General features: G+C 34.2%; 201 protein-coding genes, 8 pseudogenes, 5 riboswitches and 3 other annotated features (2 of these 217 only partly in view). Of the genes and pseudogenes, 160 read left to right on the top strand and 49 right to left on the bottom strand.

The features are described 5' to 3' along the window. From ACZLO7_RS13470 to ACZLO7_RS13420, 11 genes are all read left to right on the top strand, one after another. Positions 1–727 carry the end of a protein adenylyltransferase SelO gene (locus ACZLO7_RS13470; protein ID WP_464937532.1) on the top strand. 737 nt of this gene lie to the left of the window's left edge, so the window shows 727 of its 1,464 coding nt (coding positions 738–1,464); its start codon lies off the left edge, out of view; its stop codon occupies positions 725–727. Positions 728–1,390: 663 nt separating this feature from the next. Beyond that, entirely contained in the window at positions 1,391–1,573 is a 183-nt protein-coding gene (locus ACZLO7_RS13465; protein ID WP_464937707.1) for a serine hydrolase, read from the top strand. A gap of 893 nt (positions 1,574–2,466) precedes the next feature. Beyond that, a complete protein-coding gene (locus tag ACZLO7_RS13460; protein WP_511261339.1) occupies positions 2,467–3,537 on the top strand; it encodes a DUF4085 family protein in 1,071 nt (356 codons plus the stop codon). A 1,061-nt stretch (positions 3,538–4,598) separates the two neighbouring features. Further along, positions 4,599–5,897, top strand: a complete 1,299-nt coding sequence (locus ACZLO7_RS13455) for an NCS2 family permease (RefSeq protein WP_464937534.1) — start codon at positions 4,599–4,601, stop codon at positions 5,895–5,897. A gap of 158 nt (positions 5,898–6,055) precedes the next feature. Further along, positions 6,056–6,265 (top strand): helix-turn-helix transcriptional regulator, encoded by a 210-nt coding sequence (locus ACZLO7_RS13450; RefSeq protein ID WP_464937535.1) that lies wholly within the window; start codon positions 6,056–6,058, stop codon positions 6,263–6,265. After that, entirely contained in the window at positions 6,262–6,777 is a 516-nt protein-coding gene (locus ACZLO7_RS13445) for a hypothetical protein (RefSeq protein ID WP_464937536.1), read from the top strand. Before ACZLO7_RS13450 ends, ACZLO7_RS13445 begins: the two co-directional genes overlap by 4 nt. 290 nt (positions 6,778–7,067) lie before the next feature. After that, positions 7,068–7,496: a hypothetical protein gene (locus tag ACZLO7_RS13440; RefSeq protein WP_464937537.1), complete on the top strand. Its 429-nt coding sequence runs from the start codon at positions 7,068–7,070 to the stop codon at positions 7,494–7,496. A 245-nt stretch (positions 7,497–7,741) separates the two neighbouring features. Continuing rightward, positions 7,742–8,347: a hypothetical protein gene (locus ACZLO7_RS13435; protein WP_464937538.1), complete on the top strand. Its 606-nt coding sequence runs from the start codon at positions 7,742–7,744 to the stop codon at positions 8,345–8,347. 420 nt (positions 8,348–8,767) lie between these two features. Beyond that, positions 8,768–9,559 (top strand): CPBP family intramembrane glutamic endopeptidase, encoded by a 792-nt coding sequence (locus ACZLO7_RS13430; RefSeq protein WP_464937539.1) that lies wholly within the window; start codon positions 8,768–8,770, stop codon positions 9,557–9,559. A 194-nt stretch (positions 9,560–9,753) separates the two neighbouring features. After that, positions 9,754–9,894, top strand: a complete 141-nt coding sequence (locus ACZLO7_RS13425; RefSeq protein ID WP_464937540.1) for a DUF4279 domain-containing protein — start codon at positions 9,754–9,756, stop codon at positions 9,892–9,894. A gap of 472 nt (positions 9,895–10,366) precedes the next feature. Next, on the top strand, positions 10,367–11,272 hold the full coding sequence (locus ACZLO7_RS13420; protein ID WP_464937541.1) for an HNH endonuclease: 906 nt from the start codon (positions 10,367–10,369) through the stop codon (positions 11,270–11,272). Between the two features lie 158 nt (positions 11,273–11,430). On the opposite strand, the gene ACZLO7_RS13415 is transcribed toward ACZLO7_RS13420, so the two are convergent. Next, on the bottom strand, positions 11,431–14,310 hold the full coding sequence (locus ACZLO7_RS13415; RefSeq protein ID WP_464937542.1) for a DEAD/DEAH box helicase: 2,880 nt from the start codon (positions 14,308–14,310) through the stop codon (positions 11,431–11,433). 21 nt (positions 14,311–14,331) lie between these two features. Continuing rightward, entirely contained in the window at positions 14,332–14,727 is a 396-nt protein-coding gene (gene mutT / locus ACZLO7_RS13410) for an 8-oxo-dGTP diphosphatase MutT (protein ID WP_464937543.1), read from the bottom strand. Between the two features lie 388 nt (positions 14,728–15,115). Here mutT and ACZLO7_RS13405 point away from each other — a divergent pair, with 388 nt between their 5' ends. From ACZLO7_RS13405 to ACZLO7_RS13395, 3 genes are all read left to right on the top strand, one after another. After that, the gene (locus ACZLO7_RS13405) at positions 15,116–15,595 is read left to right on the top strand and encodes a metal-dependent hydrolase (protein ID WP_464937544.1); all 480 of its coding nucleotides are present in this window, start codon (positions 15,116–15,118) and stop codon (positions 15,593–15,595) included. Positions 15,596–15,957: 362 nt separating this feature from the next. Beyond that, entirely contained in the window at positions 15,958–16,545 is a 588-nt protein-coding gene (locus tag ACZLO7_RS13400) for a Maf family protein (RefSeq protein WP_464937545.1), read from the top strand. A gap of 383 nt (positions 16,546–16,928) precedes the next feature. Continuing rightward, positions 16,929–18,161, top strand: coding sequence for an ATP-binding protein (locus ACZLO7_RS13395; protein ID WP_464937546.1), 1,233 nt, complete (start codon positions 16,929–16,931; stop codon positions 18,159–18,161). 123 nt (positions 18,162–18,284) lie between these two features. Here the strand turns inward: ACZLO7_RS13395 and ACZLO7_RS13390 are convergent, their stop codons facing one another. Next, positions 18,285–19,607: a serine hydrolase domain-containing protein gene (locus ACZLO7_RS13390; protein ID WP_464937547.1), complete on the bottom strand. Its 1,323-nt coding sequence runs from the start codon at positions 19,605–19,607 to the stop codon at positions 18,285–18,287. Between the two features lie 626 nt (positions 19,608–20,233). Between ACZLO7_RS13390 and ACZLO7_RS13385 the strand changes: the two genes are divergently transcribed. The 3 genes from ACZLO7_RS13385 to ACZLO7_RS13375 all read left to right on the top strand — a co-directional run bounded on the left by ACZLO7_RS13385 (position 20,234) and on the right by ACZLO7_RS13375 (position 23,010). Then, entirely contained in the window at positions 20,234–20,470 is a 237-nt protein-coding gene (locus ACZLO7_RS13385; protein ID WP_464937548.1) for a hypothetical protein, read from the top strand. 860 nt (positions 20,471–21,330) lie between these two features. Next, the gene (locus tag ACZLO7_RS13380; protein WP_464937549.1) at positions 21,331–22,212 is read left to right on the top strand and encodes a patatin-like phospholipase family protein; all 882 of its coding nucleotides are present in this window, start codon (positions 21,331–21,333) and stop codon (positions 22,210–22,212) included. Positions 22,213–22,425: 213 nt separating this feature from the next. Next, entirely contained in the window at positions 22,426–23,010 is a 585-nt protein-coding gene (locus ACZLO7_RS13375; protein WP_464937550.1) for a M15 family metallopeptidase, read from the top strand. A 142-nt stretch (positions 23,011–23,152) separates the two neighbouring features. Here ACZLO7_RS13375 and ACZLO7_RS13370 read toward each other — a convergent pair. Continuing rightward, positions 23,153–23,942 (bottom strand): annotated as a pseudogene (locus ACZLO7_RS13370) (transposase); the annotation flags it as partial. Positions 23,943–24,612: 670 nt separating this feature from the next. Between ACZLO7_RS13370 and ACZLO7_RS13365 the strand changes: the two are divergent. The 7 genes from ACZLO7_RS13365 to ACZLO7_RS13335 all read left to right on the top strand — a co-directional run bounded on the left by ACZLO7_RS13365 (position 24,613) and on the right by ACZLO7_RS13335 (position 33,348). After that, positions 24,613–25,869: a glycosyltransferase family 4 protein gene (locus tag ACZLO7_RS13365; RefSeq protein ID WP_464937551.1), complete on the top strand. Its 1,257-nt coding sequence runs from the start codon at positions 24,613–24,615 to the stop codon at positions 25,867–25,869. After that, positions 25,863–27,191 carry a glycosyltransferase gene (locus ACZLO7_RS13360; protein ID WP_464937708.1) on the top strand — a complete coding sequence of 443 codons (1,329 nt, stop codon included), beginning with the start codon at positions 25,863–25,865 and terminating at the stop codon, positions 27,189–27,191. The genes ACZLO7_RS13365 and ACZLO7_RS13360 overlap by 7 nt, the downstream gene beginning before the upstream one ends. 17 nt (positions 27,192–27,208) lie before the next feature. Continuing rightward, complete coding sequence (locus ACZLO7_RS13355) at positions 27,209–27,469, top strand: hypothetical protein (RefSeq protein WP_464937552.1); 261 nt, start codon at positions 27,209–27,211, stop codon at positions 27,467–27,469. Next, the gene (locus tag ACZLO7_RS13350) at positions 27,456–30,173 is read left to right on the top strand and encodes a glycosyltransferase (protein WP_464937553.1); all 2,718 of its coding nucleotides are present in this window, start codon (positions 27,456–27,458) and stop codon (positions 30,171–30,173) included. The genes ACZLO7_RS13355 and ACZLO7_RS13350 overlap by 14 nt, the downstream gene beginning before the upstream one ends. 162 nt (positions 30,174–30,335) lie before the next feature. Next, complete coding sequence (locus tag ACZLO7_RS13345) at positions 30,336–31,613, top strand: nucleotide sugar dehydrogenase (RefSeq protein ID WP_464937709.1); 1,278 nt, start codon at positions 30,336–30,338, stop codon at positions 31,611–31,613. Continuing rightward, entirely contained in the window at positions 31,610–32,413 is an 804-nt protein-coding gene (locus ACZLO7_RS13340; protein WP_464937554.1) for an ABC transporter permease, read from the top strand. Before ACZLO7_RS13345 ends, ACZLO7_RS13340 begins: the two co-directional genes overlap by 4 nt. Before the next feature lie 14 nt (positions 32,414–32,427). After that, positions 32,428–33,348, top strand: coding sequence for an ABC transporter ATP-binding protein (locus ACZLO7_RS13335; RefSeq protein ID WP_464937555.1), 921 nt, complete (start codon positions 32,428–32,430; stop codon positions 33,346–33,348). A 110-nt stretch (positions 33,349–33,458) separates the two neighbouring features. On the opposite strand, the gene ACZLO7_RS13330 is transcribed toward ACZLO7_RS13335, so the two are convergent. Next, entirely contained in the window at positions 33,459–33,887 is a 429-nt protein-coding gene (locus tag ACZLO7_RS13330) for a MarR family winged helix-turn-helix transcriptional regulator (RefSeq protein ID WP_464937556.1), read from the bottom strand. Positions 33,888–34,006: 119 nt separating this feature from the next. Here ACZLO7_RS13330 and ACZLO7_RS13325 point away from each other — a divergent pair, with 119 nt between their 5' ends. Together ACZLO7_RS13325 and ACZLO7_RS13320 are read left to right on the top strand one after the other, a co-directional pair. Then, a complete protein-coding gene (locus ACZLO7_RS13325) occupies positions 34,007–34,594 on the top strand; it encodes an NAD(P)H-dependent oxidoreductase (RefSeq protein ID WP_464937557.1) in 588 nt (195 codons plus the stop codon). Between the two features lie 536 nt (positions 34,595–35,130). Beyond that, a complete protein-coding gene (locus tag ACZLO7_RS13320) occupies positions 35,131–35,697 on the top strand; it encodes a cupin domain-containing protein (protein ID WP_464937558.1) in 567 nt (188 codons plus the stop codon). 265 nt (positions 35,698–35,962) lie between these two features. Here ACZLO7_RS13320 and pgeF read toward each other — a convergent pair whose 3' ends face one another. Together pgeF and ACZLO7_RS13310 are read right to left on the bottom strand one after the other, a co-directional pair. Then, positions 35,963–36,730 (bottom strand): peptidoglycan editing factor PgeF, encoded by a 768-nt coding sequence (pgeF, locus tag ACZLO7_RS13315; RefSeq protein WP_464937559.1) that lies wholly within the window; start codon positions 36,728–36,730, stop codon positions 35,963–35,965. 96 nt (positions 36,731–36,826) lie between these two features. Continuing rightward, the gene (locus ACZLO7_RS13310; protein ID WP_464937560.1) at positions 36,827–37,189 is read right to left on the bottom strand and encodes a helix-turn-helix domain-containing protein; all 363 of its coding nucleotides are present in this window, start codon (positions 37,187–37,189) and stop codon (positions 36,827–36,829) included. A 142-nt stretch (positions 37,190–37,331) separates the two neighbouring features. Here ACZLO7_RS13310 and ACZLO7_RS13305 point away from each other — a divergent pair, with 142 nt between their 5' ends. From ACZLO7_RS13305 to ACZLO7_RS13295, 3 genes are all read left to right on the top strand, one after another. Next, complete coding sequence (locus ACZLO7_RS13305; protein ID WP_464937561.1) at positions 37,332–37,598, top strand: helix-turn-helix transcriptional regulator; 267 nt, start codon at positions 37,332–37,334, stop codon at positions 37,596–37,598. 127 nt (positions 37,599–37,725) lie between these two features. Next, positions 37,726–37,893: a hypothetical protein gene (locus ACZLO7_RS13300; RefSeq protein ID WP_464937562.1), complete on the top strand. Its 168-nt coding sequence runs from the start codon at positions 37,726–37,728 to the stop codon at positions 37,891–37,893. 377 nt (positions 37,894–38,270) lie between these two features. After that, positions 38,271–38,747: a hypothetical protein gene (locus ACZLO7_RS13295; RefSeq protein WP_464937563.1), complete on the top strand. Its 477-nt coding sequence runs from the start codon at positions 38,271–38,273 to the stop codon at positions 38,745–38,747. A gap of 30 nt (positions 38,748–38,777) precedes the next feature. On the opposite strand, the pseudogene ACZLO7_RS13290 reads toward ACZLO7_RS13295, so the two are convergent. After that, a pseudogene (locus tag ACZLO7_RS13290) lies at positions 38,778–39,238 on the bottom strand (transposase); the annotation flags it as partial. Positions 39,239–39,461: 223 nt separating this feature from the next. On the opposite strand from ACZLO7_RS13290, the gene ACZLO7_RS13285 reads away from it, so the two are divergent. The 4 genes from ACZLO7_RS13285 to ACZLO7_RS13270 all read left to right on the top strand — a co-directional run bounded on the left by ACZLO7_RS13285 (position 39,462) and on the right by ACZLO7_RS13270 (position 46,491). After that, positions 39,462–39,680, top strand: coding sequence for a hypothetical protein (locus ACZLO7_RS13285; RefSeq protein ID WP_464937564.1), 219 nt, complete (start codon positions 39,462–39,464; stop codon positions 39,678–39,680). Positions 39,681–40,650: 970 nt separating this feature from the next. Continuing rightward, the gene (locus ACZLO7_RS13280) at positions 40,651–41,874 is read left to right on the top strand and encodes an ATP-binding protein (RefSeq protein WP_464937565.1); all 1,224 of its coding nucleotides are present in this window, start codon (positions 40,651–40,653) and stop codon (positions 41,872–41,874) included. A 307-nt stretch (positions 41,875–42,181) separates the two neighbouring features. Continuing rightward, positions 42,182–42,826, top strand: coding sequence for a formylglycine-generating enzyme family protein (locus ACZLO7_RS13275; RefSeq protein ID WP_464937711.1), 645 nt, complete (start codon positions 42,182–42,184; stop codon positions 42,824–42,826). Positions 42,827–43,326: 500 nt separating this feature from the next. Further along, positions 43,327–46,491, top strand: coding sequence for a DEAD/DEAH box helicase (locus ACZLO7_RS13270; RefSeq protein ID WP_464937713.1), 3,165 nt, complete (start codon positions 43,327–43,329; stop codon positions 46,489–46,491). A gap of 170 nt (positions 46,492–46,661) precedes the next feature. Here ACZLO7_RS13270 and ACZLO7_RS13265 read toward each other — a convergent pair whose 3' ends face one another. After that, positions 46,662–47,288, bottom strand: a complete 627-nt coding sequence (locus ACZLO7_RS13265; protein ID WP_464937566.1) for a class I SAM-dependent methyltransferase — start codon at positions 47,286–47,288, stop codon at positions 46,662–46,664. A gap of 458 nt (positions 47,289–47,746) precedes the next feature. Here ACZLO7_RS13265 and ACZLO7_RS13260 point away from each other — a divergent pair, with 458 nt between their 5' ends. After that, on the top strand, positions 47,747–47,980 hold the full coding sequence (locus tag ACZLO7_RS13260) for a hypothetical protein (RefSeq protein WP_464937714.1): 234 nt from the start codon (positions 47,747–47,749) through the stop codon (positions 47,978–47,980). A 534-nt stretch (positions 47,981–48,514) separates the two neighbouring features. Here ACZLO7_RS13260 and ACZLO7_RS13255 read toward each other — a convergent pair. From ACZLO7_RS13255 to sigV, 3 genes are all read right to left on the bottom strand, one after another. After that, positions 48,515–48,679, bottom strand: coding sequence for a DUF1540 domain-containing protein (locus ACZLO7_RS13255; protein ID WP_464937567.1), 165 nt, complete (start codon positions 48,677–48,679; stop codon positions 48,515–48,517). Between the two features lie 318 nt (positions 48,680–48,997). Next, positions 48,998–49,861: an anti-sigma-V factor RsiV gene (gene rsiV, locus ACZLO7_RS13250; protein WP_464937568.1), complete on the bottom strand. Its 864-nt coding sequence runs from the start codon at positions 49,859–49,861 to the stop codon at positions 48,998–49,000. A 19-nt stretch (positions 49,862–49,880) separates the two neighbouring features. Further along, positions 49,881–50,369: an RNA polymerase sigma factor SigV gene (gene sigV, locus ACZLO7_RS13245; protein WP_464937569.1), complete on the bottom strand. Its 489-nt coding sequence runs from the start codon at positions 50,367–50,369 to the stop codon at positions 49,881–49,883. Between the two features lie 674 nt (positions 50,370–51,043). On the opposite strand from sigV, the gene ACZLO7_RS13240 reads away from it, so the two are divergent. The 5 genes from ACZLO7_RS13240 to ACZLO7_RS13220 are packed head-to-tail and all read left to right on the top strand — an operon-like array spanning position 51,044 to position 54,369. After that, positions 51,044–51,673, top strand: a complete 630-nt coding sequence (locus ACZLO7_RS13240) for a TetR/AcrR family transcriptional regulator (RefSeq protein WP_464937570.1) — start codon at positions 51,044–51,046, stop codon at positions 51,671–51,673. An 18-nt stretch (positions 51,674–51,691) separates the two neighbouring features. Continuing rightward, positions 51,692–52,513: a substrate-binding periplasmic protein gene (locus tag ACZLO7_RS13235; RefSeq protein ID WP_464937571.1), complete on the top strand. Its 822-nt coding sequence runs from the start codon at positions 51,692–51,694 to the stop codon at positions 52,511–52,513. 9 nt (positions 52,514–52,522) lie between these two features. Beyond that, complete coding sequence (locus tag ACZLO7_RS13230; RefSeq protein WP_464937572.1) at positions 52,523–53,164, top strand: amino acid ABC transporter permease; 642 nt, start codon at positions 52,523–52,525, stop codon at positions 53,162–53,164. A 12-nt stretch (positions 53,165–53,176) separates the two neighbouring features. Then, positions 53,177–53,923: an amino acid ABC transporter ATP-binding protein gene (locus tag ACZLO7_RS13225; RefSeq protein ID WP_464937573.1), complete on the top strand. Its 747-nt coding sequence runs from the start codon at positions 53,177–53,179 to the stop codon at positions 53,921–53,923. Between the two features lie 20 nt (positions 53,924–53,943). Then, on the top strand, positions 53,944–54,369 hold the full coding sequence (locus ACZLO7_RS13220) for an OsmC family protein (RefSeq protein ID WP_427754274.1): 426 nt from the start codon (positions 53,944–53,946) through the stop codon (positions 54,367–54,369). A gap of 997 nt (positions 54,370–55,366) precedes the next feature. On the opposite strand, the gene ACZLO7_RS13215 is transcribed toward ACZLO7_RS13220, so the two are convergent. The 3 genes from ACZLO7_RS13215 to ACZLO7_RS13205 form a co-directional block, all read right to left on the bottom strand. Then, positions 55,367–55,921 carry a putative glycolipid-binding domain-containing protein gene (locus ACZLO7_RS13215; protein WP_464937574.1) on the bottom strand — a complete coding sequence of 185 codons (555 nt, stop codon included), beginning with the start codon at positions 55,919–55,921 and terminating at the stop codon, positions 55,367–55,369. A gap of 423 nt (positions 55,922–56,344) precedes the next feature. Beyond that, positions 56,345–57,688 (bottom strand): TldD/PmbA family protein, encoded by a 1,344-nt coding sequence (locus ACZLO7_RS13210; RefSeq protein ID WP_464937575.1) that lies wholly within the window; start codon positions 57,686–57,688, stop codon positions 56,345–56,347. A 3-nt stretch (positions 57,689–57,691) separates the two neighbouring features. Then, positions 57,692–59,080, bottom strand: coding sequence for a TldD/PmbA family protein (locus ACZLO7_RS13205; RefSeq protein ID WP_464937577.1), 1,389 nt, complete (start codon positions 59,078–59,080; stop codon positions 57,692–57,694). Positions 59,081–59,279: 199 nt separating this feature from the next. Between ACZLO7_RS13205 and ACZLO7_RS13200 the strand changes: the two are divergent. Both ACZLO7_RS13200 and ACZLO7_RS13195 read left to right on the top strand, forming a co-directional pair. Next, positions 59,280–59,747, top strand: a pseudogene (locus tag ACZLO7_RS13200) (AraC family transcriptional regulator); the annotation flags it as partial. Positions 59,748–59,771: 24 nt separating this feature from the next. Continuing rightward, positions 59,772–60,260, top strand: coding sequence for a DinB family protein (locus ACZLO7_RS13195; RefSeq protein ID WP_464937715.1), 489 nt, complete (start codon positions 59,772–59,774; stop codon positions 60,258–60,260). Between the two features lie 76 nt (positions 60,261–60,336). Here ACZLO7_RS13195 and lipP1 read toward each other — a convergent pair whose 3' ends face one another. Then, the gene (lipP1, locus tag ACZLO7_RS13190; protein WP_464937578.1) at positions 60,337–61,290 is read right to left on the bottom strand and encodes a LipP1 family hormone-sensitive lipase; all 954 of its coding nucleotides are present in this window, start codon (positions 61,288–61,290) and stop codon (positions 60,337–60,339) included. 291 nt (positions 61,291–61,581) lie between these two features. Here lipP1 and ACZLO7_RS13185 point away from each other — a divergent pair, with 291 nt between their 5' ends. The 15 genes from ACZLO7_RS13185 to ACZLO7_RS13115 all read left to right on the top strand — a co-directional run bounded on the left by ACZLO7_RS13185 (position 61,582) and on the right by ACZLO7_RS13115 (position 78,643). Then, positions 61,582–62,406: a hypothetical protein gene (locus ACZLO7_RS13185; protein ID WP_464937579.1), complete on the top strand. Its 825-nt coding sequence runs from the start codon at positions 61,582–61,584 to the stop codon at positions 62,404–62,406. Positions 62,407–62,970: 564 nt separating this feature from the next. Next, positions 62,971–63,798 (top strand): DNA alkylation repair protein, encoded by an 828-nt coding sequence (locus tag ACZLO7_RS13180; RefSeq protein ID WP_464937580.1) that lies wholly within the window; start codon positions 62,971–62,973, stop codon positions 63,796–63,798. 1,080 nt (positions 63,799–64,878) lie between these two features. Beyond that, positions 64,879–65,457, top strand: a complete 579-nt coding sequence (locus ACZLO7_RS13175; protein ID WP_464937581.1) for a YitT family protein — start codon at positions 64,879–64,881, stop codon at positions 65,455–65,457. Positions 65,458–66,272: 815 nt separating this feature from the next. Continuing rightward, positions 66,273–67,295, top strand: a complete 1,023-nt coding sequence (locus tag ACZLO7_RS13170; protein ID WP_464937582.1) for a LacI family DNA-binding transcriptional regulator — start codon at positions 66,273–66,275, stop codon at positions 67,293–67,295. A gap of 103 nt (positions 67,296–67,398) precedes the next feature. Further along, positions 67,399–68,550, top strand: a complete 1,152-nt coding sequence (locus ACZLO7_RS13165; RefSeq protein WP_464937583.1) for a Gfo/Idh/MocA family protein — start codon at positions 67,399–67,401, stop codon at positions 68,548–68,550. A gap of 27 nt (positions 68,551–68,577) precedes the next feature. Next, positions 68,578–69,579, top strand: coding sequence for an ABC transporter permease (locus ACZLO7_RS13160; protein WP_464937584.1), 1,002 nt, complete (start codon positions 68,578–68,580; stop codon positions 69,577–69,579). Positions 69,580–69,591: 12 nt separating this feature from the next. Beyond that, complete coding sequence (locus ACZLO7_RS13155) at positions 69,592–70,470, top strand: carbohydrate ABC transporter permease (RefSeq protein ID WP_464937585.1); 879 nt, start codon at positions 69,592–69,594, stop codon at positions 70,468–70,470. Positions 70,471–70,503: 33 nt separating this feature from the next. Continuing rightward, entirely contained in the window at positions 70,504–72,120 is a 1,617-nt protein-coding gene (locus ACZLO7_RS13150) for an extracellular solute-binding protein (protein ID WP_464937586.1), read from the top strand. 64 nt (positions 72,121–72,184) lie between these two features. After that, positions 72,185–72,865: a YesL family protein gene (locus tag ACZLO7_RS13145; protein WP_464937587.1), complete on the top strand. Its 681-nt coding sequence runs from the start codon at positions 72,185–72,187 to the stop codon at positions 72,863–72,865. Then, a complete protein-coding gene (gene nagA, locus ACZLO7_RS13140; protein WP_464937588.1) occupies positions 72,862–74,049 on the top strand; it encodes an N-acetylglucosamine-6-phosphate deacetylase in 1,188 nt (395 codons plus the stop codon). The genes ACZLO7_RS13145 and nagA overlap by 4 nt, the downstream gene beginning before the upstream one ends. Before the next feature lie 71 nt (positions 74,050–74,120). Continuing rightward, positions 74,121–74,852, top strand: a complete 732-nt coding sequence (locus ACZLO7_RS13135; RefSeq protein ID WP_464937589.1) for a GntR family transcriptional regulator — start codon at positions 74,121–74,123, stop codon at positions 74,850–74,852. A 75-nt stretch (positions 74,853–74,927) separates the two neighbouring features. Further along, a complete protein-coding gene (locus tag ACZLO7_RS13130) occupies positions 74,928–75,770 on the top strand; it encodes a class II fructose-bisphosphate aldolase (RefSeq protein WP_464937590.1) in 843 nt (280 codons plus the stop codon). After that, on the top strand, positions 75,767–76,696 hold the full coding sequence (gene pfkB / locus ACZLO7_RS13125; protein WP_464937591.1) for a 1-phosphofructokinase: 930 nt from the start codon (positions 75,767–75,769) through the stop codon (positions 76,694–76,696). Before ACZLO7_RS13130 ends, pfkB begins: the two co-directional genes overlap by 4 nt. A 16-nt stretch (positions 76,697–76,712) precedes the next feature. Further along, entirely contained in the window at positions 76,713–77,729 is a 1,017-nt protein-coding gene (locus ACZLO7_RS13120) for an SIS domain-containing protein (protein WP_464937592.1), read from the top strand. Positions 77,730–77,746: 17 nt separating this feature from the next. Continuing rightward, positions 77,747–78,643 (top strand): ROK family protein, encoded by an 897-nt coding sequence (locus tag ACZLO7_RS13115; RefSeq protein WP_464937593.1) that lies wholly within the window; start codon positions 77,747–77,749, stop codon positions 78,641–78,643. Between the two features lie 39 nt (positions 78,644–78,682). Here ACZLO7_RS13115 and ACZLO7_RS13110 read toward each other — a convergent pair whose 3' ends face one another. After that, a complete protein-coding gene (locus ACZLO7_RS13110) occupies positions 78,683–79,780 on the bottom strand; it encodes an ABC transporter ATP-binding protein (protein WP_464937594.1) in 1,098 nt (365 codons plus the stop codon). A 92-nt stretch (positions 79,781–79,872) separates the two neighbouring features. Further along, positions 79,873–80,787, bottom strand: coding sequence for a PucR family transcriptional regulator (locus tag ACZLO7_RS13105; protein WP_464937595.1), 915 nt, complete (start codon positions 80,785–80,787; stop codon positions 79,873–79,875). Positions 80,788–81,695: 908 nt separating this feature from the next. On the opposite strand from ACZLO7_RS13105, the gene ACZLO7_RS13100 reads away from it, so the two are divergent. The 9 genes from ACZLO7_RS13100 (at position 81,696) to ACZLO7_RS13060 (ending at position 91,183) form a co-directional block, all read left to right on the top strand. Beyond that, on the top strand, positions 81,696–82,733 hold the full coding sequence (locus ACZLO7_RS13100; RefSeq protein WP_464937596.1) for a hypothetical protein: 1,038 nt from the start codon (positions 81,696–81,698) through the stop codon (positions 82,731–82,733). 334 nt (positions 82,734–83,067) lie between these two features. Further along, on the top strand, positions 83,068–84,624 hold the full coding sequence (locus tag ACZLO7_RS13095) for a spore germination protein (protein ID WP_464937597.1): 1,557 nt from the start codon (positions 83,068–83,070) through the stop codon (positions 84,622–84,624). Between the two features lie 41 nt (positions 84,625–84,665). After that, the gene (locus ACZLO7_RS13090; protein ID WP_464937598.1) at positions 84,666–85,862 is read left to right on the top strand and encodes a Ger(x)C family spore germination protein; all 1,197 of its coding nucleotides are present in this window, start codon (positions 84,666–84,668) and stop codon (positions 85,860–85,862) included. A gap of 6 nt (positions 85,863–85,868) precedes the next feature. Continuing rightward, positions 85,869–86,102 (top strand): hypothetical protein, encoded by a 234-nt coding sequence (locus tag ACZLO7_RS13085; RefSeq protein WP_464937599.1) that lies wholly within the window; start codon positions 85,869–85,871, stop codon positions 86,100–86,102. Positions 86,103–86,169: 67 nt separating this feature from the next. Continuing rightward, positions 86,170–87,264: a GerAB/ArcD/ProY family transporter gene (locus ACZLO7_RS13080; protein ID WP_464937600.1), complete on the top strand. Its 1,095-nt coding sequence runs from the start codon at positions 86,170–86,172 to the stop codon at positions 87,262–87,264. A 466-nt stretch (positions 87,265–87,730) separates the two neighbouring features. Next, a complete protein-coding gene (locus tag ACZLO7_RS13075; protein ID WP_464937601.1) occupies positions 87,731–88,645 on the top strand; it encodes a metal ABC transporter solute-binding protein, Zn/Mn family in 915 nt (304 codons plus the stop codon). Positions 88,646–88,657: 12 nt separating this feature from the next. Next, entirely contained in the window at positions 88,658–89,431 is a 774-nt protein-coding gene (locus ACZLO7_RS13070; protein WP_464937602.1) for a metal ABC transporter ATP-binding protein, read from the top strand. Continuing rightward, the gene (locus ACZLO7_RS13065) at positions 89,418–90,308 is read left to right on the top strand and encodes a metal ABC transporter permease (RefSeq protein WP_464937603.1); all 891 of its coding nucleotides are present in this window, start codon (positions 89,418–89,420) and stop codon (positions 90,306–90,308) included. The genes ACZLO7_RS13070 and ACZLO7_RS13065 overlap by 14 nt, the downstream gene beginning before the upstream one ends. Next, positions 90,305–91,183 carry a metal ABC transporter permease gene (locus tag ACZLO7_RS13060; RefSeq protein WP_464937604.1) on the top strand — a complete coding sequence of 293 codons (879 nt, stop codon included), beginning with the start codon at positions 90,305–90,307 and terminating at the stop codon, positions 91,181–91,183. Before ACZLO7_RS13065 ends, ACZLO7_RS13060 begins: the two co-directional genes overlap by 4 nt. 238 nt (positions 91,184–91,421) lie before the next feature. On the opposite strand, the gene ACZLO7_RS13055 is transcribed toward ACZLO7_RS13060, so the two are convergent. Next, a complete protein-coding gene (locus ACZLO7_RS13055; protein ID WP_464937605.1) occupies positions 91,422–92,030 on the bottom strand; it encodes a hypothetical protein in 609 nt (202 codons plus the stop codon). 493 nt (positions 92,031–92,523) lie between these two features. After that, positions 92,524–92,780, bottom strand: a pseudogene (locus ACZLO7_RS13050) (IS4 family transposase); the annotation flags it as partial. A gap of 118 nt (positions 92,781–92,898) precedes the next feature. On the opposite strand from ACZLO7_RS13050, the gene ACZLO7_RS13045 reads away from it, so the two are divergent. The 4 genes from ACZLO7_RS13045 (at position 92,899) to ACZLO7_RS13030 (ending at position 96,770) form a co-directional block, all read left to right on the top strand. Further along, entirely contained in the window at positions 92,899–94,065 is a 1,167-nt protein-coding gene (locus tag ACZLO7_RS13045) for an NAD(P)/FAD-dependent oxidoreductase (RefSeq protein ID WP_511261338.1), read from the top strand. 287 nt (positions 94,066–94,352) lie between these two features. Beyond that, complete coding sequence (locus ACZLO7_RS13040) at positions 94,353–94,838, top strand: peptide ABC transporter substrate-binding protein (protein ID WP_464937607.1); 486 nt, start codon at positions 94,353–94,355, stop codon at positions 94,836–94,838. Between the two features lie 785 nt (positions 94,839–95,623). After that, positions 95,624–95,926 (top strand): DUF3784 domain-containing protein, encoded by a 303-nt coding sequence (locus ACZLO7_RS13035; protein ID WP_427753936.1) that lies wholly within the window; start codon positions 95,624–95,626, stop codon positions 95,924–95,926. Positions 95,927–96,506: 580 nt separating this feature from the next. Beyond that, on the top strand, positions 96,507–96,770 hold the full coding sequence (locus ACZLO7_RS13030) for a hypothetical protein (RefSeq protein ID WP_464937608.1): 264 nt from the start codon (positions 96,507–96,509) through the stop codon (positions 96,768–96,770). A 384-nt stretch (positions 96,771–97,154) separates the two neighbouring features. On the opposite strand, the gene ACZLO7_RS13025 is transcribed toward ACZLO7_RS13030, so the two are convergent. Together ACZLO7_RS13025 and msrA are read right to left on the bottom strand one after the other, a co-directional pair. Continuing rightward, positions 97,155–98,060: an AEC family transporter gene (locus ACZLO7_RS13025; RefSeq protein ID WP_464937609.1), complete on the bottom strand. Its 906-nt coding sequence runs from the start codon at positions 98,058–98,060 to the stop codon at positions 97,155–97,157. Between the two features lie 135 nt (positions 98,061–98,195). Beyond that, the gene (gene msrA, locus ACZLO7_RS13020; protein ID WP_464937610.1) at positions 98,196–98,723 is read right to left on the bottom strand and encodes a peptide-methionine (S)-S-oxide reductase MsrA; all 528 of its coding nucleotides are present in this window, start codon (positions 98,721–98,723) and stop codon (positions 98,196–98,198) included. 112 nt (positions 98,724–98,835) lie between these two features. On the opposite strand from msrA, the gene ACZLO7_RS13015 reads away from it, so the two are divergent. The 7 genes from ACZLO7_RS13015 to ACZLO7_RS12985 all read left to right on the top strand — a co-directional run bounded on the left by ACZLO7_RS13015 (position 98,836) and on the right by ACZLO7_RS12985 (position 106,296). Further along, positions 98,836–99,780, top strand: a complete 945-nt coding sequence (locus ACZLO7_RS13015; RefSeq protein ID WP_464937611.1) for an LCP family protein — start codon at positions 98,836–98,838, stop codon at positions 99,778–99,780. 89 nt (positions 99,781–99,869) lie between these two features. Next, the gene (locus tag ACZLO7_RS13010; protein ID WP_464937612.1) at positions 99,870–101,075 is read left to right on the top strand and encodes an AI-2E family transporter; all 1,206 of its coding nucleotides are present in this window, start codon (positions 99,870–99,872) and stop codon (positions 101,073–101,075) included. A gap of 405 nt (positions 101,076–101,480) precedes the next feature. Further along, complete coding sequence (gene argC, locus ACZLO7_RS13005) at positions 101,481–102,515, top strand: N-acetyl-gamma-glutamyl-phosphate reductase (protein ID WP_464937613.1); 1,035 nt, start codon at positions 101,481–101,483, stop codon at positions 102,513–102,515. Between the two features lie 16 nt (positions 102,516–102,531). Continuing rightward, on the top strand, positions 102,532–103,758 hold the full coding sequence (gene argJ / locus ACZLO7_RS13000; protein ID WP_464937614.1) for a bifunctional glutamate N-acetyltransferase/amino-acid acetyltransferase ArgJ: 1,227 nt from the start codon (positions 102,532–102,534) through the stop codon (positions 103,756–103,758). Then, positions 103,721–104,500, top strand: coding sequence for an acetylglutamate kinase (gene argB, locus ACZLO7_RS12995; protein ID WP_464937615.1), 780 nt, complete (start codon positions 103,721–103,723; stop codon positions 104,498–104,500). Before argJ ends, argB begins: the two co-directional genes overlap by 38 nt. After that, complete coding sequence (gene argD / locus ACZLO7_RS12990; RefSeq protein ID WP_464937616.1) at positions 104,497–105,630, top strand: acetylornithine transaminase; 1,134 nt, start codon at positions 104,497–104,499, stop codon at positions 105,628–105,630. The genes argB and argD overlap by 4 nt, the downstream gene beginning before the upstream one ends. A gap of 162 nt (positions 105,631–105,792) precedes the next feature. Continuing rightward, positions 105,793–106,296, top strand: a complete 504-nt coding sequence (locus ACZLO7_RS12985; protein WP_464937617.1) for a hypothetical protein — start codon at positions 105,793–105,795, stop codon at positions 106,294–106,296. A gap of 240 nt (positions 106,297–106,536) precedes the next feature. Here the strand turns inward: ACZLO7_RS12985 and ACZLO7_RS12980 are convergent, their stop codons facing one another. Both ACZLO7_RS12980 and ACZLO7_RS12975 read right to left on the bottom strand, forming a co-directional pair. Beyond that, complete coding sequence (locus ACZLO7_RS12980; RefSeq protein WP_464937618.1) at positions 106,537–107,676, bottom strand: HD domain-containing protein; 1,140 nt, start codon at positions 107,674–107,676, stop codon at positions 106,537–106,539. Positions 107,677–107,771: 95 nt separating this feature from the next. After that, on the bottom strand, positions 107,772–107,915 hold the full coding sequence (locus ACZLO7_RS12975) for a hypothetical protein (protein WP_464937619.1): 144 nt from the start codon (positions 107,913–107,915) through the stop codon (positions 107,772–107,774). A 343-nt stretch (positions 107,916–108,258) separates the two neighbouring features. Between ACZLO7_RS12975 and ACZLO7_RS12970 the strand changes: the two genes are divergently transcribed. Then, positions 108,259–108,711 (top strand): nuclease-related domain-containing protein, encoded by a 453-nt coding sequence (locus ACZLO7_RS12970; protein WP_464937620.1) that lies wholly within the window; start codon positions 108,259–108,261, stop codon positions 108,709–108,711. A gap of 790 nt (positions 108,712–109,501) precedes the next feature. Here ACZLO7_RS12970 and ACZLO7_RS12965 read toward each other — a convergent pair. Next, the gene (locus tag ACZLO7_RS12965; protein WP_464937622.1) at positions 109,502–110,677 is read right to left on the bottom strand and encodes an aminotransferase class I/II-fold pyridoxal phosphate-dependent enzyme; all 1,176 of its coding nucleotides are present in this window, start codon (positions 110,675–110,677) and stop codon (positions 109,502–109,504) included. A gap of 353 nt (positions 110,678–111,030) precedes the next feature. On the opposite strand from ACZLO7_RS12965, the gene ACZLO7_RS12960 reads away from it, so the two are divergent. From ACZLO7_RS12960 to ACZLO7_RS12935, 6 genes are all read left to right on the top strand, one after another. Then, positions 111,031–113,043 carry a methyl-accepting chemotaxis protein gene (locus tag ACZLO7_RS12960; protein WP_464937624.1) on the top strand — a complete coding sequence of 671 codons (2,013 nt, stop codon included), beginning with the start codon at positions 111,031–111,033 and terminating at the stop codon, positions 113,041–113,043. Between the two features lie 391 nt (positions 113,044–113,434). Beyond that, positions 113,435–114,070: a sugar transferase gene (locus tag ACZLO7_RS12955; RefSeq protein WP_464937625.1), complete on the top strand. Its 636-nt coding sequence runs from the start codon at positions 113,435–113,437 to the stop codon at positions 114,068–114,070. Between the two features lie 287 nt (positions 114,071–114,357). Continuing rightward, positions 114,358–115,494, top strand: coding sequence for a glycosyltransferase family 4 protein (locus ACZLO7_RS12950; RefSeq protein WP_464937626.1), 1,137 nt, complete (start codon positions 114,358–114,360; stop codon positions 115,492–115,494). A gap of 187 nt (positions 115,495–115,681) precedes the next feature. Continuing rightward, positions 115,682–116,737, top strand: coding sequence for a UDP-glucose 4-epimerase GalE (gene galE, locus ACZLO7_RS12945; RefSeq protein ID WP_464937627.1), 1,056 nt, complete (start codon positions 115,682–115,684; stop codon positions 116,735–116,737). Between the two features lie 177 nt (positions 116,738–116,914). Next, a riboswitch (SAM riboswitch) is annotated at positions 116,915–117,022 on the top strand. A gap of 97 nt (positions 117,023–117,119) precedes the next feature. Next, positions 117,120–118,028, top strand: a complete 909-nt coding sequence (gene metA, locus ACZLO7_RS12940; protein WP_464937628.1) for a homoserine O-acetyltransferase MetA — start codon at positions 117,120–117,122, stop codon at positions 118,026–118,028. 164 nt (positions 118,029–118,192) lie between these two features. Beyond that, complete coding sequence (locus ACZLO7_RS12935; protein WP_464937629.1) at positions 118,193–118,834, top strand: alpha/beta hydrolase; 642 nt, start codon at positions 118,193–118,195, stop codon at positions 118,832–118,834. A gap of 205 nt (positions 118,835–119,039) precedes the next feature. Here the strand turns inward: ACZLO7_RS12935 and ACZLO7_RS12930 are convergent, their stop codons facing one another. Genes ACZLO7_RS12930 through ACZLO7_RS12915 form a run of 4 tightly spaced genes read right to left on the bottom strand, consistent with a single transcriptional unit; the run spans position 119,040 to position 121,734 of the window. Beyond that, the gene (locus ACZLO7_RS12930) at positions 119,040–119,885 is read right to left on the bottom strand and encodes an energy-coupling factor ABC transporter ATP-binding protein (protein WP_464937630.1); all 846 of its coding nucleotides are present in this window, start codon (positions 119,883–119,885) and stop codon (positions 119,040–119,042) included. After that, positions 119,878–120,672 carry a cobalt ECF transporter T component CbiQ gene (gene cbiQ / locus ACZLO7_RS12925; protein ID WP_464937631.1) on the bottom strand — a complete coding sequence of 265 codons (795 nt, stop codon included), beginning with the start codon at positions 120,670–120,672 and terminating at the stop codon, positions 119,878–119,880. Before cbiQ ends, ACZLO7_RS12930 begins: the two co-directional genes overlap by 8 nt. Continuing rightward, positions 120,659–120,976 (bottom strand): energy-coupling factor ABC transporter substrate-binding protein, encoded by a 318-nt coding sequence (locus ACZLO7_RS12920; RefSeq protein WP_464937632.1) that lies wholly within the window; start codon positions 120,974–120,976, stop codon positions 120,659–120,661. The genes cbiQ and ACZLO7_RS12920 overlap by 14 nt, the downstream gene beginning before the upstream one ends. Continuing rightward, complete coding sequence (locus ACZLO7_RS12915; RefSeq protein ID WP_464937633.1) at positions 120,973–121,734, bottom strand: energy-coupling factor ABC transporter permease; 762 nt, start codon at positions 121,732–121,734, stop codon at positions 120,973–120,975. The genes ACZLO7_RS12920 and ACZLO7_RS12915 overlap by 4 nt, the downstream gene beginning before the upstream one ends. Before the next feature lie 201 nt (positions 121,735–121,935). Then, positions 121,936–122,119, bottom strand: a riboswitch (cobalamin riboswitch). 226 nt (positions 122,120–122,345) lie between these two features. Further along, positions 122,346–122,542, top strand: a riboswitch (cobalamin riboswitch). Between the two features lie 200 nt (positions 122,543–122,742). Between ACZLO7_RS12915 and ACZLO7_RS12910 the strand changes: the two genes are divergently transcribed. The 26 genes from ACZLO7_RS12910 (at position 122,743) to trpA (ending at position 156,526) form a co-directional block, all read left to right on the top strand. After that, the gene (locus ACZLO7_RS12910; protein ID WP_464937634.1) at positions 122,743–123,108 is read left to right on the top strand and encodes a (2Fe-2S) ferredoxin domain-containing protein; all 366 of its coding nucleotides are present in this window, start codon (positions 122,743–122,745) and stop codon (positions 123,106–123,108) included. Between the two features lie 28 nt (positions 123,109–123,136). Continuing rightward, positions 123,137–124,810: a precorrin-3B C(17)-methyltransferase gene (gene cobJ, locus ACZLO7_RS12905; protein WP_464937635.1), complete on the top strand. Its 1,674-nt coding sequence runs from the start codon at positions 123,137–123,139 to the stop codon at positions 124,808–124,810. Positions 124,811–124,831: 21 nt separating this feature from the next. Next, on the top strand, positions 124,832–125,740 hold the full coding sequence (locus tag ACZLO7_RS12900; RefSeq protein WP_464937636.1) for a sirohydrochlorin chelatase: 909 nt from the start codon (positions 124,832–124,834) through the stop codon (positions 125,738–125,740). After that, on the top strand, positions 125,737–126,513 hold the full coding sequence (gene cobK, locus ACZLO7_RS12895; RefSeq protein WP_464937638.1) for a precorrin-6A reductase: 777 nt from the start codon (positions 125,737–125,739) through the stop codon (positions 126,511–126,513). The genes ACZLO7_RS12900 and cobK overlap by 4 nt, the downstream gene beginning before the upstream one ends. Before the next feature lie 12 nt (positions 126,514–126,525). After that, a complete protein-coding gene (locus ACZLO7_RS12890; protein ID WP_464937639.1) occupies positions 126,526–127,176 on the top strand; it encodes a precorrin-8X methylmutase in 651 nt (216 codons plus the stop codon). 2 nt (positions 127,177–127,178) lie between these two features. Then, positions 127,179–128,291, top strand: coding sequence for a cobalt-precorrin-5B (C(1))-methyltransferase (locus tag ACZLO7_RS12885; RefSeq protein WP_464937716.1), 1,113 nt, complete (start codon positions 127,179–127,181; stop codon positions 128,289–128,291). Then, positions 128,269–129,489 carry a precorrin-6y C5,15-methyltransferase (decarboxylating) subunit CbiE gene (gene cbiE, locus ACZLO7_RS12880; protein WP_464937640.1) on the top strand — a complete coding sequence of 407 codons (1,221 nt, stop codon included), beginning with the start codon at positions 128,269–128,271 and terminating at the stop codon, positions 129,487–129,489. The genes ACZLO7_RS12885 and cbiE overlap by 23 nt, the downstream gene beginning before the upstream one ends. After that, positions 129,482–130,189: a precorrin-2 C(20)-methyltransferase gene (cobI, locus tag ACZLO7_RS12875; protein WP_464937641.1), complete on the top strand. Its 708-nt coding sequence runs from the start codon at positions 129,482–129,484 to the stop codon at positions 130,187–130,189. Before cbiE ends, cobI begins: the two co-directional genes overlap by 8 nt. After that, on the top strand, positions 130,189–130,971 hold the full coding sequence (cobM, locus tag ACZLO7_RS12870) for a precorrin-4 C(11)-methyltransferase (protein WP_427752724.1): 783 nt from the start codon (positions 130,189–130,191) through the stop codon (positions 130,969–130,971). Before cobI ends, cobM begins: the two co-directional genes overlap by 1 nt. Then, positions 130,968–132,095, top strand: a complete 1,128-nt coding sequence (locus tag ACZLO7_RS12865) for a cobalt-precorrin 5A hydrolase (protein ID WP_464937642.1) — start codon at positions 130,968–130,970, stop codon at positions 132,093–132,095. Before cobM ends, ACZLO7_RS12865 begins: the two co-directional genes overlap by 4 nt. 61 nt (positions 132,096–132,156) lie before the next feature. Then, a complete protein-coding gene (locus ACZLO7_RS12860) occupies positions 132,157–133,530 on the top strand; it encodes a cobyrinic acid a,c-diamide synthase CobB (RefSeq protein WP_464937643.1) in 1,374 nt (457 codons plus the stop codon). Further along, a complete protein-coding gene (locus ACZLO7_RS12855; RefSeq protein ID WP_464937644.1) occupies positions 133,527–134,174 on the top strand; it encodes a precorrin-2 dehydrogenase/sirohydrochlorin ferrochelatase family protein in 648 nt (215 codons plus the stop codon). Before ACZLO7_RS12860 ends, ACZLO7_RS12855 begins: the two co-directional genes overlap by 4 nt. After that, on the top strand, positions 134,165–134,932 hold the full coding sequence (gene cobA, locus ACZLO7_RS12850; protein WP_464937645.1) for a uroporphyrinogen-III C-methyltransferase: 768 nt from the start codon (positions 134,165–134,167) through the stop codon (positions 134,930–134,932). The genes ACZLO7_RS12855 and cobA overlap by 10 nt, the downstream gene beginning before the upstream one ends. Positions 134,933–134,979: 47 nt before the next feature. Further along, on the top strand, positions 134,980–135,543 hold the full coding sequence (locus tag ACZLO7_RS12845; protein ID WP_464937646.1) for a nitroreductase family protein: 564 nt from the start codon (positions 134,980–134,982) through the stop codon (positions 135,541–135,543). A 21-nt stretch (positions 135,544–135,564) separates the two neighbouring features. Next, positions 135,565–136,101 (top strand): cob(I)yrinic acid a,c-diamide adenosyltransferase, encoded by a 537-nt coding sequence (locus ACZLO7_RS12840; protein ID WP_464937647.1) that lies wholly within the window; start codon positions 135,565–135,567, stop codon positions 136,099–136,101. Between the two features lie 17 nt (positions 136,102–136,118). Continuing rightward, positions 136,119–137,630 carry a cobyric acid synthase gene (locus tag ACZLO7_RS12835; RefSeq protein WP_464937648.1) on the top strand — a complete coding sequence of 504 codons (1,512 nt, stop codon included), beginning with the start codon at positions 136,119–136,121 and terminating at the stop codon, positions 137,628–137,630. A gap of 658 nt (positions 137,631–138,288) precedes the next feature. After that, positions 138,289–138,498: a DUF6366 family protein gene (locus ACZLO7_RS12830; protein ID WP_464937717.1), complete on the top strand. Its 210-nt coding sequence runs from the start codon at positions 138,289–138,291 to the stop codon at positions 138,496–138,498. A 593-nt stretch (positions 138,499–139,091) separates the two neighbouring features. Next, positions 139,092–140,462 carry an MATE family efflux transporter gene (locus tag ACZLO7_RS12825; RefSeq protein ID WP_464937649.1) on the top strand — a complete coding sequence of 457 codons (1,371 nt, stop codon included), beginning with the start codon at positions 139,092–139,094 and terminating at the stop codon, positions 140,460–140,462. A 681-nt stretch (positions 140,463–141,143) separates the two neighbouring features. Next, positions 141,144–148,748 (top strand): non-ribosomal peptide synthetase, encoded by a 7,605-nt coding sequence (locus tag ACZLO7_RS12820; RefSeq protein WP_464937650.1) that lies wholly within the window; start codon positions 141,144–141,146, stop codon positions 148,746–148,748. A 392-nt stretch (positions 148,749–149,140) separates the two neighbouring features. Beyond that, positions 149,141–150,226 carry a helix-turn-helix transcriptional regulator gene (locus tag ACZLO7_RS12815; RefSeq protein WP_464937651.1) on the top strand — a complete coding sequence of 362 codons (1,086 nt, stop codon included), beginning with the start codon at positions 149,141–149,143 and terminating at the stop codon, positions 150,224–150,226. 243 nt (positions 150,227–150,469) lie between these two features. Beyond that, positions 150,470–150,714, top strand: a binding site (T-box leader). A 76-nt stretch (positions 150,715–150,790) separates the two neighbouring features. Further along, positions 150,791–152,023: a chorismate-binding protein gene (locus ACZLO7_RS12810; RefSeq protein WP_464937652.1), complete on the top strand. Its 1,233-nt coding sequence runs from the start codon at positions 150,791–150,793 to the stop codon at positions 152,021–152,023. A gap of 98 nt (positions 152,024–152,121) precedes the next feature. Further along, positions 152,122–153,153 carry an anthranilate phosphoribosyltransferase gene (gene trpD, locus ACZLO7_RS12805; RefSeq protein ID WP_464937653.1) on the top strand — a complete coding sequence of 344 codons (1,032 nt, stop codon included), beginning with the start codon at positions 152,122–152,124 and terminating at the stop codon, positions 153,151–153,153. After that, positions 153,150–153,938, top strand: coding sequence for an indole-3-glycerol phosphate synthase TrpC (trpC, locus tag ACZLO7_RS12800; protein WP_464937654.1), 789 nt, complete (start codon positions 153,150–153,152; stop codon positions 153,936–153,938). The genes trpD and trpC overlap by 4 nt, the downstream gene beginning before the upstream one ends. Further along, a complete protein-coding gene (locus tag ACZLO7_RS12795; RefSeq protein WP_464937655.1) occupies positions 153,935–154,552 on the top strand; it encodes a phosphoribosylanthranilate isomerase in 618 nt (205 codons plus the stop codon). The genes trpC and ACZLO7_RS12795 overlap by 4 nt, the downstream gene beginning before the upstream one ends. Continuing rightward, entirely contained in the window at positions 154,552–155,760 is a 1,209-nt protein-coding gene (gene trpB / locus ACZLO7_RS12790; protein WP_464937656.1) for a tryptophan synthase subunit beta, read from the top strand. Before ACZLO7_RS12795 ends, trpB begins: the two co-directional genes overlap by 1 nt. After that, the gene (gene trpA / locus ACZLO7_RS12785; RefSeq protein ID WP_464937718.1) at positions 155,756–156,526 is read left to right on the top strand and encodes a tryptophan synthase subunit alpha; all 771 of its coding nucleotides are present in this window, start codon (positions 155,756–155,758) and stop codon (positions 156,524–156,526) included. Before trpB ends, trpA begins: the two co-directional genes overlap by 5 nt. 102 nt (positions 156,527–156,628) lie before the next feature. Here trpA and ACZLO7_RS12780 read toward each other — a convergent pair whose 3' ends face one another. The 5 genes from ACZLO7_RS12780 to ACZLO7_RS12760 form a co-directional block, all read right to left on the bottom strand. Then, on the bottom strand, positions 156,629–157,444 hold the full coding sequence (locus ACZLO7_RS12780; protein ID WP_464937657.1) for a carbonic anhydrase: 816 nt from the start codon (positions 157,442–157,444) through the stop codon (positions 156,629–156,631). 584 nt (positions 157,445–158,028) lie between these two features. Then, a complete protein-coding gene (locus tag ACZLO7_RS12775; RefSeq protein ID WP_464937719.1) occupies positions 158,029–159,552 on the bottom strand; it encodes a solute symporter family protein in 1,524 nt (507 codons plus the stop codon). Positions 159,553–159,557: 5 nt separating this feature from the next. Beyond that, a complete protein-coding gene (locus ACZLO7_RS12770) occupies positions 159,558–159,950 on the bottom strand; it encodes a DUF485 domain-containing protein (protein WP_464937658.1) in 393 nt (130 codons plus the stop codon). 322 nt (positions 159,951–160,272) lie between these two features. Then, positions 160,273–161,646, bottom strand: a complete 1,374-nt coding sequence (locus tag ACZLO7_RS12765) for an MATE family efflux transporter (RefSeq protein WP_464937659.1) — start codon at positions 161,644–161,646, stop codon at positions 160,273–160,275. A gap of 57 nt (positions 161,647–161,703) precedes the next feature. Beyond that, on the bottom strand, positions 161,704–162,150 hold the full coding sequence (locus tag ACZLO7_RS12760; RefSeq protein WP_464937660.1) for a GNAT family N-acetyltransferase: 447 nt from the start codon (positions 162,148–162,150) through the stop codon (positions 161,704–161,706). A gap of 108 nt (positions 162,151–162,258) precedes the next feature. On the opposite strand from ACZLO7_RS12760, the gene ACZLO7_RS12755 reads away from it, so the two are divergent. From ACZLO7_RS12755 to ACZLO7_RS12705, 11 genes and pseudogenes are all read left to right on the top strand, one after another. Further along, positions 162,259–163,086: a MerR family transcriptional regulator gene (locus ACZLO7_RS12755; protein ID WP_464937661.1), complete on the top strand. Its 828-nt coding sequence runs from the start codon at positions 162,259–162,261 to the stop codon at positions 163,084–163,086. Positions 163,087–163,402: 316 nt separating this feature from the next. Next, a complete protein-coding gene (locus ACZLO7_RS12750; RefSeq protein WP_464937662.1) occupies positions 163,403–163,696 on the top strand; it encodes a hypothetical protein in 294 nt (97 codons plus the stop codon). A 114-nt stretch (positions 163,697–163,810) separates the two neighbouring features. Further along, positions 163,811–164,287 carry a hypothetical protein gene (locus ACZLO7_RS12745; RefSeq protein WP_464937663.1) on the top strand — a complete coding sequence of 159 codons (477 nt, stop codon included), beginning with the start codon at positions 163,811–163,813 and terminating at the stop codon, positions 164,285–164,287. A gap of 574 nt (positions 164,288–164,861) precedes the next feature. Next, positions 164,862–165,148 (top strand): annotated as a pseudogene (locus tag ACZLO7_RS12740) (IS5/IS1182 family transposase); the annotation flags it as partial. A gap of 117 nt (positions 165,149–165,265) precedes the next feature. Beyond that, a complete protein-coding gene (locus tag ACZLO7_RS12735; RefSeq protein ID WP_464937664.1) occupies positions 165,266–166,243 on the top strand; it encodes an MBL fold metallo-hydrolase in 978 nt (325 codons plus the stop codon). 934 nt (positions 166,244–167,177) lie between these two features. Further along, entirely contained in the window at positions 167,178–168,134 is a 957-nt protein-coding gene (locus tag ACZLO7_RS12730; protein WP_464937665.1) for a tyrosine recombinase XerC, read from the top strand. 112 nt (positions 168,135–168,246) lie between these two features. Continuing rightward, positions 168,247–168,795, top strand: a complete 549-nt coding sequence (locus tag ACZLO7_RS12725; RefSeq protein WP_464937666.1) for a GNAT family N-acetyltransferase — start codon at positions 168,247–168,249, stop codon at positions 168,793–168,795. 509 nt (positions 168,796–169,304) lie between these two features. Then, the gene (locus ACZLO7_RS12720; protein ID WP_464937667.1) at positions 169,305–171,029 is read left to right on the top strand and encodes a putative bifunctional diguanylate cyclase/phosphodiesterase; all 1,725 of its coding nucleotides are present in this window, start codon (positions 169,305–169,307) and stop codon (positions 171,027–171,029) included. 577 nt (positions 171,030–171,606) lie between these two features. Next, positions 171,607–171,885, top strand: a complete 279-nt coding sequence (locus ACZLO7_RS12715; RefSeq protein WP_464937668.1) for a VOC family protein — start codon at positions 171,607–171,609, stop codon at positions 171,883–171,885. Positions 171,886–172,026: 141 nt separating this feature from the next. Next, positions 172,027–172,122, top strand: a riboswitch (SAM riboswitch). Between the two features lie 77 nt (positions 172,123–172,199). Beyond that, positions 172,200–172,937, top strand: coding sequence for a cyclase family protein (locus tag ACZLO7_RS12710; RefSeq protein ID WP_464937669.1), 738 nt, complete (start codon positions 172,200–172,202; stop codon positions 172,935–172,937). 122 nt (positions 172,938–173,059) lie between these two features. After that, positions 173,060–173,514 (top strand): annotated as a pseudogene (locus ACZLO7_RS12705) (GNAT family N-acetyltransferase). Positions 173,515–173,604: 90 nt separating this feature from the next. Here ACZLO7_RS12705 and ACZLO7_RS12700 read toward each other — a convergent pair. Then, positions 173,605–174,597, bottom strand: coding sequence for a 5-oxoprolinase subunit C family protein (locus tag ACZLO7_RS12700; RefSeq protein ID WP_464937670.1), 993 nt, complete (start codon positions 174,595–174,597; stop codon positions 173,605–173,607). Continuing rightward, positions 174,594–175,319, bottom strand: coding sequence for a 5-oxoprolinase subunit PxpB (pxpB, locus tag ACZLO7_RS12695; RefSeq protein WP_464937671.1), 726 nt, complete (start codon positions 175,317–175,319; stop codon positions 174,594–174,596). Before pxpB ends, ACZLO7_RS12700 begins: the two co-directional genes overlap by 4 nt. A gap of 206 nt (positions 175,320–175,525) precedes the next feature. Between pxpB and ACZLO7_RS12690 the strand changes: the two genes are divergently transcribed. The 11 genes and pseudogenes from ACZLO7_RS12690 (at position 175,526) to ACZLO7_RS12640 (ending at position 187,389) form a co-directional block, all read left to right on the top strand. After that, positions 175,526–176,287, top strand: coding sequence for a LamB/YcsF family protein (locus tag ACZLO7_RS12690; RefSeq protein WP_464937672.1), 762 nt, complete (start codon positions 175,526–175,528; stop codon positions 176,285–176,287). Positions 176,288–176,301: 14 nt separating this feature from the next. Further along, on the top strand, positions 176,302–177,522 hold the full coding sequence (locus tag ACZLO7_RS12685) for an NRAMP family divalent metal transporter (protein ID WP_464937673.1): 1,221 nt from the start codon (positions 176,302–176,304) through the stop codon (positions 177,520–177,522). A gap of 21 nt (positions 177,523–177,543) precedes the next feature. Continuing rightward, positions 177,544–178,335, top strand: a pseudogene (locus ACZLO7_RS12680) (putative hydro-lyase). Between the two features lie 221 nt (positions 178,336–178,556). Continuing rightward, on the top strand, positions 178,557–178,823 hold the full coding sequence (locus ACZLO7_RS12675; protein ID WP_464937674.1) for a YhdT family protein: 267 nt from the start codon (positions 178,557–178,559) through the stop codon (positions 178,821–178,823). Beyond that, positions 178,823–180,268, top strand: coding sequence for a sodium/pantothenate symporter (panF, locus tag ACZLO7_RS12670; RefSeq protein WP_464937720.1), 1,446 nt, complete (start codon positions 178,823–178,825; stop codon positions 180,266–180,268). Before ACZLO7_RS12675 ends, panF begins: the two co-directional genes overlap by 1 nt. A gap of 123 nt (positions 180,269–180,391) precedes the next feature. Then, on the top strand, positions 180,392–180,550 hold the full coding sequence (locus tag ACZLO7_RS12665; RefSeq protein WP_427750913.1) for a transcriptional regulator: 159 nt from the start codon (positions 180,392–180,394) through the stop codon (positions 180,548–180,550). A gap of 376 nt (positions 180,551–180,926) precedes the next feature. After that, positions 180,927–181,119: riboswitch (cobalamin riboswitch) on the top strand. A 194-nt stretch (positions 181,120–181,313) separates the two neighbouring features. Further along, on the top strand, positions 181,314–183,134 hold the full coding sequence (locus tag ACZLO7_RS12660; RefSeq protein WP_464937675.1) for an Ig-like domain-containing protein: 1,821 nt from the start codon (positions 181,314–181,316) through the stop codon (positions 183,132–183,134). A 74-nt stretch (positions 183,135–183,208) separates the two neighbouring features. Continuing rightward, entirely contained in the window at positions 183,209–184,129 is a 921-nt protein-coding gene (locus ACZLO7_RS12655; RefSeq protein WP_464937676.1) for a DUF4430 domain-containing protein, read from the top strand. Between the two features lie 22 nt (positions 184,130–184,151). Next, positions 184,152–185,033 carry an energy-coupling factor transporter transmembrane component T gene (locus tag ACZLO7_RS12650; protein ID WP_464937677.1) on the top strand — a complete coding sequence of 294 codons (882 nt, stop codon included), beginning with the start codon at positions 184,152–184,154 and terminating at the stop codon, positions 185,031–185,033. Beyond that, positions 185,006–186,712: an ABC transporter ATP-binding protein gene (locus tag ACZLO7_RS12645; protein ID WP_464937678.1), complete on the top strand. Its 1,707-nt coding sequence runs from the start codon at positions 185,006–185,008 to the stop codon at positions 186,710–186,712. The genes ACZLO7_RS12650 and ACZLO7_RS12645 overlap by 28 nt, the downstream gene beginning before the upstream one ends. After that, a complete protein-coding gene (locus ACZLO7_RS12640) occupies positions 186,661–187,389 on the top strand; it encodes an ECF transporter S component (RefSeq protein ID WP_464937679.1) in 729 nt (242 codons plus the stop codon). Before ACZLO7_RS12645 ends, ACZLO7_RS12640 begins: the two co-directional genes overlap by 52 nt. 201 nt (positions 187,390–187,590) lie before the next feature. Here the strand turns inward: ACZLO7_RS12640 and ACZLO7_RS12635 are convergent. Then, positions 187,591–188,103: pseudogene (locus ACZLO7_RS12635) on the bottom strand (Tn3 family transposase); the annotation flags it as partial. 484 nt (positions 188,104–188,587) lie between these two features. Here ACZLO7_RS12635 and ACZLO7_RS12630 point away from each other — a divergent pair. The 8 genes from ACZLO7_RS12630 to ACZLO7_RS12595 all read left to right on the top strand — a co-directional run bounded on the left by ACZLO7_RS12630 (position 188,588) and on the right by ACZLO7_RS12595 (position 195,458). Continuing rightward, complete coding sequence (locus ACZLO7_RS12630) at positions 188,588–189,094, top strand: hypothetical protein (RefSeq protein WP_464937681.1); 507 nt, start codon at positions 188,588–188,590, stop codon at positions 189,092–189,094. A gap of 244 nt (positions 189,095–189,338) precedes the next feature. Then, positions 189,339–190,496 (top strand): sensor histidine kinase, encoded by a 1,158-nt coding sequence (locus ACZLO7_RS12625; RefSeq protein WP_464937682.1) that lies wholly within the window; start codon positions 189,339–189,341, stop codon positions 190,494–190,496. Beyond that, complete coding sequence (locus ACZLO7_RS12620; RefSeq protein WP_464937683.1) at positions 190,493–191,158, top strand: response regulator; 666 nt, start codon at positions 190,493–190,495, stop codon at positions 191,156–191,158. Before ACZLO7_RS12625 ends, ACZLO7_RS12620 begins: the two co-directional genes overlap by 4 nt. Positions 191,159–191,255: 97 nt before the next feature. Continuing rightward, on the top strand, positions 191,256–191,714 hold the full coding sequence (locus ACZLO7_RS12615) for a CcdC protein domain-containing protein (RefSeq protein ID WP_464937684.1): 459 nt from the start codon (positions 191,256–191,258) through the stop codon (positions 191,712–191,714). Beyond that, positions 191,654–192,019, top strand: coding sequence for an NUDIX hydrolase (locus ACZLO7_RS12610; protein ID WP_511261337.1), 366 nt, complete (start codon positions 191,654–191,656; stop codon positions 192,017–192,019). Before ACZLO7_RS12615 ends, ACZLO7_RS12610 begins: the two co-directional genes overlap by 61 nt. Before the next feature lie 532 nt (positions 192,020–192,551). Then, positions 192,552–193,133, top strand: a complete 582-nt coding sequence (locus ACZLO7_RS12605) for a methyltransferase (RefSeq protein ID WP_427750906.1) — start codon at positions 192,552–192,554, stop codon at positions 193,131–193,133. Positions 193,134–193,192: 59 nt separating this feature from the next. Beyond that, on the top strand, positions 193,193–193,774 hold the full coding sequence (locus ACZLO7_RS12600) for a methyltransferase (RefSeq protein ID WP_464937686.1): 582 nt from the start codon (positions 193,193–193,195) through the stop codon (positions 193,772–193,774). A 268-nt stretch (positions 193,775–194,042) separates the two neighbouring features. Next, positions 194,043–195,458, top strand: a complete 1,416-nt coding sequence (locus ACZLO7_RS12595; protein ID WP_464937687.1) for a phosphatidylinositol-specific phospholipase C — start codon at positions 194,043–194,045, stop codon at positions 195,456–195,458. A 211-nt stretch (positions 195,459–195,669) separates the two neighbouring features. Here the strand turns inward: ACZLO7_RS12595 and lysS are convergent, their stop codons facing one another. Next, complete coding sequence (gene lysS, locus ACZLO7_RS12590; protein WP_464937688.1) at positions 195,670–197,226, bottom strand: lysine--tRNA ligase; 1,557 nt, start codon at positions 197,224–197,226, stop codon at positions 195,670–195,672. Between the two features lie 82 nt (positions 197,227–197,308). After that, positions 197,309–197,567: a binding site (T-box leader), on the bottom strand. Positions 197,568–197,901: 334 nt separating this feature from the next. Here lysS and ACZLO7_RS12585 point away from each other — a divergent pair. Both ACZLO7_RS12585 and ACZLO7_RS12580 read left to right on the top strand, forming a co-directional pair. Continuing rightward, positions 197,902–200,136, top strand: coding sequence for a S8 family serine peptidase (locus tag ACZLO7_RS12585; protein ID WP_464937689.1), 2,235 nt, complete (start codon positions 197,902–197,904; stop codon positions 200,134–200,136). 167 nt (positions 200,137–200,303) lie between these two features. Further along, positions 200,304–201,047 carry a hypothetical protein gene (locus ACZLO7_RS12580; RefSeq protein WP_464937690.1) on the top strand — a complete coding sequence of 248 codons (744 nt, stop codon included), beginning with the start codon at positions 200,304–200,306 and terminating at the stop codon, positions 201,045–201,047. Between the two features lie 186 nt (positions 201,048–201,233). On the opposite strand, the gene ACZLO7_RS12575 is transcribed toward ACZLO7_RS12580, so the two are convergent. After that, positions 201,234–202,190 (bottom strand): alpha/beta hydrolase, encoded by a 957-nt coding sequence (locus ACZLO7_RS12575; protein WP_464937691.1) that lies wholly within the window; start codon positions 202,188–202,190, stop codon positions 201,234–201,236. 212 nt (positions 202,191–202,402) lie between these two features. After that, positions 202,403–202,614 (top strand) — a binding site (T-box leader). Positions 202,615–202,681: 67 nt separating this feature from the next. Between ACZLO7_RS12575 and trpE the strand changes: the two genes are divergently transcribed. Both trpE and ACZLO7_RS12565 read left to right on the top strand, forming a co-directional pair. After that, positions 202,682–204,073: an anthranilate synthase component I gene (trpE, locus tag ACZLO7_RS12570; protein WP_464937692.1), complete on the top strand. Its 1,392-nt coding sequence runs from the start codon at positions 202,682–202,684 to the stop codon at positions 204,071–204,073. Then, positions 204,070–204,657, top strand: a complete 588-nt coding sequence (locus ACZLO7_RS12565; protein ID WP_464937693.1) for an anthranilate synthase component II — start codon at positions 204,070–204,072, stop codon at positions 204,655–204,657. The genes trpE and ACZLO7_RS12565 overlap by 4 nt, the downstream gene beginning before the upstream one ends. Before the next feature lie 58 nt (positions 204,658–204,715). Here ACZLO7_RS12565 and ACZLO7_RS12560 read toward each other — a convergent pair whose 3' ends face one another. Further along, positions 204,716–205,294, bottom strand: coding sequence for a hypothetical protein (locus tag ACZLO7_RS12560; RefSeq protein WP_464937694.1), 579 nt, complete (start codon positions 205,292–205,294; stop codon positions 204,716–204,718). After that, entirely contained in the window at positions 205,287–205,841 is a 555-nt protein-coding gene (locus tag ACZLO7_RS12555; RefSeq protein WP_464937695.1) for a sigma-70 family RNA polymerase sigma factor, read from the bottom strand. The genes ACZLO7_RS12560 and ACZLO7_RS12555 overlap by 8 nt, the downstream gene beginning before the upstream one ends. Positions 205,842–206,266: 425 nt before the next feature. Between ACZLO7_RS12555 and ACZLO7_RS12550 the strand changes: the two genes are divergently transcribed. The 14 genes from ACZLO7_RS12550 to ACZLO7_RS12485 all read left to right on the top strand — a co-directional run bounded on the left by ACZLO7_RS12550 (position 206,267) and on the right by ACZLO7_RS12485 (position 220,020). After that, positions 206,267–206,707, top strand: a complete 441-nt coding sequence (locus ACZLO7_RS12550) for a hypothetical protein (RefSeq protein ID WP_464937696.1) — start codon at positions 206,267–206,269, stop codon at positions 206,705–206,707. Positions 206,708–206,888: 181 nt separating this feature from the next. Next, positions 206,889–207,332, top strand: a complete 444-nt coding sequence (locus tag ACZLO7_RS12545) for a DUF1801 domain-containing protein (RefSeq protein ID WP_464937697.1) — start codon at positions 206,889–206,891, stop codon at positions 207,330–207,332. A gap of 14 nt (positions 207,333–207,346) precedes the next feature. After that, complete coding sequence (locus tag ACZLO7_RS12540; protein ID WP_464937698.1) at positions 207,347–207,760, top strand: GyrI-like domain-containing protein; 414 nt, start codon at positions 207,347–207,349, stop codon at positions 207,758–207,760. Positions 207,761–207,868: 108 nt separating this feature from the next. Further along, positions 207,869–208,510 carry a hypothetical protein gene (locus tag ACZLO7_RS12535; protein WP_464937699.1) on the top strand — a complete coding sequence of 214 codons (642 nt, stop codon included), beginning with the start codon at positions 207,869–207,871 and terminating at the stop codon, positions 208,508–208,510. A gap of 137 nt (positions 208,511–208,647) precedes the next feature. After that, complete coding sequence (locus tag ACZLO7_RS12530) at positions 208,648–209,472, top strand: MBL fold metallo-hydrolase (protein WP_464937700.1); 825 nt, start codon at positions 208,648–208,650, stop codon at positions 209,470–209,472. 1,106 nt (positions 209,473–210,578) lie between these two features. Further along, positions 210,579–210,737: a YpzG family protein gene (locus ACZLO7_RS12525; protein WP_427750870.1), complete on the top strand. Its 159-nt coding sequence runs from the start codon at positions 210,579–210,581 to the stop codon at positions 210,735–210,737. A 201-nt stretch (positions 210,738–210,938) separates the two neighbouring features. Beyond that, entirely contained in the window at positions 210,939–211,745 is an 807-nt protein-coding gene (locus tag ACZLO7_RS12520) for an ABC transporter permease (RefSeq protein WP_511261336.1), read from the top strand. Between the two features lie 4 nt (positions 211,746–211,749). Continuing rightward, the gene (locus tag ACZLO7_RS12515) at positions 211,750–212,529 is read left to right on the top strand and encodes an ABC transporter ATP-binding protein (RefSeq protein ID WP_464937702.1); all 780 of its coding nucleotides are present in this window, start codon (positions 211,750–211,752) and stop codon (positions 212,527–212,529) included. Positions 212,530–212,549: 20 nt separating this feature from the next. Continuing rightward, on the top strand, positions 212,550–213,653 hold the full coding sequence (locus ACZLO7_RS12510; RefSeq protein WP_464937703.1) for an ABC transporter substrate-binding protein: 1,104 nt from the start codon (positions 212,550–212,552) through the stop codon (positions 213,651–213,653). A 237-nt stretch (positions 213,654–213,890) separates the two neighbouring features. Then, on the top strand, positions 213,891–214,664 hold the full coding sequence (locus ACZLO7_RS12505; RefSeq protein ID WP_464937704.1) for a methyltransferase domain-containing protein: 774 nt from the start codon (positions 213,891–213,893) through the stop codon (positions 214,662–214,664). A gap of 94 nt (positions 214,665–214,758) precedes the next feature. Continuing rightward, entirely contained in the window at positions 214,759–215,091 is a 333-nt protein-coding gene (locus ACZLO7_RS12500; RefSeq protein ID WP_464937705.1) for a DUF3889 domain-containing protein, read from the top strand. Between the two features lie 155 nt (positions 215,092–215,246). Then, complete coding sequence (locus tag ACZLO7_RS12495) at positions 215,247–215,750, top strand: GrpB family protein (RefSeq protein ID WP_464937706.1); 504 nt, start codon at positions 215,247–215,249, stop codon at positions 215,748–215,750. A 1,342-nt stretch (positions 215,751–217,092) separates the two neighbouring features. Beyond that, complete coding sequence (gene ltrA, locus ACZLO7_RS12490) at positions 217,093–218,853, top strand: group II intron reverse transcriptase/maturase (protein WP_464941439.1); 1,761 nt, start codon at positions 217,093–217,095, stop codon at positions 218,851–218,853. Between the two features lie 348 nt (positions 218,854–219,201). Beyond that, positions 219,202–220,020 (top strand): sugar nucleotide-binding protein, encoded by an 819-nt coding sequence (locus tag ACZLO7_RS12485; RefSeq protein WP_464941458.1) that lies wholly within the window; start codon positions 219,202–219,204, stop codon positions 220,018–220,020. Positions 220,021–220,336: 316 nt separating this feature from the next. On the opposite strand, the gene ACZLO7_RS12480 is transcribed toward ACZLO7_RS12485, so the two are convergent. Continuing rightward, entirely contained in the window at positions 220,337–220,756 is a 420-nt protein-coding gene (locus ACZLO7_RS12480; RefSeq protein WP_464940396.1) for an NUDIX hydrolase, read from the bottom strand. Positions 220,757–221,168: 412 nt separating this feature from the next. Between ACZLO7_RS12480 and ACZLO7_RS12475 the strand changes: the two genes are divergently transcribed. Both ACZLO7_RS12475 and ACZLO7_RS12470 read left to right on the top strand, forming a co-directional pair. Beyond that, complete coding sequence (locus ACZLO7_RS12475) at positions 221,169–221,912, top strand: class I SAM-dependent methyltransferase (protein ID WP_464940397.1); 744 nt, start codon at positions 221,169–221,171, stop codon at positions 221,910–221,912. A 389-nt stretch (positions 221,913–222,301) separates the two neighbouring features. Next, complete coding sequence (locus ACZLO7_RS12470) at positions 222,302–222,673, top strand: rRNA methyltransferase (RefSeq protein WP_464940398.1); 372 nt, start codon at positions 222,302–222,304, stop codon at positions 222,671–222,673. A 922-nt stretch (positions 222,674–223,595) separates the two neighbouring features. Here the strand turns inward: ACZLO7_RS12470 and ACZLO7_RS12465 are convergent. The 6 genes from ACZLO7_RS12465 to ACZLO7_RS12440 form a co-directional block, all read right to left on the bottom strand. Then, positions 223,596–224,504, bottom strand: a complete 909-nt coding sequence (locus tag ACZLO7_RS12465) for an ATP-binding cassette domain-containing protein (protein ID WP_464940399.1) — start codon at positions 224,502–224,504, stop codon at positions 223,596–223,598. Positions 224,505–224,527: 23 nt separating this feature from the next. Next, positions 224,528–225,721, bottom strand: coding sequence for an ABC transporter permease (locus tag ACZLO7_RS12460; RefSeq protein ID WP_464940400.1), 1,194 nt, complete (start codon positions 225,719–225,721; stop codon positions 224,528–224,530). A gap of 11 nt (positions 225,722–225,732) precedes the next feature. Next, positions 225,733–226,851 carry an ABC transporter gene (locus ACZLO7_RS12455; RefSeq protein WP_464940401.1) on the bottom strand — a complete coding sequence of 373 codons (1,119 nt, stop codon included), beginning with the start codon at positions 226,849–226,851 and terminating at the stop codon, positions 225,733–225,735. A 281-nt stretch (positions 226,852–227,132) separates the two neighbouring features. Beyond that, the gene (locus tag ACZLO7_RS12450; RefSeq protein WP_464940402.1) at positions 227,133–227,279 is read right to left on the bottom strand and encodes an NAD(P)H-binding protein; all 147 of its coding nucleotides are present in this window, start codon (positions 227,277–227,279) and stop codon (positions 227,133–227,135) included. Positions 227,280–227,672: 393 nt separating this feature from the next. Continuing rightward, entirely contained in the window at positions 227,673–228,179 is a 507-nt protein-coding gene (locus ACZLO7_RS12445) for a hypothetical protein (protein WP_464940403.1), read from the bottom strand. Positions 228,180–228,409: 230 nt separating this feature from the next. Then, positions 228,410–229,336: an LCP family glycopolymer transferase gene (locus ACZLO7_RS12440; RefSeq protein WP_464940404.1), complete on the bottom strand. Its 927-nt coding sequence runs from the start codon at positions 229,334–229,336 to the stop codon at positions 228,410–228,412. A gap of 781 nt (positions 229,337–230,117) precedes the next feature. On the opposite strand from ACZLO7_RS12440, the gene ACZLO7_RS12435 reads away from it, so the two are divergent. Next, entirely contained in the window at positions 230,118–230,633 is a 516-nt protein-coding gene (locus tag ACZLO7_RS12435) for a cell division site-positioning protein MapZ family protein (RefSeq protein ID WP_464940405.1), read from the top strand. Here the strand turns inward: ACZLO7_RS12435 and ACZLO7_RS12430 are convergent, their stop codons facing one another. Next, positions 230,634–230,686 carry the final stretch of a hypothetical protein gene (locus tag ACZLO7_RS12430; RefSeq protein WP_464940406.1) on the bottom strand. The gene runs 70 nt beyond the window's last position, so 53 of the gene's 123 nt are visible here — the last part of the coding sequence; its start codon lies off the right edge, out of view — the gene reads right to left on this strand; its stop codon occupies positions 230,634–230,636.

Raw genomic sequence — 230,686 nt, 5'->3', positions numbered from 1 at the left:
TCATGGTGTGATGAACACAGATAATATGACCATTAGTGGAGAAACCATCGATTATGGTCCTTGTGCTTTTATGGATGTCTATGATCCAGAAACAGTATTCAGTTCCATTGATACTCAAGGGCGCTATTCCTATGGCAATCAGCCGTTTCTTGCTGGTTGGAATCTTGCGCGATTTGCTGAATCCTTATTGCCTCTGCTGCATGATAATCTGGAACAGGCTATCGAACTGGCACAAGATCAGCTATCAAGTTTTAATGAGTTGTACCAATCCAAATGGCTCGAAGGAATGAGAGCCAAACTCGGGATATTTAACGAAGAGACCGAAGATGAAGCTCTTATTAATGGACTCCTAAGTATGATGGAAAAGTACAGTGCGGATTATACCAATACTTTTCGTGCATTAACTTTAGATATGTTGGAGGAAACTAGCCTATATGGGACTCAAGAGTTCGCTCAATGGTATGAGCTCTGGCAAGCTAGGCTTAGCAGACAACAGGAATCGCTAGCATCCTCGAATCAGTTGATGCGGGACAGTAATCCGGCGATAATCCCACGAAACCATAGGGTAGAAGCTGCACTAGAAGCAGCAGTGAACAAAGGCGACTACAATGTGATGAAACGGCTTTTGGGTGTCCTTTCAAACCCTTATGCATACTCTACCGAGCAAGTTGAATTCTCCACACTGCCAGTGTCAACAACGCCATACCGCACTTATTGCGGTACTTGATAAATAATCGAACGAGTATCTAGCATTTAATAATGATAAAATCCCACTGGAAACTAATCCAGTGGGATCATTTGTTTAATGTAATAGGTATTCTTTTTGTAAATGTCCAATTCGGATTTTCGAAACGCTATCTCCTTGCTACGGCTCATGTGCAAGCTACCTTGTATGTGACGTAGTAGCATTTTTTTTGCTTGTTCATACTCCGTTCATATTGTCATCACAGGGAGTACATCTTCGGTGAAAAAAGGTGAGGGCAGAAGAAGATGAGAGTGAAAATAAGAGAGGTAATGAAAATGAGGATGGGCACAAGAACAGGTAGGAAACGAACTCCAATAATCGCTTTTATCATCGTGTAAATGATGCTAGCTCCAGTGTCTACAATGGCCACAACGACCACCAAAAACAGCAGTAATCTTACTTTTGATGTGAGTAAGAAAATAGATGTTAAGAAAGCCAAGCTGCTAACAGAAACTTACCACACTACAAGTTTACAATATGCGCTTATCGATGATGGAGAGATTGTCATCTCAGGGTATGCTAGCAAAAACAACAAGACCGATACTATACTACTTACTTCGAAAACAATGTATGGCATAGGTTCAACGAGCAAAGTGGTACTTACAGCGGCTAGACGAGGGAAAAGTAGATTTAGATTTGCCGATTGTGAAATATATACCTGATTTTAAGATGAAAGACCACCGTTACAAACAGATTACACCACGCATGCTACTGAATCATTCCTCTGGTCTCCAAGGCACCTCGGCAAGTAATGCATCATTGTATGGGGATAATGATACGTATGCACAAGATACTTTGTTAGAGCAATTGGCCACTCACGCCTTTTAAATTATTTGACGATATAAAACACCTCATACATCTTAAAAACGCTTCTCGCCCCTTGATGGTCTGTAAAATAAAAAGGGATTACTATGATAATCCCCCAAAAAGAAGTTTTTGTTTTGGTGTTATGTCACGGAGGTAAATATGAAAACTGATATAAATATGCCTACAGCCATTACAACAAGGGAAATTTTCTGTAATAATGAAAAGTCGCGGATTTTTTTATTTTGAAAAGCAAGATCAGAAATTATGGTAATTAGAAAAGCTGCAAAAATAATCTCTAAGACTCTATTAAGAAATGAAATATTGTATATAGCAATTGCTATAATTGCTATAAATGAAAAGATAAACAGCCTAAAATATTTGTTTTTTAATAGCATCTCATTACCTCCCAATTCCTTTATATTACAAATTGTGTATTTATAATATAATTGTTTACATAAATGAATAGTCTTATTATCCATATTTTTAAATTTCTGCTATCAACTGTATATACAGACTAAACTGAATTTCAAAATAAATATAATAGTTGAATTATCAGATATGGTGATTCCAGAATCGCTGAGTCTCACGAAGTTTCTGAAGAGCTATTAACTTATATGTTCAAATTTTTTCTTTTACCACAAATGGGCCAGATTATGAAATTATTTAGACCGTTTAGTTCAATAAGAAATAGCAATTAAAAAAATGATATATTTAGAAATAAAGGGATGAGGTTTGCGAAATGAAGACAATAGGAACTATCCTTTTAGTTTTGCAACGCCATCAATTAAGTATAAAGTAATCAACTACTTAAAGGTATTCTGAAGCTCAAGTCCCTTAGAGTCTAGAAGAATAAACGGAAGTATCTATTATAATATTTATTCATTATTTTTCGCTATACAACTAAAAGGAGTGGAATGATGTTTTTCTTAACACGTGAGCGACAGGAAGTAATCAACGCAGCACATACATATCCATTTGAGGAAGAGTTCGATGCTGAATTTGAAGATCATTTATATGAGCATTTAGCCGAGTATATAGATGTCTTACCACAAAAGTTTCAGTTGGGAATTATTGAACGAACTTTATTTAGAAATGATACTTTAATGGAAGAGTTTGAAGAATGGTGCAACGTGACAATTGAGAAGTTCACAACTAAGAGTAATGCTGTTTATGAAAAGCGTGAAGCAATTGTCGAACGCTTTAATCCGTCTGCACAAACCGTTTTTTCACAATCACTTCATGATGGTAAAATTTTAAATGCTGAGCAACAAGGAAATAATTTTATGCTTCTATTAGATATGAGTGGCGGGTTTACAGTCGAGTCAATTGTGCAGTTAGTTTTTCATGATGCACAAACAGAAGGTAATCTTGAAGGCTATTACGTGTATGACGAACTAATAAAGATAGAAGGTAGATTTGCATTACGAGTTTTATCTAGTTTTGGTAGCCCTTATGCTGAATGGACGATTTTCTTCAAAGATGTGACAGCAAAATACCTGTATCGTCCTGCAGTTTATATTGAACCGGGAGAAGTCGCTACGTGGGATGATTATGTTATTGCGCTAAACCTAGATGACAAATACTATATTGTAAAAGATATGCACTTTGTAGAGATTGATTTGGCTAATCTTTCGCAATCGGATAATGGGATTTTTGCTGGAGGGGTATTACTAGGTGATACCTTTGAAGAGGCAAGAGAGCGAATTTATTGTGCTACTTATGAAGATCCATATGCTCATTTTAGTGAGCCTATTCCGACTGATGAGTTGTTATTTGCTATGTTTGATTTAGACCAAAATATACGAGTACGTGCCTTCAACACAATTTTTGCACTAGGAAAGGATGCCGCATATATCGTTAATGATGCGCTACGTAAAGTCGATGTAAGCGCAGATGAAAATATGTATTTTGCCATTATAGCAAGCCATTTCGATCAACTCGGTTGTTTAGAGGATGATGTAAAACTGAAATGGCTTAGGGAATAAGGAGAGTGCTGTTCAAAACGTTCTCCGATTGAACAGCCTTTTTGTTTTTATTTAAGCCAGTATAGCTTGAGATTTATTTTATCGTAAATTTTTTAATCCCTGAAAAACATCTTTTCTTTTACTAGTCGAGCTGATAGATGATCCTACATAACTCCATTAAAGGGTGCTTTACTTGAAAGATGGGATTCCGCAGATATCCCATCTTTTACTTCATCAACTAACGTAGCAGGTTAATGAAACAAGGCTACTGAGACAGCATTTTTTTCGGCCAGTAGATGCGAGATTCAAAGCAGGCTCATATAGCCCTTAAAATCTGGGACCAGTTGAATTGTTATTACGATCCTTTACTTATTGGAGTAAAATCCTAAATAGGAAGGAAAGGCAGGCATTTACTAAGGTTGATTATCCACAATAGGAAAATATAGATTTTACTCAAAATGTATAACTATTTTCTTAGATAGTTTTAAAAATTCCATTAGAAGCATAGAAATAAACCATTTTGATAAGTCATTTATCAAAATGGTTTTTTAATTTAAGTAATAAAACTATACATTAATGTTTTTTATGTCGTTGTTCCATATTAGTCAATATTTTTTGACTATCTGTATTGGACATATTTGTATAAAAAGAAGTCGTTTTAACATCATTATGACCGAGTTGATTACGAAGAAGGGGAATGTCGCCACCATTGCGAATGCAGTCCACTGTAAAACTGTGAATAGGCTTGTGAGGATTAATACCATTGTTCTGTTCAAATGTTGCTGTATAAGAGATTTAGCAATCAATTCATTGATTTTAGGAACTGGATTAAGTGTGGGTGAAATAGTCGATGCAGTTAATTGTTCACCATCTCCAGTTAATTTTTCAACGTTAAGCAAAACTGAACGGATGTTTCTAGGGCGCCTGTTTGCCATTTCATGATGGATAGTATATTTTTACGAAAGTAATCAAATAATTTTGAGTATAATGACTTTGAGGAAAAGGATTGCATTTCGTTTTATAAGCGAATATTATATTAAATGTTGTTAAAATTGTTCGTGTTTAAGAAAGAGGCTATTAAAATGTTTCATTTGAAGGAACATGGTACAAATGTTAAGACTGAACTTATTGCTGGAATGACTACATTCCTCACTATGATATATATCGTTATTGTCAACCCGATTATATTATCGGCTGCAGGTGTGCCGCTTGATCAAGTGTTTATGGCAACTATTATTTCCGCTGTAATTGGTACATTATGGATGGCGCTTTGTGCAAATTATCCAATCGCAATTGCACCTGGTATGGGATTGAATGCATACTTCACATCAGTCGTATTAACCCCTGGCGGTAATATCGATTATTTAACAGCCTTTGCTGCCGTTTTCGTGGCAGGGATAATTTTCATTCTTTTATCTTTAACGCCATTACGAGAAAAACTAATAATGACGATTCCCGAAAATTTAAAGCGTGCAATTACTGCAGGTATTGGTTTATTTATCGCATTCCTTGGCTTACGTATGGCTAAAGTAGTCGTTGCAAGTGATAGTAACCTAGTAATGCTCGGTGATTTGACTTCTCCTGGTGTACTCTTAACGTTATTTGGTTTATTCATTACTGTTATTTTAATGGTACGTAATATCAAAGGTGCATTATTTATCGGTATGATTGTCACTGGTATTGCAGCAGCTTTAACAAATCAATTACATATTGATAAGGTAGTAGCTCTTCCTCATTTACCAGAAGGTATTTTAATTTGGAATCCAATTGAAGCAATTGGACAGGTTATTTCTTATGGATTATATGGAGTTGTATTCTCATTTATTTTAGTTACACTTTTTGATACGACAGGTACAATGGTTGGTGTAGCTAAACAAGCAGGTTTGATGAAGGGTGATAAATTACCTCGTGCACGTAAGGCATTGTTAGGTGACTCACTTGCTACAACTTTTGGTTCTATGTTTGGGACAAGTCCAACAACAGCATTTGTTGAGTCTTCAGCTGGTGTTGCTGCTGGTGGCCGTACAGGTTTAACTAGCTTAACTGTTGCTGTTCTCTTCATCGTTGCTTCGTTCTTTGGGCCATTAGTTGGTGCTGTATCTGGTGTAGCGGCGATTACATCTCCAACCCTAATTATTGTTGGTACATTAATGATTGGTTCTGTAAAAGAAATTGAATGGAGTAAATTTGAAGAAGCGTTCCCTGCTTTCTTAATCATTCTAATCATGCCGCTTACTTCAAGTATTTCAACTGGTATTGCTTTTGGATTTATCACTTATCCAATTTTGAAAATTGTTAAAGGTGAAGCGAAAGAAGTACATCCAATACTTTATGTTTTCGCAATCCTATTTGCATTCCAATTACTATTCTTACCTCACTAATACGGAAAAATCCCACTGCATATTTTGATGCAGTGGGCTTTTTTTCTTCAAGTTAAAGGCTTGTATCGCCTTTTAAATAAAATGTTATAAATCATTGACATAATGTTAAGTTTACGTTACATTATGTTTAGATTACTTAACTTAAAGAAGGTGATGAAATGCTCCATAATCGGGTGAGGGAGCTTCGAGCAAGATATAGCTTTTCGCAATCTGAATTAGGAAAACGCGTAGGTGTGACGCGGCAAACGATTGGGTTTATAGAAAAAGGGGAGTTCTCACCGTCTATCACATTAGCTCTAAAGCTTGCAACAGAGTTACAAATCAAAGTAGATGAACTTTTTTGGTTAGAAGGGGGAGAAGAGGAATGAAAAAGGATTTACGTGTGCAGTATCCGTTATGGAATATTGGCGCAATTATTATTGTAGCTATCGCGGCATATGGCGTTACACATTCTTTCACTACTGAGTGGATCAAAGGGAAAGACGGAGCGTTTGAATTTTATATAACAAGCCAGAATGTTTTGTTGCTAATTGCCGCTACAATGCTCTTACTAATTTATTTGCCTTCTTATGCATATAAAATTAAGCAACATAACAAATTAAATCCACAGCATAAAGTATCTATGTTCAGAATCAAACCGAATGAGTACTTAGAAGAGGATGAAATGATGCGTACTGTAACGCAGCGTGCAACGCAAAAGGTGTATACTTTCATTTCTTTTGCATTACCGTTAGCTGCCGCGCTGTTCTTCATTCCAATGAATCGTTTTTGGTATATTGTAATCATTTTATTGATCGCTATTATACAAAACCTCATGTATTATTTTGAAATCCGTAAATATGTAAAAGAAGAAAAAGAGGAAGTGTCTGAACTTTCTTGAAAAGAAAAACCCACAGTAGGTTGCGATTAAATGACTTCGGGATTTGTTCCGGGGTCATTTTCTTTAAGTCCCACTGAAATCTTCTTGTGTTATATTCTTCTTGATGTATTCGTTAAACCAATGTTTAAATTGGAAACCTACAATAAAAAGAGTTGCTTTAAAGGCTGGGATATTGGGGAAAAGGATGGTAGTTTGTAGCTTTTTTTAACTTCTTTGAGCGGGTGTCTAAACACCTGCTCAAAGAAGTTAAAGCCTCCGGCGAATGTCACGGAATCGGAAAGGAGTTCTTTGTGCAAGCACAAAGCCGATTCCGGACGCAATTATGCCGAGGCATAATTGATAAAATACTTAAGGTGGTAAATATTAAAATGAAAGATAAAAAAAACTATAAAAAGCATCATTATTTCAAATTAAATGCAGATGATATTTTAGAAATAGTTTGTCACCACTTAGCAGATCAAGAAGAGTTAGGTACTTATAATTCTAAATTAACGTTTATTGATGAAGGAAATGATGAAATACGAATTGTAGCTGCATTTGGTGAGTTAGAAGATGAAAGCATTACTGAATTAGATTTATTTAAATTAGATAAAGAAATCGATTATAATGGAGATCATTCGAATATTCCAGAAGAATGCATTTTAGATCCAACTAATCCAGAAACAAGAGAGAAATTAAGAAAGATACTAGAGGAAATTAAAAAAGAACTTAAAGAATAATTCCTTCTATCTAGTATAATAAGCATGAATTAGCAATTAACATAACAAGTGTGTCCGATGGTGAGAATGTTATTAAACCATCAGAAAATCCAAATCTAGAAAAAGAAAATAACACTTAAATTACAAAGAAGTTCATTCAAATATCGATTTGCGTCAAATCGCATTAAACAACGAGGTAAAAGTTCTATTACCATAGATGGAAAAGTACTAAGAGTTGAATTAAAAAAAGGTGGAATGAAGTAATTTTGTTTATTGAAGAGTTATCAAAAGCTGAAAAAATATTAATAGGTAAATTCGGTAGGTTAGATATTCAAAATGAAGAAATAGCATATGAAAAATTTTGTACAGGACATCTTGATCAATTTAATCGAGCGTTAACTGAAGCAGAGTTTGATGATTTAATGGTACTTTTTAGTTTGAAAAATGACAGAGAAACGCAAGAGTATTATTTCCATCAAGAAGAAAAGTACTTAGATTTTTTTAGATATCTATTTAAGAAAAATGGGGAAGTCCCTGTATATATATATTCTCCAGAATTAGCAAGTAAGCGGAAGGCAACATTTAGATTTCTTAAGAAAATGTTAGATAAACAGGAATATGCGCTTTTTAAAAAAATCAAAAATAACCTTGTCCCTCATAACGGTTTATTTGAAATAAAAGCACAAGAGCATTTAGAGATTTTAGCAAAACTATCGCTAAGAGAACTTTATTTCTCAAATTTCTTTTTTAAAGAATCAGTATTAATAGGCAATTATGAATTAAGTATCCCGTTATACTGTTTTAATGAAACATATATGAGAGAAAGTAAAGATAAAGCGATTCAGGTTGGCTTATTCATTCGACAAGGGTAACGATAAGAGTTTTGATTTAATAGAATACTATTTTGGGGAAAATGAGGAGTTTCTCAATTTAATAGGCGTTAGAATACCTGGTTTTTCCCATCTTACAATACTAAACCTACCTTTACGGGTGGTTTTTTTATTCTCTTTTATCTGGAAGTTTCTGTTTGTAAACTGTGTTTTTATAGTGAAAAGAGAGAAGCGGAAAATAAGGATGAAAGTAGAGCCTACCTATGGCTTTTAAATGAAGTCGTACCGTTTTAAATAAAGTTATACTGTTTTAAAAAAAGTTGCACCGTTTAACCCCTTTGGATGTAGTTTGTCTAAAGAAGATTTTTATGTTAAAAATAGCATAACGACTTTCCGTGAAATGGTCATTTTGTTAAATATATGAACTATATAATATGCACAGTAATTGGAGAGGAACCAATAATGAAAAAGTTAATAAGTACAATTTTAAAAACAGTTATCTTTTTTACCGGATGGGCAATTTTAATTTCTTTTACGCCTGATATACGGACAAATAGTCAGGCATTATTACGATTATGGTGGGAATTCGTACCACTTGCTTTAGTAATTTTATTTTCTATTATTTTTGTTTCAGTAATAGAAAAGGGGCAATTAAAGATCCCCATAGCTTCAAGATTCTTTAAAAATTCTTTAATTGGTGTTGTACTAGGTGTCTTATGGTTGGGTAGTGTGATAGCTGTCCTTTTACTTACAAAGACAATAAATATTCAAGGTCAAAACGATATTGATTACATATGGATTTGGATTTTGGCATCACTATTGAATGTTGTATTGCAAGAATTGTTGATGAGAGGATATCTATATCAATTATGGAAGCAAAAATATAATGTAATTGTAGCAACCGTTTTAACTACTATTTTATTTACTGCGATGCACGGTGGTGCATTTGAAGCAGGTATTATCTCAGTGCTTAATGTTGTTTCAATGAGTATACTGGTAACACTACTATTAGAATACACAGGCACAATAGTAGCACCAATAATTGTTCATTTCATTTGGAATACAATTGGAGCGATTATATTTGGTGGTGTTTCTTTGCCAAGTGATTATCCAAATCTCTTAAACAGTACGTTTCAAGGAAATCCATTAATTTCAGGTGGCATCTATAAAATTGAAGGCAGTATTATTGTCTTAGTTGTTAATTTAATTCTAATTACATACTTGTTCATTTTAAATAAAAGAATGTCTAGCTAAAATTATATAAATAAGCGTACTTCTACAATTGGCCATGATTGTGGAATTTCACATCTCTTAATGATCAAATTTTTTTATGAAAATTGTATAATAGTTTACATAGAAAGATCGAAACCATCAATTTAAATGAACCACTTAATGAACTCTTAGAACTCATCCGAGATAAAGATAATGAATTGATAGAAATATAGAGATTGTATAACGCTAATGTAAAATTTGATATAGTTATCATAATAGAAGATGAAGAATTACCAGTAGTTTATCTTGAACAAGAAATAATCCAGTTTGCGGGAAAAATTGGTGCAGATATTGATTTTGATATGTATATCAATTAAGTATCTATTTATTTCCCTAAAATCACGTAATCATTGGTAGCTACGAATACTAAACAAAAATGGCTGTCTTATAAGTCAGCTTCCGACTCATTGACGCCACATTTTGAAAAACAAGTATGTTGATTTAACAGCATTCTTGTTTTTTATTTACTTTGTTTTGCATGATGTATCCCTTATGGACAGCTCCATATCACTCATCGGATGCTGTAACTCCCTCGTAATCGCTCTTTCTCCCATTGCTTTCATAATCTTATCTTATTGTAGTTGTTTTTTAAAGGTCAACCGGAGTTGGCTATCTTAAATAAAGGGCATATGCTTGAAGATATTGGAGTAGTCCTCCAAAATAATAAAAATACTAATGGTGGAGAGACAATTATTTTAGAATTGACAATGTAGATGAAAGCATCAATTTATAGTCTACAACATTATTAGTGGTATGATTGTATTAGAATAATGTAAGAGGTGTATTCGCGTGAATTTTTATATAGTTATGCAAGGACAAACGTATGAAGAAGAGAAAAAACATAATATTATTTGGTCACACCAAGTAGATAGGAGTGGTCAAACTCCACATTTTTGGGGACGGATGAAAGAAGTGGAAACAGGGGACTGTATTTTCCACTATGTGAAAGGAGATATTGTAGCTGTAAGTATTACTAAAACAGATTTTAATGAATCGGCTAATCCATATAATAGTGAAAATAGTGTTGATGGTTATATTGTTGAGACAATTTATGAAGAATTAGAAAAGTCGTTAAATATTAAATTAAATTTTGAAGAAATTCAGCCACTCCTTCCTATAAAGTACTCTGCTTTCCAGGAAAATGGCGATGGTAATCAGGGCTATCTATTTCCTTGCAACGAGCTATTAGCGATTAAATTTTTGGAGCTTATAGGCGATTTAAATATTTATGAGGAAGATCAAGAGCAGCTAGAGTTTGCGATCGGGCCAATTGTAAGTAAAGAGCATAATAGTCTAATTCCGATTATTGCAGAAACAGAAGCGGAAGCGAAAGTGAAAATTCGCAAAGGACAACAAAAGTATAAAGAAGCTTTGGCTCCATTCTGGAATCATCAATGTGCTCTATGTGGAATTGATTTACCAGCCATGCTACGTGCGAGCCATTCAAAACCTTGGAAAGATAGCACGAATGAAGAAAGGTTAGATCCATACAATGGTTTGTTACTATGCTGGAATCATGATGCTCTATACGATAAAGGCTATATTGCATTTGATGGTACTGGTAAAATTCATATATCAGAGAGACTGAATGAAAGCGATTATGAGAAGTATGGTATTTATCCCAAAATGCGTGTAAATCGAAGTGAGTTAAATAAAAAGTATTTTAAGTGGCATAAGAAGAATGTGTTTAAGTAATAGCACATTTTAATAAATTAATTGTAGATAAGTAAACATAGTCCTTTTTAAAACTTGATTGGAAAATAGATGGTACTTTAAATGGACAAATTTTGACTAATTTACTAAATAAATTAGTTTATAAAAAACTCGAAGCAAGAATTTGCTTCGAGTTTTTATTATTCTTCTACTAAATAATGATACATATTGTAGTCTACTGGATGCTCCAATATCATGTTCATTGTAACGACATTGTATGCTTTGCCTTTATCAATTAATTGATCGTTTATGGCGCTAGACTCATCAACTTTTACGTTTCCTAAGTAATAAAAGTCTTTTCCTTCACCATTATGCTTTTTGACGAATAAATGTACTGTAGTATTTTCTAAATAAGATTTAACAATTGGTGTGATATCTTTTGCAGTTATTTTTCTATTTTTAGTTGAACACCATTTGAACACCTCATTTGATAGAAATTCATCCATATAGTGTACTGTTGCATCATCTTCTACTTTATGGTAATTAACAAATATTGGGCATGTATTTGATTTTACATGTCCACCATTCAGAGTACCTTCTTCATTGCTCTCCCAATTTAGAAGTCGACAAACATCTTTTCTTGAATATTTTTTATATAAAGTGAATGGCTGAGTCGAATCAAATTGTTTATTTTTTTCTAAGGCGCATCCAATTATATCTTCAATGAATCTCTTATAATTTTTATCTCTTAAACTTTGAACTACATGATCATTAAACTTATAATAATCGTTTTCCAATATTATTATTGGTTTATTTCCATATTTTTCACGGGCAACAGATACAAAGAAGTTTAAAGATAAAAGGTTTTCAACTGATTGAATTGTCTCTTCATCAAAATATGTACCGAAATCTTTTAATATCTTAATAAACTCAGATTTAGTAATCGAATCGTTTTTTAGTAAGGTGTTAATTAACAAAACTTCATGAATTCTTTTTCCGTTTAAAAGTTCAATTGATAACATGGATAAAGTTTTTAATTCATAATCCGTTAATGAAGGAAGATCTTCCTTCATTTTTATTAGAAATGAATAATAGTTATCAGAGTAATTAACGATTACCTCCGGATCAAGGGATTCTTGATGTATGAAATCTAGCATTAAAGGAGTTTTTCCTAAACGATTTTTCAGCTCACTATAAGTCTCTTTTAATATTTTTAAAGTAGATAAGTTTGTATTATTTATTGCTTCAAAAATACGTTTCTTCGCAATTTCTTCAAAGTTTATCGTTGAAACACCTTGAATATAATCTGTATTTACAGTTCTTCGGCGTACGTTATCTTTATTCATTGATCGATCACCTGACAGAGCAATAGGTATTAGATAGTTATTTTTATAGTTACCTATAAAGTCGATAATCGTAACATAATCCTTTGAATCATGTTTACGCAACCCTCGTCCTAATTGTTGGATAAAGATTATACTTGATTGTGTTTGACGTAGCATAACGATTTGATTTAGGAAAGGAATATCAATACCTTCGTTAAAAATATCGACAGTTAGAATATATTCAATCTCACCAGAGTTCAATTTTTTTATGGCTTCTTCACGTTCATTTTGTGAATGATCCCCGGTTAAAGCACATGTCTTCAATCCTTGATCATTTAAAGTATCTGATAATTGGCGAGCTTCTTCCTTAGAACTGCAAAACATTAGGCCGCGAACTTTATCTCCTGAAAAACCATAGTAGTTAATCTTTTCAATAATATGATGTACGCGTTCATGTGAAACAAGCTTCTGTAGCTCAGTAACTTCATCAACACTGACTCCGTCTTTTTCATATTCTGTAACACCAAAATAATGGAAGGGACAAAGCATATCTTCTTCAAGTGCTGCTTGTAGGCGAATTTCATACGCAATATTGTAATCAAAAAGTTCATATATATTAAAGTTATCAGTTCTCTCAGGTGTAGCTGTCATCCCTAGTAAAAATTCAGGTTCAAAATAATTAAAGATCTTTTGATAAGATTTCGCTCCAGCACGATGCACTTCATCAATTAATACATAATCAAACTCGTTGCTTTCAAATTGTTGAAGATGAGCTTCTGAGGAGATGGTTTGAATCGTTGCAAATAGATAACGTGCTTTCACATCTTTGAAATTACCTGATAGAATACCATAATCTTCTTCGTTACCACCTAAAATTTTACGATAATCTGACATCGCTTTTTTTAGAATTTGTTCACGATGCACAATGAAGAGCATTTTTTTAGGCTGGAAATTTCGAACATCGAAAGCAGATAAATATGTTTTACCAGTCCCTGTAGCAGAAATGATAAGTCCTTTTTTTGCACCGGTTGCACGTAATGCTTTAATTTGTTGAAGCGCATCATTTTGCATTTTGTTAGGTTTAATAGAAAGACTCTCTGCTAAAGTGTTTGTAAGGTATTCTGTTCCCATTTCAATAATATTTGAAGAATTATTTTTTATGAAAGGTGCTGCTATATAATTTTGTTCATAAGTTGAAATCCAATCGTTAGTTAATGGAGTCCCTTCAAACCAGGCATCATCAAACTGATTTTTAAAATGGTGAATTACTTCTCCCTCTTCTAGTGAAGTTACAAACACATTCCATTCGAAATTTGTTTTTAAAGCGCTATCAGTTAAGTTTGAGCTGCCAACTATTAGTGAATAATAATCTTCATGCTCGAAAATGTATCCCTTTGAGTGGAATCCTTTAACACTAGTTAAACGGACTTCAACATTTTTTAGTTTTAAAAGCTCTTTAAACATTTTAGGTTGATTAAAGCTTAAGAATGTTGAAGTTAATATTCGGCCATTAACTCCTTTTTTATCTAAATCATAGAGCATTGTTTTTAAAGTAGCTAATCCGCCTTCAGTGATAAAAGCAACTGAAAAAGTAAAAGCCTTACAAGTTTTTAGTTCTTGTAATAAAGTAGATAGAACATTTTCATGTGCGTTATTTGTAAGTAGTTTTGGTTTGAATTGTGCTGAAACAGGCTTGCTTTGATTGATAAATCCCTTATGTAATGAACTTTCAATTTTACGTATTAAATGCTCCATTTAATTCACGCCCAGAGTATATTATTTTTGAATAGCTAGTTTATCTACTGCAGGAATATCTGCAGGAGCGAAATCTAGTTGTGATAGATTTTGACGTTTTACCCATTGTACTTCAGCGTGCTCACTAATTGTAGGAATACCTTGTACGATTTTGGCCATGTATGTTTCTAATCGGACAATAACTTTTTCATATTCGTAAGTTGTATCTTCTACTTTTTGACCAACTTCAATATTACAGCTAAACTCTTCATTAATTTCGCGTTTTAAAGCCTGTTGTGGAGTTTCTCCATTTTCAATTTTACCTCCAGGGAATTCCCAGTAATTAGCAAGTGACATTTCAGGACCTCTTAACGCACAAAAAATTTCTTTTTTTTCATTTTCAATTATTGCACCAACAACGTGGACAGATTTTTTCATTTTATATAACTCCTTTAATGAGAACTTCATATTATTTTACAGTACTTTAAGGGGTAACGTCATTAGTTGTGTAAATTAAGATCAATTAATATGTGAATTTTTAGGTGAGGAGAGTGAAATTTATCTAAGTGATTAGAATTCTGGAGTTATTACTCTGTGCTTGATTCGAGTCACTATCTGAACGAAAAATGGAACCAACCTCGGAGGGACAACTCTTCTTTAATCATATCCTTAAACGAAGTCAAAAATACAAATAGACAAATTAAGTAAAATATACTAACTAATTTAATTTATTTATCACATAATCATCATTTTGCATACAATTATTAATAGAAATAGTGTAATGTAAGAAGGCATACATTTTAATAGATTTAAGGAGAATGAAAGCATGACAGGAAATACTCACATCATAGGCGGCATTACAGCAGGTCTTGCTTTTGCACAAGTTTCAAATTACGATCCAATAGTGCTAGTTGGTTTTAGTGTTGTTGGAGCATTGATTCCAGATATTTGTCACAGTGGTAGTAAAATAGGACGGACATTTCGTATCACATCTAAAATCGTCAATAAGATATTTGGGCATCGATCGTTCACACATAGTTTGCTGTTTTTATTCTTTATGGCCATTGTCATGAATACATATATTTCGAATGAATCCATCACAGCAGGGGTATTAATAGGAATGGTCAGCCATTATATGCTTGATATGGCTACAAAAAATGGCATTAAGTTATTGTTTCCATTTAACATTACAGTCCGCTTTCCAATTACAACCCGAACAGGTAGTAAGGTGGAAAATGTAGTTGCTACAGTATTAACAATTTGTAGCGTGTACCTAGCCTATGAGACCATAATGTATCTACTTTAAGACAAGCTTCTCCTCTTACGTCTTTATTAGACATAAGGGGATTTTTAGTCTATATAGAATCTGTTTTTTTATTTCGATTATTATATTTTTAATTAAAAGCTGTAATTTAACTTCTTTCAGCAGAAGTCTCCCACCTCTATAGGTGGTGAGATTAATGCGGATTTAAGTGCTTTTCATCGGGTGTTTGGACACCCGATGAAAGAAGTTAAAGCCTCCGGCGGATGTCACGGAATCGGAAAGGAGTTCTTTGTGCAAGCACAAAGCCGATTCCGGACGCAATTATGCCGAGGCATAATTGACCCAGTGGATTCAATTTTGCAAATACCGTCATCTTTTGTATGATAAAAATGAGGAGTGAAACTATGCAATTTCAAACAACAAAATCTTTTATTTTAGCATCCGCATCACCACGACGAAAAGAGCTTTTCAGTCGTTTAAATATTCCATTTGACATTGTTACAGCTGATGTAGAGGAAACGAGTGTACAAGCCTCAGAAGTCGAACAATATGTCACAGAGGTCGCATTATTAAAAGCACGTGCGGTGGCGAATATATCACCAGGTAGAGTAGTCATTGGTGCAGATACAATCGTTACAAAAGACAACCAATTACTACATAAGCCAGCGAGTCGTGAAGAAGCGTTGTCACATCTTCGCACACTACGCAACTCAGCACATGATGTATTAACTGCTGTGGCCATTATTGAAGAGGATGGGACTGAGACTACTTTAGTCGAAAAAACGACAGTCGTCTTTAAAAACGTTTCTGATGCATTATTAGAAGCATACATCTCAACTGGAGATTCATATGATAAAGCAGGTGGCTACGGTATTCAAACAGAGGGTGTCTTTTTGGTTGATCGTATCGAAGGGGATTATTTAAACGTGGTTGGCTTACCGTTAGCAACGTTATGTGAGCATCTCATTGCACGGAAACTAATATCGTTATAAGAAATAGCATCTTTTCAGTTTTCTGAATCTCTTGCTTCGTGAAGTTACAAAACAGACTATATGAACAAACTGATATTCTAGATTATCAGTTTGCAGATTATAATTACCTGTACTAGAATAAATGGCATGAACATGTGTTATTGTTTTGTGCATAATTCGTCTCTATATTAGAGAATTCTTAGTCCTTTCCTTTTAAATGGGGAGAGCAGGTTCAATGTGTACCTCTAATAAGACTACTACAAACTACATCATTATGAAAAAACTAAAAGTATGCCTATTTAGAGAGATTGGTATTTTCCGCGGAAAGTAGATTCTATCTTTATACTGTTAGCTATGTTAAAAATAAGATAGAAGTTAAATCTATCTCGGAAGGAAGTACAACTTTGTTTCAAACATTACTATTAAATTTCCTGTTTTTATTGATTCCATTTTTAGCATATCTCATATTTTTTGAAAATGGGAATCTTTATCATAGAAAATTTGTACTAAACATTACAATAGCAATAACTATGGTCTTATGTATGACGTTACCCATTCATTTAAAAAGTGGATTTATTTTTGACTTACGATATATTCCTTTTATAATTGTTTCACTTTACTGGGGATATAAACATACATTACTCCTTTATGTCGTACTTAATGCATATCGATTTTTCATTGGAGGCGAAGGATTCATACAGTCATTGCTGTTTTCAACTATCATATTAGTAGTTGTGTCAATGTGCAGTAATAAGTTTAAATCTTTAAATAGTCGTTATCGAATTTCTTTCGCTACAATGTTCTCTTTTTTATCGGTATGTTTCTATCTTGCAACATTAATCTTTCAAATGCCATTTAACCGAGAGTTCTGGATATTATCTATTAATGCCATTACTACGCATGTTGTCTTGATGACCATTCTAATGCTTTTAATCGAACGTATCATCTCAAATATGAAAGCTCGTGAAGTACTTATACAATCAGATAGATTACAAGTAATAAGTGAGTTATCAGCTAGTGTGGCACATGAAATCCGAAATCCGCTTACCATTACGAGCGGTTTTTTGCAGTTATTAAGCCATTCAGAGTCGATCTCATTAAAAGATAAAGATTATGTTGAATACTCACTACAAGAATTGAAGCGAGCTGAAAAAATCGTGGGTGATTTTCTAACCTTCTCCAAGCCATTATGTGAAAACATGGTGGACTCCGATCTGAAAGAAGAAACGGAATATGCCAAAAATATACTTGTTCCATTCGCTAATATGTATAATGTTAATCTACATGTGAGTTTTCATAATTCTTTGCATAAAGCTTTTGATAAAAATCAAATGCAACAATGCTTCATTAACTTGTATAAAAATGGGATTGAGGCCATGAAAGATAATGGTGGTACCTTAACGGTTGATATATCAGAGCAGAAAAAGAACATTATCATAAAAATTAAAGACCAAGGAACTGGCATGACAGATGAGGAAATTTCTTTTCTAGGAAAACCTTATTATTCAACGAAAAAGGAAGGAACAGGGCTAGGAATGCTCATGGTTTATAGCACCATACATAAAGTGAAAGGTATTATTAAAGTAGAAAGTGAGAAAGGAAAAGGCACTGTTTTTACGATTATGATTCCAGTTTGAATTCACTTTCTATACTTGATAAAATGCCCCTTTAGATAAACAAATCCAAAGGGGTATTATCTGTTTTATAAACATTGTTACTTTATTTTAAAGCTACAACTGCTTAATACTGCAAATTTGATATTATTTTATTGCGATTGTTTTTTGGTTGCCTTCGATAACAGTTAAAGTATTTTGTTTAATCGTTACTAGAATGCCTAAACCACGTAAGAAAAATTCATCTTCTTTAATCGCATGTAACTCAAGTGGGTTTGAACCCGGTGAGAAAATATATAAACGATTGTCTTCTTGTAAGGCTATTTCAATCGCATGTTCAGGATGTTCTTGTAGTTGGTATTTGCCTTCATAGCACTTTAAAATTTCAGTCGGTAAATGCACAGCTTTTAATTGCTTAGGCTTTTTCGGTAAATGTAATTCATTTGTTATCAGTGCTTTTTCAATCGCTTCACCGATAGCAATTTCATAATCTAATTCTTGCTCTTTGCTTCGTAAAAAGACAAAAATGGTTTTAGATTGCAGATAAATTTTAAATGTAGTTGCATAGCCCGGCCAGCCACCGTTATGCCATACGCATTTTCCCAGTTGTTCATCTTCATAAATAATCCAGCCCATTCCGTAAGAAAAAGGTTGTTCTGCCGTCAGAGTCGATGGGGTAAAGGCTTGCTCAAGTAAAGCTTCATCCCATAGTTGTGCATGAATGACAGCACGACCTAATTTCCATAAGTCCTCTACCGTTGAATAGATCCCTCCATCACCAGTAATATAATTCAAACATACAGTACTTTTAGTTTCTTCAAATTCAGCAGGGTCAACATGTTGACCATCATACACATCATACACGTAGCCATGTGCAATTTCATTTGTATATTGTTCTATGAAAGTAGTTGAAGTTAAAGTTGTACGCGTCATATTTAAAGGTTTAAAAATAGCCTCTGTCATATATTCACAAAAACTTTTATTAGTGACACGCTCGATTAAAAGAGCGAGTAATACATAACCTGTATTGCTGTATTCCATCCGTTCACCTGCTTCAAATAGGGGAGGTGGCGCATATCGAGTTAATAGCTGCAGCACATCTTCATTTGTCGCAAATGTTGTTTCGTTCCAATAATCTGCAAACGATTCCATATAATCGGGCAAACCTGATGTATGATGTAATAAGTGGCGTACGGTAATATTAACGTAAGGCAATTTTGCAAACCACTGGTTAATATTATCATCTAATGTGATTTTATTTTCTTGTACTAATAGTAAAATACCTAATGCTGTAATAGGTTTTGAGACAGAAGCTAAGTTAAAACGTTGATGAAGTTGCATAGGGGCATGTGTTTGAATAGAAGCTTCGCCATAGGCACCTTGTAATAAAATTGTCTCATCTTGTGCAAGTAGCACAGTACCATTAAACGTGTTTTCAAGTTGTTCTTTTACTTTATTCCAATCTATCATTTGTAATTTCCTCCTCAACATTTCGATTCAAAAATTAAGCTGCGCAATTGCTCTAAATCTTCGCCTGGGATTTTGTTATTAAATTTTCCAATAATGAGCTTGTCAATTTGTTCTTCTCGACGATTGTTTACGTTAATGTAGCACTTGAGATATTTTCCGTTTTCAAGTCGTGTCAATATTTGACTTACAGCACTAGGAGAACTCTCAATATAGTGCGCAATATCGCCCATCATACATTTATTCATGCCTGTGTACAAAATTGAGTACCATCGTTTACTTCGTTGATAAATCATCTTTTAATAATGCTTCTTGTATTTTCACTAATTTTGCATTCATTTCAATCAACCTTAAAATTTTATTTAACTAAAATTATAAACTAAAATAAAATATTTTGTTAAAAAAGATAAAATTATCCAAAAAATAAATTGTATAGTGACAATAAAGTTCGTTAATTTACTAACTAACAAAGAGTACCAGCAAAAATCTTTCTTTTAAAAAAAATCATCTACGGGAAAATAATAAAGCGAATAAAAGTAAAAGGAGGCATTGAACAATAAAAAAATTAGCAATTGTTATTACGACCTTAACTGTCATATTGCTTATTACGCCTATAGCTGGCTATGGATATGAAACTCTTTATACTTGAAAAAGAGACATATAACCATTTGATAGAAAAATACGATGAAGGTGAATTTAAAATTGAAACCAATTTTGGAATGAAGGGGCCCTTATATACATCAACAGTTGTTTTTAAAGATGAAAAAGAAATTGAGTATATTTATATCGATAAGGAAGGGAAAATCATTCAAGTAATTCCGGATCCCATTATTTATAATTATAAACACACTGAAAAGCCTTCATAATAGTGATGGCTTCAATATTTCGACAATAGGCATTCAGAATGGTCCTATCCCGAATGTCTTTTGTTATTTTTATATATTTTGGTTATTTAAGAACCTTTTTATAACAATCAGCGAGTTTTTTAAATTCACAGCAGTAAAAGTAAGCATCGCCTGCATGGGCACTTTTTTTATGGCCTTTTTAGGTTGACCGCCTCATCCTCAATTTTTCTCAAAAGATTTATTTATATTACATGTGTAGTTGATTGGAGCGAAGGTGGTGACTCCTGCGGGGAAAGTGGGACAGTCCAAGACCCTGCAGGAGCGCAGCGACGAAGCGGCTTGGCGCCCACCCGCGGAAAGCGTCCACCGTAGCGGAAATCAACGGTCTTATCTACAGAAGGTAGCATTTTATTGGTTTGGAGAAGCGTCCGCTCGACTCCTGCGGGAAAAGCGGGACAGTCCAAGACCCTGCAGGAGCATAGCGACGAAGCGGCTTGGCGCCCGCCCGCGGAAAGCGCCCACCGTAGAGGAAATCAACGTTCTTATCTACAGAAGGTAGTATTTTATTGGTTTGGAGAAGCGTCCGCTCGCCCGCGGAAAGCGAGCGGTAAGCTTCGGAAAACCGGATCTATCTTGTATAAACTACAGTTTGAAGCCACCACTAGTATGATGGTTTTTCTTTATCTAACGGTATTGAAAGCATAAACAAACCATCTATCCAATAAATTTATCTAATTAGATGACTAAAACATTTGATTTTCTATAATCAATCTAAACAAAAATTTTAGAAGAGAAACATTTTCATTGCATTTTCGACATAAATTCTTAATAACGCTCTTATTTCTTACAGAAATACAAGAATGTATAAAGGGGGGAAAGCGTTGATTGTCGACGGGGTATTTTCTGGTGGAGGAATAAAAGGCTTCGCATATGTAGGGGCATATCAAGTTCTTGAAGAAAGGAATATTCACTTTAAACGAGTAGCTGGAACAAGTGCTGGCGCTATTTTTGCAAGTTTTATTGCGGCTGGATTTACTTCAGATGAAATAGAAAAGATGTTAGATGAACTAGACGTTTCTTCGCTTCTTGATCCGCCAAGTACATTGTTTGGACTGTCATTTCTAAAATGGCTCAATCTTTATTTTAAAATGGGATTATACCAAGGCAAATCGTTAGAAAAGTGGTTTTATAAAAAACTCGCAGTTAAAGGTGTTTATACATTTGGTGATTTACCAGATGGTTCTATAAAGCTTATCGCTTCTGATTTAACCAATGGCAAAATGCTAATACTGCCTGATGACTTGCAAAACTACGGGATAGATGGGGAGTCATTTTCGGTAGCTCGCGCTTTACGAATGAGCTGTGGTATTCCTTTTTTCTTTGAGCCGGTCAAATTAAAGGTTGCTAACGGAGAATCGATAGTAGTGGATGGCGGTGTACTTAGTAATTTCCCCATATGGATTTTTGATGATGAAACTGGTCGAAAGGAACGTCCAGTTATTGGGTTGAAGCTAAGTAATGCTAGAGAAGATATGGCTCCTCAAACAATTAATAATGGACTCGATTTATTTGAAGCACTATTTACAACGATGAAAGATGCACATGATGAACGTTATATTTCTCGTAGGCTTGAAAAGGATATTATTTTCATACCAGTTGAAAATTACAGTGCAACACAATTTGATTTAGATCAAGAAACGAAAGATAGTTTAATCAGAATTGGAAGAGAAAGCACGATGAAATTTTTGAAAACGTGGTGGTAGAATAATTTTCCGAAGAATCTTGAAGTAAGATATCTGGATTAACTTAGTAGTCTTGTCTTTATTGGCTACTATTCATATTCAAAATTGAAATTTGTGATATATTCTGAGATATTTTCTCCTTTTTTTCCCCCATTCATTTTACGTTATAATGAATGAGGAAAAATGAATGATTCATACTAAAGCTGAATCATTTTTAGAGGAGAACAATTATACATGAATAACAGTATTAATTATCGTTTAGTAATGGGGATGGTTTTAATTTTTATCCTTATTCTTATCCCTATTAGTATATTTTTTATATACAACCAAGAAAAAAATGACGAGTATACCTACCTAGGAGATGAAGCACCAATACCAACTGAACTACATCCGATCGTGGAGGAAAGTAAAAATATTTTAATACAAAGAGCAGAAGAAAAAAATATAGATATTATGATTACAGAAGGTTTTAGACCCTTTGAAAAACAGGATGAGTTGTACAAACAAGGCAGGTCTACCAAAGGAAATATCGTCACTTACTCAAAAGGCGGAGAATCTTATCATAATTATGGATTAGCCTTTGATTATGCGGTAAAAAATGCTACTGGAGGTATAGAATGGGATATTGAATATGATGGTAATAAAAATGGAGAATCGGATTGGTTTGAAGTCGCTGAACTAGCAAAAGAACTTGGATTTGAATGGGGTGGAGATTGGAGGGGATTCAAAGATTACCCTCATTTACAAATGTCCTTCGGATTGAGTATTCCCATGCTTAAAGAAGGGTATCGCTTAACTGATGAAAAAATAGAAGAATGATCATCTCAAAAGGAGGGCACTGAAAAACTAACGTTTTTAAAATGTAATGTTCTTCAATAGTAAACACCGGCACTTTTTGTTCAATTTTGAACAGAAAGTGCCGGTGTTTTTTTGTATTTCCCTTATTCTTCATTTAATAGCTTCAAGAACGTTTCAAATTTACCGCAAATATTGTTGTAGCTCCTTGGACTTTTTGGTCAAATAAACTTGCCGATTTTGCCGTATTGTAGCCATGCGGATTTTCAACTCACTATTCTTCGCTTCAATTTTATAGCGCTTTTTCGCTAAGTCTTTAAATCTTTCCGTTTCTTGAAAAGCTGCTTGCTCTTCATTTTCGGTTGATTTTTTGAAACTGAATACGTTTTGCTTTTGGCACCGTCTTTATAACAGCCATCTTGTAATGGACAAACCTTACATTTTTCTATGTCAAAGTAATATGTTTGTGTTTGATTTTTACCCACGTTTTTTTATTCGTTCTCGCTTTTCGAATCGCCTATGCCCAACTGGACAGATAAACATACTGGCATTTTTACTAAAATCAACAGTTGTTTCACGTTGGCCATTTCCATTTGTTATCACCGGATTTAATTTTGATATCAGTTGAACCTCTTCTGTTAGTGCATACTGTAAATTATCTTTTCCTGACTAGGCTGTGTCGCCAATAACCGTATCAATTTCCATGCCAGTATCTTTACTTTTCTCTACTAATTCTTGTAGGTAATGTCCGTCACTTTTTTCACCTGTTGTCACAACTGCCGCTGTAATAATTCGTTCATCAATCATCGCAATGTGCGTTCTAATTCCTCTGTAATTTCATTTGAAGTTGGTTTTAATGGAAATTTTTCTTTTATCATTTCATCGAATTGATAGACGGCTTTTCGGACATTCTTTGATTTTTCTTGTAAAAATTCTTTTGGTGACATCTTTAGGAACAAATAAATCGTAAAGCCCCATATAAGAGCTTAGAGTGAATGTTTCTTGTTTGGAAATAATGGACAGCACTACCTTGAATTAGTCCTTTCAATAAAAAGGGTTAGGTGTGAATCGGAAAAACTCAGAAAAACGATAAAACTAGTTGATTGGAGTGCAGGCGGCGACTCCTTGGGGAACTAGCGAACATTTTGAGACCCCACAGGAGCGTTAGCGACGAGGAGGCTCAAGGTTCTCCCCAGGAAAGCGTCCGCCGGAACGGAAATCAACGGCATCGAAGAAAAGCCATGGCAGAAACGATTAATCGTTTCGCTATGGCTAAAATTCATTTTATGGACTTTTTCAGTGCCCTCCTCAAAAGCCGTCTTTTGAAGATGGTTTTTTTGTTTTAGTTGAAAAATAAAGTCGGTTCAAAAGAAATCTTAGCTAGTTCGATAAAGGGAACTTTATGCAGTATATATATAAGTTGAAAATTCAAAGTAGCGAATTTAATAACAAACTTTGATAATTTACTTTTATTAACACAAGTTTACAAGATGTTAATAATAAAGAATCATTGCATTAACAAATAATGTAAAAACTAATGTTACAATGAACAGACTATCAGATGTAATGAAAAAACAACCATCAACTTGTTACGGTAAAACCATTTTATTTAGGAGGATACTCTAATTGTCAAAAACTAAAGTATTGATTATCACACAAAATTTTCATCCTGAAATTGGTAGCCATGCAAATAGAATGAATAATATTTTTCAATTATTACAGATAGAAGGATACGAGGTCTCTGTATTGACAACAGAACCGTCTTATCCGAATAAAAATCTATATGAAGATAGGCAGTTTTGGAATAACAAATCGTTAAATGAACATCAAAATATTCACAGAGTGCATGTTAAAAATAGGAAATATGCATTTAGTATGTTAAATAGACTAATTCATTATTTAGAAATCTCTTTAAAAATGTTGTTTTTTGTTTTATTTGATAAACAAAAATATGACGTAGTATTCGTTACTTCGCCAGCAATATTTATGGCATTTGTTGGTGTCATAGCAAAAATTAAGTATAAATCTAAATTTATTTTAGATATTAGAGATCTTTGGCCAGAATCATTAAAAGGGGTTGGGGTCTTTAATAATAAATTTATTATTAAGTTTTTTTCTATATTAGAAGTTTATTTATATAGAAAAGCACACTACATTGTCATTAATAGTATTGGTTTCATGGATTATATAGTAAAAAAGGCAAATGTAGATAGCAATAAAATCATATTTATTCCGAATGCTGCTAGAGAATATGAAGTAAACCCAATAGATAAAGAAGATGAATATTTCAAAGTCATTTATACAGGTAATATTGGACTTGCACAAGATGTAGATTTCCTCAAAGAATTAGTTAATAATTTGGCAGAAAAAAATATTAGGATTACTATTGTTGGCTATGGACAAAAGAAAAATGAACTATTCAATTTTATTAAAGAAAACAAATTGGATAATGTAACAATTGAGAATCCAACCACTAGAAATGAGTGTTTAAAGTTAAATGCAAATCATGATGTTGGTGTACTTGCATTAAATAATAAAGAAGTGTTTGATACGGTTTTACCCGGTAAATTAATTGATTATATGTCATCTGGACTGCCAGTTGTAGCAGCTGTTTCGGGTTATTCAAAAGAACTTATTGAAAAAAATCAAACAGGCTTTGTTTCTGAAAGTCGAGATGCAGCTGAAATAGTTGAATATATTTTGATGTTAAAAAACAATCCTGAAGTACGAAAAGAAATAGCAAATAACAGTCATAAGTTAATTAAAAACCATTTCTTATGGGAAAAAAATATTCAAAAATTAACATGTTTATTTGAAAGTGATTATAAATTCAGTGGAGCAGGACCATTAAACAGCAAAATAGATAGGGATTTAACATTATGAGTAAAAACGTATGTATGTTTGTTTGGAATAATTTCACGAACGATGCTAGAGTGCTCAGGGAATGTACCGCTTTATCAGAAGAGGGATATAAAGTAGATCTTATTTGTATACATGATCCAAATGATCCAACGATGAAATTAGAAGAAAATAGAGAAGAAAATTTTAATGTGTATAGAGTTCGTAGATATCCTATTTTATTTACTATACTTCAAACGTATTACAGGTTTTGTTTGAGGTATAAATTAGTTGGCGTTATTACTTTTATAATTTGGATGTTAACAGCTTATTTTTTTCCTTTAATAATCCTACCGCTAACTTTATTGGGACTTCTTATTCTAAAGACAAAGGTGAAGACAGTGTTTATTAGAGGTAGTATAATTTCTCGAATGATTATGAAAGGCAGCAAGAAAAAGTATGATCTGTATCATTCGAATGATTTGAATACTTTACCCCAAGGTTTTATATGTTCCAAATGGCGACTAAATAAGAAACCACTTATTTATGATTCTCATGAAGTCCAAACTAGTAGAACAGGCTATGATAGTCCTATTTATGGCGTGATGGAGCGCTTCTTCATAAAAAGAATTGATTCCATGATAGTAGAAAATCATACAAGAGCTAAATACAATGAAGATTTATATGGCTTTTATCCAGAAGTAGTTCATAATTATCCATTTAAACAGACAGCTATTTCAAATGAGACAGTAGACCTTCATAAAATCCTTCAATTACCTACAGATGAAAAGATTCTTCTTTACCAAGGAGGAATTCAAGCTGGTAGGGGGTTGAAACAATTGATACAGGCTGTTCCAAAATTTAAGGAAGGGACGCTTGTGCTAATAGGTGACGGTAGAATTAAAGCTGATTTGGTGAAAATGGTGAAAGAGATGAGCCTGCAAGAAAAAGTAAGGTTCATAGCAAAGGTACCACTAAATGAACTACCTAAATATACAATAAATGCTTATTTAGCTTTTCAAGTATTAAATAATACAAACTTTAACCATTACTCGGCTTCATCAAATAAATTATTTGAATATATGATGGCAGGTGTGCCAGTTGTAGCATGTGACTTTCCTGAAATTAAAAGAGTAATCGAGGGAGAGAATACAGGGATATGTATAGACTCTCATAATCCAAGCGCAATTGCTGATGCCGTAAACAGGCTATTGGAGGATAGAGAATTGCGTAATCAATTAAGTGAAAACAGTATAAAAGCAAGTGAAATCTATAATTGGGAAAGAGAAAAAGAATTGTTCATGAATGTGTATTCTAAAAGCTATTCAAGTTATTTTAAAGCAATTGAAACTACAATATCTAATTAAAAATAATAGGAGTGTTTATGTTGGATTTGAAAACAAATGACACATCTGAAGAATTGGATCAACTGACAAAACGACTAATTTACGAAAAGCAGTCTAAAATAAGCATTTTTGAAGAGCTTATAAGAATTTATGAAAGTGAAGAAAAGTTGTTAACGTCGTACAAACAATTATCAGCGCAATATTATGCAATAAGTAATTCGAAACTAGGAAAGTTAACTTATGTATATTGGAGATTCCTGAAAAGAATTAAGCGAGGCAAGAACAATGAAAATAACTAATTTGGATGAGCAAATCAATCAAATAAAATCAAGAAAAGAAATAATCGAATATGCGATAAAAAAAGAAAAATATGAAATTGACTATTTATTAGAAAATAGTGAATTACCAATAGATAACTCAATCGAACAGTTCACTTTATTTGATGAAGAGGTAGATACATCAAACAAAATGGACAAAGAGGAATATTTAGAGTATAGGGAAGAAGTTGCTGATTTCGAGTATTTTGATCAAATAAAACCATTGCTTGAAAAGATACCTGATAGCAACGGAAGTCGTTATTATCAAAAGTTTAAAATGAATGTCGGCATCATAGCGGATGAATTTTTATATCAATCCTATAAAGATGTAGCAAACTTTTATCCTATCACATTTTCCAACTATAAAGATTTTAAAAATCAAATAGATATCTTATTAGTGGTAAGTACTTGGAAAGGTGTAGATAAAACGTGGGATGGTCTAGGAAATCCTTCTTCCAATAAAAGAAGAGAAGCACACAAGGTTATACATTTTTTTAAAAAGAATAAAGTGAAAACGGTGTTTTACTCTAAAGAAGATCCTGTTAATTATGAGGCATTCATTGGGTTAGCCAAAAAATGTGAGTACGTATTTACTACAGCAATAGAGAAAGTTGAAAGTTATCGAAAAGACTGTCATCATGACAAAATTTTTGTATTAGAGTTTGGCGTAAATCCACTTTACCATAATCCAATTGGGATAAAAAACATTCAAAAAAGTAATGATGTTTTCTTTGCTGGATCCTGGCTAACGAAATATCCAGAAAGACAAAAGGAAACAATGGAGATATTCGATGGGGTAACTAAGGCAAATAGAAGATTAAAAATAATCGATAGGAATTTTCACTTAAATAAACCTAACTATTTCTTTCCATCAAAGTATTTGCAGTATATCTCTCCATCTATTGAACATGAATATCTTCAAAAAGTTCATAAATTATACGATTGGGCTATTAACTTAAATTCAATAAAATATAGTGAAACAATGTTTGCGAACAGAATTTATGAACTACAAGCCATTGGAAATATAATTATCTCTAATTATAGTGTAGGGGTGAATGATAAGTTTCCAAACGTCTTTCTAGTGAATGATAAGAACGAAATGAAAGAAATAATAAACGGATTTACTAGTGAAGAGGTGTATAAACACCAGGTAATTGGCATTAGAAACGTCATGTCATTACATACTACGTTTGAAAGATTTGATTATCTATTAGATTGTATTGGGTTTAGTAGGCAGCTACATTCAAAAAAAGTACTGGTAGTAGTAGATTCTATGAGTGCGAATGTAATAAGAGATTTTAATCATCAAACATATTTAGAAAAACAAATCGTAACAGAAGCTGAGTTTAATGAACTTCTAAAAATGGAGTATGATTTTATAGCATTTTTTAATTCAAAATATAATTATCAAGAATATTATCTAGAAGATATGGTAAATGGATTTAAATATACAAACTCTGATTATATTTCAAAAAATAGTTACTATCATGGGAACCAATTAGTTGAAGGTAATGAACATACTTATATAAATGAGATAAAAGATAAATATAAAACGATGTTTTGGTCCGGTTCTTTCAAAGCAGATGAGTTGTTAAAAATGAAGCAAAATCATCGAAGTGATAATGGTTATTGTATTGATCACTTTGAATTAAATGCTTTACCTAAGAACCCTCACCTTGAAATGGATAAAATTGTGTATGAATTATCTGTTATCGTACCTGTTTTTAATAATGGGAAATACTTATTAAACAAATGTTTTAATAGTCTCAAAAGAAGTAGCCTTTTTAAGGAGATGGAAATCATCATAGTAGATGATGGTTCTTCGAAGAAAGAGACGATTACTACTATAAATAGAATAGCGAGGGAACACCACAACGTCGTAACCCATTTCTTTCATGAAGGTGGAAGTGGAAGTGCTTCAAGAGCAAGAAATAAGGGAGCAGAACTTGCTACTACCGAATATGTAACTTATTTAGATCCAGACAATGAAGCGGTTAATGATGGTTATGCCCAGTTGTTACATGTACTAAAAAGTAATGCAGAAGTAGATATAGCTATTGGAAATATGATTAAGCTAAATAATTCGAAAATTGGTAATTTTAAATATTTTGAAACGGTCATTAGTGCATGTCAGAGCAATATTATTAGTCATCCAAAACAATTATTAATGGATACAGATTTGAGAACACAAAGTATTCAGGCATTAGTAGTGAAAAAGGAAATCATAATAAATAATAAGTTGAAAATGGTTGAAAATGCAGGTGGGCAAGATACGTTGTTCTTCCAAGACTTGCTGTTGCATTCTAGTAAAGGTGCTGTGATTGATAAAGATATACATATTTATTACGCAGCAGTATCAGGATCTGTTACGAATACGGTTACGAAAGAGTTTTTTAATAAGTATTATACATTAGAGAAAGAAAGACTACCATTTTTGATAAAAAATGAACTGTTGGATTTATATATGGAACGAAGATTTAACTTCTACTTTAGAAATTGGTATCTCATTAGGATTAAAAAGATACAGCATGAGGATCAACAAGAGGCCATTGATACTCTCTACAAGATTTACTCATTGTATAAAGAGTATTTAGTCAATAATTCTTTGGATATTGATAAATTTGCTGCTCTATATGAGAAAAGAAAATATAAGCAAATCGTCAAATATTTTTCTAGCATTAATTGAATGCTGAGAATCTTTTTGAAAGGAAGTGAGAATTGATAAAGTGCAATGCTCTACTTTGAAAAAAACAAAGTCTAAATGAGCAACTTCAATGTCAACATGATTCCATTTGGTACATTAACAATCCATTAAAACTTATTACCATGAATATTGGAGGAAATAATGATGAAATTATGCACTGTTGGCTTAGGATATATCGGCTTACCGACTTCTATCATGTTTGCAAAAAACAATGTAGAAGTAGTAGGGGTTGATGTGAAGAAAGACGTAATTGATTCATTAAATAATGGAGAAATTCATATCGAAGAGCCAGGACTACAAGATGCACTTGATGAAGTCATTGCAATGGGAACATTTAAAGCTTCACTCATTCCTGAAAAGGCGGATGTGTTTATTATTGCTGTTCCAACACCTAATAATCATGATCAATATAAATCCTGTGATTTAACCTATGTGATTAGTGCAATTAAATCAGTATTACCGTATTTAGAACAAGGTAATGTCATTATTGTTGAATCTACTATTGCACCTCGTAGTATGGATGATGTCATTAGACCATTAGTAGACGAAGCAGGCTTTGTTGTTGGAAAAGACATTTTTTTAGTGCACTGTCCTGAAAGGGTACTACCTGGTCAAATTCTTCAAGAATTAGTGTTTAATAATCGTATTGTTGGCGGGATTACTCCTGCATGTGTAGAAGCAGGGGTTCGCGTTTATAGTACTTTCGTAAAAGGTGAAATTATTAAAACTGATGCGAAGACAGCGGAAATGTCCAAGCTTATGGAAAATACATTTAGAGATGTAAATATAGCACTTGCTAATGAATTAGCAAATGTGTGTAATCTATTAGAAATAAATGCATTAGATGTTATCGAAATGGCCAATAAACACCCACGTGTCAATCTACATACACCGGGGCCAGGTGTAGGTGGACACTGTTTAGCTGTCGACCCATATTTTATCGTTGCTAAAGCACCAGAGATGGCTCAATTGATAAAGTTATCTCGTACGATTAATACCTCTATGCCTCAAATTGTAGTAGAGAGTGTCAATAAGCTAATGAATAATGTCGAAGGAAAAGTAGTAACTATATTCGGACTAACCTATAAAGGAAATGTTGATGATATTCGTGAAAGTCCTGCAATCGAAATTTTCGAACAATTACAAGCTCAACAAAATTATGAGGTACGAGCATATGATCCACATATTAAATTAGATTGGGTTATGCAAGATTTAGAACAAGCAGTGAAAGACTCTGATCTCATCGTCGTATTATCAGATCATCATGAGTTTAAGGAATTTGGAAATTCTGATTTTGCCAACATGTCGAATATAAGGATTTTTGATACAAAAAATGTAGTGAAACGTGTTCCGAATTATGTTGAATATATTAACTATGGCAATCTATATAAATATACTAAAAAGGAAGCTACTATTGTATGAATTTTGTTCGGCAGATTCTGAAGGAACAAGTTTTTCATTTTAATTTGATTTTTCGATTAAGTTTATACGAAGAAAAAGGTAAGTATGCAATGCACTACTTGGGAGCTTTATGGCAAATATTAAATCCATTTATTCAAATAGGCGTCTATTGGCTCATTTTTGGTTTAGGAATAAGAAAGGGTTCTCCTGTTGAGGGAACCCCATTTTTTCTATGGTTAATCATTGGTCTAGTGCCGTGGCTATATATCAGTCGGACTATTACACAGGGGTCCAATAGTATTTATGCAAAAGCAAATTTAGTATCTAAAATGAACTTCCCGGTAAGTGTACTGCCTACCATAATAATTGTGGGGAATTCAATCTCATTAATTCCTATGATTATCCTTACTTTTGTCATTGTTTTAATATATGGTATTTTCTCGGGGATTTATTTAGTACAAATACTATATTATTTATTTTGTCTATATTTCTTTCTTTTTGCATTAACATTGCTCTTATCAACACTCACAACTATCATTCGAGATATTCAGATTATGGTACAATCAATCGTTCGACTAATGATGTTTTTCTTACCAATCGTCTGGAACGTTCAAAATTTCCCTGAACTATTGGTAGGTATTTTGAAATTAAATCCTTTATTTTATATTATCGAAGGATTTAGGTACTCTCTGTTAGGTGGACAATGGTTTTTCGAAGAACTTCCTTATACTATTTATTTTTGGAGTGTAACCATTTTAATACTGACAATTGGTTCCTATATGCATATAAAATTTCGTGATAGATTTGTTGACTATCTATAGTCGGAGGAAAAGAAATGCATCCGAAAATTCGATTTACGAATGTATCAAAAAGTTTCAGGTTATATAGTAAGCAATCAGAAAAACTGTTTGATATCATTTCTTTAAAAAAAGATAGAGACCATTTTTTTGCGCTTAGAAATATCAGTTTTGAAGTGAATGAAGGAGAAGCCATTGGCCTTATTGGGCTTAATGGTTCTGGTAAATCTACTCTTTCAAATTTACTTGCACAAGTAATTCCTCAAAGTCTAGGGACGATAGAAATTAATGGAGAAACTTCATTAATTGCTATTTCTGTGGGATTAAATAATTCATTAACAGGTTTAGAAAACATAAAACTTAAGTGTTTGATGCATGGTTTAAGTATTGCTGAAATTAATCAATTAAAATCAGATATCATTGATTTTGCAGATATAGGGAAGTTTATTAATCAACCTGTTAAGAACTATTCTAGTGGGATGAAATCTCGATTAGGCTTTGCAATATCAATTCATACGAATCCCGATATATTAATTGTGGATGAAGCCTTATCTGTTGGAGACCAAACATTCTACAAGAAATGTCTGGATAAGATTAATGAATTTAAAAGCCAACGAAAAACAATCATTTTTGTTAGTCATTCATTGTCCCAAATCGAAGCGTTTTGTGATAGAGTGATGTGGATTCATTTTGGACAAATTAAAATGTTTGATGAAACTAAAAAAGTTATTGGTGAATATAAAAAATTTATAAACTGGTTTAATTCCTTAAGTGAAAGCGAAAAAAAAATTAGTAGAAAAGAAATGTTGGATGGACAATACAAAGAGGATTTAATTTCTTCAAAAAGCCAGTTACATCAAGTGAAAAGGAAACATAAAAATTCAAATTTCACATTCGCTATACAAGTTTTGGTATTGATCTTCATAGTGATTTTAAGTGCAACTTATATGTTATTGTAATGAATTGTTAAACAATTAAATATTCCATGAATACTTATTAAAATAGCTCCTTAATAAAAGTTGATTTGTAGTTAGAGTGCAACTTTAAATTAAGGAGCTATAGTATTTTATTAAAAAAATAATTTTGATTGAAGAATACTTAAGGCGCGGTCAATATCCTCTAAGTCTTCTTTTGAAGCATTTTGTATTCGGCTTAGGAAACGAGATTCTACTAATGTAAATGCCTCGTTCATCATGGATTCCCCTTCTTTTGAGAGACGAATATATTGTTTTCGTCGATCCTTAGTATCACTAAACTTTTCGATTAAATTCTTTTCACTTAATTTTTTTAGCTCTCGACTTGTGTTCGGCATTGATAAATGTTGACAGTCACTTATTTCACTTGGTGTAACAGGCTGACTCACTGTAATATATTCTAAAATGTTATATTGAACTGGCGTGATAGAATCTGATTTAGCGTTTTTTGTCAATTCGTGTGTCACACGATGAACAGAAGTTGTAAATGAAACCCATTTATTAAATAGAGCATTTTTGTCCATAAATTTCACCTCTTACAGTGAAGATAACAGAATGGTTGTCATAAAACAATTATCATTTGACAACTAAGATGGTTAAGTGGTACATTTTAGTTATCAAATGATAAGTAAAGGGGTGCATTATGAAGACACTAATAGTTTATACATATCCGAATCATAAAAGCTTAAATTATGCATTTTTACAAGAAATCATCAAAGGTAGTAATGAAAATCCTAATATAAAAGAGTTACAGGTTTTAGATTTATATGAAGAGGGCTTTAATCCACTTCTAGTATTTAATGAAAGTAAAAGAAGACGAGATATGTATTGTGATCCTTCTTTCGAGAAATATCGCAATCAAATTACTTGGGCTGATAAAATAGTCTTTGTTTATCCAATCTGGTGGGGGAGGCCCCCTGCAATGCTAATGGGTTACATTGACCAATTATTCGCTGCGAATTTTGCCTACCGTGATAAGAAGGGCCTGTTACCAGAGGGGCTTTTGAAAGGGAAGTCCGTCGTTTGTGTATCCACCATGAAGGGGCCTGCAAAGTATCCACTTTTATGGTTGAATAATGCACATAAGGTATTGATGAGAAAAGCGTTATTCAATTTTGTAGGAATTAAAAGAGTAAAGTTTTTTGAATTTGGTAATATGGAAAGTCCAAAGGGAAGACAAACAAAAAAGTTAGAAAAAATTTATCAATATTTCAAGAAAGTTGTGAGATAAAATTTATTTGTTTGATGAAATTATTCTCTATGAATAAATGTTACTTTGTAAAAAGTTTGATCATTTATAATGGAATTTGATAAAAATCATCTCACCTCTATAGATTTCTTAGAGTTGAGGTGATTTCTTTATTGGATATTTGTTAATGTCACTATATAGATTGTGAAGAAATATACGTACATTAGCGGGCGAGTACTTGGTTGATTTCTGTAAACAATCGGGTTATTTAACTTCTTTCAGTAGAAGTCTCCCACCTCTATAGGTGGTGAGATGAATGCGGATTTAAGCTGCTTTTCAGCGGGTGTCCAAACACCCGCTGAAAGAAGTTAAAGCCTCCGGCGGATGTCACGGAATCGTAAAGGAGTTTTTTGTGCAAGCACAAAGCCGATTCCGGACGCAATTATGCCGAGGCATAATTGATTAAATTAAGTGTTTTAGGCTGAAAACGCTTCTTTAAATAAGTCTTCTTGAATCTAAGTACATTAAGTTAATAAGTTGCATAAACTATTTTTATAACTGTGAAGGGATTGAGGGAAATGTACTATGTTCCTTATATGTATCCATGTACTTATTATGCTAATGTACCAATGTATACCTATAACAGACAACCAGTTTACTGGAATTATCCTAATGCGATAGAACATTCAAACAGATTTGATTTTTATCGCTCTTCCAATGGTGATGATAGATTCTGGTTAACTGATTATGGTCCAAAACCATTTGTCATTAATATCAATGAAGCAACGAAGCAAAATAATACGTATCGTACTGCTTTATGGACAGGAACACATTTACAAGTTACTTTAATGAGTATCAAGGTTGGGGAAGATATCGGTTTGGAAATACATCCTAACGTTGATCAATTCTTACGTATTGAACAAGGCCAGGGGCTTGTTCAAATGGGTAAGAGTAAAGATAATTTAAATTTTGAAAGAAATGCCTACGATGATTTTGCAATAATGATCCCTGCTGGTACATGGCATAATGTAACAAATACAGGTAATGTCCCTCTAAAACTTTACTCGATATATGCACCTCCTAATCATCCGTTTGGGACTGTTCATGTTACCAAAGCAGATGCAATGGCTTCGGAAAAAGACTAAGGTTATGACAATGAAAATACAGTATTTTTGGCAGGATTCCAGATGAATGATATAGCACACTGAATTTTTGGTGAATGAAGGATTAGTGGATGTTAAAAGAGGAATAAATTCTACACATATTCTTCAAGAGTTTATCTCTGACGGACCTTATCATACGAACGGGGACTTTGGTTGAAGAAGAATTACTAGAAAATAAACAAACTTTATTCCAAAGCAACAATGAAAGGAGCGGACTCAAAATGATACATTTGAGTCCGCTCCAATTTTATTCTTCTTCTTTTTTCATAATAAAACTCAAATGTCTTCCAGCTTTTTTATCTTGACGATATGAAAATCCTTCCGGGCTTAAATACGTACAAGTTTGATCAATTATTATTCGATCAGACGGGATTCCTGCCAGCTCACATTGTTTTTTCACGGTTTGTTGATTGTCAATGTGATACTTGTGAGTTTCATCATTATAGTAGATAAAATCATCTGCGTAGCCAAGGTTTTTGAATTTTACATATACATCTGTGTCAACTTCGAACTTTTCTTGGCTAAGAGCCATACCAATATGAATATGTAAATCAATTGGATTACAGTTTTCGACATGTATTAAATGATTAAAAACGTTTAAGGATATTTCTTTTACTGTACCTTGCCACCCAGAATGAATCACGCCAATAAGGCCAGTTACTTCATTATAAAAAATAACCGGGACACAATCAGCAGTAAAAGAACATAATAATAGATTTGGCTCATAAGTATATAGTGCATCGGTATCTGTAATGGCGGTATCAGTACGATTAGAACCACGGCCTTTATCAGCGAGTGTGACCTTATGGAAATTCGAGCTATGCGTTTGATTGGCGCAAACGAAAGTCTCTACATCACAATTCAAGGAAGTAGCTAATTTTTTTCGATTCTCTATCACATAATCTTGATTAACACATGCGTGAAGAGCCATGTTGTTGCTTTCAAATGCAGTTTCGTCTTTTAGGGTTGTTCCTGCAATAAATCTCTCATTGTTTAAATAAATGTTTGTTTTCATATTATCACCTCATAAAATCATTTATAAGATTATTTTTAATTATTATTTATAATAATAGTAAAAAATTAATACCCAGTGACATCATTATAAATCGTGTTAAATATCATTGGTATCCTTCAAAATCTCCCACATCTTGCGTAACTTGTGTAAATCCTCTTCACTAGACTTCGGCAACTCTTTATACCATTTCTGCAACGATGGATCATTTACGAATGCCTGGGACTCTTTTTTATCCTTATAGAGTGGTGATGGAGTAGGAGAGTCTGTTCTTCCTAATAGGTAATCTACAGTTACATTATAAAAGTCTGCTAATTTTTTTAAAGTCTCAAAATCCGGTTGTGTTGAAGAAGTTTCATAACGGGCATACGTTGAACGATTTAATAAAAGTCTATCTGTTAGTTCTTTTTGGGATAACCCTTTACTATTTCTTAATCGTTTTAAGACTTCGCCAAATTCCAACTCAATCAACTCCTTCTCTTTGGTTATTATAAGTGAATTTTATGCACTATAATTAATTTGTGTGGAAAATACACAAAAACAGTTGACTGTGCAAAAAATGCACGATATATTATGTGTAATAAATACAAAAGGAGGTGACGGGATGTTCACTGATATTTTAAAAGAACGACGCAAGATATTGAACTTTTCACAACAAATAGTAGCGGATGAAGTAGGAATAGAACGTTCTTATTACACCAAGATAGAGAATGGTTTAATACCAAGTGTAAAAGTTGCACAATCTATAGGTGTTGTTTTAGATATTGAATGGACGAATTTTTTTTGTTTAAAATTGTGTAAAAAATGCACAAATGAAACTTACTTAAATGCTCTACTCTCACCCAGCAACAGTAATATACCAAGACCATGATTTAGAATCTACTGGTGTGTGTAAGGGGAAGAGGATTAAATAATACAACACAGCAACGTTTCAGGTCAAAATCGAGATATGTACAGTTAAGTTCTTTCATCGAAGTTCGGATAGTAAAACGTTTCAAATGATGGGGAAATTAGAAGTTCTTCGATCTTTAAGAAAACACGGAGCATACATGACACCAGACTGTATTGAACAAGTTTTGTTGAATCCAGATGCAATCATTAAAATAGTAACTCGATTAAAAGAGGAGAAAATAAAATGTCGAAAAGCAGGGATGGTCATTCTATAACAACAGCCAAAAGTATTACCCGAGATTCGGTAGCTGCCAGTCAAACATCTAACTAGATTAGTGAGTTAGCAGAGTTATAAAAACAGAACAGTATTGATATCGGTGAGAAAGAACTTTATTCATGGCTACTTGAGAATGGTTATTTAATCAAGCAGCCGAAGTTTTATGGAGTGACTGAATGAGCATAAAAGAAATCAAAGGCTAACATGCACTTGGAATTGTGGGAATTATCAAAATAAAAGTTGGTCGAATTGGATTACTAGATTACGAGATTATTCACTAGGCTTTAGTGGTTAAGCGTGGGTTGGAGAGTAATCGGCAGGAAATTGTAAATTAGTCAGTTCTTAATAATAAATAAATTTAAGGGGATGAATGAAATGGGATTAGATATTAAAACATACAGGAATTTAACGGTTGTTTTAGACCCTAAATTTAATGAGGAGGGAGAACTTTTAAATTGGGCAACGGAATGGAAGCCAGGAGATAGTATGGATTGGTCGGAAAAATATTTTCCTGGTCGTGCAGAAGGTATTGACTCGCAAAAAGTTTATACATGGGCAGAAGTATTTAGGTTCCAAGCAGGTAGTTACAGTGATTATTACTGGTGGCGTTCAAAGTTAGAACAATTTTCAAACAATGAAGCATTTCAAGAACTAATAAATTTTGCAGACAATGAAGGTGTTATTGGCTTTGTAGTAGCCAAAAAATTAGCAAAAGACTTCTATGATAATGCGGAGAAAGCAAAAGACTTCGCAGATACATTGGATGACGGAGAATACTGGATTGACTTATACCATAATTGGCAAAAAGCTTTTGAAATGGCATCAGATAATGGGGCAGTTGAATTTCGGTAATTTATACGGTAATTTATATTAAATGTTAAAGGAGAGCGCTCGAGCTTGGAATGCTTCTACCTGTCCAGACATCGCTTTCGTCATATTCGAAATCGTTTGTGGTGTGTAATGATGACCATACATTTTCTCCATTAAATCATAGATTTCCGTCATCGTTACACCTTTCTGGAACATATGAATGACAAAACGATTCGAGCGTATTATTTTAACGCTAATATGGACTCACAGTCTGTTGTTAAATTCATCGTACGATCACGTAGAATGGTAATTTGAAGATCACCAAATTCTGTGTGAAGCGTACGTGAATAGGTTCCATTTCTATAGTTTCCAGAGTTGAAGCCAATACGGTCGTACTTTTCGTAGTCTAAGAAATATGTTAATTCGCTCGCTAAGAGCGCGTTTACGGCAGATTCTAGGTGCGTGTGAAAGACTTCCTTAATATCTTCTTTTTTTACTAGAGCTTGGACAATATCTGATGTAAACTGATTCATAGGTAAGACCTCTTTTCTGTGAATTGTGTTGTGGTGATTTAATTCTACAAGAAAATGTCTTCCTTTTTCTATTTATTCATTTACACAAGATATTTTACGCTCTCAGACGGTGGAATAGCTGTTCTATTTAGTATAACTACAATATTTATAATTTTTTTAAAAAAGATATACTCCTAATAGTATATCGAAACTTTTATTTCAGCGGAATAGGAAGGGAATCAAATTGAAAAATTATATAAAAAGAGGAGAATTAGGAAAGTATTATTACATAAATATTTATATTAATGCTTTTTTAGCAATTCTTTCAGGGAGTCTTGTCATTCGAGGAATTTTAGAAGAAAATAATTTTAGCTATTTCTGGATGTTCGGGGTAATTATAACGACACTAATTGCAATTGACTCCACAATAAAATTCAATAAAAATAAAAAATCCAACACTTAATTATTATTTATTAATTTCAGTTAATTTTTTTAAAAATTTAGGTCATTATCTTTTCTATCACGATTATAGCCCGTAAAACAGCCTTCTATTGATTACTTATTTAAAATGATTGAATTGGTTACACTTAAATAAATAACTCTTATAAAACCTATAACAAAAATATACTTACCTTTATATTCACATTTACACCAGATGAAAATAACCAAAAATCCTCTAAAAAAGGCATTCCGAAGAATGCCTTTTAAAATACCAGTAATTATAAATCCCAAACTATTCAAACAGAGGCATTTAGTTTTAGCTCAAATAAAGAGTATGATGTTTTTATTTCACATGCTTCAGAAGATAAACATAACTTCGTAGAACCGCTAAAGAATCTTCTCTATTTTCTCTTCTACTTTTTTCATACGTTGTATTATTTTCTTAATTTCTAGTTCTAACTTTTTATCCAATTCAGATATCTCTTCTCCAAGAAGTTTTGCTCTCTTATTATCTCTGTATGATTTATGCTCTACTAAATAGTCTCATTTATGTTCATTAAAACAAGAATGTTGAATATTCAGATGTTTATTTGGTGTATTTACGACTGATTTATTCGTTGGTGATTAACTTGTCGTTTTTGAATGTGGAAATGGTCGTACAACTTTTATCATCTAACTGATGAGATTGATCCAACAACAGAAATACTATTTTCCGAAAATAAGAAGGTCTTTGTCATTTATCTGAGAGAAAGCTTGTTCAGTCTGTTTTTACATCTGATGCGTGTTTTATACAAAAAAATAGCTAATATCTTCTTTTTTTACTAGAGCTTGGTCGAAAACTGGTGTAAACTTAATCGTGTGGAAGATCTTTTTCTGTGATTTGTTTGTAGTAATGCATTTTACAAAAAAGAAGCTTCCTTTTTCTATTTGTTCGTTTATTAGATATTTTACGCCTTACTTGGAAAGTTGAAATACTATTAAAAGGAGTTTGTATGTATAAGACTTATATACGTAATAATCAGAAGGTATATTATTTTACAGTATTATTAGTAATAACGATTATGACTATGGGGCTGTTACTTAAAAACCCCATTTATGGTGAACTAGGAATTGGTTTTGCAATTCATTTAACATTTGTTGTAATTATTTCTATAAGTTTATTGCTCTACCCTAAGTATGGGACGCATGGTTTTAGAACAATTATTATTATTGAAGCCTTCATCTACTTTTATAGTATTTTCTTTTTATATCCTGAGACTTGGTCGAACTTTATTTTTCTCTGTTTTATTCCAGCAGTTGCTATTATGTTTTTCGATTCTAAGCTCTTTTATTTTTCTTTAGTTATAAACACTATATTAATAGCATTAACGTTTGGTTTTATTGCGTTACTTGATCGGGGAGATTTATATATTTATATAAATCAAGACGTAGTAGGGAACATTTTAAACTATTTAGGTAGTCAAGTTCTCATTTATTTTATTTACTATTTGACAAATTTGCGTATCAAAGAACAAGAGTTATATTATGAACAAATGAAAGGAGCAGAGCGTTTAAAGACAGCTGGACAATTAGCAGCAGCTGTTGCTCATGAAATTAGAAATCCTGTAACAGTTGTTAAAGGATTTTTGCAGCTATATGAAAAAGATTCACAATTTAATGATTCTATAAAAGGCCAATTTACTTTGATGATTGATGAATTAAATACAGCTGAGAGTGTGGTATCGCAATTTTTATCTATTGCGAAACCAGAAGAGAATTTAAATATTGAATCAGTGAATTTAAAATTTGTCCTTCAAAGCGTAACCGATTTACTAAATTCATATGGGCTTTTAAATAATAATAATATTGAATTAGACATAACAGAAGATTGTTATATCGCAGCGAACAATATAGAGTTAAAACAATTGCTTATTAATGTGATAAAAAATGCAATAGAGGCTTCTGATATTGGCGATTCCGTTATTGTTAAAGGTGGAAAGAAAAAAGAATTTGTAGAAATTCAAGTAATAGATCATGGACGCGGAATGTCTGAAAAAGAAGTTGAATGTCTCGGTACTCCTTTTTACTCTTTAAAAAGCAAAGGGACAGGATTAGGTATGATGATTTGCTTTAATATTGCAGCAAAATATAAAGGAACCATTGACTTCCAAAGTTCAATAAATGAAGGGACTACTGTAACTATTTGCTTCCCATCGGAAAATAATGCTGACAAATAAAGTTGAATAGTATTTACATAATAATAATTATTTTTTAATTCTTAAAAGCTATTTCGTAACTCGATGTAATCATGAAGTAGATTTGTCTGAATTCCAAGTAAATGACTTGCCCCGTGGGTTGGTCATTTTTTATTTAGGCTATGTTATAACTTATTGTTGATATTTGAACTTTACTAATATATCAAAACGTCAACAGTTATCTCAGTGGTCTGAAAATATAGATGGATTGCTGTGTAATTTATAAAATCATGATCATTAGGAGGAAGGTAAGGTGACAAATAAAATAAAGAATTACATTGACTACCCAATGGTGAAAATTCCAGGAGGAGAAATAGAATTAAGAGACGATAGAATAAAAAGTAGATGGAATGTTGAAATAAGACCGTTTCTTCTTGCTAGGTATCCTGTAACTATGAATTTCTACTTTGCTATTACAAATAAATCATCTAATTCTTTTGATGAGGATCTTAAACCGGTTGTAAATATTTCTTGGAATGATGCTATTTCTTTTTGTAATCTACTTTCAAAAAAAGCTGGATTGGAAGAGTGTTATTTTATAAGTAATGATAGTGAAAGCATTATTTGTAATTGGAAATCTAACGGCTATCGGCTTCCTTCAGAAGCAGAGTGGCAATATGCATGTAAGGCAGGGACTACTGGTTATAGGTACGGAGAGCTTGATAAGATTGCCTGGTATAACCAAAATTCAGGAGGCAAAATTCAGGAAGTAGGAAGAAAGGAACCGAATGCATGGGGGCTACATGATATGTTAGGAAATGTTTGGGAGTGGTGTTGGGATTTATATGATGAAGAAGTGTACGGCTCCTACCGAATTTTCCGAGGAGGTAGCTGGGCTGAAGAGACTAGGGGGTGTGGAGCAACGTGTCGTCGTCGTAGCCATCCATCGTTTTTCATAGACGACCTTGGATTCCGTCTTGCCAAGTCTTTTTAACTTTTTTCAGCAGAAGTCTCCCGCCTCTATAGGTGGTGAGGTGAATGCGGATTTAAGCTGCTTTTCAGCGGGTGTCCAAACACCCGCTGAAAGAAGTTAAAGCCTCCGGCGGATGTCAAGGAATCGGAAAGGGGTTCTTTGTGCAAGCACAAAGGAGCGCCCGCCGGAACGGAAATTAACGGCATTGAAGAAAAAGCCATGGCAGAAACGATTAATCGTTTCCGCCATGGCTAAAATTCATTTTATGGACTTTTTCATTGCCCTCTTTTTGTGGACGTTTTTTCTTTGGTCATAATCAACATCAAGATTTTACATAGCTTATATTTAAGTTAATAGAGAGAAGTAATTATAAACTGATTTTTACTTAAAAATAGTTATTTCCGAATGTTAATGACAAGCAAACATGTTTTGCCTTAGATGATTTGTATGAGAAAATAAATTATCAGTTATTAAATATGAATACGTGTAGAGTATTATCGAAGCCGAGAAAGGACCGAATGATGGATTTTTTAATTAATGAAACAAAGATAAAGAATTTGTGTGGTGAAGTCGCTTTTAAAAAGGGTAAATCTTATTACCAGACGGGAAAAGTAAATGTTCATTCTTTTCAACAAGGTGATTCGATAATTGAAGCCTGTGTAAAAGCGGGAACTGATTTTGATGTCACGGTAGAAGTAGATCCTGATGGAGAAATCACAGCCAAGTGTAGTTGTCCGCCAATTGGGTTTGTCAAAACCTATTGTCAGCATATTGCAGCGGTCCTATTAGCTATTGAAGAGATGCAGCAAGTTGAAAACGCCTTGACTAACAGAATGCTAGGCTTATTTGAAAATAAAACGAAGCAACCAAGTGCCCATCGATTGCATTTTGATAATAGGCAGTCTCTTAATGTTGAATTTACGTGCCTGCCAGTTTTACTGAATAGCGAGGAGTATGTATTCGGAATTCAGGTAAGGGTAGGCTTTAATGCATTACATGACATCACGAATGTATCACAGTTTCTCAAAAGACTTGAGCAGAGAGAACCATTTGAATATTCGCCAGGATTAATATATGTACCTGAGCATCACAGCTTTCTAAGAGAATCGGATGATATCCTACAATTTTTGATAAGAAGCCAACGTGTGAAAAATAATATGGACTTACATGATGAGATGATATTAATTTCTGCTACGGATTGGGAGCAATTGATACCCCTATTAATTAAGGCATCGGCAGTACGATTTAAGATAGGAAATAAGGTTTATGAAGGTGTCCAGTTTGGTCAAGAACTTCCTTTAGGTTTTCAGTTTGATGAAGCCCATACAATTGACTACCACCTGAAAGTTAAAGGACTAGAACAGATAACCGTATTAAAAGCATATGGATATGCCTTCTCAGAGGGCATATTGTACAAAATTCCTCAGGAAGACTGTTATCGTTTAGCAGAATTAAAAGAAATGTTAGATCAGTCTGGAAAACACCAGCTCGTTATTTCAGAAAATCAAATAGAACATTTTATGACAAATGTTATACCTGGTTTGATGAAGTTAGGGCAGGTGACTATTGGCGAAAGCGTTTCAAAAAGAATGGGGGAAACGCCTCTAAAAGCCAAATTATTTCTGGACCGAGTAAGGCATAGATTGCTAGCAGGTTTGGAGTTCCATTATGACCAAGTCGTCATCAACCCTTGTGAAGAAACGGATCAACCATATCCACATATTCCAGGAATTATGCGTCAGCGTACTAAAGAAGAACAAATTATTAAGCTATTACTTGAAAACTCCTTTACTCAAACACCTGGTGGATTTTATTTATACGATGAAGAAGCGGAATATCAATTTTTGCATCATAACATTGCTGACATAGAAAAATTGGTTCAAATCTATGCGACAACCTCTGTGAAGATGCGTATCCATAAAGGGTATACAGGTCCGAGGATAAAAGTTGAGGTCGGAGAAAGAACAGATTGGATTGAATTCCGTTTTGACATCAAGGGAATCTCAGAATCAGAAATTCAAAATATACTAACCTCATTAGAGGAAAAAAGAAAGTATTACCGAATTCCTAATGGCACATTAGTATCATTAGAAACCCCCGAATTCATGGCGCTACACCAAGTAATAAGCGATTTGGAGCTATCTGCAAGAGATATACAAGGAGAAGAAATACGAGTTCCATTAATTCAGGGGATGCAATTAATCGATTCACTTGAACAAGGTAATTTAGTGGATCCAGGTGAAAACTTCGTTAAGCTTATAAAAAACTTAAAAGATCCCGTAAAAATAGAGAGTGCAGTACCAAGTGCTTTAACTCCAGTACTTCGCGATTACCAAAAAGTTGGTTATGGTTGGTTTAAGATGCTGGCTAAATATAAATTCGGGGGCATTCTTGCGGACGACATGGGGCTAGGAAAAACACTTCAAAGCATTGCTTTTATCGAGTCAGTACTACAAGATGTCCGTGCTCAAAAAAAGCCAATATTAATAATTGCACCGTCGTCTCTCGTCTATAATTGGAAGAATGAGTTTGAAAAATTTACTCCTCATATAAATGTGCAAATTATTGCGGGCAATAAAGTCACAAGAATGTCCTTATGGAAGGAATCTATTGAAGCAGATGTTATTATTACTTCTTATCCGTCACTACGAATGGATTTAGCCCTTTACCGAAACCAGACATTTCATACATTGTTCTTGGATGAGGCTCAAACGTTTAAAAATCCAGTTACCAAAACCGCAAAATCAGTAAAAATGATTCAGGCAGATTACAAATTTGCACTTACAGGAACGCCAATAGAGAACTCTTTAGATGAGCTTTGGTCTATATTTCACATCGTGTTTCCTGGATTATTGCCTAATAGAAGGGCTTTTAGCGAATTAAGTAGAGATAATGTAGCGAAAAGAGTACGTCCTTTTATATTACGACGTTTGAAAAAAGAAGTTTTGAAAGAGTTACCAAATAAAATTGAAACTATGCAATTTTCGGAGTTACAAGAAAAGCAAAAACTATTATATGCAGCATATTTAGCTGAATTGAAAAACGAAACTTTGAAGCATTTAAGAAATGGTAGTTTTCAAAAAAATCGCATCAAATTTTTAGCTGGTCTGACTAGACTACGCCAAATCTGTTGCCATCCCTCTTTATTTGTTGATAACTATACAGGAAGTTCAGCAAAGTTCGAACAATTGAAGGGAATTATAGATGAATGTCGTCATTCGGACAGAAGAGTGTTAGTCTTTTCGCAGTTCACTCAAATGCATAGCATTATTAGACGCCATTTGGCCTACCAAGGTGTACCTTATTTCTACCTAGATGGGCAAACTCCTCCCGAAGATCGTGTAGAATTATGTGAACGATTTAATAACGGAGAAGGGAATGTTTTTCTCATTTCTTTAAAAGCAGGGGGCACAGGCCTAAATTTGACAGGTGCAGATACAGTGATACTTTATGACCTTTGGTGGAATCCCGCGGTTGAGCAGCAAGCGGCAGATCGCGCCCATCGGATGGGGCAGAAAAATGAAGTTCATGTAATCCGTTTGGTGGCAAAGGGAACAATAGAAGAGAAAATATATGAGCTTCAACAAAAAAAGAAGCATCTTATAGACGAAGTAATTCAGACTGGCGAAGAATCTTTGACCTCTATGACAGAACAAGAAGTAAAAGATTTATTAATGATTGATTAGGATAAGTAAATTCAAACGAAGGAATTACAAAAAAGCACATCCCACAATTTTTGAACGAATTGCAGGATGTGTTTTAGTTTATTATGAATGAGTAAACTTACTGTTTAGCATAGTAGATCTCTTTAAGTCGTGTCATAATTATCGACTAATTATCTTTTTGTTAGAATAATTTACTTTGAAATAACGAATAGACCGCCACAATGAGAGATAGGATGAAATTCAATTTTAGCTAGGTTTTGTAATGAAGATTTTATTTCTTCATAAACAAAATAAAATTCATCATCATCCCAATATTCAATGCTTTCTTTTCTGCAATTTTCAAGTTCTGCTTGTGTTTGAAAAGCTATATCGCCAATTAATATTTTTCCATTTTCAGAAAGTAAAGGTAGTAAACTCTCAATAAAAATGACCTTTTCTTCATCTGATAAATGGTGTAATGTATACGTACTTACAATAAAGTCATATTTATTATCCATTAATTGTTCGGGTAAACCATTCGATATATCCCACTCTATTAGATTAGCCTGTGGCATCTTAGTTTGGGCAATTTCAATCATCTTAGCAGAAAAGTCTAAACCATCTATGTGATAATTATTTTCGTATAGTTTATTTGTTAAAACACCTGTCCCGAAACCTATATCTAAAACTCTAGCTTGCTTTTCTTGCATTACTTCATTAAAAATAGCGCTCAAAATTTGTTTATATCCCGCAAATGGATACAAATTATTATCTTCACTTACTTGTACAGTTTGATCATAATCATTTGCCCACAAATTAAATCCTTGTTTATTAAGCATAATGCTCCTCCTATAATGTGGACGAGCTAACAAGCATGTGAAAAATAAATGCTTAATTATTCGCCCATCAGTTCTCCTAAGTTCTTATGATATTGAATTGTAGTAATGTTTTTCATCATAAACGCCACCTTTCTTAGATAAATCAATATTATCATATTTCTGAATATTAAAAAACCCTATTATGGTATTAAGTATCAAACTTGGTTAAATGCGGATTTGTTAAAGAATTAGCTATGATTTTGTGATTTTCCATTTAATTGTTTTTATTAGAAGTTGGACTGTGAAAAAAAGCGAAATTCAATTCGTGGAAAGAGTTAAAGGAAAGACGTTGTACTCATCTTGTCTTGAAAAAAAGTGAATTTATTGCTAGTACTTACTCATGAACGCCTATTGTTTGCCATATATTGAAACAAAAATGTTTGTCAATTAAGGAGGAGCATGTTATTTATACAAAAGAAATGCGCTTACGGAGAGTTCAACATCTAGCCCATGAAATTATGGATGAAATAAATGCATGTAAAGAGCAGAAACAGTTTGATACGTTGAGTCCTGTGATTGATAATCTATCTCGAGCAATCGGTGACTTAACAGATCCGTTTGGTAACTACTCGTTAGACTATATTGAAGAAAAAGTAAAAAATGCCCACTACCTATTATTTAAAAATGAAAAGGTTAATGTTAATACTTATTAATAATAAGGATAGGAAAGGGTAATCATATTAATGGTTACCCTCAGACTGTGGTACTCGAAAAAACGAGTTTTCTACTGTCTTTTTATTTGTATACGAGATAGATAGAAATCCAGTTTTCCGAAGCTTACCGCTCACTTTCCGCGGGCGAGCGTCGAGCCGCTTCGTCGCTACGCTCCTGCAGGGTCTCGTCTGTCTCGACATTTCCGCAGGAGTCGAGCGGACGCTTCTCTAAACCAATAAAGTGCTACCTTCTGTTTTCTATGTATACAGGATAGATCAGGTTTTCCGAAGCTGCCCACTCACTTTCCGCGGGCGAGAGCCGAGCCGGTTCGTCGCTAAGCTCCTGTAGGGTCTCGTCTGTCTCGACATTTCCGCAGTAGTCGAGTGGACGCTTCTCCAAATCAATAAACAAGGTGCAATTACGGAGTGAAAATTTGGTCCTTATAAGGTTTAATGAGAAAGATTAAGAAAAAATTTAAAGGCAGTTGGAATGAGCTCAATCCAACTGCCTTTTGTCTTCAATCTTATGGTATCCTAATTAAGTTCTTCTTCTGGTGAGAATGTTTTACAATCTGTTTCTTCACTATTGGATGCTTGTTTACCTTTTTGACTAACTACATAAATTGCAGCTGCAGTACATTTGTTTCCAGAGCCCCAAAACGTACAGTTATTAACTTCGCAAAGAACCTGTTGAGTCATAGTATCACACCTCCTCTTTATTTATCATTAACAAAATTGAAGTGATTAATACTTGAATTCGAAAAGGTGTACTACGAAAAATAATTTCTGTATATTCAGGGTTATCTTAAGAGATTTTTCCATGGAAATTTGATTGGAAATGAATGAAATAAAATGCATTAAAAATATGGACTATAGATATTAGTAACTAGCTCAGTAATTTATTTGAATGTGATTATTAGTCAGTTAATTCGAAAAACTACTGCCGTTTGTATTTATCATAAAAGTATTAACATCATTAAATCCCATTTTTCTATATACATTAATTGCTCTTTGATACTATTTTAAATATTCATTGCTAACTAATTGATCTTGGATAACTTCTGTTGGAATAATAAACTCCACTACACCCATATAACCGGGGGATACTTCATATTTATCAAATGAAATAACTAACTTGCCTTGATTGTTAATATAAAAATTTTGTTCTTTAACTATCTTTTTAAATGGATCAAATGATTTTTCACCAGTTCCACTTACCCAATATGTCACTTCAGGATCAGCTTTCATTTGTGCTCTCATTTGCTCTTTTATATTTTCACTAATTACATTCACATAATCTTTATTTTTAAACAAGCTTGGTAGTGTTATAAGAATTTGACGCTCTTTGTCAACCGTATCAAATTTCATTGTCGTTGAGGAAGAACCTACATTATTTACATAATACCTACCAATTGAAAAAATTCTCTTGTTATCTGTTTTAATTTCAAACCCACTTTCTTCACTTAGATGACCACCTCCATTTTTCTTCAACTCTTTCATATCAGTTAAAAACCCTTGATATAATTGTTCATTTTCTTTTAAATATTTTTCGTTTAGACTGTTTGCTAACTCTTTGTTTTCTAAGTTTACTTCTGGGGATGTGTAGTCTGCTTTATAAGTACCCTCATCAACTTTAAACTCTCTAAAAGTAATTAAGTTCACAACTTTTCCTAATACCGGAACATCAGAGAAAGCATATGCAATAGTAGAACTTGTATTTACGCTTGTAATAAATAAAGCTGCTGCAACTGCAATTCCTAAATATATTTTTTTAAGTTTTCTTTTCTTATATGGATATAATGCATGCTTCACAACTTTTTGTATTTCCTCTGGTATTTCAACTTCTTGATATTCTTTTACTAGTTGTTTCATTCTCTTCATGTTTTTGAACCTCCTGGATTCAATCTTCTAATTCTATTTTTAATAGCTTTAATGCTTTATATAATCTTGTTTTAATGGTGTTTACATTTTCCTCTAATACCTTTGCAATTTCTTCAATTTTCATATCTTCAAAAAAGCGAAGCATAATAATAACGCGATAAGAGTGTGGTAGCGATTCAATCGCTTTTTTTAAATCCATATTCTCATATTTATCTGTTGCACCATGTAAATGGAATTCAACATCTTCTGTTTCCATAATAAATACTTTTTTTTGCTTTCTGATGCTATCAACTGAAGTATTGATTACAATTCGATAAAACCAACTTTTCATTACTGACTCATCTTCAAGCATATGAAGCGAACATAGTCCTTTTCGTATAGACTCCTGGACCACATCTAAAGCATCTTGTTGATTTTTCATATAGCTATATGAAAAGCGATATAAGTTTGTATGGTTTTCAGTCACAAACTGAATATACGCTTTCTCCAATTTCCATTTTTTGAACATATTATTTTCTCCTTGATACGTATCAAATTTGTATACGATACTAAGACGTGAGTTTTTTGCAAAAAGTTTTAATTAATTCAAAGTACTTTTATTAACTTTGTTGATTAATTAAAATATTGCTAATTTGTCAACTCAAATTTGATTAAATAATATGAAAGGGAAATATGATACAAGCCTTTAATAACATGCTTGTTTGAATTGATTCTGTCTGCGACTATCGACAAGCAAGAACCACACTTGAGAGGATACTTTGTAGCCACACCTTTAAAACGGGTCTATCCATTGTTCCAAACGAGCGTGAAAGACCATTTACAAATAAAGTTAATGCTCATCATATAAATGAGCGTTTTAGGTTAGGAGCAAAGTCTTTAGAAGAGAATGGGATATTGTTTAATTATGAAGAAGCCAATTCCAAAGTTGCTGTAAGTGTATTAAATCAACTTAAAATATCTGAAACATATTGGATTTCTTCTCTACTAAGATGATCTTTATTTTCGGAAGTTACTTAGAAACAGGAACTTCCTCATTTTTCCTCAATTTATCAACGAATTTAACAGAGCCTAAAACAAAATAAGGATTAATTTGTATAAAAAATAATTAATTTGAGCAATAATGGTTGACTAAAACTGAGTAATCTTATAGGCTTTATTTGACTGATGAATCAGTCAAGGGAGTTGACTATCATTCAAACACAAGATAAACGAAAAAAAGAACGTCAACAACAGCTTCTTTCAATTGCTTTAGAATTGTTTGCAACACAAGGCTACGATAATACGAAGATTTCGGATATAGTAGCAAAAGCTAATGTATCTCAAGGAACTTTTTATTGGTATTTTAAAAGCAAAGAAATGATTGCTGCCCAAATGTTGAACGAAGGTCGTTTAGCAATATTAGATACAATTTCAATGGGCTTTCGATCAGACAAGGCTTCTGTACAAGACTCGTACATATCATCTAGACATCTTTTTGAACAACTTTTTAACTTTGCAGGGAAGAATCAATATTTTATGGGAATCCTACTTAAAGGAATACATTCTCAACCGATTTTACAACAGCAAGTAAATGAGATAAAAAAAGAGATGCAAGAAGCTTTTGCAAATAATATTCGAAGAGCTTCTGCATTGAAAATGTTACCGCGTCCAGTAGATCCAGTATTACATTCAGTTTTTGTTATGAGTTTATTGGAAGGCGTATTGTCAAGATGGTTGTTTCAATCTGATGAAGAAGTATGGCAACAATTGGAGTTGGAACAACTTGTTGAGAAAACTGTTCAATTTGAATTTTTTGGCCTGTTTGGAATGTAATTAAAGGAGGAAAATAAAATGAAAAAAGGTAAAATTTTATTCGCTTTAGCTGCAACAGCTACATTAATTTTAGGTGCTTGTGGTAATAGTGCTACAAAAGAAAGTAATAAAAATACTTTAAGCGCAATTCAAGAAAAAGGTGAAATGACGGTAGGAATTATGGGAACGTATGCACCTTATAATTTCATGAATTCAGATAAAGAATATGATGGTTTTGATGTCGATATTGCAAAAGAATTGGCAAAACGTTTAGATGTAAAAGCAAAATTTGTAGCACAAGATTTTTCGGGATTAATACCAGGATTACAAAAGGGTAAATTCGATGCTTTACTAAGCCAAGTAACGATTACACCAGATCGTGAAAAACAAGTAGATTTTACTGCACCATATATTACAAATGATGTGAAAGTTATTGTAAAAGAGGATAATACGTCCATTAAGGCAGTAGAAGATTTCAAAGGTAAAAAAATCGGTGTTGGTCTCGGTACAAATGACGAAGCATTCTTACGAAATGAATTAATGCCAAAAGTCGGGGACTTCAAAATTAACACATATGATGATGTGATCACAACATTAAAAGATTTAGAAGCAGGTCGTGTAGATGCAACAATTAATAATGTGTATGCTTTAAAACCAATCATTGAAAAAAATGGTTTTAAAGTGAAAGCTGTCGGCGAACCGATTAAATCTGACCAAGCAGCAGTTGCAGTGAAAAAAGGCAATAAAGAATTAGTTGAAGCGATGAACAAAGCATTAACTGACATGAAAAAAGATGGAACATATAAAGAAATATTCGTAAAATGGTTTGATGAAGAACCAAAAGTTGATTTAGGAAAGTAGGAAGTTTAGATGGATATAGTTATTGATAATCTTCCTTTTTTACTAAAAGGTGCTTATTATACACTATTAATTACTGTGGTATCAATGTTCTTTGGCTTAATAATCGGTTTAATAACGGCGATTGCTCGCATTAAGGGCAATCGTTTCTTCTCCGGAATTGCGAGAGTTTACGTATCGATTATTCGTGGTACACCACCACTTGTTCAAATAGTTATTGTCTATTATGGGCTTGTAGATTATGGGGTCGAGTTAGATGCATTAACAGCTGCTTATATTGCGTTAAGTATCAATATTGGTGCTTATGTTTCTGAGGCATTCCGTGGTGCAATTCAATCTGTACCATCTGGTCAAACAGAAGCGGCACTTGCAACAGGGATGACTGAAGCACAGGCGATGCGTCGTGTAGTTATTCCACAAGCGATTCGCTATGCCATTCCACCACTTGGTAACACATTTGTCGGTATGTTAAAAGAAACATCATTAGTATCAGTCATTGCGGTAACTGAGCTTATGCGTTCTGCTCAGCTACTTGTAGCACAGTATTATGTATATATGCCGTTCTATTTAGCAATTGGATTGATGTACTGGATTATGAGTACAGTCTTTACATTTATATTAAATAAAGTCGAAAAAAGATTATCGGTTTACTAAGGGGGGAACGTGATGTTACAAATACAAGACTTGTCAAAAAGCTTCGATCAAAATGAAGTTTTAAAACATATTTCATTAACGATTCCTGCCCATCAAGTTGTTGCTGTCATTGGACCAAGTGGCTCAGGGAAAAGTACTTTTTTGCGCTGTTTAAACGGTCTTGAAACAATTACAGGTGGTAATGTTACGGTTAATAATCATCAATTACAAGCAACAGATTCGAAAAAGATACGCCAAAGAACTATTCACGCCATACGACAAGATACAGGAATGGTGTTCCAACAGTTCAATTTGTATCCACATAAAACGGTTATCGAAAATGTTATGGAAGCCTTGATTGTTGTGAAGAAACAATCTAAAGAAAGTGCCAAAGTATTGGCCTCAAATTTATTAAAGCGTGTTGGATTACAAGACAAGGAAGATGCTTATCCTTCAAAATTATCAGGAGGTCAGCAACAACGTGTCGCCATTGCAAGAGCTCTTGCAATGGAACCTAAGATCATGTTATTTGATGAACCCACATCTGCATTAGATCCGGAACTAGTCGGTGAAGTTTTACAGGTAATGAAAGAACTTGCTGAAGAGGGTATGACGATGATCATTGTCACACATGAAATGAAATTCGCAAGAGATGTAGCGGACCGTATTTTATTTATGGCAGATGGACAGATTGTCGAAGATGCAGAACCAAAAGTATTCTTTACACAACCTTCTACAGAACGTGCTCAGAAATTTTTAGCAAAAGTAAACGAATTTTAAAAGAAGAAAGGTTGATCGTAATGCAAGTAAAAGCAAAATGGCAAGGTGGACGTGCATTTGAAGCAGTAGGTGCAACAGGATACCCTATGAAAATGGATGCAACTGCTAACTACGGGGGAGAAGGCCAAGCTCCAACACCAACAGAAATGCTACTCAGTGCTTTAGCAGGGTGTATCGGAATTGATGTCACTATGATCTTAAAACCACATCTAGATAAAATAGATTCTATCGAAATTACAGTAGACGGTGAACGCCGTGAAGAACTCCCAACAGCCTTCACTGCAGCTACTTTATTGTTTGATGTAAAAGGTGACATAGATGCAAAAAAAGTTTTACGTGCAATTAAGCTTGGAGAAGAGAAGTATTGTGCAGTATCAGCTTCTTTAAAAGCAGATGTTACTTATCGTTTAATGTTGAATGGTGAGGAAGTTGAGATAACTGAATAAGAATTATTTTTTGAAGCTGCCTGTATATAGGTAGCTTCAAATCGTTGATTTCCACGGCCGGGCGCCAAGTCGCTTCGTCTTTACGGTCTTGGAATGTCCCGCTTTTCTCGCAGGGGTCGCCATCTTCGAACCAATCAACTACACATATATTTTCATATATTAGATGAAAAATCTGAAAAGTTCAAAAATGGAATACAAGTTAACACTCAAAGAGTATTAAAAGAGAATCTTAAATAATCAAAATCTGTAAAATAACAAAGGCATTCAGGATGTGAGCATTCTGAGTGCCTTTTTTCGCATATGAAAGTTTTTCTGTATATCAGAAAGAAGCATATTGAATTGAGATAATAAAGTCGTTTATTTAATATAAAAACTAAGAGTCGTTCTATGGATGAAAAATAGTACGGCTCTTAGATTTATTTAAAGTTCAATCTGGTATTACTTCAAAAACGGATAATATTAGTTGTTTAATTCAGTAGGCGAATCTTTCGATTAAGTCCCTGTATTTTTTACAAGCTGTCATGAGTAGCGCCAAAGCAGTCGCGAGTAGCGCTAAAGCCCGTGAGAAGCGCCAAAGTCGCCGCGAGAAGCGCTAAAGTTGTCACGAGAAGCCAAAGCCCGCCAGTAGCGCTAAAGCCATCGCGAGAAGCTCCAAAGCCGTTGCGAGAAGCGCTAAAGCCGTTGCGAGAAGCGCTAAAGCTGCCGCGAGAAGCGCTAAAGCTGTCACGAGAAGCGCTAAAGCCGTTGCGAGTAGCGCTAAAGCTGCCGCGAGAAGCGCTAAAGCTGTCACGAGAAGCGCCAAAGCTGCCGCGAGAAGCGCCAAAGCCCTCGAGTAGCGCCAAAGCAGTCGCGAGAAGCGCTAAAGCAGTCGCGAGAAGCGCCAAAGCCCGCGAATAGCGCTAAAGCCATCGCGAGAAGCGCCAAAGCCCGCGAATAGCGCTAAAGCCATCGCGAGAAGCGCTAAAGCCGCCGCGATTGAATTGATTAAATAATAAACCTAAAATTTTCTTGTGAATACTCCGGGATAAGCTATAACTAGTCCATTAATATCAACTTCAATTTTGGTTTCATATGTACCACTTTTGTATTGAAACTCTCTATTTTCAATTGTGTCTTTGATTAATGTATAGCTTTGTTTCACTTTTTTATAAGTCATATCTGGAATAGAAATAAATGCCATTTCAAATTTCTTTGATGTATTATGATCCCATTCAAAACGGTTAATTGGCAGGGAATTGGTGAAAGGGGTACATGATATATCAATATCAATAGCTCCTTCTAACTCGTTTATTGAATTCCCTTTTATATCGAACCATTGGCCTTTCCCGTTAGATGAAATATTTAGAGATTTGTTGGAATCCGCAATGTCTATATGTAATTTTTTGACTACCCAATTCGTATCTAATGAAATATTATAATTAATTTTGTAAGGTATATTGTTTTCTATACGAATAACGGTACTATCAACATCTATCTTATTATTTAGAAAAGATAGTTCCATATATTCAATTCCAAAGAATTCATTATTTTCCCAGACAATCGATTTTTTCATTATTTATCAGCTCCAAAATATTTCATTTCTAATTTGCGGTTCAACACAAAAAATGTGCTTGATAAAATTACAATCATCTTAAGATGCTGTGGATTGTCACCAACTTATTAAATAAAAGAACATTTAAGATTTTTAAACTTAAATTTCATTTTTCTTTAAAAATAATTTCGCTACTTAAGCTAAATAATATAATATTATCCCTAACGGAGTATATTCTTCCATGATGTATTACATATTGGCTCTCAGGAAATTTGGAGTGATGGAATAAGATATTTAAAAGAGAAAAAAGTCCACAGCAAAAATGTTGTGTGGACCAATGAATTTTGCTATTTTGACAGGTACCTACCTAGCTCGTATGAAAGGTATCCTTGCCCAAACTCTTTATTTCTACACGCTCACCCGATATTTCTATACATATGCTTGTTAATCAACCGTAACTGAAAGTTCCTTAACAAGTAGCGAAGGGGAACCGTAGCCGTCTGGAAGGAAGTAAAGGTCTGTACAGGTTTCCTCAATATCCTTCATCAATTCATAGAAGTTACCTGCAATGGTCATTTGCTTAACTGGCGAAGCAATTTTACCTTCTTTAATATGGAAACCAGTCGCCTCAACGGAGAAATCTCCAGAAATTGTATTCGTGCCTGAATGAAGACCAGACAAGTCTGTTATAAGGATTCCTTCAGATACTGATACGAGTAAGTTATCTAAAGTTCTTTCACCTGTTGCAATGTACATATTTTGTGGTGCGATAGAGAGCGTGCTTTTGTAAGAAGGTTTATGTGCATTTCCTGTTGTTTCGCAGCCTTCTAATTTTGCTGATTTCCTGTTATGGAGTAATGTTTCAAGAGTTCCATTTGAAATAATTGCTTGTTTTTTTGTAGCAACACCTTCTCCGTCAAAACTTGATCCAGACAGTGCCGATGGGTGGAATGGATCATTTAGTACTGTCACTAAATTTGATGCAACTTGTGTTCCCACTTTTCCTTTTAAAAGTGACTGATCTTTTTGCGCGTTCTCTGCAGAGAAGATAGGCGTAAATATTGAAAGTAATGAAGCAGCCGCGTTATGGCGCATTATTATAGGATATTTTCCAGACGGAATGGATTTCTCACCGAGATTAGATAATGCTTCTTCTGCAGCTTCTTTGGCAATTTCATCGGCATCGAGCGATTGGAAATCACGAGTCATTTTCCTGAAGCTACCTGTTTTCATTTCTTCGCCGTCTTTAACGACAGTTGAAACGAATATGATAAGTCCATTCTTTTTCTCTGTTAATGAAAGACCTTTACTGTTTGCTAATGATTGTTCTCCTGAGAAATCATGAAGTCCACAATAGTCGAGTGTTACAATACGCGGATCGTATGCACGTATTTTCTCTTCAATAGACTTTATTAATTTTATCTTTTCAGAGATTTGTACATTCGCAAGCTCTTCACTATAAGATTGATAGATTGTATATTCTTTACTTCCTTCGAAAATATCAGTTCCATCATCCTCATCAAGCACGTCTGCATTTGCTTTCGCATTGTCTATTAAAAATGATATTGAATCCTCATCGTTTTTTTCTGTATAGGCATAACCCATTTTACCGTTATAAAGACCCCGTAAACTAAGTCCACCATCCACAGATGTTTCGTAGCTATCAATTTCTCCTTCAAAAATCATACATTGAAATGTTTCAGCTTTTTCATAGAATACTTCAGCTTCTTTGAAACCGGAATCCATTGCTTTTTGAAGCAGTTTTTCTTGAAATTCAGTGATTTTCATTACTTATTCCCCCTTTGTCCCACCGACCGTAATTTCACTGACACGAATCATTGGCTGGCCGAGATTAACTGGAAGGCTGCCACTCATCGCTCCACACATACCTGCGCCGTGTGCAAGGTTATTACCAACACGATCAACTAACTGCAATGTTTTTGCTCCGTTTCCTATAAGTGTTGCTCCTCGTACTGGATGTGTAATCTTTCCATCTTTTACGATGTATGCTTCTGCAACGGCAAAGTTGTAGTCACCAGTAGCTGGATTAACTTGACCTCCACCCATATATTTTGCGTAAATGCCATACTCTGTTGAAGCGATAATATCTTCTGGTGTTGATGTACCTGGAGCGATATACGTATTTGTCATACGTGATGTTGGACTGAAGCGATAGGACTGGCGGCGTGAAGAGCCAGTTGATTCAGTTTTCATGCGACGTGCATTAAATTTATCAATCAAATAACCTTTTAAAATACCATTTTCGATTAAGACATTTTTTCTTGTTTTCTCACCCTCATCATCAATATTAAGAGAACCCCATTCGTTTGGTAGGGTGCCATCATCAATGTAAGTGACAATTTCTGGTGCAACTCTTTCTCCAACTCGGTTTGCGAAAACTGAATTGTTTTTTGCAACAGCTGTGGCTTCAAGTCCGTGTCCACAAGCTTCATGGAAGATAACACCACCAAATTCATTGTCAATGATTACTGGGAATTTCCCACTAGGGCATTCTTCTGCATGTAGCATTGTTATTGCTATACGTGCTGCTTCTCCTGCATAGTGAGACAAATCTAGGTTTTCCATAAATTCAAATCCGGCATGAGCACCAGGTCCGTAGAAACCAGTTTGCAGTTCATTGCCTTCTGAAGCAGTTGCTTGAATGGCTAGTCTACTGTGAACACGAGTGTCTTCCACAAACTTTCCTTCTGAGTTGGCAATGAGGATGTTTTGTTCTTCGTCCAAATAGCGTATACCAACTTGACGAATGCGTTCATCATAATTTCTAGCAATTTCATTTGCCTGTCTCATAATAGAAGCTTTCCTTGCATGTTCTACAGTTTGAGGTATTTGCGTGATTTGGTGAATTGGGTTAAAGATCTCTTTTTGGAGCGGGTGAATCGTACCTGTTCCGCCGCCTTTTATAGCAAGTGCAGCCCGCTTAGCTGCGAGTAACAAGCCTTCTTCAGATATATCATTCGTATATGTGTAAATACTTTGAAGACCAGAAAAAATACGTATACCTATTCCAAAATCACGACCAGATATACTTTTTTCTATTTTGTTACTTTGTAATGCAATGTTATTTACATACTTATCTTCAATGAATATTTCAGAGAAGTCACCCCCCGTAGCAAGAGCCGCATTAAGCACGTTTTCAATAATAGATTGTTTGATCATTTACCTTGCCCCCTTTATTAAATTATATCGTAAAGTGGATGACTGGAGTTGGTATTTATTCAAATTTATGTATTTTTAAATTAAACTTTTATAATAATGCCAATTTAGCGCAAATTTGAAATTTTGGATCAACAAACAAGGGAAATACTAACAGATGTAGAATTTAATATTTAGTTGAATTTTTGGAGGTTATTAGACAATGGATATTTTGATAAGAAGTCTTCCTGATTTTGAAGTAGCCTATATTAGGCATGTTGGAAGTTATTTTGAACCCAGTGACCATTGGGGAAAACTAGGGGAGTGGGCAGCAAAATACAGATTGTTTCCACCCACTCAAAATTATATAGGATTGTCTCTTGATAATCCTGAATTTGTACCACCAGAATTATGCCGACACGATGCTTGTATTACATTACCTGAGAATTTTATAAAAGAAGAGGATTCGGAAATACAGTTTAAAACAATAACCGGGGGAGTGTATGCTCTATACCAGTTTTATGATACACCTGATAAATTAGTCAAGGCCTATCGAGCAGTTTTTGGGGACTGGATACCTCAAAGTGACTACGTTGCAGACAATAAGATTAGTCTTGAATTTAGCATGAATAACCCATTAGATGATCCAGAAGGTAAGTGCAAAGTTGATTTGTATGTACCTATTAAGAAAAAGCTAACGAATGATGAGTTAATCATGGAATTTGAACTAGCCAAAGATTGGGTTAATAGCTTAAAAGATTATCCTGAGAAGGATTTTTTCAATCCTATTGCGAAAGATAAATGGTCCGTAGCTGAAATTATTACGCATTTAGCATATTGGGATAAATATGTACTAGAAGAAATACTGCCAAATATGAAACAGAATGCGGATATTAAAAGTTTAGATTTTCAAGAATTGAATGATCGGGCATCTAGCTATGCATTATCAGGTATTACCTTTATGATCTTAATCGATCAATTTGTTAATGGCAGAAAAGATTTAGTAACCAAGTTAAGAGAAAAATCTGATGCCGAATTTTTAGTCCATTTTAAAATAAATGGAGAAGAGATTGATGAATATTCAGGAGCCCCTTTTTCAATGTATAGCTATATTAGCAGTTTTGTTTGGCATGATCACCATCACGAAAAGCAAATAGTTGAATTTTTTAATAATAAGTATAAGCAAAATTATCAAGTGAAATAAGAATAGGAGTTAAGCAGTGTTAGCATGCTTAACTCCTGTTTTTTATAGTTGTTATAGTATTAGTTGTACATCTTGATTAAATTAAACTATCTTTTGCTGTTTTTTCAAATGCCTTACTAAGTGTGTTTGATACTAGTTCAATTGCATCTGCACCTTCTTCAAGCAGACCAGCCATCCAAAAGAAACCGTGAATAACACCATCGTATCGTTTTAGTTGAACAGGAATTTTCGCTTCTTGTAATTTTTTTGCATAAGCTTCACCTTCTTCTCTTAATGGATCATATTCAGCTGTAATGACTAATGCAGGTGGTAAATCATCTAAATTTGTAGCTTTCAGTGGGGAAGCGTATGGGCTTTCTCCATCGCTGTCACTATTTAAATAATGGTTCCAGAACCATTGCATTGTATCTTTCGTTAAGAAGTACCCATCTGCGTAATCAAAGTAAGAAGACGTATTTAAATTATAATCTGTCACTGGGTATATCAATACTTGCTGAACGATTGCATTTAAACCCAAATCACGCGCTTTTAATGATACAACGGCTGCGATATTACCACCAGCACTATCTCCACCGACTGCGATTCTAGAAGCATCTATGTTTAACTCTTCTGCGTTAGATATTAACCATTCTATAACCGCATAGCTATCATCGATTGCAGATGGAAACTTGTGTTCAGGCGCTAACCTATAATCAACAGATATGACTACACATTGTGACTTGGCAGCAATCTGACGGCAAGGAATATCTACAGATTCTAGATTTCCTATGACCCAACCCCCACCGTGGTAATAAACAAATACAGGCAGAGTCTCTTCACTTTTAACAGGTGTGTATATTCTAACAGGAACTTCTCCTACATTTGTATCAAGAGATTGGTCAATTACGCTTGCCAGTTCTACACGTTCTCCCGCTAAACCTTCAATAGCAATACCATTTCTTGCTTCTTCGGGACTTAATTCGTAAATTGGGGAAGTACCTGATTGTTCTAATTGCTCTAGAATTAACTTTACTTCTGGCTTCAATGTCAAGTTAATAGGCTCCTTTCTCTTATAGAGAGATATAGATTAATATGAAAATCATGGATATTTTATTCTATTACTATTTTTATTTTGAATATTCAATTAATTCAAGTTGGTACATAAGAATATCAATTAATAGTAGTGACTCTATAGCTCTTTAACAAAATGTAATAGATAATGCTAAAATAGAAATACCTCTCATATATTAGAAAGAAATAAAAAATCGACAAGTTTATATTGTTGAATTTAAGGGTAAAACATAAAAAGAGTAGTCAATCCGTTAAAGGGAGGAAGATAATAATGAAAGCAATAGGAAGAGTGTTATTTCTGCTTGTTATTATCAATTTACTATTTGCCTGTTCTAATGATAAGGCAGAAGTAAAGACAAATACTGAGAATAGTAAAAGCAATACTCAAGTTAGAGAGGATAAGTACAAAAACGACAAAATTGAGCAAAATAATAATACCGATAATGAAGATGCTCAAACGAATATTGTTCTAACTCAAGATGAAGTATTAAAGGCCATTAAAACACAATTGAAAACGGATTTATCTAAAATATTACCAAGCCAACTACCTTTAGATAAAGGTAAGCATTTAACAGCAACTACTAAATCAACGGCTAATTATTATCAAGTTGTATTTATGGAAAGTGATAAGCCGATAGCTATTAATAATAAAGCGTTAAAAGACAAACAGCAAGCAACTGTCATTGCTCGATTAAAAGTTACAAAGTATGCTAGTATGACAAAATCGAATGAACAAATTGCATATGAAGATTATAGTAATCTCGGGGGACAAAAAGTTGACCTCGGTTACGGTATATCAGGTTACCAAGATGCTGGAGCTGGTTCAGCATTTGTAAGTTGGAACGAAGGAAGATGGGCACTTACTGCTCGTGCACGAACAACAGATGCGAAGCAAGGTGTAAAACTAGCAAAAGAAGCGACAAAATTTTTAGAAACGAACACACTCCCAATTCCAAAACCAAATGGTCTAGTTCATCTTGACGTAGAGCAATCAAGGAACAGAATTACTTGGCAAAAAGAAAAGATAGTTTATCTCATTGATCAAGTAAAAAATCTTATGAATGCTTTAAAAATTGCTACCTCTTTCAAGAACTAAATATTTTAGTTATGCAATCCTTTTTAAAAAATACGTGAGTCCTTATTTCAGCATAGGACTAATATAAAAAAGACGAAACTTATTCTAATAAGCTCGTCTTTTTCTGTTGTGAATAAAGTGAATTGTTTTTTCAAATCAAAGTAAGTTTTATATTGTGGAAGATTAGACTTCTGAGGAAACAATATATCCTGTTTGTTCATCGCATTTACCATAAATGTGTTTATTTTGATGTAAAACTAAGTGTAAAATATTAGTATGTATGATTAAGTATGTAGTTTAGCCAAAAATAGTACCTCCATAGTTGCTTTAAAAAAATATTTAGGTGTTTTAATTAGATCTGAATTGAAAATTAACCGAATTTAAATTTAGAATAATTCTTTCTATCTAATATTTGATTTTTCATTGAGAATTTTGTAAAGGATTTATCAATTTGAAATGAATTTTAAATCGAACTTTTTTATAAAAGTTACGTATTGTTAACTATAACTTTGATGAAAATTTATGTACTAAAATAAAGAATATAAGGTATAATTTTGAATCCGTTGATTAAAAGGAGGGAATTAGATGACTGTCAGTGAAGATGTTTTAAACAGAAAAGGAGTGAGAAAAGCAACCGAGATTCCGAGTGAAGTTCTCGAATTACTTAATCGGGGTGAAATAGAAAGTGTTAATTTAACTGAATGGCTTTCTATAAATCATAATTCTTTAGTAAAGAATGTATTACCTTCAATGGGGTTAGAAGATAAAGTAGAAATTATATCATCTGAATTAGAAAAGCAAGAAGCTCATACTGGAATGAAAGCTATACGTATGACAGGAGCATTGTTAGATAAAGTTATGGACGGAGAAGCTGATCGAAAAAGGGAAGCGGTAATTTTGAAATGCTCTATGCATAAATCAGATAGTGTACGATGTTGGGCAGCATTTATGAATAAAAACTCTAATGACTCATTAGAAGGGAAATTGAAGTATATTAAGCCATTTGCAGCAGATCCTCATTTTGGTGTTCGGGAAATTGCTTGGATGTCTATTCGAGAAAACCTTTCAGAGAACATAGAGTTGAGTGTGAATTTGTTAGAGGAATGGGCAAAAAGTGATGATGAGAATATTCGTAGATTCTCAGTAGAATCTATTCGTCCTCGCGGTGTATGGACAAAGCATATTGAAATATTAAAACAAGAACCTCACAAAGCCCTGCCCATTCTTAATTTACTCAAATCAGATTCATCTAAGTATGTTCAAGATTCTGTTGCAAACTGGTTAAATGATGCCAGCAAAACCCAACCTGAATGGGTAATAAATCTGTGTGAAATATGGGCAAAAGATTCGGATACAAAGGCAACGAGTAGAGTTATTAAAAAAGCAAAAAGAACAATTATGAAGGGCATTTAAATCCTGTCTACTACATTGGTATTTCAATTCCAGTCAGATAATCGAAAGCGAAAAACCTCTTGTTATTCTTTTAAAGAAGGGGATTTACCCTTTACTAATGCCTATACTGGTAGTGGAGCGTCTCCATTAGGCCGCTCTACATCGGTTACTAAATATACAAGTGTAAGATTACCGTAGCCACCTGACCACTAAATAAAAGCTCACCCTCAAAGTTTGTACTAAGAAAGTGAGCTGAACAAGGTCTTTATCTTATCTAGAAGAAGTAACAGAAAAGAAGTCTAGAATAAATCAATAATTAACTTTATTAGTTCTTGGGAAGAGCCAGAGATCGGTGGTACACCAGATCAAAAGAAATCGTTGAAAAGTTTAAGGGATTTATGAAAGAATAAATATGTGCTTTTAAAAGGTGGCTTCACTGTTTGTGCATACTCTGTTCATATTGTCTTTGCAGGGAGTACTTTAGACTAAAAGAAACAATTTTTGAAATAAGCTAATGTGGATTTATACCGCATAGGCTTATTTTTTTTATGAAATAAGTATGAGGTTTTTTCAAGTACGTAAGTCAGATACAATCTAAAATTTCTATTTTAACGCTCAGACAGCAACTTGTTTCGATAATTAATCTAATTGTTTTGATTGATTATCTTTATTTTTAGAACTTTGGTTATTTGCTTTTGCTAACTTTTCTTGTAGCGTAAAGCGTGCTGCAATAGCTGAATTCCATCACTAGAAAAAAACTTCTTTAGAATTTTTCTTGAAACGAATTACAAGCCAGTATCCATTCATCTTAATTATTTTATGTTTTGTTACAAGGTATGTAACTAGTCCTAAGCATTTTTGGAAATGGAACAATTGTTAAGGAGGAAGAAGATGAGCATCTAGAAGGGGCGCTACTCTCTTTTAACAACACAGGACTATTAAAACGAAACCTATTAAAAAGAATAGGGGAACAAATAAATTAAAATTAGCTTCTTCTAATGCTAGTCCAGTGTAAAGGAAGTCGATGAGAAACAGCTTTACATTTTCAGTTAAATGATTGCATAAGGTATCTACATGTGGAATTTTTGGAGGTAAAGCTATATGTATTTTTTGAAAAAAAGTATGATAGTGATTGTTGGCAGTATCTTAGTATCTTTAGGTATAAATTTATTTTTAGCACCCTACGAAGTATTGGATGGAGGTCTTATAGGTTTAGGATTAATTTCTAATTACATATGGGGACTAAAAGTCGGACTCATAATTATGCTTTTAAGTATCCCCATTTTTATTATTGCTTGGTTTCACTACCGAGATTATTTCTATAATAGTTTACATGGTTTGATTGTGTCTTCCTTTTTTATTGATATTTTAGAATCTGTTCATTTCATAGTTCATATTGATGCAGTCTACAGCTCAATTTTAGGGGGAATCCTCATAGGCCTTGGCGATGGGTTAATGTTACGATTTAAGACAAGTACTGGTGGTACAGATCTGATAGCTCAGTTCATAAATGATAAAACGGGTATAAATGTTGGCAGTCTTATTCTTTTTATTGATTCGATTGTTATTTTTTTAGGAGGTCTCATATTATCCTTTGATACTTTTTTTCTCTCTATTATCACAGTACTTGTTATAGGGATGACTATTAATATTTTCACGAAAAATGTTGTACAAACATGAGTAGTGATTACTATAAAATACCTTTCTAAACGAGATGGGGTAGAGAAAGAATCGCAATCTAGAAATCCTGTCTTTTCTCAGCTAATAAATTAGTGAGGCTTCCATATAATTAATGATAATATGGCCCTTAAATAAAGGACAAAAATCCTTAACGAAAAGGTAAAAACACGACTGAGGTTAGAATATGAAATATGATAAAGAGCGATAGCCAATGGCCGTCGTTTTTTTTATCCCCCAAAAAAATCTAAAGTTATTAAGTTTCTTCTATATAAAAATAGATAGTTCCTCACGTTTATATATATTTACAAATTAAGTATAAATTGTAATTATTTTTAAAAAACACAAATATAATATAGACAGAAATTACTGCAATACATACTAATATTTCTTAACACAACCTACAAATTCCATTCATTTCTTGCTGCTTTTTGAATTGAATTCTAGAAATAAATAGTCTATTTTTAGGTTCTCAGAATTATGAAACTAATGTTAAAAAAATGCTTGAATCTCCTGATAATTCTATGTTTATAGTTGTTAACTATTAAAAAAACGCATTATATTAACGCCATTTTAATGGTGAATTATGTTAATAAAGTAAATGAAAAAATATATTGACAATTAATATTACGAATTATATATTGTATTTAGTAACAATTTTCAGAATATAAAGAATGCGTTAAATTTTTTTGGTTAAACTTGTACCTACAACCTGTTGACCTAATATTTATTACGATAAATATTTTCCTATATTACTATAAGATATGCTGTATAATAATAGGAATTGAAAACGGTTGCAAGGAAATGAGGTACATTAAATGGTCAGATTAAAAGAAATAGCAGAACATGTTGGTGTTTCAATTACGACAGTTTCTCGCGTCATAAAAAATGATCCTTCACGAAATGTGAATCCTGATACGAAGAAGAAAATATGGAAAGCAGTAAAAGAGTTAGGTTACACACCAAATGAATATGCTAGACAACTTGTCTCATCTTCAGCGCAAGAGAAGAAGCGTACAAAGAGGATAGCATGGCTCGCAAGTCCACGTTTGGCGGAAACTAACCCCTACTTTTCTAAGATTTATTCAGGCATTAGCGAAACATTAAATGATGCGGGTTACACGTTATTATTGATAAGCAATGAGGATTTAGAAGATGATGCACTTTTTCATCAAATAATTCGAGAAAAAGAAGTAGATGGTGTATTACTAATTGATGAAGTTGATGCAAATAAACTTCTTGAGATTAAGGATTTAATTCCTGTTGTTGGCGTGGACTTTAACTATAGTGATCATGCAATTTCTACTGTGGATTATGATAGAGAAGAAGCTGCATATCAAGCTGTTGAACATTTAATCACAAAAGGTCATCGTAAAATTGGTTTCATCGGCGGTGGAATTGGAATTGAAATGACGAAAGAAAAACGTTTCAAAGGCTATAAAAAGGCAATGAATGATTTCAAATTAGCAATTGAAGAGCGCTGGATCATGAATTCTGATTGGTGCATGGAACAAAGCTATCTAGCAGCAAAAGAATTATTGAGTGAGACAAAAACTAATCGTCCAACCGCGATTTTTTGTGCAGGTGATTTACTTGCAATAGCAGCAATGCGGGCTGCACATGAACTAGGGCTTCATATCCCAAGTGATATTGCATTCATTGGAATAGATAATAATGAAATGGCACAATACATTGTTCCAGCGTTATCAACTGTATCGGTTCCACAATATGAAATGGGTGTAATTGCAGCAAAAACGTTAATGGGTCAAATTGAAGATAACCCTAAATTGGCGTTGAAAACTTTATTGCCATTTGAATTATTAGTTCGACAGTCTACATAAAAATCGTAAATAAATTTTTTAGAATCATTTTGGAAAACGTTTTCCGGAAATCAGGAAAAATCCCCCCGTTATTTAAATAATAAAAAATAGATGAGGTGTAAAAATGAAAAAAGTACGAATTGGTGTTATTGGTGCAGGATTACGTGGTGGACTTGCCCAGTATTGGCACAAACCAGAGGGTGAATCAGAGGTTGTTGCACTAGCTGATCTATCTCAAGAACGATTAGAAAAGTTTCAAGAAAAAATCGGATCCCCGTTATTTTTAACAAAAGACTACAAAGAATTATTAACACGTGATGATATCGATGCAATTGCAGTATTGTCTCCAGATTATTTACATGAAGAACATGTAATTGCGGCTCTTGAAGCTGGAAAACATGTGTATTCTGAAAAACCACTTGCTATTACGGTCGAGGGATGTGACCGAATTATTGAAGCTTGGAAAAAATCAGGTAAACATTTAATGGTTGGATTTAACATGCGTTATATGAGCATGTACCAAACTATGAAAGACATCATTGACTCGGGTGCTATCGGAGAATTGAAAACTATTTGGGTTCGTCACTTCGTAGGATTTGGTGGTTATTTCTACTACCACGATTGGCACGGGAATTCAAAAAATACAACTTCTCTTCTATTACAAAAAGGTTCACATGATCTTGATGTTATTCATTGGATTTCAGGTAAATATGCTACGAAAGTTTCAGCATTTGGTTCACTTGATTATTACGGAGGCGACAAGCCAAACAATTTAACATGTCCTGAATGTGATCTAAAGAATACGTGTCCTGAATACGTTCCACATACATTTACGGAATGTGCTTTCCGAGAAGAAATCGATGTGGAAGACAACAATATGCTTATTATGGAACTTGAAGGTGGCATTAAGGCATCATATTTACAATGTCATTTCACACCAGATTATGAACGTAATTATACATTTATCGGTACAAAAGGTCGTTTAGAAAACGATGATGTAAACAATAAAATTTACTTGAAAACACGTAAAACTAACACTGTGAAAGAGTTTAGTAATGTAACATACGAAATGAAACCAGAAGAGGGAAGTCATGGCGGAGCAGATCCGAAAATTGCACAAGATTTTATTGAATTAATCTTGCGTAATAAACAACCTCTTACAACACCTTTTGCTGGAAGAATGAGTGTAGCAGTTGGATGTGCAGCTACTGAATCAATCCGTTCTGGTGGTAAAGTAGTTAACATTTCACAAGAATCTACTATCGTACACAGTTAATATGTTTGTAAGAAAAGGGGTGTGACCATGACTAAACTGGTTGAAGGCATAGGTTATGTAGAAGAAATAGAGAAAAGTGAAGAAAAGAAGCAGTTAAAAAATAGACCTAAGTTGAAGAAAAGTGCCCGAATTGAATGGAAGAAATCTTTCAAAAAAAATTGGGAACTGTATCTATTACTTACGCCTGTTATTTTATACTTTCTTGTATTTCATTACTTTCCACTTTACGGTCTACAGATCGCTTTTAAAGATTTTATCGCGACAAAAGGGATTATGGGGAGTCCTTGGGTAGGGTTTAAACACTTTGAGAGATTCTTCGATAGTTATTATTTCTGGAGACTTATTAAAAACACTGTAGGAATTGGCCTTTTCACGCTTGTAGTTTCATTTCCAGTTCCTATCATTCTAGCACTTATGCTAAATGAAGTGAAAAGCTTACGTTATAAGAAATTTGTTCAAACAGTAATTTATGCACCGCATTTCTTATCAACGGTTGTTGTCGTTGGGATGCTATTGCTGTTCTTAAAACCTGAAGGACTAGTCAATCAAGTAATTACGCTTTTTGGAGGTAATTCAATTGATTTTATAACAGAGCCAGGTTGGTTTAAATCTTTGTTTGTTGTTTCTGATGTATGGCAAACAATGGGATGGAGCTCAATAATATATATTGCTGCACTTGCAGCTGTGGATCCCGCACAACATGAGGCCGCAATGATTGATGGTGCATCAAAATTCCAACGAATTATTCATATTAACATTCCGGCGATTATGCCTACAATAGTAATTCTGTTCATTTTGAATGCAGGTTCAGTTATGGCAGTCGGATTCGAAAAAGTATATCTTATGCAAAATGATTTAAATATGTCGACGTCTGATGTTATCTCAACTTTCGTTTACCGAAGCGGAATATTGGAAGCTCAATATAGTTTCTCAGCTGCAGTTGGACTGTTCAACTCGCTCATTAACTTCATCATGCTCATCATGGTAAATCAAATTGCGAAAAAAGTGAATGAGACAAGTCTATGGTAAGGGGTGACTAACTTGAGAGAAACTAAAACAGATCGCGCGTTTAATGTATTCAACATTGTATTTCTTGCAATTGTCGCTTTACTAGTAATCTATCCATTGTTTTTTGTTCTCAGTGCATCTTTAAGTAACCCACAGTATGTTTTATCAGGTGAACTGTGGTTATGGCCTAAAGAATTTACATTAGATGCATATGAAAAGGTATTCAAGAACGAGGATATTATTAGTGGTTTTGTGAACACATTGAAATATACAGTATTTGGTACTATCTTGAATGTTATCATGACCATTCTAGCTGCATATCCGTTGTCACGTAGAGATTTAAAGGGACGAGGATTGATTATGGCATTTATTGTTTTCACAATGTTCTTTAGTGGAGGGCTTATTCCTACATATTTACTTATTCGTGATTTAGGAATGTTAAATACGTTTTGGGTTATGGTTATCCCAAATGCTGTTGCAGTTTGGAATATTATCATAATGCGTACGTTCTTCCAATCTATTCCTCATGAGTTAGAGGAGTCGGCGATGATTGATGGTGCAGGGAATTTCAAAATTCTTTGGAGTATTGTACTTCCTTTATCGTTCCCAGTAATAGCAGTAATGGTACTTTTCTATTCAGTAGGCCATTGGAATTCATACTTCCAAGCTTTGATTTATTTGCAAGATCAAGATAAGTTTCCACTTCAATTGATTCTACGTCAAATATTAATTCAAGGTCAAACTGATGACATGATTAAAGCAACTTCTGAAAGCTTTTTAGCTCAACAACTAAGTGTTGAAGGGTTGAAATATGCAGTACTGATTGTAGCAAACTTGCCGATGCTTATGCTTTATCCGTTTTTACAACGTTATTTTGTAAAAGGGGTTATGATTGGCTCACTTAAGGGGTAACAAAGAAAACAGATATACAAGGGGGAGATTGTATTGAAGAAGAGGTATTTTGCTGGTATTGTAACAAGTCTATTATTAACAACTAGTATTTTAGGAGCTTGCTCTAGTGATGAAGGAACAACTGGGAAGAGTGAAAATGTAGATAACGTTAATAAAACAGGTATGCCTATTGCTAAAGAAAAAATTGAAGTTGATGGTTTTGGAGCAAAATTCTTTGCATCACAAGATTGGAACAAATTGATGCTTTGGGATGAGTACGCCAAAAAGTCAAATATTGAAGTGAACTGGAAAACAGTACAGATTGAAGCATTAATTGAGAAAAGAAATTTATTGCTTGCAGCTGGAGATTATCCAGAATTATTCTTTGCGTCAGCTTTTCCTAAAACAGATTTAATTAAATATGGGAAGCAAGGTGTTTTTCTACCATTAAACGACTATATTGATGAATACGCACCAAATTTTAAGAAAATTATGGAAGAGTATCCATCGGTAAAACAGGGTGTTACAATGGCAGATGGCAATATTTACGGATTCCCTACAATCTATGACCCAAAATTTGAATCTCTACATGCAGGAACACCATGGATCAAAGAGGATTGGTTGAAAAAATTAGGATTAAAAGAGCCAGAAACTACAGATGAATTGTATACAGTATTGAAAGCTTTTAAAGAGAAAGACCCAAATGGTAATGGAAAAGCGGATGAAATTGGGTGGGGCGGCGGATATACTATTAAGCCATTCATCAATTATTTACGCGGGTCATTTGGTCTAAACAAGCAAGGGACTATGAACTTGAATCTTGACTTTAAAGAAGGTACTGAAGAATTCCGCTTTGTTCCTGCTACTGATGAATATAAAGAATTACTTAAGTATTTAAATAAGCTGTATACAGAAGGTTTGATTAACCAAGATGTGTTCACAGTTGAACCACAACAGTTTGCTGCAGAAGCGTCTAAAGGTAATGTTGGTATGATAGACGACGTTGACCCAAAAGAATTACTTAAACTTGATGGATATGTAGGTGTACCAGTTCTTGAAGGTCCTACAGGTGAGCGTTCTTACAACGCAGTTTCAAATGGACTTGGAAACTTGGGCATGTTCGTATTAACAGATAAGGCTAAAAACCCTGAAGCATTAGTTCGCTGGATCGATTACCTTTACGGTGATGAAGGTACGAAAATGTTCTTCATGGGCTTTGAAGGCGTAACATATGAAGAAGATAAAGATGGTAAGTTCAAATATCTTCCGGAAATTACAGATAACCCTAAAGGGAAGAATATGGACCAGGCAATCAGTGACTACTTAACTTGGCCAGGAGGATATTATCCTGGAATTGTTAAACAAAAATTCTTCCAAGGTGCTGAAGGAACAGAAGCTTCTTTACAAAATGCAAAAAAGGCTAAACCATATGTTATTAAAGACGAAGACATCATTCCTGGTTTGAATTATACTCTAGATGAGAATGATGAAGTTAGTGCGATTACGACAGATGTACAGACATATATTGATGAAATGACTGCAGGATTTATTACTGGTAAACAGGACTTCAGCAAGTGGGATGACTACAAGAAAAATCTTGATAAAATGAAAGTACAAGATTATCTTAAAATTGCTCAAACAGCATACGATCGCTCTAAAAGTGAAAAGTAAATTTAAAATTGCTCATACAAGGATTTCCTTGTATGAGTTTTACCCTTTAAGGGAGGGAGTATAATTGAACTTAAACGGATGGAAAGGGAAACTCTATTGGTTCGTAGAATTTGTAACGATGCTAGCTGTGCTGCAACTAATGTGGATTGGATTAACTTTATTAGGTCTAATTATTTTTGGTATATCACCAGCTACTGTTGGACTATTTTCGATAATGAGAAAAAGGTTACATGGTCAGGATGATTTAAAAACACTTATCAAAAATTATTGGAAAGTATATAAAAAAGAGTTTATTAACTCAAATAAGATTGGTGTTATTTTAATTGGTATTGGTTATTTTTTAATAATCAATTTGAAAATTGTGTTAAATATGAGTGGTAGTTATAGTTTATTAATGCTGACGTTAATTGTCATGATAACGATTTTGTATGCTGTAATGGTAATGAATATATTCCAAGTGTTTGCCCATTACGACCTGCCATTCTCTCGTTATTTTTCGACATCTCTTCTATTAAGTATTTCGTTTCCACTCCAAATGCTTGGTTCAATTATCGGTCTCTATGTACTGTATCGAATTTTCTTATTCATACCAGGACTCCTGCCGTTTTTTGGAATAAGTGTAACGATACTGTTTCTCTCATGGATGTCATCCCAGATTTTCAAGTTAAAAGGTGAATCGGATGGGTCAATACAGAAAGAAGATAAGAATACTAAACGGCAATTTGAAGAAGGTACAATATCATGAAAACTATAATATTAATTAACGCAACAATTGTCCTTGAAAAAACAATTGTTGAAAATGGATTTGTTTATATAAAAGGTGAAAAGATTGACTCGGTTGGGAACATGGAAGATTGTCCTCTTTATAGTGATGTGGATCAAGTGTTTGATTGTACCGGTAAACAATATGTTATTCCCGGTATGATTGATATACATGTGCATGGTGCTGCAGGGTATGATTTTATGGACTCAACTAAAGAATCCTTTGAAGAAATAGCTCATGCACTTGCAAAAGAGGGGACAACTTCATTTCTTGCAACAACGATGACAAATCCAATACTACATATTAATGAGGTTATTAAGAAACTTGCAAACTATATGGAAGCTAGTAATCTATCAGGTGTAGCTGAAATGATAGGCATTCATGTTGAAGGACCATTCATTAATAAAGAACAAAAAGGGGCACAACCGGAAGATGCTATTTTAGCTCCTAATGTTAGTTTGTTTAAAGAGTGGCAAACTCTATCTCGAGATACAATTAAAGTTTTAACATTTGCTCCTGAACAAGATAACAATTTTGAGTTGCTAAAAGAACTTAAAAGTAACGGTGTAATCCCATCAATGGGGCATACGGATGGCTCTTATAATGAATGTTTACAAGCTATAAATAATGGAGTGGAACATGCTACGCATCTTTTCAATGGTATGAAAGGGTTACACCACCGTGATCCAGGAGTCGTAGGGAGTGCACTATTAAATGATGATATGTATGTTGAAATGATTCCAGATGGTATTCATTTTCATCCGGATTTATTGAAAATGGTTTTAAAGATGAAAGGACTTGAAAGGATACTTGTTATAACTGACGGTATTCGAGCTAAGGGAATGTCCGATGGTGTTTATGATTTAGGAGGTCAAAAGGTAACGGTTACTGATGGGAAATGTATATTAACGTCCACAGGCTCACTTGCAGGAAGTATCCTAACGATGAATAAGGCAAGATTAAATCTTATAAAATGGCTTGGCCTTACTATACACGAACAACTCCAGGTCACATCATCTAATCAAGCTAAGCGTCTAGGGTTATTTGATAGAAAAGGATCCATTCAAGTAGGAAAAGATGCTGACCTCGTAGTTCTAGGGGGAAATGGAATGGTAGAGTTGACAATTTGTAGAGGATCAGTTGCCTATCAAAATAATGATGCATGAAAATAATGTAAATCTTTATGAAAAAATGATATATTGAAATTATGAAGAAGTAAGAAAAGGATGAATAGGGTATGAAACCGTTAGATCAAAAAAGCATAATTCCATTATATCATCAACTAAAGCAACGCTTAGATGCTCGAATTAGAGGAGGTGAATGGAAACCAGGTGATAAAATCGATTCTGAAAATCGTTTAATGGAGTTGTTTCAAGTAAGTAGAAACACAGCGAAAAAAGCGATTGAAGAATTAGTTCAAGAAGGTACACTTTACCGGATACAAGGGAAAGGGACTTTTGTTTCTAAACCTAAATTTGAACAATCACTAGGTGGTTTTTATAGTTTTAGTCGAGTATTACAAGAAAAAGGTCTACATCCAACAGATCATGTGCTTGAAGTGAAGGAAGTTGAGCCTTCAGCAACTGTAAGGGAAGGTCTACAACTCCCAGAAGGTGAAATGGTTATTGAAATGAAACGATTGCGCTGCGCAGAAGACGAGCCAATCATTCTTGAATCATCATTTATGCCAAAATCCGTTATTCAAGATATGTCTGTATTACATGAAGTAGGAACATTTTCCCTTTATGATTTATTGGCTGATCGTTATAACGTGATTGTTGTTCGAGCAAAAGAGGCTTTTGAACCGGTACTTATTAGAGAGGGAGAAAGTGTCCTCCTAGAAACGGAAGTAGGAAAACCTGCATTACTTTTGGAACGAACGGCATATGATACGAATAATCGCCCAGTAGAATTTTGTATTTCAATTGTAAGGGGAGATCGTTGTAGATTTTACACAGACCTTCATTAATACTCATAGAATTTTCTATGAGTTTTTAAATAGTTAGAGTTAACCCAACAACCCATCTATAGGAGGATGAAAAGTATGTCATTAGTAACGACGAAAGAAATGTTAAAAGACGCTTATGATAATCATTATGCAATTGGTGCATTCGGTGCGCACAATTTAGAAATTATTAAAGCAGTAATTGCAGGTGCTGAAGCAACAGGTTCACCAGTTATTCTACAAACAACTGCGAGCACATATAAATACGTAGAAATGCCGTACATGATTGCAATGGCAAAAGCTGCTGCCGAACAAGCAAAAGTGCCAGTAGCACTTCATCTAGACCATGGTGAATCATTTGATGTTGTTATGGAATGTTTACGTGCAGGTTATACATCTATTATGATTGATGGGTCAAAACTTCCTTTAGAAGAAAATATTGCGCTTGTACGTAAAGTAACAGATGCTGCAAATGCTATCGGTGTTCCAGTAGAAGCAGAACTAGGTACAATTGGTGGCGTAGAAGATGATCTTGAGCTTGAAGAGTCTAAAGCATTTTTTACTGATCCAGTAATTGCTGAACGATTTGTACGAGAAACAGGAATTTATTCGTTTGCTCCAGCATTTGGAACGGCACACGGAAACTATAAAAAAGAACCAAAATTACAATTTAATTTACTAGAAGAAATTCAAAATTTGACAAATGTCCCACTAGTTATGCACGGAGCATCAGGTGTACCTGATGAGAGTTTAAGAAAAGCCTTAGATTATGGCGTTGCAAAAGTGAACTTCTCAACTGAATTGAAAGACATGTTCGCAGAAGGGGTTCGAGCATTCTTCAAAGAGTATCCAAACGAAAATGACCCACGCAAATACTTTATGCCTGCACGAGAAGCGCTAATTGAATTAGTTAAATCAAAGATTGTAACGTTACAAAAATGATAACAACAATCACGTTAAACGCAGCGATCGATCAAGTATACGAAGTTGAATCGTTAGCTGTTGGAGGTACGAATCGAGTTTCAGCAATAATTCAAGAAGCGGGCGGTAAAGGCATAAATGTTGCAAAAGTGCTTCAACTTTCTGGTGTAAATGTCAATGTCGGCGGGTTTGCAGGCGGCATAAACGGTGAAAGAATTCGTCAATTACTTTTGAAGAAAAGTATTCCTAATGAGTTAATTCAAGTTGAAGGTGAAAGCCGAGTCTGTTTAACGGTGCTAGATACAAAGAATAGTAAAGTGACAGAATTACTTGAAAGTGGTCCAGAGATTACAGCACAGGAATGGCAAACAATGCTCAATTGGGTTGACCAACAATCAAAATGTGTGAAGTGGTTTGCATTATCTGGAAGTTTGCCGAAAGGTTTATCAACAACGGCGTATGCTGAACTTATTGAGATAATCAATAAAAACGGGGCAAAGGTGATACTAGATTCAAGCGGAGATGCTTTACGAGAAGGCATCAAGGCAAAACCTTTTGCAATTAAGCCGAATGAATTTGAAATTGCGGCAATTCTAGGAAAAGCAACTGTAAATGAAACGGATTTACTAGATATAGGGAAACGTTTTGTGGATGATGGAGTTGAGCATGTCTGCTTTAGTTTAGGAGAAAAAGGTGCGATTTTTGTTAATCAAAATGGCTATTTTAAAGCAGATGCACCGAAAGTAGAGGTTGTTAACACTGTAGGAAGTGGAGATGCCTTTGTAGGCGGTTTGTTATATGGATTAGCCAATGGTGAAGAACCTTTTGTAACTTATAAAAGGGCATTAGCTTGTGGTTCAGTTAATGCAATGTATAGCAAAATTGGTTGCATTGATTCGAAACAAGTAGAAGAATTAATGGAGCAAATTACAATTATAAAATTATAGATAGGGGATAAAAACTATGTATACTTATAAAGAAATAACTGGTCAGGGCCAACAACTTCAAAAGACTCTTGAGATTGTTGAGAATATAAATATTGAAATCGGGGATGTAGATCAAGTGCTATTTACAGGATGTGGAACATCGTATTACATAGCAGCTACAGCAGCAAAGTATTTCCAAACAGTGACAGGCGTATTTGCTTCAGCAATTCCAGCTTCTGAATTATTCCTTCATACATCGTCATGTATAGTACCAGGGAGAAAATATCTTATTGTTGCAATTTCAAGGTCGGGAACAACATCTGAAATCCTTATCGCTTTGGAGCATTTAAAAGGCCATGCGGATCTTAGTACGTTAGCAATTACATGTAATGCTGAAACACCGATGGCAACTGCGGCAGATAATGTGATTGCACTTGATCATATTTCTGAAAAGAGCGTCGTAATGACACAATCATTCTCAAATATGTTGTATGGTTTACAAGTGTTTGCTGCAAAACAAGCAAATTCAACAGACAATTTAAATGAATTAAAACAAGTACCACAATTGGTTACAGATGCATTAGCGAATGAAGATTTAACAAAAGTTGTTGCTGAGGATCTTTCTAAGAAACGCTTTATCTTCTTAGGATCGGGGTCATATAATGGTATAGCTAAAGAAGCAACATTAAAATTAAAAGAAATGACGCAAACAGAATGTGAAAGCTATTCGAACTTGGAATTTAGACACGGTCCAATTTCAATCGTAGATGATACTACCGTTGTAATTTTGATGACTCAACTAGAAACTGCTAATTATGATCAAGCACTTGTTAAGGATATTCAAAGGCTTGGAGGCTGCGTACTTACTATAGGAACTACGCCTGTAGGGTTTGAAGCTGACCACATTATTAAATTGACTGCTGAAATTAACGATTTAAATAGACATGGAGTTTATGTACCATATCTACAATTACTTGCTTATCAACGTGCGATTCATCTTGGATATAATCCAGATAAGCCACGTAATCTTACACAAGTTGTTAAATTGTCGTAATTGGATGGTGATTATAAATGGAATACATTTTAGTAGCCGATGTTGGAGGTACTAAATTAGCAACAGCTTTATTTCGCAAAGACGGAACCATTATAGGAGAGAACGTCATCCCAAGTGAAAAACATGACGGCGAAAAACTATTCCATTCACTAGTAGATTCATTTAAGAATCTACTAGTGAATTCATGTGTATATAAGGATGATGTTATGGGAGTTGCATTAGGAATTCCTGGCATTGTCGATTCTGAAAATGGGATAGCAGTTTTTCAAAACAATCTTCCTTGGAGAGACTTTCCACTAGTAGATAGATTAGCTATTGAGTTTCCCAAAATAAAAATTAAGATAGACAATGACGTTTATATGGCTACTTGGGGAGAGTATACAAACCGTGGATTCTCTAAAGAGTCCATGGTTTATGTGACGCTAAGCACTGGTATATCTTGCTGTTCAATTCATCAAGGAAAGTTTATACGCGGAGCTGGCATGGCAGGAGAAATTGGATTTAGCCTTACAGACACTCCTGATACAACGTTAGAACCTTTAGTTTCTGGCCCTGCATTAGAGTCAAAAGGGCGTAACCACTTTAATAATCCTAATTTGAAATTGAATGAAATGATGGAGTTATATTATCAAGGCGACGATGCAACCGTTTCAATAATAAATGATGCTGTCACTTGTTTAGCTAAAGAAATATATCATATACTCGTCTTTTTAGATCCGCATTGTATTGTACTTGGTGGTGGTGTTTTCAATCATCATCCAGAGCTCATCGAAGCAGTGAAGAAAGAGCTCAGACAGTATCTTAGACATCCATTGTTAAATGGCAAAGAAGAACGGATTGAAGCAAGCGTACATAAGGGCGAAGCGGTATTACGTGGTGTCGCATCAACAATAATAGAAGATAATAATAATTAAAATAAACCCACATCCAGACTACCGGATGTGGGTTCTTCGTTATCTAATTCGACTGTTTGTATCTTTATCGAAGAAATGACTTTTTGATAAATCAAATGCAAGTTTAATCTTTTGCCCTGGTTGAATAAGAGAGTCTGAGGATAAACGAGCTATATATTGTTGACCATCTAGTGCAGAATAAACCATCAATTCTGCCCCAGTTAATTCAGACACTTCAATATTTGCTTCTATAGTAGAGTCACTATTCTGAGCTAGTACTGCTGGATCCTCAGAAATATGTTCTGGTCTAACGCCAAGAATAATTTCTTTACCGTTATAACCTTGATTGTTTAAGATAGCTAGTTTTTCTTGAGGGATTTTCAACAAAACACTGCCAGCTTTGAAGTAGCCGCTGTCAATTGTACCTTCAAAAAAGTTCATTGCTGGTGAGCCTATAAACCCGCCAACAAATACGTTTTCGGGATTCTCATATACATCTTTAGGAGTTCCAATTTGTTGGATTAGTCCGTCTTTCATAACAACAAGTCGTGAAGCCATTGTCATAGCTTCAGTTTGGTCATGCGTCACATAAATTGTAGTAGTTTTCAAGCGTTTATGTAATTTTGCGATTTCAGCACGCATTTGAACACGTAATTTAGCATCCAAGTTCGATAATGGTTCATCCATTAAGAATACTTTCGCATCACGGACAATTGCACGACCTAGTGCAACACGTTGGCGTTGTCCACCGGATAATGCCTTTGGTTTTCGATCTAAATATGGCTCAAGATCTAGAATGCTTGCTGCATTTTTTACTCGCTTTTCAATTTCTGCTTTAGAGAATTTTCTAAGTTTTAAACCGAATGCCATGTTATCATAGACAGTCATATGAGGATAAAGTGCATAGTTTTGGAAAACCATTGCGATATCTCGTTCTTTAGGAGGGACATTGTTCATAGATTTTCCATCAATGCTAAATTCCCCATCAGAAATTTCTTCAAGGCCTGCAATCATACGAAGTGTTGTCGATTTCCCACAACCAGAAGGACCTACAAGAACGATGAATTCTTCATCTTGCACACGTAAATTAAAATTAGAAACTGCCGTGCTTCCATCATCATAAACTTTATAAATATCTTCAAGAACCATTTTCTCCATATTAAGCACCCCTTTGATATCTCTTGATATATAAAAGTTTATCAATCTTAGCCAAAACATCATATGTATAATGTGCACAATTTTCTGACGTATTAATTGTGCGCTTTGTCCTCATTTTCACTAGCTATCAAACTTGCACAATAAGAAACCAGCGCTCCATCAAAATACCGTACAGAAATACCAGTAATATCTTGGAATTTTGTAAGACGATATTGAAGCGTATTTCTATGTACATGCAATTCTTTAGCAGTAACTGAAGCATTAAACCCATTTTCAAAAAAGAGCTGAACAGTTTGGAGTAACTCCATATCATACTCAATTGGTTCTAATACTTCTTTATGGATCATTTGCTTCATATCGTCTGACATTTGGTCAATTAAACTATAAGGAAAAGTCTTTTCCATCGTGTATATTTGTTCAGAACGGTTTCTCGAAAGTCCTTTGATAAACCATTCTTTTTCTTTTAAAAAATGGGGAGAAAAGGGTACAACTGTCGAATGAAATTTCCCGATATACAACTGGACTTTTAAAAAGAAATCACTCTCAAGCGCGACGATAAAAGAAGAGAATTCATCATAGGTATGTATATAGGACGACTTCTGTTCTATAAGGACTGCATCATGTGAAGAAATGAAAATAAGTTGAAGTGCATCTTCAAAATATGCACTAACGGCTTGTTTCAAATCGGATTCTACTTCATCTTTTTCCTTAAAGTGAAGTTGTATAATACGTATCTCACAATCCTCTTGTAAAGGAACAGGTCCGTTATCTTGAAGAAATTGAATCCATTTATCCGCTATGGAATTACTTGTTGATGGAGTTGGTTTTATTTCTTTAAATAGAGAAACTAGTAGTGCATACTCACGATCAGATACTTCCTTTTTATCAACGGTCATCCATGTGTTAGTGTGTTCGTTATGGAAAATATATTTATTTTTTTCGCATTTAATAGGGCATTCGGTTAATAGATCAATAGTAGGGAAAAGTGTTGTTAGGTTATTGGACACTATTTTGATTCTCCTATCTTGAAGCAATTAGAACACACGTATAAATGTTCTTTTCCTGCTTATGATGTAATTCTAGTAGATTTCATATATATGATACTAAAGGGAGACAATCGAAAGTAAACGTACCTATATTTCTATTATAAGATAAGTAACCCTTTTCAACATAACTGAATTTTTAAAAATTTACAAAGATTAAAATGCAAAGTAGTCATTCTCAAGCTATATAAGGCATATTAATTAAGTCTAGGGTAAATATATTAAAATCAGATACTTCCTTCATTAATATGGGACTCCAAATATAGTAAGAAGCGTCATGGTTTTGACAATTATTTCTTTAGAGAATCAAGCGTGTTGATTAACTAATTTTAACCATAGTGATATTGAAAAATAATAGTTTTATTCTCTAACAGATGTATTGATTAGGGAGATAATAGGTTGTTAATTACCGCTAAAATGGTTTCTATGTTCGATATTAATATTTGTTTGTTACTACATTTTTAGTTGATTGTAGCGGAGGGTGCTCGACTCCTGCGGGAAATGCAAGCAAACCGAGACTCTGCACGGAGCGTAGCGAAGGAAGCGGCTCGGTACTTGCCCGCGGAAAGCGAGCATCTCGTAGGGGAAATCAACCTATCTATGAGGTTGTTAATTACCGCTAAAATGTTTTTTATGTTCGATATTAACATTTGTTTGTTACTACATTTTTAGTTGATTGTAGCGGAGGGTGCTCGACTCCTGCGGGAAATGCAAGCGAACCGAGACCCTGCACGGAGCGTAGCGAAGGAAGCGGCTCGGTACTTGCCCGCGGAAAGCGAGCATCCCGTAGCGGAAATCAATCTATCACTTTGATAGCAAGAATCCTGTTGAATCTAGTCTGTAGAAATGAATAATTAATAGGGGGTAGTTATATGAAAAAGGCCATGCTTATCATCATTCTATTTATCGTATCACTTACAATTTTTGCACCAAAGGAAATTGCAGCAGCGACTAAGGAATTTTATGTTGTAAAAGATAGTGATCATGTATCGAGTGGTATCTACTTTGCCGACCCTAATGAGCAAGAAAATCCGCTAGTTATGTTCAATCTTTATAATACTAATAATAAAGTGAAAAAAACACTGGGTTTAAAGGATCTTACGGCTCAGTATAAAATAACTTCTAATGTTGGAAATCCCATACATGATTTTAATAGTTCTATCTTTACACTCCAAAATGAGGAATCTACAGTATACTTCACATTGCCCGTCTTTCGTACAGAAAGTCTCTTTGGACCAGCAGAAGGCTACGCTTTAAATTTATATGAAATGACAGAAAATGGGGAGAAAAGGTTAGTTATAGAGGATTATATTCCATCCAATACTGTCACACCGTTTACTATAATAGGATCTAATTTATTTTATGTTACTTATAATGAACAGTCGATGTTTGAATATGATCTTAAAGTATATGATTTAAAATCGAAAGAGTTAAAGACATTACAGAAATCGGTTGATAGCTTTTGGCTAAAAGATGATGTGATTTATTTCACTAATGATGGGATGCTTAATTCAATAAATCAAGATGGCGGAGATATAAAACAATTCAAATCTATTGATTATTTATACAATGCTTTAGGTTTTGAGGCGAAAAGTTTTGGTGTCACCATAAATGGGGTCCTAATTTATTATAATGCTAAAATAGGAAGTTATTATTATTTAGATACGATGAACGGTAAGAGCTATAAGTTCCCGAAAATCAATTTTTATGAGGGAAATCAATATATTGACTATCCAACTCGAAGTATTATTTATACAGACAAAAAGGGCATAAAAATATATGATGGAAAAACAAAGAAAACGATACTGATTAAAAAAACAAAGGCAGTTGCCTACATTCATCAGGTGAATATGGAAACTAGAAAAATCCAATATGTAGACGGTAGTCATTTGTATGAAATCGAATTTTAAATGAATTTATTAGAGGGATAATTATCATAAAACCACAAGAAGCTTATAAAATGTTACTTGTGGTTTTATTTTTCGCCTTTCTTAATGCTAGAAAAGTTGAGATTTTATTAAAATTGGATTCTTAATAATGATTAAATTATTCAACATTTTTGTCTTGTATACGAGTAAACAAAATAAGTAAATAGGATAAAACCCATTCTTACCTCTAATTAGGGGGAATGGGTTTTTGTTTTTATATTAAATTTTAATTTTATAGCAAATTATGTATAAAGGACTGTAAGGCAAGTACATACTTTTTCCAAGATACAATCCAATCGGAGGAGGGGAATTCACAATGAGCTTTTCAGAAAAAAATACTACTAATTCTCCTGATTCAAAAACTAAAGAATCTCAAAAACTAATCTTAACGCGACTTTCTGAAAATATAAAAAAAATCAAAGAAGTCCTTGGAAATAGCTCAGATATCATTATACGTGAGGTTGCAATTGGGAAATCTAAAAAGCAGCGTATTGCAATTATTTATACTGACGGACTAGCTGATAAAACGGCTATTACAGATTTTATCATGGAATCTCTAATGTTGGATTTAGATACTACTCTCGACACAAAACCGGAAGATGTTATCCAATATCTAAAGGATTTTTGTCTTACAGTGGGTGATGTTACTGATATTCCTGATTTTCAAACATTATTTCATTCTATTCTAAATGGAGAGACAGTCATACTGCTAGAAGGACAAACTAAAGGTATTTCCGCAAGTACAAAAAGTGCAAAGGATCGAGCGGTATCTCAGCCTACTACAGAATCAGTTGTCAAAGGGCCTCAGGAGTCATTTACAGAAACTCTTCGTACGAATACGGCATTGATTCGACGCAAAATTAAAAGTCCAAATCTTTGGATAAAATCAAGGGTTATCGGAAAAGTAACACAAACAGACGTTGCTGTCATGTATATAAATGGTACTGCAAACGATAAAATAGTTAAAGAGGTATTTACTCGTTTAGATCGTATTGATATCGATGGAATTCTTGAGAGTGGATATATTGAAGAGATGATTCAAGATTCTAATTACACACTTTTCCCCACCGTCTATAACTCAGAGCGTCCAGATGTCATTGCAGCAGAACTATTAGAGGGGAAAATAGCTATCCTAGTAGATGGCACTCCGTTTGTCCTTATTGTGCCTGCAATACTTACATCTTTTTTACAATCTGCAGAGGATTACTATCAACGCTCAATCGTTAGCACTCTTATACGTATTTTAAGGCTTGGGGGAATAATTGCTGCTTTATTAGCACCTTCGCTTTATATCGCAATAACTACCTTTCATCAAGAAATGCTGCCGACACCTATGCTCATAAGTATTGCTTCACAACGAGAAGGGGTACCGTTTCCAGCATTTGTTGAAGCTATAATTATGGAGGTTGCCTTTGAAATATTAAGAGAAGCTGGGCTCCGAATGCCTAGGACAATAGGGCCGGCGGTGTCAATTGTAGGTACATTAGTTATCGGACAAGCAGCGGTAGAAGCGGGGATTGTCTCAGCGGTAATGGTTATTATTGTGTCTATAACAGCCATCTGTAGTTTCCTTTTTCCGGCATATGAAATGTCCAGTACAATTCGTGTATTACGATTTCCTTTAATGGTATTATCTGCCGCCTTTGGTTTATTTGGAGTCTTTATGGGTACGATGGCCATAATCCTTCATTTATGTAGTCTTCGCTCTTTTGGAGTACCTTATATGACTCCTTTTGCACCACTAATCCCGGAGGACCAAAAGGATGCGATTCTACTGTTTCCACGTAGTTCCTTATTAACTCGACCTCGTTTAATCAATCAAATTAATACTAAAAGAGGAAGTAGTTCTTCTAATAATGATGCAAATAATTAACAATATTAGTATGCAAAATAGTAATGATAGAGGTGATCGACATGAAAAGAATAACAATAATTATATTCCTTCTCTCGCTCACTCTTTTATTAAATGGATGCTGGAGCAAACGTGAATTAAATGAATTAGCTATTGTTGTGGCATTGGGAATTGATAAAATAGACGATGAATTTGAGCTATCAATGCAAATTGTTAATCCCGGCGAAATTTCTACAAAACAGGCGAGTGGTAAGTATTCTCCTGTTGTCACTTACCACGCAAAGGGTAAATCAATATTCGAAGCTGCACGGAGATTGACTACATTAACGCCTAGGAAACCCTATATGTCCCATCTTCAAATGCTAGTAATAGGAAAAGAATTGGCGGATGATGGGATAAATCAATCTTTGGATTTCCTAGCAAGAGATCATGAAATTCGAAGTGACTTTTACATTGTCGTAACTGATCAATCAACTGCAAAAGAAGTATTGAATGTTTTAACACCTATAGAAAAGGTACCTGCTAACAAGTTGAAAAATTCTAATGAAGGTTCTCAAAAAACATGGGCATCTACTTCAACTATTCAATTAGATGAATTAATAAACAATCTTAGTAGTGATGGAAAGAGTACAGTATTGTCAACAATTGAAGTAGTGGGTGATAAAAAGTTAGGTATTGACCAAACAAATGTAGAAAGAATTAAAACACCCGTGTTACTGGAATATATAGGATTATCAGTGTTCAAAGAGGATAAGTTAGTAGGGCAATTAAATGAAGTAGAAAGCCAAGGATATAATTACCTAAAGGATGATTTAAAAAGTACAATAGAAATCATGTCCTGCCCAAAAGGTGGGAGTTTATCTACAGAAATAATAAAATCAAAAACAAAAGTAAAAGGAAAAATAATAAATGGTACCCCTTCAATTGATGTCGCTATCAATGTAGATCAAAATGTTGGTGAAGTTGAATGCGATATCGATTTAAGTAAAATCAAGACGATTCATATGATAAATAAAAGTATAAGTAAACTAATTAAAGAGAAAACAAAAAAAACACTTGATAGCATTCAAAAAAAATATCAAGCTGACGTGATAGGTTTTGGTGAAGCTATCCATCGTGCTGATCCAAAAGAATGGAAGAAGATAAAGGGAAAATGGGAATCGCTATTTCCAGAGTTGAAGGTCAATGTAAAAGTAAAAGTCAACACACGTGGATTAGGTACTGTGCAAAACTCAATGCTATTTAAGACAAAGGAGTAATCTCATATGCTTCCAACAATGGGGATATTAATTATTTCTACGGCCATTTCGCTGCTTGAAATACCAAAAATATTGAAAAATAATAAAACAAAAGATTTATGGGTTTTTATAATATTAATATTAATTGGTACAAGCTTGAGTATAGCAGTATGTTTAAAAGTTGAGCTACCTAATCCACTAGATTGGATAACCTTTATTTTTAAACCATTTAGTGAATTTATTATGACAACTTTAAAGTAGAACAGCATTTTTGACGATATTTTCGAAATGTTAAAAAATAATTAACAGTAAATGAGGCAAGAAAATCGTGGATAAACAAATGATTAGTGTACGCCAATTAACTATAATTGTTATGTTTTTTTCTATAGGTACAGCTATATTAATTTTACCAGCAAGTATTTCACAACAGGTTAAACAAGATGCATGGATAGCCACTTTTTTAGGTGTAGTATTAAGCTTATTTGTTGTCAAATTATTTATTATAGTAGGGAATATTACGACTAATTTAACTTTAGTGGAATCCTATGAAAAAATATTAGGCAAATATGTGGGGAAACTTATTTCTATTGCCTTCGTATTATTTTCCTTTTTAGCTGCTGGAGAACTATTATATTATTTAGGGGATTTTATGAAGTCTTCAGTTATGCCTGAAACACCATTAGCTGCTTTTGGAATAATGTTTATGCTCGTTATTTGTTATGGCGTTTACTTAGGAATCGAATCATTTGCACGTTCTGCTGAAATACTGTTCCCTATATTTGTTCTAATATTTGTTCTATTTGTCATTTTCATATCTCCTCAAATAGACATAAATAATATTCAACCTATATTAGAAACGAGAACTAAACCATTGATACATAGCATATTACTTTTTACGAGTACATTTTCCTTCCCTTTAGTTGTTATGTTGATGGTTTTTCCTGCTTCCGTAAATTTGAATAAATCAGCATCAAAAGGAATTTATATAGGTATAATAGCTGGGGGAATTGTATTAGTTTCTGTGATTATTTTAGCTATCCTAGTCCTCGGAGCCTCGAATGCCTCACAAAGGTCCTATCCCAGCTATGCATTGGCTCAGAGAATATCTATAGGGAATATTCTTCAGCGTATTGAGATTATAATGGCCTTTTTATGGATTACTACAATATACATTAGAACGTTCATGTATTTTTATGCATCAGTTTTGGGTTTATCTCAAATACTTAAGATTAAAGATTATCGACCTCTTATCTTGCCAATGGGGATGAGTTTAATTGCCATTTCACTAATTATACATCCTAATATAATTCATTCAAATAAATTTAATGAAGAGGTTTGGTTACCATATTCATTTATTTTTGCAATCTTACTTCCATTATTATTAGTGGTCGTTGCAAAATTCAGGAAGATAAAAAGTGAGTGATTGGTCGTTTGTACAGGAATTTAGATGAAATAATAGTTGGAGTAGAACTTAAATACTTGAATTTATTTACATCTTGTCGAACAAATATCACTAATTAATCTTAGAATTGCAGTATGTAGAGTATTTTAGTTGAATTTATAATGCCTAGAATAAATACAATTGACAATCGGTAACACCTATAAAAAGAAAACCACAAGCAGCTTTTCAAGTTTGCTTGTGGTTTTTTCTTTTCAACTCGATCCACTTGACTATTTGCAAGTATTCGCACCTTTGTAACAAATAATTAAAAAAATTTTCCAAGTATTTGTTGACAGAAAAATAGAATATATATAAGATATAGTAAAGTTTCCTTTAGGAAAGAAAATTTGTTATGAGAACAAAAATTTCTGGAAGGAATAAAAAATTTTTTACACTAAAAGTTTCCTTCGGGAAAGAAATTTAGCTTAATGAAAAAGGAGCGGTATGGATGAAAAGGTTAGTTGTTTTTATGGCTGCAATCATACTATTAGCAGGTTGTACTGCCAAACAGGAAAGAGGAACTGGTAAACCAGTTGTTGTGACAACAATCGGTCAAATTGCAGATGCGGTTTCTGTCATTGCTGGAGATTATGTAGAAGTAAAAGCTTTAATGGGTCCAGGAGTAGATCCACATTTGTATAAGGCGACACAAGGAGACTTAAGTAAATTAGAAAGTGCTGATGTTATTTTATATAGTGGGCTTCACCTTGAGGGGAAGATGCTTGATGTTTTTGAGAAAATGAAAGAAAGCGGTAAATCTGTTGCAGCAATTAGTGAATCTATTGATGAAAGTAAGTTGTTAGGTAATGAAATGGATGCAAATTTATTTGACCCGCACGTATGGTTTGATATCAATATTTGGAAAACAGCTGTGCATCAAATCACGGAGACGTTAAGTGGGGAATATCCAGAAAATAAAGAAGAATTCAACAAGAATGAAGCTAGCTATTTTAAAGAATTAGATGAACTATCTGCTTATGCACAACAACGAATAGAGGAAATTCCAGCAGGTGGGCGTGTATTGGTAACGGCGCATGATGCATTTAACTATTTTGGCCGTAGTTTGAACATAGAGGTGCGTGGTTTACAAGGGTTAAGTACAGAGTCTGAATACGGGTTAAAAGATGTACAAGAGGTTGTTGACTTTTTAGTGGGAAACAATATTAAAGCAGTATTTATTGAATCGAGTGTGTCTGATAAAGCGATGAAGGCGGTAATTGATGGAGCTAAAGAAAAAGATCAAAATGTGAATATTGGCGGGGAATTATTTTCAGATGCCATGGGAAAAGAAGGGACAGAACAAGGAACATATATCGGGATGTATAAACACAATGTAGATACAATTGTGAACGCATTGAAATAGGGGGCGGAAAATATGAATGCAATTCAAGTAAGTCACTTATCTGTGGCGTATGAAGACAATATTGTTTTACGTGATATTAATTTAAAAGTGCCAGTTGGACAATTAGTAGGAATTATTGGACCAAACGGAGCCGGAAAATCTACGTTGATTAAAGCAATTTTAAATCAGCTACCAAATAAAACTGGTAAAGTTGAAATACTAGGACATTCTTTAAATCCTAAAAATCACCTTGTGGGTTATGTTCCGCAACGAAATGCAGTAGATTGGGACTTCCCAACGAATGCATTAGATGTTGTTTTAATGGGGCGTTATGGTCATATTGGTATATTCAATAGACCTTCAGCTAAAGATCGAGAAAAGGCTATGAAATGTTTGAAAAGTGTTGGCATGGAGGGATTTGCGAATCGTTCTATAGGTCAATTATCTGGTGGACAACAACAGCGCGTCTTTTTAGCCCGAGCACTTGCTCAGGAAGCAGAAGTTTATTTTATGGATGAACCTTTTGTAGGAGTTGATGCTGCTACTGAGTTAACGATTATAAATATTTTAAAAGAATTAAAAGCGAAAGGGAAAACAGTACTGGTAGTACACCATGATTTACAAACAGTCGATGATTATTTTGACTGGACAGTATTACTAAATAAAACAATCATTGCTTCAGGACCAACTAAAGCAATCTTTACAGAAGAAAAATTACAACAAACATATGGAGGAAAGCTATTCTTCATGAATAAAAAGAATAATGAAAATATCGCTGAAAGGGGAAGTTTGCGTGATATCAGGTAACTTATTGTGGGTATTAGTTGGTGCATCACTACTAGGAATTGCTTCGGGATTAATAGGATCATTTGCTTTTCTGCAAAAGCAAAGTCTTGTAGGTGATGCGGCTGCTCATTCAGCACTTCCAGGAATTGCGATTGCCTTTTTAATATTTCAACAAAAGGATTTGCCATTATTAATGCTCGGTGCAATTATCACTGCTACTATGTCTGTATATCTGATACAAGGTATTATAAATCGATCAAAGTTGAAGTCGGATGCCGCAATCGGAATAATACTATCTGTTTTTTTTGGTGCGGGTATCGTTTTACTAACAATTGTTAATCAAAGCAGTTCTGGGAATCAGAGTGGATTAAATGATTTTATTTTCGGTAAAGCAGCAACTATAGCAAAGAGTGACTTAGTATGGTTATCTGGTAGTGCTTTATTAATTATATTGACGTCCTTACTTTTTTACAAAGAGTGGAAATTAGTGATTTTTGATACTGCATTTGCTAAAGGAATCGGCTTACCTGTAGAACTCCTTAGATTTATTCTAACAGCAATGACTGTTTTAACGATTGTAACAGGTATCCAGGCTGTAGGGGTTATATTAATGTCGGCAATGTTAATCATTCCGGCGGCTACAGCTAGAATATGGTCGGATAGATTAATCACGATGATTATTATGAGTGCATTGTTTGGTGCTTTGTCAGGAGCATGTGGCACTTTGATTAGTTCTTTGAAAACGGGGTTATCCACTGGTCCAATTATTGTCATAACAGCATCGTCATTCTTTATGTTATCTTATATTTTCTCTCCAAAACGAGGTCTAATAGTGAAAATTCACCAAAAACGCCAAGTAGAGAAGCGAGCATTAATCCAGGAGGTGCAAGCATCTTGAATGAATTTTGGGTAATAATAACAGGCTCATTAGTTGGGATTACCTGTGGATTAACAGGTGTATTTTTAATATTACGTAAGATGGCTATGATTGCAGATGCGATTAGTCATACCGTTTTATTTGGTATAGTCATGGCATTCATTATCACACAGTCAATAAATGGTATATGGATGATGATTGGGGCTGGAATTGCAGGAGTTTTAACGGCATATTTAGTGCAAGTCCTACAAAACAATGGTTTACAAGAAGATGCTTCAATTGGTGTCGTTTTTACAACACTATTTGCAGTGGGGGTATTACTAATTACACTTTTCGCAGGCAATGTACATTTAGATGTAGAACATGTATTAATGGGGGAAATTGCATTTGTACCTTGGAATACTTGGTCATTTATGAGTATAACAATGCCAAAAGCTGTATGGATGTTACTGTTTGTTCTGTTGATAAATGTATTATTCCTTTTAGGGTTTTATAAGGAAATAAAATTGTCAACATTTGATCCTGTTTTTGCAATGAGTTTGGGCTTACCACTCGTTTTTTTACATTATGCATTTATGACTCTCGTATCGATTACAACAGTTGCAGCATTTGACAGTGTAGGTGCTGTCTTAGTCGTCGCTATGTTAATTGTGCCAGCATCTACAGCTTATCTACTAAGTAAATCGGTAAAAAGAATGATTATTTTAAGTACGGTAATCGGAATGATATCTGCTATAGGTGGTTATTATTTCGCGAAATTCTTTGACGCATCAATTGCAGGAATGATGGCTACAACAGCAGGGATGATATTCTTACTGGTCTTTTTATTTAGACCATATGATGGCCTTTTAATGAAAAAAAGGAAACTAGCTAACTTGAACAATCTCAATATATAATCATAAGTAGGCTTCCCCAGTTCTATACTATTTCATAAAGTTACACACAAATTAAAGGCTGTTAAAAAAACGTTAGTATCATGTAAATATGATACTAACGTTTTTTCTATTGGGTAGATTTCAAATAGAGATGTCTGAGAATAATTTATAAAGAGAAATTAAAAAAGTGTTGTCAATTTGAATTAAGTAATAACTACTTATCTATGAAGAAAAATTAAATATAGTAAAACTGAATTTGTTATTTTACTGGAACTAGAACTTTATATTCCTCGGGTATATGTAAAATTGTTTCGTAATATGCACGTTTCGTATATTCTTTTGAGATGTTTTTATTAATTGATTTATATGTTAAATAAGGTTCTTTAATTGGCTCTTTTTTAATAATAGTCTTAACAGAAATTGTTTTAGAAACACTATTTTTATCTAGTACATCTAATTTAACCCAAATTGGTTTAACTGTATTATTTAAATAAATTGATTTAATTTTTTTGTTGTGATTTTTTTGTATGTCTAATATTTGTGTGAAATCTTGTACATATATTTTGTTTTCAGGTAATGCATTCATGTATGGCTCTAAATAATCGGCTTTCCATTGTTTTTCATTCATTGAAAAATCAGCTTTCATTATATTAATAGATGAAAATACTACTAATGATAGTGTGAAAAATAAGAAGAGTCCTCGCAGTATGAAGCCGCCTGATGAAATTGTTTTTTTGTTTTTTATGATATCCATCAGAGTATAAATTCCGATTATCAACCATAACAGTTCAGCGGGAATTAATACGAATGCTGAATGGGCATGTGATATACTTTCTTGTACTTCTATTACTTTATCAATACTAAGCACTTTTAAGTCCTCCAATTAATTTTATTGTCATATATAATTTGTATGAAAATAAAATAATTTCTACATTTTTCTTTTTAGCTATACATTATACTATTTCGAAGTTATTGTATATAATAATTTACTTTTCTACTCTATTTATAGAGGGGAAATATGATGGGGCGATATGTCTTAGTTATTTTAGAATTAAAACTCTGCGCTAGATGGCATGAATTTGCAGTGGTATACGTAGTAAAAAACACACCTATTAATTGCCTGCAATAAAAACAATCATCTAAAAACTAAAAAGAAGCCAATATCCTCACAAGTTATACTGAGGATATTGGCTTTTGAAATAATTAACTTCTTTCAGCAGAAGTCTCCCACCTCTATAGGTGGTGAGATGAATGCGAATTTAAGCTACTTTTCAGCGGGTGTCCAAACACCCCCTGAAAGAAGTTAAAGCCTCCGGACACAATTATGCCGAGGCATAATTGATTGACAAAAGCCGACACTCTCTTTGATTGGATGTTAAAGGTTTGATTAGTCGTATCATCTCGCTACTAAGAGATAAGAGAAACTGGCGCCAATTAAACGTAGGTGTGTTCAAAAAACGATAGACTGTATCCTTAGCTAGTAAATCGCCGGCTTTTTACTCTAGTGAGCTCGAAACAAATTGTTATATTGAAAGACGAGTAAGAAGATTAGCTTGAACACATTGAGGCATGAATAACCTGCAAGTTTACTAACATTCTCTTTTCGAAGGTGGAAGCATACATATAATTTGGAAATGTTGTGTAAAATAGTCTTCTTTTGTTATCATGGAGAGGACACCTTTCGTTTTGTTTTGGATACCATAATTTTAACAAAAAAAAAAGAGGTGTCTTTCTTTATGTACAAACAGATATTACAAAAAGAAAATACATATCTAAAACCGCAAACTGCTAGTTATACTTGTCAAAGTATTGATATACCAACATTTATAGAGGGAGGAATAGTTATGACTAAAAAGCAAAAGATTACAATTGTTGGTGCAGGGATTGTTGGTGCGTCTATAGCTTATAATCTATCAAAGGAAAATCAGAATGTCACATTAGTTGAGAGTCACTCAAAAGCAGGATGTGGGGTAACAGAAAAATCTTTTGCTTGGATTAATCCATCAGGGCGTGTTCCAAATAACTTTCAACATTTGTATGATGAGTCACTTGCAGAATATCATGTACTGGAAAAAGAGATACCAGAATTAAAGGTAGATTGGAACGGTGCACTTACATGGGGAAATCTCACAAGCATCAATAAATCTCATGTAAAAAAAATAACTCGTCAGCAAATATCAGAGTTAGAACCTCATTTGAAAGAATATCCTGAGGAAGCTCTTTATGCTTATAAAGAAGGCGCAGTAGATCCTAATGTCCTAACGAATCTTTTAGTGAAGATAGCGGAAGAAAACGGGGTAAATATATTATTCGATACAAAAGTGACACAAATAAAAAATGAGGGCATCAAAGTTGTTGGCATACATACTTCAAAAGGTTATATAGAATCAGATGTAATTGTATTAGCAACTGGTACAGCGTTACCTGAGCTGTGTAAACCTCTTGGTTTTGATATTCCTATTGAGTCTTCACCTTCAATTATAATTCGTATAAAATCTCCAAAAAAGCTCATTCACACCTTAATTTCTAATTCAAGATTTGAGGCAAGACAACTATCCGATGATACACTTATTGCCGCTGAAGATTATTTGGATGAATATGGAGAAAACGGACCAGAGGAGATTGGAAAAAGAGCATTTGAAACCCTTTGCTACGATTTGGAAGAAGGGGAACATTTAGAGTTAGAAAGTATCAAAGTAGGAATGAGGCCTATGCCTAAAGACGGTTATCCCATTGTCGGTTTTCATGATCAGGTAAGGGGTCTATATTTAGCAGTTATGCATTCTGCAATCACGTTATCTCCAGTTATTAGTCGATTGGTTGCAAAGGAAATTGTTGATAACGTTCAGTTGGAAGAATTAGAGAGCTGTAGAATATCTAGGTTTTATCCACTAAATGATTAAACACAATAGATAAAGAAATCTTATTGATATTTTCCGGGATTTAGCAGAAGTTAAAGATGTTTTAGACATGGTCAATTATAAAAGCCGAATGACTAAATGGTCGGCCGCTTTACCTAGTCATTCCAAGCAATGCCTCGACTTTTCGGGTTGCGAAAATTGAGTTCTAATTATTTGGGTTAAAAGAGATGCTTTTGCACATTCAAGTTAATAAAAAATGATACAATGAATTTAGAATTATTTGTAAAATAACTAGTTGGTGAGGTTACTTAGATGAACGGGGGAGGAAAATGAAATTTAAGCTTACCGCATGTCTATTTATGCTAACCCTATTTCTTACTGCTTGTAACACTGTAGTATCTCCGAAAGAACATGCAAGTGAACTATATATCATTGCTTTAAATGCTATTATGGAAACAGATGAATCATTGAATAATGATATGGAATTTATAGCTATTGATATGAGTAATTTTGATGAAGTAGATGAAAAACAGAAAAAATCTATTCTAGACTTTTTTGAAGAAAAGTATAAAGTCCAAGTAATGGATGCTACCTTCGATGAATTAAAAGAAAAAGGGTACTATAATCAAGATACCATGGTTTTGGATGGAGTACTGCTAACAGTTCAAAAAGTATATTTTAACGTAAAAAACAATGTCTTCTTTAATGGTTCAAAATACAGATCAGCAAAAGGAGCTATTGGTGTAGAAAGTACAGTCCACTACAAAGATGGTGATTGGCGAATTAAAGAATCAAAAGAAACTTGGGTAAGCTAATTTAGGTGTTATTTCATAAACTAGATATTTAATAAGTCAGGATAACTGCAGCTCTTTTAAAATAGGTACTTCAATCTGAAGTTTAATAGAATAATAAGATGAAGTACTATTTGAGCTCCCTTTTTTAATTAGATATATCTAAATTTATTATTTAAAAGCAGTGAACAAAAAAGGGGAATGGTAATATACTATAATAAAGTTTCCTTTAGGAAAGAAAATTTCGCAAAGGAATAAAGAGAGGGTGAAATGTCATGAAGTGGATGGAAATGTATATGCCCCGAACATATGGATTAATATCGATATGTGGCAAAGTTCTACCTCATAAGAACAGAAAGCGTCATCTTAAATGAAATGTCATTTCAAAAATTTTCTGCCATATTCTAATGAGTATTTTTTCTTAAATGAAGAAAATCCATTTCCATATATTAAATTAGGTAGAAGGTGGGGTTATTGAGTTTCATATTATTTCAATAACAAAAATATCTGGAAAGTTACTGTTTTACATTAGGCGATGTTGAAGTGGACTGGTATTTTGTAAATAACATGTGAAATTTTAAGGATGGCTATTAAAATTTGATGATTTAAAACCTGTACTAATTAAATATAATTGTCAAATATAAGGTAATCGCCTTCGGATATTCATCATAAATATATAATGAAATGGACTAAAATTTACAAAACAATTAAATAACATTAACTTTTCGAGGATATAATAAAAAAGCAAGACATCTTCCATGCATAGATTTTATTAAATGAAATAAAATAAGCACTAAGGAGGAGTAAACTTGGCTACTTTAATCGACATTTTGATTACAAGTTTGATCAGTCTCTGCTTTTTAGTCTTAGGATTATTTATTTATAAAAAAGAAGATGTTGAATTGGTTGCAGGATATAATGGTCAAAGATTCAAAGGAAATAAATCGAAATTTGCAAAAAACAACGGTTTATTTTGTATAGCATTTGCGTTTTTACTTTTTATTACCCCATTTTTCAAAAACTTTGGGAATGTATTTTTAAATTTAATCTCATTCATCATGGTGTTGTTATTAATCATTTTAGTTCTATATACAAGAAAGCAGCATCAGTAAACTAAAAAATCCGTTTGTTCCTAATAGCTAGGAATAAGCGGATTTTATTTTGTCTTAGGATTATACCTACATTGCTATGGGAAAAGTAAATGCTGTTGTAAGAAATAAAATTTAAGACATATCTTTCCTAGATGTGGCTTTGTAACAGCTTTTGGTAATTTTTACTTTTAGTACATTTTGTTATAACGGACAGTTGACACAATTCGAATTCTTTCAAGATTATTTTGTCCCGTCATCATTTACCATCACCTCAAAAAAATATATTTATCATGTATAGTTGCTTAGATCGGAGGTGGAGACTACTGCGGGAAAAGCGCCCATCGTTGCCTAAATCAACGGTCTTATCTATCTATTTATATATACTTTAAAGTAAAAAAACTGTAGATAAACCCGAGTTTATTTGAATTTTAATCCTACACTAACTTCATGATAAAGCACACCCGTTAAAGATGTATCTTCTGATAGTAAGTCTGCATATGTAGATACAGTAGTAGCATATGGTTTTACAATACTACTAGATTTTCATACAGGAACTGGGACTTTGAAAATTAGTTGAATATGTAGAAGGGGAGGAAATTAGGTGGAAGCTATAAAGGCGAAAAACAAATATCATTTCGAGCCTTTACTGTACGGAATAATTTCTTTTTTTATACCAATTGTAGGATTTTTCGTAGCTATAGGTGGGATTATTTCTTATAAGAAGGCGAAGGAAGAAATCGCTACAAATGGTGGTAATTCTTATTTTCTTGTTAACTTTGGTTTAGTTGTAATTATTTTAGGGATAATATTTAATTTGCTTTCAATATTAGCGATATACACTATCAGAAAACTCCAAACAGGGTGATAATAAATCTGTGAGTTATAAGTAGACTTGTGCTTGTGAAAATCTCACAAATACTACAAAAAGAGAGTGAGGGGATGTTATCTACCCCTCACTCTCTTTCTTTGATTTAAGGTAGAAATGTATCAACAGTGTTCAATCAAATTCCTCTATGTAAAGACTAAAGTAGAAACACTTATATACAAAGGATATTTCTATTTAATTAATGGCATTTCATGGGTACAAAATCATAATAGGGCTGTCTTTATTTACAGCAGTCATAAAGAACTTTGATCTACGATTTTCCCTCGTGCATTTCAGGTATAAATCAATCCATTCAAATAGTTGAAATCGCCCAATGATATTTTTAGAATCCGATGGTTTTTGAATAAATCAGATGATTATAACTTAAATTCCTAAGAAAAATAGCACAAGGGGAATAGATACAATGCTAATAATCGTAGTCACAAATGTCGTAAAGGATACTAAATCAGGTTTCGTATCAAATTGTAAGGCTATCATAGTTGTATTTGCAGCAGCAGGCATGGCAGCTTGGATAATTAAAACAGTTTTAATAAGAGAGCTAAGAGGCATAAATGATAAGATTACGGCTGCTAGAATCGGTGATAGAATGATACGTATAAATGTGACAGCCGAAACTAAACGATAATCAACCTTTTTAGCAGAAATAGCCGCTAGCTGCATCCCCAAAACGAGCATCACTGTTGGAATAGACGCTTCAGCTACTAAACTAACACCGTCCATTACTGTTTTAGGAATAGTAATATGGTAAAATTCTAAAGTAATACCTGCTAATGCTGCGTAAATAAGGGGCATGCGCAAGACTTTTTGGAGGGATTGCTGTATCGTTGCTTTTTGTGATCCACCTATTGAAGCAAAGAAAATGCCTAAGCTATTCATTAGAAGCGAATGAAGAACCATTATAATAACTGCAATATCAAAACCTGCAGCACCTAATGCAAATAACACTACCGGTGCTCCGTAATTGCCGCTATTCATAAATACGGCTCCTAGAATCATAGCAGAAAATTCTGAGCGTGAAGCTTTAAATATAGCAGAGATTCCCCAAGTACAGAGAAACAATGCAATTGTTAACGTGATTGCGAAAATCGCTATGTATAAGTAATCTTTTGTTAAAGGTGTCGTATAAAATGTACGAAAAGCGAGAAATGGAGACATTAAGTATAGAGCTGCTGTAGAAATTGATTTAATATCAAAACCTATACATTTTTGACCGATAAAGCCTATAGAAAACACTATTAGAACGGGTAAAATAATAAGAAATAAGGACAAATAATCATCTCCGTTTGAATGAATTAGCTATTTCTTATTATTCCACTTTGAAAAATATTAACAATACTATTATAAAAAAAGTTTAATTTTTTCAGAGAAAAACACGTAGTTAGTAAACTACGTGTTGAACTAATGTTATTTCCAATTTGTATTGATAAATTCATCACGACCGGATTTTGCACGGTCTTCTTCATAGTGATTGGCACTTTTTTTGTAATAATCCTGATGGTAATCTTCAGCAGGATAGAAAACACTTGCTTCACGAATCTCAGTGACAATTTGCTTTTTGAACCGTCCACTTTCAGCTAATTGTTGTTTAGAAGCTGCAGCTAACTGATATTGAAATGAATTATGATAGAAAATTGCAGCTTTATAAGACTCACCGCGGTCTTGGAACTGACCTTCGTCATCTGTAGGATCGATTTGTGGCCAAAAAATTTCCAGTAATTTTTCGTATGAAAAGATCAACGGATCGAATTCAATTTGTACGACTTCTAAATGACCTGATTGACCGGCTTTTACATCTTCATATGTCGGATTTTCTAAATGTCCACCCATATAGCCAGAAGTTACTTTATGTATTCCGTCATATTCAACAAATGGTTTAACCATGCACCAAAAACATCCACCAGCAAACGTAGCTTTATTAGTAATTTGTTCCATGTTGTAACCTCCAATAGTATAAAGACGTCATGAATACGTGGCATCTTGTATATCTTTTAGTTTACAACATTGACTACTAGAAAAACATACCCACTTGAAAGGAGCATACATCATGCAAGAAAATCAACAAACACGAGCGCGTAAAAAAAGACGCAAAGTTCGTAAAGGACGTGTGTTCTTAACTTTTCTACTACTTCTTTTAGTAGGCGTAGGAGTTTATGCATACACTGAATATAAAGCAGGTCTAGAACTTGCAAATGGGCAAGAACAGAAAAAAGAAAACTTTATTGGTGACGAAGCTTCATCAAAAAATATAGATAATATTTTACTTTTAGGTGTTGATTCACGCGGTGAGGCAAAATCGCGAACAGATTCTATGATTCTTGTTTCATGGAACAAAGATACAAATGACATTAAGATGGTATCATTCATGCGAGATATTTATGCAGATATTCCTGGCTATCAATCATATAAACTAAATACGGCCTATTATTTAGATGGCGTTCAATTATTGAAAGATACACTTAGCAACATGTTCGATGTAGAGATTAACCACTATGCATTAATTGACTTTAAAAGCTTCGAATCAATGGTAGATATCCTTGCACCAAATGGAGTAGAAGTAAATGTTGATAGAAATATGTCTAAAAACATCGGAGTTAAGTTGAAAAAAGGAACACAGCAGTTAAATGGTAAAGAATTATTAGGCTTTGCTCGCTTTCGTTCAGATGCACAAGGTGACTTTGGGCGTGTAGATCGTCAACAGAAGACTTTAGAAGCATTGAAAAAAGAAGTTGTATCACCTGGGAATTATAAGAATTTCCCGAAATTATTAGGGGCCTTACAAGGGTATGTTCAAACTGATATGACATCTAAAGACGAATTATCTTTTATGGCATCAATCATAAAAGGTGGAGATCTTAATATTGAAAGGCTGACTATTCCAGTTGAACATGGTTATTCATTTGCTAATTATCCTCATGCTGGATCTGTCATTGAAATCGATCGTACTTTAAATAATAAAGCTTTAGAAGATTTTCTTGATTTCAAGCAGTAATATAGGGGTATAATATTATTATTAGCGCAAAACGAATGCATACTGTAAACTAATGATATAGCATTTTTTGTCACAAAAGGGGGGATTGGATGGAACCAGAAAAACCATCATTTTTTTCAACAAGATTTATCCGCTTTTTAGGAGGTAGAAATTTACTTTTTGGTTTAATAACCTTATTGATTTTAGGGTGTATTATATTCATCTATGAAAAAGTATCGTTTATTTTCTATCCTATTGTTGTTTTTTTACAAACTGTTGTACTCCCGGTTATTTTAGCCTCGATTGCATATTATCTCTTAAGACCTATTCTGCGTATACTTGAGAAATGGAAAATTCCCCGTGTGTGGGGGATTCTGATTATTTACCTTGGGTTAGCTGGCATAATTACTTTGTTAGTTATTCTAGTATTCCCGTTTTTAAAAGGTCAGTTTACAAATTTAATCAATGAATTCCCTCATTACTTTATGGAATTGCTTCATAAAACCCAATCTTTCGTACAAGGGTCGACTTTTAATACTTTTTTAACTAAATACAATTTTCATTTAGATGAAGTAATGTCAAATATAACTAAAAACTTGAGTGATACAGTAAAAGTTACAGCTGGCAAACTTGGTAGTGGTCTTGCAACAGGAATTACAGGCTTTATTTCTACTTTAACTGGAATTCTTTTAGCAATCGTAACTGTCCCGTTTATCTTATTCTACTTATTAAAAGATGGCGAAAAGCTTCCGAAATTTGTATTGAAAATGTTTCCTCCACGTATGAGAAATGACGCGGCTCATTTATTTCATAAAGCTGATCGTCAAATTAGCTCATATATTCAAGGTCAAATCATCGTTGCATTTTGTATTGGTGTCATGATCACAATTGGATTTTTAATCATCGATATGGATTACGCAATCGTGCTAGGTTTTTTAGCGATGGTTACAAGCGTTGTACCTTATTTAGGACCTATTATTGCTATTACACCAGCAGCAATTATCGCCATTGTAACGTCACCAATTATGTTGGTCAAACTGGCGGTTGTATGGACTATAGTGCAATTAGTAGAAGGGAAATTTATCTCTCCTCAAGTGATGGGTAAATCACTACATGTACATCCAATAACAATTATTTTTGTTCTTTTAACAGCAGGTTCATTATTCGGTGTACCAGGTGTTGTTCTAGGTATCCCAGGTTACGCTGTTCTCAAAGTATTAGTAACGCACTTGTTCTACTTATATAAGAAACGGTTTAATCGACAAGAACCAGATCCTACTATGGAGTATGAAGTAGAGAACTGGAAGGATGAATAATCGGTAGCAATTGCTAACGATTAAGACTGTAGACAAACTCGAAGAAGTTCGAGTTTATCTACGGTCTTTTTTATTTTTTAAAATATATAAATAGATAAGATCATTTTAGTAATGAAACGATTGTTCATAGCATTAGACAAAGAGTTCAATTTAAAGAATGTCTATTACAATACGTTGATATATAATTTTATACAATCAAACAGCAACTCCACTATTACGAATTGGTGGAGGGCTGTTTTTTTATGTATAAAACTTGAATTAAATAATAAATATTTCTCAATTGTTACTGTATTAATGATGGAAGCGTATACAATCTGAATAGTTAGGAATGCAAATAAAAATACAGTTGACTTTATATTTATACATTATTATAATAATTTGTAACATACACGTGAGGTGATTCAGTTGAAGGTCGGAATTATTGGTGCAACAGGGTATGGTGGGTTAGAACTAATGAGATTACTACATAATCACCGAAAAGTCGGAAAAATAAAATTATTCACTTCTTCTAATGAAGGAGCCATTTTTTCACATAAAAATAGTCACTTAAAAAAACTATATGATCAGCCACTAGAGAAAATAGATGCAGAAGCATTAGCCCAATTAGATATTGTATTTACTAGCACGCCATCAGGGGTTTCAAGCAAGTTACTACCACCTCTATTAAATGGTACAACAAAATTCATAGATTTATCAGGTGATTTCCGACTGAAAAATTTAGAAGATTATGAAAAATGGTATAAAAAAGATGCAGCTCCTAGTGATGCTGTAGAAAAAAGTGTATATGGTCTATCTGAATGGAACAGAAAGGGAATTGAAGAAGCAAATCTTATTGCGAACCCAGGCTGTTATCCGACAGCAGTTTTATTATCGTTATTACCATTACTTAAAGAAAACCTAATTCATGCAAATGGCTTAGTTATTGATGCAAAAAGTGGAATCTCAGGGGCAGGTAATAAGCCTAGTATGATGACCCATTTTAGTGAAACAAATGAAAATACAGCAATCTATAAAATACATGAACATCAGCATATACCTGAAATTGAGCAGGCAATGAAAATGTTCGCAAATAGTCATTCACCAATTACATTTACAACAACATTAGTGCCAATGACAAGGGGGATATTAGCAACAAGTTATGCAAAAATCACATCAGGTACAACTGAAGAGCAGCTTTATAACTGTTTAGTTGATCAATATCAAAACAATCCTTTCGTTCGAATTGTAAAAGAAACAACTAAGTTTGGAACAAATCAAGTTTATGGTTCTAATTTTTGTGATATCCATGTGAAAGTCGATTTAAGGACTGGGAGAGCAACGATTGTTTCTGTCATTGATAATTTAGTCAAAGGGGCGGCAGGGCAAGCCATTCAGAATATGAATATACAGTTTGGTTTTGATGAAACAGATGGGCTTATGCAAGTACCATTATACATTTAAAAAGGGAGTTGCTTTTATGACGACAACTTTTGAGAGTTTAAAAAGAATTTCAAGCAAAAATATCGTTTCACCAAAAGGGTTTTCTGCATCAGGTATACACTGTGGAATCAAACATAAGAAGAAAGATTTAGCGATTTTAGTAAGTGACGTGCCTGCAAATGTAGCTGGTGTGTTTACAACAAACGTTATTAAAGCAGCTCCTTTAGTACTTACAAAGCAGGTAGTGAAAGAATACGGTAAAATGCAAGCACTCATCGTGAATTCTGGTAATGCTAATGCATGTACAGGAACTCAAGGCTATAAAAATGCCGAAACAATGCAGCAATTGACTGCAAAAAAATTAGGGATTGCGAAAGAACTTGTAGGCGTTTCTTCCACAGGCGTAATCGGAGAAATCATGAACATGGAACCGATTGTAAAAGGTATTGTTGAAATTAAGCCAACTGCAACGTTAGAAGGGGCAATTGATTTTGCACAAGCAATACTAACTACCGATACGGTTACTAAAAATACAGCATATAGCGTAGTAATAGACGATAAAGAAGTTGTCATTGCGGGTGTGGCAAAAGGATCGGGTATGATTGAACCAAATATGGCGACAATGCTTGCTTATGTGACAACAGATGCAGATATCGAACAACGAGCATTGCAACAACTATTAAAAGAAGTAACAGATGTGACCTTCAATGCCATTACAGTGGATGGCGATACGTCTACAAATGATACAGTTCTAGTATTAGCTAACGGATTAGCAGGCAATGCAACGTTAACACCTGAGCATCCGGAATGGGAGACATTTAAAGCTGCTTTCCATGCTGTATCGCAGGATCTTTCGAAAATGATAGCAAAAGATGGTGAAGGTGCAACGAAATTAATCGAAGTAAAGGTTGAAGGTGCTGTGACTGATGAAGAGTCTCGCAAAATTGCAAAAACAGTCGTAGGTTCTCCATTAGTAAAAACTGCGATCTTTGGTTGTGATGCAAACTGGGGACGCATCATTTGTGCTATAGGTTACAGTGGCTCAACAGTGGATCCCACAGATGTGAAAATTCAAATTGGCTCAACGACAGTTGTTGAAAAAGGTGAACCAGTGTTATTTTCTGAAGAAGATCTTATTGTTTATTTGAAACAAAATGAAGTGAAAATTTCAGTATCGTTAAACCAAGGCGATGGTTCTGGTACTGCTTGGGGATGTGACCTAACATATGACTACGTGCAAATCAACGCAACCTACAGATCTTAAAACGATCGTTATTAAACTAGGCGGTAGTATGCTAGAAGGTTTAACAACAACCTTTTTTGAAAACTTCAAGAAGATGCAACAATCTGGAATAGATATTATTATCGTCCATGGTGGGGGACCTGCCATTAATAGAGCATTAGCCGACGCAAATGTTGAGACTATTACTAAAAATGGTATTCGAGTAACATCAAGTGAAGCTATTGAAATTGTACAATCGACATTAATTGGAAAAGTGAATCCAGCCCTTACGCATCAGTTGAATGTTGCTAGTATTAAAGCGATTGGATTAAGTGGTTATGACTGTATGTTATTTAGCTGTTCGTTCTTAGACAAAAAAGAATATGGATATGTAGGAAATATTGATGAGGTCAATACGGAACTTCTAAAAACGATACTTGCTGTAAATATCATTCCAGTAGTATCTTGTTTTGGTGTAACACCTGGTGGTATACCTCTAAATATTAATGGTGATACAGTTGCAAGCAAAGTGGCCTTAGCCATGAATGCTAATAGTCTGCTACTAGTGACGGATACACCGGGGATTAAAATTGAGAATGAAGTTCAAAACAGCATATATCCGGAACAAATTAAAGAATGGATTGATTCTGGTGAAATTTATGGGGGCATGATTCCCAAAGTTCAAGCAGCCATCGACTGTTTAAATGAAGGCATACCAACTGTTCAAATCGTCGATTCAAAATTAGTCGGAACAACGATCCACAGAAAGGAAGTTTTCGCATGAGTGCATTATTTGGAAACTATGGCAGACGCCCAGTCCATTTAGTAAAAGGGCAAGGAACAAGAGTGTTTGACGAAACAGGAAAAGAATATTTGGATTTTACGAGCGGCATTGCGGTACTAAGTTTAGGTCACGCAAATCCAATTTTAGTAGAGGCAATTAAAGAGCAAAGTGAAAAACTATGGCATGTATCCAATCTATTTGAAAGTCCAGAACAAGAGCAATTAGCAGCAATTCTTGTTAAAGATACCCATCTTGCACACAGTTTTTTCTGTAATAGCGGGGCTGAAGCAAATGAGGCTGCTATCAAACTAGCGCGTAAGCATACTGGTAAACATACAATTATTACTTTCGAAAAATCATTCCATGGTAGAACATTTGGTGCCATGTCAGCTACGGGCCAAGCAAAAGTGCAACAAGGATTTGGTCCTTTAGTCGATAAATTCATCCATGTTCCATTTAACGATGCACAAGCACTTGAGTCAGTAGTCAATGGTGAAGTTGCAGCTATTATGCTAGAAGTTGTCCAAGGAGAAGGTGGCGTAAATGCTGTAACAGAAGAATTTGGAGAAGCAATCGCTAAAATCTGTAAAGAACAAGGCATATTACTAATTATAGATGAAGTGCAAACAGGCATCGCTCGTACTGGTACACGTTATGCTTATGAACAAACCGCATTGAAATCAGATATTTTAACACTTGCTAAAGGACTTGGTGGTGGCTTTCCTATTGGTGCGATGCTTGGTACCGCCGAAATGTACGACACATTTAGCCCAGGTACACACGGCACAACATTTGGTGGAAACCCACTAGCAGTAGCCGTAGCACAAACAGTTATTAATCATGTGTTTGAAGAATCATTTTTAGGGGAAGTACTTAAAAAATCGGAGTATTTCAAAGTACGATTAGCAAAAGTGTTATCAGCAGAGAAATTTACTGTAAAAGGAATGGGATTACTTTTAGGTTTAGACTGCGGTCAAGTAGTGGCACCATTGATTACAAAAGCTGAAGAATCGGGATTGTTACTAGTAGGTGCAGGTGAGGAGGTCATTCGGTTACTACCTCCATTAACAGTTACATATGAAGAAATCGATACGGCCATCGCAATTTTAGCAGACCTTTTAAACAATTAATAAGCATGAATTAATGCGTTCAGTGAATCGCAATTCATTACTCAAAACCTCTATAAATAGTGTTCAACAATAAGCGAATGGATTTAATGACTTATTCGCTTATTGGCGAACGCGAAACTTCCGGATATGTAATTCGTCAAAATTACAAAAGGGGAAATTATCATGTCTAACTTTATACAATTAAAAGGCATACTCATCGAACACCACGAAACACCATCTCATTTCGTCTTAACTTGTAAAAAACAAGAGGACGATTCTATATTCCTTCTTAATCTAACGAAAGAAACGTTACTTTTTCATAGCACTTCATACGAGCCGCTTCTAGTAAGTGAACTGAAGCAAGGCCTTTTTATTCATGCTTATGTCCACGAGCTTCAACCCGCTAAGCTGATTTATCCCTCACAATACTCACCAACACTCGTTCTTGTGAATGTAGAAGATTTATTCTTTGGCAACAAAGTTGGTACATACAATGCTGAAACCTCTTTAGTAGAAGCAGATCTTCGGCTAAATATTAGTCCAAATACAACGATATTGAATAAAGAAGCGAAAAGCATAGGAGCCGAAAAGCTTGATGGACATGATATAGCAGTATTCTTCAAAATAAGCACACGCAGCATTCCACCACGAACTACACCGCAAAAGATTATTTTGTTGGATGGGTAATTACTATTGTTTGTTCGGTACTATTAACGGTGAGTAATTGAACTTGGGGTTTTATTGCACAATGGCAATTAAATTGATCTTCCAAATCCTATATCAAGAGAATAACTTGTGAAGAGACTGATTGAGGTAGAAAAGTGAAGCACATATAAAAAGAGATGAATTTTGAGTTATTTAAAATCGAAAATAGCCTTGTAAATTACCTTTTACAAGACTATCATAAATTTCCTTAATAACTAAAATTTAAATTTGAGTAGTTAATATATAGGCTTTTGCTGGTAATTGATAACTCTCATTTATTGAGTTGGATAGCTGGCGAATATCCAATAATTTATTATCATGAATCACGTAAATACCACCAATATATGAACTATAGTTTTTCATTTCTTTAATGACCTCAACATTTGTATTGTTTTTTTGTAATCTTTCACTCTGGTCTAGATCTAGAATTTGATAAGGCACACTATCTTTTTCGGATGAATAAACGGTAAGCATTCTTTTTAGATTATTTTTCATAGTATTATCTCGCTTGAAAGACTTAATTTCATTTTCAATCGTTTTATCAACCAATGCTAAAAATTGTTCTACCTTCACACTCGAATAATCATTTTTTATAACATCAAATAACTCGTGGGATGAATAATTTTGATTATTTTCCACCGTAACATTAAAGATATTTTTAAGTAATTTATCTTTTCCTATTACAAAGGGATGTCCAAAACCTTCGTTGTATAATGCTTGTTTTATTCTAATCATTTGTTCTATTTCATTTATACCTGTGATATCAATGATTAGTTTATTTTCAAAAATTTGAAATGAACTGATTAATTTATTTAAATCCATCAAATCCAGTTCAATAGAAGAATGGTATAAATCCCTATTCCAAAAATCCATTTGGTCAAGAGATAAAGAACCAAATAAAATATCTTCAATGACTGGTAACTTAGAGTTTCCTTCTAATATAGACACTACATCTTCTAATAGTTGAGGTATCTCTTGAAGAATACGGCGAATCTCAGCGTCTTCCCTAATAATTCTAACAGTCCATAATGCATGAGATTGCCCTGAAATACTTTGAAAACAGTGTGAATAGGGGCCATGACCAATATCGTGTAATAAAGCTGCAACCGATGAAACTATCATTTCATAAGGAGTTAATGTTAATTGTCTTTTTAAAATTAAACTATTCTTTACTTTTAGGAATAGTATATACACACCAATAGAATGTTCAAATCTTGTATGAATCGCATTTGGCTGGAGGAAAAATGTATTTCCTTGTTGTTTTATGTACTTTAAACGCTGAAATGCAGTAGAATTAATTAATTTCTCTATAATTTTATTGTCTATCAATATTTCTCCGTGTATCACATCAAATATTTTCATAAGTACTCCTTCGATTAAATTCCCCTTAGTTGAATGAAAATTTTTAGTATTTATAATTGTATATGTAGTGGTGGAAATGGTGACAGCAGAATTTTCTAATTGAATAAAAAAGATATATTAGTGAAATTTACAAATCCTGAATGATGTTCTTCGATATCAGCTTCTTTGTCTATATTAGGCCAAAATGATTTACAAAGATCAGGATTTTCTTCATATTCATGGATTAGCTCTACATCCATGTTAATCCTTATTAATATCCATTTGAATTATTTGGAAATAAAACTCTTTTTAACATAATATCGCTATATGATATTTTTAGCAAACAGTATTATAGATTTATAATTTTTGACTATTCTGTTTATTTTTGTGGTATAAATAAAGGTGTGGTAGTTTAGGAGGTTACGTCTATATTCATTACGCGACAAATTCCTAGCGAAATGTTTGCGCATAAGCGACTGATTCAACGACTCCCCGTAGATCATCAGAAAATCGAAGACATCAGACGTCAACTTGTAAATGTAACAGCAGGGTTTAATGGTGAATGTCGAGTAGATCAAATGGTGCAAGAAGTACAGTTTAACAATGACTTTTTTTACTTCCCAAACTTTGAGTGTCAACTTTCTCCAACTCGTATTGCCCAAATCGATTATCTTGATTACACGAAGTTATATTCTATTAATAGAAGTTAAAAATATGCGAGGTACTTTACATTTCAACGAACATCCATATCAACTTATTCAAGAAATAGATGGGCAATCCATTGCATATCACTGTCCACAAATGCAACTTCTTCGTGCTTCAGACACTTTTGAGCGCTGTTTAAAAAATCTGGAATTACAGCAATTACCTATCTATAAGACAATTATTATCCCAAATAGCCGGACAATTATAAAAACGCCACCTTCAACTGTACCCCTTATCATGTCGAAAGAAGTTGCAGTATTTATACAAAAACTTAATGAGCTTCCAGTAGTCATAAACGAAGCTCAATTGGATGAATTGACCCATGCTGTTAAAATGAATAATAAAGCGTAAAAACACAGACCTTTATGTGAAAATTACAACATACCAATTGAGCAAATAGAAAAGGGAGTCATTTGTCATTGTGGAACGAGTGGCATCCGCATCTCTGAGCGAACATGGCATTGTCCAAAATGCCAGGCAGTAATTCCTAGTGCAATCGAGCAAACTCTACACGATTGGTTTAGTATTTGTGCCGAAGAGATTACAATAAAAAAATGCATTGATTTTCTAGGTTGTAATAGTAGAACGTTAATCTCAAGAGAATTGAACAATAGTAACTATATAGCCTTAGGAAAAACAAAGTCCAGGAGATTTAAGTTAAATAATAAAGAGCCACTTTTCAATAGTTAAAACTCTAGCCCAAAAACTTCGTATTGTATGAAGTTTTTGGGTTTTTTGATTTGAAAAAATTAATGAGCAGGTTAAATGGAATCCCGAGTGAGTTAAAAGGAGAGACGGGTAGGTTAGATCCCGAGTAGAGCAAATGAAAGCCTGAAAAGAATGAGTAGGTTAAAAGAAAGCGCGAGTGAGTTAAAAGGAGAGCCGAGTAGATTAAATGAGATCCCGATTAGAGCAAATGAAAGCTTGAAAAGAATGAGTAGGTTAAAAGAAAGAGCGAGTGAGTTAAATGGGCTCCCGAATGAGTTAAAAGAAGAGCCAAGTAGATTAAATGGGATCCCGAGTAGAGCAAATGAAAGCTTGAAAAAAATGAGTAGGGTGAATGAACTTACATGAAAAAATTACTATATTTTTCACCATAAAAAAACCACAAGAGGAATCTCCCTCTTGCGGTCTAGATCTATTAAGCATGCACTACTGATAATGTAGCAAGTCGTTCAACAGCTTCTGCTATTAATTCTTCTTTTTGAACAAGTGCTAAGCGAACATAACCTGCACCAGCATCTCCAAAGATAATACCTGGTACCATGACAACGCCAGTTTCTTTGATAGCATGATATACAAAGTCGATTTCATTCATTTCTTGGTTTGGATATTTTGCCCAAACGAACATGCCGCCTTTTGATGGTGTTACGGTCCAGCCGATTTTAGTTAAACCGTCCATTAAAGTATGGTGACGTTTTGAGAAAATAGCGCGAAGGCGATCAGTAATCTCTTCAGCGTTGTCTAAAGCAACAATACCAGCTTCTTGAATTGGCTCAAATGTACCGTAATCTAAATTGGATTTTAGTTCATGGATAATTGAGATCATTTCAGCATTCCCTGCAATGTACGCGATACGTGCACCAGCTAAACTGAAACTTTTAGAAAGCGAGTTAATTTCCATGCCGACTTCTTTTGCGCCAGGTATAGCAAGGAAGCTTGATGGACGGTCACCTTCAAAATAGAATTCTGAATAGGCAGCATCATGCAAAATGATGACATTATATTGACGGGCAAATGTAATTGCTTTTGCGAAAAACGCTTCGTCAGGCATTGCAGGAACTGGATTTCCTGGTAAGTTTAGAATCATCAATTTCGCTTTTTCAGCAACCTCTACAGGAATTGCATCAAAATCTGGTAAAAAATTATTTTCCTCTAATAAAGGCATATAGTAAGGAACGGCTTCAGCAAGATGAATACCGGCATCAAAGGCTACATAGGCTGGGTTCGTAGTTAGGACATAGTCACCTTTATTACAGAAGGCCATTGGTAAATGGACAAGCCCTTCTTGTGAACCCATTGTTTGAATAATTTCAGTACTTGGATCTAAATCTACATTACTACGACGTTTGTAATAACGGGCTACTGCTTCGTAGAATCGTTTCGTACCACTTAATGTATAGCCATATGAGTTGGCTAAGGCACTTCGCTCAGACAATACTTTACGTACTTTTTCATCTGGTGGAAGATCTGGGCTTCCTAAGCTTAAATCGATTAATTTAACGCCTTCAGCTGCTTTCGCATTGGCCGCCGCTTTCAAATCTCCGAATATTGCTTTTGGAAACATAGCCATCTTTTTTGATTTTTCGATTTTCACGTGCAAGCACTCCTTAGTTGCAAAAGTAATTTTAAGAAATATTTTATCACACTAAAGCTATTATGTAACAGATATAATACAGAAAAAAATATAATTTGTAAAAACATCTCTGAATGTTCAATAAATATATATATTTTAAAATAAAAATATTACAAATATTGTATTTTAAAATAACGGATATATGTAGAAGAAAATGATAATAACAATTATTTTGCTAGAATATAAAAAAAGTATAAAATATTTAGGATATTTTTGCTATAATTTCATAGAACTTAAGGATTGGTATCGAAGAATTTTTTTAGGTATTTATAACTTCTTTGGTGGCAAGTAGAAAGGGATGGAATTTTAACTAAATGGGAAAAACGATAAAGTGGAAAGTTATTAGTACAGTAGTAACATTGTTAGTTATAGGTTTAGTTTTATTAAATGTAGTAAGCACATATACGGTCAACACTAAAATTGAAAAAAGTTTAGTGGATCAAAATAAAGTGCTCGTTGCAGAGATGTCTACGTCTATACAAAATTACTTAAACATCTATGAAAAAGGTCTGATACAAATGTCTTTAGCGCATGATGTATTGGAATATAAAGATATGTTAAGTGAACATAAAAAGAAAAAGGCAATTATACTAGAAAAGAATTTAGATACACAGTTTCAACAATATATTTCTTTGTATGACGCCACAACTTCCGTTTACTACGGTTTAGTAAATAAACATTTAGAAATTTTACCTGAAGCAGATTTAGGCGATGATTTTGATCCTACAACGCGAGAATGGTATAAAGGTGCAATTGAAAACCCAGATAAAATTTTCTGGACAGAGCCATATACAGATAAAGCAACAAAGGAATCGACAATTTCTGGCGCTAAAGCGGTGTTGAAAAATGGTAAAGTTATTGGTGTTGTTGGTATGGATATTTTACTATCTAAGTTAACTTCGGAAATTTCAAAAAAAGAACTAGGTTTTGGTGGATATCCAATTATCATTGCTAAAGATGGTACAGCTATCGTTCATCCAGAAAAGACAAGTAAAAATCTATCTGATTTGACTTTAGTGAAAAAAATGCAAAATGAAAATGACGAAAAAGGAGTAATTAAGGATACTTCTGACGACACGGGAAGTGATTTTATAACAGTGTATGATACAGTTCCTGGTCTTGAGTGGAAATTAGCTGCTGTCTTTGAAAAGAAAAATATTCAACAGACAGCATATGATATCCGTAATATTATTGGTACAATTTCCGTTGTGTTACTCATTATTTTGTTCTTTACTATGGTAACAATAATTGCGAAGATTACAAAGCCAATTACCATTTTGCGTAAATTAATGAATAGCGTAGCAATTGGTGATTTAACAGTAAGAGCTCGTTTCGATTCAAATAATGAAATCGGTCAATTAGCTACTGACTTTAATAAAATGGTTGATAATATGCAACAAATTATACGAGTCGTTAAAGATTCTGCCGCAGAAGTCCAATTAGGTTCACAAAATCTAAGTGGACTTGCTGAAGAAACAAATGCTTCAAGTGAAGAAGTTACAGCAGCGGTTGTTGAGATTGCTGATGGCGCTTCAAAATCTGTGGGAAATGCAGAGCAAGCTAGTGAAAATGCGATTATATTAAGTGAACAAATCAACTCGATCCTACAGAAATCTAACTTTATGAATAGCATTGCCATAGAAGCTAATACGAGGAATCAAGCAGGACAAGAACAAGTGGATCAATTAAAATCTGCATTTCAGGAGTGGGAGAAAAATTTACTTAGTATGTCGAACGTGATTTGTGCTTTAGAAAACAAAATAGACTCTATCGAACATGTAATGCAAACTATAATGGAAGTATCGGATCAAACTAATTTACTAGCGCTAAATGCAAGTATTGAAGCAGCAAGAGCAGGTGAATATGGTAAAGGATTTGCCGTCGTTGCCGAGGAAGTTCGCAAGCTCGCTGAGCAATCAGCGAGAGCAACAATAGAAGTGAAGCAAACAGTGCAACAGCTTCAATTTGAATCGAAGCAAGTAGGAGCTCAAATGTTGGAGACGAAAACGGCGTTCCAAAAGCAAGAAGCCGTTGTTCACGGTACAGACGCTATTTTTGAAACCATTTCATCATTAATGGAGGAAATGCAAAAAGCCATCCATGATGTTTCTGAAGAAGTACACCGGGTAAGCTTATATAAAGAGACTGTCGTAGAAGTTATTAAATCAATTGGCGCAACATCGGAAGAAACGGCTGCTGCCTGTGAGGAAGTAAGTGCTTCATCGATAGAACAATTAAATGCGATTGAATCTGTCTCAACGGCATCAGAAAACTTAGCAAACTTAAGTGAGCATTTAGCTAACTCTGTAACTAAGTTCAAAATATAATTTTATAAAAAAACCAAATGTCTAGAGCACAGGCATTTGGTTTTTTTTGCTCAAGGAATAATAAGGGATTTCTAGAAATATCGAAATAGACCTTGTTTTCACTATGTAAATATTACAAACTCTTATTGTTTTTGTTCCATTAATAGAATAATTTCTTGAATTTAAGAAAAATAAACTCCTCAACTAAGATTTCATCATAAAAGAAGAGCAATGTTCATATATTTCGTATGAATAAGTCCGCAAAAAAAGAAATGAATTGCTACTATTTTTTGTTTTCTATGAAATAATTCGGTTTAGAAAAAAATGAAAAATGTATTCTAAAGTAAGTATTCTAATTAATACATTTGTTATAGATAAGGGGTATAGTTTGTGGTAAAAAAGGAGGTTTGATATGCAAGCAAACGTAATAGATAGACCTAGGTTTTACGCTAAATATGGAAAGAGGCTATTAGATTTAATTATTTCTAGTATTCTTTTGCCTATTATTGTACTTATCATGTTAATAATAGCTATTACATTACTAATTGTATCAGGAAGACCTATTTTCTTTACACAGGAGAGAACAGGGATAAATCAATCAAACTTTCAAATATGGAAGTTCCGGACGATGAGAATTGATCAAGTTCAGAAGAGAAAAGTTAATGACTGGAAAGGTGGGGTACCAGAACAGTTTGTTTTTAAAAACTCACAGGATACTCGGATGACTGGAATTGGGAAGCTACTAAGAAAGTTGAGCTTAGATGAACTGCCACAAATTATTAATGTAATAAAAGGTGAGATGAGTTTAGTAGGACCAAGACCTGAAGTGCCAGAGATTACAGACTTTTATAATGTAGAACAGGCAAAAAGATTGTATGTTAAACCAGGAATTACAGGATTGGCGCAAATAAATGGACGTTCTAATATACCTCACGGAAGAAAAATATATTATGACATTGATTACGTAGAGAATTGCTCTTTACTTCTTGATATCAAAATATTACTGCGCACTATTCGCGTAGTTCTATCTAGAGAAGGGGCATATTGAAAATGCTTTAGTTTATTCTTAATCCACATATCGCTCTTGTACCAATATCAGCGGTATCAATGATTGAATGTGACCACCTACTCTAAGCTACAATTTAAAAACCAGAAGATTTCTACAAAGCATTTGTAGTGATTATGAGAGTTTGATTATCTAGCTATCAAAGTAATTATTATTGTTAGAAAGATATTGGAAATTCGAATAACACATTCATAAGGATTTTAATTAGGGTTAATTCTTACTTGTTTTTTCATTTGTTCTATGTCAAAAGATCTAAGAAAGGTGAGTAAATGAAAATTGTTCAAATAATTACGAGATTAGATACAGCTGGTGGAGCACAATCACATGTACTAGCCCTCACAAAACAACTTGCTTTAGATGGACATGAAGTAACGATTTTTACTTCAAAGGGGAATCTCATTCATCAGGCATTAAATGAAGAGAATATAAGCATTATACAGCTTCAATATTTAAAATGGGCGATTCACATTGTAGATGATATTCGTGCATTTCTTGAAATACGTGAAAACTTACGTCGTATAAATCCAGATATAGTTGCTCTTCATTCATCAAAAGCAGGAGCAGTTGGTAGATTAGCAGCTTTTTCATTAAATATCCCAACTGTTTTTACCGCACATGGCTGGGCTTTTACGGAAGGTGTAAAGCCATTAAAAGGATGGGTTTATCAACAAATTGAAAAGGTACTAGCGCCAAAAACGACAAAAATCATTACTGTTTCTAATTATGATTACTTACTTGCCTCAGAAAAAAAGGTCGTGAAAAAAAACAACATGACGACGATTCATAATGGTATCCATAGTATTAGTAAAAATGGACAAAATCTTTCTCAAAATAGAGTTCCAAAAATCATTATGGTTGCAAGATTTGAGCAACCTAAACGTCAAGATTTATTGATTGAGGTACTATCCACAATGACGGAAAAAGAATGGCAACTAGTATTCATAGGTGATGGAAGTCAGATGGAAGCTGCAAAAGAGTTATCGCTCCAACATCATATTGCTGATCGAGTTACATTTCTAGGATCTAGAGATGATATCGCAGAACAATTACAACAGGCAGATATATTTGTACTATTATCAGATTTTGAAGGCTTACCTATCTCTATTTTGGAAGCGATGAGGGCTCAGTTACCTATTATTGCTTCGAATGTAGGGGGAGTACCAGAGCTCATCATTGATGATGAAACCGGATATGTGGTAAATCATGATTTAGAAGCAATTAAGGGTTGTATGAGTAGGCTTCTAGAAAATCATTCCTTACGGTTAAGGCTAGGTCATTTAGCTCACAGCTATTTTGAAGAAAATTTTTCATTTCACTCTATGTATGACAAGACGGTAAGTCTATATCTAGAAGCTCATAATGAGAAGAAAGAGAAAATTGATCTACAAATACTTAATCATCCCTAATCTTGTGTGAAATAATGTCGAATAAGCGGAAAATACTATATTCATTTATATAGATAATTTGAGAGTAATGTAAATATATCTGGATATTGCATTAAATCTCAAAGGAGGGGATTACCCAAGAAACGTCTCGTTTAAGAAGGAATAAAATTAATAGTAATTTAAAAAAATTAAGAAATGGAGAGAACTATTGAACATTTTAGTAACTGGTGGAGCAGGGTACATAGGCTCGCATATTTGTATTGAGTTAATACAAACTGGTCATGAAATTATTATTGTAGATAATTTTTCAAATAGCAATATGGAAGTAATCAATCGTTTAGAAGCCATTACAAAGAAAAAAATAACATTTTTCCCCATAGATATTTACAATCAAGAAGAATTTGAAAAGGTATTTCAAAATTATTCAATTGATAGTGTCATCCATTTAGCTGGTTCAAAATCAGTTTCAGAATCCCTCAGCAATCCAATCAAATACTATCTGCAAAATTTAGTATGCACGATCCAACTAGTCAGTCTGATGAATAAGTACAAAGTACATCAACTAGTTTTCAGTTCATCAGCAACTGTTTATGGTACTCCTGAACAATGTCCAATCCCTGAAACCGCAACTTTAAAAACAGAAAACCCCTACGGTACAACGAAGTTAGCTGTAGAAAAATTCTTATATGAATTTGCACAATCTAACCATTCTTTTTCAATTGTTTTATTACGATATTTTAATCCAATTGGAGCACATGAAAGTGGCATGATAGGAGAGGATCCCTTCACAATTCCAAATAATTTGATGCCTTATATAACCCAAGTTGCAACAGGTAAATTACCTTTTTTGAATATTTACGGAAATGATTATCCGACTCTTGATGGAACGGGGATACGTGATTATATTCATGTAGTTGACTTGGCAAAAGGTCATGTAAAGGCATTGCAAAGTTTAAAAGAGAAGTATGGTTGGAGAGTATTTAACCTAGGAACTGGTGAGGGGTATAGCGTCTTACAAGTGGTAAAAACATTCGAATATGTATCAGGTATACCAATACCATATCTTATAAGCGATCGGCGTAAAGGTGATGTTGCAATTAGCTATGCTGATGCGACAAAAGCAAAACAACAACTGAATTGGGCTGCAGAAAAATCGTTAGAAGATATGTGTCGAGATGCATGGAGATGGCAAAGAAATAATCCAAATGGTTATAAAGACGGAAATATAAGAGAAGATCAGTTGTTATACTTAACGGACCTGTAGTTGTTGCATAAAAATGGAATATTGTCTATACTATATTAAACATACTTAATTACTATGATTTAAACTATTTACTGCTAAGCCCTATAGGAAATCTATAAGGGCTTATTTTCTATGGTTAAATTAACAGAAATGTTTGCTTATCTGACAATTTAATGATAGGATTAAGGTAATTAAATATTCTTATCAAGAGAAGCCGAGGGAAAAGGCCCTGTGAAGCTTCAGCAACCTCTGATTCATTCAGAAAGGTGCTAAGTCCTACAAGACATTTGTCTTGGAAGATAAGAAACGAGCGTATTAAGTTAGCCCTCATTCTTATCCATAGAATGAGGGCTTTTAATATGAGAATACATAACAAACATGAGGGAAAGGAAGAGAAGTAGCTATGCCAATTAATATTCCGAAAAACCTTCCGGCAACGGAATTACTAAAAAAGGAAAAAATCTTCGTAATGGAAGAGGATCGTTCGAAGAGTCAAAATATTCGGCCTTTAAATATATTGATTTTGAACTTAATGCCAGAAAAAGAGAAGACAGAGCTTCAATTATTACGTCTATTAGGTAATACACCCCTACAAGTAAATGTAACATTTTTAAATACAGCGACGTATGTTTCAAAAAATGTTAGTGAAACGCATTTAGAATCTTTTTATACGACTTTTGAACATATTAAACATCGTCGGTTTGACGGCATGATTATAACGGGTGCACCGATTGAACTAATGGAATTTCAAGATGTTGATTTTTGGGAAGAAATCGTTAGTATTATGGATTGGACAAAATCAAATGTTACATCTGTATTGCATATATGTTGGGGTGCCCAAGCTGCACTTTATCATCACTACGATATTGGTAAATTCCCTCTTGCTAAGAAATGCTCAGGTATTTATGATCATACAATCACAGATCCAACTGTGAAGCTTGTTCGTGGCTTTAATGATATTTTCACTGCACCACATTCACGAAATACTTCTATATCTATCGAAGAAGTTGAATCCCATCCAAAGCTAAAACTACTGTCAGCTTCTGATGATGCGGGTGTATTTATTGTGATGTCAGAAGATGAAAAACAGATCATGATTACTGGGCATTTAGAATACGATGCTCATACATTGGCAGATGAATATTCACGTGACGTTGCAAAAGGTTTGGATATAGAGGTTCCAAAAAACTACTTCCCTAATGATGATCCAACAAAGCTGCCAATTAATACTTGGCGTTCCCATACGCATTTATTGTTCTCTAACTGGCTGAACTATTATGTTTATCAGGAAACACCATTTGAGTGGGAATAAAAAGATACCCTATTCTATTTGTTAAATGGTATAGGGCATCTTCTTTTGTATGTAAAGACTCTTAATAAGTAAAGACCATTTTCTTTTAAAATCTAAAGGTATGCACTTTCAACGCATACTTTATGCTATGATAAATGTAATTTATCTCGAAAGGAAGACAATAAATGAACTCACCTTTTACATTTATTCATACAGAACCAAAAAATATGGATTCAACTAAAAAATACCCAGCCATTTTTTTATTACATGGAATGGGAAGTAATGAGCAAGACTTACCGGGCTTAGTAGCAGATTTCGAAGATAATTGTCATATCTTCAGTTTACGTGGTCCTATTACACATAAACCTGGTTATGCTTTCTTTACGATTCAAGACATAGGAGCACCAGAACGTCCAGTATTTGATAAAGTCGCTCATTTTATTCGAGAATTTATAGAAGAAGCATCGTTTATTTATAATATTGATTTAGAAAAAATTGTATTAATGGGCTTTAGCCAAGGAGCAATTTTAGCACAATCATTAGCATTTGTTTTAGGTGACAAATTAACAGCTGTTGTCGCTTTAAGCGGTTATGTTCCTGATTTTGTGAAAAACGAATATCATAAACAATCAGTAGAACATATGCCAATTTTCATCTCACACGGGGAATATGACTATGTTATACCACATCAGTGGGGCATTGAAAGTAAGGAATTCTTTGAGTCATTAGGTGCAACTGTCACTTTTAAGAGTTATCCAGACGGACACGGTGTTACACCAGCTAATCATTTGGATTTAATTACTTTCTTAAAAGAACAAATCTCTTAACTAAAATTTAGAAGCCATGAGCAACTTTTTGCTCATGGCTTATTTATATTTATATTAATTGTAAATACCAACAACCTTAAAATATATATATGATATTTTGTTAAAAAACATAGACCTCGCTAGTCTATATACAAAAGATCAAAACACGGTCTCTAAGAGAAAAAACTTACTAGCAAAAAGCCAGTAAGGAAAAAGGAACTCGAAACTATATATTAATATCTTGCTTCAAACGTGAATATAATTGTTCTTTATTTCGAGGGAAGGGTGCATCTGCTGCAAGTATTCCAATCAGTTGTAATTGTTCGGCTGTTTCAAATATCCAAGGCTTCTCAAGATGAGCTTGAGCAAGCAAGTTAGGCTGCTTAAAAACAGAGATGGGATCACCATGATAAAGTATCTTACCGTCGCTCATAACAATAATTTCATCGGCCCATTCATATGCAAAATGCACATCGTGAGTTGATAGTATTATGGTTTTATGTGGTTTATGAATCGTATTTAATAGTGCCATGATTTGCTTAGAATAATATGCATCAAGACCTGCAGACGGTTCATCTAATATAAAAACATCTGGATTCATTGCTAATACCCCAGCAATAGCGACACGTTTTTTCTGACCTAAACTTAAAAAGTGAATCGGCTTTTGTTGTAGGGGAGTGACTTCAGTTTCTTTCATCGCCCACTCCACTTGTTTGATAACCTTTTCTTTTGACCAGCCAAGGTTCATAGGACCAAACGAGATATCATGTTTAACTGTACCAGAAAACAATTGAGAATCCGGATCTTGGAAAACGATCCCCACTTGCTCCCGTAACTGCAATAAAGCTTTGCGTCCATATGTCATCTGCCGGCCATTAAAATATATTTCACCAGAACTTGGTTGTAATATCCCATTTAAATGTTGAAATAATGTAGATTTACCAGCACCATTATTACCAAGTAATGCAATTTTTTTGCCCTTTTTAATAGAAAGAGAAAGGTCTTTTAATGCAATAGTGCCGTCTGCATAGCTATGTGTAAGATGTTGTATTTTAAAAAATAGCTCATCCATTTAGAATACCTCCAAACTCAAAATAAACAGCTACAATGCTAATAGAAATTAGTACAACGCATAACCAATTTCGTTTTGAAAATGAGTATGTATCCTCTAATAATTTTATATCTTCCATATAACAGCGTGAATTCATAGCTATAGTTAATTCCTTCGAACGTTGAAAAACATGTACAAACAACGAAGAAATAAGTAAACCTAATGAATGTAAACTTTGTTTAATAGTTATATAACCAAGTCGGGAATTTTGCGCTTGATGGATTTTTAGTGATGCTTCTAAAAAAACGAAAATGAATCGATATGTGATTTCTATCAATTCTAGTAAAAGAGTAGGAACTTTTAATTTTCGAAATACATGTAATATATCATGTACCGGGGTCGTTAATGTTAAAAAGTATAAGCAACTAATACTACCAAGAACAGTAAAAAAAAGTTGGATTGCCATTTCTAAACTACGTTTTGTTATAAAAATATGCAATCCAAAAACCTCTGTCGTCCAAAGTGGTGTAGGTATGAGGCCATTATTCCCTGTAAATGAAATCAAAATGGTCAGCATACTCGTTAAAAGAAAAAAAACAGGTACTAATAATAACTTGATATAGTATTTAAAAGGAATTTTTGCGCCTAAAATTGTAAAAGCACTCATCACAGTAAATGTGATGAGTGATACAAGAGTGTCTTTCACAGTTAAAGAAAATAACATCAGAAAAAAGGTAAATGCCATTTTTTCGATAGGATGAATATGCTTCCAACGATTCATATAAGCATATTTATCAATAAGGATCATCTTTAATTTGACTCTCTTTGTTATTGCCATTATTCTTGCGTTTGTGTTTACCTCGTGTTAAGCCAATAAAGTAACCGATAAATCCAGCACCAATGGCTGCTTGAAGACAGAATAATAAACTTTCAATTTCCCCACTTGGAGGTTCCCAAATACTTGAAAACCAAGGCTCATATGAAGCATTTATCTCGCCAATAGCTGCTTCAGCTTCACCATCAGCTCCTCCAAATTCAGCTCCCTTTTGTATGAATAGCGGGAAAATAGCAAGAATGATAACGATTGCGATTAGTATTAAATTCTTTTTCATCGTTGTTCAGCTCCTTTCGAGAAGACACGAAGCGCTTTTAGCTCAGAAACATTGTATTTTTTCAAGAAGTTCATAATAATAACAGTTAAAATACCTTCAGAAATAGCTAAAGGAACTTGAGTCAAAGCGAAAATACTACTGAATTTCGTGAACGACGCAAAGAATCCACCAACTTCAGAAGGGAATGCAAGTGCTAATTGAATAGAAGTGACAATATAAGTACCAAGATCACCCAAAGCAGCAGCTAAAAATACAGCAAATGCAAAAGATAATCCAGCTTTAGTTGCCCCTTTATAAATACCGTATGCAATTAGTGGACCAACTACAGCCATAGAAAATGCATTGGCGCCTAAAGTTGTTAAGCCGCCATGTGCTAATAAAAGTGATTGGAATAATAGAACGATAAAACCTACAATACTCATTGCAAATGGACCAAATAAAACAGTTCCTAAACCAACCCCAGTAGGGTGAGAACAACTACCCGTTACAGATGGGATTTTTAGTGCGGATAATACAAAAGCAAATGCCCCTGATAGACCGAGCATCATTTTTGTATCTGGATTTTCTTTTATTGTTTTACGAATTGAACGAAATCCAATGATCAAAAACGGAATCGTTACCGCCCACCAGAAGATAGCCCATTCAACAGGTAAGAATCCCTCCATAATGTGCATGGCAAATGCTTGCTTTGGAACAATCATGACAAATACTAAAAAGTAAATCATTTTCAAATTAAAGATTGATTTTAGCTTATTCATATTAATCTCCCTTTTGTGTATGTATTTTAACAGGCGACTTATTAGTTAAAAAATAACACCTCCTATGAAATACCTCTCTGGATAGGGCATACAGGCATTTTGTCATTAAAAAAGCACCTCTTTCATAGAAAGAAGTGCGTGAAGGAATAGTCATCAGTAAATAAGACTTACTCACTTTCACACCCATCCTCGTAGGTTGAAACATTTCCTCACTTCATGGCAGGTCTCCTGGCTTAGAATCATCATTTTACTACTACCTTCCCATCATTAGACAGTGACATAACGTAGCAAAACTCCTCAACACAGTGGCGGGACCGCGCCGGATTAATACCGACTTCCCTTTTAAGTTAAACGCTAATTTAACACCATGAAGTTTATTGAATTATTAGATTTCAGAATATAGTGTATCATGAGAATTTTCTTTCTACTAGATTTTTTTTTGAAAAACTAAAATGAGGTAGAAACAAAGCAGAAGCTGTTTTTAACAACAATATTTTGTTGGAAATGATTATTTAATATTATGTCAAGATATTAATTTTTAAAAATCTATTTGAATCTAACAAAATTTAGTATATGATAAATACAGATTTAGAATTTACTGAATAATACAATTGAATAGCAAATTTAAAAGTGCCAACATGTATAGAACATAGAGTATGTTGGATAATAGGGAAATCGGTTAGAATCCGATGCAGCCCCCGCTACTGTAACGCTGATGAAATGATAATACTCACTGGTTAAATACTGGGAAGAGATCAAAGTAAAGTGACGCGTAAGCCAGGAAACCTGCTTTTATAATTATGAACGATACTTTTCGGAGGGAAAGGTGAAGGCTACAGCAGATGACGCTTATTTATTATTTTGTGTTGTCTGAATAATCTAGTTTTTAAACCTTGATTCCTTGAATTAAGGTTTTTTTATTTGTCAAAATAGTTAACTAGCTGCCAATTTACCCTATTTCCATAGTTTTTTCATAAAAAAAGATGAACATCATTTGGGAGGATCACTATGACAACTTGGAATTTAGAAAGTATGAAAAGCCATTTGCTTATTTGTAACGGTAGTAGCTGTTTAAAAAAGGGCGGTGAAGAAGTTACACTGGCAGTAAGAGAAGAGATCGCTAGACTTGGAATTGATGAACAAATACATACAACTCGAACTCGCTGTAATGGTCGTTGTAAAGATGCTTGTGTCGTTATTGCATATCCACAAGGTACTTGGTATAAAGCAGAATCTCCTGAAATTGGTCGTCAAATTGTACGTGACTGTATCGACCAGCAAGTTGCACCACATGTCGTCTATCAAACGATTAATGGCAATATGACGAAAAACCCGACATCAGGAGCGATTAAAGGGATTTCGAAAAGTAAATAGATAGATGTTATGAAAGGGAGATGTTTCAATGTCACAACTTGGCAAACTTTATGTAGTTGGTTTTGGTCCAGGGGATTTTAAACATATTACAACAAGGGCAGTTGAAGCACTGCAAGAAAGTGATTTCATTATCGGTTATAAAACGTACGTAGAACTCATTCAAGATTTAATTGATAGTAATACCGCTGTCATCAGTACGGGTATGACTGAAGAAGTATCACGAGCGCAAGAAGCTGTAAGACAAGCTGAAAATGGCAAAAAAGTTGCAGTCATTTCAAGTGGAGACTCTGGTGTTTATGGAATGGCTGGTCTAGTTTATGAAGTGCTAATAGAAAAAGGATGGACAGAGGCAACAGGTGTTGAAATTGAAGTTATTCCTGGTATTTCTGCAATAAATTCATGTGCCTCTTTACTAGGCGCACCAGTTATGCATGATTCATGTACGATCAGTTTAAGTGACCACTTAACACCTTGGGACTTAATTGCAAAACGAGTGGAAGCTGCGGCAATGGCGGATTTTGTAATTGCTCTTTATAATCCACGTAGTGGTCGCCGTACACGCCAAATTGTTGAAACTCAGCGTATTTTACTACAATATCGTTCACCAGAGACACCTGTAGGGTTAGTTAAAAGCGCCTATCGTGATCGCCAAAACATCATCATTACGAATTTAAAAGATATGTTGAATCATGATATTGGTATGTTAACGACAGTTGTCATCGGTAATTCATCAACATTTTTGTATGACAATAAAATGATTACACCCCGTGGTTATCAAAGGAAGTACACATTGAATGCTGAAAAACAACCATTAAAACCACATCAACGATTGAAAGAAGAAGCTGAGCCTTGGGCAATGGACCAAGAAACTGGAATTCAGCGCAGTCAAAATATTGATAGCGTACCTGCTTTAGTAAGAGCTCAGCAACTGTCAGTTGTAAAAGCGGAATCAAAACCTACTATTGGCTCTTTCGAAATGGCTTTGGATGCACTATCGCGTGTAACTGATCAGCAAGTGGCAACACAGGCTACTTATGTACAACAAGAAATGGAATCTATATTCGAATTAGCAGTAAGCCCCGGTGTTGCGAATAAACGATTTACACCAAAACAAATGATGACTTTAGCAGAAGTAGTTGGAGAAAAAGGGACGATGGAATATACACCAAATCATAATATTCTATTGAAAATACCAACGACAATTCCAGATATCATCACAGCTAAATTGCAAGATGCAAACTTTATTTTGTCCCCTGTTGGTGATGTTGTAACAATAAAAGCATGTGATTTCTGTGATGGTGAAAAGACAGGCGGTATTCCTTATGCAGAGGAACTTCAAGAGATATTAGGTGGCCTACACATGCCAAAAGAATTTAATATCGGCTTTAATGGATGTGGAATGGCTTGTTACAAAGCCGTGATGGAGGACGTTGGAATCGTCTATAGAAAAGGTAAATTCGATCTTTTCGTAGGTGCGAAACCAGTTGGTAGAACAGCTCATCCGGGGCAACCAGTAGCAGAAGGTATAGATCCTGAAAAGATAGTAGAAGTTGTCAGTAACATCGTTGAAGAATATCGTCAAAATGCGCATCCGAACGAGCGCTTGTTCAAATACTTCAAACGTGTGAAGCGAATTCAAGGATTTACCTATCAAGATATGTCACCGAAAGTTGAAATTGAACCTGCTCCTTGCGGGGATTAAAAATTAGGGGGAATTGTAATTATGAAAGCTATATTATTCGTCGGTCATGGTAGTCGTTTAGCAGAGGGTAATTCAGAGGTCAATAAATTTGTAGAGCAACTAAAGCCAACATTAGATACTCAATTACTAGTGGAATCTTGTTTTTTAGAATTTGCATCACCAAACATTTCACAGGGGATTGATAACTGTGTCGCTAAAGGTGCTACTGATATCCATGTTATTCCGATTATTTTATTACAAGCAGGACATTCGAAAATTCATATCCCAGCAGCGATTGATGAAGGGAAAGAAAAATATCCTACTGTACAAATTACATATGGTCGTCCACTAGGTGTACATGAATCCATTTTCTCAATTTTAAAAGAGCGTTTAACAGAAGCTGGTTTCAATCATGAAGCGGAAAATAAAGATACAGCTATTTTATTAATCGCACGTGGCGGTAGTGATTCTGATGCTAATAGTGACTTTTATAAAATTGCCCGTATGCTTTGGGAACAATTAAATGTTCGTACAGTAGAATGTGCATTTATGGGAGTCACTTATCCAACAGTTGAAGAAGGAATTGAAAGATGTCAGCAGCTGGGTGCGAATAAAGTAATTATGCTTCCTTACTTCCTATTCACCGGTATTTTAATGGAACGTATGGAACAAATGGTCTTAAGTTATCAAACTACGTATCCTGACTTGGATGTAAAACTAGCAGCATACTTTGGGTACCATCCTGAACTAAAAACAGTTTTAGCAGACCGTGTGGAAGAATCGCTTCAAGGTGATGTGAAAATGAACTGTGATACTTGCCAATACCGTATCAATGCAATGGAGTTTGTAGAACATCATCACCATCACGACCATGATCACGACCACGACCACCATCATCATCATCACGATCATGAACACCATGAACACGAACATGCTGGTACTGCGAAATGATTTTGTTTTTAGCAGGTACGAGTGATGCGCGTGCATTGGCAATTGAGTTACAACATGCAGATTACCCGGTCCTAGCAACGGTTGTCACTGAATCAGCTGCAAAAAGCTTAGTAGAAGCAAGTATTGAAACTCATGTAGGTCGTCTAACAGATGAAGGTATGGCTCAATATATTCAATCAAAAAATTTACAGGCAGTTGTAGATGCATCTCATCCATTCGCTGAAGAAGCATCAAAAAATGCGCTAGCAGGAGCAAAACTAGCAAATGTTCCATACATTCGATATGAACGCGAAAGTCAGCAATTTGGAGATGAGAAATTAATCTTAGTAAAAGACTACGAGGAAGCAGCGAATTTAGCAGCAAAAAAACGTGGTGTTATTATGCTTACAACGGGTAGTAAAACACTTGGTACATTTACTGAGAAGCTATTAGGTTTAGAGGATACAAGAGTCATTGCCCGTATGTTGCCACGTTTTGACAATATGGAAAAATGCGCAGAACTTGGTGTAGAACAAAAGAATATTGTTGCTATCCAAGGACCTTTTTCAAAAGAACTAAATATTGCACTTTATAAGCAATATGGTGTCACTTTAATGATTACAAAAGAAAGTGGAAAAGTCGGTTCAGTGGACGAAAAACTAACGGCAGCTCTTGAATGTGGCATTGAAACAATTATGATTGCAAGACCAAAAGTAGCTTACGAAAATGTTCATTCTACTTTTGATGATGTGATAAAAGCATTACAAACTCAACTTCAACTTTCCCAAATATAGGAGGCAATCCAAATGGATTTCAGAACAGATTTTAAACCTTTAACAGTTGACCCAGATAAAATTTACGAACATAGCTTTGCAACTATTTTAGAAGAATATGGCCCGCATGATTTTACAGAAGATGAATGGAAAATTATTCGCCGTATTATTCATGCTTCAGCCGATTTTGATTTAGGTCGCTCAGTTATCATTCATCCAGATGCGATTGAAGCAGGTATTCGAGCAATTCGTTCTGGTAAAGCAGTAATCGCTGATGTGCAAATGATTGAAAGTGGTACTGGCCATAAACGTTTCCAAAAACATGGTGGAGATGTATATTGCTATATTTCTGACGATGATGTTTCGAAAGCAGCTAAAGAAGCCGGTGCCACACGTGCCATTATGTCTATGCAAAAAGCTGCACATATACATGAAGGTGGAATTTATGCGATAGGTAATGCGCCAACTGCATTACTTGAATTGATTCGATTAATAAAAGAGGGGGTAGTAAAGCCGGATTTAATTATTGGAATGCCTGTTGGTTTTGTATCTGCTGCAGAGTCAAAAGACGAACTAGCTAAATTAACGGAAGTGCCGTTTATTACAAACCTTGGACGTAAAGGTGGTAGTACTGTAACTGTTGCGGCACTAAATGCTATCTCACTATTAGCTGATCAAGCTTAATGATGCAAAAGAAAGAGAAAAAAGATCCATCGCAAATGCGTCATGGCTATACAACAGGCGCTTGCGCAACAGCCGTAACGAAAGCAGCTTTAACGGCACTTATTACTGGTGAGGCACAAGAAACAGCTACGATTCATTTGCCGGTGGGCCGAAATGCAACATTTTCAATCGAAAAAAATGTCTTTGAAGGAAATTCCGTGAGTTGTGAAACGATTAAGGATGCTGGAGATGACCCAGATGCAACACATAAAGCATTAATCATTTCTACTGTCAGTTGGGGAGACCAACCAGGAATAATTTTAGATGGAGGAGTCGGCGTGGGGCGAGTGACCAAGCCGGGTCTTCCTGTTCCTGTTGGAGAAGCGGCTATCAATCCAGTACCTAGAAAAATGTTAAATACTACAGTTCAAGAAACGCTAGATGAATTTCAAATTGACCGTGGCGTTAAGGTTGTTATTTCTGTTCCTGATGGAGAAGAAATTGCAAAAAAAACGTTAAACGGAAGATTGGGTATTATCGGAGGTATTTCAATCTTAGGCACTAGAGGAACGGTTGTACCTTTTTCTAGTTCAGCATATATGGCAAGTATTGTGCAGGCGATTAGTGTAGCCGTTGCCATGGGCTGCGATCATGTTGTATTGACAACAGGGGGGCGTAGTGAAAAATATGGTATGCAACAATATGAAGGACTTTCAGAAGAAGCTTTCATCGAGATGGGCGATTTTGTCGGTTTTGCACTTAAGCACTGTAAACGACTAGGTATTAAAAGAGTGTCATTAGTAGGGATGATGGGGAAATTTTCGAAAGTTGCCCAAGGTGTTATGATGGTGCATTCCAAAAGTGCAGCTATTAACTTTGAGTTTATGGCAGAACTTGCAAAAGACGTCGGAGCATCAGATGAGCTTGTACTGGAAGTAGTCGGTGCGAATACAGCTTCTCAAGTTGGAGAAATGATGATGGAAGCTGGTTACAATCAATTCTTCAATCATTTATGTGAAGCTTGTTGTACATCGTCACTTAATCATGTGCGTGGTGGTCTGATCATGGATACTGCTATTTATTCCATGAAGGGACAATTATTAGGGAGGGCTGATGGCATTGCCTCAATCGATTAAACTGATTGGTATCGGTGATAACGGACAAGAGAGTTTATTACCTCAATATGTATCATGGATTGAAGAAAGTGAAGTATTAGTAGGTGGAGAAAGACTTCTTGCATTCTTTCCTCACTATACAGGAGAAAAAATTGTCGTAAAAGGCGGCTTAAAACCGCTAGTAGAACAATTGAAAAATGAAACGCGTAAAACAGTCATATTAGCATCCGGAGATCCATTGTTTTACGGTCTTGGTGGCTATTTAGCGAGCAAAATAGATATCGAAGTTTATCCGTACTTTAGTTCCATACAATTAGCTTTTTCAAAAATGGGTGAAAGCTGGCATGACTCTTATTTAATAAGTGTTCATGGACGTAGTATGAAAGGTTTAGCGCAGAAAATTGATGGTAAATCGAAAATTGCATTGTTAACAGATTCTGATAATAGCCCAAGTAAAATTGCTGAATATTTATTATCTTTTGGTATGACGGAATACCGTGCGTTTGTTGCAGAAAATATGCAAGGCGAAGATGAAAAATACGGTTGGTATGAATTAGAGGATATGCAAAATCATGAGTTCTCTCCTTTAAATGTTGTCATTCTCAAAAAAGTAGGAAAGAGCCCGAAATGGACTTTAGGCATTGATGATGAAGAATTTTCACAACGTAAACCCGATAAAGGGCTTATTACGAAGAAAGAAATTAGAGTACTAAGCTTATATGCTATGGAGTTATCAAGTAATAGCACCGTTTGGGATATCGGTACTTGTACAGGTTCAATGGCGATTGAATCTGCTAAGCTTGCACCTGAAGGACAAGTATTTGCAATTGAAAAAAATGAAGGTGATCTTGAAAACTGCCTACAAAATCAACGTAAATTCCGTACTGATTTAACGGCAATTCAAGGCAAAGCGCCAGAAGGTCTCGATACATTTCCGAATCCAGATGCCATATTCATTGGTGGTACTGGTGGTAACATGAAGGATCTTCTTCAAGTATGCTGTGAGCGTATAAACGAAGGCGGAAGAATTGTTTTAAATGCAGCAACCATAGAAAATTTATACCGTGCAAATGAGGCGTTTGAAGAATTTGGGTTTGAAACATCTATTATGCACGCTCAAATTTCTAGAAGTAAACCAATCTTAGGTATGAAACGATTTGTGCCATTAAATCCAATCTATATTATTACAGCAAAACGAAAGGAAGACATCAATGAGTAATTTCGGTACATTATACGGCCTAGGAGTAGGTCCAGGAGATCCTGAACTTATAACAGTTAAAGCATTTCGTGTGATCCAAGAATCACCAGTCATCGCTTATCCGCGAAAACGCAAAGGAAGTAAGAGCTATGCACAACGTATAGTTGATGTATATATTCGTCCGGGTGAAAAAGACATGCTTGGACTTGTTTTTCCAATGACGAAGGATCAAGAGATTCTTGATAGAGAATGGAACAAAGCAGTTGAACTTGTATACGAAAAATTACAAGAGGGTAAAGACGTTGCTTTTGTGACAGAAGGAGATCCACTACTCTATAGTACTTTCATTCACATGATGAAATTGATGCAAGAATTGCACCCAGAAATAGAGATAAAAACGGTTCCTGGTATTTCTTCATTCAATGGCTCAGCTTCACGCTTAGGTATTGCACTTGCCGATGGGGATGATCATGTTGCTATCATTCCAGCTACTGACGATTATGATGCTATGAAAAAAGCACTTGAAGACCATGATGCTGTCGTGTTTATTAAAGTTGCAAAAGTAATGGATCTAATGATTCAAGTATTAAAAGAGCTAAATCTATATGACAAAGCATCTGTCGTAACAAAAGTTACCTCTGATGAGGAAGTAATTTGGTCAATGGATGAATTAGAAGATGCAGAGCTAGAATATTTAACATTAATGGTGGTGCGTAAATAATGAAAAAAATATACATAGTTGGGGCAGGACCTGGAGATCCAGATCTAATCACAGTAAAAGGGTTAAATATTTTACAAACAGCAGACGTTGTTATGTATACAGATTCACTAGTAAATGATGAACTTATTGCTAAAGCAAAACCAGAAGCAGAAGTAATTAAAACAGCAGGGATGCATTTAGAAGAAATGGTTGGTGTAATTGTAGACCGTGTAAATGCTGGTAAAACAGTAGCACGTATTCATACAGGGGACCCTGCAATGTATGGGGCGACAATGGAGCAACTGGCATTATTGAAAAAAGAAGATATATATGCAGAAGTGATTCCAGGTGTCAGTTCGGTATTCGCCTCAGCTGCGGCAATTGGGGCCGAGCTAACGATTCCAGATCTAACGCAAACACTAATTTTAACTCGTGCAGAAGGTCGTACACCTGTACCTGAATTTGAAAAGCTTCGTGATTTAGCGAGTCATCATTGTACAATTGCATTGTTTTTAAGTGCTACTTTAACGAAGAAAATCGTTAAAGAGTTACAAACTGCAGGATGGAGCGATGATACGCCAATTGCTGTGATCCAAAGAGCATCATGGCCTGATCAAAAAATTGTTCGTACTACGCTTATTAATCTTGATGAGGATATGCGAAAAAATGGTATCAGAAAGCATGCGATGATACTAGCTGGTTGGGCGCTTGACCCTAATATTCATGATAAAGATGAATATCGTTCAAAACTATATGATGCAACTTTCACTCACGGTTTCAGAAAAGGTGTGAAACCTCAATGATCGAGTTACAAGAAGGTAAAGAACCGGTTGTAGAACAACATAACCAATATGCCATAGTTGCTATAACGAAGCATGGTGTACAAACAGCACGTAATCTACATCGTTCATTTGTACACTCTGACGTTTACTATATGAGTAAATTTGAACAAGGTGATGAACAGCAAAAGCATATACAATTGTTTTCAGGAAGTGTACGCATGCTGTTACCAACATTGTTCAAACAATATAAAGGTATCATTATGATTATTTCACTTGGTGCTGTAGTCCGTATGATTGCACCTATTTTAAAAGATAAAAAGACAGATCCTGCGGTTGTAGTCATTGATGACCGTGCTGAAAATGTCATCAGTGTTCTGTCAGGCCATTTAGGTGGAGCTAACGAATTAACGCACGAAGTTGCTTCTGCTTTAAATGCCCGTGCGATTATTACAACTGCATCAGATGTTCAAAAAACAATTCCTGTAGACCTTTTTGGTTCACGGTTTGGCTGGATTTGGGATGCTGATGATAAGCTAACACCTGTCAGTGCGTCTGTCGTTAACGAAGAGCCTGTTGCCATCGTACAAGAGTCAGGTGAAAAAAACTGGTGGCATCTACAAACACCACTGCCAGAAAACATCACACAATATTCGAGTATTCTAAAAGCTCTAGAAGCAAAACCAAAAGGTGCATTAATCATCACCCATCGTATACTGACAGAAGCTGAAGAAGCAATTTTGAAGAATGGTGTTGTGTATCGTCCGCAAAATGTCGTAATTGGCATGGGCTGTAATCGTGGAACATCTGCCGAAGAGATTGAACAAGTTATTCTGGATACTTTACAAGAACTTCAAATTTCGATTAAAAGTGTCAAAGCTCTATGTACAATTGATTTAAAAAAGGATGAGCAAGGATTCCTTGAAATTGTTGCAAAGTTTGGCTGGGATTTTAAATACTACACACCAGCCGAATTGAATATTGCCACAATTGAAGCACCATCAGAGACTGTTTTCAAATATACAGGTGCTTATGGTGTCAGTGAACCTGCAGTTCGTTTATATACTGGAATGGATGATTTAGCTTTAGTTAAGAAGAAATCAGGTAACACAACTATTTCAGTTGCCGTTATTTCACATGAAGATTAGAATCAATTGCCAAGAAAACCGGTCGTTTATGCCGGTTTTACTTGCAATTAGGGGGGGGTAAATGATGAGTTCAAGAAGACTAGTAATTGCAGGAACGGGAAGTGGCGTTGGTAAAACGACTTTTACAATCGGGATAATGGCAGCATTGCAAAAGAAGGGTTACCAAGTGCAAGGATTCAAGTGTGGTCCAGATTATATAGATCCCTCCTATCATACAGCCGTAACCGGTCGGATATCTCGTAACTTAGACAGTTGGATGTTTGATCATGAAACGGTGAAGGAATTGTTAGTTCGAGCAAGTACTGGTGCAGATATTTCGATTATTGAAGGCGTAATGGGATTTTATGATGGTAAAAGTCCACTAAATGATGCTGGTTCCACCGCTGAAATTAGTACCATTACTGATAGCCCTGTATTACTTATTGTCAATTGTTCTAGCATGGCACGAAGTGTAGCCGCTATTGTGAGAGGATTCCAAACTCTTTCAAATAAACCGAATATTATCGGAGTTATCGCTAATCAGGTTGGTAGTGTCAATCACTATAAAATTGTTAAGGCAGCCATCGAACAAGAATGTGGTGTTCCAGTATTAGGATACTTAAAACGAGAAAATGGAATTGATATTCCCAGTCGTCAATTAGGTTTAATTCCTGCTATTGAACGAGGTGAATTGAAGCCATTCTTTGACCAACTTGCCGCACTTATTTCAGAGACGGTCGATATAGATCAAATTTATGAATTAGCAAAGACTTCGGAAATAGCACCTATTGCTAGTGGGCTATTTGAGCAAAGACCTGATCGTGGGGTAACGATTGCTGTCGCAAAAGATGCTGCTTTTAATTTTTACTATGAAGAGAATTTAGAGTTATTAAGGGCATATGGTGCTTCATTAGATTTCTTCTCACCCTTAAATGGTGAAGTAGTGCCAGAGAATGTAGATGGACTATACATAGGTGGGGGATTTCCCGAAGAATTTGCGCTTGAGCTTTCAAAAAAGGAAGCGGTCAAAAATTCAATTCGACAAGCAGTGAAAAGTGGTATGCCAACCTTAGCAGAATGCGGTGGATTCATGTATTTAACTGATTCTATTACAGATACAAAAGGTAATACGTATTCAATGGCAGGTATCATTCCAGGTACTGTGCAAATGCAACAAAAGCTTGCGGCTCTAGGATATCGTGATATTTTTGGCACACAAAATAATTTCTTAATTGGTGAAAATCAATCAGCAAAAGGACATGAATTTCATTACTCCACTTTTACGGCTTCAGGAGACATTCAACCTGCCTATGAAACAACAGGTCGTTTTGGCAAAAAGCTTGAAGGATATTTAAAAGAGAATTTAGTAGCTGGTTATACACATTTCCATTTCGCATCAAACCCTGGGTTAGTAAACCAGTGGGTTAATGCTTGTGTGAGTCATCAACAACAATGACAACATACTATCCAATCATGCTACACATAAAAGATAAACATTGTGTCGTCATTGGTGGCGGTAAAGTAGCAAATAGAAAAGTAACTTCACTAATAGAAGCGGGTGCTAATGTCACTGTAATTAGTCCAGTGCTTGATGAGAAACTACGTGAAAAATGGCGAAATCATGTAATTACATGGCATGAAAAGCTTTTTGAAGCATCGGATATACAAAATGCTTTTTGTATTATTGCTGCAACCAATTGTCCATCAGTAAATGCAAAAGTAAAGGAATGTGCTTCGCCACATCAGCTTGTAAATATAGTTGACGATATAAGTAAAAGTAATTTTATTGTACCAGCCACATTGAAACGTGGAGATTTAACGATTGCTGTTTCAACGGCGGGTGCAAATCCTGGCCTAGCCAAGAAAGTGAAGGATGATTTATCTCTTCAATTTGATGATTACTACGGAGAGTACGTTGCTTTTTTACAAAAAGGTCGAACAGATGTATTAGCTAATGCGTCAGATGATACAGAAAAGAAAATATTATTAGATGCTTTATTACATCCGGAATTTTTGACTTTAACGAAAGAAGGTAAAATAGCCGAACGTGAAGAGCTATTTCAACATTATTTAAAAAGGGGGATTGCGCCATGGCAGTAGGAAAAGTATATTTAGTCGGTGCAGGTCCAGGTGATCCAAGATTGATAACAGTCTATGGGTTGGAATGTATTCAAAAGGCGGATGTTATTGCATACGATAGACTCGTTAATTCGAAATTATTGGAATATGCGAAAAAGGATGCTGAGCTGATATTCTGCGGAAAGTCTCCAGGCAAGCATCATCTTATTCAAGATCAAATTCATGACTTATTGGTTTCAAAAGCTTTAGAAGGCAAAATAGTCACGAGATTAAAAGGCGGAGATCCATGTGTCTTTGGCCGGGGAGCGGAAGAAGCAGAGGTGCTAGCTGAACACGGTATTGAATATGAGCTTATACCGGGTATTACCGCAGGAATAGCAGCTCCTGCTTATGCAGGGATACCGGTTACTCATCGTGAATATGCATCAAGCTTTGCGATTGTCACAGGTCATGGGAGAGAAGATAAAGGACAAGACCATTTAAACTGGGATGCTTTGGCTAATGGTATTGATACTATTGCCTTCTATATGAGTGTTGGTAATTTAGCTTATATAAGCGCCCAATTAATTGCCCATGGTAAAGATGCAAAAACACCAGTGGCAGTTATTGAATGGGGAACGACAGCACAACAAAGAACATTAACAGGGACATTAGAAAATATTCATGAATTAGTCGCTAGTGAAGGGTACCATAATCCATCGATGGTTTTAGTTGGTCAGGTTGTTCAAATGCGCGACAAAATCAAATGGTATGAAAAACAACTTTCTACTGTCATGTAATAAGATAGCTATGCGATGAAAGAAAGAAAAGGAAAAGGAGATTAATAATGTCTATTTTAGAACTATTAAAAGAGCGCCGTGCTGTTCGCAATTATGAGAATAAGCCTGTTGAAAAAGAGAAAGTTGAACAACTACTAGAAGCTGCAACATTTGCCCCAAATGACCGCTTACGTGAACCTTGGAACTTTTATGTCATTCAAGACGATGCAATGATTCGCTATGAAGAAATGGCAGAAGCCTACTTACAAGAACGTTTCCCAACAAAACCACATTTAGTCGAAAGCTCTTTACAAGTTGTAAAAACAACACCTGTTGCCATTGTTGTAACAGCAGATCAAATTCCGGACAAGCCTGATGATTCAGAAGATAATGTTTTTGCTGTATGTTGTGCTATTCATTCGATGTGGTTAGCCGCAAAAGAATTAGGATTAGGATTTGTATGGCGTACACGGGGTGTTGGTCTAGTACACGACGAACGTATGTTTAAATTTATCGGTTCGCCTGAAAATGAGAAGGTCATCGGTACAGTTTTCATTGGTTACCCAGAAGAAGGACGTGAGGTCCCATCAACAAAACGTACTTATTTTGAAGAAAAAACGACTTGGTTATAAATAAATTGGGGAGTGATTAAAATGGCAAGTCGAGGTTTATTTTTGGTTTATACAGGTGATGGAAAAGGAAAAACAACCGCATCACTTGGTGTGACGCTAAGAGCAGTAGGACGTGGACTAAAAGTTCGGTACATGCAATTTATAAAATCTCCCGAACGTACATATGGGGAAGCACTAGCACTTCGAAAATTAGGTGTTGAGATGGAACAAATGGGTATTGGTTTTACTTGGACAAAAACACCTGAAGAGCACAGAAATGCGTTACAATTAGCGTGGGCAAAAGCAAAGGAAGCACTTGCAGATCCAACGATTGATTTACTCGTATTAGATGAGCTTAATAACGCATTAGCGATTACGAAATTTCCAATCGACGATGTGTTACCCCTTCAAGAAGTAATCGAAGCGATTCAAAATCGACCTAAGTCAATGCATCTTGTAATTACAGGACGTAGTGCAAAAGAAGAACTAACCCAACTAGCAGATTTAGTATCTACTATTGATGCAACTAAGCATTATTACGAAGAAGGTATACCAGCAGTAAAAGGTTTAGAATTCTAAAGAAAGAGGGAATGAATTTGACCGCAAAAGCGTTAATGATCCAAGGAACAGCTTCTGATGTCGGAAAAAGTATGATTTGTACTGCTTTTTGTCGTATTTTTTCAGACGAAGGATTCAAAGTTGTTCCATTCAAATCACAGAATATGGCGCTGAATTCTTTCGTTACAGTTGATGGGGGAGAAATTGGCCGCGCACAAGGGGTACAGGCTGAGGCAGCAAGAGTTATAGCGACGACAGACATGAATCCCATCCTTTTAAAACCAAAACAAGACATGGTATCTGAAGTGATTGTTCATGGTAAGCACTTCATGGACATGACTGCCAAGGCATATCGGAACGATTTTGTTCAGCAAGCAATGCCAATCGTTGAAAAATCAGTAAGAAAACTTCAAAACGAATACAATATAATCGTTTTAGAGGGGGCGGGTAGCCCAGCTGAGATTAATCTAAAAGATCGAGATATTGCTAATATGCGAATGGCACATTTAGCAGATGCTGCTGTCATTCTTGTGGCAGATATTGATCGGGGTGGTGTATTTGCATCTATCATTGGCACACTCACATTATTAGATGAAGATGAGCGCAAGCGTGTAAAAGGTATCATTATTAATAAATTCAGAGGAATGCGTGAACTATTAGATGATGGCATTGAATGGGTAGAAAAAGCAACTGGTATTCCAGTATTAGCAGTAATCCCATATATAGAAATTAACATTGAAGCAGAGGATTCATTGGCTTTATCATCACTACGGTTTAAAAAACCAAAGCAACAGGAGTTTGCAATTGATGTAGCGATGATTCGGTTACCAAGAATTTCGAATTTCACAGATATAGACCCATTTTTTGATGAACCTGAAGTAGGTGTTCGATTAGTTCGTTCATTAAGTGAACTTGGCATACCGGATTTACTTATTTTACCTGGCACAAAAAACACTGTGGATGATTTACAATGGATTCGAGATGAAGGTTTTGTGGAAGCTATAAATAAGCTTCGTGAAAAAGGGACACGTATTTTTGGTATTTGTGGAGGATTCCAAATGCTGGGCGATCATTTGCTAGATCCTGAAGCAGTCGAGGGTGATGGTCGTAACTCTGAAGGTTTAGGCTTATTACCTGTCACAACTATTTTCAATACTTCAAAGAAAACAAAACAAATGACAGGTCGCTTACTGTCAAATGGTCAAGAACTTACTGGGTTTGAAATCCATTTAGGGCGAACTGAAATACACGATGTGAATACAAAGGCCTTTTTAAATCTACAAGATGGACGCATGGATGGCGCTGTATCTTCTGATGGACATGTCATCGGTACGTATTTACACGGGATATTTAATAATAGAGAATATACTCGTGAACTAGTAAATATTTTAAGAGTCGAAAAAGGTTTACCGGTTATCTCCGATTCTGTAAAATCCGATGCACAACGCCGTGAAGAGGCTTATCAGCTACTTGCAGAGCATGTCAAGAAGCATACTAATATGGAAAAGGTATATGAAATCATGGAACTTGAAAATGTTTCAAACGTATAATTTAAAATGAAGCATTTCCTTTATATAGGGAAATCTGAGGTATTCCGAAGCTTACCACTCGCTTTACGCGGGCAAGAGCCGAGCCGCTTCGTCGCTATGCTCCTGCAGGGTCTCGTCTGTCTTGCTTTTCCCGCAGGAGTCGAGTGGACGCTTCTCCAAACCAATAAAATGAGATCTTTTACTTTTCCATTCACTTATTCATATTAATAAATAATAGACTATAGACAAACTTGAAAAAAAGTTTTCTACAGTTTTTTTTTGTATAAAGGATAGATAAGGTTTTCCGAAGCTTACCACTCGCTTTCCACGGGCAAGAGCCGAGCCGCTTCGTCGCTACAGTCCTGCAGGGTCTCGTCTGTCTCGCTAATCACGCAGGAGTCGAGTGGACGCTTCTCCAAACCAATAAAATGCTACCTTCTAATTTTACATTGACTAGGTAATGTAAAATGATGACTAGGAATCAAAATGAAGAGTTGTCAAAAAACGTTTACTGCATCAACTGCTGCTTACACCCAATTAAAGAAACCAACGCAAACGATTCCACTGTGAAAATCGTAGCATAAAAGGGTTTTTGGGAATATTTATAGAAATATAATTGATAATGGAAGATATAGAAATCGCTTTTGTTAAAAAAACGGCAGTAGAGATGAGGGGTAATATGAGCATAAAAGAAACACCTGAAGAAAAAAGAGAACGATTAAGACAAAGTGAATTAAAGAATAATCCCACTAGTTCTCTACACGATGCATTAAATAGAGGAAGTAATGGGAATTTAACTGATTTATCAGGTGGTATGAGTTGGAAAGGTACAGGGATATTAATTTTAGTAATATTTTTCGGTTACATTTTATACAACCTTATATTTTAATTTTGGGGACAATTATACATTATTCGTCACTCGAAAAATAAGCGTATTTGAGAATAAATCTCGGATACGCTTATTAATTTTGTGAAAAATAACAATCAAGTTAATCAGATCCTAAATTTAATGAAAATCTTAATTATTTCTATTTAAATAATAACTCAAACATCTCCTTTGTAATTATATTCAAGATTTAAAAGAATGAATATAAAGCTCAATAGTCTAGAAAAAAATGCGATAAGGTTACTAAGTATTATCGACTCTTAACAAACTTTATATTATTATGTTTGCAATAAAACAAACAAAATTTATTTATGTTTGTAAATAACTGAACAGTTCCATGAAGTGCTTGGGTGGTATTTCAATTTATTTATGGAACATCAAAAGGAGGACTTAAATATAAAATTATCAAACATAAAAACTTCTCTATTTGGCTGGAACTCTATTAAAGGAATTCATTTTTAGAGAGGAAGTCTTTGAGTTTTAATCTTCCATAAGATTATTGAAGGAAATTTTGATGAAAAAAATTTGAACTTTTCAACTTTCTAAAAAAAGAATTTCATCAAAAGCGTTCTATCTTAATAAGGAGTTGTGTTTCAATGGATAAACTTAGGAATGAAAATAAAAAAATATCTAAGTCTATGATTGCTTTTCTAATTCCAGTGATTTTTGCTAGTGTCATACAATCATTAGGTCAAGTTTTTGGGATTATTGTCGTTGGCCAATCACTTGGAGTGGATTCTCTTGCTGCGCTATCTGCATTCTTTCCACTCTTATTTTTACTTATTACCTTTGCGATTGGCATTGGCTCTGGTAGCTCGATATTAATTGGGCAATCTTACGGTGGAGGAAATATCACGAAAATGAAGGAAGTTGTTGGAGTTACGCTTGCTTTTACGATTCTTATTTCTGTTGTGTGCGCTATTTTTGGAAGCATATTTACTGATAATATTCTTAAATGGATGGGAACCCCTAAGAATATCCTTGAAGAAAGTGTAGAATATGCTCGAATTTTATTTATTACATTACCTGTTACTTTCTTAAATATGGTGTATACAACGTTTTTGAGAGGGGTAGGGGATTCCAAAACACCTTTTTATTTTTTAATCATTAGTGTCATATTAAATATTATCTTGCTACCGATCCTTATTTTTGGCTTGGCTGGTTTACCTGAATTCGGATTAAATGGTGCCGCTTATGCTGCTGTAATATCTAGTCTAATCAGTTTAGCGCTACTAATAGGTTACCTACACAAAAGTAATCACATACTAAAATTAGACCGCTCTATTATTAGCAACTTTCATTTAAGAGGTGCCGTATTAAAAATATTGCTAAAATTAGCGATACCATCAAGTATTAGTTTAGTTGCGGTGGCCATGTCAGAAATTGCAGTTATAGCGTTTGTGAATAGTTATGGTTCAAATGCAACTGCAGCATACGGAGTTGGCAATCAAATTGCAAGTTATGTTCAAATACCAGCAATGAGTATTTCAATTGCGATTTCCGTATTCGTAGCACAATCTGTTGGAGCAGAGGATATAACTAAAATAAGATATATAAAAAATATAGGAATTAAACTGAATTATATCCTTGGAGGAGCTCTAGTATTAATTGTATACTTGCTTTCAAATCCAATATTAGGGATGTTTTTAAATAATGATGAAACGATTCAAATTGCACATAGTCTAATTCTTATCTCATTTTGGAGTTATGTAATTTTGGGTCACACTCAGGCAATCTCAGCAACAATGAGGGCAACGGGTACTGTTTTATGGCCAACTATTTTTACAATCTCTAGTATATGGCTTGTTGAAGTGCCTGTAGCTTATTTCCTTTCACATTTCACAACACTTGGGATTAATGGTATATGGATAGCGTATCCTATTGCCTTCTTTGTCAATTTCACAGCACAATCTATGTATCAAAACTTTTTCTGGAAAAATAAAACATTAAAAACTCTGATACAATAAATTTGTAAAAAAATTAATTTACTTAAAAACCAGGAGCATATATCGCTCCTGGTCTTTTTTATTTCTATATAAATAATATACGATTCTTTAACTTGTGAATCATATACAACAATTACTAGATAAAATATAAACCTTGCTAGTCTATATATAAGATCAAAAACCAGCCACTAAGAGAAATAAAAAACAAAATAATAAGAGAATATTGAAGTGAAACCAATCTGTTAAAGGATATTGTCGATTTTCTTGTTTCACTATTGGGGTGGCACGACAAGTTTTGTCTCAAGCGCTAACGGGTGAAAAGGCAAGGGATTTCTAGGAGGAATATATAGCTTCTAGACAAAATTGCTAGAAAATTCAATACGTTAGGTGGAAAATATTAATGAAATGATACGCTAAACAATTTTTCTAATGAAGCCCTATTAACCAGAGTTAATATTTCAAAAAAATAATTAAAATTATTAGAAAATCGGTTTTTTATGCTTTCAATGAATGAAGTGTATCGAGAATCACATTGTAAATAAAGGAGTTATCCATAATATTAATAATTATACAATAAATGAAAAATACAGAATTTAGATGGGGAATTTATATATTTACAAAGCATTCGGTTTACATATATAGTTAGAATGTAAATATTATCTAATTATGGATGTGTGTGTAAAGTTAAAAGGAGGAATTTATATGAAAGAGATAAAAGCACATTATGAAATAGTAGATGAACTTGATTTAACTGTGGGTCAAAGATCATTATGGTTAGCACATCAAATGGATTTAAGGGAAGGCATCTACAATGAACCTATTGTAATGAAGTTAAAAGGAGATCTTAAAATAGAAATTTTAAAAGAATCCTTTAGTAAAGTGATTCAATCTAATCCAGCATTACGTGCCGTATTTATAAAAAAGGATTCAAAGATAAAACAACTAATTAAAAAGAATATAGAGTTTGATATCCCTATACAGGATTTAACAAATCTTAAGGAGGAGGAGAAAGAAACGGTTTTAAAAGAATATATGGAAGCGATTTTATATAAAAAGTTTAATTTGGAAAAGGGACCTTTATTTAGATTCCAGATCGCTAAATTAAATCAAAATGAATATATTTTACATATGGTTATTCATCATATTATTTATGATGGATGGAGCTTAGGGATATTGATTCGGCAGCTTTCTGAAAACTACTCAGAGCTAGTCTCTGAAAAAATAAGCATCGACCAAGAAGCATCATATAAAAGTCTTATCGAATATGAAAATAAATACATCCATAGTACCCTATATAAAGATGGAGACTTGTATTGGAAACAATCCTTACAACATGAATTACCGTATTCGGAATTCGCTTCTGATTTTAATAGAAACAATGAAAGAAAATATTCTGGAGATTGTATAAGTAAAAGCATAGAGCCAAACATATATCTTCAAATAAAATCTTTTGCTGAAAAAAATAAAGTAAGTATATATCGAGTCATGCTAAGTGCTTATTTTAGTTTACTTCATCAAATGACAAACGCAAAAGAAATGATTGTTGGTGTACCCATTAATACGAGACCAAGATCTAAAGAAGGAGATAATTTTGGTTATTTTGTTAATACATTACCAATACTTTTATCGATTTCAGAAGAGGATACCTTTGAGGGGATACTTAGCAAGGTGAATGAACGTGTTAATGAAGCTATTAAGTATCAAAACTATCCTATCTCTCAATTAGTAGAAAGTCTATATTCAAATCGAAATATAAATCAAAACTTTTTATATTCAACAGTCTTTAATATGGTAAAACTACCCGAAATGAGTTTGCCTAATGTCGAAGTAAAGGTATTAACGGACAGTAAAAGAGTGAATGTCTTCGATATGGTGTGGAGAATTATTAGATATGCAGAAAATGACGAATATAAAATTGAAGTTGACTTTAATTCAGATTTATATAAATCTGAAACTATATATAATTTAATTGAAAGATTTGAACATTTACTACAAAAACTTATTCTACATGTGAATGAGCCTATCCATTCATTGGATTTACTTTTAGAAAAGGACCATAATTTGTATAGTATCATGAATTCAAACGCCCAGAAATATCCTAAATCTAAAACACTAGACCAATTAATTGATATTCAAGCTCTTGAGTCACCAAATCAAATAGCAATATCAATGGGAGATAAACATATTACCTATAATGAGTTACAACAGCGCTCTAATAAAATTGCTAATTATTTGCATCAAAATAATATTAAAAAAGGACAGCGCGTTGGTATTATTATGGAAAGAGAAATAGACACAATTGTGTCTATCATTGGTGTATTAAAATCAGGTGGAGTATATGTTCCAATCGATCCGAATTTTCCCGAAGCTAGAATACATTACATGTTACAGGATAGTGAGTGTCGAATTATTATTACTAGAATACAATATCGAGACTTAATATCGAATTTTAAAATTCATACTCTCTGTCTTGATGAATTTAGTTATTCCGGTTCTTCGGAACTTATTAAGCAGCAACACACAATAGAAGATGCTGCTTATATTATTTATACTTCTGGTTCAACAGGTTTACCAAAAGGCGTAGTAATACCACATAAAGGGGTAATCAATTTATCATATTCATTAAAAAATAGATTTTCATTCACAAAAAATGATGTGTTTTTACAATTTGCATCTATTATTTTTGATGCATCTATAATGGAGATATTCCCCATTCTGTTGTTTGGAGGGAGAACACATATCATTTCTGAAACTCAAAAGCGTTCTGCTGAAGAGTTTATAAATGTAATTAAAATAAATGATATAAAGTATTGTCTTTTACCGACGGTGTTTTTTAAACTATTAGCTAATATGCCGAATGAAATGTTAGTTGAATTGAGTTCTTTAAAACATATTTTTGTAGGAGGAGAAACACTGCCTGCGGAAGTAGTTCGTAAGTGGCAAAGAAAAACGGGATTAGATATTCCAATAATTAATGCCTATGGACCTACAGAATCAACTGTATGTACGACACTTCATGAAGTTAAACAGGAGATAGTAGAAGAACAATCTAATATTCCTATTGGGAAACCAATTAATAATAGTGAAGTGTATGTTGTCAGTCCATCTAATACTTTATGTCCACCAAATGTAATTGGAGAATTATACATTGGAGGAGAGGGCGTTGCTAGAGAGTATATAAACCAAGATAAAAAAACGACAGCAGCGTTTATTTCTACTGATTTATTTGTAAATTCTAATAAAAGAATTTATCGTACAGGCGATTTGGTACGCCTGTTGCCTGATGGAAATCTAGAGTTTTGGGGAAGAAAAGACAACCAAGTGAAATTACGGGGATATCGAATTGAACTCGATGAAATCGAAGAAGCGTTATTAAAACATTCAGAAATAAAAGATGCTGTAGCCCTTATTTATAAAAATAAAAACGATGAAATTGTTACTTTTTATTTATCAGAGGGCAATACAGTTATAAAAGAGAAAGAATTAAAAGCATTCCTGCATAAACAATTACCTGATTTTATGGTGCCAAATTATTTATTTCAGCTTGAAGAGTTCCCATTATCACCAAGCGGAAAAATTGATAGAAAGCAATTAGAGCTACAAATCCCATACTTATTCGAAAAAAAAGCTAATCATTATGTACCTCCTACAAGTATTACTGAGAAAAAATTAGTGGAAATTTGGTCAAATATTTTAAAACTAGAAAAACATACAATTAGTAGAGAGGATGACTTTTTTGGACTGGGTGGGCATTCATTAATTGCTGTACAAGTGCTAAATCAAATCCAAAAAACATTTCAATTAAAATTAGAAATTAAAGATATCTTTAAGTACAGAACAATTTCTAGATTTTCCGCTTACATTGATACGTTAAAGAAGAAAAAGGATGGAAATAGTAGTTATGATGTAAAAGTCTTAAAGACAAAAGCTAAACAATATTATAAGCTTTCGAATGCTCAGAAACGACTATGGTTTTTGAATAAATTAAGTTCTATAAATAGAGTGTACGATACACCACTACACATATGTATAAAGCCAAGCTTACAGAAAAATATTTTGCAAGATACTTTAGATTTTCTAGTTCAAAGACATGAGATGCTACGAACTGTTTTCATTGAAAAGGATGGGGAGCCAAAGCAAAGAATATTAAAATCGATGTCTACTGATTTTCATTATGAAAATATCCAGCACATTACCCAACAAGAACAAAAAGTATATATAAATAGAAAAATAAAAGGAATTGATAATACGCCATTTGATTTGGAAAAAGGGCCATTATTTCGTATTCAAGTGTTTAATATTGATCCGGAGAGTTCATATTTATATATAAATTTACATCATATTATTACAGATGAATGGAGTGTGAAGTATTTATTAGATGAATTAATGAAAGTGTATCAAGCTTTTAGTAAGAGAGAAACTCCAAAATTATCTGTAATTCCAAATCGCTATATTGACTATGCTGAGTGGGAACAGAATCAGTTAAATACAGGGCATTGGGATAAAGAGAAGTCCTATTGGATTTCTGAATTGAAAACACCCCTCCCTATGTTAAATCTTCCGTTAGATTTTAATCGTCCGAATGAAAAAACAAACAATGGAGATGTTTACCGAATAAAATTAAATAATGAAATAAAGGAATCTTTAAAAAGAGTATGTGAACAAGAGAATGTTTCAATATATATGTTATTTCTTGCTTCTTATATCCAGCTGTTACATTACTTAACTGATCAAAAAGATATAATAGTAGGTACACCGGTTGCAGGAAGAAATCATGAGGCGTTTGAACAAATACAAGGATTTTTTGTGAATACTTTAGCAATAAGAACTCAATTTCATGATATAAAAAATTTACAGCATTTATTACAAGTGGTTAAAGAAAAATGTTTAAACGCTTTTCAAAATCAATCTTATCCATTTGATAAAGTAATTGAGGCAATAAATCCAGATAGAGGTTTTAGCAATAATCCAGTTTTTTCTACTATGTTTAGTTATCAGAAGGAAATATTGCAAAGTAATGATCAATATAGCCTTGAATTATTACCTATGAACCAAGCGATTAGTAAATTTGATCTTTCTGTGTCTGTCGAAGACTGTATAGATGACATGGACGTATCATTTGAGTATGATACTGATCTTTTTAAGAAAGAAACAATTATAAGATTTACTCAAAATTTTTCAAACATCCTCCAAGCATTTATTAAACAACGTGAGGTGCCATATGAAAATTTGACGTTTTTATCAGAAAAAGAAGAAGCTTTATTTACTAAGGTAAATCTTACAGAAAAATCATATCCACATTTTAAAAACATTCAGGAGCAGTTTTATAAGCAAGTAAATCTACATCCAAATCAAATAGCAATAGGAACTAATAGTGAATCCATGACATATAAACAGTTAAATGTGCGCTCCAATCAAGTAGCTAAGCATCTGTTAGAGCAAGGAATCAAAAGAGGAGATAAAGTCGCAATATGTTTAGATAGAAGTATTGATAGTATTATTGCGATGATTGGAATATTAAAAGCTGGTGGGGCTTATATACCAATAGATGTAAAATATCCTAAAGACCGAATTGAATATATAGTAAGTGATAGTGAAGCTTGTAGGATTATTACAAAACATGCATATAGAAATCATTTGAATTTAGGTGATCGAAAGGTTTCTATAGTTGAAGATATATATAGCGCTACTGCAGAGCATGATATTGAAGTTATAAATGAACCAGATGATGTAGCTTATGTCATCTATACTTCAGGATCAACAGGAAAGCCGAAAGGTACATTGTTAACCCATAAAGGGGTTTTAAATTTAGTTGAATGGAGAAAAGAAACGTTTCATATTTCTGAACTAGATAAAGTGACTCAATTCTATTCACATAGTTTTGACTCTTCGGTATCAGAGATTTTCTCTACTTTACTAAATGGAGCACAATTGTACCTATTAAGTGATGAACAGCGTTATTCAACTGCTGCGTACACTAAGGTTGTTCAAGAGATTAAAGCCACTATATCTGATGTACCAACGGTGTTTTTTAATGAATTGTCTATATCACTAACTAAGTTAGATCGTAAAAAGATACAGTCTTTAAGGGTTTTGATTATGGGAGGGGAAGCTGCATCAGCAAGTGCTATTAGAGGCTGGCAGAATACTTTTCAAGATCAGGTGCAAATCGTAAATGAATACGGTCCTACAGAATCTACTGTTTCTGCGATGTATTATCAGGTGCCTAAAAGTATGAGTGACTACTCTAAGAATGTTTCGATTGGAGTACCTATTTCTAATACAAAAATTTATATATTAAATTCGCATATGCAACCTTGTCCAATCGGTGTTCTAGGTGAATTATATATTGATAGTATTGGACTAGCGAAAGGGTATTGGAAGCAGGAAGAAAAAACAAAACATGCGTTTATATCAAATCCATTTGCATTGGATACTAACAGGAGACTATATCGAACTGGGGATTTAGCGAAATGGTTACCAAATGGAAATGTAGAATTTATGGGGAGACGAGATAAACAAGTTAAAATAAGAGGGCATCGAATTGAATTAGGAGAAATAGAAGATGCAATGTTACAATTTCAGGGGATAAAACAAGCCGTTGTAACACCAACAAAAGACGGAATGTTATTGCAAGCGTATTATAAAACAGTGGACGGTAAAGAGATAGAAAGCAATCGATTATCTTTATATTTATCGGATTTATTACCTGAATATATGTTGCCTAAAAAGTATTTTCATTTGTTAGAAATACCAATCACTGCAAATGGGAAAATTGATTTCAAGGAACTACCAAAAATGGATTTTGAGGGTGAAAATAAAAATAGTTCTATAATTCATCCTCAAACCACAACGCAAAAAAATATTGCACAAGTATGGTCTGAAGTGTTAAACATCAAATCTATAAGTCTTCAGGATGATTTCTTTGATTTGGGTGGACATTCTTTAAAAATTATGCCGGTCTTAGTAAAACTAAAACCACTATATCCCAACCTGAAAATTCAAGATTTCTTTAAGTATAGAACACTAGAAAAATTAGCCCATCATATTGAAGGTATGAATAACTTACCAATAAAGGATGAAAAAGAATATAATACCCCATGTGATGAGAATGAAATAAGAGATACCAATGTATATAATAAATCTAACTTAGAAGAATTTCAGATAGATGAAGTAAATCATCCAAAGACCGTACTTCTTACAGGGGCAACTGGATATTTAGGAGCTCATATTTTAGAAAGGTTATTAAATTTGCCCTCAACGGTTGTTTACTGTTTGGTACGAAAAGATAAGGATCAAGTGCTTGATGCAAAATTAAAAGAGAAAATGGCATTTTACTTTGGTATTGAGATTCTTCAAAAGATGAAAGGGAGAGTTGAATTTTTAGAAGGAGATTTATCTTTGATAGATCTTGGTCTCAATTCACAAAGCAGGAAGTACCTAAAGTATACAGTAGATTCTATTATTCATTGTGGTGGAGATGTTAGACACTATGGAGAACGTGAACATTTTCAAAAAGTAAATGTTCAGTCCACAAAATATCTATTAGACTTAGCCAAAAGTACAGACGCACGTTTTCACTATGTATCTACTTTAAGTGTGGCTGGTCACACTGAAAGTGATCCAAATAAATTTCTATTTTCTGAATCAGACTTTGAGCGAGGACAAGTTTTAGATAATGTGTATCTTGAAAGTAAGTTTCAGGCGGAAAAACTGGTTCGGAATGCAATAAAGACAGGAGTGCGTGCTACTATTTATCGAGTTGGAAATCTAGTAGGACACTCTCGTACAGGGAAATTTCAATATAATATAAATGAAAATGCGTTTTATCGGTTATTGAAAGGGATATGCTTGTCAAAAGCAGCTCCCAAAATTCAAACGTATATAGACTTAACTCCTGTGGATTATTGTAGCTTAGCTATAACTGAATTATCTTATATAGAAAATACCATCGGTCAAACCATGCATATTTGTAATCCAGTTCAACTCGATTGGGAGCAATTTATTAATAATCTAAAATGTGTCGGCTATGATATATTGCTAATGAATGAACAAGAGTATATGGATAAATTCTTTAAAGCGAATTTGACTATACAAGACCAGAAAGCATTAGAATTGATAATGCCTTTGCTTGAATCAGTAGAAGAGAAGTCAGTGTCTATTCCATCTTGTGAATATACGCAAAGGTATTTAAATAATGTAAATGTACATTGTTTAGAACCTACTCAAGAATATATAGATTTAATATTAAATTATGCTATGGATATAGACTTCCTTCCGAAAGCAAGAGAACCTATAATGCTATAGTTATTATAATATTATTTCTTTCAGCCGGTGGATAAACCTAGTGAATGTATGGATCTCCAATTGAATTTTATGAATAAATTTGAAAATTGGATAGGAAACAAAGAAAATCGCCCTTCATCTGTCCCCTTTTGGTTAGATGAAGGGTTATTTTTCTATATTTAGGGAAGTGACTGTGAGATAGATCTACATTTGAACAGACTTCAGCCCCCGAAATCAAGCGGATCGATAATCTATGTAGTTCTGCATCGGTCAAGCTCTGTTCAATTGTGGAACGGCGTGTCAACGAGATTTAGGCATTCGCAACCATTCAATTTAGAATTAATAATAAGCAACCACAACTTATATCAAAACATCATTTTCCCTTTCAATTATAATAAATGCATGGATGGAGGTTGAATAATTTGATGCAAGAAATGATAGATTGGATTGAAGATCATTTATTTGATGATTTTTCATTAAAAAACTTAGGAAATAGTATGGGCTATTCACCATATTACTGTTCATTTAAGTTTCATCAAATAGCCGGAATCAGTATTAAAAGATATAGAGCACTTAGAAAGATATATCTTGCTAGCATTGAAATTGAAAACACAGATTATAGAACAATTGATATTGCATTAAAATATGGATTTTCATCTCAGGAGGCTTTTTCGAGAGCTTTTAAAAATACATTTGGTATTAGTCCAAATGCCTTTAGAAAAAAACCTCAACCACTGCAATCATATGTGAAACTAAATATAGATGGTATTAAGGAGTGTTTTATGATGGATATTTCACAGAAGTTAAAGATTGAAACTTTGCAGAACAAAATGAATGAACAATTTGACACAGATATTTTGAATGTTTTAAATGGACAGATTATGTATGAAGAATTTCAAACACAACAGTTAATGGGGAAAAGTGATTATGTTCCTTTTAATGAAGCCATGTGTTCAAATGATGCATGTTTTACCATATTCAGCGATGAATTTAATAAGCTAAGGGCTGAGGGACATGAAGTGTCTTTAATAGATTATGTGAATATAACCATAAACTCTTTAAAACCACTATTTGAAAAACAATATAAATGCATTGTTTTATGGTTTGGTGAGGATATGTTCTGTCAGATGAATTTACTAACAGTGTTGGCGTATTTGGAACAAGTAGAGTACAAAGGAAAAGTATTCTTCAATATGGTTAATGAAAAGACCTATGATGTAGAAGAAATAGAAGTGACTCCAAAGGGTTTTAAAGAAATATATCAACAAGTATTGATCCAACATCAACTTCCCAAGGCTCAAGTAATGCCTGTCATGTATCAGGGAATTAACCTGTATTTAGAGTATTTAAAAGATGACAATGAAATAACTACTTACATAAAAAAACATCTGTATAAGTCCCAGGGAGAATTACTGAAAAACTTATTTCGTTTGTTTCCACAATATGGCCTAGGAGATGTGCAATATATAAAAATAATTAAAGCAATAAAAGAAGCATAGAGTTTTATTTTTGATCTTTTTAATAATACGTTGAACCGCTCAGATTTTATAAGGCAGAACAACAGCAAAAAAGAATTTCATAGTCTAATAAAAATCACACAATTAATATTTGATTTATTGTTTGATATAACATTTGACAACTCAGATATCAAAGTTTAATATGAATAATAACAATTTTGTTCGGGATAGGTAGCAGGTTTCGGGAGCGAGACCACCTAGAGAACAGTTGAGTTGAGTATAGCAGAGAAATTGAAGAGTAAGAGTAGTAGTATAGGTGTTTTAGTGTAGAGAGTCAGTGGATGGTGAAAACTGATCTATTCCCTATATGAATGGACTTATGAGAGCTATTAAGAACAGAAGTGTCTATACTTCTAACTATTAATAGACGTCTTACCTACGTTATGGGTAGTATCTTTTTGATACGCTAAGTGGAAGTATTTAATAATGCTTCAACTTGAGGTGGCAACGCGGTGAATATCGTCCTCTTGAAAGGAATTTTCCTTTTGAGAGGACTTTTTTTATGCGAAATTTTTATAGTGAGCTGAGTAGAAGGGAGAAAAAGATATGAGCAGAGAGAGATTGAGCTATAGAACGACAGTGAAGAAATTAGCAGGCGATAGATTAACACCAATATTAATATTCAATCGATTGAAAGGAAAGCGCAAATTTTTGCTGGAGAGATCGGCAAAAATTGAAGAGTCAGGACGCTATTCGTTTATTGGATCGAATCCATTAAAATCCTATAGTGGTAGTGGCCAACAATTAGTTGAACAGCAATTTACAACGGGTAAACGTTACGAATATACGGGCGATTTATTAACACTATTAAAACGATTAATGCCAAGAATTACAGAGCAATCTTCCTTTCCTTTTACTGGTGGAGCTGTTGGATATATCGGATATGCTGCAGCAAATGCTAATTCTATTTTAGAAGATGAATTGAACCTACCAGATATAAACTTTCAAATCTATGAAACGATAATCATCTTCGATCACATGGAAGATGTCGTTACCATTATGCATACAGCTGTGAACGCGGAACAAGAGAAACCAGATTTAGAAGCAATTGCAGTGGAAATTACAACAGACGATAAAAACTTTATTTTAAGTAATTTTAAAAGCAATGTGACAAGAGAAAAATTTGAGGGTCAGGTCCAACAGGCGTTGCAACATATTCAAAATGGTGAGGTAGAGAAAGTAGTTCTTTCTCGAAGACTATTAACCGATTTTACAGGAAATCCATTTTCAATTTACCGAAAATTGCGTAAACAAAACCCTTCTCCTTATATGTACTATATGGAGTTTGATCAACATATTGTAATCGGCATTTCACCAGAAAGTGTCGTAAGCGTAAAGAATCAAGTCGTTAAAGTAAATCCAATTGCTGGAACTATTCATCGTGGGCAAACAATTGATGAAGATGAAGAACAAGCAAAAAAGTTACAGAATGATTCAACAGAAATAGCAGAGCACAATATGCTACTTGAAAAAGCTAAGCAAGAATTAAACCTCGTATGCACACCAGCTACAGTACGTGTTAAAAATTATATGGAAGTTGTTCGATTTGAACATGTCATACATCTTATGTCGAATATCGAAGGGGAATTATCACCAGTACTTCATCCATTAGATGCACTTACAAAGACTTTTCCAACATGGACAGTAACTGGTAAACAAAAACACATGGCAATGGCTTTTATTGATGAAATTGAAACAACCCATCGAAGTACATATGATGGGGCAATTGGCTATATCGGGTTTAACGGAAATCTTGATTTTGCTGTGCAAGGATCGTAAAGGATTCGATTCCTTTGAAGGAATTCGAAGAAACAGAAGCAAAGGCGAAATTATTATATCTTTCCTATACGAATGAAGTTAAATGAGGAGTGTGTACGATGAAACAATATATTTCAAAAGTAGAAAATAATCAGCATCTATTATTTGAAGAAATGCGTGAAGCATCAAAGCTGATGTTTCATGAAGAAACACCATTACATGAAATTGAGACATTTTTGATCGCATTAGCGAATAAAGGCGAGACTGCCCATGAAGTAGCCGCACTTGCGATCGTTATGAAATCTTTTGCATTAGAGGTACCTGCTCCTACTGCACGATATATGGATAATTGCGGAACAGGTGGAGATGGTGTAAACAGTTTCAACATAAGTACAGCTGCAGCATTTGTAATGGCTGGAGCTGGGGCTAAAATTGCAAAACATGGTAATCGAAAAATCTCCAGTGCTGCAGGAAGTTCAGATGTCCTTGAAGCACTAGGTATTCTTACGAATTTAACAATAGATGAAACGGTTGAGCTATTAAACACACATGGAATAGCTTTCATATATGCACCAAATGTTCATCCGCAACTAAAACGTATCGGTCAAGTGAGACGACAAATTGGCAAGCCAACAATCTTTAACTTAGTTGGTCCTTTAACAAATCCAATTACGCTAGATACACAATTTACGGGAATTAATAGACCTGAATTCACAATGGAATATGCAGCTGTTATGAAGATGCTTGGTCGAAAGCGCGGAATTGTTGTATCTGGGGCTGGGGGGATGGACGAAGCATCACTTGCTGGCCAAAATGAATTTGTATTAGTAGATCATGAAGATTTAATCCCATTTTCATTAACACCTGAAGATATAGGTTTAAAATCAGCACCTCTTGAATCCATTCGTGGCGGTAATGCGGATGAAAATGCGGTTATTATGCGCAACTTACTAGGTGGTAAAAGAGATGCTTATTTTGATACGGTTGTATTCAATGTAGCTATCGGCCTGTTTGCATATGGATTAGTGAATCGGATTAAAGAAGGAGTAGATCTGGCCATAGACACCATTTTATCAGGGAAAGCTCTCGAGAAGTTAAATGCTGTTGTTGCCTTTAGTGAAGCTCGAAAAAAACAGGAGGTTATAAAATGACGATTTTAGATCGGATAATAAAAGAGAAAGAGCGTGAGGTACAAATATTATTACAAAACCCTCCTAAAAAAATTAAAGTACCAACAAATAGACCTTCTCTTTTTGATACTCTTTATCAAAATAAACGATTACAAGTAATTGCTGAGATGAAACGTGCTTCTCCATCAAAAGGGGTAATAAATGAAGGTGCCAATCCAGTAGAGCAAGCAATTATATATGAGCAAGCTGGTGCAGCTTGTATATCTGTTTTAACTGACTCTTCTTTTTTTAAAGGCTCATTTGAAGATTTAAAAGAAGTATCTAAAGCTGTTGGACTTCCTCTATTATGTAAAGACTTTATCATTCATGAAGTACAAATTGATCAAGCAAAAGCTTCAGGTGCTTCTGTTATCTTACTAATCGTGGCGGCATTGGAGGAAGGACAATTACAGACTCTTTATAAATATGCCAAAAGGCAGAAATTAGAAATTCTTGTTGAAGTACATAATATAGATGAGCTTCAACAAGCACTTAAGCTAGATGCCAAATTAATAGGTGTCAATAATCGTGATTTAAAAACATTTGAAGTAGATTTAGCACGAACTACTGAGATTGCAGACATTTTCCCTTTTCATGAAAAACGAGTATTGATAAGTGAAAGTGGCATGCAAACATCACAGGATGCAGACATTGTAGCAAATCATGGTGCGAGTGCTATTTTAGTCGGGGAAACGTTAATGCAAAGTGGTGATGTCGCTCAAACATTAGCCTCTTTCAAAGTGAAGAAAGGTGTGAAGATACAATGACTAAAGTAAAAATTTGTGGTTTGCAAGAGACCGGGCATGTTAAGACAGCAGTTGCTGCGGGAGCTGATGCCATTGGCTTTGTGTTTGCACCGAGTAAACGTCAAATTTCAATCGAAAAGGCTCGTGAGCTAGCCTATTTTGTTCCTGAAGGTGTGCTGAAAATCGGAGTTTTTGTAGATCCAACTTTTGAAGAGTTAGAACGAGTTGTAGAAATGGTACCACTTGACTATGTACAGTTTCACGGACATGAAACACCAGAATATATCACAACATGTCAGTTTCCTTCTATAAAGGCATTAGCAGTTAAATCTATTGAAGATGTAGAAAATGGCTCTACTTATACAAGTGACTATTTATTATTCGATGCTCCAGGAACTGATTTTCAGGGGGGGAGTGGGGTACCATTTGATTGGCAACTACTACAAGGACATGGCATTTCAGAAAATAGACTGATATTAGCAGGAGGTCTTAATCCTACAAATGTTGAAGAAGCCATAAATCGTGTTAAGCCATATATGGTAGATGTCTCAAGTGGTGTAGAAAAAGATGGACGTAAAAGTAATGAATTAATCAAAGCGTTTATACAAGCTGTTAAAGATGAGGAGAGATCTTAATGGAAAAAGTAACTGATCAGAAACAAGCAGGTCGTTATGGTAAATTTGGTGGTCAATATGTTCCCGAAACATTAATGACTGCATTAATAGAATTAGAGGATGCCTATAAGGAAGCGCAACAAGATCTAACTTTTTATGAAGAATTAAATTACTACTTAAAAGACTATGTAGGACGTGAAAATCCACTCTATTATGCTGAACGCTTAACTAAGAAACTTGGCGGTGCAAAAATCTATTTAAAACGTGAAGACCTTAACCATACAGGTGCTCATAAAATTAATAATGCATTAGGTCAAGCGCTACTTGCTATGCGTATGGGGAAAAAGAAAATTGTTGCTGAAACAGGTGCCGGTCAACATGGTGTTGCAACCGCAACCGTATGTGCCCTATTTGATTTAGAATGTATCATTTTTATGGGGAAAGAAGATGTCAGACGACAAGAGTTAAACGTTTTCCGTATGGAACTACTTGGTGCAAAAGTAGTTTCTGTAGAGCAAGGGGCTGGTACATTAAAAGATGCAGTGAATGAAGCTCTTCGTTACTGGGTTGCAAATGTAGAAGATACCCATTACATCTTAGGTTCAGCTCTTGGGCCGCATCCATTCCCACAAATTGTTCGTGATTTCCAACGTATTATTGGTCTTGAAACGCGTATACAAATATATGAAAAAGAAAGTCGATTACCAGATGCTATCGTCACTTGTATAGGTGGGGGCAGTAACGCAATCGGTATGTTCCATCCATTTGTCGAAGATGAAGAAGTAAAACTTTACGGAGTAGAGGCGGCAGGAAGTGGTCTTGAAACAGGCTTACATGCAGCAGCAATTGCAGATAAAAAAGAAGGCGTATTACACGGGGCGTATATGTATGTTCTACAAGATGATAATGGTTTTATCCAAGAAGCGCATTCTATTTCTGCAGGTTTAGATTATCCAGCAGTAGGACCTGAGCATTGTCATTTACATGATATAGGTAGAGTAAAGTACGAAGCTGTGACAGATCAAGAAGCACTAGAGGGTTTGCAATTATTATCCCGATTAGAAGGAATTATTCCAGCTCTTGAAAGTTCCCATGCTATTTACTATGCAGCCAATCTTGCAAAAGAAATGAGCAGAGATGAGATTATAGTCATCTGTTTATCAGGTCGTGGAGATAAAGACGTACAAACTGTTCGAGATGCATTGGGAGGGAATAATAATGGTAATTAAAACATTACAAAAAGTGTTGGAGTCAAAAGTAGCACAAGGTGAAAAAGCCTTTGTTGCATACATTATGGCAGGAGATGGAGGTCTTGATTCCCTTCGCGAACAGATTTTATTTTTGCAAGACAGTGGTGTTACTGCGATTGAGCTTGGTATTCCGTTCACAGATCCTGTAGCTGATGGACCTGTCATTCAAGATGCCGGTCTTCGTGCATTAGATGCCGGTGCTAACCTTCGTAATATATTACAAACAGTTGCAAAATTTAAAGAAGAAGTTCACATACCACTAGTGGTCATGACTTACTTAAACCCAATAATTTCATATGGCATTCAAGATTTTATCAAAGCATGTGAGCAAAGCGGCATTAGTGGTCTAATCATTCCAGATTTACCGTTAGAAGAATCTACTATAATTTCAAATGAATTAAAAGGTACAGATGTCGCGCTTGTTCAACTAGTTTCATTAACAAGTCCGCAACAGCGTATCGAAAAAATTGCCAATGCTGCTGAAGGATTTATCTACGCTGTCACTGTTAATGGTATCACTGGGGTGAGACAAGGATTTACGGAACAGCTTGAAAAACATTTAACGAACTTAAAAAAAGTGAGCCAAGTACCTGTACTTGCAGGGTTTGGTATTTCAAATGCACAGCAAGTGAAAGAAATAGGTTCTATGGCAGATGGTGTCATTGTTGGTAGTGCCATTGTTAAAGCTTTCCATGAGGGTCATAGAGAACAAATAACAGAGCTGTTAAATAAACAGCCTGTATAATATGAAAAACCACTTACTTCATATAGAGAGATGTAAGTGGTTTTTTACGTTCATGAATTATTAAGTTGTTTCAGGAACAAAAGTAAATTTAATAGGTTTATCTTATTCCTGCATTTTAAATACTTTTCTATTATTAAGAGGTTGAACTGGTCTATTGTTATTTGAAATTATAGAACTAAAAGCGTCAATTTGTGCCTCCGACATTTCAATGGGTTGTTCCATAACAGACCATATAATACCTTCTGAACAAGGTGGCGTAGTTAAAGAACCACTGTATCGATATACTTTCTTATCAGTAGGTAAAAAGTTAGTAAGGTCTATGGCGTTGTCTAAGGGAATGTCTGCTTCTGTAACTTTTGATGGTAATTTTGACCAAAAATCAGTCAATAACTTGTTTTCTTTACCTGGATTGATGAGGATACCGAGAACGGCCTTCTCTCCTTTATTATTTTCATGAACAAGGTGCGCTTCCATAGCAAAATTGTGTCCATTAATTTGGTGCTCACTCGGATTATGGAAATGCATTCTTAAAAATGTGTATTTAACACCGTTAATTACTATTGAGTTTTTCCCGGAAGCATCATTTGCTTGTATATTGTGTCCATCATTCATAAGCGTAAATTTGGTAGGCTGGTAGTTAAATTTGATATCTCCTAAGGTTTTGTCCAAAACTACATCTTCTAGGTCAATGTTGATAGGGGATTGCTCAGTTCCTTTACCGCACATTGAAAATGATGGGTCTAAATTTGCCCAGTTATTAGGACCAGTATCTCCTTCATAAGACCATTCAATGGGCTTTGCTGATGTTGTCACTTTTTTTTCGAGCGTTTTTTCTGGTGCATGGGTTAGAGAACCATATGCAGCTATCGAAAGACAAGCAGATGCTACGAATATGCCGATAATTTTCTTTATTTCCATGAAATTTCACTCCTTTTTTGCAGAAGCTGTTATTTTAACGAAAGTTGCTTCTTACAAATAAGGTAACCATAAAGTGTAGTTATTAATTAATTGTTTGATAAAATTAGAAAAAAATTTTAAAACAGTGGAAAAGTTATCAACTAAGAAGTTATTTGTTTTTAAATCGTTTTAGTATAAGCGTCAAAAAGTAGATACATCCGCACCAACTTCATGTGTGATTATTCTAATTGGACCCATACCATCAGGTGCAAGATTTAAATTCCAGTCATAATGGAAGTGTTTTCTAAACTAACCATTCCAAAAATGCGAAAAGGGAAAATAGCTAATGTACGGTTGTTAATATGATTAACTGATTCTAAAACAACATTATTAGCGGATTGGTATTGAATCCACGTTAAGTACGATACGATTCGTACAAATAACATAAGTGCCCGTGTTGAAATGAATAACATAGATATTTTTCGAATTAGCTTTTCATAATGTGAAAGAGTGAAGCAAGTATGAGTGTAGTCGTGTAACAACAAAAAAACTGCTACTAGCAAGCTAGTAAACAGTTTTTTGTAAGTTGTAAGTTGAAAGATAGATTATTTTAAGCCAGTGTTTGCTTTAACTGTAACTTCAGCATATTTACGAGCGTCAGATTTAGCACCAACTACTGAACCAATCCAACCTGCTAGGAAACCAGCTGGAACAGAAATAATAGCTGGGTTCGTTAATGGGAATAGAGCAGTACCAGTGAAGATAGCAGTACCTTCTGGATTCCAAAGGTTAGGACTTACTACTACAAGTACTAGAGCAGTAACTAGACCCGTAATCATTGCGGCCATTGCACCAGTTGTATTGAATTTTTTGTAGTAGATTGTGTAAATGATAACAGGTAAGTTCGCACTTGCTGCGATACAGAATGCTAAAGATACTAAGAACGCTACGTTCATTGTTTGTGCACCTAAAGCTAAAATAATAGAGAATACAGATACGCCGATAGAAGCAAGACGAGCTGCTTTCATTTGCTCTTTTTCTGTTACTTTACCTTTTTTGATAATTTGTCCATAAATATCATGAGCGAAAGCAGATGCTCCAGATAATACAAGACCTGCTACTACCGCTAAGATTGTTGCGAATGCAACCGCACAGATGAATGACATTAACATGTCGCCACCAAGTGCTTGAGCTAGAAGTGGTGCAGCCATGTTACCAGCAGCGTTAGCACCGATAATTTTCTCAGAACCAACGAATGCCGCAGCACCGAAGCCTAGGAGAATTGTTAAGATGTAGAAAATACCAACAATCCAAGTTGCATAAACAACTGAACTACGTGCTGTTTTTGCATCTTTTACAGTAAAGAAGCGCATTAAGATATGTGGTAAACCAGCAGTACCAAGAACTAGGGCAATCATCATAGACATAGTATCTACGCCATTAGAATATTTTGCACCTGCAACTAAGTAACCTTCTCCATGTGGAGTTGCTGTTTTCATTGTGTTGAACATTTCAATAATATTGAAGTCGAATTTCCATAAAACCATAACTGAAATAATAACTGTACCAATCATTAATAGAACGGCTTTAATGATTTGAACCCAACTTGTTGCAGCCATCCCGCCCCAAAGAACGTAAATTGTCATCATAACACCAACTAGAAGAACAGCAACCCAATAATCAATACCTAATAATAATTGAATAAGTCCGCCTGCACCAACAAGCTGTGCAATCATGTAGAATAATACAATTACAATTGTACTTACAGCAGCAGTTCCACGTACTTTCTTTTGATCAAAGCGAGCAGTAATCATATCCGCTAAAGTATAGCGACCAAGATTTCGTAATGGCTCAGCTACGATATATAAAACAACTAAGTAAGCTACTAAGTAACCAATACTATAGAAGAAACCGTCAAATCCGAATAGGGCAATTGCACCCGCGATACCTAAGAATGATGCTGCTGATAAGTAGTCACCAGCGATTGCGATACCATTTTGCCAGCCAGTCAAACCGCCACCCGCTGTATAGAATTCACTAGCTGAGTTTGTTTGCTTCGAAGCAAGGTATGTAACGAATAGTGTTAAACCTACGATTGCTACGAAGAAACAAATACCGATTATACTCATACCCATTAGTAATCACCATCCTTTACTTTCTCAATAATCGAATCTGCTTCTTTGTCAAATTTGTTTGATTTACTAACATAAGTCATACATAAAATCCATGTCATTATAAATTGTGCTAAAGCAAAAACCCATACCAATGTGATTTCTCCAACTACTTTAACATTTAACACAGTTGTGAAAGAAGTTAAGACTGGTAGAGTGAAGTAGAATAGTAAGAAAAAGATTGAGACCGGAACGATAAATGAATTCTTCTTTTTCACCAATGTCTTAAATTCTTGACTACCAGCAATTGCTACATAAGCATCTGAAGTAATCTCTTTGTTACGTTTTTCAGAAGATTTTTCAGAAGAATCTGAATTTTTTACACCTTCGAGAACGCTTTCAATTTTGTGACCCATTGATTTTCCCCCTTTGTAAAAGTAAGAGCTAGCAGTGATTACCAAAACCCTTGAGATAATCATATTCAAATATGACGAAAATAGCAATCTTTTTCTATGAAAAAATTAAAAAAATTCTATATTGTGTTGATTTTTTTCTGTATAAATCAAAAATATCCTAATTTCAACATCGGATTAAGATGAGGAAATCAGGATATTTACTGAAAAAATATAAATTTTTTATAGATAATAACGCAAAGTTATCATAATAGAACACATGATAGTTCAATCGTAATGATGAGTTAGAAAATATACGTTTAAACGAGTAATTGAATATATTTAATCATGAAATAAGAGGCTTTTCGCTTGCGTTTTCCGTTGCTTTTTCTGGCAATATATTATGAAAAAGTTTTTTTACAATTATTAGAGCGATTATTGTTAGACCTTCAGCTATAGGAAAAGCCAACCAAATATATTGAGAGCCAAAATAGTTAGGCAGAATCCAAAGTAAAGGTAAGAACAATACTAAACTTCTCGCCATTATGATAAACATAGATAATCGGATTCGCTTAATCGATTGATAATATTCAGCCATGATTAAGTTGAAACTTAAAAATAAGTAGCCGATGAAGAAATAGGAAATCCCTTCTATTGTAACTGCCATTACTTCTGGATCCTTCACACCGAATAAAGCAATCATTGGATCAGCGAAAAACCACCCAATAAGTAAAATTGCTACGCCAAAGCCAATGCCTACCTTTAAACCTAGTTTTAAAAATGATTGTAAACGACTATATAGTTTGGCGCCAAAATGAAAACTTACGATTGGTTGTAGGGCAGCACCTATTCCAAGGAAAACCATTAAGAAAACAACATGTAAGTAATTTACTATTGCGTAAGCTGTTACACCGATTTCTCCAACAAAATGACTGAATGTAATGTTATACGCCACGACAATAATTGCTGCGGAACCTTCAACAACAAAACTTGGAGAACCGATTTTCAGTATTTCTCCCATCGATTTATAATCAACTGAGAATTTAACAAATCGAAGTACACTTTCTTTACGAACAAAATGATACAGTAATACAATTACACCAACTACTGTTGATAAAACAGTTGCATAAGCTGCTCCAGCTACACCCATATCCATCATGAAGATGAAAATATAGTTAAAAACAATGTTTAATACTGAAGTGGTAATTAAACCAATCATAGCTAATTTAGGATTTCCATCATTACGGATAAAAATACTTAGAATATTCTCCAATACATAGACGATTCCAAATAGTAAAATGACATGTAAATAATCTTCTACATAAGGGAGGATTTCATCACTAGCACCAAATAAATATGCGATTTCTTGTTGTTTCCAAAGACTAAAAATAACTAAAATACCCACAATAGTTATAGCTAACACAAATGCCTGTGTAAAAATAGAACGTGCTTTAGCTAAATTTCCTTGACCAATTGAGATGGAATAAAGTGTAGCTCCTCCCATCCCGATCCATAAAGAAATCGACAAGAGAATCGAGAAAATAGGTACGGCAATGTTAACGCCCGCTAACGCTTTAGGACCAATCCCATTACTAACAAATATGCCATCCACTAAAATATTGATAGACATTAAAAGCATCCCTAAAAGAGAAGGGAATAAATAAGATGCAAAAACCTTTGGCACCGAATTATTTTGTAACTTAATAGTTGACTCTGACATTAAAAATACTCCTTAATACCGAGAAGCACACATATCCGTTTATAATGTGGGGTTATACTATATAGCTTTAACCATAACCTTCTCGTTGTGAACATCTAATTCACCATTAAATTCAAATCCAAATTTCTTATATAAATGAATTGCTCCTGGATTATCTTCATAAACACTCAAATATATTTTTTGACAATTAAATTCATTTGTTAATTTATCGATTAATGCTTGAAGCATTATCTTACCGAAACCTTGCCCTTGGAATTTAGCATCAATAAGGAAACGATCTAACCATACTCGACCTTCGTCCTCCTTTGGGAAATATGCATACATCGCAAAGCCAACCAACTTACTATTTGCATATAATCCAACAGGGTGGTAGTGTAAATCCTCTTTCGCTTCTTGTAAACATTCTTGAGGTGTTTCAATAAAACCTTTTTGCTCTTTCGCCACACTTAATTTTATTATGGCACTTTCATTTTCTCGCGTTACGTCATGAATCTCTATACTCATGACTATCAGTTCCCTTCAATAGAAATAATTCTTTTTACTTACCATCTCACATGGTATATTAGCATGATAAGGTATATGGTAACCGTATAGTCAAGGGGGAAGTCTTAAATGAGCGAAAATTTACGTAAATACTTTACAACAGGTGAATTTGCAAAAATCTGTCACATAAAAAAACAAACGTTATTTCATTATGATGAAATCGGGTTATTAACACCTGAAATTAAAACAGCAAAAGGCTATCGATATTATTCTTACCAACAATATGAAGTTTTTGCTGTTATAGAGCTTTTAAAAGAGCTAAAAATGCCGTTAAAAGAGATAAGAGCTTTTTTACAAAATAAGACGCCAATAGAATCAATTGAATTATTAGAACAACAAGCAAAATTGATTGAAAAAAAAATTCAAAACCTAACACATCTAAGAGAAATACTTGATACAAAGGTAGCTATTACAAAAAATGCATTGCAAACAGACTTTGAAAGTATTTCATTAGTGCATTCGGAAGAAGAGCTTCTATTAATAAGTGAAAGTACTCTCGATACTACTGATAAGGAATTTCTTAATTCGGTTTCTAACTTTATCAACTATAGCGATAACTACGAGCTATATAGTGGCCATCCAATCGGAGCAATTCTTCACAAAGATAAAATGATTGCAAGAGATTTTGAAAATTATTCATTTTTGTACACTAAAATGAAGAAAGATTGGCAGGGAGAGAACATTTGGACGAAACCATCAAGCTTTTATATCGTCGGATATCATATAGGCGATGAAGTCAACATTTTTGAAACTTATGATAAGTTGATTGCGTATAGTAAAGAGCATCAGTTACAATTAAATGGTTATTCATATGAAGAATATATTTTAGATGCAGTATCAGTTAATAATTTAGATAACTATGTCACTAAAATAATGATTGAGGTTAAAAAAAGTTGATATCCATTGGAGCTATGGGGGATCTGTACAAATTCAAAGACCAACGGAAATACCTTTACCAGCGGCATGACGAATAATCGCAAGGAACATAATGTTGGCTGTTGTAGTTTAGAACGACATACTATTCATTCCAAACTTGGGCTTGCCATTAAAAGCATCGTTTGTAGTTGCGTATGATAATAGAGAAATTGTCGGTGCACTTGGTTTCGATATTAATTTGAATTTGAACAAAGCAAAAGTTTGGGGCCCTTTTGTTAAATATCTTGACAAATATCCTTTTTTGGAAGATAATGTGTAGTTAGCGCAAAATGAGGACATGCCGGCTGAGCTGGGAACATTTGAAATTCTCGTTAATGAAAATAATTTTAGTATTCGTCAATTATTATTAAAGTTACAGGCAAATGAAGTGAAACGAATGCTTTTTACAAAAGCGATGAAAGATTCTATTGAAAAATTTTTTATGAAGAAACATCTGAAAATACAATCAGATGTTCATCCATTTCATAAATCTTTTTGTAACTTCTTGCAAATTGAAGAGGAGCAATGGATTAAGTGCACATCAACGTTAAATGAGGAGCAAAAACTATTTTTCTACATAGATGAATTCTAGACGTAAATGAACAGTTGAATGTCTACAGATGCAGGTTTCAAAGTAACTGATGAAATGATCTATTATCAATTTATTAAAACGACTTAAAAAGTCAATTTAAGGTGGGCGTTTGTATTGTCAAAGAAAATAATCGTATTAACAGGAGCACTATTAATTTTTGTCTTAGTAGGATATTATTTTTTAATTGTACATTCCAATATTACTAGACATGCTGAACAAATGATTGAAGTGAAAATTCCAAAGGGTGCTGTACTTGTATCTAAAAGTGATAGGCATAAGCAGTTCAAAACTAACGGAGAATTTTATGCTGAATATCATTTGAAAAAAAAGCAAATTAAGAAGTTTAAGAAATCCATTGCAGAACATGACAAGTGGAAACCATTACCTGCTAATGAAGAGTTTCAACAATTAGTAGCTAAGCAAATTAAACACGTTCTACCAACTGATGAAAAGAAGGGCAACTACTACTTTAATAATAATGAGAATGATGATTCCATTCAGGACATTATGAAAAGTGAGAAATACGACTTTACAGTAGCTGTGTTAAATGAACAGGCTGGAAAGCTATATATTTTAAAAAAAGTAAGATGAACATAGTTGATATGAAGTTGTACAATATCTCCACTATTTAACCATACTTAACTTAATTTCATACTACCAATGACATCTAAGTAATAGCCAATATCAATTTTCAACCTGTGTTTCTATTATTAGAAGTAGGGAAGAATCTTTACTTTTCAAAACTATAAAAAAGACTGCTTAAATACTAAAAGGCACCGAAAAAGTCCATAAAATGAATTTTAGCCCTGACAGAAACGATTAATCGTTTCTGCCAGGGCTTTTTCTTCGATGCCGTTAATTTCCGTTCCGGCGGACGCTTTCCTGAGGACGAACCTTGAGCCTCCTCGTAGCTAACGCTTCTGTGGGGTCTCAAGTTGGTCGTTAATTCCCCAAGGAGTCGCCGCCTACACTCCAATCAACTAGTTTTATCGTTTTTAAAAGAATCTTTACAAGAAAAATCAAAGAATGTCCGAAAAGGCGTCTAACAATTCGATGAAATGATAAAAGAAAAATTTCCAAACCAACTTCAAATGAAATCACAAAGGAATTAGACTATTGTCGTCAAGTCGTGAAAATTGTAGAAACACAATCCAAAGTTGCTTAAGTCCCTGCCGTACAAGAGAAATTAAACTTCCTCAAAGAAGATATCGCAGATTATGACGTACAACTAATTACTCCTCGGATACAGATGCGCGATTAGGGAATAAACCGGCCGATTCTTCTTTCTTTGGATTTAAAACGCACATTGCGATGAGTGATGAACGAATTATTACAGCGGCAATTGTGACAACAGGTGAAAAAAGTGAAGGACATTATCTACAAGAATTAGTAGAGAAAAGTAAAGATACTGGCACAGCCTATTCAGGAAAAGATAATTTACAGTATGCACAAGCACGTAAGTTTTTCAGTGCCCTCTAAATACTATAGCAGTCTTTTTTGTTTTCATAAGTATGAAATTTTTATACTATAAACGGTATAGTAAACAATATGAGATAGGAAGTGACAGGTTTGATAAGTATAAAGAAAAATTCTCGTTCTGTTTATCCAATTATTGTACCTACAAATTATAGTAATGTAGGTACGATTAATAGCTATATATTAGATGACGGTGATTCACTATCATTAATAGATGCGGGAATTCATACAAAGAAGTATAAAGAAGCACTTACTTTAACATTATCAGAAAAAGGCTATCATATAAGTGATTTATCTCGTATTCTTTTAACGCATCATCATGAAGATCATGTCGGGTTAGTCAATTGGATTCTACAACAAAAAGACATCCCTGTTTATGCACATTATGAAGCCATTCCTCGTCTTATGATGGACCAAGAATTTCTCTTAATGAGGAAGCAATTTTTTACTGAACTATACATATCAATGGGATGCATAGAAGAAGCGCAGCCCCGTCTTAAAAAATTGCAACAGACAATCGATTCCCAAAAAGAGCAAGCTCTTCAAACGGTCATTCGACCATTAGGAGAAGGGGATAGCATCCTAGGCATGCAAGTAATAGAAACTCCCGGTCATTCTGCTGATTCTATTAGTTTTTATGACGAAGATAGGAATTGGTTATTTGCTGGGGATGTTGTATTAAAAACGACTTCATCAAATGCAATTGTTGATCCAGATGTAAAAGGTAACCGTCTACATACTGTTAGACAACTTGAGCATTCGTTAAAAAGAATACAACATTTACATGTAGAATATTTATTTGCTGGACATCAAGAAATAATTGAAAATCAACGAATTGTTATTTCACTTAAACTTGATAGGATACAACATAAAGCGAACCGCTTATATTCAGTCATAAAAGAAGGGATACACTATCCGAAAGAAATTGCCCAAAATTTATATCGGCATAAATACAATTCTGAGTTTTCACTCGTCATGTCAGAAGTCATCGGCTACTTAGATTATTTAGAAGAAAAAGGCCGCTTAAAGAAATCATTACAAAATGGTGTTTGGCACTATATAGCACTATAATTGTAAAACCCACACTATTAACTAGTTTTTGTGTGGGTTTTGTTTAGTATTAGTCCATCATTCCTCTTTATAGCCTTTTCCTTCTTTACTCCCTCTTTTTGCACCTTAGTGTAAATAGGTTAAAATCTCCCTCCGTTTTGATCTCCATTCAATACTCTTTTTTTGAAGTTCCATCCCCAATAATCATTAATTAAATTTCGATATCATCTGATTTTTCGAATAATTCCATCATTTTAGACAATAAAATTTTACACAATTTTTTATATTTATAGTATTCATATATTTCTTTTAAATTGAAATTTCAAAACAATTAAAACTCTTACTCCCTCATTCTTCAATAACGAAATTACTGTTAAATTAAATAAATTGTAAATGTAGTAATTAAAATACAATTAAACTTTTTCTGTAAATTTAGTAGAATTAATTATAAAAAATGTAATACTAATAACACTTTACCTTTGTTTGATAGAACTAACATATAATGTTACTAAAGCTATTTACAACATACCGATCTTCTCCCTCACCATTAATTGAATCGTATGTTTCTTGGATATTTCTATGATACTTTCAAGCATTCCGTCATCAGTTTTCTTACGACTTTTCGAGAAAATCCAACCTCATTTTGATATTATCTAACTCTAAATTTACATTCCAATTTTTAACTAATATCAATTTTTTTAAATTCAATCTTAATTTAATACTAAAAGAGGGGAAGAAAACACGAAAATCTAATGCGATTCGAGACGTATAGTAATGTGGATTTTGTATTCTCGAATCGTCTGAGAGTGAATTTGAAGCATCCTAAATTTTAGGGGGTATTTTGTCGTTTTTGAAAGTAATTTTCTGATAAAAATAGATTTTTTAAATAAGGTTCCCAAATACACATTTGGGAACCTTATTTGTGCTAAAATAGTAGTATAAGAGGTGACGAATTTTGCAAACTACATACCCGAAAGTAATGAAAGATTTCCTTGTCTATTTAACAACTATTAAAGGGAAATCGAAAAGAACACGTGAAGAATACGAATATGACTTATTATTATTTTTTAGATTCTTAAAAGCAGTACAGCAAGATATGGATATAAATTTTCTAAACCAAATTGATATATCGGATATAACAATTGATTTTATTAGAGAAGTATCATTAGAAGACATGTACTTGTTTTTAGAATACTGTGAGGAACAACGACATAATAGTGCTCATTCTAGAGCGCGAAAAGGAGCTACATTAAAATCTTTTTTCAATTATTTAAAAACTAAACGTCATTTGATAGAAGAAAACCCTGCAAGTGAGCTAGAAACCCCTAAAATAGGGAAGCGACAACCGATATATATGACAATGGAGGAAGCGAGAGTTTTTATAGATGGTATAAAGGAATCTACACATTACTATCGTAATTATTGCATAATTACATTCTTTTTAAACCTAGGTATTCGTGTAACAGAGCTATGTAAGTTGAATCTAACTTCTATTCAAGGTGACTATTTAACCGTTACAGGTAAAGGGGATAAGGAAAGGACGATTTTCTTAAATGAAGCTTGCCATAATGCCCTTTCTCGGTATATAAAAAAAGAACGCTACGCTATTAAAGGCGCAGATACCAATGAATCATTATTCCTTTCTCAAAAAGGAACACGCTTAACGAGACAACGTGTTGCGAAAATTGTAAAAGAGATTAATGAGCAATCAGGGCTGAATAAAACAAAGTTAACGCCACATAAGCTAAGACACACATCAGCGACGATGATGTATAAAAGCGGGGCAGATATACGTAGTTTACAGCAAATTTTAGGCCATTCAAGCGTTTCTACAACGCAGATTTATACGCATGTAGAAGATAAAGAAATCCAGCAAGTGATCGAAAACAATCCGTTCAATCAGAGTATTTAACGAGAAAGATAATTATACTGAAAAAGTACTCGCAAAAGTTTGCTTTATTGTATTTAATTACCATATAAATAGTGTTATAATATTATAATTACATTTTTATAGGAGGTTACTTATGTTTACTATACATATTGATGAGCAACTGCAACTTAAATTGTTGCAAGAGTATGATGCAGAAGAGCTTTTTACGGTAATGAAAGGGTCAAAAGAGAGTTTAAGAGAGTGGTTACCCTTCATAGATTCAAATGAAAGTGCAGAAGATACATTACAATTTATTCGATCAAGTCTAAAGCAATTTAGTCTTAATGATGGCTTCCAGACTGCCATCGTATATAAAGGTAAAATCGTTGGGGTTATTGGCTTTCACCATATAAATTGGCAAAACAAGTCTACCAGCTTAGGTTATTGGTTGTCAAAAGACTATGAAGGGTTAGGTATTATGACCAAATCAGTTCGTAAGCTTCTAGATCATGCCTTTCATGATTACAAGCTAAAACGAATAGAAATTCGTGCTGCTATCGCAAACAAGAAGAGTAGAGCTATTCCTGAGCGTTTAGGAATGACTTTAGAAGGTGTTAGTCGTCAATCAGAGTGGCTATACGATCATTTTGTAGATCATGCTGTTTATAGCATCCTTGTTGAAGAATGGAAAATTCGTAGTTGAGACCATTGTGAATGGTCTTTTTTTTAGTTTACATAATATTATTATGTAAACTAAAAAATCTAGATATAATAATGATAGTTATTATTACCTAAAATTTTTGATTATATATATATTAAGCTTAAATAAATTGGTTGTAAATTAAATGTTTTTTATTTGAAATGAAAAATTATAACTCATTAATTTTCTTTTCCACTTTTTCATTCTAGACAATAGAACTAGCTAAGTTAATTAATAATTTCATTTGATTTTTGTTGTTTTTGAATTATTTTACAGTTAAAAACCAATATACTGTAGAAAATATACTTCTAAAATATTATATATACTATAGTTAAGGTGTAAAAATTTGATATTAGAAATATCTTTCATTAGCTCAATAAACTTATTTTTTTTGATTTAGGACTTTTTACCTTTTGTTTTTATTTGGATAATAGCCTTATATTGGTTGTGATAAAATGATAACAAGAGAGAAAATGCTCGAATAATGCCGAACTGATTAGGAGTGAGGTCAAATGGACCAAAGTTATAGTCAAATGACAGGTCTAAGCCAACTTGATGATTCGTATACAGTCCAACAATTAATAGATATTCAACATGCATTAGACCACTCGATAATAGTCGCTATAACAGATAATCGAGGTATTATTACATTTGTAAATAATCATTTTTGTACCATTTCTAAATACAGTAAGGATGAGCTAATCGGGCAAGATCATCGTTTGTTGAACTCAGGGCACCATTCAAAAGCCTTTTTTAAAGAATTATGGTGTACGATTGGCAGCGGGAAAATATGGCGCGGTGATATTTGTAATCGCACGAAAGATGGTAGTTTGTATTGGGTACAGACTACGATTATCCCGTTTTTAAACGATAGAGGTACACCTTACCAATACGTGTCAATTCGAACAGATGTAACAGAACAAAAAAATATAAAAAAGCTGAAATTCTATGCTTATCATGACGATTTGACAGGCTTATATAACCGTCGGATGTTGAATATTCGATTGGCAGATTTATTTAAAGGCGCACATAAAGAAGATTTTTCATTGACACTTTTAATGATGGATGTTAACCGGTTTAAGAGTATAAATGACGGATTAGGTTTCTTAACAGGTGATTTATTTCTTATTGAAGTAGCCACCCGTCTGAAAAGACTAGGTATCGATGAAAAGTCGCTGTTTCGATATAGTGGTGATAAATTCGTCATTATTTTGAAGAATGAAAAGCATGCCATTTGGAAGGCGCATCAAATAATGGCTAACTTTGAAGACAGTTTTTTAATTGAACAATTTGAGTTCTATTCTTCTGTCAGTATAGGCATATGCTCAAGCCCTTCCTATGCAAACACGCCAGAGGATTTAGTCAAAAGTGCGAATGTCGCATTGCTTGAAGCAAAAAAGAATAAAGTTAGTAATTATATACAATATGAAAATACGATGAATAGTTCTCATAATCAATTTCTACTTTTAGAAACAAAATTGCGTCATGCAATAAAGCGAGATGAAATTCAGTTGTATTATCAGCCGAAAATCGAATTGAAAACGAATCAATTAATTGGTATGGAAGGTTTAATACGTTGGTATGATAAAGATTACGGCTTTATCTCTCCAGCTATGTTTATCCCATTTGCAGAAGAATGTGGATTAATCAGTTTAATCGGTGTGTACACATTAAAAATAGCTTGTAAACAAATGAAGCAGTGGCTTGATGACTATGGACTAGATATTCGAATTTCAGTTAATATATCGCCAATTCATTTGAAGGAAAGAAATTTTGTACATAATTTACGTAAAGTTTTGCAAGAAACAGGTTTACCTGCTAGAAATTTAGAGTTGGAAATTACGGAAATGAGCTTAATGCATCAAACAGAGGAATTAATTGAAACGTTTAATCAAATAAAGGCGCTAGGTGTAATTATTGCAATTGATGATTTTGGTACAGGCTATTCCTCACTCAGCTATTTAAAACAATTCCCAATCGATATATTGAAGATAGATCAATCGTTCATACAAGGATTAAAAACTGGGCTTAGTAATGTTGCAATGGTGACAGCGATTATCAAATTAGCTCATGCACTAAGTATGCAAGTGATTGCTGAAGGTGTAGAAACGGAAGAAGAATTATGTATAGTTCGTGATAATCTTTGTGACTTTGCCCAAGGATATTACTTCAGTAAACCATTACCCACAGATGAATTTTCGGCAAAATTACATGAATTATATGTATCGAAAATATAACGAATTACCTTATATAAATTGGAATCCACACAAAGAGGTCACCCCTATACGCTGAGGGAACTGAAAAAGTACATAAAATGAATTTTAGCCATGGCTTTTTCTACGATGCCGTTAATTTCCGTTCCGGCGGACGCTTTCCTGGGGACGAACCTTGAGCCTCCTCGTCGCTAACGCTTCTGTGGGGTCTCAAGATGTTCGTTAGTTCCCCAAGGAGTCGCCGCCTGCACTCCAATCAACTAGTTTTATCTTTTTTCTATGAACAATTCAGACAGTGGTTAATGCAACTTATAGTAGCATTCTATTGCATAAACACATAAAGGAGTAAATATGCTACATCAACTAGAGTATAATTGATAAATTCACATTTTATTTTTCTGACAATTCTGTTATTTAAGTACTTTTTATAAGAGTGATAGATGTGAACAGCAATGAATCAAAAAATAAATGAAGTAATTTATGAAGGAGAGATTACATGGATAATATGTTATTAATGTCTCACAGCATCTTCCCAACGGCTGATATATCCCGTACGGCAAATTTTTACGTTCAAACAATGGGGTTTCATGCTGTACCGTAGATGGATGCAGAAGAACCGCATATTTGTTTATATCGTGATTTAACAGAAATTATTTTAACAAAGTCAAATGGACAAGAAGTTATACCAAATCGAGTTTTATATGGTTATGGGTATGATGCGTACTTTATAACAACCAATCATGAAACGCTTCAAGAGGAATGCATTAACTCTGGCGTGAAAATAGTTCGCTCATTAAGTAATACCGATTACAACAATAAAGAGTTTATTATCGAAGATATTGATGGTAGATGGATAGCATTTGGAATCAAACAAGGCTAGAAACGAGCTTAAAGTTGATTATTTGTAATAAAAAGCAATCATAATTGTTAATGAGAATCATATAGTGTAAAGAATTTTCGGAATTTTATATTGACAATAGATTTCGAAAGTTGTAAATTAAGAAACAACAAAATAACTTTTTTCTTATCCAGAGAGGTGGAGGGACTGGCCCTGTGAAATCTCAGCAACGGACATTGTACCGTGCTAATTCCAGAAGCGTATGCTTGAAGATAAGAAGAGTGCATCGGCGTATTGTCAACCTCTTCTTATCAAGAAGAGGTTTTTTTGTTCAATAAAATGATGAGGTGATGGATATGTCAACAGAATTAATCAATGCACTACAAACGTTAAAAGAAAAGAAATGGATCGATTTAACACATACTTTTGGAGCAGATACACCACGATTTAATGCATTTAAAGGGTTAGAAAAGACAACACTATTTTCACATGATGATGGCTTTTACACTCAAAACTTTGCCTTTGCTGGCCAATACGGTACACATTTAGATGCACCTATTCACTTTGTCCGTAATGCCCGTTATTTAGAAGAATTGGAGTTAAAAGAACTTGCATTGCCGCTCGTTGTAATAGATCATTCTAAAGATGTAGCCGAAAATCATGATTTCACGTTTTTAGTACAAGATATTTTGAAATTTGAGGCTAAATACGGTGAAATTGAGGCAGGTACATTTGTTGCACTCCGCACGGATTGGAGCAAACGTTGGCCTGATATTGAAGCATTTAATAACTTTGATGCTGAGGGTAATCCACATGCGCCAGGATGGTCAGTAGAAGCACTGAAATTCTTATTTGAGGAACGTCATATTAAAGCGATAGGGCATGAAACATTTGATACGGATTCTAGCGTATTATATCGTCAAAACAATGCTTTACTTTCTGAACTATATGTATTGGAACAAGATACTTATCAAATAGAGTTGCTCACTAATCTAGACCAGCTACCCGCAAAAGGGGCTGTTATTTTTAACATCGTACCAAAACCTGAGAAGGCTTCTGGCTTCCCAGTTCGCTCATTTGCTATTCTACCTTAAATAATTTGTACCCACGCATCTAGAACGGCATAGTAAGAAGTAATTTATATTAGATACCGTTGCTCTCGGTTCGCCTTATTATAGACTAGCAATTGAATAATAGAATCTAAGGGGTGATCCTTGTGGATATTAAAATTGATGATTTGAATGGAATTGAAGTAGCGGAGTTATTGAATGAGCATCTTCAATGTATGGCACAAAATTCTTCAACGGAAAGCATACATGCCTTAAATCTTGAAGAATTGAAAAAATCAGAAATCACATTCTGGAGTGCTTGGGAACAAGATACATTAGTTGGTTGCGGTGCACTAAAAGAACTTAATGCTCACCATGGTGAATTAAAATCAATGCGTACTTCTTCATTACATTTAAGAAAAGGTGTTGCAAGGTACATTCTAGAACATATCATGTCAGAAGCTAGGAATCGTGGTTTTACGGATTAAGTTTAGAAACAGGTTCAATGGAGGCTTTCGAACCTGCTAAGAGTCTATATTCTAAAATTGGGTTCCAATACTGCAAACCATTTTCGAATTACATTGAGGATCCCAATAGCGTATTTATGACATTAGAATTATAAGTATACTGATTGAGCATTCTTTTAACAGATGAAATACAAAAAGAGCATGTTTTTATTCAAAACATGCTCTTTCTCTTTGTCTAAATATTATTAAATGTTTGATGATAAGCGAACCGCTGTTGTAATGTTTTTGAGTTTTTGTTCTTTATCAATTAATGCTTGTTGAGCTTCTTCTAGTGTTACTAGTTTGAATCGAATTTTAGCACCTGTTTGTAACTGTGCAAGACTTGCTAAATCAGCTGTGATAACTTGCACCATTTTCGGATAACCACCAGTCGTTTGACGGTCAGCCATTAAAATGATTGGTTTACCACTAGGCGGGATCTGCACTGTTCCAAACGTAACTGCCTCTGATAATAATTCGAATTTCTCTGTCAAAGTTAATGCCGGTCCATCAAAGCGATAGCCCATTCGATCAGCCTCTGTAGAAAGAGTGTACTGATTGTTAGTTAAGCAATGCTGACTTTCAGTGGTAAAACAATCCCACTCCGTTCCTTGCATTACACGAATTGTTTGCTGTTGTTCTAATGAGATTAATTCGTGGTAATTAACAGACCATGAAGCAGGGCCTATCAGTTGAATTGCATATTGATGTATTTCTTTATTTTTCTTAGTATAAGATCCGATATTTACTTCATCCTGTTTTTGTAATGCTCTACCTTCAAATCCACCCATTCCTGCCTTTAAATATGTACTTTTACTATTCATGATAGTAGGAACTTGAATCCCTCCAGCAAAGCTTACATAAGCGCGACAACCTTGTTGAGCTCGTTTAAACTTTAATACGTCTCCTTTTTTCGCGATAAATGGACGCCAAAGTGGTACGGGCTCGTTGTTAATGGTAGCTGTTAGATCGCCACCTGTTAGCGCAATAAGATGATCATCATTAAATTGTAATATGGTGCCAAACAGTGAAATCTCAAGCACTGCCTCACTTTCTATATTCCCTACAAGAATATTCGCAATTCTTAAGGAATAAGCATCCATTGCACCACTCACGATGACCCCATATTTTTGCGAACCAAATCGCCCTAAATCTTGAATGGTAGTTAATAGCCCTGGTTTAATAACTGTAACTGTCATGATCTTGTCTCCTTCAATTGTTTGTATTCTTTTTCAGAAATTGGTTTAAAGCGAATACAATCACCTGCTTGTAAAAGGGAAGGAGGTGTTTCATTTGGTAAAAATAAATCGAGTGGCGTACGGCCAATAATTTGCCACCCACCAGGTGTTTCAAAAGGGTAAATTCCTGTTTGTTTGCCTGCAATCCCAACCGAAAGTGCTGGAATAGCAAGTCTAGGTGTTTCTTTTCGAGGTGTTGCTATAGCTTCGTTCATGCCTCCCATAAAAGCAAATCCTGGTGCAAACCCTAGCATATAAACAAGACACTCATTAGCACTATGTAATTGTATGACTTTCTCCTTCGTTAGACCATTGACTTTGGCTACATATTCTAAATCAGGACCATATTCACCACCATAAACAACTGGTATTTCTACAACTCTCTGAGGAGTTTGTTGAACTGTTGTCAATTGCGTAATAAGCTGCTGCACATGCTGACATACAAAGCTAAATGATGTTACATTTTTGGACACCTTAAACAGGGTATACGGATTGTAGTAAATTGTAATATTTGTATATGCTGGAACAGCTTCGATAAATCCTTCAAATGGCTGTTCTTCAAGCAGTGATGCTAAATTTTGTAAGATGGCACAGTTCGATGGATCAATTGTATTCCCGATCTGAACCATCACTGCTGAATCTCCTAAAGGTTTAAATTTTACATGTTTAAATTCTTCTCCCATAAATTACAACCCCTTAATTTGCGTTTTAAACATTATAATCATATAGCTATAAAATGGTAATTGACAAGTAAGATATTTACATTTGCTATTTTATTATTGTGAGAAAGTTGAAAAATAAATGTTTTCAGAATAATGATTTAGTGATAATATATGTTTTGTGTTAGAAAAACTTACATTATAACTAAAAAAAGTAAGGGGCTGAGAAAATGTTTCGAGTGGACTTGAATTGCGATTTAGGTGAAAGTTTTGGTCGATACAAACTAGGGGAACAAGAAGATATTTTAAATTATATAACTTCAGCTAATGTAGCTTGTGGTTTCCATGCTGGAGATCCTACGGTTATGAGAGAAACGGTTAAAATGGCTATTGCCAAAGGTGTAAAAGTAGGTGCTCATCCAGGTTTACCAGATTTAAATGGCTTTGGACGTCGCCCAATGCAGATTACTCCTCAAGAGGGCTATGACATGGTCGTATATCAGATTGGTGCACTACAAGGTTTTTTAACTACATGTGGAGAAAAGATGCAACATGTAAAACCACACGGTGCATTATACAATATGGCAGCAAAAGACCAAGATTTATCAGAAGCAATTGCTCAAGCAGTATATGATGTTTCACCAGATCTTGTGTTATTCGGTTTAGCTGGAAGTGAGTTAACGAAAGCAGGAGAAAAATTAGGTCTTCAAACAGCACATGAAGTATTTGCTGACCGTACATACCAAGCTGATGGTTCACTTACTTCACGTACGCAATCAGATGCTTTAGTGACAGATGAGGAACAGGCTGTAAATCAAGTCGTAACGATGGTTAAAGAAGGCTATATTCAGTCTCTACAACAAACGAAAGTATTACTACGAGCAGACACTGTTTGTATCCATGGGGATGGAGTACATGCTCTTGAATTTGCAAAATATATTCAAAACACATTGGAGAAAAATAACATTAACGTTCAAGCATTTCACGTATAAAAAGGGGTTTTCATATGACAAAGGTTAGTTTAGATCAAGGTCAAGGTAGAAAGAAAGTAGGGCGTAGTGTCTTACTAGGAGCTGCCTTCTTAATGGCAACATCATCGATTGGACCAGGGTTTTTAACACAAACGACGGTCTTTACACAACAACTGGGCGCTAGTTTTGCCTTTGTTATTTTAGTTTCACTTATTTTAGATGTTTTCGCTCAAATAAATGTTTGGCGTATCATAGCAGTATCTGGCTTACGTGGACAAGAGATTGCCAATAAAGTACTTCCAGGATTAGGTCTTGTATTAGCAATCATGATTGTTATTGGCGGTCTTGCTTTTAATATCGGGAACGTCGCAGGAGCAGGCCTAGGATTAAATGCTATGCTCGGGTTAGACCCGATTAAGGGCGCTGTTATAAGTGCAGTTTTTGCAATTTTCATATTCCTTGTTAAAGAAGCAGGTAAAGCTATGGACAAAGTAGCACAAGTAGCTGGCTTTGTCATGATTTTACTTATGATGTACGTTGCTTTTACAACATCTCCTCCAGTTGGTGATGCTTTAGCTAACACATTTATTCCGGAAAAAATTGATATCCTTTCAATTGTAACTTTAGTTGGTGGAACAGTTGGTGGATATATTGTTTTCGCTGGCGGACACCGCTTACTAGACGCTGGAGTTAAAGGTGTAGATTCTTTACCAGATGTAACAAAGAGTTCTGTAACAGGTATTGCTGCTACTGGTATTATGCGTGTGGCACTGTTTTTAGCTGTATTAGGTGTAGTGCACCAAGGTTTAGCAATTGACCCTGCTAATCCACCAGCGTCTGTCTTTAAATTAGCTGCAGGTGAAATCGGTTATCGTATGTTTGGCGTTATTATGTGGGCTGCTGCGATTACTTCTGTAGTCGGTGCAGCATATACATCTGTATCATTTATTCGTTCATTCCACCCATTGATTGAAAAATATCATAACTGGGTTATTATCGCCTTTATCGTTGTATCGACTATTACTTTTGCGTTTGTCGGTAAACCTGTTAAAATTCTTGTTTTAGTAGGAGCGATTAATGCAATAATCCTACCTCTTGCACTTGGTACTTTATTAATTGCAGCATATAAAAAGGATGTTGTTGGTAATTACAAACATCCAATGTGGTTAACAATACCTGGTATTTTTGTTGTTGTAGTTATGGGTGTACTTAGCGTTCGTACACTTATTGTCGAGTTACCAAAACTATTTAACTAATAGGAAGAGAGGCGACTAGTAATGACGCAATTCGACACGATGACTCCAGCTGCTATTCGAGAATTAATTCGTAGCGGTGAATTGACTGGACCAACCGCAGGAATGGCTAAAGGCTATACGCAAGCAAACTTAGTCATTTTAAAGAAAGAGTACGCATATGATTTCTTGTTATTCTGTCAACGCAATCCAAAATCTTGTCCGCTAGTGGATGTGTCAGATATTGGTTCATTTACACCGAATTCCATCGCTCATGGTGCAGATATTCGCAAAGATATACCAAAATATCGCATTTATCGCGATGGTATTTTTACTGAAGAAGTAACTGATGTTACGGATTATTGGGAAGATGATATGGTATGTTTCCTACTAGGATGTAGCTTTACTTTTGAAACGCCACTTCTTGCGAGTGGTATTCCAGTAAGGCATATTGAAGAAGGCTGTAATGTACCAATGTACAAAACGAATATTCCTTGCGAAAAAGCAGGTATTTTCGAAGGTCCAATGGTTGTTAGTATGCGCCCAATGAAACACGCCGACGCAATTCGTGCTGTACAGATTACTTCTCGCTTCCCGGGTGTACACGGTGCACCAGTTCATATTGGAGATCCAAGGTAAATTGGGATTACGGATGTAAATAATCCCGATTTCGGAGATGCCGTAACGATCAAAGAAGATGAGGTTCCTGTATTTTGGGCTTGTGGCGTTACACCTCAAGCAGTAGCGATGGAAAGTAAACCTGCTATTATGATTACGCACGGACCAGGCTGCATGTTCATTAGTGATTTAAAAGATGATAAATTAAGTATACTTTAAGTAACAAAGCGCTCCTAAGTCAGTTTTCTAACTTAGGAGCGCTTTTTTTATTCAGTTATAGATTAAATCACTCTATCAAAAAAGTATCAACTATAGTTTAGTTTACATAATATTATTATGTAAACTAAACTATGTACTTTCAATTTTCTAAATGAAAAAGTATTATTATAAAAGCAACTTATTTTCTATAAGTTGTGATTTATCATAAAGGAGATTGTTATATGAATGATAAGCGTTATAAAATTGCGCATCGTGAAGCGATTATTGGGGTAATACTTGTTATCATCAATTTTAGTATTTGGTTTGGCTTTGCTTATGGAATGGGATCAGGAGATCCTACTTCTTATACATATGTGCTTGGATTTCCAGCATGGTTTTTCTACAGCTGTATTGCAGGCACTATTTTCATGGTCATCCTTATAGTTTTCGTAATCAAATTTTTCTTCACTGATGTCCCTTTTGACGATGAGGATGGTGAACACAAATGATACATTGGCAAGTAATTATTCCATTAGTTGTTTTTCTAGTACTTATCTTTGCGATTGGTATATGGGCGAATCGCCAAGTTATGCAATCAAATTCTTTCTTGCAAGAGTATTTCCTTGGTGGGCGTGAAATGGGCGGTTTTCTACTTGCGATGACAATGATGGCGACTTACGGTAGTGCTGGTAGTTTTATCGGTGGACCAGGTGTAGCCTATAATACGGGCCTCGGCTGGGTGCTTCTAGCCATGGCGCAGTTACCTGCAGGTTATTTCGTTCTAATGATTCTCGGTAAAAAGTTTGCAATAATAGCACGTAAGTATCAGGCAATAACGCTAATTGATTTTTTAAGGGAACGCTATCAAAGTAAAACGGTTGTTATTGTATCCGCAGCCAGTATCATATTATTCCTATTTGCTTCCATGGCAGCGCAGTGGATAGGTGGGGCGCGGTTAATCGAATCATTAACGGGCTTAAACTATTCTACAGCTTTGTTTATCTTTGCTGGGGCTGTTTTAATTTATGTAATAATCGGAGGTTTCCGTGCAGTTGCTTTAACGGATGCTGTACAAGGCTCTGTGATGGTTATTGGGACAATCATTTTACTTGTCGCGACGGTTATTGCTGGTGGTGGAATATCGAATATAATGAATGATTTAGTTGTTGAAAATCCTAATCTTGTATCTCCATATGGTGCAGATCGTAGTTTAACTCCATTATATGTATCGACATTTTGGATACTCATTGGAATAGGCGTTATTGGTTTACCACAAATTGCAGTTCGTGCAATGTCGTATAAAAACTCTAAAGGCATGCATTCAGCCATAATCATTGGCACAATTGCACTTGCTACAGTTATGTTTGGGATGCATTTAATCGGTGTTCTAGCACGGCCGGTATTACGAGGAATAGAAATAGGTGATAAAGTGATGCCTTTACTGACGTTAAAAGTATTACCACCTTATTTAGCCGGGATTGTTCTTGCTGCACCAATGGCAGCGATCATGTCGACAGTAAATGCTTTACTTATTTTAGTAAGTTCTACTGTTGTAAAAGATATTTACTTAAACTATATTAAACCGACTGCATCAGATGCACAGATTAAAAAGGCAAGTTTCTATGTTACTACAATTATTGGAATAGCAGTGGTACTGGTAGCTCTTCGTCCACCGGATTTACTTGTTTGGCTGAACTTATTTGCTTTCGGTGGATTAGAATCTGTATTCTTATGGCCGGTTATATTTGGCCTCTACTGGAAAACAGGAAACAAATACGGTGCAATTTCATCAATGATTATAGGAATCTCATCTTATATCTACATTGATCAATTTATGCCAAGAGTATTAGGTATGCATACAGTTACAATACCAATTATTTTATCCTTAGTAGCATTTGTAGTAGTAAGTCTTGCGACTAAGAACAAAGTAAAGGCTAACTCATTGATTATTTAAAATGGAAACACCAAACTTTCAGAAGTATAGTTTGGTGTTTTTTTCTACCTAATTGACAGATAACTCTAACTGTTATATAATAATTTAAAATAACTAGATTGTTATATAACAGGGGGTAGTTACATGGAGATGTATAGAGAAGGCTATGAAACGTATTGTCTAGCTTGTGAAAATTATGGTATGGAGTCGATGAATTATTATCTTTACGTGAGAAACTTAACAGTAGAGCAGTTAAACGCATTTAACCAACATACGAAGGGAAGCGATGATTACGAAGTCTGATGCCATAGGAATTTTATAAAAACCCTACCAGTTGTTTATAACAGGTAGGGTTTTATTGTGTTTATCTTATTAAGCCACTATTTACTGTTTAATAACACTATAGATATTTGGCTATTTCGAACATTCGTTTAAAATTCGAACAGGAATATATAACCCCTTAACTGTGTTATGTACAGATGCAAAAGTATACAGGGGGCAATCCTTATATATTCTCTACTAAAATCAACGTATTCGAATTGATTATTAATTTTGAAGAAAATCAATAATCAAATTAAACAGAGCCTATTTTAAAAGGAAAAATCTGAATTTTACTAAAATATAAAAAATCAATTTACATTCCAAACCTTTTATGAAATACTTTAGATTAATAGACAATTAAATATTTTCTTATAAAAGTGCTTATGTTCATCATAAGCTAAAAGGGAAATCGGTTAAAATCCGGTGCAGCCCCGCTACTGTAAGTGTGGATGAAATTGTTGCAAACCACTGGCGCAAGTTAAATGTGTTGGGAAGGAACAAGAGTAAGGAGATACACAAGCCAGGAGACCTGCTTTTATAATGTAGTTTCAATTCTTCGAGGGGGAGATATGGAGCATCGAAAGCCTTTTTTTGTATCTCATTGTACATTTTTTCTGGTTTTTCGCCGTCCAAGTTCTCTTTACATTGTGTAAAGGGATATTTTTTTGCCCTTTTATACAAATCGATATCCTTTTGAAGTAAAAACTACTAATATTTAATAAAAAAAGAAGTGAGGGATTTCAACATGTACACAAGTAAATGGGTTAGAAAATGGATAGCACCTATCGGGATGGCAAGTTTATTAGCTTTATCACAACTTCCAGGAGAATTATCGACAGCTAACGCTGCTGAAAATACATCTGCAACAGTTCAAATAAAAGCAAAAGATGTCAGCTATAAAAATGTTCTAAATTCAACTGCAGCATTTTTACTACAACAAGTACCTAATCCATCGTTTGGTGATGAAGACTATGTGACAGATTTTGCTCGTGCTAGTGTGCCAGTACCTTCGAAATATTATGAAACGTACTATAATAACCTTGTTAAAGAAGTGAATAGTAAAAAGGGTAAAATTTCAGAAGACGTTGGTAAATATTCAAAAGTTATTATAGCTTTAACATCCATTAACAAAGATCCACGTAATGTGGGTGGATATGATTTAGTAAAATTAATGTATGATACATATTTGGCTACTGAACAAGCTGGAAAATTAACGAACGGAAACAAATTCCATTTACTATATGCTATTGATACAAAAAACTATGATTTATCTACTGAAGCGAAATATTCTAAAATTACTAGAACACAATTAGTGAATGATTTAGTAAAAGACCAACTTGAGGATGGCTCATTTGCTTGGGATCTAAAATGGGGTTCTGATAAAGACACAACATCAATGACTGCTACTGCCTTAGCCCCTTATACAAAGGATGACAAAGTAAAAGCAGCGGTTGAAAAAGCTAATGAGTATTTAGGGAAAGAATTAGGCAAACAAGGTGGATTCTACTCTGAGTGGGCAAAAGGTGATAGTCCAGAAACAGTGTCTCAATTCATCATTAACCTAACATCAAATAAAACGAATCCAAAAACTGACCCACGTTTCATCAAAGGTGATGGACACTGGGCTGTTTCAAACCTAGTGAGTTTTGTAGATAGTACTACAGGTGGTTTGAAAAGCGGTTTATCTTTAAAAATCCCTAATTTAATGTCTTCTGATCAAGGTTTACGTGCACTTGGTGCATATGAACGCTTAGAAGAAGGCAAAAACAGCATTTACAATATGTCAGATGCTGCAGAATCTATTAAATTCTACACAGTTGATATTGCTGCTCCTGTAATTGAAGCTGTTGGTGATAGCGAAACTGTTGTAAGAGGAAAATCAACAGCCAATGCCACTGTTTATATTTACAATAACAATAATCTATTGAATAAAGCTAAAGCAGATGCTAAAGGGAAATTCTCAGTTACGATTAAAAATCAAACAGTTGGTAGCAATATTATTGCAATCGCTGAAAATGCAGATGGTGTAAGAAGTAACAATGCTACAACAATTGTTAAAGACATCACAGCACCAGCAGTAGCTACAGCTAACAAAGTAAGTGATCAAACAACAATCGTAAAAGGTAAAGCTGAAGCAGGCGCGAAAGTTACGATTTATAATGGTTCTAAATCACTTACATCAACAACTGCGACGTCTAAAGGCACGTACTCATTAACAATCAAAAAACAAAAAGCTAATTCAACATTGAAAATTTATGTAACAGACGCAGCTAAAAATAAAAGTGCAGCATACACATTAAAAGTAGCTGATAAAACGGCTCCTAAAGCACCATCAGTTAAAAAAGTAACAAAATCAACTAGCGAAGTAACTGGTACAGCTGAAAAAAGTGCACTAGTGTATGTACTAAAAGGTAAAACGTTAATCGGTAAAGGAACAGTTAATAGTAAAGGTCAATTTACGGTGAAAATCAAAAATCAAAAAGCCAATACTAAATTAACTGTCTATGCAAAAAACAAAGCAGGTAATAAAAGTATATCTACAAAAGTAACTGTAAAAACAAAATAATTTGTAAGAAAAAGGAAGGGTGTTAGAGACTATCTCTAGCACCCTATTCCCATCTTTAAGAAGAGGTGCGCATTATGAAAAAAATAATACCTTTATGGTTTATGATGATACTCTCATTAATCATTATCACTGGTTGTAAAATTCAATCCGTTGAAGAGTATAATAATCAAACTGAGCAAGAACAAAGTGTTAAAGGTTCAAGTGATACTAAAGTAGAAGGCACTGGAGAAGAATCAACAAAGGAAGAGGTACAAAAGGATTCAACAAAAGATACTGATAAACCAAGTAACAAAGAAGATGAAAAAAATGATACAAAGCAAGATGAAAAGACAACTAACAAAGAGGTAGCCCAGAAAAAAGAGCAACCAACTAATACACATAAAACTGACTCAACATCAACTGCGAAAACACCTAGTAAGGACACTTCGACTAGTTCAAATAAAGAAAAACGATCAAACAAGCCAGAATTGTCTAAGGATAAAGCTCCATCTAAAGCTCAAAATCATGACAAAGATAAAAAACCTGGAAATAATAACATTGCACAAAAACCAAGTAATACTAATAAAGAAAGTGAAGATAAAAAAGAGTACGTAACGATTTCAATTAGTGCTGCAACTTTGCTAACACATTGGGATATGTTAAAACCAGCATTACAAAGTGAAAAATATGTACCAAAAACCGGCGTGATTTTAAAGTCAACAAAATATGAAATCTTAAGTAAAGACGAAACGGTTTGGGCTATTTTAAAACGTGCAACAAATGAACATGGTATTCATCTTGAATATGAAGGTGCAGGCGATAATCAATATGGCTCAGTCTATATTGAAGGAATTAATCATTTATACGAATTCGATGCAGGGGACCTTAGTGGTTGGATGTACTCTGTAAATGGGCAGTTCCCTAGTTTTGGGGTTAGTGCGGTTACTGTTAAAAATGGAGACAACATTCAATTCAAATACACAGTTGATCTAGGTCGCGACATAGGTAAACAATGATTAAAAAGGAGTACTATGCATCATGAAAGCATTTGAAACGTATCATCCAATTGTCCTTTTCGCATATTTTGCATCTGTCATCGGTCTTTCCATGTTCTATATGCATCCAGTTTATTTACTCATTACTTGTACAGGTGCTATTACATTAAATCTATTGCTAAATAGAAAGTCATTTATTAGTGGCTTGAAATTTTTTGTTCCTATGTTTTTAATCGCTGCGATTATTAACCCTCTTATAAGTCATGACGGTGAAATCATTCTATTTTACATAGATTATAACGCTATCACTTTAGAGGCTATTGTTTATGGATTCGCTATGTCCGTTATGATTTGTTCAGTTATTTTTTGGTTTGGTTGTTATAACGTTGTCATGACATCAGATAAATTTCTTTATTTATTCGGTAAAATTTCACCTGCATTATCACTTGTAATTTCATTGACATTACGTCTTGTCCCGCGCTTTAAACATCAAATCAGTGTCATTTCCCATGCACAAAAGACAATTGGTATGGACATTTCTACCGGTAATCCTTGGCAAAGAGTAAAAAGTGGGATTCGTATTATCTCCATTCTTATAACATGGGCACTTGAAAATGCGATTGAGACAGCTGATTCGATGAAAGCACGTGGCTATGGCTTGAAAAATCGCTCAACTTTTTCCCTATTTGTTTTTGAAAAGAGAGATGGAGTTTTACTAGGTATTATACTTACTCTTTTAATAACAAATATTCTTGGAAGTTACTTTGGTGTGACGACTTATTATTTTTATCCAACATTTACTGAATTAACTGTAACACCAATTAGCTTAGGGCTATATATTTCTTATAGTATTTTACTAGTTATACCTATAGTGATTGAAATTCGGGAGGCAATTAAATGGCGCTCATTGAAATACAACATGTAAATTTCCAATATCCAGACAAACAAGAGCGAGTATTAGATGATATCAATTTAACAATTGAAGAAGGAGAATTTGCTGTTCTTTGTGGTACATCTGGTTGCGGTAAAAGTACGTTATTGAAACAATTAAAAAGAGAGATAGCTCCTCATGGAGATAAATCAGGGACTATCCTTTACGCGGGTACAGCATTGACTGATTTACCAGATCGCGTGGCCGCTTCTGAGATTGGTTTTGTTATGCAAAATCCAGAGAATCAGATTGTCACAGATAAAGTTTGGCATGAGTTGTCTTTTGGACTTGAAAACTTAGGGTTAGATACCATGACCATTCGACGCAGAGTGGCTGAAATGGCGAATTTTTTTGGTATTCAGCAATGGTTTAGAAAAAGTACGATGGAGTTATCTGGTGGCCAGAAGCAGCTGTTAAATTTAGCGGCGATTATGGCGATGCAACCAAAATTACTTATTTTGGATGAACCGACCTCGCAGCTCGATCCAATTGCAGCAACTGAATTTATCGGTACTTTGCAAAAGTTAAATAAAGAGCTTGGTTTAACAATTATTCTTGTAGAACATCGATTGGAAGAAGTTTTCCCAATAGCAGATCGTGTAGTCGTTATGGAAAAAGGGCGTATTATTTGTAACGATGAGCCACAGCTCGTCGCGCAACAATTAAGAGCATTTGATTCCTCTCATCCAATGATGCTTGGTTTACCTACACCAGTACGTATTAACAATGCATTGCAAATCAATGACGATGTTCCATTAACTATTCGAGATGGGCGAAAGTGGTTAACAAAACACTTTACTAACGATCTACGTACTTTAGAAAGAAAAATAGATCCAGACAAGCAAACTGATGACATTGTGTTAGAAGTAAAAGAAGCTTGGTTTCGTTATGAAAAGAATTCACAAGATGTATTAAGAGGATTCTCTATACAAGTACATGCAGGGGAGATAATTAGTATTCTTGGCGGTAACGGTACTGGAAAAACAACAGCTCTAGGTGTGATGTCAGGACTATATAAAGCATATCGAGGAAAAGTCTTCATAAATGGTAAATCAATTAAAAAGTTTTCGAGTGGTGAATTATATCGTAATAATCTAGCTGTCTTACCACAAGACCCTTTAACTCTACTAGTTGAAAAGAAAGTACACCTGGAATTTGATAGCATTATTGATGTGTTAGACATTTCTAAAGAGGTAGCAAAAGAACAACTAAATGAAATCATTACAACGCTTAATATCGGACATTTGTTAGACAGTCATCCATATGATTTGAGCGGGGGAGAACAACAAAAAGTTGCTTTAGCTAAAGTATTGTTACTGAACCCTAAAATAATCTTGCTAGACGAGCCTACAAAGGGCATTGATGCATATTCCAAGGAAATCTTCGCCGATGTACTACAAGCTCTTAAAAAGCGTCGTGTGGCCGTTGTAATGGTAACTCATGATATTGAGTTTTCAGCTCAGTATACTGACCGTTGTGCGATGTTCTTTGATGGTAATATCGTTTCAGAAGATGAGCCCAATCTGTTTTATAGTGGGAATAACTTTTATACAACTGCAGCTCATCGAATGTCGCGTCATTTATTTGATTTTGCAGTAACAAGTGAGGACGTGATTTCGTTATGCAAGCACAATCAACAGTTAAAACAAACAACTATTCCCTTAAACGTTTAATCTTTTCGAGCATCATCGTTTTCGTTATTATCCCAATTATTATGCTCATTGGGGTGACTATGTTCAATGATCGTAAATACAATCTTATATCTATGATTATCGTCTTATTAGCTTGTGTCCCATTCTTTGTTTCATTTGAAAGAAGAAAACCGCAAGCGCGAGAGATTTTAACTATTGCTGTTATGTCAGCCATCTCTGTTGCAGGACGTGCAGCATTCATTTGGATCCCGGCTTTCAAACCAGTGACTGCTATCACCGCCATTACAGGTTTTGCATTCGGTGCAGAAGCAGGGTTCCTTACAGGAGCAACGTCTGCCATTGCATCGAACATCTTCTTCGGACAAGGTCCATGGACACCATTCCAAATGTTTACTTGGGGTATCCTAGGTTTTATTGCTGGTCTGTTGGGACAACGAGGTTGGATGAAAAGTAAAATTGCACTTATTATTTATGGGGTCTTTGCAGGGGTTATGTATTCCTTTTGTATGGACATTTGGACGGTCATTTCATATGATGGATTATTTTCATGGAAAAGGTATTTGATCGCCATGTCAACAGCCATTCCGTTTACGATTGTATATGTAATATCTAATGTTGTATTTTTACTCGTATTAGCCAAACCAATAGGCGAAAAATTAGAACGAATTAAAGTGAAGTATGGCATGTTAAATAACTAGAGTTGTAAAAGAACTGTTTTGAAAGTCGTCAAATGAGACTTTTATACAGTTCTTTTTTATTTAATTCTGTTAATATTCGGTAAAAAGGAATTAACGTTTTATAAGGGGTCCTGACGTCAAAACGCAGACATTATACGCTAAGACATTTTTTGAGAGGTAAGACCCTAATTTCCTTACGCTAAGCAGGAAATCAGGGTCTTTTTATGTTCTTAAAGGACGGAACGAATGATAATTGCTGACAGTAAAGTTGTACTCACCTAGAAAATTAATATGCTCCCAACCAAGAGGTGAGATATGAGGAAGCAACTCTTCTCGATGTTTGCCAATCTTCTTCATATGTTCAATAGCTTGAGATAGATACACAGTATTCCAGATACTTATTACATTGATAATTAGATTTAATGCACTGGCGCGCTGTAATTGGTCTTGTAGTGCCCGTTCTCGAAGTTCATCGTGTTTCCCGAAAAAAATTGCGCGTGCTAATGCATTCATAGCTTCTCCTTTATTCAACCCCCTTTGAATCCGCCGGCGTAAAGTTTCGCTAGAAATATAGTCTAGGATAAACAGTGTTTTTTCAATGCGTCCCATCTCTCTTAGTGCTGTTGCAAGACTGTTTTGCCGGGAGTAAGAGCCCATTTTGCTCATGACAAGGGAAGCTGATGATGTTCCTTCGCGAATGGAATGTGCCAATCGAAGGACATCGTCATAATTGTCTCAAATGACTTTTGTAGGGATTCGACCGAGATACATGTAATTTCGGGTCATATCCTGTATTTTATTCCCAATAACCATATTTTATTGTAACAAAAAGGTTTGAAATCAATAATGTTATGAATTATTTTTGATATAGTATTTTGTTACAGCCAGTTCAACAGTTAGGAAGTTTCATATTTTTAAATACAAAACGTAACAAAAATGAACGTTTATGTTACAAATATCTCCGAAAAATAACGTCTGGGAAAAGATGTATCGCTATGACCAGTTTCGGTTGATGAAGATATGCTATTGTCCCATATATCCAGTTATATATATTCAAGTGGCTTTTTTCACAAAAGAATTATAAAAAACTCTATCTATAGATAGAGGGTATTCAAAAAAATCATCTTTCAGATAGAGGTTCTAAAATAGTAGGGATGTTACAATCCTCCAGTAAGTAAGCAAATAAACAAGAAATTTATACTTTATGGGGGTTTTAATTTTGAATACTCAAGCTTGGATAATGATTGGTGCATTTTTAACAATTGTATTATTAACACAAATCGGAAGAAAAGTATTTACAACCACAAAGGCTGTATTGCCATTTATTCTTTGTGGTATAAGTGTTTATTTATTCGTCGAGGAAATACCTACCTCAGGTTCAAATATGACCGCACTCATAATCATGACAATGGTCGGCATGATCATGGGAGGGCTAATGCTTTTTACAGTGAAAGTAGAATATGGTTCTGACAATAAAGCGTACGTAACTGCTGGTATTCCTTATTTATGTTTATGGATTATTGGACTTGGATGGCGTGTCGTATTAGCTTATGTAGCGACAGACTGGTATCCACAACAATTTATAGATTTCATGGTATCGAATCACTTGGATTTTAATGTTATAGCCCCTGCTTTCGTATTTTTTACAATTGCGATGGTAGTTATTCGTACTATTGGAATTGTGATTAGGATACAAAGATATAGAAAAAATCTACAAGCAAATTAAAGAAATAGGTTAAGAAAAACAACTTCTTTTGTATAATGAAGTAGGTAAAACAAACACACTATAATAACTACTTCATTATTCTTTTAATTTCAGATTTTAGATATATGCATTAAAAGAATTTAACTCAACTATGAACTATTATAATTGGGAGTTGTAAATTTCCAGCCTTTAAATCAAGAAATGGATATTCATCTATAGCCAAGTAATATAGAAACTAAACAGTAGGTTGCGAGGGAATAAGTACATGGAAAAAGTATTTTTAAAAATAATTGATAGTCATGCAGGAAATGCGATAGGAAGCATCTTAATATGCGTATTTTTTTATAAAGGTTTCGCACCTCATGGTACCTTTGCAATATGGGTTTGTAGCGTTTTTGTAACAATTTATCTATGGATGTTGTATTCACCAAAATCTTGGTGGAATGCAGGGAAGTACGCTTTATTTACGACTATATTAATAAGCATATCATGTGGATTATATTTTTCTCATCCGAATTTTCCAAATTATGAGTTATGGCCACTCATAGTTTTTCTGGCCGCTGCAGAACCAAAATGGACACGAGTAACGACAATTTTAGCTGCTATAACGGGGATAGTTATTATTCTATTTATACATTCGAATACGTTTCCTTATCAAGAAACATTAATTATTATCGGCCTCTATGTCTCGATCCGAAGTACATCCAAGCTAAGAGACGCATATCAAAAAAATCAAAAACAACTAAAAGAATTAGACGAAGCACATGCTGAACTACAAGAAACAACGGTACTTTCTATGCAATATGCAGCTTTTACGGAAAGAACAAAATTAGCAAGAGAGATTCATGATGGACTTGGACATCAAATGACGTCACTTATTATTCAATTACAGGCTCTTAAGATTGTGTTAAGGAAAAATCCTGCTTCTGCCCAAGATCATGTTGAAGAACTTTTAAAGGTGGCACGAAAAGGAATGAAAGAAATCCGCGTTGCTGTTAGAGAATGGACAAGTGATGAAAAAGATCTCGGGCTTACTTCATTAAAAGGATTGATTTCACAGGTTCAAGCAAATTCTTTATTACAAATTGAGTTCATTCAAGATGGAAATATAACGGAGTGGACGATGGAGGAAAGTACAATTCTTTACCGGATCTTACAAGAGTCTTTAACAAACGTCTTACGACATTCTTATGCAGATTCTGTCGTTGTAAACGTAACAGAAATAGACGGAGTAGTAAAACTTGCAATTGATGATAATGGTATATATACAGGGGATAAGCCATTAGAATATGGATTTGGCCTCAGTGGTATGATAAAACGCTGTCAATCAGTTGGAGGCAAGTGTTCCTTCTCTTTAAATAAGCCAAAAGGACTTCGAGTTGAAGCCACTATTCCAATTCAGAAAAATGGAGGAGAAGTATGACGGAAAAGATTCGTATTGTGCTAGCTGATGATGAACCATTTGTTCGAAAAGGCCTATGCTATATTATTGAAATGCAAGATGATATGGAGATAGTTGGGGAATGTAAAGACGGGAAGGAAGCAATTAAAGTCGCCTTAGAAACTGCACCAGATATGGTAATTATGGACATTCAAATGCCTGACTTATCAGGCATTATGGCTACTAAAAACATTATGAGTATATTACCAAACACAAAGGTTGTCCTATTAACAACATTTGATGTACAACAATATGTCTTAGATGGTATTCGAGCTGGTGCAGTGGGTTATATATTAAAAGATACTGAAACGGAGGAAATGTTAGATAGTATTCGATCTATGAATAGAGGGGCAATGATTTATAATAGCACGACAGCAAATCAAGCTTTCACACAATTTATAAAGAAAGATAATGATTATAATTTGGCTGGCGAAGAACTTGAATATACGGAAACTCTAACTAAGCGGGAGATTGATGTTTTACAATTATTAGCTTATGGAAAACAAAACCATGAAATAGCTAAAATTCTTTTTGTTTCTGAAGGAACAGTCAAAACTCATATCCACAATATTCTTCAAAAATTAGATGTAACGGATCGTACACAAGCAGCTGTAATGGCAATTCGAAAGAAAATTGTAAAATGATATTTGCTTTACGTGGTAAAAATAAGAATTTTCAATTAATCTAGTGTCCTTTTAATTGAAATTGAACAAAATATAATAAAAAGAAAGAGAGTATAACATGGATAATGCTACTGGTCTTATTATTTTAATTCTTATAATTCTCATTCAACTAAAAGAAAGGGAACTAAAAGTTCAACGAATGTGGATTGCTCCTGTATTGATCGCATACTATACATTTACTCATGTACTTAACGATCTCACATTAATAAAAACAGGTCTATTTGTAGTATTACTTGCTCTTGGAGGAATTGTAGGAGCTGTGCGTGGTTCTACAACTATAATACGAATCGATAAAAATAATGGGAAGGTTTATGCTAAAAATTCTTATATCGCCTTAGGTATATGGATTGTTGTATTTATTTTACGTTTTATTGTAACGTATATTTTTAAAGGTTCAAGTCAGTATGAGCTAGGTTTAGTAACGAATGGTATTTTTTGCTTTATTGCGGCGAGTGCGTGTATAAAAAGAGTGATTCTATACTTAAAAGCAAAAAGTTTGATGCATTCAAAACGTTAAGTATTGTTAAGGGTAATTTTTGTAGTGTAGCAAATTTCAGTGTTTTTCTAACACCAACACATTGCTATCAAGCTAAGAAAGGCAAATACCCCAGAACGAAAATTTTGTGCATTTTGCTCGTATTTATTGTTTTTAATTATAGAACAGATGAAGGTAGTATATTTTGGGTAGATAAAAATGAGTTATCGACACTTAATCTTGCAGAAGGAATGAGGGAAAGATTACCAATGTTTTTAGATAAAAAGCATTCAGAAGGATTTGGTATTTGGAATGAACATACCACCGGTCGATTAAAATGGCAATAAAATTTAACAGGAAATAGAAGTTAATGAGTGCTTTAGTGAAACAAGCCAATCTAAAAAAGTCGGATTCTTAGCGTACGGGAATTCGACTTTTTTATGTTTAGATTTGCTTAGCGTATAATATCCTCGTTTTGACGTCAGGACCCCTATAATATAGTTAAGAATATTTGTTTGGAGTGATTGGATCTGTTTTTTCGCATTTTGTTGGGACCCCCATCTAGAAATAGATGCTTTAGTAATCTCTAGTTCATAAAAAAGATTACTTATTTTTCGTCCTTCTCCAATCACTAGTTTAACGACATAATCCCCATATTCTTGTATATTATGTTTTATTACTGTGAACACGTCCTGAAAATATATTTGAATTATTCGCTGTATCCTCATTTTCGCGTGACAAATTTTGATACTATCTTTATTTTATTGCAATAATTGAATTTTTTTCACCAGTATCCAAAAAACTCCACATTAACTCCATATCAACTCCAGATAATTGATATATTATGAATATGTACCAAAAAAAAGGAGGAAGAAAACTATGAAAATGAACTGTAAATTAATAACGGCAACCGCTCTTGCAGCAACGATAGCTACAGGTGCATCAGCTGCATTACCTACTACATCGGTATTTGCTGCAGAAAAAGAAACTTCTATCCAACAAAAAGAATCACAAAGTAGTATTCAACCGTTTGCACAGAGTACTTTGGAAACAGCCGTTCAGGCTGCTTTACATGGTCCAGAAGTCAAAAAAATAAAAGTATTTGAGCATGAATTTAACGTAAAACCAATACAAGTAGTAAATCTAGGGGCAGGGAAGAAATATATTAAAGGACAAATTTCTCATCATTTAAGTTTCCGCCCAGATGATCAATTCTATTATGAGTTCACAGTGAAAGATGGAGAAGTAATAGGTAAGCCTGAATATTATATTGATAGAGGTGGTTTGACACCATTTGTTGCTCCACTTTTATCAATAATTGCTGCGTATAATGGGATTCCTGTTAATCCAAATGATTTAAATGCACTTGGTCAGCAGATTGGAAAAGTTATAGATGGAAGCTGGGAACATGCAGCACAATCTATTGCCACTGTAGTTAGTTTAAGTTTTAATGAGAAATAGGTGTGCGTAAACAATATACTCTATTATGAATATGAACAAAAAAAGGGAGGAAGAAAACTATGAAAATGAAATATAAAATAATAACGGCAACTGCTCTTGCAGCAACGTTAGCTACAGGTGCATCAAGTGCAGTACATACTACATCGGTGTTTGCTGCAGAAAAAGAAGCTCCTATCCAACAAAAAGAATCACAAATTAGTATTCAGCCGTTTGCACAGAATACTTTGGAAACAGCCGTTCAAGCTGCTTTACATGGTCCAGAAGTCAAAAAAATAAAAGTATTTGAGCATGAATTTAACGTAAAACCAATACAAGTAGTAAATCTAGGGGCAGGGAAGAAATATATTAAAGGACAAATTTCTCATCATTTAAGTTTCCGCCCAGATGATCAATTCTATTATGAGTTCACAGTGAAAGATGGAGAGGTAATAGGTAAACCTGAGTATTATATTGATAGAGGTGGTTTTACACCATTTGCGGCTCCACTTTTATCAATTATTGCTGCGTATAATGGGATTCCCATTAATCCAAATGATTTAACCGCACTTGGTCAACAGATTGGAAAAGTTATAGACGGAAGCTGGGAACATGCAGCACAATCTATTGCCACTGTAGTTAGTTTAAGTTTTAATGAGAAGTAGGTACATCGGATAAACAGAGGTCTTGTTTAAGACTTCTGTTTTCTTTGTGAACTGGAAACCACGTTCTTTCAGAGACTTCGATAGCTTAAAGGAAACAATTCAAAATACTATCTTGTTTTAATTGTTTTTCTTTAAATTTAAAAACCTTTTTACAAATCGAAAACCCTATTGTATCTATAAAATATTTTAAAAATTAAATCTTTTTAAGTAACATAGTTCATTATTTCTGGAATAGAAGTGATGTAGTATAAAAAATAGGAGAGATATAATGAAGAAAATAAAAATAAAAAAAATCTTAAAAGGTGGAATCCTTACTTGTTTTACACTAGCAAGTTTATGCACGACTTCTAAAGTATTTGCTGATAGCCATCCAGGTTATTCCTATGAATCCGATATAGGTTATCAAAATCCAACATGGATGTCAAAATTAGAAGATACAAAAAAAATAAGCGAGTTATCTATTCCAGGGACTCATGGTTCAATGGCTTTACATGGAGCAAGTTTTATTGATGAAAATTTAACAAGAAATCAGACAATGACCTTATCTCAACAATTCAATGCGGGAATACGTTATGTAGACATGCGTGTTAAACGTGTAAAAGATTCTTTTGCGATGCACCATGGAATCGTAAATCAAAAAGCAATGTTTGAGGATGTATTAAAAGAGACAATTCAATTTTTAAGAGATAATCCTAAAGAAACGATTTTAATGCGCTTAAAAGAAGAAACTGACCCTGAAATTGGCTCACTATCATTCGAGGAAATATTTAAAAATTATAAAGACCGTAATGCTTCTTATTTTTGGGATTCAAATTCTGTACCATTATCAGAAAGACATAATCCTAAGTTAGGAGATATCCGAGGGAAAATTGTAATATTACAAAACTTTTCGGCATCTCAAGAATACGGTATTAATTATGAAAATTTGAATATCCAAGATAAGTTTGAAGTTGGCAGCGGACCAGACGGAATGTATGAAAAATGGAATGCGGTGAAAACCCATCTTCTAAATGCAAATAATAACTCTAAAAATGGTGTGATCTATCTCAACCATTTTAGTGGCACGGGTGGTGCAGCAGCATTATTGAATAATTTTTACCCATGGTTTGTTGCAAGCGGAAAAAATAGTAGGAATACTAATAGTAACCCACTGTTGATCCAAAAAAACCCAATAAATAGATGGGAGGATTTCCCTCGTGACATTAATGGACAAGTATTTTATGGCGGAATGAATACACTTGGGACTGAGATAATACAACAAGGTGGCATTAAGCATTCTGGTATCATTGCAGCAGATTTTCCTGGACCAGGTTTAATAGATAGTATTATTAGATTAAATGGTATATTCTCTAGTGAAAAAGAAATATTAATTTCCCAAATCTCCTCTGAACCAAAGCCATTATCTGGACAAAAAAATCGATCCAGTCAAAACTTTAATATTAATGATTTACCCATAGGAACAAAGGGATTAAAATGGATTATCGAACCTACAGAAAAAGATAATTCTTCTAATATTTCCTTCAATGTTATGGTCGATGTTACCCTAGGGGTGGATTCTGTTCGTTGGGAAAAAATTTCGAATGAATCTAGGACTGAAGCATATACAAATTCTAAATATTATATTGCAAACCCAAGTGGCGCGACTAACAAATTCACAGTGAAAATATACGCTATTACAAATTAAGATTTTATCGGAAACTTCTTGATAAGAGTTGCTATGTATGCCCATCAACTCAAGAGATTTGAATACCCTATGTACAAAAAAACAATTCTTTCTAAACAAGCTAGATTAGAAAAACAAAAGCCTAATTTTTCATTATAATACTGGAAAATTAGGCTTTTTTATATTTCGATTTCCAAACGTTGTAATACCGCATTTTCCTAACGTTACGCCATTAAGAAAAAGTAAGCAATTCTATCACTTTTTCTCTACCCACTGCACTAATAAGTAAAGGTATTCGTGGTCCACTACGTTCATTCATAACTAGCTGATAAATATTTCCAAATAAGTCTTTCTGATATTCGCGCATTCTTTTTTTGTCATCCTGGTGACAGATAGCGTATATTCTTGTCATTAAAGAATCGCCCATTAAATCAGGTTTACATGAGAGTAACTCAGTAAACTGCGTTAGTTTTTCTCTTTGACCTTCATCTAAACTATTGTAGTACAAAGTATTTTTCGCTTGATTGATGTTTACTAAGCGATCAGGGTTCCAATATTTAATCCAATGCGCTACTCTGTCGCTAATATTTTTTATCTCTTCAATTGTATAATCTTCGCCCGTTTGACTTAAAGAAGTTTGTAATAGAACTTCGTTAAATCCGATAAGCGAGAAAATACTTGCCACTTGGTTAAAACTAGGATGTATTGTTATTCTATTTGCTCTCAGTAAATCTAAGGAACTTACAACATCTTCAGCTTTTAAAACTCCTCGTGCATAAGAAGATTGATACCGATCAAACTCTGAATAATTACGCAATACGTCTTCATCTAGACCAATATTAAAAGCAGCATTAGGTTTGTATTTAGCGAACATAAATAGAATAAGCTCTGGTGTATAAACAAATAACAAATCATTCGGTGTAAGTACATCCCCAGAGGAGCTAGACATTTTTTTGTTAGTGCCTTTTAGCCCTATAAATTCATATGCGATATAATCAGGTGCTTCATAACCAAAGATTTTCTTAGCTATAACTTTGGACACATTATAACTTCCTGTAGCAGAGGAATGATCACGTCCCCCAGGCTCAAAAACAACATCCTCTACCATCCAACGCATCGCCCAATCTACTTTCCAGTTGAGCTTTATATTGTTGCTGTTTGATAACGTTTGGGATTCTTTGTTTCCACAATTACACTCATATACAAAACTTTCTAGGTCTCCATTAAATGAACTTATTGTGGTCGCATCCTTGTTACAAGCACTACAGTACAACGTAATAGGATAAAAGGCTTCGCGTTCTTCTTTTACAGGTTCACTGGATTTGTAACACATGAGTATGTCATAAATCTCTTTTCTCTTCTGCATGGCTATTCTTATATAAGGTAAATATCGGCCAGAGCGATATTCGAGATTTTGGTATATAAATTGAGGTCTGATATTAAATCCTTTTAATGATTGTTCAAACTCTTTTTCGAAATAATTAGCGTAAGTTCCTTCACCAAATGGGTTTGGAATATCTGAATAGGGCATTCCAACATAAGTCTCAAATGACGGTGATACATTTTGTGGAACTTTTCTTAATCTATCAAAATCATCCCATGAAAAAATAAATCTAGTTTTTTTCCCCATCCTTTCTAATGCTTTTACAACAAAAAAGGTTGTCACAATTTCGCGAAAATTACCAATGTGCACGGAACCTGAAGGGCTAATTCCTGAGGCACAAGTAAATACCTCTTTCTTTGGATACTTCTCTATTAATCCTTCTGCAATCTGAAATGCCCAATGCATAACTTCACCTCATTTTAATAGTTTTACTACTAGTAGAAAATAAAATGGAAAACAAAAAACTCTCACCTCCCAAGACGATTGTCTTGAGGGCGAGAGTTCGAATTCGCGGTACCACCTCAATTTGCTTATTGATCACTCAATAAGCCTTATCAGGTACGGCATTAAAGCGATACCTTATCCCTTTAACGGGGGAATCCGTCGTAGTATCCCTAAGTAAATCTCTACTTAGTTCCGTACGAAGCTCGGAGTTTTTGTTCAATAAGATTTCCTATCCCTTTTTTCACCAACCAAGGGTCTCTGTAATGTTCCTTCTTATTTACTCTTCTCTTCATCGCTCATCAATTATTGTTATTGATAATAGCAAATATTCTTTTCCATTTCAACCTAAATATATGGTTAAATTTAAAATGCTGGAAAAATTTTTGTATTCTCTTTTAATTCTTTTTCAACAATGGAGCAGGATTTTGATAGTGACTCTGTATAAGGTTAATCTACCCAATAGTTCAAGTTGAATACACTAGAAGATTTAAGTAAAATATTAAAATTAAACATACAAATATTTGTAAACTTAAGAACTAAAATTATATTAGATTTGTGAAAGTCTTTTAAGTAGAATAAAATATACATATTATTAAATTTTATGCTATAAAAATAAAGAAAGGGGGTCTCATAACAGTGCAGAAGCCTCTATGGAAAAATATTAGTATTTCATGTCTTGCTTTAACAGCTTTATGGACCTTATCTGATAACCATCAATCCGCTTACGCTGAAGAAAATACAATCAATGCGTTGATCTCATATAAAAATGAAGAAGGTAAGCAGAAAGTGTTAGGTGACGCGGAAGATGTCAATGAAGTACTGCACAATGTAGAAATGGTTGAGGCATCTTTAACAGAGCAACAATTGGCTGAATTGAAAAAAGACCCGAACATTGAATTCATTGATACAAAAGAAGCTCCAATGACTTTAGCTGATTTGGATATGCCAGTTGAACCGAAACTAGTACCTACTTGGAATCTTAGTTTAATAAATACTCCAGTAGCGTGGAGAAACGGTATTTTCGGCAATAAAATTAAGGTGGCGGTCATTGATACAGGAATAAACTTAATTGATGATTTACCGAATATTGCTGGCCGTATATCCTTTGTAAGGGATTTGCCAGAAACAGTTATAAAAGAATCAGACAATGTGGATCGCGGAGGCATAAGAGAAAATGGCCATGGTACATCAGTAGCTGCAGTCATTGGGGCCAAAGTTGGTGGGTATCTAAAAGACAATAAAACAAGTGACGTTATTGGTGTAGCACCAAATGTCCAACTTTATTCTTTGAAATATGCGGACGGTACAACGAGCGGTACTACAACTGAAATCGTCAAATCAATTGATTGGGCAATTGCAAACAAAATGGACATTATTAATATTTCATCTGGTTTATACATCGATGTACCTGCACTTAGAAATGCTGTTCAAAAAGCTTATAATGCAGGTATTCTGATTGTTGCTTCTGCAGGTAATGATGGCAATCATAGAAATGTTACATATCCAGCAAGGTATAGCCAAGTTATTGCTGTATCAGCAATTAGTGCTAAGCAAAAGATAAGTTATTTCTCTAATACAGGTTCATCTATGAATCTTACTGCTCCTGGAGAGGCTGTACCAACGGTTAATAAAGATGGTAAATTGATATATGCCAGTGGCACTTCCTATGCAGCCCCACATGTTACAGGCATTCTCGCTTTACTAAAACAGCAATATCCATTTTTATCAGCGAAAGAATTACGCGCTAAATTAGATGAAACGACAACGGCAATAGATCTTGGCATAGCAGGTGTAGATAATTTATATGGCAAAGGACTAGTTCAATACCCACAAGCTGAAGATTCCGTCATTGAAGATTTGGTTAATCCTCAAATAGAAAAAGTAACCGATCATTCAGCGACTGTCAGCTTTTCATTACCAAATGATATGAATTCCGAAAAGGTAGCTATTTATTTAGATGATAAACTTATAAAAACAACAACTTCAAGAAAATATTCAATCAAAAAATTACAGTCCTCAAAAGACTATAAAATTACTTTAAAAGTAGTGAGTCAGGATGGAAGAGCATCTAATGGCATTGATCTGCAAGTACACACGTTAAAAGATATTACGCCACCTGAAGAAGTGACAAAACTAGTAGCTTCATTAATTCAAATAAATGCGGTAACAGTTAATTGGAAAAAACCATCAACGGAAGACTTTAAACAGTCCAATATATATGTAAATAATAAAAAAGTTGGATCGACGAAAGATTCTACATATACCATACGTCATTTGAACCCTAATCAAACGTATAAAATTGAAGTGAAGACAGAAGACGAGGCTAAGAATATTTCGCAAGGGATAGCACTTACTATTCCAACACCTGCCAAGAAAGTCTTACACTCACCTTCTGTGAAAAAAGTATCTGATCGGACAACTAATATTAGTGGCACTGCCGAAGCAAATACTACCTTTTTAATTTATAAAGGCAACAAAAAAATAGCTCAAGCTTCAGTCCAATCAAATGGTAGCTATATTGCTGCAATTAAAAAGCAAGTAGCCCATAGCAAACTATCCGTCTATATTACAGATAAACAAGGGAATACCAGCCAAGTAAAAAGATTGACAGTAATAGATAAAACGGCACCAACTAAGCCAAAAGTCAATAAAGTAACTAGTAATTCGACAATCATAACTGGTACTGCTGAACCGTATGCAACGATTCGAATGCTTAATGGAAAAATCATAATAGCGAAAACCGAAGTAAATTCTTCTGGTAAATTTACTTTGAAAGTTAAGAAGTTGAAGAAAAATTCAACTATTTCTTTTTATGCTATAGATCAAGCGAATAATCAAAGTAAAAGTACTTTAGTTAAAGTCCAACCATAGTAAACTGTACCTCTATATGGGTCTCTTTTACTCTTAATCAGCTTTTTTAAGTGGTCAAAAATGAAAGAGTAGGGGAGTAAATATAGGGGTACATTTTTTGTTGAATATATGGACTAGCGAGGTTTATAATAAATGTAAATAAAACAATTAAATGGAAGGTGACGTATATGAAGGAAAAGACATTTCAACAAACGGTTGGCTTTAGTATTAAAGACACAGTAGCACTATATTGGCTATACAAAACACAACAAACGGAATGTTATTCTGTAGAAATACATAAAACCTTTCAAAGTGACTTCCCTGGACGTCCTGTTGGCTATGAATATGTCGCACGTATTGCTAAACAACTAGACGCAGAAGGGGCTTTAAAAGTGAGGCAAGAACAAAAAAGGCTATTCTATCATGCTACTGAACTAGGTATTGAACGATTGCGTAGATACGAAAAACTCTATTTCCAGCAATTCCATGAAATCGTACTCATTTTGGATCGTTTTTATTATGCCTTAACAAAAAACGGGGAAAAACCAGCAGCACCTAACCATCCGCTTCCTGAAGAATTTCGTGCTTATTTTTCGAAACTTATATCAGTAAAGGATATCGTACGCTATTTGGCACTTAAACTAAGTCAAACAAGATCCTCCTTTTATATGGCAGAAGTAGGTCAACAACTAGAAGATGTGTTTGGTTGGACTCCTTCAAACGGTTATTTATATCAAATCGCACGTGAAATGGAAGAAACGGATTTGCTCATTGGTTATTGGCCAGATGAAAGACGAACTGTACGGAAATTAAAAGGAACAGATGTTGGGACGGCATTTTATGATGTCATTGCTAAATCTTTAGAAGAGCGAATAACAACTACAAGGCATTATTTACATTATATATTGGCATTTTTTACTGCGAAATCGTAGCATTCAAATCATATTTACAAAGAAAACCTAATTTCGGATTACAATACCGAAATTAGGTTTTTATTACGTCATTTTATCATTTGGTAGCGGTTTAAAAAACTTTAATACTATGAGACATTATAAGGTTTTCTCATCTTAATGCAAAAAAACTGGGAGCACTTACTCCCAGATCAAATTTTCTATATATTAATCAATATATTTGTTCACAAATCCCCATACTGTATTCCAATACTTCTCTGGATCTACTTTTTCAGCTTCACCATGACCTGCACCTGGAATAATTAATTTTTCTTTTTCAACATTTGCCGCATTATAAACTTCATCTAGCATTTCATAAGGGACAAATGTATCTTTATCGCCATGGATAAATAACATAGGTGTTTTACTCTTCGCCACTTGTTTGACGGCAGAGGCTTCAGTTAAATCGTATCCTGCCCGAAATTTCGTTACGGTGTTAGCTGCGTTCATAGCAGGGAACTTTGGTAAATTAAACAAGTCATCAAGCTGATATGTAAATACATCCATAACAGATGAATAACCACAATCTTCAACAATTACTTTGACATTTGAAGGTAATTTCTCGCCAGAGGTCATCATGACAGTGGCTCCACCCATAGAAACTCCGAATAAGACGATTTCAGCTTTTGGATCTTTATCAGTAATTGTCTTGATCCATAAAAGCATGTCTTTTCGATCATCCCAACCCATTCCGATGTAATCGCCTTCGCTTTCTCCATGTCCGCGAAGATCAGGTGCTAACACATTGTATCCTTTTTCATAAAAATTGCGGATCCAGCGAACCATTAGAGTGTTATTCGAAGTATACCCATGATCGACAATGACCCATTTATGATCCGAATTGTTGTTTTCATACAAATGACCCTTTAATGTTAATTTATCTGAAGAAACAATACTTGATGTAATAGGAGGATGTTTTTTCGAAAAGGCAACATCCGCTAATTCACTTGTTTTTGCTACTTCGGCTGATACAGCTTTCGATTGAGCTAAATGAGGATTACCGGTTAAAAATTCTTTTTCCGTATTTGCATTTAATGCGAAATTGTAAAAATAATTACCGACTAAGCCGTAAGCAATGATTAATATGACGATAATTACTGATGAAATGATACTGAATTTTTTCATAAGACACTTCCTTAATACTAAACTATTAAAATTTTATAGTTCAAAGTATAGCATATGTTGGTATTTGAAATAGTTTTATCACTATTGTATTTTATAAGGTGTCATTAAGTTATTTTATTGCCACGAGAGATCAGTCTAAATTTAATGATTGAATTTTAAGACACTTCTATTTATAATAAATGCAAGTAACATTTTTACACACAATTGTATAACAGAACTCGTAGATAAGGATTAGTACATAAGGAATGCGCGGATAGAGAGTCGGACTTGGTGGAAACCGATACGTAGCTACTAATGGAATGGACCTTTGAGTGACTGCTTGAAAGTTGAGTATGGCAGTTCGATTAGCGAATCGTTATATCGCTTATAGTGGTAGCGTTTTTTGCTGCAATTGAGGTGGTACCGCGGAATTTCCGCCCTCCATAGAGAATAGTCTCTATGGAGGGCTTTTTGTGTTACTTGAGATGAGCTGAGAAAAGGAGTTTGAGCAAATGACAGTTAAGATGAGAGAGTATGAGATGGTAACACTTCAAGGGGATATGATGACACCGATATCCATTTATCAAGCAGTGAGAGGTCGAAAGAAAATGCTTTTTGAATCGTCCGCTAAGCATAAAGAAAGTGGTCGATATTCATTTATTGCCTTGAATCCAATCGCGGAGTTAAAGAGTACGGAAAACGGTACAGTAATATTTCAAAATGGGCTGCAGATTGAATTACAACGATCTCCAATTGACGTTTTAAAAGAAATGCTGCCATTAAATACGGAAGTAGCATATCCATTTGCCTTTTTTGGTGGAGCAATAGGTTACATCGGTTACGAAACCGCTTTTTATTTTGAAAGAATCGGTCACTCTTTGCCAGATGAGCTAGATATGCCGAATATGCATATGCTTTTTTACGATACATTTATTATTTATGATCATTTACAACAAACGGTATCAATTGTTGCTATTGATTTGTTTAATAATGATCGTAGTGTTGAAGATATGAAGGCCAGTATTCAAGAGATTGTGACAAGCCTACAAATGACGACTCTGTCACAGCCTGAAGCGGAAGAAGATACTTTAGAATTTAAATCATCAATGGATGAAAAGTCGTTTTGCGATATGGTCAAAACAGCTCAGGAACATATTAAGCAAGGTGATATCTTCCAAGTTGTACTCTCACAACGTTTTTCATCGCCATTTTCAGGAAATCCATTTTCTTTATATAGGAAATTACGTACATCTAACCCTTCACCATATATGTTTTATATGGATTTTGAAGACTATATCATTTTAGGTACTTCACCTGAAAGTTTAGTAAAGGTTAAAAACAGATTTGTAACAACGAATCCGATTGCAGGAACGCGTCCACGAGGTAAAACGGCTATAGAAGACGCAGCATTTGCGAAGGGATTACTTGAAGATGATAAAGAAGTTGCTGAACATCGCATGTTAGTCGATCTCGGACGCAACGATATCGGAAAGCTCTCCAAAACAGGCACTGTAAAACTACCAAAGTATATGGATATCGAATACTACAAATATGTCATGCATATCGTTTCAGAAGTCACTGGCGAGTTAAAAGATGATATTCATGTATTGGATGTATTAGCGACCTGTTTACCAGCTGGTACTGTGTCTGGGGCACCAAAAATTCGTGCAATGCAAATTATAAATGAGTTAGAAACGACGAAACGGGGCGTATATGCGGGTGCAGTAGGCTATATCTCAGTTTCAGGTGATATGGATATGGCATTAGCTATTCGTACAATGGTTGTTCGAAATGGTCGAGCACATGTGCAGGCTGGGGCTGGCATCGTCTATAACTCAATTGCGGAAAGTGAATACGTGGAAACGCTAAATAAAGCAAAAGCGCTTTTGGAGGTGCGAAAATGATCCTACTAATCGATAACTATGACTCATTCACATACAATTTATATCAACAAGTGAGCGCATTAGGGAAAGAAGTTCAAGTCGTGCGAAATGATGCACTGACTATAGACGATATACTTCATATGCAACCAGAGGCTATTATCATTTCACCAGGACCTGGTACACCATCTGAAGCGGGGATTTCTGTACAAATTGTGCAAGAGCTTTATAAAGAGTTTCCTATTCTTGGTATTTGCCTAGGTCATCAATCTATTGCAAAAGCCTTTGGTGCAAATATAGTGCAGGCGCAAAATATCATGCATGGTAAATTATCTTTAGTTAATTACGGGCAAGAAGGCTTATTCTCAGCCATTCAAGGCCCGCTCTCTGTTATGAGGTATCATTCACTAGTAATCGAGCCTAGAACGTTACCAGAAGCCTTTAGAGTAACTGCAACAGCAGCTGATGATAACGAGATAATGGCCATTCAACACAAAACATATCCAGTCTTTGGTTTGCAATTTCACCCCGAATCCATTGGTACACCTAAAGGAGATAGCATGATTCAAGCGTTTATTGAATCTTATAGTAACGTTCATAGAGAATAAATAATTAAAAATTAAACCCGATTCTCTCGGTTTTATTACTGAGAGAACGGGGTTTCATTCAATCTAAAGGTCTAGATGTACTATATTCGTTTCCTTCTGGATCAGCAATAATACGCTGACCTACTTTTTTTAATTCTAATGAGAAAGCATTATCACCAGTAATATAATATTTGTCACCTGATGTTTTAATTTTAATGTTTTTATATATCACTTCAGTTTTCGCATTATTTTTGAGTTCTGAAGGATCCACATCAGGTTTAATGGCATTTACTGAAGGGTCAGTAATAATTGACAGTTCGTTTTCTGTAAATATTAATGTATTGCCTGGATTAACTGGATCAGTAAAAATCGTATTAATTAAATCCCTTTTTCTTGCTATATATAAGTCGGGATTGGACTGGTTTTGTGTAGCAAATTGAGGATTCGGTTCATCTTGATCTAATGTAAAAAAGAAATATATACCATATGCAAAAGATATAAAGAATAGTACTATCACGACATTAGGTATCCAGTATCTTTTCTTCTTTTTATTTTGAAGACGTTGGCGAATTGCTGCTCTATCAACTTCTGTAAAGCTAGCGTTTTTATATACTGTTTTGTTAAATGAAGTGCGTATTTTCTTTAATTGTTCATCCATTGAGATCACATCCTTCTAACTCATTTTTCAATAAGTGACGCGCTCTTTTAAGTCTTGTTTTTATTGTATTTTCGTTAACTTTTAGTAGGTCACTAATATCCTTAACTGACATATCTTCATAGTAATAAAATAGTATAACTTCTCTATATTTAATGGGTAAGGACAAAACGACATTAGCTAGAGCTCCTTCTTTCTCATTTTGTATCAATTGATTTTCAGGAGAAAGATTATCTGATTTTAAATAAGTAAATAGCAAACTTTGAACAATAACTCTTTTAAACCATGATGTACGAAGGGAATCTTTTGATCGATTAATAGTTATTCGATAAATCCATGCTTTATAAGATTGAATTTCATCACGTTTTTCGTAAGTGTCAAAACAAGTAACGAATACATCTTGAACTACTTCTTGCGCCTTACCCCAATCTTTGACATAGCTAAAAGCTAGTTTCGTTAAACTTTCCCCGTAATCATCCATTAATTGTTCAAGCCATACATTTTGATAAAATTCGTCACTCGCTCCATAGAAATGATGCCTAGAATTCATGAGTTCACTTCCTTCCATTTCCCCTAAGACGAGTGTAAACTTATTTTCGTTTCATTTTTTAGGAAATATGTAAAATAAATCATTTATCTTTATATGATTAAACAATCAGTCTAGTAAAATTCGATTATTCCATGGGTGTAATTATTAAAGCTAATACTAATAGACAGACTACCCCAACTCCGATGAGCAGTATAATAGCAGAGAATAGGTTAGCAAAGAGCCCCAAATATAATTTATTTTTTTTATAATTAGCTTCCTTTTCAGATCAATTCTTCTAACTTTCGATTTATATTACCATTTTTTATCACCTTTCTCATATTAAACGAGCATTCGTTATTGTCTCGTATAATTTAATTTTCACAAATGACATAAAAAATTTATAAATACTTAAAAGTTGGAATAAAGTGATGAGATGGGGGGATTTGATGAAAGTAAATAAGAACATTTTTGTTATTTCTTTAATTTTAATTATTGGATTCGTTTTTTGTTATATCTTCTTTAGTGGAATAGGTAAAGATACCTTCAAAAATGAATTTTGGAAAGAAGCAGATATTGGAGCTATAAGCCAGATTGAGCTAATTAGAGGGTCAGATAGTAAGCAAATACTCTTTTCTAAAGAACATGAGATTAAAGTATTTGTAGATACTATATCCGAAGCGAAATTAAAACAAGTAAAAGAAAGTGCTAGTAAAATAGATGAATCTTACTGGATAACGGTATGGATAGCTGGAGAAAGAAAATTCGGATTACGAATTGACGATTATCACATCTTGTCTGTTTTTAATTATGAAGGTAGTGAAAATAACGCTAACCTATATGAATTGAAAGATAAATCTATTTATAAATACATTGAAAATCTATTTTAACCAGACATAAACACCATGAAAACCGATATAAAATTAATTTTACAGTTATAGTTTATCAACATTGGGCATTTTAATTGAATCAAGATATTTTTTTCTATAAATCCAATATCCAATGAAAAGTAAAAAGTTGTTTGTATTTTCAATTTTATTGCGTATAATAATTGGAAAAGGAGGGCTGTTGTTGGAAATATCAGATTATATTGAACAAGTTGATGAAAACAGGCGTGATGCGTTTCGAAAACTATTCGAAACGGTACAAGAAAATTTACCACCAGGCTTTGAAGCAGTAATACAGTATACAATGCCGAACTTCGTAGTACCGAAGTCAATATATCCTAATGGCTATCACTGCAGTCCTGAAGAGCCATTACCATTCATAGGCGTGGCTGCTCAAAAAAATCATATTGCATTGTATCATATGGGTATTTATGCAAAACCAGATTTACTAGAATGGTTTGTCGCAGAATATCCGAAACATATGACTACTAAGCTCAATATTGGCAAAAGTTGCATAAGGTTTTCGAATGCTAAAAAGATACCGTATGCATTAATTGCTGAGCTTGTTAGTAAAATGACAGTAGCAGATTGGATTGGATGTTACGAAAAGCAACTAAAAAAAGCATAGAAGGGGTGTTTTGAATGCAAACACGTATTGAGGAAATTGATGGACTTGTTGTGAAAGGTTTGAGTATTCATCATGGTAAAACGTCAGATATTCCTGATAAATGGGAGGAACTTGCGAATGTCCTTGAAGGATATAACGTATCGCAGGATGTGTCGTATGGTGTTTGTATTCAAATGAATGAGGACGGCTTAGATTATGTTGCAGGTATTGACGATCATCTTTTACCTGATGAGATTACAGCAGTAACGGTAAAAATTCCAGAAGGTCGTTACTTAGTCGGTACAGTTGACGGTGGAATCGTTCATATTCAAGAGACATTCCGAGAATTATTCAGCAATCAGGAAGTTACACATCGTCCATCTATGAGTTTTGAAAAATATATCGGACAAGATGTACATGATATAGAAGTTTGGGTGCCAATCGTTTAAAAGTCAGACGTAGAGTATAATACTCTACGTCTTTTTTTAAGTGATTTTGTGTATATATCAAAAGCTTTATTTTTAAAATTAATGTACAATAAGCTCGAGGTGACGAGTTTGTATTATTTAAGATTAGTTTTACTGTATTTGTTTTTAGCGATAATCGGTTTCGTACTTGCTTGGTTTAATGCTCCTACATGGGTCATAGTTGTCGTCTTTATAGTTGCTGTGGCTGCCGTGATTTATAATAATGTACTGGTTATGTACTTATCTAAAGATGCGAAGAAAATTGAACGAGCAATGCGTAATCAACGTAGAAATCCACTTTTCGCACATGTTCTTGCAGTAAAAGAAGGCACGCTAGAGGATGAAATGAAAGAGATAGATCGTATCATAGCGAAATATAAGCAACCAGATCTTCGTAACAGCTTTGAATTTTTACGTAGTTATCGACTTGGGCAATATGAAAATGCGATTAAATTTGCTAAGGAAATTAAAAGAGAACCCTCTAGAAGCTACCATTTAGCACTTGCTGAGGTTTTACAAAAAAATTATAAGAAAGCACGCTCTAATAGTTTTGAGCAAGCATGGATGAAACATGCTGTAGAAGCAGAAATAGCACTGCAATTGAAAAATCTAGAAAATTATAAAAAGCATATGCAACTAGCAATAGATGAATCAAAGGGAATGCAGCTTCTATTAAATCAAGCAACATTTGAAAAAGAGCTAAAAGCATTTAAAGTCGGCGGGAAAAAATAATATTTGAGCAATTGAATTTTAATGAAGCAGGGTAGCCACCCTGCTTTTTCATTTTTCTTAAATAGATAAATCCATTTGTGTATTTGTAGTTTTAATTTTCTGATAAAATATAAGGGATAGCACATAAAGGAGAGAATATGATGGTGAAACTAGAACAATCAATAGATGTTTCAAAACATAATGATGTACAACTGGCGAATAGCACAATTGCACTTGGACCGGTGAAAATGAATGTGTTTAGTTTTGCAGTAGACGGAGTATTGATTGATACAGGCGCACAATCTTTGTTTCCTTCATTTCGTTCTTTTTTCGAACAAGCTGATTTTGAGCAAGTGATGATTACGCATTTCCATGAGGATCATATTGGCTGTGCGGCTTGGATAAAAGAACAGCGTGATATCCCTTTTTATATTCATAAAGACTCCGTTGAGCGCTGTAGTAAAGAATATATTTATCCAAAATATCGTCAGTTCTTTTGGGGTCAAAGTGAACCGTTTCATGCACAACCAATCGGAGAGAAGTTTCAGTCAAGGAATGCAACTTGGGATGTAATTGCTACACCTGGTCATACTCAAGATCATTTATCATTCTTGAACAAGGAGACTGGTGCAATGTTTACAGGTGATTTATTTATTCACGCAAAAACAAAAGTGATTTTAGCAGAAGAAAATATCGTCGATACATTGCAGTCATTGCGGAAATTATTAACCTGTGATTTTAAAGATATATATTGCTGCCACGCTGGTCATATAGAAAATGGACGAAAACAAATAGAAAACAAGATTGAGCATTTAGAAGAATTACAATCGAAAATTATAGGCTTACATAAGAATGGATTGTCAGTTGAAGAAATAACAACTCAGCTATTCCCAAGAGCTTATCCGATTGTTGAAACATCCGGAGGTGAATGGTCAGCCATTCATATTGTAAAAGGGTTTATCGAGGGTAGCGGGCAAAACTAATGTTAAGACGCTCGGAAAGAGGAAAATGAAAAAATATATTGGGTATTCGCTACTTATATAGAATACCCATATAAAATAGCGAAAGGTAGAAAACATCATGGAAAACTATTCAATTGGCGGGATTGAGCGTTTGAATAAACAAGTACTAGAGAATGAGACTATCACCCAATACATCATCTTCTCCATTATAACGAGTAAATAAAAATGTATCTTTGTCTTTTTTAATGAAACACTAATTCCTTACATAGATTCATCACCAAAATCAAGTTTATCCATAATACCCTATTCAAAACCCCATTGTTTGTAAGAACTTGCTCCACAATTATTTAATCGTTTATTAGCATCCTTTACTGAATTGATTAGTTTATTATTTTTCACCTGTTCGGCATTTTTTAAAGACAAACTATCCGTTCCTTTTGAACATCCACAAATTAAATTGTTTTACTTTCACTATTGCGAGTTCTTTTAAATAAATCACTAGCTAAAGTCATAGTCATCAGGATGCTTCCAAAGCCAATAGAGAAAACCACGAAACTAATTACATTAAACATGAATAATACAAAACTCAGAATCAATATGAATATTCGCCAACCAAACACAAATTTTTTCCAACTAAAAACAAATTCCCCCCGAATATTATCCCTCCTCGATACATAATATATATGTCGGAAACCTTTAATAAATTACTATAAATATAGAGTTTTCCATGTTTCATCGAATATAATAAGTGTTTTTGATTCGTAAGGTTATATATATTTACATAAATATCAGTTTTAATAGCAAACTACACCTCACATAAACAGCTCGTACTTGAGCTGATTCAAATGTATTAATAATTAATAGTTTTGTTTGATTGCTAGTCTATTTAAATAACAGTTCTTTTACTTAAAAAATGCCTCACTAAATAAACCGATTGAGGGAATGCTAAACCTAATTGCCATAGTACTATAGGATAAGCTATATCACTTAAGCTTAAGGGATTTTATGTATTCAATAATGCGCAATGGATAAAGTTTCCAATATACACTCAGTATAATAATACATAAGCAAGCTATACTATTTACGATTTCACTTATAAATCCAACATGACTAGGAGGCGGAACACGATGAGTAGGCCGGAACACTTAGATCCAAAATCTCAACAAATCCACCACAACTGGACAAGGGATAAGCGTCAAAAATCTCAAGTGAATGGACAAACGGAGGTAACTCTCCATAACAAACTCTTGAGAACTGCAGCGAAATCACGTCAGTCTCAGTTATAACAATCATGAAGGTATAAGTGCTGTCTAGCCCGGAAAATTATTTCCGGGTTTTTTATGTTTAAAAGGATATTTCCTCATTTCCTAATAATTGAGGTTTTAGCCACTGAATGCTTAACCATTTTTAATAGGCTGCTGACACACTTTGAGGGCAAAGTACATATCATTTGTATGAAGAGGTGGTGAAGAATGAGGGACGATAAAATGACTAAAAACCACAATCCTGTCGAAGTTGAACAACAGGAATGGAAGAAGAGACAATTGAAAGAACGTATGAAGCAGATGCTTACAATCGCTTCACCTATTTTTCTCTTGCTGTTATGGGAGTTCTTATCCCAAACCAATTTGCTTGATGCACGTTTCTTCCCACCGCCATCTGAAATCGTAAATACATTCTATTCTTTGGCAATGAGTGGTGAATTATTTAACCATATTGGCATTTCCCTTTATCGAATTCTTGCAGGTTTTTTACTAGGGGTTATTCCAGGCGTTGCCATTGGACTATTAATGGGTCTGTATTCGCCAATTAGACACTTCATCTCACCGATTGTGATGGCACTCATGCCTATACCTACTCTCGCTTTGTTACCGATTATCATTATTTTATTTGGAATCGGGGACTTCTCTAAAGTTGTGACGATTGCTGGTAGCGTCTTTTTCCCAGTCGTCATCAATACAACGGCAGGGGTCATTAATATCGACTCCATCTATTTAGATGTCGCCAAAAATTACGGAGCCAGTTCTAAGGATTTTTTCCTGAAAATCGCTTTCCCAGGGGCATTGCCGGTAATGATGGAAGGTATTCAAATGGGGCAGGCAATTGCGCTCTTAACGATTGTTGCAGCTGAAATGATGGGAGCAACATCAGGTATAGGTTATCTAATATGGACCTCTTATAAAGCCTTTATGCTAAAAGAGATGTTCGTTGGGCTTATACTCATTTCATTTTTCGGCTACTTGTTTTCACTTTTACTAAGGGCGCTACAGAAGAAGATTTTATCTTGGAGGTGAAGCAGTGGAAGACAACACTAAAATTTCAATTCAAGATATGACGAAAGTATTCTACAAAAAAAATAGTAGTGTCACTGCTTTGGATCATATTTCTCTCAATATTTCAGAAGGTGAATTTGTTTGTCTTGTTGGTCCGAGTGGCTGCGGGAAAACAACATTACTACGTATTTTAGCTGGACTCGAAACAACGAGTGTAGGTGATTTTAATATTGCCGAGGGAGAAGAAAATCGACCTCTCCAATCGATGGTTTTTCAAGAACGAGGAGTTATTCCTTGGCTAACCGTTGAAGAGAACGTTGCATTTGGTCTAAAAATGAGACATTTGCCAGCTGAATTGATAGAAGAGCGTACATCTTACTATTTGGAAAAAGTCGGTCTAGAAAAGTTTTCAACGCTATATCCAAAAGAACTCTCTGGAGGAATGAAACAACGTGTAAGTATTGCACGTGCTTTTGCTAATGATCCAGAAATTTTACTTATGGATGAACCATTTGCTGCACTTGATGAACAAAACAAATTTATACTGCAAGAAGAGCTATTGTCTATTTGGGAAGAAACAAAGAAAACAGTGCTATTTATTACGCATAGTATTGATGAAGCATTGCTACTGAGCGATCGAATACTATTAATGAGCTCACAACCTGGGAGAATCATAAAAGAGATTCAAAATGATTTGCCAAGGCCGAGAAATATAGAACAAATTAGAGCGAATAATCGTACAGCAGGACATTTTTTAGACATTTGGAAGCATCTGCAAGAAGAAGTTCAAAAATCAAGAAAGTAATTAGTAAAAGGGGGCAAGATATGCGAAAGTGGTTAAAGTTAGGCTTATTTATACCCTTTCTTATCCTTGCAATGTTCATTGCTGGGTGTTCAGATAAAGAAACAGGAAGTAAGGAAACTTCAGGAACAAAAGACAAAAATGAAGTTAGTAAAGATAACCCGTCTGGAGATTTAGCGCCATTAAGTAAAAAGACGAAAGTAGTTATTGCTGAAGACGGAGCGGCATCAGGAGCAGGTTTTTATATCGCAAAAGAGAAAGGCTACTTCGAGGATTATAATATTGAAATAGAATTTGCTCAATTTGCAAATAGTGATGACATGTTACCTGCACTTGCAGCGGGTGAAGTAGATATTGCAGGAGGAATATCAACAGCCTCTTTCTTTAATGCAATTGCACAGGGTATCGACGTTAAAATTATTGCAGATAAAGGGCATAACGTATCTGGAAAATCCTATTTCTCATTTGTTATCGGTAATCATATGAAGGATAAGATTAAAGATTACTCAGATTTTAAAGGTAAAAAGATTGCTGTCTCTGCAAAAAACGCTATTGATGGATACATCTATCAAAGAATGCTTGAACATGCAGGGTTAACTGATAAGGATGTAAAATTCACACTAATGAATGACTTCGGTAGCATGCTTGGAGCCCTCGAAAACGGTTCAATTGATGCTGCGCTTAGTATTGAACCATTAATCGCCCAAGGCATCGAGAAAGGTATACTAACACGCTTTGGGGATACAACAGACTATGCGCCAGATTCACAAATTGCCCTAGTATTAGCATCTCCTAAATTTATGAGTAAAGAACAAGATGCTTCACTACGCTTCATGCTTGCATATTTAAAAGGTGTTCGAGACTATAATGATGCGTTTATCAAAGGTGAAGGTAAAGACCAAATTATCGACATCATGACAAAACATACAGCATTAAAAGATGCGAAGTTATGGGAGAAAGTATTTGTAACTGGTCTTGATCCAGATGGTAAAATGCGTATCGATGACATTCATGCACAATACGATATGTACAAAGCAAACGGAGCAACACAAGGGGAATTCGACTTCAACAAAGCAATTGACACGTCAATTACAGAAAAAGCCGTCAAAATTTTAGGCGAATATTGATTTTCTACTGAGAGATTGGTTTAATTGCAAGGATTCCCGTCTATAACGTGAAAATTCATGTTATGGGCGTCTATATAAATTAAAGCCGCTTTCATCTATTAAAGGTGAGAGTGGCTTTCTGATTTTTGATTTTCTTTAATGAGCTAAGCAAAAACTGCTTTTAATTACCAATTCATATATAATTAAATGAAGTCGTATACTTGACAGTAAATTTATGAACTTATAGGAGTAGATTTCATGGCAGACTGGAATTCACAACAGTATTTAAAGTATGAAAATGAACGTACACAACCTGCAAAAGATTTACTAAATCGTATTCATACAAACAAGCCAAAACGTATACTAGACGTAGGGTGTGGTCCGGGAAATAGTACCAAAATTTTAGCAGAACGCTACCCTGAGGCTTACGTACTTGGAATTGATAGCTCAGAACATATGGTAACGAAAGCTAAACAAATCAACCCGACCATTAATTTTCAAACATTCGATGCAAGTGGGGATTTATCTCCTTTAGGAAATGACTTTGACATCGTTTTCTCTAATGCATGTATTCAATGGATTTCAAATCATGATAAACTTTTACCAAACTTGATACAATTATTAATTCCGGGTGGGTTGTTGGCTGTTCAAATGCCTATTAGCGACAAAGAACCTTTTAGACAAATTATTAAAGAAGTGAGCCAACAACCAAGATGGCATCTTGATTTCTCAAGCCTAGGTGAAGAAAATGCACTTTCGTCAGAGGAATATTACGATCTTCTTTCAGCCAATTCGTCAGCATTTTCAATATGGCAAACAACGTACTTTCATACAATGCATAGTCACCAAGATATCATTGAATGGAGCAAAGGGACGCGCTTACGCCCTTATCTAGAAGCTTTACCTACCGATCTTCAACCTTTATTTGAAGAAACGATCTATGAACAAGTGAAAGCTTCCTATCCAGTACAACAAAACAATCATATTATTTTTAAATTTCCTAGATTATTTTTCACGGCAATAGCAAAATGAATGAGGGTTATAGTGGGGTTTTTCAATAAAGGCGTACTCGGTAAAGAATGTTTTTCTGTAAATTACTCATCCTATAGAAGAGGAGATGAGATCAATGTTGCGAAATACATTTATTGCACTTGGACTTATTATTACAGTAAGTTCAGCATTAATACATACCCCAACTATTACTCATGCACAACATGAAATTCAAGCATATGGAAAGTGGGGCAAACTTGCTCTAAAAGTAACACAATCAAAGTATCCCAATGCTAATATTATTGACTACCTACATGAAGGGATCGAATCTAAAGAGGAAGCAACTATTGAAAAATTTAAGTTGTGGTTGAAAGAAGGTAACAAAGAATTTGGTGTTTATGTAAGAATAAAATATATTACCGATACTGAAAAAGTGGTTAACATTGAACTTCAAGAAACTACTAGGTAGGCTTCATGCGGATTTGAAATAAAATAATGTTTGATAATTTATAACAAAGTTCGATAAAAATCAGCTCTGAAGAATTGGTCTTAAAATTTTCGAGAAAGATTTAGTTCAATAAAATGGATAATTACTAAAAATTATATTTTTGAAGGGAGATTTATATGGAGCATGTTAATTTCTTTGATAACAAACTGTTTTATGTAAATGCTGAGAAAACTTTCTTAGCGCAAAAAAATACAATAAAAAAACTACTGCCAGAAGCAGATGTTCAGCATGTTGGTAGTACAGCTATTCCTAATTGCATTACTAAGGGAGATTTAGATATACAAGTACGTGTTGTTCTTGAACAATTCCCTAAAGCCGTACAAGAACTCTCAAGTTTATATGAAGTTAATGACGGTAGTGTTAAAACTGACTCGTTTAGGGCGTTTAAAAATGATTCCACTATTCCTCCTTTAGGAGTGCAATTAACTGTCATTGATTCTGAGTTTGATTTCTTTTGGAAATTTCGAGATGTCTTATTACTAAATAATAAATTTCGTAAAGAATATGATGAGGTAAAAAGGAAGTACGAAGGGAAAGAAATGGACGAATACAGGGAAGCCAAAAATGCCTTTTTTCAAAGATTAATGGAAACTCCTGAATTTAAAAACTGTGATAAATAAACACTTATTGGACTTACTTGGGCCTTAATTGAATAATGCAAGGCAAAATGAGAAAACATCTTTATAAAGAAGTTATTCGATTACATAAATAAGAGCATGTTTTGATTACTTTTTTCAAAACATGCTCTTACTATTTGTTTTTATTTCAAGTTTATAATATAAAACAAGATTTCAAAACCACACATCATAGTTGAGGACTACGCTCAAATCGTTCTATCTATTCTCATTTTTCATTCGATGACCAATCTTTAGATATTTTCTTAGTGATGTGAATTAGTTCTAATTATGCCCAAAGAACATTTCCAGAACAAATGTTCTTTGAATGTAAAAAGGGCATTTTTAATTGAAAATCAACAAGGTTAGTGTGCAATTCAAGCCCACTTTTTTAGAAGCTTTAAAATTTTCACCTAATAACTGTTGTTGTAGATTTGAAATAAAGTCGTACCGTTTTAAATAAAGTTATACTGTTTGTAAAAAAGTTGCACCGTTTTACTCCTTTGAAGTTCTATAGATTTTTAGAGGTGAGATGATTTTTTTGTTGGATATGTATGTTAATATCACTATAAAGATTGTGAAGAAATGTACTTAAACTAACGGAGCAGCGCGACAAGTTTTGTTATAAGCACTAATGTGTGAAAAAACAAAGGATTCCTTGGGGAATCCTAACTTTATAACTGAGGATAGAAATGATAAAACCATGTATTTTGAAACTATCCCATTAAGATTCCTGCATGCGTCATAAGGGACAGATTATGGGGTCTGAAGCTCAGGTGAAGTCGGCAGAACAAAGGCTGAAGCCACTCCTCACGGAAAAGGTATGCCAATGGATATGCCGGATGGCTGAAAAACTAAATATGGTGAGAATTTTCTTGTGGAAAAGAACAGACGAACTTCCGGATGTACGGGTCTAAAGTTAGAGCATAAGGAAACTTGTGTACCATCCAACGATGGAGTGAGTGACGTGGAGTAAAAATTGCTTCTATGAAACACGTTATACCGAACAATGGCGGTATCCAGCTCACAGGCTTACAGGAAGCACCTAAGTTTAGAAGAAATATAGCTAGGTTATAAGGGACTTGGAAAATAAGGAACGTTGTCTCAAGGGCTGTCACCCGAAACGGTTGCTATAAGCGATATGGCGAAATGCATTTGTCCTTATGAGGGTAGGGGTACGACCAGTGAGACCTCTGTAATGGAGTTGGAGGAACAGCCCCAAGTCTAGCGATAAGTAATAATTATTTTTCAACTGTGCATTGCACCGGTCGGGTAAGAACGTGGGAACATCACTTCAAAGAGGAATGATGCCACAGTGCAAGCTCTACGATATTGGGATTATTACGGGATGACAGACACCTTTACAGACTTACATCAACGAGCCAAAAATAAAGAATCATTCCATCTGCTATACGACATCATCACGTCGAGGAACAATATTTTATTAGCGTATCGAACAATCAAGTCAAATAAAGGGTCGAAGACCCCTGGAACAGATGGTAAAACTATTGTAGACATAGAGAAACGATCAGAGAACGATTTAGTAGAAGAAATACAAAGTAAGCTGAAAAATTATCGTCCAAAGAAAGTCAGACGTAAACTAATCGAAAAAGATAATGGCAAGATGCGACCATTAGGTATTCCATGCATTCTGGATAGAATCATACAACTGTGCTTTAAACAAGTGTTAGAGCCTATTGCAGAGGCTCATTTCTATAATCATAGCTATGGGTTTAGACCTTTACGGTCTACTCATCATGCGATGGCAAGAATTCAATTTCTAGTTAATCGGTCGAAACTCCACTACGTTGTAGATGTGGATATAAAAGGGTTCTTTGATAATATCAATCATACCTTGCTTATTAAGCAGTTATGGAATTTAGGTATTCGGGATAGACAGGTCCTTGCCTGTATATCCAAAATGCTAAAGGCTGAAGTGGATGGAGAAGGTATTCCGACAAAGGGTTCTCCACAAGGTGGCCTACTTTCACCGTTATTGTCTAATATTGTACTAAATGAATTGGACCAGTGGATTGCGGACCAATGGGAACTATTTCCCCTCCATAAATCACTTAAAACTAGAGGTCAACTTCTTGCAAAGAATCGAACTCACTTAAAAGAAGGCTACATAGTTAGGTATGCTGATGACTTTAAAATCATCTGTCGAGACTGGAAAACTGCCGAAAAGTGGTATCATGCAGTTAAATTATTTTTAAAAGAACGTTTAAAACTTGATATTTCACCAGAAAAATCGAAGATTATTAATCTGCGCAAGAATGAGTCTGCGTTTCTTGGTTTCACAATACGTGCCAATCGTAAAGGAATAAAGCGAGTTGCACATACGTTTGTCAAAGCTGAAAAGATGCAGAAAATTAAGGCGGATGCAAAGAAACGAATAGAAATACTCCGAACATCGCCAACTACTCAAAATGCTATGCGCTTTAATAGTTTTGTCTTAGGGTTACACAATTATTTTAGCAGAGCTACTCACGTCAACTTAGCGTTCTCACGACTTGCCTATGAAATAGGTGCATCTATGTACAATCGTCTTAAACCCGTTGGTAAATATGAACATCCTAACAATCCTCCACCTGTGTATAAAAAGTTCTATGGCTTAGGCTCTAAAACTTATAAAATCGCCGGGATATACCTCTTTCCTCTCGGAATCATCAAAACTAAAAATGTGATTGGCTTTACTCAAAGTATAACCCCATTTACCGAAGAAGGTCGAGTGCAAATATCCACACGGTTGAGTAAAGATATAAGACAGGAAATAGTATTGTTAATGGAATCAAAAATATCGACACGGAGTGTCGAATATATGGATAATCGGATTAGTAGATACAGTATGAAAAAAGGAAAATGTGAAATAACTGGCATGTTCCTACAAGCACAAAATGTCTACTGTCACCATTATATACCTAAGTATCTTGGTGGAAGCGACAAATTCAATAATCTACGTATTCTCCAAAGAGAGATACATGAATTAATCCATATGACCGACAAAATTAAGGCGAATACACTCATAAAAACTTTGGGCATCACTGAATCGATGTTAGAAAAAATCAATAAATATCGAGAAAAATGTGAGCTAGAAATAATCAAATAACCCAAATCAACAAGAGTAACTTGAAACTTATAATTAATAATACCATCGCTAGATGGAACGCGGTATGCTTGGAAACTGGCACGTTCCGTGTGGAGTAGGGGAAAAGCTGGAGATAACTTCAAATGCTTACCTATTACTAACGTTTAGCTCAAGAAGGGATTTGTTATCACAGCCAAGAATATATTGTTAAGAATACTAATTATCCTTAAAGAGATATAATTCCAAAATTGCGGTGGGTGGGAATGAAGAAGTTTTGTAATAAATTGCTTAGAAAATATTTGGTTTGGGGTAGGAGAGAAAAAACAGAACAAGCAGTTGGTAAATTGACATTTTAGAGGAGGTTGTATCTTGAAGAAAATATTGATTTTAGGGGCTAGTGGATTGGTTGGGAAAGCAATAGTTAATGAATGTATAAGTGATTTTGATGTATATGGAACTTATTTTACATCAGTAACGAATCTTGCAGACGATAAACAATTTCAAATAAGCATTCAGGATGAGGGGAAATTACGTGAAATAATTAATCTTCTCCAACCTGATATCATTGTTTCGAGTTTAAAGGGTGATTTTGACGATCAATTAAAATTCCACCGTCATCTAGCTGAAGAATTAATAAACAGAGATATTGTACTTTACTTTTTCTCAACTACAAACGTCTTCGATGGAGATTTATCAAGGCACCATAGTGAATTGGATGAACCAATTTCTAAATCTGATTATGGTCAATATAAAATTAATTGTGAAAAAATGCTAACAGAATTACTGGGGAATCGTGCTAATATAGTTAGAATTCCAGGTATTTGGGGAAAGAATTCACCTCGATTTAATACTATTAAGAAGAATATTGAAACAGCTGCACCTATACAAGCTTATAGTAATTTAGAATGTAATTTTTTGTTAGATCAACAGCTAGCCCGTCAAATGCGTTTCATTTTAATAAATGAATTGAGTGGAATATTTCATTTAGGTGCGGTAAATATGATAAATGAATGTGAATTCTTTAAAGAATTAGCTATTAAACTAACAACTGAAAAAGTAAATATTCAATATACGCCTTATCAAGACAAAGAACTTACTTATTATTTCGGTCTTGTGTCAAATCGTAAAGATTTACCAGAATATCTCAAAATGACTAACGGAGAAATTATTACTTACCTGGTAAAGTAAGTTTTTTGTAAATCTATTGGTCTTTTTATAAATCGTAGAAATCCTAATTTAGAATAACCAATATAGAGATTACTAAATGAAAAATTAGTTCTTAAAAAATTTGTATGTAACTATTACTTATTAAACTAACGGGGTGCTTTAGTGGAATAAGGAGATTTAAAATAATCAATCTTTTTTATAAAAAACAGTTCTTAAAAATAATAGAAAGCAATCGTTTTAATCAATCTTTATTCAAAACGATTGCTTTTTATATGCAGTAAAATCAAGGATTTAGAGTGATTTATAATCAAACTTTATTCTAAACCAACAGTTGCAATCAATACATTAACTTACTAGCCAATTTTATGTTCTCCTTGAGATATATAGGTATTTCTAAATTATGTAGTATTTCCTTTGTCGACATCCAAAATACATCATCAACTTCGTCAGAACACTTGGCAAATGCTTCTCCTGAATGGTGTTCGCACTGAAAAACAATGTCTACTACATTTAATCCTGAATCAGTAACAAAAAAAGAACTATTCACATATCTAAGGTTTGAAACCTCAATACCAACTTCCTCAAATATCTCTCTTTTTAGTGTTGCTTCTAATATATCAGATGATGTTCCATCTACTTCAACCTTACCACCAACTAGCGACAGTTCCCCCCCAGCATGTTCTTCCTTTTTGCTACGCCTTATTAAAAGCCATTTTTCATTTTTGTAAATTGCACCTTCAACATTTACGACAAACATACATTCACCTCCAAATTAAGCCTTATCTTAATATTCTATCTCAGTAAGAGTTTTCCCTTTAAAGTATAGGGAAATATAATTTAAACACTCGTTATCAGATAAACCTTGTGGTAGAACTTATAAAATAATTTTTCTACCCAAATACTACATATATGTAGCGTGGTCATTATTGTTTGTTAGAAAACAGAGAGAACGAAATAGTACCAATAATTTTAAATAAAAAGAAACCATCTAATCTCCTTGATCGATTAGATGGTTTCATATGTATATTATACCTTCATATTTTAGATATGCCTCTATCTACATATTACCAAAATATTAAATATAAGTCTATTTCTTTTTTGTCTTATATGTGAAAATAAAGGTGCGCACAAATAGCATAACGTTATGCCTCAAAATTTGGAGGTATGTAATGAAACAAAATATCTATGATCATCCTGACTTTTTTAAAGGCTATAAGGAGCTTCGGCAATCTAGTAATAATTACAATACCTTACTAGAACAACCAGCTTTGAAGGCTCTTTTACCTGAACTAAAGAACACAAAAATTCTTGACATCGGGTGTGGCATGGGGGACTTTGCTAGCTACTGTATACAACAAGGTTCAACACATGTAACAGGAATCGACATCTCTTTTAATATGATTTCAATGGCACGTAATAAGAATCCACATAGATCTATTCAATATATAAATGTGGCGCTAGAGGATATCAAACTTGCACCTTCAGGCTTTGATATCGTAAATAGTTCACTCGCAATTCACTATATGGAGGACTTCGAAGGGATTATATCCAAAATTTCAAAGGCGTTATGTGAAAACGGTTCTTTTATTTTTTCAATGGAACATCCAATTGTTACATCAAGAAGTGATATGAATAACTGGATTAGTGATGATAAAGGACGACTTTTACATTATGCTATAGACAAATACCAGGAAGAAGGGCAAAGAAAGCAGCATTGGTATATTGATGGTGTTATCAAATATCATCGAACATTTTCGTCCATCTTTAATACACTCATCTCAAATCAATTACAAATAGAAAAAGTAATTGAGCCATTACCTACTAAGGAAGCAATTAACCAATTGCCAAGCTTGCAAAAAGAACATCGTCGACCATCTTTTCTAATCATAAAGGCAAAGAAGGTAACTCTCTAATCATTAAAAACGGCAACTTTTGTGCAATCTAAAGCTGCCGTTTTTTTGATTTATATCAAATAAATTAAATACTCGGTAATATATGATATCTATACGGTATTTTTGAAATAGATCTATTTTTCAGCAATAATTTCATTTTGAATTATGCTCTTTTTCACTATACAGAACAAATGTTCTGAGTGTGTAAAAAGGGCATTTTTTGAATTAATCAGAAGTAATTTATATTCATTTAGTGTAAAAACACACTATCCACACAGAACATCATCCATTTTTTTGGATAAATAGCCGGATAATAATAAGAACATGGATATTGCACACAAGAACATTCGTTTGTATACTAGGGGAAAGGGCACTTTTTAATAAAAATAAGCTAGGAGTTGTTGTTTTTTATGTGGAAATTATCAAATGGGAAATTGATTCAAGCAACAGATGAAGCTCGGATTAAATTTCGTACGAATATAAGTGCTGCGATTTTGGAAAAACTAAAAGTAATGGCTGATGATTACGATACACATGTCAATTACTTATTGGAAACAGGTGTCCAAGCAGTATTAAATCAAAATACAATTGTCTATGATAAAGCAACTCGACCAACAGATCGAGTGCAGTATAAGACAACATATGATGCAAATCTTTTAGAAGCTCTAAAAGAATTCGCAAAACAACATCAAGTATATATAAACGATGTCATTGAATATAGCGTACAATACATAGATCTAGAAGATGTAAAAAATGCGAGTTATAAACATAGAGTAGAGTGATGGAAATTCACTTTTACTCCATCTAACAAAACGCCCCGAACATAATATACATTATAGGAAGTTACGTTTCGTTTCAAAAGTATACTTGAAACATTGAGATATTTTGAAATTTTATTTGAAATGGCATATTGTTACTGTGTATTTACTCACTCATTAATCCGTTTAAACTACTGAATTATCCATTTGACTCATTCAGCGTATCATTTTAAATACTGACGATTAATGGATCGCTTTCACTTTGCCAGTAAATAATCCATTAAATTGGGTTTACCAATATCCACCTTTTCTCAAACATCTTATGATCTAACAAATAATTTTGTTTCATCACGTGGTTTTTCAAAATTTTACAGCACCATCTTCATTTAGAAATATGTTGCGTAACACAAGGAAAAGTACCAGCATGATATTAAACATAAAATCTCATTTCCATGTTTTTATTTTGTGTTTGAATATCTCTCAATATTCTTATGTCTTTTTTAAGGCCTGTTACATGTGTATATAGCACTTCATTTTTAAAAACATAACACTTCCCTACCCTATTAAGTAAAATCGCTCAAAAAAGCTCATTTAGCCTTTAAACATACCATTGATAACTATAGTTTCGTAAATCATAATAAAAGTACAAATAGAAAATGGAATTTTGGAATAAAGTTAATTACACAGTGATTTAAATAGCTTAATAAAAAAGAATTCATTTTGAATAAAAATTATCCAAAATGAATCCGTTAAGTGGTTGCAAGGTTACTTATTTTTGATTCTAAAAAACACAAAGCGGAAATGGCATTCAAGTTTTCTATCAACCTCAATATCGACAATCATTCATCCAAGTAATTCAACTAAATGCAGTTTAGCATTTGATATTACCGGTACCCTATAAGTATAAAACAAAAATGTGTCTATACTGGTGTTTTTCAATTAAACCTCATCCTTCTTGATAATACATCGAATACAAGTCATTCAATGATATTTTCCCAAAACTAAACTCTGTTATTTCATTCTCTTTAAGAAATTCTAAAATATTTCCTAATTCACCTGAATTATATCCTCGGACATCTAGTAAAGTAGCGCCATTTGACAATGATCGTACGTTTATTTCTGGAAACTCCTTTGAAATTTCTTCTTTTAACTTATCGGTCATTTTTGATATTCGAACTGTTGTGATTTCTCTTTCTTCAAACCCTGGAGATATGGCATTAACAAGTAGTAATTCTCCATTTTTCATAAAGAAAATACGATCCGCATATTTCTCTAAATTATCTAATAAATGGGAAGCTACAATAACCGTTTTCCCTTCGGACTTCTTTTTAACTAGTATTTGCGAAATAAGTTCGACATGTGTAGGATCCAATCCATTCATAACTTCGTCCATTAACATGACTTGGGTATCTGAAACAATTTGCATCGCAAAACAAAGTCTTTGGCGCATTCCCAAAGAATACGTCCCTGTACTCTTATCTATATATGACGCCATTCCTAGTTCTTGTATCGTACTTTCAATCAATTTTTGATTACTATTCCACATTGAGGAATAAATTTTTAGATGCTCTTTTCCGGAGATATGATTATATAAATCACTTTGATCAGGCATCATGGATACTAATTGATGCATTTTCACTTCATTCTTTTTATTTGTATATTCTAATTCATCATTTAAAATGACTTTTCCACTATTTGGATTGATGTAATTCATAATGACATTCATAAGCGTAGACTTCCCCGTCCCATTGGGAGCTACCAAACCAATAATTTCGGCTGGATTGAACATTACAGAGACGTCTTTTAAAATCTCTCTCCCCGAAAACTGAACAGCAATATTTTTTAATTCAATCATACCTTCACTCCATCTCTGTTAAATTAAAGTAGCTTAAATTTTCTATGATTACTGATCAAGAAAGTGAAGACCAGAAAAATACACGAACACAATCCCATTACCAAGATTCCACTTCTAAAAGTGAGTGTTTCAGAGCCATAGAGAAAGTTCCGATACCCTGAAATTATTTGCCCTACTTGAACATAGCTCGTTGGATACCATTGAAAATTCCAAACAGCACCAACCCCTCTATCAAAGTAGATGTATTCAGCAATAACAAACATGAATCCTACCACTAAATTTGCAAACTCGTTTTTTAACAACACGCTTACAAGTAGTAACAATGAAATGATGAACAATAACCAAAAAACAATGAATAGCATGTTTTGAACTAGATATTCCCCCATCAAAATATTTGAAAATGAATCCTTACCAGAAGAATAAATTGGAACAGGTAAATCAAAATCACCAAACCCATTACGACCACCAATTATCAATAGACCTACAGACAGTGGGATAATCGCTATGATACTTCCTAATAAGGAAACTAATCCTTTAACAATTAACTTTCTCCAATCTGAAAGTGGCAAACCTTGTAACAATGTAGGATTCCGTCGATCCTTCAACACGATATCCACTGTGAGGAATATGCAGCTAACTATAAGAATTAGAGGCAGGTAAGAGTTTAGCAGGCGTTGCAATGTTTGTAATGCTGTCCTCTCTTCGAAAACATTAACAGATAAATTGGATTTTCCCTCTGTATATCCTTCGTAACGACTTGCAGAATATAAATACGCATAGTGTCCGTCCTTCGTTGCATAATTATTACCAAACGTATAGTAACCCGGATTGTAAAATAGGACACCCCATTCATTGGGAAAAGTCAACTTATCAGAGTACGCATACCACTTAGATGTAGCATCAGCATACTCTTTCAGATTGTGCTTTTTGATTGCGTCTAATCTTGCTCCTTCATATTCATTCCATTTCGGAAATATTACGGCTGCATAACTCGATAAATGGTGCGTCCCTTCACCAATCACAACATTATTTAGAAATGCTTCCCTCGTTAAATACCGCGCCTCAATTTCACTTACATCTACTTTTTCAATCGGGTTATATGTTGGAGCTATTTTTAGTGCAAAATTACACGAGAAGAAAAGTAGAATGACATAAATTGCAATATTTTTTTTATTTCTAATAAATTGTAAAAATTCAAACTTAAAATACGACCACATAATCTCACCCCCTATACCCTTTTTAGTTTTCCTGTAGTCAAGAATAACTTTACAGCGATTATCATTACTACAATACTCATCCAGATGCAAAGTAGTCCATTTGTGCTAGTTAAGATGACTGGGTTTTCAAGATCGAGCGCCTGCCCATTCAATATGTCAGAAAAGTTCAAATAGTTAAATGGATTAAATGGAACAAAATTCATCATGTTTGGAAATAACATAGGGAAAATAAACAATAACAATTCTAAAAATAGAGTCAAATACATATTCTTCAATAGCACATTTAAAATTACTGATAGTAGAATTGCAAAAATGGCTATACTAATCATATAAAGTATAGATAAACCTATGTATTTGTATATTGGATAAGCTTCAAAAGTACCATTAAAGATGGCAATAGGATAAGAAGGGTTTCCTAATCCCTTAAAATAAACCAATGGCAGGCTACAAACAAATAACTCTAGAAGAAATACACCTACTATGAGCATTGATGACGTACATTTAGCTATAACGTATTTATCAAAAGCTATAGGATAACCCTTAATTAGAGATGTATGTTGAAATTCTTCTATCATGATTCCACATGAATAAATACACATGAAAATAAACCAAACCGAACCTAACACACCAAATAGATAAGCGAGAAATTGAAAGAAAGATAATGAATCAATAGATAGTAAAATCCCCGTTTTCTTCATATATTGATAAAATACACTATCCAATTGATTTTCTACTTTCGAAGGTAGAAAGGTCGCAACATTATCAAACCCTTCCATATCAAATGACTGAGCTCTTAAATTTGCAAGATCTATTGCTGTATCCAAAAACAATTCTGGTCGATCCATTGTTATTGCCATGCTTTGCTTAGATACAAATTGTCGCTGACGCACTAAATTCTTATATAAGTCGCTGCCATTCCCTCTATCAGTAGCATCTACATTTTGAAATCTATTCAAAGCTGAAGAAAGCGATTGATATTCACCCCATTTTTCTATGTCTGAGTTTCCTAAATCCTCAGTTTTCACAAATAAAACTAAGCCAAAAACAAATAATGCAACGATAATACAAGCAAAAATATTTTTTTTATTTGATTTCTCTAGGATAAAAAAGGTCTTTAAAATCTTCCACATAGGCTCCCCCCGAAAAATAAAGAAATTATTTAAAAAAATAACTTCTTCTAATCTCTGTGTTGAATTTATCAAATGTTTAATGCTAAAAATCTTTCTTAAACCGTTATTGTTCTTGATATCCTTATTCAAGAATAGCCACAGTTAACGAAATAGTCCCTGCTGTTAGAACAAGGTTTCATTGAGAAAAGTGAGCTACTGTAAAACAACTAATATATAATTTTGGTAAACTCAAAATTTCCAATGTTATTCTGTTACAAAGACTTCTCTGTTATAAATACTTCTCATTTTTCAATTTGTAAATTACCGTGTACAATATCAATCTTTGTTGGGTTTCGAACAATAGCTGTTACGGAATGCCCTTGTTTTAACGCCTGAGAAATCAGCTCACAACCTGTTCTTCCAGTTGCTCCAAAAATAATAATGTTCATACATTTCACCCCTTTATATTTTTCTATGAAGTTACTACAAATACGGGTTTACAACTTGGAAAATGAAATCCCCTGTATAACCAATACACATCCTAGTCTTCTATATTGAAGATTTATCATAAGAAAGAATGTATATTAAAGGATTCAATACTATTGCATTTAACTCTTTCTCCATTAAATGAAATAGTATACTAACTTGTAAAAATTTTCAAATATATTTATGGCATGTTTAACCCCTAAATTCAATGGTTTAATAATGAGTAAGAAAATCAAGACGAATAGATGAACCACTAAACCGTACACAACAAATAACAGCCCTATATTTTTGAAATAAAGGGCTGTTGATAAATCTTTTTTATTTTTGAATATAGTTATTCGCAGCTTTTGCTGACTTTAAATTAATATAAACCGTATCAACCCTAATATGGCGAAACAAAACAGTGCTGTACCTGCTCCAATGCCGGTTATAGCGCTATTTGCTACGTTAAGTTTTTTTGAAAGAAATAAAGAAATGATTGAGACTGCGATGAGGAGCATTGCTAGAAGATATAAACTGGAGTCTTGGAAGATGCTTTTTAACCAGAAAAAATGAATACCGACAATAAAGGCAATCCAAGGTGCAACATAGTCTTTTCTTTTATATTTAATCGAAAAGAAAGCGCCAATCCCTGCTATAAAGAATTCAACAAACACGATGATTAAGTAATTCTTGAAAACACCCGCTTCCGACAAGGCGCTTGATTCATTCCAATTATTCACGCTTAAATAGATCCCTAGTAAACCGACTAACAGCGAGAGTACAGAAGCAATACCGAGGTACTTTCTCCAGCTTTCTCTCGGTTTTTCTTGTGCCCAGCCAAACCAACTTGATCCAAATACACCAAAAATCGCAATGTACATTGCATAGTCCCTTACAAAATCTACGTAAATCCCCTTTCTTTTTTTAGAATTCTTGAATCTTCAACGCTATAAAGAAAGATGTACTTATTTATTTATATAGTTTATTAAATGGAGTTATGCCTCTTTTATAGAAGTACTAAAGAGTCTTTAGATTATTTGACTTCCTGATGAATATACAAAAATCCCGTATTCTACAAAGAATACGGGATTTTATTAGATGTCTTCAATTTTTATTTTAATAAAAGATGATCTTTTAATGTTTGTTTAATATCACTTAGCTCAGTTTCGTCAGGGTAATAGTACCATACCCCCGCTTCTTTTCCTCCATTACCATCTTTAAATTGAATTTGTTCAATGTTTTTATTTAATGATTTATATTGTTTCTGAATACTTAGCATTTCTTTTAACGTAAAATTAGTTTTAATATTTTCACCTAATTTACCAAGGATATCATCTATTTTTAATAACGACGATAGATTTGTTCCTTTATATAAAATGGCTTGAATGAGTTGCTTTTGTCTAATTTGACGACCAAAGTCACCTCTTGGGTCTTCATAACGAATACGTGAGAATATTAGCGCTTCTTGACCGTTTAGCTCAATCTCGCCTTTCGGGAAATGGTATTTTTTATAAGTTAAATCCATATCATTTACAACTGTGACACCATTTAGCGTATTGATTATATCTTTAAAGCCTTCCATGTTTACCTTTACATAATAATCAATAGGCATATCTAAAAAGTGTTCAACAGTTGCAATGGACATCTCTGCTCCGCCTCTAGCATAGGCATGATTAATTTTCTCTACTGTTCCATTCCCTACGATTTCAGTTTTTGTATCTCGAGGAATACTTAACATTTTCACTGATTTCTCTTTTGGGTTAACTGTTAGTACGATCATGGTATCAGACCTACCTGAATCATTTGCTCTTTCATCTACCCCTAACATCAAAACAGAGAAAGGATCTTGTTTTTGTATGGATATATCATTTTCTCTCTTCTCAGTTTTATCTATAGGATGATGCATATTGTCTAGAGCGGAATTGAAAGACTTATATATGCTAAATGCATAGCCACCTACCCCTAATGCCAATAGCAATACAATACTAAGTACGATCTGATATTTCTTTTGTTTATACCACTTTTTTTCTTCTTTCATCTTCATTCTCCTAATCTTTCTGATATATAGTAACTCGTTTATTGTAGGAATCACCGATAGATTTCATGATTTTTACTACAATCGTAAAATCTATTACTTATAACGAAAGAATTGTTAAAATGGTTGCCAAGAAAGGTCAACAAAAAAACATAGTATCCCCCATCTGTAATTTCCTCTGAGTAACCCCCTTGGAGACAGCCCTAAGCCTTCGACATAGTATTCATTCTTTAACTTATCAAATATTAAAGTCCCCTTAGAGAATGAACGAGATACTTTAGAAGATTCCTCTACATAAATTGAGTCTTTAACTATCCAAGAACCTAATTCAATACCATAGATAAAGTGCTCCACTCTTTCATTTAAAGCATAGTAGCTCGTTGGCGTTAAACTTTATCCGTCTAAGTTATATAATGTGGATAGTAGTTTTCCATACAGATACAATGGCTTACTCTCATTTGTGAGGTGTGTTTCTTCCTCTACAAACCTCTTGTTTCTTTTTTTCTTTTTGAGCGATGTAGATCTCGCCTTCCGTTACTTTGAAGTCTTAATGATGTGGATTATTTGAATGAGGTTTATTGAATAACGTTGTTTCTATTTCACCTGTCATAATGGTGCTACTAATTTTTTATCGTGGACATTTGGTCGAGGATCTTGATTTCTAACTATCTTGTCATAAAAATAACTAGATTTGTATTGATTTAAATACAATTGGAAGGTATATTTATAGATGGATAATATAGGTAAAGAACTATTTTAATTTATAATGTTAGGAGACTCTACAATGAAAAAAATATTAACACTTCTTGCTGGTATTTGTTTGGTATTATTGATTACAAGTATAAACGCAACAGATGCTCAAGCTGCAAGTTACGACAAAGCTTATGCTAGTAAAACTTTAACTGTTAAGGCCTCCCCAGGTACATCTTATAAAACTTTAGGGAAGATTGAAGTCGGTAAAGTTGTTAAAGTTTATGGTGGTGTAGCAATCGGTAAAGATCAGTATGATTGGATATCAGCTCGACAATATGGATGGTCTAAAATCAAATATAACAATAAAACAGCTTATGTTAAAACACATGAATTGAATTTCTCCAATCCCTATAAATGGGCACCTGGTGTTAAATCTAGCGTCTTAAAAGTTTTAAATAAAAGGTATACTCCACAAAGCAATCAAACAAAGCTTAAAAAATCTTCATCAAATAATGGCATAGGATATTATGATTATTATGTAAAATCAGATGGTAAGTGGTGGCGAGTAGTCTCTATTAATTGTAAGACAGGTTGGTACCACGGTTAATTATATATAGTTAAAATAAAAGAGAAGTGCCTGTAACTTAGACACTTCTCTTT

This window comes from Viridibacillus sp. d25.2 (assembly GCF_055456015.2).
The sequence above is the reverse complement of the archived record's forward strand: the minus strand, read 5'-3'. Positions and strand labels throughout refer to the sequence as shown.

What these genes read in the sequence shown, in the direction of transcription:
- ACZLO7_RS13015 (WP_464937611.1), top strand. Translation starts at nt 98,836, where the DNA reads ATGCAAGAAAATCAACAAACACGAGCGCGTAAAAAAAGACGCAAAGTT.
- ACZLO7_RS12620 (WP_464937683.1), top strand. Translation starts at nt 190,493, where the DNA reads ATGACGGAAAAGATTCGTATTGTGCTAGCTGATGATGAACCATTTGTT.
- ACZLO7_RS12540 (WP_464937698.1), top strand. Translation starts at nt 207,347, where the DNA reads ATGCAAACACGTATTGAGGAAATTGATGGACTTGTTGTGAAAGGTTTG.
- ACZLO7_RS13325 (WP_464937557.1), top strand. Translation starts at nt 34,007, where the DNA reads ATGAAGACACTAATAGTTTATACATATCCGAATCATAAAAGCTTAAAT.
- ACZLO7_RS13170 (WP_464937582.1), top strand. Translation starts at nt 66,273, where the DNA reads ATGGTCAGATTAAAAGAAATAGCAGAACATGTTGGTGTTTCAATTACG.
- ACZLO7_RS13270 (WP_464937713.1), top strand. Translation starts at nt 43,327, where the DNA reads ATGGATTTTTTAATTAATGAAACAAAGATAAAGAATTTGTGTGGTGAA.
- trpE (WP_464937692.1), top strand. Translation starts at nt 202,682, where the DNA reads ATGACAGTTAAGATGAGAGAGTATGAGATGGTAACACTTCAAGGGGAT.
- ACZLO7_RS12475 (WP_464940397.1), top strand. Translation starts at nt 221,169, where the DNA reads ATGAAACAAAATATCTATGATCATCCTGACTTTTTTAAAGGCTATAAG.
- ACZLO7_RS13225 (WP_464937573.1), top strand. Translation starts at nt 53,177, where the DNA reads ATGTTACAAATACAAGACTTGTCAAAAAGCTTCGATCAAAATGAAGTT.
- ACZLO7_RS12575 (WP_464937691.1), bottom strand. Translation starts at nt 202,190, where the DNA reads ATGAAAAAATTCAGTATCATTTCATCAGTAATTATCGTCATATTAATC.
- mutT (WP_464937543.1), bottom strand. Translation starts at nt 14,727, where the DNA reads ATGAAAAAATCTGTCCACGTTGTTGGTGCAATAATTGAAAATGAAAAA.
- ACZLO7_RS13210 (WP_464937575.1), bottom strand. Translation starts at nt 57,688, where the DNA reads ATGAAAATCACTGAATTTCAAGAAAAACTGCTTCAAAAAGCAATGGAT.
- ACZLO7_RS13405 (WP_464937544.1), top strand. Translation starts at nt 15,116, where the DNA reads ATGACAGGAAATACTCACATCATAGGCGGCATTACAGCAGGTCTTGCT.
- ACZLO7_RS12435 (WP_464940405.1), top strand. Translation starts at nt 230,118, where the DNA reads ATGAAAAAAATATTAACACTTCTTGCTGGTATTTGTTTGGTATTATTG.
- ACZLO7_RS12560 (WP_464937694.1), bottom strand. Translation starts at nt 205,294, where the DNA reads ATGGATGAACAATTAAAGAAAATACGCACTTCATTTAACAAAACAGTA.
- pgeF (WP_464937559.1), bottom strand. Translation starts at nt 36,730, where the DNA reads ATGAAAACAAACATTTATTTAAACAATGAGAGATTTATTGCAGGAACA.
- ACZLO7_RS13010 (WP_464937612.1), top strand. Translation starts at nt 99,870, where the DNA reads ATGGAACCAGAAAAACCATCATTTTTTTCAACAAGATTTATCCGCTTT.
- ACZLO7_RS13335 (WP_464937555.1), top strand. Translation starts at nt 32,428, where the DNA reads ATGCATCCGAAAATTCGATTTACGAATGTATCAAAAAGTTTCAGGTTA.
- rsiV (WP_464937568.1), bottom strand. Translation starts at nt 49,861, where the DNA reads ATGAAGAGAATGAAACAACTAGTAAAAGAATATCAAGAAGTTGAAATA.
- ACZLO7_RS12935 (WP_464937629.1), top strand. Translation starts at nt 118,193, where the DNA reads ATGAACTCACCTTTTACATTTATTCATACAGAACCAAAAAATATGGAT.
- msrA (WP_464937610.1), bottom strand. Translation starts at nt 98,723, where the DNA reads ATGGAACAAATTACTAATAAAGCTACGTTTGCTGGTGGATGTTTTTGG.
- ACZLO7_RS12555 (WP_464937695.1), bottom strand. Translation starts at nt 205,841, where the DNA reads ATGAATTCTAGGCATCATTTCTATGGAGCGAGTGACGAATTTTATCAA.
- ACZLO7_RS13345 (WP_464937709.1), top strand. Translation starts at nt 30,336, where the DNA reads ATGAAATTATGCACTGTTGGCTTAGGATATATCGGCTTACCGACTTCT.
- ACZLO7_RS12970 (WP_464937620.1), top strand. Translation starts at nt 108,259, where the DNA reads ATGACTTTTTTTACTTCCCAAACTTTGAGTGTCAACTTTCTCCAACTC.
- ACZLO7_RS12715 (WP_464937668.1), top strand. Translation starts at nt 171,607, where the DNA reads ATGGATGCAGAAGAACCGCATATTTGTTTATATCGTGATTTAACAGAA.
- ACZLO7_RS12900 (WP_464937636.1), top strand. Translation starts at nt 124,832, where the DNA reads ATGAAAGCTATATTATTCGTCGGTCATGGTAGTCGTTTAGCAGAGGGT.
- trpD (WP_464937653.1), top strand. Translation starts at nt 152,122, where the DNA reads ATGAAACAATATATTTCAAAAGTAGAAAATAATCAGCATCTATTATTT.
- ACZLO7_RS12460 (WP_464940400.1), bottom strand. Translation starts at nt 225,721, where the DNA reads ATGTGGTCGTATTTTAAGTTTGAATTTTTACAATTTATTAGAAATAAA.
- ACZLO7_RS12765 (WP_464937659.1), bottom strand. Translation starts at nt 161,646, where the DNA reads ATGTCAGAGTCAACTATTAAGTTACAAAATAATTCGGTGCCAAAGGTT.
- cobI (WP_464937641.1), top strand. Translation starts at nt 129,482, where the DNA reads ATGAGTAATTTCGGTACATTATACGGCCTAGGAGTAGGTCCAGGAGAT.
- ACZLO7_RS12645 (WP_464937678.1), top strand. Translation starts at nt 185,006, where the DNA reads ATGGCGCTCATTGAAATACAACATGTAAATTTCCAATATCCAGACAAA.
- trpC (WP_464937654.1), top strand. Translation starts at nt 153,150, where the DNA reads ATGACGATTTTAGATCGGATAATAAAAGAGAAAGAGCGTGAGGTACAA.
- ACZLO7_RS12885 (WP_464937716.1), top strand. Translation starts at nt 127,179, where the DNA reads ATGCAAAAGAAAGAGAAAAAAGATCCATCGCAAATGCGTCATGGCTAT.
- ACZLO7_RS13400 (WP_464937545.1), top strand. Translation starts at nt 15,958, where the DNA reads ATGCAATTTCAAACAACAAAATCTTTTATTTTAGCATCCGCATCACCA.
- ACZLO7_RS12760 (WP_464937660.1), bottom strand. Translation starts at nt 162,150, where the DNA reads ATGAGTATAGAGATTCATGACGTAACGCGAGAAAATGAAAGTGCCATA.
- ACZLO7_RS12565 (WP_464937693.1), top strand. Translation starts at nt 204,070, where the DNA reads ATGATCCTACTAATCGATAACTATGACTCATTCACATACAATTTATAT.
- argD (WP_464937616.1), top strand. Translation starts at nt 104,497, where the DNA reads ATGAGTGCATTATTTGGAAACTATGGCAGACGCCCAGTCCATTTAGTA.
- ACZLO7_RS12810 (WP_464937652.1), top strand. Translation starts at nt 150,791, where the DNA reads ATGAGCAGAGAGAGATTGAGCTATAGAACGACAGTGAAGAAATTAGCA.
- ACZLO7_RS13180 (WP_464937580.1), top strand. Translation starts at nt 62,971, where the DNA reads ATGACTGTCAGTGAAGATGTTTTAAACAGAAAAGGAGTGAGAAAAGCA.
- ACZLO7_RS13305 (WP_464937561.1), top strand. Translation starts at nt 37,332, where the DNA reads ATGTTCACTGATATTTTAAAAGAACGACGCAAGATATTGAACTTTTCA.
- ACZLO7_RS13415 (WP_464937542.1), bottom strand. Translation starts at nt 14,310, where the DNA reads ATGGAGCATTTAATACGTAAAATTGAAAGTTCATTACATAAGGGATTT.
- ACZLO7_RS12690 (WP_464937672.1), top strand. Translation starts at nt 175,526, where the DNA reads ATGTTTCGAGTGGACTTGAATTGCGATTTAGGTGAAAGTTTTGGTCGA.
- ACZLO7_RS12440 (WP_464940404.1), bottom strand. Translation starts at nt 229,336, where the DNA reads ATGAAAGAAGAAAAAAAGTGGTATAAACAAAAGAAATATCAGATCGTA.
- ACZLO7_RS12980 (WP_464937618.1), bottom strand. Translation starts at nt 107,676, where the DNA reads ATGAAAATATTTGATGTGATACACGGAGAAATATTGATAGACAATAAA.
- ACZLO7_RS12640 (WP_464937679.1), top strand. Translation starts at nt 186,661, where the DNA reads ATGCAAGCACAATCAACAGTTAAAACAAACAACTATTCCCTTAAACGT.
- sigV (WP_464937569.1), bottom strand. Translation starts at nt 50,369, where the DNA reads ATGTTCAAAAAATGGAAATTGGAGAAAGCGTATATTCAGTTTGTGACT.
- ACZLO7_RS12510 (WP_464937703.1), top strand. Translation starts at nt 212,550, where the DNA reads ATGCGAAAGTGGTTAAAGTTAGGCTTATTTATACCCTTTCTTATCCTT.
- ACZLO7_RS13430 (WP_464937539.1), top strand. Translation starts at nt 8,768, where the DNA reads ATGAAAAAGTTAATAAGTACAATTTTAAAAACAGTTATCTTTTTTACC.
- ACZLO7_RS12915 (WP_464937633.1), bottom strand. Translation starts at nt 121,734, where the DNA reads ATGAATAAGCTAAAATCAATCTTTAATTTGAAAATGATTTACTTTTTA.
- ACZLO7_RS12655 (WP_464937676.1), top strand. Translation starts at nt 183,209, where the DNA reads ATGAAAAAAATAATACCTTTATGGTTTATGATGATACTCTCATTAATC.
- ACZLO7_RS12825 (WP_464937649.1), top strand. Translation starts at nt 139,092, where the DNA reads ATGGATAAACTTAGGAATGAAAATAAAAAAATATCTAAGTCTATGATT.
- ACZLO7_RS12580 (WP_464937690.1), top strand. Translation starts at nt 200,304, where the DNA reads ATGAAGGAAAAGACATTTCAACAAACGGTTGGCTTTAGTATTAAAGAC.
- ACZLO7_RS12595 (WP_464937687.1), top strand. Translation starts at nt 194,043, where the DNA reads ATGAAGAAAATAAAAATAAAAAAAATCTTAAAAGGTGGAATCCTTACT.
- ACZLO7_RS13385 (WP_464937548.1), top strand. Translation starts at nt 20,234, where the DNA reads ATGAAACTCTTTATACTTGAAAAAGAGACATATAACCATTTGATAGAA.
- ACZLO7_RS13215 (WP_464937574.1), bottom strand. Translation starts at nt 55,921, where the DNA reads ATGAAAAAATCGATTGTCTGGGAAAATAATGAATTCTTTGGAATTGAA.
- ACZLO7_RS12605 (WP_427750906.1), top strand. Translation starts at nt 192,552, where the DNA reads ATGAAAATGAACTGTAAATTAATAACGGCAACCGCTCTTGCAGCAACG.
- ACZLO7_RS12775 (WP_464937719.1), bottom strand. Translation starts at nt 159,552, where the DNA reads ATGAGTATAATCGGTATTTGTTTCTTCGTAGCAATCGTAGGTTTAACA.
- ACZLO7_RS12720 (WP_464937667.1), top strand. Translation starts at nt 169,305, where the DNA reads ATGGACCAAAGTTATAGTCAAATGACAGGTCTAAGCCAACTTGATGAT.
- ACZLO7_RS13390 (WP_464937547.1), bottom strand. Translation starts at nt 19,607, where the DNA reads ATGATAGATTGGAATAAAGTAAAAGAACAACTTGAAAACACGTTTAAT.
- ACZLO7_RS12845 (WP_464937646.1), top strand. Translation starts at nt 134,980, where the DNA reads ATGTCTATTTTAGAACTATTAAAAGAGCGCCGTGCTGTTCGCAATTAT.
- ACZLO7_RS12930 (WP_464937630.1), bottom strand. Translation starts at nt 119,885, where the DNA reads ATGGATGAGCTATTTTTTAAAATACAACATCTTACACATAGCTATGCA.
- ACZLO7_RS12450 (WP_464940402.1), bottom strand. Translation starts at nt 227,279, where the DNA reads ATGAACATTATTATTTTTGGAGCAACTGGAAGAACAGGTTGTGAGCTG.
- ACZLO7_RS12955 (WP_464937625.1), top strand. Translation starts at nt 113,435, where the DNA reads ATGCAAGCAAACGTAATAGATAGACCTAGGTTTTACGCTAAATATGGA.
- ACZLO7_RS13100 (WP_464937596.1), top strand. Translation starts at nt 81,696, where the DNA reads ATGAAAAAGGCCATGCTTATCATCATTCTATTTATCGTATCACTTACA.
- ACZLO7_RS13255 (WP_464937567.1), bottom strand. Translation starts at nt 48,679, where the DNA reads ATGACTCAACAGGTTCTTTGCGAAGTTAATAACTGTACGTTTTGGGGC.
- ACZLO7_RS13090 (WP_464937598.1), top strand. Translation starts at nt 84,666, where the DNA reads ATGAAAAGAATAACAATAATTATATTCCTTCTCTCGCTCACTCTTTTA.
- ACZLO7_RS12855 (WP_464937644.1), top strand. Translation starts at nt 133,527, where the DNA reads ATGACAACATACTATCCAATCATGCTACACATAAAAGATAAACATTGT.
- ACZLO7_RS12505 (WP_464937704.1), top strand. Translation starts at nt 213,891, where the DNA reads ATGGCAGACTGGAATTCACAACAGTATTTAAAGTATGAAAATGAACGT.
- ACZLO7_RS12860 (WP_464937643.1), top strand. Translation starts at nt 132,157, where the DNA reads ATGATGAGTTCAAGAAGACTAGTAATTGCAGGAACGGGAAGTGGCGTT.
- ACZLO7_RS12975 (WP_464937619.1), bottom strand. Translation starts at nt 107,915, where the DNA reads ATGGATGTAGAGCTAATCCATGAATATGAAGAAAATCCTGATCTTTGT.
- ACZLO7_RS12780 (WP_464937657.1), bottom strand. Translation starts at nt 157,444, where the DNA reads ATGGAAATAAAGAAAATTATCGGCATATTCGTAGCATCTGCTTGTCTT.
- ACZLO7_RS12530 (WP_464937700.1), top strand. Translation starts at nt 208,648, where the DNA reads ATGATGGTGAAACTAGAACAATCAATAGATGTTTCAAAACATAATGAT.
- ACZLO7_RS12615 (WP_464937684.1), top strand. Translation starts at nt 191,256, where the DNA reads ATGGATAATGCTACTGGTCTTATTATTTTAATTCTTATAATTCTCATT.
- ACZLO7_RS12445 (WP_464940403.1), bottom strand. Translation starts at nt 228,179, where the DNA reads ATGTACATTGCGATTTTTGGTGTATTTGGATCAAGTTGGTTTGGCTGG.
- ACZLO7_RS13095 (WP_464937597.1), top strand. Translation starts at nt 83,068, where the DNA reads ATGAGCTTTTCAGAAAAAAATACTACTAATTCTCCTGATTCAAAAACT.
- ACZLO7_RS13185 (WP_464937579.1), top strand. Translation starts at nt 61,582, where the DNA reads ATGAAAGCAATAGGAAGAGTGTTATTTCTGCTTGTTATTATCAATTTA.
- ACZLO7_RS12660 (WP_464937675.1), top strand. Translation starts at nt 181,314, where the DNA reads ATGTACACAAGTAAATGGGTTAGAAAATGGATAGCACCTATCGGGATG.
- ACZLO7_RS12685 (WP_464937673.1), top strand. Translation starts at nt 176,302, where the DNA reads ATGACAAAGGTTAGTTTAGATCAAGGTCAAGGTAGAAAGAAAGTAGGG.
- ACZLO7_RS12520 (WP_511261336.1), top strand. Translation starts at nt 210,939, where the DNA reads ATGACTAAAAACCACAATCCTGTCGAAGTTGAACAACAGGAATGGAAG.
- cobK (WP_464937638.1), top strand. Translation starts at nt 125,737, where the DNA reads ATGATTTTGTTTTTAGCAGGTACGAGTGATGCGCGTGCATTGGCAATT.
- ACZLO7_RS12465 (WP_464940399.1), bottom strand. Translation starts at nt 224,504, where the DNA reads ATGATTGAATTAAAAAATATTGCTGTTCAGTTTTCGGGGAGAGAGATT.
- ACZLO7_RS12710 (WP_464937669.1), top strand. Translation starts at nt 172,200, where the DNA reads ATGTCAACAGAATTAATCAATGCACTACAAACGTTAAAAGAAAAGAAA.
- ACZLO7_RS12795 (WP_464937655.1), top strand. Translation starts at nt 153,935, where the DNA reads ATGACTAAAGTAAAAATTTGTGGTTTGCAAGAGACCGGGCATGTTAAG.
- ACZLO7_RS12700 (WP_464937670.1), bottom strand. Translation starts at nt 174,597, where the DNA reads ATGACAGTTACAGTTATTAAACCAGGGCTATTAACTACCATTCAAGAT.
- ACZLO7_RS12650 (WP_464937677.1), top strand. Translation starts at nt 184,152, where the DNA reads ATGAAAGCATTTGAAACGTATCATCCAATTGTCCTTTTCGCATATTTT.
- ACZLO7_RS13445 (WP_464937536.1), top strand. Translation starts at nt 6,262, where the DNA reads ATGAAAAAGGATTTACGTGTGCAGTATCCGTTATGGAATATTGGCGCA.
- ACZLO7_RS12725 (WP_464937666.1), top strand. Translation starts at nt 168,247, where the DNA reads ATGTTTACTATACATATTGATGAGCAACTGCAACTTAAATTGTTGCAA.
- ACZLO7_RS13085 (WP_464937599.1), top strand. Translation starts at nt 85,869, where the DNA reads ATGCTTCCAACAATGGGGATATTAATTATTTCTACGGCCATTTCGCTG.
- ACZLO7_RS12770 (WP_464937658.1), bottom strand. Translation starts at nt 159,950, where the DNA reads ATGGGTCACAAAATTGAAAGCGTTCTCGAAGGTGTAAAAAATTCAGAT.
- ACZLO7_RS13300 (WP_464937562.1), top strand. Translation starts at nt 37,726, where the DNA reads ATGATGGGGAAATTAGAAGTTCTTCGATCTTTAAGAAAACACGGAGCA.
- ACZLO7_RS12625 (WP_464937682.1), top strand. Translation starts at nt 189,339, where the DNA reads ATGGAAAAAGTATTTTTAAAAATAATTGATAGTCATGCAGGAAATGCG.
- ACZLO7_RS12495 (WP_464937706.1), top strand. Translation starts at nt 215,247, where the DNA reads ATGGAGCATGTTAATTTCTTTGATAACAAACTGTTTTATGTAAATGCT.
- ACZLO7_RS13075 (WP_464937601.1), top strand. Translation starts at nt 87,731, where the DNA reads ATGAAAAGGTTAGTTGTTTTTATGGCTGCAATCATACTATTAGCAGGT.
- ACZLO7_RS13330 (WP_464937556.1), bottom strand. Translation starts at nt 33,887, where the DNA reads ATGGACAAAAATGCTCTATTTAATAAATGGGTTTCATTTACAACTTCT.
- ACZLO7_RS13280 (WP_464937565.1), top strand. Translation starts at nt 40,651, where the DNA reads ATGTATAAGACTTATATACGTAATAATCAGAAGGTATATTATTTTACA.
- ACZLO7_RS12820 (WP_464937650.1), top strand. Translation starts at nt 141,144, where the DNA reads ATGAAAGAGATAAAAGCACATTATGAAATAGTAGATGAACTTGATTTA.
- ACZLO7_RS13220 (WP_427754274.1), top strand. Translation starts at nt 53,944, where the DNA reads ATGCAAGTAAAAGCAAAATGGCAAGGTGGACGTGCATTTGAAGCAGTA.
- argJ (WP_464937614.1), top strand. Translation starts at nt 102,532, where the DNA reads ATGACGACAACTTTTGAGAGTTTAAAAAGAATTTCAAGCAAAAATATC.
- ACZLO7_RS13320 (WP_464937558.1), top strand. Translation starts at nt 35,131, where the DNA reads ATGTACTATGTTCCTTATATGTATCCATGTACTTATTATGCTAATGTA.
- ACZLO7_RS12525 (WP_427750870.1), top strand. Translation starts at nt 210,579, where the DNA reads ATGAGTAGGCCGGAACACTTAGATCCAAAATCTCAACAAATCCACCAC.
- ACZLO7_RS12950 (WP_464937626.1), top strand. Translation starts at nt 114,358, where the DNA reads ATGAAAATTGTTCAAATAATTACGAGATTAGATACAGCTGGTGGAGCA.
- ACZLO7_RS13350 (WP_464937553.1), top strand. Translation starts at nt 27,456, where the DNA reads ATGAAAATAACTAATTTGGATGAGCAAATCAATCAAATAAAATCAAGA.
- ACZLO7_RS13160 (WP_464937584.1), top strand. Translation starts at nt 68,578, where the DNA reads ATGACTAAACTGGTTGAAGGCATAGGTTATGTAGAAGAAATAGAGAAA.
- ACZLO7_RS13265 (WP_464937566.1), bottom strand. Translation starts at nt 47,288, where the DNA reads ATGCTTAATAAACAAGGATTTAATTTGTGGGCAAATGATTATGATCAA.
- ACZLO7_RS12890 (WP_464937639.1), top strand. Translation starts at nt 126,526, where the DNA reads ATGGATTTCAGAACAGATTTTAAACCTTTAACAGTTGACCCAGATAAA.
- ACZLO7_RS13175 (WP_464937581.1), top strand. Translation starts at nt 64,879, where the DNA reads ATGTATTTTTTGAAAAAAAGTATGATAGTGATTGTTGGCAGTATCTTA.
- ACZLO7_RS13110 (WP_464937594.1), bottom strand. Translation starts at nt 79,780, where the DNA reads ATGGAGAAAATGGTTCTTGAAGATATTTATAAAGTTTATGATGATGGA.
- ACZLO7_RS13275 (WP_464937711.1), top strand. Translation starts at nt 42,182, where the DNA reads ATGGTGAAAATTCCAGGAGGAGAAATAGAATTAAGAGACGATAGAATA.
- metA (WP_464937628.1), top strand. Translation starts at nt 117,120, where the DNA reads ATGCCAATTAATATTCCGAAAAACCTTCCGGCAACGGAATTACTAAAA.
- lysS (WP_464937688.1), bottom strand. Translation starts at nt 197,226, where the DNA reads ATGCATTGGGCATTTCAGATTGCAGAAGGATTAATAGAGAAGTATCCA.
- cobJ (WP_464937635.1), top strand. Translation starts at nt 123,137, where the DNA reads ATGTCACAACTTGGCAAACTTTATGTAGTTGGTTTTGGTCCAGGGGAT.
- ACZLO7_RS13045 (WP_511261338.1), top strand. Translation starts at nt 92,899, where the DNA reads ATGTACAAACAGATATTACAAAAAGAAAATACATATCTAAAACCGCAA.
- ACZLO7_RS12910 (WP_464937634.1), top strand. Translation starts at nt 122,743, where the DNA reads ATGACAACTTGGAATTTAGAAAGTATGAAAAGCCATTTGCTTATTTGT.
- ACZLO7_RS13165 (WP_464937583.1), top strand. Translation starts at nt 67,399, where the DNA reads ATGAAAAAAGTACGAATTGGTGTTATTGGTGCAGGATTACGTGGTGGA.
- trpB (WP_464937656.1), top strand. Translation starts at nt 154,552, where the DNA reads ATGGAAAAAGTAACTGATCAGAAACAAGCAGGTCGTTATGGTAAATTT.
- ACZLO7_RS12755 (WP_464937661.1), top strand. Translation starts at nt 162,259, where the DNA reads ATGAGCGAAAATTTACGTAAATACTTTACAACAGGTGAATTTGCAAAA.
- cbiQ (WP_464937631.1), bottom strand. Translation starts at nt 120,672, where the DNA reads ATGATCCTTATTGATAAATATGCTTATATGAATCGTTGGAAGCATATT.
- pxpB (WP_464937671.1), bottom strand. Translation starts at nt 175,319, where the DNA reads ATGGGAGAAGAATTTAAACATGTAAAATTTAAACCTTTAGGAGATTCA.
- ACZLO7_RS13205 (WP_464937577.1), bottom strand. Translation starts at nt 59,080, where the DNA reads ATGATCAAACAATCTATTATTGAAAACGTGCTTAATGCGGCTCTTGCT.
- ACZLO7_RS12500 (WP_464937705.1), top strand. Translation starts at nt 214,759, where the DNA reads ATGTTGCGAAATACATTTATTGCACTTGGACTTATTATTACAGTAAGT.
- ACZLO7_RS12550 (WP_464937696.1), top strand. Translation starts at nt 206,267, where the DNA reads ATGAAAGTAAATAAGAACATTTTTGTTATTTCTTTAATTTTAATTATT.
- ACZLO7_RS12840 (WP_464937647.1), top strand. Translation starts at nt 135,565, where the DNA reads ATGGCAAGTCGAGGTTTATTTTTGGTTTATACAGGTGATGGAAAAGGA.
- cobM (WP_427752724.1), top strand. Translation starts at nt 130,189, where the DNA reads ATGAAAAAAATATACATAGTTGGGGCAGGACCTGGAGATCCAGATCTA.
- cbiE (WP_464937640.1), top strand. Translation starts at nt 128,269, where the DNA reads ATGGCATTGCCTCAATCGATTAAACTGATTGGTATCGGTGATAACGGA.
- ACZLO7_RS13460 (WP_511261339.1), top strand. Translation starts at nt 2,467, where the DNA reads ATGATGTTTTTCTTAACACGTGAGCGACAGGAAGTAATCAACGCAGCA.
- ACZLO7_RS12665 (WP_427750913.1), top strand. Translation starts at nt 180,392, where the DNA reads ATGGAGATGTATAGAGAAGGCTATGAAACGTATTGTCTAGCTTGTGAA.
- ACZLO7_RS13230 (WP_464937572.1), top strand. Translation starts at nt 52,523, where the DNA reads ATGGATATAGTTATTGATAATCTTCCTTTTTTACTAAAAGGTGCTTAT.
- ACZLO7_RS12455 (WP_464940401.1), bottom strand. Translation starts at nt 226,851, where the DNA reads ATGTGGAAGATTTTAAAGACCTTTTTTATCCTAGAGAAATCAAATAAA.
- ACZLO7_RS12470 (WP_464940398.1), top strand. Translation starts at nt 222,302, where the DNA reads ATGTGGAAATTATCAAATGGGAAATTGATTCAAGCAACAGATGAAGCT.
- ACZLO7_RS12865 (WP_464937642.1), top strand. Translation starts at nt 130,968, where the DNA reads ATGATCGAGTTACAAGAAGGTAAAGAACCGGTTGTAGAACAACATAAC.
- ACZLO7_RS13375 (WP_464937550.1), top strand. Translation starts at nt 22,426, where the DNA reads ATGAATAACAGTATTAATTATCGTTTAGTAATGGGGATGGTTTTAATT.
- ACZLO7_RS12600 (WP_464937686.1), top strand. Translation starts at nt 193,193, where the DNA reads ATGAAAATGAAATATAAAATAATAACGGCAACTGCTCTTGCAGCAACG.
- ACZLO7_RS13355 (WP_464937552.1), top strand. Translation starts at nt 27,209, where the DNA reads ATGTTGGATTTGAAAACAAATGACACATCTGAAGAATTGGATCAACTG.
- ACZLO7_RS13260 (WP_464937714.1), top strand. Translation starts at nt 47,747, where the DNA reads ATGCGCTTACGGAGAGTTCAACATCTAGCCCATGAAATTATGGATGAA.
- ACZLO7_RS13295 (WP_464937563.1), top strand. Translation starts at nt 38,271, where the DNA reads ATGGGATTAGATATTAAAACATACAGGAATTTAACGGTTGTTTTAGAC.
- cobA (WP_464937645.1), top strand. Translation starts at nt 134,165, where the DNA reads ATGGCAGTAGGAAAAGTATATTTAGTCGGTGCAGGTCCAGGTGATCCA.
- pfkB (WP_464937591.1), top strand. Translation starts at nt 75,767, where the DNA reads ATGATAACAACAATCACGTTAAACGCAGCGATCGATCAAGTATACGAA.
- ACZLO7_RS12960 (WP_464937624.1), top strand. Translation starts at nt 111,031, where the DNA reads ATGGGAAAAACGATAAAGTGGAAAGTTATTAGTACAGTAGTAACATTG.
- ACZLO7_RS13130 (WP_464937590.1), top strand. Translation starts at nt 74,928, where the DNA reads ATGTCATTAGTAACGACGAAAGAAATGTTAAAAGACGCTTATGATAAT.
- ACZLO7_RS13455 (WP_464937534.1), top strand. Translation starts at nt 4,599, where the DNA reads ATGTTTCATTTGAAGGAACATGGTACAAATGTTAAGACTGAACTTATT.
- ACZLO7_RS13120 (WP_464937592.1), top strand. Translation starts at nt 76,713, where the DNA reads ATGTATACTTATAAAGAAATAACTGGTCAGGGCCAACAACTTCAAAAG.
- ACZLO7_RS12920 (WP_464937632.1), bottom strand. Translation starts at nt 120,976, where the DNA reads ATGAAAAAGAATTTAATACTAATCGCAATCGTTATCATTCTTGCTATT.
- ACZLO7_RS13195 (WP_464937715.1), top strand. Translation starts at nt 59,772, where the DNA reads ATGGAATTTGAACTAGCCAAAGATTGGGTTAATAGCTTAAAAGATTAT.
- ACZLO7_RS13235 (WP_464937571.1), top strand. Translation starts at nt 51,692, where the DNA reads ATGAAAAAAGGTAAAATTTTATTCGCTTTAGCTGCAACAGCTACATTA.
- ltrA (WP_464941439.1), top strand. Translation starts at nt 217,093, where the DNA reads ATGACAGACACCTTTACAGACTTACATCAACGAGCCAAAAATAAAGAA.
- ACZLO7_RS13070 (WP_464937602.1), top strand. Translation starts at nt 88,658, where the DNA reads ATGAATGCAATTCAAGTAAGTCACTTATCTGTGGCGTATGAAGACAAT.
- ACZLO7_RS13115 (WP_464937593.1), top strand. Translation starts at nt 77,747, where the DNA reads ATGGAATACATTTTAGTAGCCGATGTTGGAGGTACTAAATTAGCAACA.
- ACZLO7_RS12675 (WP_464937674.1), top strand. Translation starts at nt 178,557, where the DNA reads ATGAATGATAAGCGTTATAAAATTGCGCATCGTGAAGCGATTATTGGG.
- ACZLO7_RS12750 (WP_464937662.1), top strand. Translation starts at nt 163,403, where the DNA reads ATGCCGGCTGAGCTGGGAACATTTGAAATTCTCGTTAATGAAAATAAT.
- ACZLO7_RS12480 (WP_464940396.1), bottom strand. Translation starts at nt 220,756, where the DNA reads ATGTTTGTCGTAAATGTTGAAGGTGCAATTTACAAAAATGAAAAATGG.
- ACZLO7_RS13450 (WP_464937535.1), top strand. Translation starts at nt 6,056, where the DNA reads ATGCTCCATAATCGGGTGAGGGAGCTTCGAGCAAGATATAGCTTTTCG.
- argB (WP_464937615.1), top strand. Translation starts at nt 103,721, where the DNA reads ATGACTACGTGCAAATCAACGCAACCTACAGATCTTAAAACGATCGTT.
- ACZLO7_RS13040 (WP_464937607.1), top strand. Translation starts at nt 94,353, where the DNA reads ATGAAATTTAAGCTTACCGCATGTCTATTTATGCTAACCCTATTTCTT.
- nagA (WP_464937588.1), top strand. Translation starts at nt 72,862, where the DNA reads ATGAAAACTATAATATTAATTAACGCAACAATTGTCCTTGAAAAAACA.
- ACZLO7_RS12830 (WP_464937717.1), top strand. Translation starts at nt 138,289, where the DNA reads ATGAGCATAAAAGAAACACCTGAAGAAAAAAGAGAACGATTAAGACAA.
- ACZLO7_RS13135 (WP_464937589.1), top strand. Translation starts at nt 74,121, where the DNA reads ATGAAACCGTTAGATCAAAAAAGCATAATTCCATTATATCATCAACTA.
- ACZLO7_RS13340 (WP_464937554.1), top strand. Translation starts at nt 31,610, where the DNA reads ATGAATTTTGTTCGGCAGATTCTGAAGGAACAAGTTTTTCATTTTAAT.
- ACZLO7_RS12985 (WP_464937617.1), top strand. Translation starts at nt 105,793, where the DNA reads ATGTCTAACTTTATACAATTAAAAGGCATACTCATCGAACACCACGAA.